This window comes from Lentzea albida (assembly GCF_900111005.1).
Lineage (GTDB): Bacteria > Actinomycetota > Actinomycetes > Mycobacteriales > Pseudonocardiaceae > Lentzea > Lentzea albida.
The window spans coordinates 224,577-396,702 of sequence record NZ_FOFV01000008.1 but is presented as its reverse complement, the minus strand read 5'-3'; the positions used below and the strand labels follow the sequence as shown (position 1 = coordinate 396,702).

General features: G+C 69.5%; 179 protein-coding genes and 4 tRNA genes (1 of these 183 running past the window's edge). 71 read left to right on the top strand and 112 right to left on the bottom strand.

Annotation, left to right across the window (positions count from 1 at the left end; all coding sequences use genetic code 11):
* Positions 1 to 113: 113 nt before the first annotated feature.
* From BMY74_RS22515 to BMY74_RS22435, 17 genes are all read right to left on the bottom strand, one after another.
* Entirely contained in the window at positions 114 to 671 is a 558-nt protein-coding gene (locus BMY74_RS22515) for a TlpA family protein disulfide reductase (protein WP_089919037.1), read from the bottom strand.
* Entirely contained in the window at positions 668 to 1,297 is a 630-nt protein-coding gene (locus tag BMY74_RS22510; protein ID WP_089919035.1) for a histidine phosphatase family protein, read from the bottom strand. Before BMY74_RS22510 ends, BMY74_RS22515 begins: the two co-directional genes overlap by 4 nt.
* Entirely contained in the window at positions 1,294 to 2,589 is a 1,296-nt protein-coding gene (gene hemL / locus BMY74_RS22505; RefSeq protein ID WP_089919033.1) for a glutamate-1-semialdehyde 2,1-aminomutase, read from the bottom strand. Before hemL ends, BMY74_RS22510 begins: the two co-directional genes overlap by 4 nt.
* 11 nt (positions 2,590 to 2,600) lie before the next feature.
* Positions 2,601 to 2,951 (bottom strand): hypothetical protein, encoded by a 351-nt coding sequence (locus BMY74_RS22500; RefSeq protein ID WP_143091660.1) that lies wholly within the window; start codon positions 2,949 to 2,951, stop codon positions 2,601 to 2,603.
* A 5-nt stretch (positions 2,952 to 2,956) separates the two neighbouring features.
* Positions 2,957 to 3,376: a DUF3093 family protein gene (locus BMY74_RS22495; protein WP_089919029.1), complete on the bottom strand. Its 420-nt coding sequence runs from the start codon at positions 3,374 to 3,376 to the stop codon at positions 2,957 to 2,959.
* Positions 3,376 to 3,975 carry a hypothetical protein gene (locus BMY74_RS22490; RefSeq protein ID WP_089919027.1) on the bottom strand — a complete coding sequence of 200 codons (600 nt, stop codon included), beginning with the start codon at positions 3,973 to 3,975 and terminating at the stop codon, positions 3,376 to 3,378. The genes BMY74_RS22495 and BMY74_RS22490 overlap by 1 nt, the downstream gene beginning before the upstream one ends.
* Positions 3,972 to 4,376, bottom strand: a complete 405-nt coding sequence (locus BMY74_RS22485; RefSeq protein WP_089919025.1) for a hypothetical protein — start codon at positions 4,374 to 4,376, stop codon at positions 3,972 to 3,974. The genes BMY74_RS22490 and BMY74_RS22485 overlap by 4 nt, the downstream gene beginning before the upstream one ends.
* A complete protein-coding gene (locus BMY74_RS22480) occupies positions 4,373 to 4,816 on the bottom strand; it encodes a hypothetical protein (protein WP_089919023.1) in 444 nt (147 codons plus the stop codon). The genes BMY74_RS22485 and BMY74_RS22480 overlap by 4 nt, the downstream gene beginning before the upstream one ends.
* Positions 4,817 to 4,826: 10 nt before the next feature.
* Entirely contained in the window at positions 4,827 to 5,336 is a 510-nt protein-coding gene (locus BMY74_RS22475; RefSeq protein WP_089919021.1) for a hypothetical protein, read from the bottom strand.
* The gene (gene hemB / locus BMY74_RS22470) at positions 5,321 to 6,295 is read right to left on the bottom strand and encodes a porphobilinogen synthase (RefSeq protein WP_089919020.1); all 975 of its coding nucleotides are present in this window, start codon (positions 6,293 to 6,295) and stop codon (positions 5,321 to 5,323) included. Before hemB ends, BMY74_RS22475 begins: the two co-directional genes overlap by 16 nt.
* A 75-nt stretch (positions 6,296 to 6,370) precedes the next feature.
* A complete protein-coding gene (locus BMY74_RS22465) occupies positions 6,371 to 7,903 on the bottom strand; it encodes a bifunctional uroporphyrinogen-III C-methyltransferase/uroporphyrinogen-III synthase (protein ID WP_089919018.1) in 1,533 nt (510 codons plus the stop codon).
* A gap of 18 nt (positions 7,904 to 7,921) precedes the next feature.
* Positions 7,922 to 8,857 (bottom strand): hydroxymethylbilane synthase, encoded by a 936-nt coding sequence (gene hemC, locus BMY74_RS22460; RefSeq protein WP_089919016.1) that lies wholly within the window; start codon positions 8,855 to 8,857, stop codon positions 7,922 to 7,924.
* Positions 8,854 to 10,167 (bottom strand): glutamyl-tRNA reductase, encoded by a 1,314-nt coding sequence (locus tag BMY74_RS22455; protein ID WP_089919015.1) that lies wholly within the window; start codon positions 10,165 to 10,167, stop codon positions 8,854 to 8,856. The genes hemC and BMY74_RS22455 overlap by 4 nt, the downstream gene beginning before the upstream one ends.
* A 37-nt stretch (positions 10,168 to 10,204) precedes the next feature.
* Positions 10,205 to 10,960, bottom strand: coding sequence for a redox-sensing transcriptional repressor Rex (locus tag BMY74_RS22450; RefSeq protein WP_245786294.1), 756 nt, complete (start codon positions 10,958 to 10,960; stop codon positions 10,205 to 10,207).
* 168 nt (positions 10,961 to 11,128) lie between these two features.
* A complete protein-coding gene (locus BMY74_RS22445; RefSeq protein ID WP_089919011.1) occupies positions 11,129 to 12,598 on the bottom strand; it encodes a molybdopterin-dependent oxidoreductase in 1,470 nt (489 codons plus the stop codon).
* A 132-nt stretch (positions 12,599 to 12,730) separates the two neighbouring features.
* On the bottom strand, positions 12,731 to 12,970 hold the full coding sequence (locus BMY74_RS22440) for a glutaredoxin family protein (protein WP_089919009.1): 240 nt from the start codon (positions 12,968 to 12,970) through the stop codon (positions 12,731 to 12,733).
* Positions 12,971 to 12,974: 4 nt separating this feature from the next.
* Positions 12,975 to 14,450, bottom strand: coding sequence for an AMP-binding protein (locus tag BMY74_RS22435; RefSeq protein ID WP_089919007.1), 1,476 nt, complete (start codon positions 14,448 to 14,450; stop codon positions 12,975 to 12,977).
* Between the two features lie 211 nt (positions 14,451 to 14,661).
* On the opposite strand from BMY74_RS22435, the gene BMY74_RS22430 reads away from it, so the two are divergent.
* The 3 genes from BMY74_RS22430 (at position 14,662) to BMY74_RS22420 (ending at position 17,303) form a co-directional block, all read left to right on the top strand.
* Positions 14,662 to 15,234, top strand: a complete 573-nt coding sequence (locus tag BMY74_RS22430) for a sigma-70 family RNA polymerase sigma factor (RefSeq protein ID WP_245786293.1) — start codon at positions 14,662 to 14,664, stop codon at positions 15,232 to 15,234.
* 138 nt (positions 15,235 to 15,372) lie between these two features.
* The gene (locus tag BMY74_RS22425; RefSeq protein WP_089919003.1) at positions 15,373 to 16,365 is read left to right on the top strand and encodes a DUF5667 domain-containing protein; all 993 of its coding nucleotides are present in this window, start codon (positions 15,373 to 15,375) and stop codon (positions 16,363 to 16,365) included.
* Between the two features lie 41 nt (positions 16,366 to 16,406).
* Positions 16,407 to 17,303 carry an HAD family hydrolase gene (locus BMY74_RS22420; protein WP_089919001.1) on the top strand — a complete coding sequence of 299 codons (897 nt, stop codon included), beginning with the start codon at positions 16,407 to 16,409 and terminating at the stop codon, positions 17,301 to 17,303.
* Here the strand turns inward: BMY74_RS22420 and BMY74_RS22415 are convergent.
* On the bottom strand, positions 17,296 to 17,946 hold the full coding sequence (locus BMY74_RS22415; protein ID WP_245786292.1) for an ArsR/SmtB family transcription factor: 651 nt from the start codon (positions 17,944 to 17,946) through the stop codon (positions 17,296 to 17,298). The genes BMY74_RS22420 and BMY74_RS22415 overlap by 8 nt on opposite strands.
* Before the next feature lie 66 nt (positions 17,947 to 18,012).
* Between BMY74_RS22415 and BMY74_RS22410 the strand changes: the two genes are divergently transcribed.
* Positions 18,013 to 19,284, top strand: coding sequence for an isocitrate lyase/PEP mutase family protein (locus BMY74_RS22410; protein ID WP_089918997.1), 1,272 nt, complete (start codon positions 18,013 to 18,015; stop codon positions 19,282 to 19,284).
* Here BMY74_RS22410 and BMY74_RS22405 read toward each other — a convergent pair.
* From BMY74_RS22405 to BMY74_RS22340, 14 genes are all read right to left on the bottom strand, one after another.
* Complete coding sequence (locus tag BMY74_RS22405; RefSeq protein WP_089918995.1) at positions 19,253 to 20,212, bottom strand: lysophospholipid acyltransferase family protein; 960 nt, start codon at positions 20,210 to 20,212, stop codon at positions 19,253 to 19,255. The two genes, BMY74_RS22410 and BMY74_RS22405, sit on opposite strands and share 32 nt — an antisense overlap.
* Before the next feature lie 15 nt (positions 20,213 to 20,227).
* The gene (locus BMY74_RS22400; protein WP_089918993.1) at positions 20,228 to 21,265 is read right to left on the bottom strand and encodes an NAD-dependent epimerase/dehydratase family protein; all 1,038 of its coding nucleotides are present in this window, start codon (positions 21,263 to 21,265) and stop codon (positions 20,228 to 20,230) included.
* Positions 21,266 to 21,528: 263 nt separating this feature from the next.
* A complete protein-coding gene (locus BMY74_RS22395; protein WP_015105422.1) occupies positions 21,529 to 21,630 on the bottom strand; it encodes a 30S ribosomal protein bS22 in 102 nt (33 codons plus the stop codon).
* A 120-nt stretch (positions 21,631 to 21,750) separates the two neighbouring features.
* Entirely contained in the window at positions 21,751 to 21,963 is a 213-nt protein-coding gene (locus tag BMY74_RS22390) for a helix-turn-helix domain-containing protein (RefSeq protein ID WP_030477960.1), read from the bottom strand.
* 138 nt (positions 21,964 to 22,101) lie between these two features.
* Positions 22,102 to 22,911, bottom strand: a complete 810-nt coding sequence (gene proC / locus BMY74_RS22385) for a pyrroline-5-carboxylate reductase (RefSeq protein WP_089918991.1) — start codon at positions 22,909 to 22,911, stop codon at positions 22,102 to 22,104.
* 10 nt (positions 22,912 to 22,921) lie between these two features.
* Complete coding sequence (locus tag BMY74_RS22380) at positions 22,922 to 23,704, bottom strand: thioesterase family protein (protein ID WP_089918989.1); 783 nt, start codon at positions 23,702 to 23,704, stop codon at positions 22,922 to 22,924.
* Complete coding sequence (locus BMY74_RS22375; protein ID WP_089918987.1) at positions 23,701 to 24,597, bottom strand: proline dehydrogenase family protein; 897 nt, start codon at positions 24,595 to 24,597, stop codon at positions 23,701 to 23,703. Before BMY74_RS22375 ends, BMY74_RS22380 begins: the two co-directional genes overlap by 4 nt.
* A gap of 210 nt (positions 24,598 to 24,807) precedes the next feature.
* Positions 24,808 to 25,653 carry a sugar phosphate isomerase/epimerase family protein gene (locus BMY74_RS22370; RefSeq protein WP_245786291.1) on the bottom strand — a complete coding sequence of 282 codons (846 nt, stop codon included), beginning with the start codon at positions 25,651 to 25,653 and terminating at the stop codon, positions 24,808 to 24,810.
* Complete coding sequence (locus tag BMY74_RS22365) at positions 25,650 to 26,933, bottom strand: hypothetical protein (RefSeq protein ID WP_089918986.1); 1,284 nt, start codon at positions 26,931 to 26,933, stop codon at positions 25,650 to 25,652. The genes BMY74_RS22370 and BMY74_RS22365 overlap by 4 nt, the downstream gene beginning before the upstream one ends.
* Complete coding sequence (locus BMY74_RS22360) at positions 26,933 to 27,913, bottom strand: Ppx/GppA family phosphatase (protein ID WP_089918984.1); 981 nt, start codon at positions 27,911 to 27,913, stop codon at positions 26,933 to 26,935. Before BMY74_RS22360 ends, BMY74_RS22365 begins: the two co-directional genes overlap by 1 nt.
* Positions 27,914 to 27,940: 27 nt before the next feature.
* Positions 27,941 to 28,621 (bottom strand): response regulator transcription factor, encoded by a 681-nt coding sequence (locus tag BMY74_RS22355; RefSeq protein ID WP_089918981.1) that lies wholly within the window; start codon positions 28,619 to 28,621, stop codon positions 27,941 to 27,943.
* Positions 28,618 to 29,790, bottom strand: a complete 1,173-nt coding sequence (locus BMY74_RS22350; protein ID WP_089918979.1) for a sensor histidine kinase — start codon at positions 29,788 to 29,790, stop codon at positions 28,618 to 28,620. The genes BMY74_RS22355 and BMY74_RS22350 overlap by 4 nt, the downstream gene beginning before the upstream one ends.
* A gap of 178 nt (positions 29,791 to 29,968) precedes the next feature.
* Complete coding sequence (locus tag BMY74_RS22345; RefSeq protein WP_089918977.1) at positions 29,969 to 30,715, bottom strand: phosphoglyceromutase; 747 nt, start codon at positions 30,713 to 30,715, stop codon at positions 29,969 to 29,971.
* 5 nt (positions 30,716 to 30,720) lie between these two features.
* A complete protein-coding gene (locus tag BMY74_RS22340) occupies positions 30,721 to 31,164 on the bottom strand; it encodes a VOC family protein (RefSeq protein ID WP_089919161.1) in 444 nt (147 codons plus the stop codon).
* A 59-nt stretch (positions 31,165 to 31,223) separates the two neighbouring features.
* Between BMY74_RS22340 and BMY74_RS22335 the strand changes: the two genes are divergently transcribed.
* Positions 31,224 to 31,862, top strand: a complete 639-nt coding sequence (locus BMY74_RS22335) for a TetR/AcrR family transcriptional regulator (protein ID WP_089918975.1) — start codon at positions 31,224 to 31,226, stop codon at positions 31,860 to 31,862.
* Positions 31,863 to 32,168: 306 nt separating this feature from the next.
* Here BMY74_RS22335 and BMY74_RS22330 read toward each other — a convergent pair whose 3' ends face one another.
* The 6 genes from BMY74_RS22330 to BMY74_RS22305 form a co-directional block, all read right to left on the bottom strand.
* Positions 32,169 to 33,731, bottom strand: a complete 1,563-nt coding sequence (locus BMY74_RS22330; RefSeq protein WP_089918973.1) for a 4-coumarate--CoA ligase family protein — start codon at positions 33,729 to 33,731, stop codon at positions 32,169 to 32,171.
* A 409-nt stretch (positions 33,732 to 34,140) separates the two neighbouring features.
* Positions 34,141 to 34,857 (bottom strand): DUF4349 domain-containing protein, encoded by a 717-nt coding sequence (locus tag BMY74_RS22325; protein ID WP_245786290.1) that lies wholly within the window; start codon positions 34,855 to 34,857, stop codon positions 34,141 to 34,143.
* Positions 34,858 to 35,046: 189 nt separating this feature from the next.
* The gene (locus BMY74_RS22320; RefSeq protein WP_089918968.1) at positions 35,047 to 35,526 is read right to left on the bottom strand and encodes a type III secretion system chaperone family protein; all 480 of its coding nucleotides are present in this window, start codon (positions 35,524 to 35,526) and stop codon (positions 35,047 to 35,049) included.
* Complete coding sequence (gene mshA / locus BMY74_RS22315; RefSeq protein WP_089918966.1) at positions 35,523 to 36,770, bottom strand: D-inositol-3-phosphate glycosyltransferase; 1,248 nt, start codon at positions 36,768 to 36,770, stop codon at positions 35,523 to 35,525. The genes BMY74_RS22320 and mshA overlap by 4 nt, the downstream gene beginning before the upstream one ends.
* Positions 36,767 to 37,516, bottom strand: coding sequence for an alpha/beta fold hydrolase (locus BMY74_RS22310; RefSeq protein ID WP_245786289.1), 750 nt, complete (start codon positions 37,514 to 37,516; stop codon positions 36,767 to 36,769). Before BMY74_RS22310 ends, mshA begins: the two co-directional genes overlap by 4 nt.
* 58 nt (positions 37,517 to 37,574) lie before the next feature.
* Complete coding sequence (locus BMY74_RS22305) at positions 37,575 to 38,714, bottom strand: L,D-transpeptidase (RefSeq protein WP_089918964.1); 1,140 nt, start codon at positions 38,712 to 38,714, stop codon at positions 37,575 to 37,577.
* A gap of 93 nt (positions 38,715 to 38,807) precedes the next feature.
* Between BMY74_RS22305 and BMY74_RS22300 the strand changes: the two genes are divergently transcribed.
* A complete protein-coding gene (locus BMY74_RS22300) occupies positions 38,808 to 39,539 on the top strand; it encodes an SDR family oxidoreductase (RefSeq protein WP_089918962.1) in 732 nt (243 codons plus the stop codon).
* Here the strand turns inward: BMY74_RS22300 and BMY74_RS22295 are convergent.
* Together BMY74_RS22295 and BMY74_RS22290 are read right to left on the bottom strand one after the other, a co-directional pair.
* The gene (locus tag BMY74_RS22295; protein ID WP_089918960.1) at positions 39,493 to 40,506 is read right to left on the bottom strand and encodes a chymotrypsin family serine protease; all 1,014 of its coding nucleotides are present in this window, start codon (positions 40,504 to 40,506) and stop codon (positions 39,493 to 39,495) included. The two genes, BMY74_RS22300 and BMY74_RS22295, sit on opposite strands and share 47 nt — an antisense overlap.
* Positions 40,507 to 40,761: 255 nt before the next feature.
* On the bottom strand, positions 40,762 to 41,862 hold the full coding sequence (locus BMY74_RS22290) for a UDP-N-acetylmuramate dehydrogenase (protein ID WP_245786288.1): 1,101 nt from the start codon (positions 41,860 to 41,862) through the stop codon (positions 40,762 to 40,764).
* Here BMY74_RS22290 and BMY74_RS22285 point away from each other — a divergent pair.
* The 4 genes from BMY74_RS22285 to purU all read left to right on the top strand — a co-directional run bounded on the left by BMY74_RS22285 (position 41,861) and on the right by purU (position 44,922).
* Positions 41,861 to 42,349: a DUF2505 domain-containing protein gene (locus tag BMY74_RS22285; protein WP_177229863.1), complete on the top strand. Its 489-nt coding sequence runs from the start codon at positions 41,861 to 41,863 to the stop codon at positions 42,347 to 42,349. The two genes, BMY74_RS22290 and BMY74_RS22285, sit on opposite strands and share 2 nt — an antisense overlap.
* Positions 42,328 to 43,134 (top strand): SAM-dependent methyltransferase, encoded by an 807-nt coding sequence (locus BMY74_RS22280; RefSeq protein WP_089918957.1) that lies wholly within the window; start codon positions 42,328 to 42,330, stop codon positions 43,132 to 43,134. The genes BMY74_RS22285 and BMY74_RS22280 overlap by 22 nt, the downstream gene beginning before the upstream one ends.
* 173 nt (positions 43,135 to 43,307) lie before the next feature.
* Entirely contained in the window at positions 43,308 to 44,033 is a 726-nt protein-coding gene (locus tag BMY74_RS22275; RefSeq protein ID WP_177229862.1) for a maleylpyruvate isomerase family mycothiol-dependent enzyme, read from the top strand.
* A 13-nt stretch (positions 44,034 to 44,046) separates the two neighbouring features.
* On the top strand, positions 44,047 to 44,922 hold the full coding sequence (gene purU / locus BMY74_RS22270; protein WP_089918955.1) for a formyltetrahydrofolate deformylase: 876 nt from the start codon (positions 44,047 to 44,049) through the stop codon (positions 44,920 to 44,922).
* Between the two features lie 15 nt (positions 44,923 to 44,937).
* Here purU and BMY74_RS22265 read toward each other — a convergent pair whose 3' ends face one another.
* Complete coding sequence (locus BMY74_RS22265; protein ID WP_177229861.1) at positions 44,938 to 45,912, bottom strand: aminotransferase class III-fold pyridoxal phosphate-dependent enzyme; 975 nt, start codon at positions 45,910 to 45,912, stop codon at positions 44,938 to 44,940.
* A 128-nt stretch (positions 45,913 to 46,040) separates the two neighbouring features.
* Between BMY74_RS22265 and BMY74_RS22260 the strand changes: the two genes are divergently transcribed.
* On the top strand, positions 46,041 to 47,108 hold the full coding sequence (locus BMY74_RS22260; protein WP_089918951.1) for an LOG family protein: 1,068 nt from the start codon (positions 46,041 to 46,043) through the stop codon (positions 47,106 to 47,108).
* A 48-nt stretch (positions 47,109 to 47,156) separates the two neighbouring features.
* Here the strand turns inward: BMY74_RS22260 and BMY74_RS22255 are convergent, their stop codons facing one another.
* Both BMY74_RS22255 and BMY74_RS22250 read right to left on the bottom strand, forming a co-directional pair.
* Entirely contained in the window at positions 47,157 to 47,618 is a 462-nt protein-coding gene (locus BMY74_RS22255) for a hypothetical protein (RefSeq protein WP_089918950.1), read from the bottom strand.
* Positions 47,619 to 47,678: 60 nt separating this feature from the next.
* Positions 47,679 to 48,827, bottom strand: a complete 1,149-nt coding sequence (locus tag BMY74_RS22250; protein ID WP_089918948.1) for a hypothetical protein — start codon at positions 48,825 to 48,827, stop codon at positions 47,679 to 47,681.
* Between the two features lie 236 nt (positions 48,828 to 49,063).
* On the opposite strand from BMY74_RS22250, the gene BMY74_RS22245 reads away from it, so the two are divergent.
* Positions 49,064 to 52,477, top strand: coding sequence for a WD40 repeat domain-containing protein (locus tag BMY74_RS22245; RefSeq protein WP_089918946.1), 3,414 nt, complete (start codon positions 49,064 to 49,066; stop codon positions 52,475 to 52,477).
* On the opposite strand, the gene BMY74_RS22240 is transcribed toward BMY74_RS22245, so the two are convergent.
* Entirely contained in the window at positions 52,457 to 53,005 is a 549-nt protein-coding gene (locus tag BMY74_RS22240; RefSeq protein ID WP_245786299.1) for a YbaK/EbsC family protein, read from the bottom strand. The genes BMY74_RS22245 and BMY74_RS22240 overlap by 21 nt on opposite strands.
* A gap of 203 nt (positions 53,006 to 53,208) precedes the next feature.
* Between BMY74_RS22240 and BMY74_RS22235 the strand changes: the two genes are divergently transcribed.
* Positions 53,209 to 53,967, top strand: a complete 759-nt coding sequence (locus BMY74_RS22235; RefSeq protein WP_089918943.1) for a MerR family transcriptional regulator — start codon at positions 53,209 to 53,211, stop codon at positions 53,965 to 53,967.
* 27 nt (positions 53,968 to 53,994) lie between these two features.
* On the opposite strand, the gene BMY74_RS22230 is transcribed toward BMY74_RS22235, so the two are convergent.
* The 5 genes from BMY74_RS22230 to BMY74_RS22210 form a co-directional block, all read right to left on the bottom strand.
* Positions 53,995 to 54,546 carry a type 1 glutamine amidotransferase domain-containing protein gene (locus BMY74_RS22230; protein ID WP_089918941.1) on the bottom strand — a complete coding sequence of 184 codons (552 nt, stop codon included), beginning with the start codon at positions 54,544 to 54,546 and terminating at the stop codon, positions 53,995 to 53,997.
* Positions 54,547 to 54,555: 9 nt separating this feature from the next.
* Positions 54,556 to 55,212, bottom strand: a complete 657-nt coding sequence (locus tag BMY74_RS22225) for an alpha/beta fold hydrolase (RefSeq protein WP_089918938.1) — start codon at positions 55,210 to 55,212, stop codon at positions 54,556 to 54,558.
* On the bottom strand, positions 55,209 to 55,502 hold the full coding sequence (locus tag BMY74_RS22220; protein WP_089919150.1) for a DUF2516 family protein: 294 nt from the start codon (positions 55,500 to 55,502) through the stop codon (positions 55,209 to 55,211). Before BMY74_RS22220 ends, BMY74_RS22225 begins: the two co-directional genes overlap by 4 nt.
* A gap of 100 nt (positions 55,503 to 55,602) precedes the next feature.
* Positions 55,603 to 56,262, bottom strand: coding sequence for a hypothetical protein (locus BMY74_RS22215; RefSeq protein WP_089918935.1), 660 nt, complete (start codon positions 56,260 to 56,262; stop codon positions 55,603 to 55,605).
* Between the two features lie 5 nt (positions 56,263 to 56,267).
* On the bottom strand, positions 56,268 to 56,645 hold the full coding sequence (locus BMY74_RS22210) for a helix-turn-helix domain-containing protein (protein WP_089918933.1): 378 nt from the start codon (positions 56,643 to 56,645) through the stop codon (positions 56,268 to 56,270).
* 117 nt (positions 56,646 to 56,762) lie between these two features.
* Here BMY74_RS22210 and BMY74_RS22205 point away from each other — a divergent pair, with 117 nt between their 5' ends.
* Together BMY74_RS22205 and BMY74_RS22200 are read left to right on the top strand one after the other, a co-directional pair.
* Positions 56,763 to 57,827 (top strand): methyltransferase domain-containing protein, encoded by a 1,065-nt coding sequence (locus BMY74_RS22205; RefSeq protein WP_089918930.1) that lies wholly within the window; start codon positions 56,763 to 56,765, stop codon positions 57,825 to 57,827.
* Between the two features lie 72 nt (positions 57,828 to 57,899).
* On the top strand, positions 57,900 to 59,915 hold the full coding sequence (locus BMY74_RS22200; RefSeq protein ID WP_245786287.1) for an NACHT domain-containing protein: 2,016 nt from the start codon (positions 57,900 to 57,902) through the stop codon (positions 59,913 to 59,915).
* Here BMY74_RS22200 and BMY74_RS22195 read toward each other — a convergent pair.
* Genes BMY74_RS22195 through BMY74_RS22185 form a run of 3 tightly spaced genes read right to left on the bottom strand, consistent with a single transcriptional unit; the run spans position 59,851 to position 63,283 of the window.
* The gene (locus tag BMY74_RS22195; RefSeq protein ID WP_143091659.1) at positions 59,851 to 62,079 is read right to left on the bottom strand and encodes an FtsX-like permease family protein; all 2,229 of its coding nucleotides are present in this window, start codon (positions 62,077 to 62,079) and stop codon (positions 59,851 to 59,853) included. The genes BMY74_RS22200 and BMY74_RS22195 overlap by 65 nt on opposite strands.
* Positions 62,080 to 62,084: 5 nt before the next feature.
* Positions 62,085 to 62,762, bottom strand: a complete 678-nt coding sequence (locus BMY74_RS22190; protein WP_089918927.1) for an ABC transporter ATP-binding protein — start codon at positions 62,760 to 62,762, stop codon at positions 62,085 to 62,087.
* Positions 62,759 to 63,283, bottom strand: coding sequence for a PadR family transcriptional regulator (locus BMY74_RS22185; RefSeq protein ID WP_089919146.1), 525 nt, complete (start codon positions 63,281 to 63,283; stop codon positions 62,759 to 62,761). Before BMY74_RS22185 ends, BMY74_RS22190 begins: the two co-directional genes overlap by 4 nt.
* Before the next feature lie 85 nt (positions 63,284 to 63,368).
* Here BMY74_RS22185 and BMY74_RS22180 point away from each other — a divergent pair, with 85 nt between their 5' ends.
* Positions 63,369 to 63,854 carry a CGNR zinc finger domain-containing protein gene (locus tag BMY74_RS22180; RefSeq protein ID WP_245786286.1) on the top strand — a complete coding sequence of 162 codons (486 nt, stop codon included), beginning with the start codon at positions 63,369 to 63,371 and terminating at the stop codon, positions 63,852 to 63,854.
* Here the strand turns inward: BMY74_RS22180 and BMY74_RS22175 are convergent.
* Positions 63,827 to 65,023, bottom strand: a complete 1,197-nt coding sequence (locus tag BMY74_RS22175; protein ID WP_245786298.1) for a DUF445 domain-containing protein — start codon at positions 65,021 to 65,023, stop codon at positions 63,827 to 63,829. The genes BMY74_RS22180 and BMY74_RS22175 overlap by 28 nt on opposite strands.
* Before the next feature lie 261 nt (positions 65,024 to 65,284).
* Here BMY74_RS22175 and BMY74_RS22170 point away from each other — a divergent pair, with 261 nt between their 5' ends.
* The 5 genes from BMY74_RS22170 (at position 65,285) to BMY74_RS22150 (ending at position 71,280) form a co-directional block, all read left to right on the top strand.
* Positions 65,285 to 66,448, top strand: a complete 1,164-nt coding sequence (locus BMY74_RS22170) for a pyridoxal phosphate-dependent aminotransferase (RefSeq protein WP_089918920.1) — start codon at positions 65,285 to 65,287, stop codon at positions 66,446 to 66,448.
* A gap of 96 nt (positions 66,449 to 66,544) precedes the next feature.
* Positions 66,545 to 67,075, top strand: coding sequence for an RNA polymerase sigma factor (locus BMY74_RS22165; protein WP_089918918.1), 531 nt, complete (start codon positions 66,545 to 66,547; stop codon positions 67,073 to 67,075).
* Positions 67,072 to 67,431 (top strand): hypothetical protein, encoded by a 360-nt coding sequence (locus tag BMY74_RS22160; RefSeq protein WP_089918917.1) that lies wholly within the window; start codon positions 67,072 to 67,074, stop codon positions 67,429 to 67,431. The genes BMY74_RS22165 and BMY74_RS22160 overlap by 4 nt, the downstream gene beginning before the upstream one ends.
* Positions 67,428 to 69,668 carry a CHAT domain-containing protein gene (locus tag BMY74_RS22155; protein WP_089918915.1) on the top strand — a complete coding sequence of 747 codons (2,241 nt, stop codon included), beginning with the start codon at positions 67,428 to 67,430 and terminating at the stop codon, positions 69,666 to 69,668. The genes BMY74_RS22160 and BMY74_RS22155 overlap by 4 nt, the downstream gene beginning before the upstream one ends.
* 811 nt (positions 69,669 to 70,479) lie before the next feature.
* Positions 70,480 to 71,280, top strand: a complete 801-nt coding sequence (locus tag BMY74_RS22150; RefSeq protein WP_089918914.1) for a hypothetical protein — start codon at positions 70,480 to 70,482, stop codon at positions 71,278 to 71,280.
* A gap of 297 nt (positions 71,281 to 71,577) precedes the next feature.
* Here BMY74_RS22150 and yczR read toward each other — a convergent pair whose 3' ends face one another.
* Entirely contained in the window at positions 71,578 to 73,014 is a 1,437-nt protein-coding gene (yczR, locus tag BMY74_RS22145) for a MocR-like transcription factor YczR (RefSeq protein ID WP_089918912.1), read from the bottom strand.
* 61 nt (positions 73,015 to 73,075) lie between these two features.
* Between yczR and yczE the strand changes: the two genes are divergently transcribed.
* Positions 73,076 to 73,729, top strand: a complete 654-nt coding sequence (yczE, locus tag BMY74_RS22140; RefSeq protein ID WP_089918910.1) for a membrane protein YczE — start codon at positions 73,076 to 73,078, stop codon at positions 73,727 to 73,729.
* On the opposite strand, the gene BMY74_RS22135 is transcribed toward yczE, so the two are convergent.
* Complete coding sequence (locus BMY74_RS22135; RefSeq protein WP_245786285.1) at positions 73,680 to 74,207, bottom strand: Clp protease N-terminal domain-containing protein; 528 nt, start codon at positions 74,205 to 74,207, stop codon at positions 73,680 to 73,682. The genes yczE and BMY74_RS22135 overlap by 50 nt on opposite strands.
* Positions 74,204 to 74,413 carry a helix-turn-helix domain-containing protein gene (locus tag BMY74_RS22130; RefSeq protein WP_089918904.1) on the bottom strand — a complete coding sequence of 70 codons (210 nt, stop codon included), beginning with the start codon at positions 74,411 to 74,413 and terminating at the stop codon, positions 74,204 to 74,206. Before BMY74_RS22130 ends, BMY74_RS22135 begins: the two co-directional genes overlap by 4 nt.
* Positions 74,414 to 74,474: 61 nt before the next feature.
* Here BMY74_RS22130 and BMY74_RS22125 point away from each other — a divergent pair, with 61 nt between their 5' ends.
* Entirely contained in the window at positions 74,475 to 75,185 is a 711-nt protein-coding gene (locus BMY74_RS22125; RefSeq protein ID WP_089918902.1) for a protein phosphatase 2C domain-containing protein, read from the top strand.
* A 48-nt stretch (positions 75,186 to 75,233) separates the two neighbouring features.
* On the opposite strand, the gene BMY74_RS22120 is transcribed toward BMY74_RS22125, so the two are convergent.
* From BMY74_RS22120 to BMY74_RS22100, 5 genes are all read right to left on the bottom strand, one after another.
* Positions 75,234 to 75,307: transfer RNA gene (locus BMY74_RS22120), tRNA-Phe, on the bottom strand.
* Between the two features lie 14 nt (positions 75,308 to 75,321).
* Positions 75,322 to 75,395, bottom strand: a tRNA-Asp gene (locus BMY74_RS22115).
* A 53-nt stretch (positions 75,396 to 75,448) separates the two neighbouring features.
* Positions 75,449 to 75,521: transfer RNA gene (locus BMY74_RS22110), tRNA-Glu, on the bottom strand.
* A gap of 149 nt (positions 75,522 to 75,670) precedes the next feature.
* Positions 75,671 to 76,300 carry a ScbR family autoregulator-binding transcription factor gene (locus BMY74_RS22105; RefSeq protein WP_089918900.1) on the bottom strand — a complete coding sequence of 210 codons (630 nt, stop codon included), beginning with the start codon at positions 76,298 to 76,300 and terminating at the stop codon, positions 75,671 to 75,673.
* Positions 76,301 to 76,414: 114 nt separating this feature from the next.
* Positions 76,415 to 76,660 carry a hypothetical protein gene (locus BMY74_RS22100; protein WP_089918898.1) on the bottom strand — a complete coding sequence of 82 codons (246 nt, stop codon included), beginning with the start codon at positions 76,658 to 76,660 and terminating at the stop codon, positions 76,415 to 76,417.
* Between the two features lie 151 nt (positions 76,661 to 76,811).
* Between BMY74_RS22100 and BMY74_RS22095 the strand changes: the two genes are divergently transcribed.
* The 4 genes from BMY74_RS22095 to BMY74_RS22080 all read left to right on the top strand — a co-directional run bounded on the left by BMY74_RS22095 (position 76,812) and on the right by BMY74_RS22080 (position 80,474).
* Positions 76,812 to 77,072: a hypothetical protein gene (locus BMY74_RS22095; RefSeq protein ID WP_089918896.1), complete on the top strand. Its 261-nt coding sequence runs from the start codon at positions 76,812 to 76,814 to the stop codon at positions 77,070 to 77,072.
* A 55-nt stretch (positions 77,073 to 77,127) separates the two neighbouring features.
* Complete coding sequence (locus BMY74_RS22090; protein WP_089918894.1) at positions 77,128 to 77,334, top strand: heavy-metal-associated domain-containing protein; 207 nt, start codon at positions 77,128 to 77,130, stop codon at positions 77,332 to 77,334.
* Positions 77,334 to 79,517, top strand: a complete 2,184-nt coding sequence (locus tag BMY74_RS22085; protein ID WP_089918891.1) for a heavy metal translocating P-type ATPase — start codon at positions 77,334 to 77,336, stop codon at positions 79,515 to 79,517. Before BMY74_RS22090 ends, BMY74_RS22085 begins: the two co-directional genes overlap by 1 nt.
* 651 nt (positions 79,518 to 80,168) lie before the next feature.
* Positions 80,169 to 80,474: a hypothetical protein gene (locus BMY74_RS22080; protein WP_089918890.1), complete on the top strand. Its 306-nt coding sequence runs from the start codon at positions 80,169 to 80,171 to the stop codon at positions 80,472 to 80,474.
* An 86-nt stretch (positions 80,475 to 80,560) separates the two neighbouring features.
* On the opposite strand, the gene BMY74_RS22075 is transcribed toward BMY74_RS22080, so the two are convergent.
* A complete protein-coding gene (locus BMY74_RS22075) occupies positions 80,561 to 80,764 on the bottom strand; it encodes a cold-shock protein (RefSeq protein ID WP_030477903.1) in 204 nt (67 codons plus the stop codon).
* Positions 80,765 to 81,075: 311 nt separating this feature from the next.
* Between BMY74_RS22075 and BMY74_RS22070 the strand changes: the two genes are divergently transcribed.
* On the top strand, positions 81,076 to 82,248 hold the full coding sequence (locus BMY74_RS22070; RefSeq protein ID WP_089918888.1) for a L,D-transpeptidase: 1,173 nt from the start codon (positions 81,076 to 81,078) through the stop codon (positions 82,246 to 82,248).
* Between the two features lie 159 nt (positions 82,249 to 82,407).
* Here the strand turns inward: BMY74_RS22070 and BMY74_RS22065 are convergent, their stop codons facing one another.
* Positions 82,408 to 83,223 (bottom strand): glutamate ABC transporter substrate-binding protein, encoded by an 816-nt coding sequence (locus BMY74_RS22065; protein ID WP_089919144.1) that lies wholly within the window; start codon positions 83,221 to 83,223, stop codon positions 82,408 to 82,410.
* A gap of 82 nt (positions 83,224 to 83,305) precedes the next feature.
* On the bottom strand, positions 83,306 to 84,154 hold the full coding sequence (locus tag BMY74_RS22060; protein WP_245786284.1) for an oxygenase MpaB family protein: 849 nt from the start codon (positions 84,152 to 84,154) through the stop codon (positions 83,306 to 83,308).
* Between BMY74_RS22060 and BMY74_RS22055 the strand changes: the two genes are divergently transcribed.
* Together BMY74_RS22055 and BMY74_RS45155 are read left to right on the top strand one after the other, a co-directional pair.
* Complete coding sequence (locus tag BMY74_RS22055) at positions 84,153 to 84,563, top strand: PPOX class F420-dependent oxidoreductase (protein ID WP_089918886.1); 411 nt, start codon at positions 84,153 to 84,155, stop codon at positions 84,561 to 84,563. The genes BMY74_RS22060 and BMY74_RS22055 overlap by 2 nt on opposite strands.
* A gap of 86 nt (positions 84,564 to 84,649) precedes the next feature.
* Positions 84,650 to 85,138, top strand: a complete 489-nt coding sequence (locus BMY74_RS45155; protein WP_177229860.1) for a hypothetical protein — start codon at positions 84,650 to 84,652, stop codon at positions 85,136 to 85,138.
* Here BMY74_RS45155 and BMY74_RS22050 read toward each other — a convergent pair.
* Genes BMY74_RS22050 through BMY74_RS22040 form a run of 3 tightly spaced genes read right to left on the bottom strand, consistent with a single transcriptional unit; the run spans position 85,128 to position 92,004 of the window.
* Positions 85,128 to 89,552, bottom strand: a complete 4,425-nt coding sequence (locus tag BMY74_RS22050; RefSeq protein ID WP_089918884.1) for a DNA repair ATPase — start codon at positions 89,550 to 89,552, stop codon at positions 85,128 to 85,130. The genes BMY74_RS45155 and BMY74_RS22050 overlap by 11 nt on opposite strands.
* Positions 89,549 to 91,474, bottom strand: coding sequence for a flotillin family protein (locus BMY74_RS22045; protein WP_245786283.1), 1,926 nt, complete (start codon positions 91,472 to 91,474; stop codon positions 89,549 to 89,551). Before BMY74_RS22045 ends, BMY74_RS22050 begins: the two co-directional genes overlap by 4 nt.
* Positions 91,475 to 91,476: 2 nt before the next feature.
* Positions 91,477 to 92,004 (bottom strand): hypothetical protein, encoded by a 528-nt coding sequence (locus tag BMY74_RS22040; RefSeq protein ID WP_089919141.1) that lies wholly within the window; start codon positions 92,002 to 92,004, stop codon positions 91,477 to 91,479.
* A gap of 92 nt (positions 92,005 to 92,096) precedes the next feature.
* Between BMY74_RS22040 and BMY74_RS22035 the strand changes: the two genes are divergently transcribed.
* Together BMY74_RS22035 and BMY74_RS22030 are read left to right on the top strand one after the other, a co-directional pair.
* Positions 92,097 to 92,894 (top strand): LLM class F420-dependent oxidoreductase, encoded by a 798-nt coding sequence (locus BMY74_RS22035; protein WP_089918882.1) that lies wholly within the window; start codon positions 92,097 to 92,099, stop codon positions 92,892 to 92,894.
* An 11-nt stretch (positions 92,895 to 92,905) separates the two neighbouring features.
* The gene (locus BMY74_RS22030; protein ID WP_089918880.1) at positions 92,906 to 93,814 is read left to right on the top strand and encodes a CobW family GTP-binding protein; all 909 of its coding nucleotides are present in this window, start codon (positions 92,906 to 92,908) and stop codon (positions 93,812 to 93,814) included.
* Positions 93,815 to 93,820: 6 nt separating this feature from the next.
* Here the strand turns inward: BMY74_RS22030 and BMY74_RS22025 are convergent, their stop codons facing one another.
* The 3 genes from BMY74_RS22025 to BMY74_RS22015 form a co-directional block, all read right to left on the bottom strand.
* Positions 93,821 to 94,843 carry a serine hydrolase domain-containing protein gene (locus BMY74_RS22025; protein WP_177229859.1) on the bottom strand — a complete coding sequence of 341 codons (1,023 nt, stop codon included), beginning with the start codon at positions 94,841 to 94,843 and terminating at the stop codon, positions 93,821 to 93,823.
* Positions 94,840 to 95,964: a serine hydrolase domain-containing protein gene (locus BMY74_RS22020; RefSeq protein ID WP_089918877.1), complete on the bottom strand. Its 1,125-nt coding sequence runs from the start codon at positions 95,962 to 95,964 to the stop codon at positions 94,840 to 94,842. Before BMY74_RS22020 ends, BMY74_RS22025 begins: the two co-directional genes overlap by 4 nt.
* A 99-nt stretch (positions 95,965 to 96,063) precedes the next feature.
* Positions 96,064 to 97,137, bottom strand: a complete 1,074-nt coding sequence (locus tag BMY74_RS22015) for an aldo/keto reductase (protein ID WP_089918875.1) — start codon at positions 97,135 to 97,137, stop codon at positions 96,064 to 96,066.
* A gap of 185 nt (positions 97,138 to 97,322) precedes the next feature.
* Here BMY74_RS22015 and BMY74_RS22010 point away from each other — a divergent pair.
* Positions 97,323 to 97,398, top strand: a tRNA-Lys gene (locus BMY74_RS22010).
* A gap of 78 nt (positions 97,399 to 97,476) precedes the next feature.
* Here BMY74_RS22010 and BMY74_RS22005 read toward each other — a convergent pair.
* The 8 genes from BMY74_RS22005 to BMY74_RS21970 all read right to left on the bottom strand — a co-directional run bounded on the left by BMY74_RS22005 (position 97,477) and on the right by BMY74_RS21970 (position 103,312).
* Positions 97,477 to 98,655, bottom strand: coding sequence for a site-specific integrase (locus BMY74_RS22005; protein ID WP_089918873.1), 1,179 nt, complete (start codon positions 98,653 to 98,655; stop codon positions 97,477 to 97,479).
* Positions 98,655 to 98,849 (bottom strand): helix-turn-helix domain-containing protein, encoded by a 195-nt coding sequence (locus tag BMY74_RS22000; RefSeq protein WP_089918871.1) that lies wholly within the window; start codon positions 98,847 to 98,849, stop codon positions 98,655 to 98,657. Before BMY74_RS22000 ends, BMY74_RS22005 begins: the two co-directional genes overlap by 1 nt.
* Positions 98,850 to 98,865: 16 nt before the next feature.
* A complete protein-coding gene (locus BMY74_RS21995) occupies positions 98,866 to 100,440 on the bottom strand; it encodes a replication initiator (protein ID WP_089919139.1) in 1,575 nt (524 codons plus the stop codon).
* 26 nt (positions 100,441 to 100,466) lie between these two features.
* On the bottom strand, positions 100,467 to 101,837 hold the full coding sequence (locus tag BMY74_RS21990; RefSeq protein ID WP_342717599.1) for an FtsK/SpoIIIE domain-containing protein: 1,371 nt from the start codon (positions 101,835 to 101,837) through the stop codon (positions 100,467 to 100,469).
* A gap of 89 nt (positions 101,838 to 101,926) precedes the next feature.
* A complete protein-coding gene (locus tag BMY74_RS45150) occupies positions 101,927 to 102,145 on the bottom strand; it encodes a hypothetical protein (protein WP_089918869.1) in 219 nt (72 codons plus the stop codon).
* Between the two features lie 222 nt (positions 102,146 to 102,367).
* Positions 102,368 to 102,628, bottom strand: a complete 261-nt coding sequence (locus BMY74_RS21980; protein ID WP_245786282.1) for an AMED_5909 family protein — start codon at positions 102,626 to 102,628, stop codon at positions 102,368 to 102,370.
* Entirely contained in the window at positions 102,615 to 102,860 is a 246-nt protein-coding gene (locus BMY74_RS21975; protein WP_143091657.1) for a hypothetical protein, read from the bottom strand. Before BMY74_RS21975 ends, BMY74_RS21980 begins: the two co-directional genes overlap by 14 nt.
* Positions 102,860 to 103,312: a hypothetical protein gene (locus tag BMY74_RS21970; RefSeq protein ID WP_089918864.1), complete on the bottom strand. Its 453-nt coding sequence runs from the start codon at positions 103,310 to 103,312 to the stop codon at positions 102,860 to 102,862. The genes BMY74_RS21975 and BMY74_RS21970 overlap by 1 nt, the downstream gene beginning before the upstream one ends.
* A 170-nt stretch (positions 103,313 to 103,482) precedes the next feature.
* Between BMY74_RS21970 and BMY74_RS21965 the strand changes: the two genes are divergently transcribed.
* The 4 genes from BMY74_RS21965 (at position 103,483) to BMY74_RS21950 (ending at position 106,817) form a co-directional block, all read left to right on the top strand.
* Positions 103,483 to 104,226 carry a DUF5919 domain-containing protein gene (locus tag BMY74_RS21965; protein WP_089918861.1) on the top strand — a complete coding sequence of 248 codons (744 nt, stop codon included), beginning with the start codon at positions 103,483 to 103,485 and terminating at the stop codon, positions 104,224 to 104,226.
* A 10-nt stretch (positions 104,227 to 104,236) separates the two neighbouring features.
* The gene (locus BMY74_RS21960; RefSeq protein ID WP_089918859.1) at positions 104,237 to 104,707 is read left to right on the top strand and encodes an NUDIX hydrolase; all 471 of its coding nucleotides are present in this window, start codon (positions 104,237 to 104,239) and stop codon (positions 104,705 to 104,707) included.
* A 43-nt stretch (positions 104,708 to 104,750) separates the two neighbouring features.
* Entirely contained in the window at positions 104,751 to 106,154 is a 1,404-nt protein-coding gene (locus BMY74_RS21955) for a Fic family protein (RefSeq protein ID WP_177229858.1), read from the top strand.
* 345 nt (positions 106,155 to 106,499) lie between these two features.
* Complete coding sequence (locus BMY74_RS21950) at positions 106,500 to 106,817, top strand: hypothetical protein (RefSeq protein WP_089918855.1); 318 nt, start codon at positions 106,500 to 106,502, stop codon at positions 106,815 to 106,817.
* Positions 106,818 to 107,374: 557 nt separating this feature from the next.
* On the opposite strand, the gene BMY74_RS21945 is transcribed toward BMY74_RS21950, so the two are convergent.
* Together BMY74_RS21945 and BMY74_RS21940 are read right to left on the bottom strand one after the other, a co-directional pair.
* Positions 107,375 to 108,130: a class I SAM-dependent methyltransferase gene (locus tag BMY74_RS21945; protein WP_089918853.1), complete on the bottom strand. Its 756-nt coding sequence runs from the start codon at positions 108,128 to 108,130 to the stop codon at positions 107,375 to 107,377.
* Positions 108,131 to 108,343: 213 nt separating this feature from the next.
* Entirely contained in the window at positions 108,344 to 109,789 is a 1,446-nt protein-coding gene (locus tag BMY74_RS21940) for an MDR family MFS transporter (RefSeq protein WP_089918852.1), read from the bottom strand.
* A 257-nt stretch (positions 109,790 to 110,046) separates the two neighbouring features.
* Here BMY74_RS21940 and BMY74_RS21935 point away from each other — a divergent pair, with 257 nt between their 5' ends.
* Positions 110,047 to 110,730 carry a hypothetical protein gene (locus BMY74_RS21935; RefSeq protein ID WP_089918850.1) on the top strand — a complete coding sequence of 228 codons (684 nt, stop codon included), beginning with the start codon at positions 110,047 to 110,049 and terminating at the stop codon, positions 110,728 to 110,730.
* Here BMY74_RS21935 and BMY74_RS21930 read toward each other — a convergent pair.
* Positions 110,695 to 111,171, bottom strand: a complete 477-nt coding sequence (locus tag BMY74_RS21930) for a DUF6328 family protein (protein WP_089918848.1) — start codon at positions 111,169 to 111,171, stop codon at positions 110,695 to 110,697. The two genes, BMY74_RS21935 and BMY74_RS21930, sit on opposite strands and share 36 nt — an antisense overlap.
* A 77-nt stretch (positions 111,172 to 111,248) precedes the next feature.
* On the opposite strand from BMY74_RS21930, the gene BMY74_RS21925 reads away from it, so the two are divergent.
* Positions 111,249 to 111,794: a superoxide dismutase family protein gene (locus BMY74_RS21925; RefSeq protein ID WP_089918846.1), complete on the top strand. Its 546-nt coding sequence runs from the start codon at positions 111,249 to 111,251 to the stop codon at positions 111,792 to 111,794.
* Here the strand turns inward: BMY74_RS21925 and BMY74_RS21920 are convergent.
* Entirely contained in the window at positions 111,791 to 112,471 is a 681-nt protein-coding gene (locus BMY74_RS21920; protein ID WP_089918844.1) for a DUF4241 domain-containing protein, read from the bottom strand. The genes BMY74_RS21925 and BMY74_RS21920 overlap by 4 nt on opposite strands.
* 123 nt (positions 112,472 to 112,594) lie before the next feature.
* On the opposite strand from BMY74_RS21920, the gene BMY74_RS21915 reads away from it, so the two are divergent.
* From BMY74_RS21915 to phoU, 6 genes are all read left to right on the top strand, one after another.
* Entirely contained in the window at positions 112,595 to 113,086 is a 492-nt protein-coding gene (locus BMY74_RS21915) for an O-acetyl-ADP-ribose deacetylase (protein WP_089919133.1), read from the top strand.
* Positions 113,087 to 113,154: 68 nt separating this feature from the next.
* Positions 113,155 to 114,288, top strand: a complete 1,134-nt coding sequence (gene dusB / locus BMY74_RS21910; protein WP_089919129.1) for a tRNA dihydrouridine synthase DusB — start codon at positions 113,155 to 113,157, stop codon at positions 114,286 to 114,288.
* Entirely contained in the window at positions 114,281 to 114,733 is a 453-nt protein-coding gene (locus BMY74_RS21905) for a hypothetical protein (RefSeq protein WP_245786281.1), read from the top strand. The genes dusB and BMY74_RS21905 overlap by 8 nt, the downstream gene beginning before the upstream one ends.
* A 141-nt stretch (positions 114,734 to 114,874) precedes the next feature.
* The gene (locus BMY74_RS21900) at positions 114,875 to 115,723 is read left to right on the top strand and encodes a GGDEF domain-containing protein (RefSeq protein WP_089919127.1); all 849 of its coding nucleotides are present in this window, start codon (positions 114,875 to 114,877) and stop codon (positions 115,721 to 115,723) included.
* Between the two features lie 298 nt (positions 115,724 to 116,021).
* Positions 116,022 to 119,045 carry an LCP family protein gene (locus BMY74_RS46675; RefSeq protein ID WP_143091656.1) on the top strand — a complete coding sequence of 1,008 codons (3,024 nt, stop codon included), beginning with the start codon at positions 116,022 to 116,024 and terminating at the stop codon, positions 119,043 to 119,045.
* A gap of 71 nt (positions 119,046 to 119,116) precedes the next feature.
* Positions 119,117 to 119,782 (top strand): phosphate signaling complex protein PhoU, encoded by a 666-nt coding sequence (gene phoU, locus BMY74_RS21880; protein WP_089918836.1) that lies wholly within the window; start codon positions 119,117 to 119,119, stop codon positions 119,780 to 119,782.
* Between the two features lie 69 nt (positions 119,783 to 119,851).
* On the opposite strand, the gene BMY74_RS21875 is transcribed toward phoU, so the two are convergent.
* The 7 genes from BMY74_RS21875 to BMY74_RS21845 form a co-directional block, all read right to left on the bottom strand.
* A complete protein-coding gene (locus BMY74_RS21875; protein ID WP_089918833.1) occupies positions 119,852 to 121,012 on the bottom strand; it encodes a hypothetical protein in 1,161 nt (386 codons plus the stop codon).
* A gap of 28 nt (positions 121,013 to 121,040) precedes the next feature.
* Positions 121,041 to 121,817, bottom strand: coding sequence for a phosphate ABC transporter ATP-binding protein PstB (gene pstB / locus BMY74_RS21870; RefSeq protein ID WP_089918831.1), 777 nt, complete (start codon positions 121,815 to 121,817; stop codon positions 121,041 to 121,043).
* A gap of 10 nt (positions 121,818 to 121,827) precedes the next feature.
* A complete protein-coding gene (gene pstA / locus BMY74_RS21865; RefSeq protein ID WP_089918829.1) occupies positions 121,828 to 122,742 on the bottom strand; it encodes a phosphate ABC transporter permease PstA in 915 nt (304 codons plus the stop codon).
* Complete coding sequence (gene pstC / locus BMY74_RS21860) at positions 122,739 to 123,803, bottom strand: phosphate ABC transporter permease subunit PstC (RefSeq protein WP_089918827.1); 1,065 nt, start codon at positions 123,801 to 123,803, stop codon at positions 122,739 to 122,741. The genes pstA and pstC overlap by 4 nt, the downstream gene beginning before the upstream one ends.
* Positions 123,804 to 123,836: 33 nt before the next feature.
* Positions 123,837 to 124,952 carry a phosphate ABC transporter substrate-binding protein PstS gene (gene pstS, locus BMY74_RS21855; protein ID WP_089918825.1) on the bottom strand — a complete coding sequence of 372 codons (1,116 nt, stop codon included), beginning with the start codon at positions 124,950 to 124,952 and terminating at the stop codon, positions 123,837 to 123,839.
* 199 nt (positions 124,953 to 125,151) lie between these two features.
* The gene (gene mshD / locus BMY74_RS21850; protein WP_089918823.1) at positions 125,152 to 126,027 is read right to left on the bottom strand and encodes a mycothiol synthase; all 876 of its coding nucleotides are present in this window, start codon (positions 126,025 to 126,027) and stop codon (positions 125,152 to 125,154) included.
* 10 nt (positions 126,028 to 126,037) lie between these two features.
* Positions 126,038 to 126,796 (bottom strand): response regulator transcription factor, encoded by a 759-nt coding sequence (locus tag BMY74_RS21845; protein WP_089918821.1) that lies wholly within the window; start codon positions 126,794 to 126,796, stop codon positions 126,038 to 126,040.
* A 159-nt stretch (positions 126,797 to 126,955) separates the two neighbouring features.
* Between BMY74_RS21845 and BMY74_RS21840 the strand changes: the two genes are divergently transcribed.
* The 11 genes from BMY74_RS21840 (at position 126,956) to BMY74_RS21795 (ending at position 136,636) form a co-directional block, all read left to right on the top strand.
* Positions 126,956 to 127,693, top strand: a complete 738-nt coding sequence (locus BMY74_RS21840; protein ID WP_281244994.1) for an alpha/beta hydrolase — start codon at positions 126,956 to 126,958, stop codon at positions 127,691 to 127,693.
* Positions 127,690 to 128,511: an LmeA family phospholipid-binding protein gene (locus BMY74_RS21835; protein WP_089918816.1), complete on the top strand. Its 822-nt coding sequence runs from the start codon at positions 127,690 to 127,692 to the stop codon at positions 128,509 to 128,511. Before BMY74_RS21840 ends, BMY74_RS21835 begins: the two co-directional genes overlap by 4 nt.
* Entirely contained in the window at positions 128,508 to 128,915 is a 408-nt protein-coding gene (locus BMY74_RS21830; protein WP_089918814.1) for a thioredoxin family protein, read from the top strand. The genes BMY74_RS21835 and BMY74_RS21830 overlap by 4 nt, the downstream gene beginning before the upstream one ends.
* 79 nt (positions 128,916 to 128,994) lie before the next feature.
* Complete coding sequence (locus BMY74_RS47020; RefSeq protein ID WP_371927800.1) at positions 128,995 to 129,072, top strand: putative leader peptide; 78 nt, start codon at positions 128,995 to 128,997, stop codon at positions 129,070 to 129,072.
* A 42-nt stretch (positions 129,073 to 129,114) separates the two neighbouring features.
* Positions 129,115 to 129,582 (top strand): DUF4395 domain-containing protein, encoded by a 468-nt coding sequence (locus tag BMY74_RS21825; protein ID WP_089918811.1) that lies wholly within the window; start codon positions 129,115 to 129,117, stop codon positions 129,580 to 129,582.
* A gap of 31 nt (positions 129,583 to 129,613) precedes the next feature.
* Positions 129,614 to 130,459 carry a sulfurtransferase gene (locus BMY74_RS21820; protein ID WP_089918809.1) on the top strand — a complete coding sequence of 282 codons (846 nt, stop codon included), beginning with the start codon at positions 129,614 to 129,616 and terminating at the stop codon, positions 130,457 to 130,459.
* The gene (locus BMY74_RS21815; protein ID WP_089918806.1) at positions 130,459 to 130,758 is read left to right on the top strand and encodes a DUF1416 domain-containing protein; all 300 of its coding nucleotides are present in this window, start codon (positions 130,459 to 130,461) and stop codon (positions 130,756 to 130,758) included. The genes BMY74_RS21820 and BMY74_RS21815 overlap by 1 nt, the downstream gene beginning before the upstream one ends.
* Before the next feature lie 678 nt (positions 130,759 to 131,436).
* Entirely contained in the window at positions 131,437 to 132,048 is a 612-nt protein-coding gene (locus BMY74_RS21810; protein ID WP_089918803.1) for a heme-binding beta-barrel domain-containing protein, read from the top strand.
* Between the two features lie 532 nt (positions 132,049 to 132,580).
* Positions 132,581 to 133,168, top strand: a complete 588-nt coding sequence (gene pxpB / locus BMY74_RS21805; protein ID WP_089918801.1) for a 5-oxoprolinase subunit PxpB — start codon at positions 132,581 to 132,583, stop codon at positions 133,166 to 133,168.
* Entirely contained in the window at positions 133,165 to 134,016 is an 852-nt protein-coding gene (locus BMY74_RS21800; RefSeq protein ID WP_089918799.1) for a 5-oxoprolinase subunit C family protein, read from the top strand. The genes pxpB and BMY74_RS21800 overlap by 4 nt, the downstream gene beginning before the upstream one ends.
* Positions 134,017 to 134,149: 133 nt before the next feature.
* The gene (locus BMY74_RS21795) at positions 134,150 to 136,636 is read left to right on the top strand and encodes a glycosyl hydrolase family 18 protein (RefSeq protein WP_245786278.1); all 2,487 of its coding nucleotides are present in this window, start codon (positions 134,150 to 134,152) and stop codon (positions 136,634 to 136,636) included.
* Between the two features lie 12 nt (positions 136,637 to 136,648).
* Here the strand turns inward: BMY74_RS21795 and BMY74_RS21790 are convergent, their stop codons facing one another.
* The gene (locus tag BMY74_RS21790; RefSeq protein ID WP_089918794.1) at positions 136,649 to 137,491 is read right to left on the bottom strand and encodes an aminodeoxychorismate lyase; all 843 of its coding nucleotides are present in this window, start codon (positions 137,489 to 137,491) and stop codon (positions 136,649 to 136,651) included.
* 72 nt (positions 137,492 to 137,563) lie between these two features.
* Here BMY74_RS21790 and BMY74_RS21785 point away from each other — a divergent pair, with 72 nt between their 5' ends.
* The 5 genes from BMY74_RS21785 to BMY74_RS21765 are packed head-to-tail and all read left to right on the top strand — an operon-like array spanning position 137,564 to position 141,709.
* Entirely contained in the window at positions 137,564 to 137,953 is a 390-nt protein-coding gene (locus BMY74_RS21785; protein ID WP_177229867.1) for a Fur family transcriptional regulator, read from the top strand.
* A complete protein-coding gene (gene ygfZ / locus BMY74_RS21780) occupies positions 137,950 to 139,011 on the top strand; it encodes a CAF17-like 4Fe-4S cluster assembly/insertion protein YgfZ (RefSeq protein ID WP_089918791.1) in 1,062 nt (353 codons plus the stop codon). Before BMY74_RS21785 ends, ygfZ begins: the two co-directional genes overlap by 4 nt.
* A gap of 18 nt (positions 139,012 to 139,029) precedes the next feature.
* The gene (locus BMY74_RS21775; protein ID WP_089918789.1) at positions 139,030 to 139,854 is read left to right on the top strand and encodes a beta-keto acid cleavage family enzyme; all 825 of its coding nucleotides are present in this window, start codon (positions 139,030 to 139,032) and stop codon (positions 139,852 to 139,854) included.
* Positions 139,855 to 139,914: 60 nt separating this feature from the next.
* Positions 139,915 to 140,484: an RsiG family protein gene (locus BMY74_RS21770; protein WP_089918787.1), complete on the top strand. Its 570-nt coding sequence runs from the start codon at positions 139,915 to 139,917 to the stop codon at positions 140,482 to 140,484.
* A gap of 43 nt (positions 140,485 to 140,527) precedes the next feature.
* Positions 140,528 to 141,709, top strand: coding sequence for an MFS transporter (locus BMY74_RS21765; protein WP_089918785.1), 1,182 nt, complete (start codon positions 140,528 to 140,530; stop codon positions 141,707 to 141,709).
* On the opposite strand, the gene BMY74_RS21760 is transcribed toward BMY74_RS21765, so the two are convergent.
* Positions 141,652 to 142,512, bottom strand: coding sequence for a DUF8083 family protein (locus tag BMY74_RS21760; protein ID WP_089918783.1), 861 nt, complete (start codon positions 142,510 to 142,512; stop codon positions 141,652 to 141,654). The two genes, BMY74_RS21765 and BMY74_RS21760, sit on opposite strands and share 58 nt — an antisense overlap.
* Before the next feature lie 173 nt (positions 142,513 to 142,685).
* Here BMY74_RS21760 and BMY74_RS21755 point away from each other — a divergent pair, with 173 nt between their 5' ends.
* The gene (locus tag BMY74_RS21755; protein ID WP_089918782.1) at positions 142,686 to 142,874 is read left to right on the top strand and encodes a DUF3073 domain-containing protein; all 189 of its coding nucleotides are present in this window, start codon (positions 142,686 to 142,688) and stop codon (positions 142,872 to 142,874) included.
* A gap of 73 nt (positions 142,875 to 142,947) precedes the next feature.
* Here the strand turns inward: BMY74_RS21755 and BMY74_RS21750 are convergent, their stop codons facing one another.
* The 11 genes from BMY74_RS21750 to BMY74_RS21700 all read right to left on the bottom strand — a co-directional run bounded on the left by BMY74_RS21750 (position 142,948) and on the right by BMY74_RS21700 (position 154,111).
* Complete coding sequence (locus BMY74_RS21750; protein WP_089918779.1) at positions 142,948 to 143,943, bottom strand: NADH:flavin oxidoreductase/NADH oxidase; 996 nt, start codon at positions 143,941 to 143,943, stop codon at positions 142,948 to 142,950.
* Between the two features lie 82 nt (positions 143,944 to 144,025).
* Entirely contained in the window at positions 144,026 to 144,802 is a 777-nt protein-coding gene (locus BMY74_RS21745; RefSeq protein ID WP_089918777.1) for a pentapeptide repeat-containing protein, read from the bottom strand.
* A gap of 52 nt (positions 144,803 to 144,854) precedes the next feature.
* The gene (iolD, locus tag BMY74_RS21740) at positions 144,855 to 146,708 is read right to left on the bottom strand and encodes a 3D-(3,5/4)-trihydroxycyclohexane-1,2-dione acylhydrolase (decyclizing) (RefSeq protein WP_089918775.1); all 1,854 of its coding nucleotides are present in this window, start codon (positions 146,706 to 146,708) and stop codon (positions 144,855 to 144,857) included.
* The gene (gene iolB, locus BMY74_RS21735; protein WP_089918773.1) at positions 146,705 to 147,592 is read right to left on the bottom strand and encodes a 5-deoxy-glucuronate isomerase; all 888 of its coding nucleotides are present in this window, start codon (positions 147,590 to 147,592) and stop codon (positions 146,705 to 146,707) included. The genes iolD and iolB overlap by 4 nt, the downstream gene beginning before the upstream one ends.
* Entirely contained in the window at positions 147,589 to 148,494 is a 906-nt protein-coding gene (locus BMY74_RS21730; protein WP_089918771.1) for a Cgl0159 family (beta/alpha)8-fold protein, read from the bottom strand. The genes iolB and BMY74_RS21730 overlap by 4 nt, the downstream gene beginning before the upstream one ends.
* Positions 148,491 to 149,423 (bottom strand): 5-dehydro-2-deoxygluconokinase, encoded by a 933-nt coding sequence (gene iolC / locus BMY74_RS21725; protein WP_089918769.1) that lies wholly within the window; start codon positions 149,421 to 149,423, stop codon positions 148,491 to 148,493. Before iolC ends, BMY74_RS21730 begins: the two co-directional genes overlap by 4 nt.
* Positions 149,420 to 150,190: an ATP-binding cassette domain-containing protein gene (locus tag BMY74_RS21720; protein WP_089918767.1), complete on the bottom strand. Its 771-nt coding sequence runs from the start codon at positions 150,188 to 150,190 to the stop codon at positions 149,420 to 149,422. Before BMY74_RS21720 ends, iolC begins: the two co-directional genes overlap by 4 nt.
* A complete protein-coding gene (locus tag BMY74_RS21715; protein WP_425434851.1) occupies positions 150,187 to 151,176 on the bottom strand; it encodes an ABC transporter permease in 990 nt (329 codons plus the stop codon). The genes BMY74_RS21720 and BMY74_RS21715 overlap by 4 nt, the downstream gene beginning before the upstream one ends.
* Before the next feature lie 75 nt (positions 151,177 to 151,251).
* The gene (locus BMY74_RS21710; RefSeq protein ID WP_089918763.1) at positions 151,252 to 152,238 is read right to left on the bottom strand and encodes a sugar ABC transporter substrate-binding protein; all 987 of its coding nucleotides are present in this window, start codon (positions 152,236 to 152,238) and stop codon (positions 151,252 to 151,254) included.
* A gap of 14 nt (positions 152,239 to 152,252) precedes the next feature.
* Positions 152,253 to 153,113, bottom strand: coding sequence for a TIM barrel protein (locus BMY74_RS21705; protein WP_089918762.1), 861 nt, complete (start codon positions 153,111 to 153,113; stop codon positions 152,253 to 152,255).
* Positions 153,114 to 153,115: 2 nt separating this feature from the next.
* On the bottom strand, positions 153,116 to 154,111 hold the full coding sequence (locus tag BMY74_RS21700) for a Gfo/Idh/MocA family protein (RefSeq protein WP_089918760.1): 996 nt from the start codon (positions 154,109 to 154,111) through the stop codon (positions 153,116 to 153,118).
* A gap of 133 nt (positions 154,112 to 154,244) precedes the next feature.
* On the opposite strand from BMY74_RS21700, the gene BMY74_RS21695 reads away from it, so the two are divergent.
* From BMY74_RS21695 to BMY74_RS45760, 5 genes are all read left to right on the top strand, one after another.
* Entirely contained in the window at positions 154,245 to 155,375 is a 1,131-nt protein-coding gene (locus tag BMY74_RS21695) for a LacI family DNA-binding transcriptional regulator (RefSeq protein WP_089919122.1), read from the top strand.
* Positions 155,372 to 156,865 (top strand): CoA-acylating methylmalonate-semialdehyde dehydrogenase, encoded by a 1,494-nt coding sequence (locus tag BMY74_RS21690; protein ID WP_089918758.1) that lies wholly within the window; start codon positions 155,372 to 155,374, stop codon positions 156,863 to 156,865. Before BMY74_RS21695 ends, BMY74_RS21690 begins: the two co-directional genes overlap by 4 nt.
* A 314-nt stretch (positions 156,866 to 157,179) precedes the next feature.
* Positions 157,180 to 157,542 (top strand): hypothetical protein, encoded by a 363-nt coding sequence (locus BMY74_RS21685; protein WP_089918756.1) that lies wholly within the window; start codon positions 157,180 to 157,182, stop codon positions 157,540 to 157,542.
* Between the two features lie 378 nt (positions 157,543 to 157,920).
* Positions 157,921 to 158,187, top strand: coding sequence for a hypothetical protein (locus BMY74_RS21680; RefSeq protein ID WP_089918754.1), 267 nt, complete (start codon positions 157,921 to 157,923; stop codon positions 158,185 to 158,187).
* Positions 158,184 to 158,693 carry a BTAD domain-containing putative transcriptional regulator gene (locus BMY74_RS45760; protein ID WP_089918752.1) on the top strand — a complete coding sequence of 170 codons (510 nt, stop codon included), beginning with the start codon at positions 158,184 to 158,186 and terminating at the stop codon, positions 158,691 to 158,693. Before BMY74_RS21680 ends, BMY74_RS45760 begins: the two co-directional genes overlap by 4 nt.
* Positions 158,694 to 158,736: 43 nt before the next feature.
* On the opposite strand, the gene BMY74_RS21670 is transcribed toward BMY74_RS45760, so the two are convergent.
* Genes BMY74_RS21670 through BMY74_RS21660 form a run of 3 tightly spaced genes read right to left on the bottom strand, consistent with a single transcriptional unit; the run spans position 158,737 to position 161,735 of the window.
* Entirely contained in the window at positions 158,737 to 160,248 is a 1,512-nt protein-coding gene (locus BMY74_RS21670; protein WP_089918750.1) for a tripartite tricarboxylate transporter permease, read from the bottom strand.
* Positions 160,249 to 160,770, bottom strand: coding sequence for a tripartite tricarboxylate transporter TctB family protein (locus BMY74_RS21665; protein WP_089918749.1), 522 nt, complete (start codon positions 160,768 to 160,770; stop codon positions 160,249 to 160,251).
* Positions 160,767 to 161,735: a Bug family tripartite tricarboxylate transporter substrate binding protein gene (locus tag BMY74_RS21660; protein WP_089919120.1), complete on the bottom strand. Its 969-nt coding sequence runs from the start codon at positions 161,733 to 161,735 to the stop codon at positions 160,767 to 160,769. The genes BMY74_RS21665 and BMY74_RS21660 overlap by 4 nt, the downstream gene beginning before the upstream one ends.
* 130 nt (positions 161,736 to 161,865) lie before the next feature.
* Between BMY74_RS21660 and BMY74_RS21655 the strand changes: the two genes are divergently transcribed.
* Positions 161,866 to 163,404, top strand: coding sequence for an ATP-binding protein (locus BMY74_RS21655; protein ID WP_089918748.1), 1,539 nt, complete (start codon positions 161,866 to 161,868; stop codon positions 163,402 to 163,404).
* Positions 163,401 to 164,063 carry a response regulator gene (locus BMY74_RS21650; protein ID WP_089919117.1) on the top strand — a complete coding sequence of 221 codons (663 nt, stop codon included), beginning with the start codon at positions 163,401 to 163,403 and terminating at the stop codon, positions 164,061 to 164,063. Before BMY74_RS21655 ends, BMY74_RS21650 begins: the two co-directional genes overlap by 4 nt.
* Position 164,064: 1 nt before the next feature.
* Here the strand turns inward: BMY74_RS21650 and arfB are convergent, their stop codons facing one another.
* The 6 genes from arfB to BMY74_RS21620 all read right to left on the bottom strand — a co-directional run bounded on the left by arfB (position 164,065) and on the right by BMY74_RS21620 (position 169,482).
* Complete coding sequence (arfB, locus tag BMY74_RS21645) at positions 164,065 to 164,487, bottom strand: alternative ribosome rescue aminoacyl-tRNA hydrolase ArfB (protein ID WP_089918746.1); 423 nt, start codon at positions 164,485 to 164,487, stop codon at positions 164,065 to 164,067.
* Between the two features lie 9 nt (positions 164,488 to 164,496).
* Complete coding sequence (locus BMY74_RS45145) at positions 164,497 to 165,633, bottom strand: SigE family RNA polymerase sigma factor (protein ID WP_177229857.1); 1,137 nt, start codon at positions 165,631 to 165,633, stop codon at positions 164,497 to 164,499.
* A 54-nt stretch (positions 165,634 to 165,687) separates the two neighbouring features.
* Positions 165,688 to 166,749 (bottom strand): phosphoribosylformylglycinamidine cyclo-ligase, encoded by a 1,062-nt coding sequence (purM, locus tag BMY74_RS21635; RefSeq protein ID WP_089918743.1) that lies wholly within the window; start codon positions 166,747 to 166,749, stop codon positions 165,688 to 165,690.
* A gap of 30 nt (positions 166,750 to 166,779) precedes the next feature.
* Positions 166,780 to 168,306: an amidophosphoribosyltransferase gene (gene purF, locus BMY74_RS21630; RefSeq protein ID WP_089918742.1), complete on the bottom strand. Its 1,527-nt coding sequence runs from the start codon at positions 168,304 to 168,306 to the stop codon at positions 166,780 to 166,782.
* A gap of 127 nt (positions 168,307 to 168,433) precedes the next feature.
* Entirely contained in the window at positions 168,434 to 168,736 is a 303-nt protein-coding gene (locus BMY74_RS21625) for a hypothetical protein (RefSeq protein WP_089918740.1), read from the bottom strand.
* Positions 168,736 to 169,482, bottom strand: coding sequence for a maleylpyruvate isomerase N-terminal domain-containing protein (locus tag BMY74_RS21620; RefSeq protein ID WP_245786276.1), 747 nt, complete (start codon positions 169,480 to 169,482; stop codon positions 168,736 to 168,738). The genes BMY74_RS21625 and BMY74_RS21620 overlap by 1 nt, the downstream gene beginning before the upstream one ends.
* Before the next feature lie 95 nt (positions 169,483 to 169,577).
* On the opposite strand from BMY74_RS21620, the gene BMY74_RS21615 reads away from it, so the two are divergent.
* Complete coding sequence (locus BMY74_RS21615; RefSeq protein ID WP_089919113.1) at positions 169,578 to 169,901, top strand: type VII secretion target; 324 nt, start codon at positions 169,578 to 169,580, stop codon at positions 169,899 to 169,901.
* Positions 169,898 to 171,868: an alpha/beta hydrolase gene (locus BMY74_RS21610; RefSeq protein WP_089918739.1), complete on the top strand. Its 1,971-nt coding sequence runs from the start codon at positions 169,898 to 169,900 to the stop codon at positions 171,866 to 171,868. Before BMY74_RS21615 ends, BMY74_RS21610 begins: the two co-directional genes overlap by 4 nt.
* A 7-nt stretch (positions 171,869 to 171,875) precedes the next feature.
* On the opposite strand, the gene BMY74_RS21605 is transcribed toward BMY74_RS21610, so the two are convergent.
* Positions 171,876 to 172,126, bottom strand: partial view of a sterol carrier family protein gene (locus tag BMY74_RS21605; RefSeq protein WP_371927798.1) — the 3' portion only. 97 nt of this gene lie beyond the right edge of the window; only the last 251 of its 348 coding nucleotides appear in the window; the start codon falls outside the window, past its right edge; its stop codon occupies positions 171,876 to 171,878.

Below are 172,126 nucleotides of genomic sequence, written 5' to 3'. Positions count from 1 at the left end.
GCCCCCAGCGCTGGCCCCCATCTCAGATTGCCGGGGTCTGGGGCAGAGCCCCAGGGGAAGCACGCAAGGCGACCAGGCCGCACGCAAAAGCAGCCACCCGCACAAGCCGCGAACTACTCCTTCGCCAACTCATCCAAAACAGGCTGCAAATCCGAAGCCAACACAGGCACCAAAAACGCAGCAGCAACCCGATGCTCCTTGTCCACAACAAAAGTGGACGGCACAGCATTAGCCGGAACACCCCTGAAAACATTGACAAAACTACGAGCAGAAGCATCATAAATGGACGGATAGGTCAAAGACCGATCCTTCATGAAGTCACGAGGATGATCCTTCGAAGTCTCCTTGACGTCGACTCCGATCACCTGGGTCCCCGCATCGAAGATCTTCTGCATCTCAGGCGCCTCAGTCCGGCAGGGCCCGCACCACGCACCCCAAATGTTGATCACAACGGGCTTCCCCGCGTAATCAGACAGCCGAACGGTGGCACCCTCCTCAAGGAGGGACTCCCCCTCAAGCCCCTTCAACGCCTTCCGCTCCCCAGGCGCATACCGGATCTCGACCTTCCCACCAGGAGCAACGAGGTAAAAGTCCCCGCCCCCGATCTGGGCAGCGTCCTTCCCGGTGGAACACCCGGCGACCAACAACAGCAAAACCAGCAACCGCTTCATGCCCCGGTCACCCGAGGATTGGTGGCCCCGACAGGCTCGGAATAAGAAATCCGAACCAACTGCTCGCCCTCAAAAATCAACGAGGTCAAAGAAGCGAGCGAGCACTCCCGCCGACGCGGGTCGTGCCACATCCGCTTCCCCTCCAGGAACCGCCGCACGGTCCAAATGGGCAGCTGGTGCGACACGCAAACCGCCTCGTGCCCCTCAGCCTCGGACCGAGCCTTCTGCACGGCCCCGAGCATCCGGTGCGCGATCTCGATGTACGGCTCACCCCAGGAGGGCCGGAACGGGTTGACCAGCTTCGGCCAGTGCTGAGGGGACCGGAGAGCACCGTCCCCCACGGCGACCTTCAACCCCTGGAACTGGTTGTCGGCCTCGATCAGCCGCTCATCGGTCGCCAGCTCGAGCCGATGCGAGTCGGCAATGGGCGCGGCAGTCTGCTGTGCACGGTCCAAAGGGGACGCCACGACGTGCACGATGTCGTGGTCTGCCAGGTGTTCGGCGACGGTCAGGGCCTGCTTCTGGCCGCGCTCGGAGAGCTTGAAGCCGGGCAGGCGGCCGTAGAGGATGCCGGTCGGGTTGTGCACCTCGCCGTGGCGGAGCAGGTGGACGACGGTGCGGGTCACTTGCGGGCCTCCTTGGCGGCACGGGCCGCGTGCGGCAGTGCGTCGGCGATCACGGCGAACTCCTCTTCACCCATGGCGGCGTTCACGAACCACGCTTCGAACGCCGACGGCGGGGCGTAGACGCCTCGTTCCAGCAGTGCGTGGAAGAACGGCGGGAAGCGCCACGTCTCGCACGCCTGGGCGCCCGCGTAGTCCTTCACCTCGGTGGAACCGAAGAACACGCTCACCATGTTCCCGGCGAACTGGACGCGGTGCTCGACGCCGGCGTCGGTCAGAGCAGAGGTGAAGAGCGCACCCAACCGGGTCGCGTTGCGGTTCAGGGCCGCGTAGACCTCGTCGTCCGCAGCGCGCAACGTGGCGAGACCTGCGGCAACGGCCACCGGGTTACCCGACAGCGTGCCGGCCTGGTAGACCGGGCCGGAGGGCGCGAGACGGGCCATCACGTCCGCACGGCCACCGAAAGCAGCCGCGGGCAGACCACCCGACATGACCTTGCCGAACGTGTAGAGGTCGCCGCGCACGCGCTCCAGGCCGTACCAGCCGGCGCGCGAGACGCGGAAGCCGGTCATGACCTCGTCCATGATGAGCAACGCGCCGTCGGCGTCGCACAGCGAGCGAAGCGACTCGTTGAAATCAGCAGTGGGCGAAACCGCGCCCATGTTGCCCGCCGCGGCCTCGGTGATGATGCAGGCGATCTCACCTGGGTTCTCGGCGAACGCCGCGCGCACGGCCTCGACGTCGTTGTACGGCAGGACGATCGTGTCCTCGGCCTGCGCGCCCGTGACGCCGGGCGACGACGGCAGGCCCAGGGTCGCGACGCCGGAGCCCGCCTGGGCGAGCAGCGCGTCGACGTGGCCGTGGTAGCAGCCGGCGAACTTGATGACCTTGCGGCGCTCGGTGAAGCCGCGCGCGAGGCGGATCGCGCTCATCGTGGCCTCGGTGCCCGAGTTGACCAGGCGGACCTGGCGGACCGGCTCGACGCGGTCGATGATCTCGGCCGCGAGCTCGATCTCACCCTCGGTCGGGGTGCCGAACGACAGACCGGACGCGGCCGCCTTCTGCACGGCCTCGACGACGGACGGGTGGGCGTGCCCGAGGATCATCGGACCCCACGAGGCCACCAGGTCGACGTACCGGTTGCCGTCCGCGTCCCACAGGTGCGGGCCCTCGCCCCGCACCATGAAGCGCGGGGTGCCGCCGACGGAGTGGAACGCCCGCACCGGAGAGTTGACCCCGCCGGGGGTCAGCGTCGACGCGCGCTCGAACAGGGCCTGGGATCGACTCGCAGTCACGTACCCCAGTCTCACATGTCGGAGTCGGCGGCTTTCTGCGGCCGGGTGCGCACGGCCAGCATGATCTGCCGCACAGCGTCCAGGGCGAGCACCACGGCGAGCGTGGCGGCGCCGACCGCGCTGCCCAGCCAGTTGCCGTGGTAGCGCGTGGAGATCAACGGCTCACGGCCCTCGAACGGGTACTCGAGCCGCACGACGCCGCGGTTCCAGCACCACACGGCGGCGACCACCAGCAGGACGATCGCGACGACCTCGGCCGCGGCGACGAGCCACCGCTTGGGCTGGTGCAGGCCGGGGGCGGCCGGGGGGACCTCTTCGGGCTCGTCCACCACGGTCTCCGGCTCGGTCACGGCCTCTGTCACGCCGCTCACCTTCTCACGACCCGCCGCAGTGCCGCGAGCAAGGCTTCCGGATCACGCGCCCAGCCGAGCACCACCGTGCCGTCGACCAGTCGCAGCGGCACCGCGGTCGTCCCCTTGGGCACCGACCAGCCGCCGCCGAGCACCTTGGCCCCGGTGGGCGCGCCGACGTCGGTGAACGCCTCGATCATCGTGACGGGCAGCTTCTCCCGCCCGAACCGGGCGTCCTCGGCCGTCAGTTCGACGCTGCCGGTCTTCACCCGCAGGTTCACCCACACCACCGCGCAGAGCGTCAGCGCGAGGCCCACGATCGTCCACAGCGCCGCGGACGCGGGCCCGGTGACGAGCTCGACGAGGTACCCGAAGACGGCGAACGCGGGCCCCCACAGCAACGGCCACCAGCTGCTGCCGGACTCCCGGTAGAGCACTAGCGGACGTACCTGTTCGAGGCGGGCAGGAACTGCAGCACCACGGCCGCGACCGTCAGCCCGATCACGACGACGCAGATCGCCGCCCCCGGCTGCCACACGGGCAGTCCCAGCTCGAGCGTCAGCGTGACGATCATCGCCAGGACCCCGAGCGCCCCGAGGATGGTCAGCAGGATGCGCGCCCAGTTGTGGCCGTTGCGCAGCACGACCGCGAACGCGATGTACGGCGCGGCCGCCACGAGCATGCCGAAGCCCGCGAACACCGCGATGGTCCGCAGCCCGAGCTCACCGGCCCGCCTGCTCTCCTCCGTGATGGTGCGGTCCCCCGCGATCAGGTAGTCGGCGTTGACCAGCAACAGCACGGGGAGCACGGCGACGGACAGCACCGCTCCCGCGATCCAGATCCACAGCGCGGCCGTGATCGTCGGCGGTCGCGGCGGCGCCATCTCCTGCGGCAGCACGGGCGCGAGCGGCGTCATCCCGAAGCCGCCCTGGCCGACGTGGTTCACCTGGTACTGGCCGCCGGGGTAGCCGTCGGCGGGGTTCTGCCACTGCACGTCGCCGGCGGGGTTCTGCCACGGGTCCTGCGGATGGGTCACGGCTCACGCACCTCCGCGAGCCACTGTGCCGTACTCGCCTGCCACGTGAAGACGATTGCGGCGCAGATGAGCAGCAACGTGACCAAGTTCGACGCGCTGATGCCGACGAACAGGATCCAGACCATGTGCGCGATCGCGACGAACGACAGCGTGATCCGCGCCCAGTTCTTCCGCTTCAGGAACAGCCGCGTCAGCACCGCGTAGGCCACCACGAACACCAGCGCGACCCCGGTCAGCGTCGCGAGGAAGCTCGTGACCTGCCCGGACGTCCAGTCCGTCAGCCGCTGCACCTCACCGCGCTGGAACCAGAGCCCGACCGTGGTGAACAGCACGAACACGGCGGTCGCGAGCCACAACCCGACCGCGATGCGCACGGCCCGGGGCCTGTCCTGCTCCTTCACGCCAGCTGCTCGCGCTCGGTCAGGTAGTCGGTCGACTGCCGGAAGTAGAACAGCACCAGGCCTGACATGGCGATCAACGCCGGGGTGAGCGCCCAGCCGTTGCCGAGCATCTGGAAGAAGAGGTTGAGCAGCACCGTGATCATGAGCCCGGTGCGGCTCTTCTTCAGGCCCGCCTTCACCTTGCCGGCGAACCACACGGCGAGGCCGGCGAGCAGGACCGAGATCGCCAGCACGACGACCAGCGTCACGGTCACCGACGACTCGATCATCTCCTGGGTCAGTGCCGGATCGTTGGTGCTGCTCCGCACGGCGGCGATCAGGTCCTGCCTGAGGGAGAACTGGTACACCGCGGCGAGCACCCAGAGGGCGGCACCCGCCACGACCAGCCAGTAGCCCGCGACGATCGTGCGCGGGATGCCCGATTCCTTCGGAGACGTCACGCTCGCGAACCTATGTGCGCAGGAAGTCGGTGTCCACCGCGACCCGCTTCTTCGCGAAGTGCCCGGACGCCCGGTACATCAGCACGATCGCGGACGCGTCCAGCACCGTGGTGACGAACGTGACGCCCAGGTCGACCGGCCGCATCTCCACACCGAGCGACGCCGCCACGCCACCGGCCCAGGCGGTGAGCCGGAACAGTCCGAACGCGACGGACGCACCACCCAGCACCGTCAGCACGATGCGCGCCCAGTTGCGGCCGCGCGCCATCGCGTTCGCCAGCCGCGTGTACGCGACGAGCACGGCGAGGGCGATCACGAGTCCGAAGAGGACACCGCCGTTCACGCCCGCGTCGATCTGGTCCTGGCTCAGCCCGGGGTTCTGCCTCCGGGCCGCGGCCACCAGCATCTCGCGGTCGAAGAGCTCCGCGACGAACCGCAGCATGCCGACGCACGCGCTGGCGATCCACAACCAGCGCGCGACGTCGACCGGCTTCGGTGGACGCTCTACCTGTCCAGCCACCGGGCGGCTTCCACTGCCCAGTAGGTGAGCACGATGTCCGCGCCGGCCCGGCGGATGGACGTGAGCGACTCGAGGATCGAGCGCTCGCGGTCGATCCAGCCGTTGCGCGCGGCGGCCTCGATCATCGCGTACTCACCCGAGATCTGGTACGCCGCAACGGGAACGTCCGAGACCTCGGCGACCGCGCGCAGCACGTCCAGGTACAGCAGGGCGGGCTTGACCATGACCATGTCCGCGCCCTCGGCGAGGTCGAGTTGCACCTCGCGCATCGCCTCGCGGGCGTTGGCCGGGTCCTGCTGGTAGGTCTTGCGGTCACCCGCGAGCTGCGACTCGACCGCGTCGCGGAACGGGCCGTAGAACGCCGAGGCGTACTTCACGGCGTACGCGAGGATGCCGGTGTCGGTGAAGCCGGCGGCGTCCAGGGCGTTGCGGATGAACGCGACCTGGCCGTCCATCATGCCGCTGGGTCCGACGACCTGGGCACCGGCGCGCGCCTGCGCCACGGCCAGTTCGCCGTAGGCCTGCAGGGTCGCGTCGTTGTCGACGGTGCCGTCGGCGGCGAGCACGCCGCAGTGGCCGTGGTCGGTGAACTCGTCGAGGCAGCAGTCCGACATGAGCACGGTGCTGTCGCCCAGCTCCGCGCGCAGGTCGTTCAGCGCGACGTTGAGCACGCCGTCCGGGTCGGTGCCCGCGGACCCGACGGCGTCGCGCTCGGCCGGGACGCCGAACAGCATGATGCCGCCGACCCCTGCCTGCACGGCCTCGACCGCGGCCTTGCGCAACGAGTCACGCGTGTGCTGGAGGACACCGGGCATGCTGCTGATCTCGGTCGGCTCGGTGAGGCCTTCCTTGACGAACATCGGCAGCACGAGCTGGCGGGGGCGCACCTCGGTCTCGGAGACCAGGCGGCGCATGGCGGGCGTCGTGCGCAGACGCCGCGGCCGGTGCAGTGGGTACATCTCTCTGACTCCCTGACGGAGAGAGTCGAAGGGGCCGCTCAAAGGATCTTGAGCGGCCCCGACGGCTTCAGTTGTCTACGAACGGCGCAGACGCTTGGTCTTGCGCGGAGGAGGCAGCGCTCCTTCGGCGCGCAACCGGGCGGCGTGCGCGGCCAGCGCGTCGACCAGCGCGGGCACGTTCGCCTCCTCGGGCTGCACGTCGACCCGGAGGCCGAACTCCCGCGCCGTCTCGGCGGTCTGCGGGCCGATGCACGCGACGAGCGTGCGGGCGTGCGGCTTGCCCGCGATGCCGACCAGGTTCCGGACCGTGGACGACGAGGTGAAGCACACCGCGTCGAAGCCACCGGACTTGATCATCTCGCGGGTGTCGGCGGGCGGCGGGGCCGCACGCACGGTGCGGTACGCCGTCACGTCGTCGATCTCCCAGCCACGCTCGCGCAGGCCCGCGGCCAGCGTCTCGGTGGCGATGTCGGCCCGCGGCAGCAGCACGCGGTCGACCGGGTCCAGGATGTCGTCGTACGGCGGGAAGTCGTTCAACAAGCCTTCGGACGACTGCTCACCGGACGGCACGAGCTCGGGGATGATGCCGAACGAGCGCACCTTCGCGGCCGTGGCCTCGCCGACGCAGGCGATCTTCACGCCGGAGAAAGCGCGGGCGTCCAGGCCGAACTCGCGGAACTTCTCCCACACCGCGCGGACCGCGTTGGTCGAGGTGAAGACGACCCACTGGTAGCGGCCGTCGACGAGACCCTTGACCGAGCGCTCCATCTGCGCGGGGCTGCGGGGCGGCTCGACCGAGATCGTCGGCACCTCGACGGCGATCGCGCCGTGCGAGTGCAGGCGCTCGGACATCGCACCGGCCTGCTCCTTGGTCCGCGGGACCAGCACGCGCCAGCCGTACAGCGCCCGCGACTCCCACCAGGAGAGCTTCGAACGCGCGGCAGCGGCGGCACCGACCGTGACGACCAGCGGGCCGCCCATCTCACCGGCGTCGGCCGCGACGGCGGCCAGCGTGGTGTCGACGGTGCGCTGCTGGAAGCCCGTGCCCTCGGCGGTCACGGCGACCGGGGTCTGCGGCGCGAGGCCGTTCTCGACCAGGTTCGACGCGGCCTCGGCCAGGTGCGATCCCGTCGCGTGCAGCACGAGCGTGCCGGGCGAGGCCGCGAGGCCCGCCCAGTCCGTCACCGCGCGGACGTCGACCTCGGTGTGCACACCGCCGAGCGCGACACCCGCGTAGGCGGGGACCGCGGTGCCGGACGGCACGCCGGGGACGACGTCGAACGGGATCGTCGACTTCGCGACGGCCTGCGCCTCCTTCACGACCGCGTCGAGCGTCAGCGGGTCACCCGCGACGAGGCGGACGACGGTCGAACCGTTCTTCGCCTCGTTCACCAGGTCCTTGGCCACGTCGGCGGCCTCGCCGACAGCGGGGCGGACCTCGACTCCCTCGGCCACGGTCGCGAGGACGTCCGCGGGGACGTCCGGGTCGGTGACCACGAGTTCAGCCCTGGTGAGCAAGTCGTGGGCCCGGACCGTGAGCAGCCCGGTGTCGCCTGGGCCGGAGCCCACGAAGGCGATGCGTCCGGGGGTCTTGCGTGCGCGGGTCATCAGGGCACTCCCCATCGATTACGCCTCTGGACCGCTGAGAACCGCGGCCCCGAGGTCGAGCAACTCGGCGGCCAGCGCCCGGCCAAGCTCCTCAGCTTCGGTCAAGTCACCGGTGGCGGACGCGCGGAGGAGATCGTTCTCCGGCGTCGCTGCGACCCCGCGCAGGGAAAGTCGGTACACGACCTTGCCCTCGTCGTCGAGGTCTTCCACCACATCGGCCAGCGCGCCGACCGGCGCGCTGCAGCCCGCCTCGAGCGCGGCCAGCATGGCGCGCTCGGCGGTCACAGCGGCCCGGCTGGCCGAATCGTCCAGAGTGGACTGGATCAGGTGCTCGGCATCGACGTCGTCGATCCGGCACTCGACTGCCAACGCACCCTGCGCGGGTGCGGGAAGCATCTGGATGGGCTCCAGCGTCTCGGTGATCTCCGCGACGCGACCCAGGCGCGCGATGCCGGCACGGGCCAGCACCACGGCGTCCAGCTCACCGCTGCGGACCTTGCCGATCCGCGTGTCCACGTTGCCGCGCAACGGAACGATGTTCAGCCCGAGGCCCAGGGCCTCCAGCTGGGCGGCGCGGCGCGGGGACCCGGTGCCCACGGTGGACCCCGGCAGCAGCTCGCCGAGCGTGAGGCCGTCGCGCGCCACGAGGGCGTCGCGCGGGTCCTCGCGCTGGGGCACCGCCGCGAGCACCAGACGGGGGTCCGGCGCGGTCGGGAGGTCCTTGTAGGAGTGGACGGCGATGTCGATCTCGCCGGCCGCCAGCGCGTCGCGCAGGGCCGACGTGAAGACACCGATGCCGATCTGCGCGATCGGCGCGTCGGAGAGGTCGCCCGGCGTCTTGACGACGACGATCTCGACCTGGGCTCCGGCAGCCCTGAGCGCCTCGGCGACGGTCCCCGTCTGCGCGAGCGCCAGTGCGCTGCCTCGGGTACCCATCCGTAGGGTGCGGGTCACCGCGTTTCACCATCCACTGAAGACTTGGTCTGACTGACTGCCCCAGGCGTCTGGGGGTCGAGCCCGAACAGCTCGCGGAGAGCCTCCGCGTAGCCGGTACCACCAGGGGCGGAGGCGAGCTCCTTCACCCTGACGGTCGGCGTGTGCAGGAGCTTGTCTACAACGCGGCGCACCGTCTTGGCCAATTCACCGCGTGTCGCGGCGTCCAGTTCGGGAAGTCGCGAATCAAGACGGAGCAGTTCGGCGTCGACCACCTCGGCCGCGCGCTTGCGCAGGGCCGTGACGGTCGGCGTGACCTCGGCGGACCGCTGGCCCGCGAGGTAGGCCTTCACCTCGTCGGCCACCAGCGTGGCCGCGAGGCGGGCGTCCTGGCCGGCGGGCGCGTCGGAGAGACGGCGCTGCAGCGTTTCCAGGTCCACCACACGAACGTTCGGCAGTTCGGCCGCCGCCGGGTCGACGTCCTTGGGCAGGCCGAGGTCGCACATCACCAGCGGCCGCGAGCGCTTGCCGATCATGTCCGCGCGCACGGTCAGGCCGATCGACCCGGTGCAGGCGAAGACGATGTCCGCGAGGTCGATCTCGACGGCCAGCGCGCCCAGGTCGACGGCCGTCGCGGGGACGCCCTCGGCCTTCAGCGACGTGGCGAGACGCACACCGTTGGCCTGCGTCCTGTTCGCGATGACGACCTCGCCGATGCCCGCGCGGCGCAGGTGGGCGGCGGCCAGGCCGCCCATGGCGCCGGCGCCGACGAGCAGCGCGCGCTTGCCGACGAGGGTGCCCAGCTCGGCCTCCGCGTCACCGAGGGCCTCGGACACGACCGACGCGCCCGCGTGGTCGATGCCCGTCTCGGCGTGCACGCGCTTGCCGACGCGCAGCGCGTTCTGGGTGAGCTCGTGGACGGTCTTGCCGACGGTGCCCGCCTCGTCCGCCGCCGCGTACGCGCCGCGCAGCTGGCCGAGGATCTGGGACTCGCCGACGACCATCGAGTCGAGGCCGGCCGCGACGGAGAACAGGTGCTCGACGGCGGCGGCGGCGTAGTGCACGTAAAAGTGCTCGTAGAGGGCCTGGGGCTCGATCTGCGCGTGCTGCGCGAGAACCTCGACGACCTCGGACATGCCGCCGTGGAACGACTCGACGACGGCGTAGACCTCGACCCTGTTGCAGGTCGACAGGACCATCGCTTCGGAGACGCTGGGCGCGGCGAGCAGCTGACCGAGGACCTTCGGGAGGTCCGGCTCGGCCACCGTGACGCGTTCGAGGACCGGGACCGGGGCGGTGCGGTGCGAAAGACCGACTACGAGCACGCTCATGCACTCACCACGTCTGCCGGAGCCGCCTGGCTCACGCTCACGGGCGAATCACCATCCCGTCCACACCGAGTCCGTTGTTGCCGACCGAGACGCTGGCAGCCTCGTCCGCACGTCGAGCGACGTGGAACGACAGGATCTGCATCTCGACCGCCAAGTCAACCTTGCGCACCTCGACGTTGTCTGGAACCTGAAGGACAACCGGTGCGAAATTAAGAATGCACTGGACGCCCGCAGATACCAAACGGTCGCAAACCGACTGAGCGGCCGGTGGCGGCGTCGCGATGACGCCGATCGACACCTCGCGCTCGAGGCAGATCGCGGTGATCTCGTCGATGTGGTTGACGGGAATGCCCCCAACAGGGATTCCGATGAGATCGGCGTCCACGTCGAAGAGGGCGGTGACCGGGAAACCGCGGCCGGGGAAGCCGCCGTAGTTCGCGAGAGCGTGACCAAGGTTACCGATGCCGACGACGGCCACCGAGTGGTTGCGCGTGAGGCCCAGGATGCGCTCTATGTGGCTCACGAGGACCTCGACGTCGTACCCGACGCCCCTCGTGCCGTAGCTGCCGATGTAGCTCAGGTCCTTGCGGAGCTTCGCCGCGTTGACGCCGGCCGCCTGGCTCAGTTCCTCGCTGGAGACCGCCGTGACGCCCTGGTCGGCCATGCCGGAAAGGACGCGGAGGTAGACGGCGAGCCGGGCCACGGCCGCCTCGGGGATCGCACGGGCGCGCTCCCTGTCGGCGGGCTCCGCAGGGGTGGTGGTCGTCTCACCTTCGCCCCGCTGTGCTGCCACGCTCTCCGACCTCCGGGTGTGCTTCACCGCAGGGAGTCCGCGGCGCTGGTGATACCCACACCGTACCGCTTGTGAACGCATGCACAAAGTCGGTGATCGGGTGTCACAGCCCCGGTGACAGGGCGTGACCAGCGCTTCCTCGGTTCATGATCACTACGGGGTGAGCGCCTACTCGACGGTGAAGGTGACCGAATGCCATCCCGTCGCACCGTCGGGAACCGGGTCCAGGCGTGCCTGGTCCTGCGTCTGGCCGGACTTGTCGGTGGCCCTGCACTCGACCGTGTGACTGCCCCGGGACAGCTCCAGCTCCAGCCGCCACATGCGCCAGGTGGTGTCGCTGACGTCGGCCCCGAGCTGGGCCTCCTGCCACGGGCCGCCGTCGACGCGGACCTCGACCTTGGCCACGCCCTTGGGCTGCGCCCACGCCGTTCCGGCGATGACCGACTTCCCCGGCACCTTCTGCATCCGCTTCGGGCGGTCGATGCGCGAGGACGCCTTGATCGGCGCCCGCGTCGCCCAGCCGCGCGGGATCCAGTAGCCCTGGTCCTTCGCGAACGTGGTGACGTTGAGGTCGGTGACCCACTTGGTCGCGGAGACGTAGCCGTAGAGGCCGGGCACGACGAGCCGCGCCGGGAACCCGTGCTCGGCGGGCAGCGGCTCGCCGTTCATGCCGATGGCGATCAGGCCGTTCTCGAGGACGTAGTCGAGCGGGCTGCCGGCCGTGAACCCGTCGTCGCTGGTGCTGAACAGCTGGTCGGCGCCCTGCTTGACGCCGGCCTCCCGCAGCACGTCGCCGATCCGGATGCCGACGAAGTTGCCGGTGGAGATGTACGGCCCGCCGACCTCGTTGGAGACGCACGTCAGCGTGACGGTCTCCTCGACCAGGTCCCGCTGCCGGATCTCGTCGAAGGTGAGCACCATCGGCCGCTCGACCATGCCGTGCACGCGCAGCGCCCACTCCTCGGCCCGGATGCGCGGCACGCTCAGCGCCGTGTCGATCCGGTAGAAGTCCTTGCCGCTGGTGATGAAGCTCGGGGTGCCGTCCTGCACGAAGTCGGCGCCGAGCGGGATCTCCGGTGCCTTGGTCTTGGGCGTGAGGTCGCCGACGGCCTGCCTGCTGCCCTCGACGTCCGTCCGCGCGCCGAAGACCTGCCCCACGACACCCGCCGTGACGGCCAGGCCCGCGGTGATCAGAAACCCGCGCCTGCTCTCGCTGTCCTGGGCCTCTTTGTGCAGGTAGCGGAACACGTAGGCGCCCGCGGCGGTGCTGGCCACGGGCGCGAGCAGGGCGAGCTGGCCGACGTCGGGCCTGGTCACGACGGCGATGACGCCCACGAACCCGAGCAGCACGACGACCAGCGTGCCCGGCCCCGGGTTGTTCCGGCTGGCGAGGCCCGCGCCCACGGCGATGCCCGCGAGGACGACCGCCATGCCGAGGAGCAGCACGAGCTTGTCGGCGGTGCCGAACGTCTCGACGGCGAAGTCCTTCAGCCAGGACGGGGTGATGTCGATGAACGCGTTGCCCACGGCCAGGTACGGGGAGGCGCTCAGGCCGACGAAGGCCGCCACCAGGTGCCCGGCCGCGAGGGCGGCGACGAGCGCGAGCAGTCCGGTGAGGGCGGCCTTGGCGGGCTTCATGGTTCTAATTCGACACCAGTGAGGTGGTGGTTCGCCGAAGTCGTAAGGGGCCGGTAATCAACTTCGGGACGACGGCCACCGACGGGTGGGGGTGCAGGTGGCGCGGTCACACCACCCCGACCCGCGAGCGCCCTAGCCGGCGAGGGCCGCCCGCAGGCGGTCCTCCTCCACCTTCCAGTACCCGTGCTCGGCCCCGTCCACCAGGAACACCGGCACCCGGTCGCCGTACTCGGCCCGCAGCTCCGGGTCGCTGTCGACGTCCTCGACGGACCAGGTGGCACCCACCTCCGCGCAGATCCGCTCGATCTCGACGGCGGCTTCCTCGCAGGCGTGGCACGACACCCGGCTCATCAACGTCACGTGGTGGGACATGCCCTCATGCTCCCAGGGGCTTGCGCAGCACCGCACGGGCCAGCTTGCCGGTCGGCGAGTGCGGCAGGGCCGGGGCGAACTCCACCGAGGTCGGCACCTTGAACTTGGCCAGGCGGGCGGTGCAGTGGGCGACGACCTCGTCGCCGGTCAGCTCCTGGCCGTCGCGCAGGACGATCACGACCTTCACCGACTCGCCGGTCCTCTCGTCGGGCACGCCGACGGCCGCGGCCTCCAGCACCCCGTCCAGTTCGCCGACGACCTGCTCGACCTCGTGCGGGTAGACGTTGAAGCCGTTGACGATGATCAGGTCGCCCGCGCGGTCGACCAGGTGCAGGTCGCCGTCGGCGTCGATGAAGCCGACGTCACCCGTGCGGAACCAGCCGGAGGCGTCCGGGCCGTGGGCGCCGTCGGGCCAGTAGCCGCTGAACAGGTTCGCGCCGCGCGCGGACACCAGGCCGGTGCCGGGCTCGTCCTCGTCGATGTCGAGCACCGAGCCGTCGGTGTCGACCAGGCGGATCTCGACGCCCGGCAGCGCCTGGCCGACCGAGCCGGGCTTCGGGGTGCCGCCGACCAGCGTGGACGTCAGCACGGGGCCCGTCTCGGTGAGGCCGTAGCCCTCGTAGACCGGGATGCCGATCGCGCCCTTCATCTCCGCGATGACGCCCGCGGGCAACGGCGCCGCGCCCGAGGTGAACAGGCGGACCGTGGCGAGCTTCTCGCGCAGCACCTCGACGGGGTGGGCGAGCAGCGCCCGGTACATGGGCGGCACGCCGACCATCGTGGTGACGCGGTGCTGCTCGATGACGTCCAGGGCGTGCGACGGGTCGAAGCGCTCCAGCAGGACCGCCGTGGCGCCCGCGCCCGCGACCTGCAGCAGGCCGGGGCCGAGGCCGTAGACGTGGAACAACGGCAGTGCGAGCAGCACCCTGTCGCCCGCCGTCACGGGGGCGGGGCGCAGGGAGGCGCACTGGGTGACGTTCGCGATCAGCGCGCGGTGGGACAGCATCGCGCCGCGCGGCACGCCGGACGTGCCCGAGGTGTAGCCGAGGACGGCCAGGTCCTCGCCGCCGCGGACGGCCTCGAACGGCTCAGCGGTGGCCTCGACGTTCGGGGCGTCGAGGACCGCGGCGTCGGACCCCTCGCCGTCGCCCACGAGCAGCGCGGCGCCGGAGTCGGCGAGGATGCGCTGGAGCTCACGCGGCGGGATGCCGGGGCCGGTGGGGACCACGACGCCGCCCGCACGGAGAATCCCGAACACGGCGACCACGAACTCGGGGCTCGTGGGCAGCCGTACCGCCACCCGGTCGCCCGATTCGAGTCCTGAATCAGCCAAATGGCGGGCGAAAGCATCGACCGCGCCGTCGATGGTCTCCCACGTGAGGCTCTTTCCGCTCGCCACGTCGACCAAGGCGGCGTGGCCCGGTCCCCGCTGTGCCGAGGCGCGGACCAGATCTGAGACATTGCGAGCGGAAGTCAACATGGCCTCCTCATGAACAACTGGACGCTTCGAGCAGTCTTCCACGCGTGACGAGCGTCATGAAGCCGCGGTTCGCACGTCTCCACACAGCAAGCCCGTCCGCTACCTACTACGGAGTAACAACACGTATGCTGCCGCCACGGCGACTCTGTGGAGGTGCCGCGAGCCGATGACCGCGCGGGCACGACCGAACACGATCAGGACCACCCGGACCATGACGGGGGGTCAGCACGACGACGCCGACGAGCCGTGGCAGCTCGTCAAGGCCGCCCAGCAGGGTGACACCGGGGCGTTCGGAGTGCTGTACGACAAGTACGTCGACATGGTGTTCCGCTACGTCCTCTTCCGGGTGGGCGGCGATCGCGCGTTCGCCGAGGACGTCACCAGCGAGACGTTCCTGCGCGCGCTGCGGAGCATCGGATCGGTCAGCTACCAGGGCCGCGACGTGGGCGCGTGGTTCGTCACGATCGCCCGCAACATCGTGTTCGACCACGTGAAGTCGAGCCGCTACCGGCTCGAGGTCACGACCGCCGAGCTGCAGGACAACCGCGAGGAGACGAGCGGTCCCGAGCAGGAGGTTATGACCGAGGCGACCAACGCGGAGCTGCTCCGGTGCGTTTCCCAGTTGGGTGACGACCAGCGCGAGTGCATCGTGCTGAGGTTCATCGAGGGCAAGTCGGTGTCCGAGGTCGCGCAGCTCATGGACCGCAACGAGGGCGCCGTGAAGGCGTTGCAACACCGGGCCGTGCGACGGCTCGCACAGATCCTCCCGTCCTGGTTGCGGTGATCGCGATCGCAGGGGCGTAACCCAAAGCAGATCAACTTCGTTACTCGGGCTGAGATGGACGGCAAGGGAAGAACACCGCGGTGGCGGCAGACGGAGCACGAGCGATTCGCCCGTGCCGTTGAAGGCGGCCCACAGCCGGTGGGGAACGACGACCTCGCTGAGGACCTCGCGATCGTCGAACTCCTCCGGAAGATGGACGTCGGCCCGGACGCCGATACACGCGAACGGATGAAACAGCGCATCCTCACCGCGCCGCCACCGGAGAAGCCCCTGGTGCTCCCGTCGGTAAGACGCGTGGGAGCGCGCGGGCGGGTGGCGGTCGCGGCAGCCGCGGTCCTCTGCTTGCTGTTGTCCCTCACCGGTATGAGCGTGCTGCTCAGCCGTGACGCGCTCCCGGGAGACCCGCTCTACGGCGTCAAGCGCACCACCGAAAGCGCCTCGCTCGGCCTGACGTTCGACGACCAGGACCGCGCCCTCAAGCACCTCGAGTTCGCCGCCTCCCGCGTCACCGAGATGGAGACGCTGGCCGACCGGTCCTCCGCCTCGTCCGCGCAGCTCACGGCCCTCACCGACCTCGACGCCGACGCGGTGGAGGGCTCCCGCCAGCTCACCGCGTACGCGACGACCTCCGACAAGGCGGCGCTGCCGGACCTCCGCGACTGGGCGCTCGGGCAGTACGAGAAGCTCGGCACCCTGCGACCCCGCCTGCCCGACGACGCGCGCGCCCACGCCGAGACCACGATGTGGCTGCTCGCGAGCATCGCCCAGCGCGCCCACGACCTGGCCGCCCGCGCCGGCTGCGACGTCGTGACCAGCGGTTCCTCGGACACGCTCGGCCCGCTGCCGGCCAAGGACGACTGCGTCCCGGTCGTCCCGGACCCGAGCACCTCACCGGGCAGCAGGCCGTCCTCGGTGGCGCCCACCCGGTCGGGCGTGCCGGTCCCGTCCGGTTCGGCGGACCCGCCGGTGCAGCCCACCCAGTCGGTCGCACCGGGCTCCTCGGCCGCGCCGACGTCGAAGCCGGGCACCTCCCCCCAGCCCTCGACGAGCAGGCCGGGGATCACGATCCCGCTGCCCCTCCCGCTGCCGAGCATCTCGCTCCCGCTGCTGCCCGGCATCAGCTTCGGCTGAGTCGGGCGGTTTCCGGCGAACCGGATCGCTAGGCTTGTGACATGGCAGGCAAGCGTGACGTGGAGAGCGACCGGCTGGCCGAGCTGGCCGGCGAGGCATCGGCAGAGGCGGCGATCCAGGCCGCCGCGATGGCGCCGGAGCTCGAGACCGCGCTGACCGTCCCGCCCGACCTGACGGCGGCCGCCTTCTTCGACGTGGACAACACGATGATGATGGGCGCGTCGATCTTCCACTTCGCCCGCGGCCTCGCCGCGCGCAAGTACTTCTCCTCCTCCGACCTCGCGGGCTTCGTCTGGCAGCAGCTGAAGTTCCGCGTCGGCGGCCGCGAGGACCCGGAGTCCGTCAAGGCCTCCCGCGAGCAGGCGCTGTCGTTCGTCTCGGGCCGCAGCGTCGCCGAACTCGTCTCGCTGGGCGAGGAGATCTACGACGAGCTGATGGCCGACCGCATCTGGAAGGGCACCCAGGCCCTCGCCCAGATGCACCTCGACGCGGGCCAGCGGGTCTGGCTCGTCACCGCCACGCCCGTCGAGCTCGCGCAGATCATCGCCCGCCGTCTCGGCCTGACGGGTGCCCTGGGCACCGTCTCCGAGTCGGAGAACGGCATCTACACGGGCCGCCTGGTCGGCGACCTCCTGCACGGCAAGGCCAAGGCGCAGGCCGTGCGGTCGCTGGCCGCCAAGGAGGGCCTCGACCTGCGTCGCTGCACCGCGTACTCGGACTCGTCGAACGACGTGCCGATGCTGTCCGTGGTGGGCACCGCGGTGGCCGTGAACCCGGACTCGCAGCTGCGCGAGGTGTCGCGGCGCAAGGGCTGGGAGATCCGCGACTTCCGCACCGGCCGCAAGGCGGCCAAGATCGGCGTGCCGTCGGTGCTGGGCGCCGGCGCGCTGGCCGGGGCGGTGGCGGCCACCATGGCCTACCGGCGCCGGGTCAAGTAAGCCCGAGGGCCTTCCAGGCCTGCTCGCCCACAGGCGTGAGCACCACCGCGCGACCCGTGCCGATCCTGCGCACCCACTCCCGTTCGAGGAACGCCTCGCACAGGAACGCTCCGGCGGCTCCGGCGAGATGGGGGACGCGTTCGGTCCAGTCGAGGCAGGCCCGGCTGAGCTGGCGCTTCCCGGGCTCGAAGCCGAGCTCCTTCAGCCAGATCATGCCCGGCTCGGTGATCGTCAGTTCGGCGCTGACGACTCCGAGTTCGAGAAGCCCGCGCTTCAGCGCGATGCCGAGCTTCCCCGCGAGGTGGTCGTAGCAGGTCCGCCCCCGAGCCATCGCCTCCGACACCGCGGCCGCCCGCAAGCCGCGCGGCGCCACCTGCGGCCCGGCGAACGCGACCATCGCCTCCAGCAGCTCCGCGACGTGCGGTCCGGCCAGCGCGACGTACCGGTGCCGTCCCTGCCGGTGCTCGACCAGCACGCCGCCCTCGACCAGCTTCGTCAGGTGCTCGCTGGCGGTGGAGGCGGCGACTCCGGCGTGCGCGGCGAGTTCCCTCGCGGTCCAGGCCCGTCCGTCGAGCAGGGCGCCGCAGATCGCGGCACGCGTGGAGTCCGCGAGCAGTCCGGCGACCTGGGCGAGTGCTTCCACCCCGCCATTCTGCGGCCAGGACACTTCGGCCGGCACCGAAGCGTCCAGCCCCTACCGTCGTCGGGCATGAGCGAAGAGCTGCTGCTGCCGGTCCCGTCGGTCTCGCCAGGAGACGCGGGCGTGGCCTGGCTCAGGTCGTCCGTGGTGAGGTTCAGCAACGGCCCCGACCACACCCGCCGACGCGCCCTGACCGAGCGGCTGCTGGACGGCCTGCAGGCCACCACCCTCGACGAGCTGGCCACCGCGCTCGGCCTGCCGGGCTCGTTGGACGACATCGCCCGCATCGCCCCGAGCTACCAGCCCCACGAGCCGATCACCACGGCAGCCGACGCCGCCGTCGAACGCCTGGCCACCACCCACGACGAGGAGACGGCCGCCCGGATCGGCCTGCTCGTGCAGGCCTGGGCCGCCACGCACGCCCTCGCCGACCACCTCCGCACGGGCGACACCGCGCCGCCGGTCCCGATCACCCGCAGGGCCGGCGCCGACGGCGTGATCGAGGTCGGCCTGGCGGACCACCCGTTCGGCCGCGGTCCGCACGCCTGTCCCGGACGGCACCTGGCGACTCGAATCGCCAAGAACATGGCGTTCCGGGCCCTGCACCACCAGGCGGAACCGCTGGTCCTCCCCAACGCCTGGGACCACGCCTCCGCCGTCGCCCTGCACGCGGCGGGCTTTCCGGCGGTCGGCACGACGAGCCTCGGGGTGGCCGCCGCGCACGGCATCCCGGACGGCACGGGCCTGGCAGGCGACCAGGCCGTCGCGCTGGCCCGGCTGCTCGCGGACCTGCCGTTCCCCGTCACGGCCGACCTGGAGTCCGGGTTCGGGGCGCCGCCGCGGGAGGTCGCGGACCTGGTGGCCGGACTCGGGGTCGCGGGCGTCAACCTGGAGGACGGCCGCCCGCACGGCCTCGCCACCCCCGCCGAACAGGCCGAGCTGATCACCGCCGTCAAGACCCGCGCGCCCGGCGTGTTCCTCAACGCCCGCATCGACACCCACTGGCTGGGCCTGGCACCCGAGGAGACCGCTGACCGCGCCCGCCGGTACGTCGACGCCGGCGCGGACGGGATCTTCGTCGCGGGTCTCACCGATCCCCGCGAGATCGAGCAGCTGGCCGCCCTCGCGCCGCTGAACGTGCTGGCCCAGCAGCGCACGCCGAAGGAGCTCGGCGAGCTGGGCGTCAAGCGCGTCAGCACCGGATCACTGCTGTTCAGGGCGGCACTGCACCACACCGTCGCGACCGCGGAGGCCGTGCGCGACGGTGGAACGGCACCGGCGTTCAGCTACGAGGACGTGCAGGGGCTCGTCAGCCGAGGAACACGTTCCGCCGCTGGGTGAGCAGCCGGTACAGGGTCTGCTGGATCGTCTCGCGCACCTGGTCGGTGAGGTTGAAGACGAGCATCGGGTCGTCGGCCGCGTTCTCGCCGAACACGTCCGTGCGGATCGGCTCGCCGAACTCGATGTACCACTTCGACGGCAGCGGGATGGCGCCCAGCGGCCCGAACAGCGGGAAGAACGGCGTCACCGGGAAGTACGGGAAACCCAGCAACCGGGCGAGCGTCTTGATGTCGCCGATCATCGGGTAGATCTCCTCGGCGCCGACGATCGACACCGGGATGATCGGCACGCCGGTCTTCAGCGCCGCCGACACGAACCCGCCGCGGCCGAAGCGCTGCAGCTTGTAGCGGTCCTTGTACGGCTTGCCGATGCCCTTGAAGCCCTCCGGCCACACGCCGACGAGCTCACCGGACGACAGCAGCCTCTCGGCGTCGGCGTTGCAGGCGAGCGTCTGGCCGCCCTTGCGCGCCAACGCGCCCAGCACCGGCGTGCGGAACACCAGGTCCGCCCCCAGGCCGCGCAACGGCCGGTGCGCGGGGTGCTCGGACGCGATGCCGTACGCCGTCATCAGGGCGTCGAGCGGCACGGTGCCGGAGTGGTTCGCCACGATCAGCGCGCCGCCCGCCATCGGGATGTTGTTCAGGCCGATCGTCTCGACGCGGAACCACTTCTCGTACAACGGCTTCAGCGGCGGCATCAGCACGTTCTCGGTGAGGTCGCGGTCGAAGCCGAACTCGTCGATCTGGTAGTCGCCCGCGATCCGCCTGCGCGCGAACGACAGCAGGTCGGTCAGCCTGCGTTCCCAGTCCGGTGTCGCGGACTGCTGCTGCTCGGGTTCGGGAACCACCTCGACGTGGCGCGATCTGCGCGCGGCGTCGCGTTCCGGGTCGTGCAGCGGGATAACGCGTGCTCCTGCCACTGCGTTCATCTCCTCAAGCAAAGATCAGCGGAAACGGGCGGCCGCGTCGAGGATTCCCCGTTCCGCGGCTTCGATCGTCTCCGGGTCGATGAGCGGCTTCAGGCCTCGGCCGTTCACGTAGTCGTCGAACGCCTGCTGGGTGGTCCACCGCGGCGTGAACCCGAACTCCTTGCGCAGCAGGGTGGTGTCGACCACACGCCCCCAGTTGAGGAACCTCATCTGGTCGGGCGAGAAGTCGACGAGCCGGGCGCTCCGGAAGAAGCCTCCGACCGTGGGCACGGCCATGCTGGGCACCGGCAGGTTCAGCCTGCCCGCCCGCCGGATGGCCTGCGACAGCAGCAGCACGCCGTCGCCGCCCACGTTGTACACGCCTGGCAGGTCGTGCAGCGTCGCGCGTTCGAGGACCGCCAGCGCGTCCTCGGAGTGCAGCAGCTGCACACGAGCGTCGTACCCCAGGACGGTGGGCACGACCGGTAGGGCGAAGTAGCGCGTCAGCACCGTGTCGATGCGCGGGCCGATGAAGTTCGTGAAGCGCAGCGTCGTGACGTTGACGTCCGGCCTGCGGCGGCCGAACCCGCGCACGTAGCCCTCGACCTCGACCGCGTCCTTGGCGTAGCCGGACGACGGCAGGTCCTTCGGGCCCATGTCCTCGGTGAACACCGCCGGGTCGCGGCTGCTGGACCCGTAGACGGCGCTGGTGGACTTCACCACGAGCTTCTGCACCTTGGGCGACTTCTGGCACGCGGCCAGCAGCTGCATGGTGCCGATGACGTTCATCTCCTTCATCACCGTGCGGCCGGTGGGCCCGGCCGGGCTCGCGGTGACGGAGGCGTGGACGACCGTGTCGACGTTCGCGGTGGAGATGACCTTGGCGATCAGCGGGTTGCGGATGTCGGCCCGCACGAACTCCGCCCGGCCCATGCGGCGCAGCAGGTCGCGTGGCGGCGGCTCGGTGTCCACCCCGAGCACGCGCTCGATGTCCGGGTTCGCGGCGAAGCGCGCGGCGAGGTGGCCGCCGAGGAAGCGGCTCACTCCGGTGACGAGGACGACCTTGGGCGTCATGCGACTCCAAGCACGAAGGGCGTGGCGATTGGTCGATGCTACAGACCGGATTGAGAACCGCACGGGGCCGGAACGCCGTCTTGACGCAGGTCACGCGGGCTTTACCGCCCAATCACCCGAACGGCGGCGACTGATCCCGCGTTTCTCGCCGTTCGTCTCACTGGGTGATATCCGTGCCGCCGCAAGGACCTGTGCGGGCCCGGAAAAACGCAACCGCCGCCGGTCTCCTCGCGGAGACCGGCGGCGGCAGAGCGCATGCGGGCTTACTTGCCGCGCTTCCTGCGCTGGACCCTGGTCTTGCGCAGCAGCTTGCGGTGCTTCTTCTTCGACATGCGCTTGCGGCGCTTCTTGATGACCGAGCCCATGCGGGTTCCTTAGCTCTAGACGTTGCTTTGACTGGCGCGCCCCAGCCTTGGCCGTGTCAAGCACGGCGCGCCGGTAAGCACGATCGGCCTACCAGTCTACCCGGCGGGGTTCGCCAGCCTTCAGCCAGCGTCGAAGTACGCGTTCTCCAGGTAGGCGTGCACCGCTTTTTCCGGCACCCGGAACGACTTGCCGACCCGCACCGCGGGTAGCTCGCCCGAGTGCACCAGGCGGTACACCGTCATCTTGGAGACCCGCATCATCGAGGCCACCTCGGCCACGGTCAGGAACTGCACCTGAGCGAGGCCTGTTCGTTCGTTCTCCTTCGCAGGCATGAAATCACCGCATCCTTAGACACGTGTCGTGCCGTCGGTCTTCCCCACCGACGGTTCGACACGCACGTGCTGCCCTGAGAGTAGCGGGACTGATGTGACTCCTGCGACGTCCAAGTGGGGCCGGTCCCTCACTTCGACCTAGTCCTCGTGCTGTTTGCCCAGCTCCACGGACCGGTCACGGGCGCTCTCGATGGCCGCGAGAAGGGCGGCGCGCACGCCGTGCTTCTCCAGCTCGCGGATGGCCATGATGGTCGTGCCGGCGGGCGACGTGACCGCCTCGCGCAGGATCACCGGGTGGTTCGAGCCCTCGTTCAGCATCGTCGCGGCGCCCACCGCCGACTGGATGATGAGCTGCGAGGCCAGGTCGCGCGGGATGCCGAGCAGGATGCCCGCGTCGATCATCGCCTCGACCAGGAAGAAGAAGTACGCGGGACCGGACCCCGACAGCGCCGTCACTGCGTCCTGCTGCGACTCCGGCACCACCGCGACCTTGCCGACGGTCGACAGCAGCTCCTCGACGACCTTGAGGTGCTCGGGCGTGGCGTTGGACCCACCGGAAACGGCGCTCATGGCCTCACCGACGACCATGGGCGTGTTCGGCATGACCCGCACCACCGGGGTGCCCGCGGGCAGCCTGCGCTCGTACAGGGCCGTCGGCAGGCCCGCGCACAGCGAGACGATCAACGTGCCGGGACGCAGCACCGGCGCGAGTTCGGTGAGCAACGGCTCGATGTCCTGCGGCTTGACCGCCACGACGAGCACGTCGGCCTGCGCCGCCGCGCCCGCGACCGTGACGGCCTCGAACCCGTACTGCTCGGTCAGGGCCTTCGCCCGCGACTCGTGCTTCTCGGTGAAGAGCAGATCCGAGGCCGCGCGACCACCCTGCAAGAGCCCGGACAGCAGCGCCTCACCGATCTTGCCCGCGCCGAGCACCGCGATCTTCGTCATCGGTCAAGTCTCACACAGCAGGCGTCAACGCCAGCTGCCGTGCCTGGCACACCAGCCGCCCGGCCGAGTCGATCACCGTGGCGTCCTCGTCGAACCACTGCCCGTGCACCGCCTGGCACGTCACGTGGATGCGCAACCAGCCGGGAGCAGGCCGCGCGCGCAGCAACGCCGTCAGCTGCACCGTCGGCGACCAGCCGAAACGCCCGAGGTTGAACGTCACGGGCATCGACAGGTCCCCGGCGAGCAACGCGAAGTACGGATCGGGCTGCTCGTCCGTGGGCCGAGCCCACAGCTTGAGCGTCAACGGCCCGTCCGTGCGCCGGTCGAGGAACGTCGCCGACTCGCGGTCCACCCGCAGGTCGCACAACGCCCCGACCTTGTAGCTGCCGCCGGTCGGGAAGTTCGCGAGCTCCACCGCACCGGGCGGCGGCGCGGCGGGCATGGCCGGCAGGTTCACGTAGTCGGCCCGGTTCTCCGGTATCCGCCCGGTCGTCACCGACGCCTCGACGCACACCTGACCGCGCTGCTCCAGCGACACGGCGATGACCGTGGCCGTCCGCCCGGCCTTGCGCACGTCGGTCCGCACCAGCACGGGCCCGACCTCCGGCGCCCGCAGGAACTGCGCGGACACGACCAACGGGTCCGCGTCGGCGACCTGAGCCGCCGCGCGGGTCATCACCGCGAGGAGGAAACCACCGTGGGGCTTGGGCCCGACGGTCCACTCGGCGGGCAGGGACGCGGTGAAGGTTCCGTCACCGAGCGACCGCACCGCACTGGACTTCGAGAAGGTCATGAGCGGCTGGCCAGCGACCGCAGGAAAAAGGTTACGTTGGCAGGCCGTTCAGCTAGTCGCCGCATGAGATATCCGTACCACTGCTCACCGTAGGGAACATAAACGCGAGTCCCGAGACGCCTCTGCTCCTCGGTCCGGATGCCGTAGAGCATCTGGTACTCGAAGTCGGTTTTGTCATACCAGCGCGCCCGCTCGCCGATGATCTCGATCAGCCGCGGGTCGTGCGTGGCGAACATCGGGTAACCCTCTCCAGCGAGGAGAACGTTCACACACCGCACGTAGTTCAGATCAACCTCTGATGGATCCTGAATCGCAACCTCGGGAGGCTCCGCGTAGGCCCCCTTGACCAGCCGAACCCTGCTCCCGGCCCCCGCGAGCCGCTCGCAGTCCTCCAGCGTCCGGTGCAGGTACGACTGCAACACCGCCCCCACCCACGGCCAGGTGCGCCGCAGTTCCTCGAGCACGCGCAACGTCGAGTCGGTGGTGGTGTGGTCCTCCATGTCGAGCGTGACCGTCGTCCCGCACTGCTCGGCGGCGGCACAGATGCGCGAGGCATTCGTCAGGGCGAGCGACTCGTCGAGCGTCTGCCCGACCGCGCTCAACTTCACGCTGACCTCGGCGTCCTTCGCGAGCCCCGCGGCGTGCAACGCGTCGAGCAACTCGAGGTACGCCTGCACGGTCTTCTCGGCCTGGGCCTTGTCGGTGGTGTCCTCGCCCAGGTAGTCCAGCGTCACCGGCAACCCGAGCCCACGCACCACCTCGACCGCGTCGGCGGTGGTCTCGCCCGCGACGAAGCGCTTCACGACGTCACGGCTGATGGGCGCGTTGGCGACGAGGTGGCGGACCGTCTCGTTGCGAGACGCGGCCATGATCAACGCTCGCAGCGGGTTCACACCGGAACCCTAACTCGCCGCTCAACTCAGGGGCGGCGAGGACTCGCGGGCGGGGCGTGGGGCGTGAGACGGCATGGGTGAGAGGCAGGCGTGGGGCGTGAGCCGTCAGGTGCGACGCACAAGGCAGCGGCGTGTGGCCACCAGAGCTCGCGTTCGCGAGCCGGCCCCGGACACAGCGACCAGCCCCGGGATCAGCGACCGGCCCCGGGATCAGCGACCCAGTCCGGGCCGGGCCTTCCCGGCCCCACCCTCAGCAGCCCAATCCAGGTGCAACCGCGCGAACAACAGCGACTCGGCCAACATCTCCCGCCGAGCCTCCACGCTCCCAGCACGCCGGGTGTTGACCTCCAGCACGACCTGCCCGTCGAACCCACCCCGGGCCAGCATCTCGCACAACTCGGCACAGGGCTGAGACCCACGCCCAGGCACCATGTGCTCGTCCTTGGGCGCCCCGGACCCGTCCGCCAGGTGGACGTGCCGCAACCCGTCCCCCATCCGCTTGGCCAATTCCAACGCGTCCATGTGCGCGGCAGCCGAGTGCGACAGGTCCAGCGTGTAGTTCGCGTGCCCCACGTCCGTGGGGTCCACAGAAGGCTTGAACGCGTTCATCTCGACCGAACGCCCCCGCCCGAGCGGGCGCTTCACCGGGAACATGTTCTCCACGGCGATGGCGATCCCGCTCTCGGACTCCAGGGACGCGACCAGCTCGGCGAACCCGTCCGCGTACTTCCGCTGCCACCGGAACGGCGGGTGCAGCACCACGGTCGGGGCGCCCAGGTCACCGGCCGCCTCAACCGCACGCCTGAGCCGTTCGGACGGGTCCGGCGACCACACGCGCTGCGAGATCAGCAGGCAGGGCGCGTGCACGGCGAGCACCGGCATGCCCGTTCGGGTCGACAGGCGGTCTACCGCGCGGATGTCCTGCGACACCGGGTCGGCCCACACCATCAGCTCGACGCCGTCGTAGCCCAGGTCGGCGGCCATGTCGAACGCCGCTCCGGCGGGCTGCGGGTAGACCGACGCCGTGGAGAGCCCGACCGGGATGCGGGCGGTCAACTCTTCACCAGCAGCATCGCCGCTGGTGAGACTGTCACGATGAGGCCCACGAGCACGGCCAGGACGGTGGTCTGCAGATCATCCGCTCGGCGGATCTTTCGCACCAGCAACACCAGACCCACGGTAACCGCCAGGGCGACCACGAGTGCGGCGGCGGGGATCGCGCGCCACAGGTAGTTGAAGGCGAGCCACAGACCCGCGCCGCCGAGCACGCCGACGGCGAGCTGGCCGATCATGACCAGCCACTCCTTGCCGGCCGAGCGCGGTTCCGGTTCGGCTTCCTCGTCGATCTCGGCGGCGTCGTCGAGGCCCGCGGGGCCGTCGTCGTCGTCCTCGTCGTCGGAGTCGTCCGCGAGGTAGTCGTCCTCGGCGCGGTAGGCGGCGTACTCCTGCGAGTCGTCGTCGTCCACGTACGGGCCGGGGTGCGCCGCGGTCGACTCCATCGGCGGCATCGACAGGTCGGTGTGGGCGTTCGGGTCGTCGTCGCCGAACCAGGCGTCGGGCTGGTTGCCCGGCAGCGGCTCCGGCAGCTTCGGCGGGGCGGGCGGCACGATCAGCACGGACTCGGTCTCGAGCGCGGCGATCTGGTCGACCGGTGCCTTCGCCGGGATGCGCGGGAGCTGCTCGGTCATCGCCTCGCGCGGGGGCGCGGCGACCGGCATCGGCACCGACGGCGGCACGGGCTTCGGCCGGGCGATGTTCGGGCGCGACGGGTTCGGCGCGGCCGTGGTCGCCTGGTCGAGACGGGCCTCCAGGCGGCCGGGCACGTCCGGGCGCGGCATGTCCGAGCGCGACGGCTGGTCGCGGACCTGCGGCACCTGCCGGGTCTGCTCGGCGGCCGCGGGAGGCGGCGGCACGGGCGCGGCGGGCTTCGGGGGCGCCGGTTTGGGAGCGGCCGGGGCCGGTCTGCGGACCTGCGGCGGCTGGGCCGACGGCAGCGGCATCTGCTGCGACGGCTGCGGCTTCGGCGGCGCGACGGGCGGGGCGACCGGCGGTTTCGGCTGGTACGCGGTGCGCTCGGCGGCGGGCGGCGGTTCCGGTGCGGCGCGACGACCGGGCTGCGGTGCGTCGTCGTCGCGGATGGCCATCAGGCGGCCGCTGTCGGACAGCACCCGCTCGATGATCGTCTGGGGCGCGGTCTCCGGCTGCTGGACGTCGTCTTCCTCGTCAGCCGCCCGGCGGCGTCGCCGACGTGGCGCACTCTCTGCGCTGCCCCCGTACTGGGCGAGCAGCTCAGCGACTGTGCGCTGCGTCTGGTCCGATCCGCTCTCTCGACTCATCAACTCCACCGTGCCCCGGTCTGGCCAGTCCGTCCAGTATCGCTCTGGTCCGTGCCGTCAGTGTGGTCCAGCCGTCGGAGGATGACACCCTCCCGGAGTGCCCAGGGGCAAATCTCCAGCTGGGTGAGTGACAGGGCTCGCATTGTGGCCTCCGCGACCAGCGCGCCCGCGACGAGCTGGTGGGCGCGCGAGGTGCTCACGCCCTCCAGTTCCGCGAGGTCGCCGGCCGACATCCGGGAGATGAACGCGATCAGCTGCCGCAGCCCGGCGTCGGTGAGCACCCGACGCGCCCTGGGCCCGGCAGACGATGGCGCGGCCCCGGTGAGCCGCGCCAGCGTTCGGAAAGTTTTTGAGGTTGCAACCACCCGATCGGGTTCCCCCGCGCGTTTCAGCTTCCGCGCCACGGGCGCGAGCTGTTCGGCGAGCCAGTCGGTGGTCTCGCGGACCTCCGAGCGCCGGGGCGGGTCCTTGTGGAACCGGGTCCTGGTGAGCCTTCCCGCACCGAGCGGCACGGAGAAGGCCAGGTCCGGGTTCTCGTCCCGGCCGATGGCGAGCTCCAGCGAGCCGCCGCCGATGTCGAGGCTGAGCAGCTTGCCCGCGGACCAGCCGTACCAGCGGCGGACCGCGAGGAAGGTGAACTTCGCCTCGTCCTCACCGGACAGGACCTTCAGCTCGACCCCGGTCTCGGTGCGCACGCGGTCGAGCACCTCGCTCGAGTTGCCCGCCTCGCGCACCGCCGAGGTCGCGAACGCCATCAGGTCCTCGCAGCCGGACTTCTTCGCCGACGCCTTGGCGGCGGCGACGGCCCGAACGAGCTGGTCAGCGCCCGCTTTGCGGAGCTGCCCCTTGTCGTCGAGCTGTTCGGCGAGACGAAGGATCGTCTTCTCGGACGTCATCGGGATGGGGTGGGCACCACGATGCGCGTCCACCACTAGAAGGTGGACGGTGTTGGAACCCACGTCGAGAACGCCCAGGCGCACGCCGGAAACGGTACCTGGTCGTGTCCGTCAGGACTCGAACTTGTAACCCAGACCCCTGACCGTGACGAGGTGCCGGGGAGCCGACGGGTCGGGTTCGATCTTGGACCGCAGCCGCTTGACGTGCACGTCCAGCGTTTTCGTGTCGCCCACGTAGTCCGCTCCCCAGACCCGGTCGATCAGCTGTCCACGGGTCAGGACGCGACCGACGTTGCGGAGCAGGTACTCGAGGAGGTCGAACTCCTTGAGCGGCAGGCTGATGTCCTGGCCGCCGACGGTGACGACGTGGCGTTCCACGTCCATCCGCACCGGGCCGGCCTCGAGGATCTGCGGGAGCAGGTCCTCGGACTCGCCGCCGCGGCGCAGCACCGCGCGGATGCGGGCGATGAGCTCGCGGGCCGAGTACGGCTTGGTGACGTAGTCGTCGGCGCCCAGTTCCAGGCCCACGACCTTGTCGATCTCGCTGTCGCGGGCCGTCACCATGATCACGGGGACGGCGGACCGCGCGCGCAGCTGCTTGCAGACGTCCGTGCCGCTCATGCCGGGCAGCATCAGGTCCAGCAGCACGATGTCGGCGCCGTTGCGGTCGAACTCCTCGAGCGCCTCCTGGCCGGTGGCCGCGAGGGCCGCGGTGAACCCCTCCTTGCGCAGCAGGAAGGCGAGCGGATCGGCGAAGGACTCCTCGTCCTCCACGATGAGCACCCTGGTCACTGCTCTCCTCCTGGGTCACCCGTGCCAGCCGGCACGAGAGTCGGATTCGGTTCGGTCGCCGCGGCGGGGAGCCGCAGCGTGAAGGTGGAACCCGTTCCTGGCAGGCTCCACAGCTTCACCTCACCGCCGTGGTTGGCGGCGACGTGCTTGACGATCGCGAGCCCGAGACCGGTGCCCCCGGTGGCCCGCGACCGCGCCTTGTCGACGCGGTAAAAGCGTTCGAAGACCCTGATCTGCTGGTCCTCGGCGATGCCGATGCCGCGGTCGGTCACGGCGATCTCGACGTGCCCGTCCACCAACCGGCGGCTCACGCTCACCGGACTGCCGGGCGGCGAGTACGCGACGGCGTTGTCCAGCAGGTTCGTCAGCGCCGTGACCAGCAACGACCGGTCACCCGGCACGACGAACCCGCTCGGCTCGTCGGTGGTGATCGCGATGTTGACGGACTCGGCGGCGAGCTTGGACCGCGACAGCGCCTCGTTGATCACGACGTCGATCTCGGTGTCGGACAGCTCCGGCAGCTTCTCGGCGCCCTGCAGCCGCGACAGCGCGATCAGCTCGGTGACGAGCGTGCCGAGGCGCGTCGCCTCCTGCATGATCTTCGCGCTGAACCGGCGGACCTCCTCCTGGTCGTCGCTCGCGTCCAGCACGGCCTCCGCGAGCAGCGCCAACGCGCCGACGGGGGTCTTCAGCTCGTGGCTGACGTTCGCCACGAAGTCGCGCCGGGTCTTCTCCAGCCGCACCGACTCGGACTCGTCCGTGGCGTCGACCACGATGAAGTCCTCGACCAGCTGCCGGACCTCGGCGTGCACGGCCTCCGGCTGGCGGCCACCGCGCTGCCCATCCAGCGGCGAGAGGTCGACGTAGACGACCTCATTGCTGCTGCGGACACCCTCGGCGGCCTTGCGGGCGCGGTCGTCGACGCGGTTGTTGCGGACGATCCCGAGCTCTTCGGCGCGAGGGTTGTGGATCACGACGTCACCGAAGTGGTTCAGCACCACGATGCCGTCGTGCGAGTCGTGCACGATCTGCTGGATCAAGTCACCGACGGTGAGGCCTTCCGGCTTCCTGGGGTGTCTGGGAGCGGTGAACCGGCCGATGAAGAAAGCGGCTATCACGCCGATGAGCGCGAGGCCGATCGACACAGCGAGGTAACCCGTTGTGGTCACGAGGCGAATGGTAAGCAGCTCAGAGGTGTCCTGGCCTAGTGCGGAAGCGTGAACCGTGATACCCGCGACACCTCAGTGGACGGTTGTTCCGCACCTGGTCAGCCCGTGTTCACCCAACCGTGTCCTAAGACGCCGAAAGGCGCACCCGACGCGCGGGTGCGCCTTTCTTGGAATGCTCTCAGCGACCCTGGTTGGCGACCGCCGCGATGGCGTCCTTCGCGGCGTCCGGGTCGAGGTACTCGCCGCCCGGCTTGAGCGGCTTCAGCTCCTCGTCGAGGTCGTAGCGCAGCGGGATGCCGGTCGGGATGTTGAGCCCCGCGATGGCCTCGTCCGAGATGCCGTCGAGGTGCTTCACGAGCGCGCGCAGCGAGTTGCCGTGCGCGGCCACCAGGACCGTCTTGCCGGTGCGCAGGTCCGGGACGATCGACGACTCCCAGTACGGGATCATCCGCTTGACGACGTCGAGCAGGCACTCGGTCAGCGGCAGGTCGGGGCCGAGGTCCGCGTAGCGCGGGTCGGTGTCCTGGCTGAACTCGCTGCCGGGCTCGATGGGCGGCGGCGGGGTGTCGTAGGAGCGGCGCCAGAGCATGAACTGCTCCTCGCCGAACTCCTCGAGCGTCTGCTTCTTGTTCTTGCCCTGCAGGGCGCCGTAGTGGCGCTCGTTGAGGCGCCAGTCGCGCTTGACCGGGATCCAGTGCCGGTCGGCGGCATCGAGGGCGAGGTTGGCGGTCATGATCGCCCGGCGCAACAGGCTCGTGTGCAGGACCTCCGGCAGGACGCCGGCCTCCTTCAGCAGCACACCGCCGCGGCGGGCCTCCTTCTCGCCCTTCTCCGACAGGGGAACGTCCACCCAGCCGGTGAAGAGGTTCTCCGCGTTCCACGTGCTCTCGCCGTGGCGGAGCAGGACCAAGGTTCCGACAGACATGCCGGCTAGCCTGCCATGCCGACCCGCCTGCCGTACCCCGGCCGGGCACCGTGATCCACACCATGGGACTCGTCGGTGTACATGTGGATCTCCAGCCCGTCGGGGTCGTCGAAGACCAGCAACCAGCCGATGCTCGCCTCGATCTCCGGCGAGTGCGGGACGCCCAAGCCGTCGAGGTGGGCGATCCAGTCTTCGAGGTCCTTCCTGGTCTCCACGGCCCAGTTGACCGGGTCGAAGCCGGCGATCGCCCTCGCCTTCTCGGGGTTCTCGCGCAGGCTGAGGCCCGCGGCGCCGCCGCTCACGTGGCCTGAGACGCCTCGGACCACGCCATCGGCGTCGGCGAACTCCCACTCGGACTCGAACCCGAAGACCTGGCGGTACCACTCGGTGCTCTTCGCGAGGTCGGTCACCGGGATCTTCACGCCTCTGATGCCTCTGAGCTGCGCCATCTCGGTCACTCCTTTTCGAGTGCACTGCGACTGCAACCAATGTGGTTGGACTGCGCTCGATGAAGGACGAAGTCAAGCGTTCGTACAGCTCACCGCTGCGGGAGCAGGCGGCTCTGCGCACGCGCGCGCAGGTGCGGGAGGCGGGCCACCGGCTGTTCGCGCGGGACGGGTTCGCGGCGACGTCGATTCGGCGGATCGCGTCCGAGGCGGGCGTGTCCGAGCGGACCGTGTACACGCACTACCGCAACAAGGTCGAGCTGTTCCAGGACGCGCTGAACGTGGCGATCGCTGGCGACGAGGAGCCCGTGGCGATGCGGGACAGGCCGTCGTTCGCGGAGGTGCTGGCGACGCCGTCGGCCCGGGACCTGATCGCGGAACTGGTGGGGCGCAACGCGATCGTGCTGGAGCGGGCCGGTGCGCTGATCATGGCCGGCATCGAGTCGTCGGGGGCCGATCCGGACATGCGGCGGATCTCGGACGAGGGCGAGCGGGCGATGCGGGCCAACTGCCTCGCGTTGGCGGAGGCGTTGGTGGGGACCGGGGAGGTGCGGGAGGAGTTCGACGCGGACGCGGTGGCGGACGTGCTGACGACGATGTTGTCGCCGCACGTGCACCAGGTGCTGGGCTGGCCGGCCGATCGCTACCGCGACTGGCTGGCCAGCACCCTCACCGCCTCGCTGCTTGCAGGGCAGCCCTAGATTCCTCCAGCCGTCAGAAGAGTTGAGGGGAGGACCACGTCGTGGGCGAGTCGAACGCGCGGATCCTCATCGTCGCGACAGCGGCCAACTCCTCTTTCATCGACATGCTCAACGACCTTTCAGGTCAAAAAAACGCCGCGATGCGTCCAAATGAGTGAAGAGCCCTCGTTACAGATCTGACAACGAATACCTCCACTTGGCGGATAGCACTCGCATGTCCCCAGGTCATCGCAGATAGCTGCGACTGTCGTCTCAAGCACAAGGCCTCCAGCGGCATGCCGCTGGAGGCCTCCTTTAGCTCCCTGCTCAGGCCTGTTCGCGAGCCCTGAGGTCCTTGCGCAGGATCTTGCCCGCCGCCGACTTCGGGATCGCCTCGATGAACTCCACCACGCGCACCTTCTTGTGCGGCGCCACGTGCGAGGCCACGAACGCGATCACGGCGTCCCCGTCGATCTCCGACCCCGCCTGCCGCACGACGAACGCCTTCGGGATCTCCTCGCCGTCCTCGTCCTTCACGCCGATGACGGCGGCATCGGCGATCTCCTCGTGGGTCAGCAGCACGGCCTCGAGCTCGGCCGGCGGGACCTGGTAGCCCTTGTACTTGATGAGCTCCTTGACGCGGTCGACGATCGAGACGATGCCGTCGGCGTCGATCACGGCCACGTCGCCGGTGTGCAGCCAGCCCTCGTCGTCGAGGGTGGCGGCGGTGGCCTCCGGGTTGTTCAGGTAGCCCTTCATGACGTTCGGGCCGCGGCACCACAGTTCGCCGCGGTCGCCGACGCCCACGTCCTCGCCGGTGGCCGGGTCGACCAGGCGGCACTCGAGGTTCGGGATGATCACGCCGACGGTGCCGACGGAGATGTCGTCGCGGCTGTCCGGGATGGCGTGGCTGACCGGGGACATCTCGGTCATGCCGTAGCCCTGCGAGACGCGGCAGCCCAGGCGCTTGCTCACGGCGGCGGCGAGGTCCACGTCCAGGGGCGCGGCGCCGGAGAAGATCGCCTTGAGCGGGGACAGGTCGTAGTTGTCGACGATCGGGTGCTTGGCGAGGGCCACGGCGACCGGCGGGGCGATGTAGACGCGGTCGGTCCTGTGCTCGGCGATCACCCGCAGGAACTCGGGCAGGTCGAACCTCGGCAGCGTCACGACGGTGGCGCCCACGCGCAGGCCGCCGTTCATCAGCACCTGCATGCCGTAGATGTGGAAGAACGGCAGCACCGCGAGGATGCGGGTCTCCTCGTTCAGCTCCAGCAACGGCTGGCACTGCTCCAGGTTCGCCACGAGGTTGCGGTGCGTCAGCATCACGCCCTTGGGCAGCGCGGTCGTGCCGGACGAGTACGGCAGCACCGCGACGTCATTCGCGGGATCGATGGACACCTCGGGCACCGGGTGCGAGTTCGCGAGCAGTTCCGGCAGCGACGGGTAGCCCTCGGCGCCGTCCAGGACGACCACGTCGGTCACGCCCGCCTTGGCGGCGCCCGGAGCGGCGTTCGGGAGCAGCACGGACACCGTGAACAGCATCTTCGCGCCCGCGTCGTGCAGCTGGTGGGCCACCTCGTCGGGCGTGTAGAGCGCGTTGATCGTGGTGGCCGTGGCGCCCGCGCGAAGGATGCCGTGGAACACCACGGCGTAGTACGGCGTGTTCGGGCTCAGGATGCCTACGACATCACCTTTGCCAATACCTCGTGCTGCGAGCGCGGCGGCCATCCGGTCGATGGCGCCGGCCAACTGGCCGTAGGTCATCTCCGCGCCGGACATGCCGTCGATCAGCGCAACCCGGTCCGCGCGGTCGGCGATGTCGCCGAACAGCAGCTGGTGCAGCGACACGTCGGGGATCTCGACGTCGGGGAACGGACTGCGAAAGACCATGCGGCGACCTCATTCACATCGCTGTACATCGCTGTACACCCAGCCTGTGGGCACATCGTGATCCAGCCCACTGGGCTGGTCAAGGACAACTCGATCGCTACAGGGCCGTTACTTTGCGCGGCTAAATACACTCGAATGGAGCAATACAAGCACTTGTGATCGCAAGGACGTATCTGAGAAGTTGATACCGCCTCCGCGAGTCGGCTCCCACGCTTACTCGACGAGCGCGAGGCACATGCGCGGTTCGTCATCCCCCGTCGAATCGTGTGGCCCGCTTGGGATCCGGGAACTCCCCCCGTCCACGGATCCATGCAGCGGGGACCTTTGACGCGGAACGGCTCGATGCGACTCCCCCTCTCTCCCGAGCCGTTCCGCGCATCACCAAAGGCACACTCTCAGTAGAACTTGATCACCCTGCTTCGTTCGTCTGGGTGATCCGACGCCGTCGGCGCAGCAGGTAGACCACCGCGAAGGCGGGCATCCCGAGCGCCACCGCGAACGGCAGCATCGCGCCCAGCCCGATCAGGACCACCCCGGTGACCGCGACCAGCGCGTTCCAGCCGCCGGCCAGGGCGCCGAGGAAGCCGACCTTCTCCTCCTCCGGCGGGGCGATCGGCGTCGTCGCGACGTCCACGGTCAGCGTCGCCATCGCGACCTGGCCCTTCAACGACTCGCTGCGCCGCTGCATCGACTCCAGCTCGGCCTGCCGCTTGGTCAGCTCGCTCTCGACCTGCGCGACCTCCGACGTCGACCCGGCCCGCTCGAACAACGCCCGCAGCCGCTCCACGCTGGCCCGCTGCGTGGCGATGCGCGACTCGACGTCCACCAGCTGGTCGGTGACGTCCTGGCTCTTCACCTCGCTGCGGGTGACCTCGCCCACGTTCGCCAGGTCCTGCACGAGCTTGTCCAGCTCCGTCGACGGCACGCGCACGGTCACGGACCCGGACTTCTTGGTCGAGTTCTCCTGTCCCGCGAACCCGCCCACGGCCCGTGCGCGGTCCTTGACCTGACCGATCGCCTTCAGCACGTCGTCAGCCCGCAGGTCGACGTCGGCCGTGCGCACCAACTGACGTTCCTGCTGCTGCACCGGCTGCACGGCCGGTGCGTTCTCCTGCTGAGGCGCCACGTTCTGCGCCGCCTGAGGCGGTGCGGCGGCATCCTTCGCCGACGTACCCGCACTGTTCGAACTGCTGCCACACCCCGTTGAAACCAGGGCCAGCAACGCGACTCCCACCCACAGCTCTGGTCTACGCATGCCTGTCGGACGGGCGAGAGCGGAGGAGGGGTTGCCGGGGAAGCCGAAACGAGTCGGCGGCTACTCCGAAACGAGATGTTGGAACGCGGCCAGGTTCGCGAGCGACTCGCCGCGCGACACCCGCCAGGCCCACTCGCGCCGGATCGCGTCGGCGAACCCGATCTCGAGCAACGGGTTGAAGTCGCCGTCCGCCGCCTCCAGCACCTGCCCGAGCACGCGGTCCAGCTCGTCGGCGGTCACGGCGTGCTTGCCGACCCGTCCGACCAGGTAGATGTCGCCCTCGGCGTCGATCGTGTAGTGCACGCCGTACAACCGTGCGTTGCGCCGCAGCAGGAACCGGTACACGTCCTCGAACGACTGGTCCGGCCGCCGGCACACGAAGGCCTCGACGACCAGGGCGTGCGAGGTCTCGACCAGCCACACGTTGGTCTGGAGCTTCTTGGTGCCCGGCAGCGTCACGAAGAACTTGCCCGGCTCGCGCCGGTCGTACTCGAGCTCCCGTTCGTCCAGGAACTCCTTGATCACAGCGTCGACGCTCAAGCGAAAACCTCCCGGCGGAACACCTCTGCCGCCTCTTGATACCCCGCCAGCAGGGCATCAGTCGTGCGGTCCCACGAGAAGCGTCGTGCATGTCCCACGGCATTGCTCGCCAAGTGCTCCCGCTGCGGCAAAGCCACCCCGCTGATCGCCGCGGCCCACTCGCCTGGTTCGTGCCCCTGCACGAGCACCCCGGACACGCCGTCGTTGACCGCCACGGGCAACCCGCCGACGGCCGCCGCGACCACGGGCGTCCCGCAGGCCTGGGCCTCCAGCGCCACCAGCCCGAACGACTCGTTGTGGCTCGGCACCGCGACCAGGTCGGCGGCCCGGTAGACCTGCGCCAGCGCCGGTCCCGGCTGCGGCGGCAGGAACCGCACGACGTCGGTGATCTGCAGTTGCGCGGCCAGTTCCTCCAGCGCCTTCGGCCGTTCCGTGCCCGAACCCGAGGGCCCGCCGACGATCAGCACGACCAGCCTCGACCGCAACCCCGGATCGCGCACGAGCATCTCCGCGGCGGCACGCAGCAGCACGTCAGGGGCCTTCAACGGCTGGATCCGGCCGACGAACGCCAGCACGACCGCGTCCTGCGGCACGCCGATCGACCGCCGGGCGGCGCCCTGGTCACCGGGCGTGAAGCGGTCGAGGTCCACCCCGGGTGGCACGACGGCGACCTTGGACGGCTCCGCGTCGTAGAGCTTGATCAGCTCGCCGGCCTCGATGTCGGTGTTCGCGACGAGCCGGTCGGACTCGCTCACGACCTGGTCCTCGCCGATCACGCGCATCCTCGGCTCCGGGGTGTCGCCCTCGGCCAGCGCCAGGTTCTTGACCTTGGCGAGCGTGTGCGCGGTGTGCACCAACGGCACGCCCCACCGTTCGCGCGCGATCCAGCCGACCTGCCCGGACAGCCAGTAGTGCGAGTGGATCGCGTCGTAGTAGCCGGGCTCGTGGCGTGCCTCGGCGCGCAGGACGCCCGCGGAGAACGCGCAGAGCTGGCCGGGCAGCTCCTCCTTGCCCAGGCCCTCGAACGGACCGGCGGCGACGTTGCGGACGCGCACGCCCGGCGCCAGCTCGACGACCGGCGGCAGCTCCGACGACGTGGCCCGCGTGAAGATCTCCACCTCGACCCCGCGCTGGGCCATCCGTGTGGCCGTCTGCACGATGTAGACGTTCATCCCGCCCGCATCACCCGTCCCCGGCTGTTCGAGCGGCGAGGTGTGGACTGAGAGCACCGCCACGCGCTTCATCGGGCGACTCGCAGGAGTTCGGCGGCGAACCGCTCCGGCCGTTCGAGGAACGGCGCGTGCGCGGTGTCGGGGTACAGGCTCAACTCGGCTCCGGGGATCAGGGCGGCGGAGTACTCGGCGGCGGCGGGCGCGACCACCTCGTCTTGAGTTCCGTGCACGACCAGGGTCGGCACGTCTACGGCCTTCAACACGTCGGCGCTGCCCACGTCCCTGCGGAACAGCTCACCTCGCACTTTATGGCTGACCGAGGTGGCGGCGGCTGTGAGTTCGCCGACGGTCGAAGCGGGCAGGCCGGGGGCCATGGCCCGGCAGAACGCCGCCAGCACGGCGTCGTCGGTGATCGCGCCGGGCAGCGCGGCCCGCATGACCGGCCCGGTCTCGCCTCCGGGGCGACCGCGGCCGATCTCGGTGATGGCGCTCACGAACACCAGGGCGTTGATGCCCGCCGTGCCGTGGAAGCGCAGGTAGTCGGTGACGACGAGCCCGCCGTAGGACCACCCGACGACGGTCGCGGGGCCCGTGTGGCCGAGCACGGCCTCGATGTCGGCGGCCCAGTGGGCTGAATCGCGGTAGTCGCCGAAGTCGTCCGATTCGCCGTGTCCGCGCAGGTCGACGGCGTAGGTGCGGAAGCCGGGCAGGTCCCAGACGGCACCTGTCTGCGCCCAGCCGTGCAGCAGGACCACCGCCGGGGCGCCGGCCGGACCCGACTCGCGAACGGCCAGTCGTCCCCCGCCGGCCGCCGTCACGCGTGTCAGATGCACACCTGCGCAAACGACCTGGCCGGGGGACGCATTCCCGCCGGCCCTACTTGATGGCCGACTTGCCCTTCCACTGGTCCCACGACAGCTGCCAGTCGTACCAGTCGAACTGGGCGGGCAGCGTGGTGATCGAGCCGGTCACCTCGACCGGGTCGCCGACCAGCGCGGAGTCGAAGTACGCCTTCGCGTCGGCTTCGAGCAGGTTCGCGCAGCCGTGCGAGGTGTTGTTCGTGCCGATGTTGCCCGCGTTGTCGTTGTTCTCGTGGATGAACTCGCCGTGGTTCGAGAACCGCACGGCCCACTTCTTCACGACGTTGGTGTAGCCGTAGCGCGGGTTGTCGAACGAGAACGTGTCGTGCTTCGACATGACCACGAACGTGCCGTTCGGCGTGGTGAGCTCCGGGTCGGCGTCCTTGCCGAACGACGCCGGGTAGTCGGCGGTCTGCTGGCCGTCGCGGAACACCTTGAGCCGGTGGGTCGGGTTGTCGATCTTCACGACCTGGTTGCGGCCGATGGTGAAGTCGCTGGTCACGTCGGCCTTGCCGAACGCGCCGCCGCCGTAGTTGACGCCGTAGAGCTTGGCCTCGACCTTCACGGTGGTGTTGGCGGGCCAGTACTTCTCCGGCCGGTAGTGCACCTCCTGGGCGTTGAGCCACGCCCACGAGCCCTGCACGTTCGCCGAGTTGGTGACCTTCAGCGCCTTCTCGACGGTCGCCTTGTCCTCGACCGGCGCCTCGAACTTGACCATGATCGGCGCCGCGACGCCGACGGTCTGGTTGTCACCGGGCCACAGGGTCGCGCGGGTCTGCGAGCCGGGCGCGACGGTGGTGAACGAGCCCTTGAGCTCGACCGGCTTGCCGTCGGAGCCGACGACCTTGCCCGAGTAGCTGTACGTCTTGCCGTAGCCGAGCGGCTCGGCGGCCGTCCAGCCCGACCTGTCCTCCGTCAAGGTGCCCTTGACGTCCTTGCCCTCCGGCGACTTCACGGCGACGGACTCGATCTTGCCATCGACCACGGTGACCTGGACCGGGGTCGTGACCTGCACGTCCTTGGTTCCGTCGACCGGGGACAGGGTCACCTTCGCGGACGGCAGCGAGCTGTCCGCCTTGGGTGAGCCCGCCTCGACACTCGAGCAGCCGGTCAGCAGCGTCAGTCCGGCGACCAGCGCGACAAGTGTTCTCTTCACGGTTTCGACCTCCCACCATGGTGGACGTCCAACCCGACCGGGTGGTGCGAGTGACGTCGGTCACAGACGATCCGGCGGCCTACGATCGGAGTCGTGAATCGACCTGTCGCAGTTGTGACCGGAGCTAGCGCGGGCATCGGCGAAGCCACCGCGCGGCGGCTGGCCGCCGAGGGCTTCCACGTCGTGCTCGGAGCACGTCGTCTGGACCTCCTCCACGTTATCGCGAAGGAGATCGACGGGACGGCCATCGAGCTGGACGTCACGGACGAGGCCTCCGTCGCCGCCTTCGCGGACCGGGTACCCAACGCGAACGTGCTCGTGAACAACGCGGGCGGCGCTCGCGGGCTCTCGACCGTCGCCGAGGGCGATCCGGCGGAGTGGCGCTGGATGTGGGAGGCGAACGTCCTCGGAACGCTGCTGGTCACGAAGGCGTTCGTGCCGAAGCTGATCGCGTCCGGGGACGGGCACATCGTGTCCGTGACGTCCGTCGCAGCACGTGACGCGTACGACAACGGTTCCGGCTACACGAGCGCGAAGCACGCGCAGTCGGCGCTGCACCGGACGTTGCGCGGCGAGCTGCTGGGCCAGCCGGTGCGGATCACCGAGGTCCTGCCGGGCATGGTCGAGACCGACTTCTCCACCAACAGGTTCGACGGCGACACCGAGCGCGCGGCCAAGGTCTACCAGGGCCTCACGCCGCTGACGGCCGACGACGTGGCGGACGTCATCGCGTTCGCGGTGACCCGGCCCCCGCACGTGAACCTGGACGAGATCGTGCTCAAGCCCCGCGCCCAGGCCTCCGCGACTCGGGTACACCGGGAGTGAGCAACTCCACGTCGAGCTGACGCAGGACCGGCCCGACGGGGTTCGCGAACCCGGTCGGGCCGCTTCCGGCCACGTACAGGCCGACGACGCGGTTGTCGGCGTCGACCAGCACGGCACCGCTGTCGCCGTGGTCGCCGAAGCGCTCGGACGAGTGCACGCGGATCTGGTCCCGCAACGTCCGCGGGCCGATCCCGTCGCCGAAGTCGAGCCGGACCGTCGCGTCGGTCGACTCGACCACGCCGTACGTGAGCTGCGTGGTGCGGCCGCGTTTGCGCACGGACGAGCCGATCACGGCCGGGGCGCTGCCGGTGATCGCGCCGATGTCGAGCACCTCCGCGCGCAACGGCCTGTCGCCCATCCGCAGCCCCGCCGCCGACACGGCGCCCGCGAGCGCGGCCCGGTCCAGCACGGCGACCTCGTCGGCGCCGGGCACCCCACCGTCCACTCTGGACGGGTGCACGAACTCGTCGCCGACCGACCACGAGTCGTCGACACAGCCGACGTGGAAAGTGGTGAGCCCCAGCACCTTTCCCGGTTCGTCCAGCGTCACCGCGAACGCGCCGAGCGTGCCGGCGATCACGTACTCACCGGCCCGCTCGACCTCGGGCGGCACGACCCGGAACGACCTCGCCGGGCCGATGCCGATGCCTCCGCGCAGCACCGGATGGCGTTCCGCCGCAACGGGGTTCTCGCCGGACGCGTGGGTGATCCTCGCCCGGTGCAGCACGATCGACTCGGCCACCACGTCGGTCGGCACGCCGCCGACCTCCACCGGGATCTGCCGCGGGTGCTCAGGTCCCTTGGCGCACACGTAGACCACGATCGCGGCCCTGCCGGTCGGGCGTCCGCCGGTGACCTTCTCGCCGATGTCGACGCCGATGACGCCGGGCCGGGCGAGGAACTCGTCTTCGACCATGCGCTTGATCGGCCTGATGGCCGCTCGCGCGTTTTCGTCGAGGTAGCTCATAGCGACCTCCGATGCCTCTACCTCAATGAAACACTCCTGGTAGCGGCTGGTCACATAGAGTCACTCGAACAGACCTACGATCTTCGAGCAGAACCTAGTGGTGTGGCTCAGGACGTTGCCGGTGTATTCGTGGTCAGACGGGTGTGTCGGGGTGCCGCCCCCACGGCCTCGTACTGGTTGTACGGGGGCGTGGGGGCGGTGCCGCGACGGATCCTGCTGAGCGCGGATACGCCGCCAACGTTCTGTGTCACACCACTAGAGCTCGACTCCCACGAAGACCGGTTCCGGGTGCAGCTCCACGCCGAACGCGGCCCGCACGCCGTCGCGCACCTCGCGCGCGAGGTCCAGCAGGTCCTCCGTCGACGCGCCGCCGCGGTTGGTCAGGGCCAGCGTGTGCTTGCCGGACAACGACACGCGGCCGCCGGGACCCTGGTGGCCCTTGCGGAAGCCCGCGCGTTCGATCAGCCACGCGGCCGAGAGCTTCTTCTGGCCGTGGCCCGCCGGGTAGCTCGGCACGTCCACGTCGGCACCGAGGCGTTCGGCGATGCGGATCAGCACGCCCGAGAACGTCGAGTCGTCGATGATCGGGTTGGTGAAGAACGAGCCCGCGCTCCACGTGTCGTGGTCGGTGGCGTCGAGCACCATGCCCTTGCCGCGGCGCAGCTCCAGCACGGCCTTGCGGGCCTCGTCGGCCGGAACGCGATCACCTTGCGCCACACCGAGGACGCGCGCCAGCTCGCTGTAGCGGATCGGCGCGGACATGCCCCCGGCGGTGAGGGAGAACCGGGTGCGCAGCACGACCGCGTTGTCCGTGCCCTTGAGCACGCTGGTGCGGTACGCGAGGCCCAGCTTCGCGGCGGGCACCTGGTGCACCTTGCCGCTGCGGCGGTCCAGCAGGTCGACCGACTGCAGCACCTGGGAGATCTCGACGCCGTACGCGCCGACGTTCTGCACGGGCGTGGCGCCGTTGAGGCCGGGGATGCCCGAGAGGCACTCGAGGCCGCCGAGGCCCTGCGCGACCGCCTCGGCGACGACCGCGTCCCACTCCTCGCCCGCCTCGACGGTGAACTGGACGATGCCGCCGCCCAGCGGGTCGAGGCGGAAGCCCTTGGTGGCGACGTGCACGACGGTGCCGTCGAAGCCGCCGTCGGAGATCACGAGGTTGGACCCGCCGCCCAGCACGAGGACCTTCTCGTCGGCGGTGGCGTCGGCTGTTCGCACGGCTTCGACCAGCTCAGCGGCGGTCGTGGCGTGGACGAACCGCGCGGCCGGGCCACCGAGTCGGAGCGTGGTGCGCTCGGCCAGAGGTACGGACTGCGTGGTGGTCACAGACGTCAACGGTAGCCTCCGCGACATGGCACGCCGCATCGAGCACCACACCACGTCACCCCATTCGGCGGAGAAGGTCTTCGGCGCGATGACCGACGAGACCTACCTGCGGGACAGGCTGGCCGCGATCGGCGGCACGAACTCGGCGCTCATCTCGTTCGACAAGACCGACGAGCGGACGTCGTACCAGCTCAAGCAGGGTGTGCCCGCCGAGCACCTGCCGTCGGCGGTCAAGGCGGCCCTCGGCGGCGACCTGGTGATCCAGCGCACCGAGACCTGGGCGGCGGGCGCCGGCACGGTGGAGGTGGCCGTCAACGGCGTTCCCGGCCGTCTCGAAGGGTCCTTCACCGTCCTGGACAACGGCTCAGGCAGCAAGACCACCCTCACGGGGGAGGTCAAGGTGAGCATCCCGCTGCTGGGCGGCAAGCTCGAGAAGCTGATCGCCGAGCAGGTCGCCGTGCTGCTCGACAAGGAGAGCGAGTTCACGTCCGAATGGCTCGCAAACCGCGGCTAGCCGCAGGCCGGGCCCGCGCGCTCGGCCTGCCGACGCGCGGCACGACCAACCCGAACCGCCTGCGCCGGGTCGACCGGTGGACGACCGGCACGCTGTCGTCGTTCCTGGTGGAAGCCGCCGATCCGCTCGTGGTCGACCTCGGGTACGGGGCCACGCCGATCACCACCGTCGAGATGGCCTCCAGGCTGCGGACGGTGCGTCCCGACGTGCGCGTGCTCGGGCTGGAGATCGACGCCGACCGGGTCGAGGCGGGCAAGGCCGTGGCCGACCCGCCGTGGCTCGACTTCCGGCGCGGCGGCTTCGAACTGGCCGGCGCGCGCCCGGTGTTGTTGCGCGCCTTCAACGTGCTGCGCCAGTACACCGAGGAGCAGGCGTTCGAGGCGTGGGACACCATGCTGTCGCGCATGGCTCCCGGCGGGCTGGTCGTCGAGGGCACGTGCGACGAGATCGGCCGCCGGTGCACGTGGGTGACGCTGTCGGCCGAGGGGCCTCGGACGTTCACGCTGGCCGTGAAGCCGTCCGCGATCGAGGTGCCCTCCGACGTCGCCGAGCGGCTGCCCAAGGCGTTGATCCACAAGAACGTGCCGGGCGAGCGCGTGCACGCCCTGCTGGCCGAGATGGACGCCTGCTGGGCCACCGCGGCGCCGTTCGCCCCCTTCGGGCCGCGGGCGCGGTGGGTGGAGTCGGCGCGGCTGCTGGCCGAGCGCGGCTGGCCCGTGCTGGACGACCGGCGGCGGTGGCGGCTCGGCGAAATCACGCTCGAATGGGCCGCCGTCGCGCCTTAGGGCCTGTGTCGAGGTCCGGTTCGATGAGAGGCGCGCTTGAAGTGGTTCCTGGCGGTGCGGCCGGAACGGCCGCGTACCGGTGTTGTACGTGGGCGGTTCGGCCGTGCCGCCAGGGACCGCTTCGGGCCCGGCTGTCGCGGATCGGACCTCGACACAGGCCCTAGGGTGATCGGGTGGACTTCGTCGGGGAGATCGAGAAGCAGGCGTCGTTGTTGCGTTCGGCCGCGCTGAAGGCCGGTCCGGACGCCGAGGTGCACACCTGTCCTGATTGGACGGTGTCGAAGCTCGTGCGGCACATCGCCGAGGTGCACACGTGGGCGGCGCAGTGCGTCGTCACCGAACCCTCGTCGGGCCGGCCGGAGTGGCCGAAGGCCCCGCGCGACTGGGACGAGGCGCTCGCCTGGTGGGACACCGGGCTCTCGACGCTGCTGCAGCGGCTGCGCGAAGTTCCCGCCGACCGTCCGGCGTGGACGTTCCAGGGCCCGAAGGTCGCCGGCTTCTGGGCGCGCAGGCAGGCGCACGAGACGTCGATCCACCGCCTGGACGCGGAGCTCGCGACCGGTCACGAGCTGCCGTCGCTGGTCTTCGACCCCGAGTTCGCCGCGGACGGCGTCGACGAGATGCTCACGATCATGCTGCCCCGCCAGCTGGTGCTCGGCCGCACGGTCGAGGCGACCGGCAGGATCCTCGTGCACGCCGCCGACGCGGGCCGCACGTGGGAGATCTGGCTCGCGCCGGGCGAGCAGCCGGTCGTGACGGACGTGCTCGACTCGGCCGTCGACACCGACGCGAGCCTCGCGGGCACCGCCGACGCGGTCTACCGCGCGCTGTGGGGCCGTCCGCACCACGCGATCGTGTCCGGCGACGAGTCGCTGTTGGCGGCGCTGCCCAGGCCGTGAATACTCGTGCGTCGTGTCATCGCCTGAACGCCGCTATGTGATCACCTTCGGCTGCCCGGACCGCACCGGCATCATCGCGAGGATCTCGTCGTTCCTCGCGGAGAACGGTGGCTGGATCGTCGAGGCCGCGTACCACACCGACCCCGAGACGGGCTGGTTCTTCACGCGCCAGGAGGTCCGCGCGGACTCCCTGCCGTTCGGCGTGGACGAGCTGCGGGCCCGCTTCGCCGACGTGGCCGCGGGTCTCGGCGCGCAGTCGACGTGGACGGTGACCGACACGGGTTCGCGCAAGCGCGTGGTCATCCTGGTGTCGAAGGAAGGCCACTGCCTCTACGACCTGCTGGCGCGCGTCGCGACCGGCGAGCTGGACGTCGAGGTGTCGGCCGTCATCGGCAACCACCCGGAGCTCGGCGACATCACGCGCGCGCACGGCATCCCGTTCCACCACGTGCCGTTCCCGGTCAACGACCCCGAGGGCAAGCAGGCGGCGTTCGCCCAGCTGCGGCAGCTGGTCGAGAAGCACGACCCGCACGCCGTCGTCCTGGCCCGCTTCATGCAGATCCTGCCGCCGGAGCTGTGCGCTGCCTGGTCCGGCCGCACGATCAACATCCACCACAGCTTCCTGCCGTCGTTCATCGGCGCGCGCCCGTACCACCAGGCGCACCGCCGGGGCGTGAAGCTCGTGGGCGCCACGTGCCACTACGTGACGGCCGACCTGGACGCCGGGCCGATCATCGAGCAGGACGTGATGCGCGTGCACCACGGCGACTCGGTGGCGGACATGGTGCGCAAGGGGCGGGACATCGAGAAGGTGGTGCTGGCGCGCGGGTTGCGGTGGCACCTGGAGGATCGCGTGCTGGTGCACGGCAACCAGACGGTGATCTTCTAGCCCGCGCGCCGCACGTCAGATCTTGTTGGCGGCCATCCCCACCGCCTCCACCAGCCACCCCGCGTCCGCCGCCGACAGCACGGCGGGCGGGGTGAAGCCGACCGTCCTCCCCCGGAAGTCGGCGAGCACCCGCCGCCGCAGCAGCTCCCCGGTGAACACGTCCGCGGCGCGCTGATCGGGCAGTTCCACGCCGAGCATCAGCCCGCGACCGGTCGCGTGGGCCTTGCCCGCCACGACGGCTCGCAGCCCGAAGAGCAGCTCGTCGCCCAGCAGCTTGGCCCGTTCCACGAGCCCCTCGGAGGCAGTGACGCGCAGGCAGGCGTTGACGGCGGCCGATGCCAGCGGCGAGACGGCGTCGGGGCCGCGCCACAACGGGACGTGCACGGCGGCCGAGGCGACCACGGCGGCGATCGGGAGCACGCCGCCGGACAGGCCCTCGCCGACCAGCATGATGTCCGGCGTCACGTCGTCCAGGTCGCAGCCCCACCACACGCCCAGGCGCCCGAGGCCGGAGCGCGTCTCGTCGACGACCAGCAGGGCGCCGGCCTCGCGGCACGCCTCGGCGACGCCGCTCAGGTAGCCGGTGGGCGGGGGTGTGCCGCCGCGGACGGGTTCCACGAGCACGCAGGCCGGTGGGCCGGAGGCCAAGGTCGCGCGCAACGAGTCGATGCCGCCGTACCGGACGTCGCCGGTCGTCAACACACGTGGGCGGCCGTTCGCCTGTGCGAGGGCCACGGCGAACTGGGCGGCCTCGGAGGCCGACGGGAAGGTGTGGACGTGGTCGAGGCCGTGGGGCGTGACCAGGTCGAGCATCAGACGGTCGAGCAGGGACGGCCGGCGCACCTGGCCGACAACGGCCTGCACGACGGCCGGGTGGGCGTGGCCGAGAAGAGGGACTCCGTACCCGCCGCAGTCGAGGTACTCGACGCGGTGGGGGTCTACCACTCGGGCGCCGCGGGCGGCGCATCCTGTCAGCAGTTCGGTGGCCATGGCGGGGAACCTTTCCTGGGCAGCGCGGCCCGCGGCCGCTCGTCGGGGACGGCGAGCGGACCTCAGTTCCCACCAAGTCATTCGGATTCCGCGACCCGTTGGTTCGCCCGGGGCATAGGCTTTTTCCCGTGCGGATCGAAATCACCGACCTCGACCAGTTGCGGGCAGCCCCTGACCTGCGCAAAGCCGTCATCATCGGGCTGGACCTCACGCGCGAGGACGTGCGGGTGCCGTTCGACGGGGCGCTGCTGCTCGGCTGCACCCTGAGCGAGACCATGCAGCGCCGGGCGGAGGCCGCCGGAGCGCTGGTCTTCCCGGTCATCCCGGACCTGCCGTACGACGTCTACCGGTCGAGGCTGTACACGCCGGAGGAGCTGTTCGCGGGCTTCGACCCGGCGAACCCGAAGTCCTACGCCGACACCCCGGACGCGGAGATCTACCGGCACAGCAGGCAGCAGGGCCACCACCCCGACCCGCTGCACGCGCTGGCCGAACGCCTGCACGACCACTCGATCACCGAGGCCCTCGACGACACGCTGACGGGCTCACCGGTCGCGGTCATGGGCGGCCACGCACTGGCCCGCGGATCCGACGGCTACCGCAACGCCGTCGCACTCGGCGCCGCGCTGGGCGGCGCGGGCTTCACGGTGCTGACCGGCGGCGGTCCCGGCGCGATGGAGGCCGTGCCGCTGGGCGTGCGGCTCGGCGAGGTCGACGACGCCGTCCTCGACACCCTCGCGCAGGCGCCGGGCTTCGGCCACGACGACGAGTCGATCGGCCGGTGGCTCGCGGCGTTCCCGGAGATCCGCCGTTTCGACACGCCCCGCACGATCGGCATCCCGACCTGGTTCTACGGCCACGAGCCGCCCAACCCGGCCTGCGAGCTGCACGCGAAGTACTTCGCGAACTCGGTGCGCGAGGAGGGCCTGCTCACGGTCGCGACCGGCGGCATCGTCTACACGCCGGGCAAGGCGGGCACGGTCCAGGAGGTCTTCCAGGACTTCACGCAGAACTACTACGGCAGCGTCGGCCCGGCCGCGCCCATGATCTTCCTGGGCACGGCCTTCTGGACCGACGAGGTCCCGGCCGCGCCGCTGGTGCAGAAGCTCGCGGCGGGCCGGGAGGCGGAGCAGTGGATCCTCGTCACGGACGACATCGACGAGGCGGTCGCACTCCTGTCGAAGTACCAGTCGTAGCGGTGTGAACGGCCTCGCGCCCCCAGCAGGGCGCGAGGCGGTCAGCTCCTACTGGTAGCGGTAGACCGTGCCATTGCACACGATGTCGCCACCGGCGCTGCGGTTCCAGGTGCAGGGGATGCCGTACAGCTCGCTATCCTCGTAGTAGTTCTTGTTGCATTGGCCCCAGTTGCCGCTCCCGAGGCTGGTGATGCAGGTTCCGTTGCGGTACAGCGAACCGTTGCGGTAGTTCTCCCAGTAGACACCGGCCGACGACTTGTCATCGCTGTTCTGGTCCTGCACCCACCAGTGGTCACCGCCCTTCTCGTAACAGATCTCGACGGCCGTGTAGGAGTGGCACGTCAGCTGGGAACGGGGCGGCAACGTGCCGGCGACGGCGAACTCGATCCCGTCGGCCGCCGCACCGATCTCGGACACCGCCTGCATCGACGTGACCTCCGCCGATGCGGGCGCCAGGGATCCCATCACGGCCAGGAAGGCCATGGAGAGAGCAAGCACGAGCTTGCGCATAAGGATTTCCTCCAGTTTGTAAGGGTTTCCGCCTCGAACAAGGGCGGAAGTCGAGTGGGCTCAGCCGATCTCGCTGAGCGGCACGGCGAAGATCGCCCGCCGGTCGATGAACGTGCTGCCGTTCTCGGACCAGGCGTGTTCCGCGACGGTCCAGAGCTTCCCGGCGGTGATCCCCGTGCCGTGCTCGTGGTAGAGGTCCTCGCCGCCGATCGCCCAGCTGTTGGTCGCCGTGGTGCCGTTCAGGACACCGGAGTGCATCCAGCTGTGGTTGCGGTTCGAGCTGCGGCCGAGGTAGTAGCGGCCCTCCCAGGTCTGGACGCCCTGGACGTTGCTGCGCGGCACGGTCACGACGTCCTGCGGCACGGCTTTGCCGCTGGTCAGCGTCAGTTGCCGGGACGAGGCGTCGACGCGGTAGCGGGCCACCCGGCCGCCGTCGACGGCGGTGTCGGTGCTGCGGCCGTCGCGGTACTCGCCGACGACCAGCGTGTCCGGAGTGGTGCTGCGGTCCAGCGACAACGACGAGAAGCACAGCTGTGAGGCGCTCGGCTCGCAGGGCGACGTCCGGTCGGACTGCCGGTACCAGCCGACCTGCGGCAGCACGTACTTGTAGTTGTAGGCGTAGTAGTCGCTGCCGCTCTTGCCGATGCTGTCCTGGGCGTCGGAGACCTCGAGGAGGCGTTCGACGTCGAACACGCGCAGGCCGTCGTTGGTGTCGGCGACGTAGAGGTAGCGGCCGAGCCAGGCCAGGCCGCCCGCGTGGATCGGCACGGCCTTGTAGTTCGCGTTCGCGGTCGGCTCGACCAGCAGCACGTGCCGGTACTTGCGGTTCTTCATGTCGACGAACGAGATGCGCACGCCCTTGTCCGGCGAGGTGTCGTCGTAGTGCCAGCTGACGAGCAGGATCCGGTTCTCGCCCCACAGACCGTCGTCGTCGGCGTCGGAGGAACCGGTGACGCCCTGCGGGATCCAGTAGTCGACCTTGCTGTCGCCGGGGTCCCAGCAGAACTTCTCGCTGCTGTGCAGGATCTGCCCGGACGTCAGCGGGTAGTCCGTTCGGTCGTAGTTCTCCGGAAGTGCCTGTTGCTGCGCGCTGTTGCACGACGCGATGTCCCTGTTCGCGTCACGCAGCAGCGCGGCGACCGACGTCGTGGTGCCGACCGCGGTCTGCAGCTGTGCGGCGGAGGCCTCCAGACTCCAGTCGGGCGTCAACCCGAAGGCACCGGTTGGACGACTGTGGATTAGGTCGTCCGCCGCCTCTTGTGCCTGCACGGGCAACGCCGCACTCACCACACCCGTCAACGCCACTAGAAGTGCTGTGCGCCAGCGTCTGGTCATCATCGCTCCTGCTCAGCCCGAAGTCGTTGCGGCACCAGGTTCGGGGCGCTCGGGTTGATCAGGCAGTGGCGCGGGCGCTGATCAATCAACTCGGATCAACTGGAGTGCGGGTGGGCAGACGAGAGCGGCCGATCGATCCCGAGGAGGGGCCGGTCCAGCGGTTCGCGTGGGAGCTGCGGCAACTGCGGGAGAAGGCGGGCTCGCCGAACTACCGGACGCTCGCGCAGCGCGCGCACTACTCCGCCACGGCGCTGTCCCAGGCGGCCGCGGGAGAGCAACTCCCCTCGCTCCCGGTGGCTCTCGCGTACGTCCAGGCGTGCGAAGGCGATGTGGCCCAATGGGAGCAGCGCTGGCGCCAGGCCGCGAAGGGCGAGGCCGACCCGACCCCGTACCTCGGGCTGACGGCGTTCGGGATCGGGGACGCCGACCGGTTCTTCGGACGGGACGAGCTCGCCGCCGACCTCACGGACCGCGTCCGGCGGCAGCGCGTGGTCGGGGTGTTCGGACCGTCCGGGTCCGGCAAGTCCTCGTTGGTCCACGCCGGGGTGCTGCCCGCACTGACGGACTGGACGGTCGTCACCGCGACGCCCACGACCTGGCGGGGCGACCGGGCCGACCTCGTGGTCGTCGACCAGTTCGAGGAGCTGTTCACGCACTTCGACAGCACGGTCGACCGGGAGGCGTTCGTCGCGTCGCTGCTCGAGGGCGACCAGCGGGTGCTGCTGGCGGTGCGGGCGGACTTCCTCGGGCACTGCGCCGCGCTGCCCGCGCTGGTGGAGGCGTTGCGCGACGCCCAGGTGCTGGTCGGGCCGATGACCGACGACGAGCTGCGCGCCGCCGTCGAGATGCCGGCCGCGCGGGCCGGGCTGAAGGTGCAACCGGACGTGCTCGCGGCCGTGCTGGCCGACGTGCGCGGGCAGTCGGGCGCGCTGCCGTTGCTGTCGCACGCGCTGCTGGAGACGTGGCGAAGGCGCGAGCGCGGCAGGCTGACGCTCGACGGCTACCGGGCGAGCGGCGGGGTCACCGGTGCCGTCGCCGCCACGGCCGAGAGCACCTACGCCGAGCTGTCCTCCCGTGGACGGGCCGTCGCGCGTGCGGTGCTGCTCAGGCTCGTGCAGACCCACGACGACGTGAACGACCTGCGCCGCCGTGCCCCGCTCGACGAGGTGATGGCCGCGGGCAGACCGTCCGACACGGCACACGTCGTGAACGTCCTCGCGAACGCACGGCTGATCGTGGTCGCGGACGGCGTGGTCGAGCTCGCGCATGAAGCTCTCGTGCGCGCGTGGCCACGATTGCGCCAGTGGATCGACGACGACCGGGTGTCGTTGCGGCTGCACCGCGACTTCACCACCGCCGCGGCCGCGTGGCACTCGGCCGGCCGCGATCCCGGTGAGCTCTACCGGGGTGCCCGGCTCGCGGCGATGCGCGAGCTGGCGGGCCGGTTCGAGTGGACCGTCTCGTCCAACGAGCTGGAACGCGAGTTCCTGCAGGCGGCGGTGGACGAGGAGTACGCGTCCCGGGAGGCGGCCGACCGGCAGTCGCGCCGGCTGCGGACGCTGGTGAAGTCGCTGGCCGTGCTGACGGTGGCGTGCCTGGTGGTGATGTCGGTCGCGGTCGTGCAGGGCAACGCCGCGCGCAGGGAGCAGCGGGTCGCCGAGTCGCGTCAGCTGGCCGTGCAGGCGCAGGAGCTCAGCGCGTCCTGGCCGGACGCCGCCGCCCAACTGGCCGTGGACGCCTACCGCACCTCCGCGACCGCCGAGGCGCGCGGGGCGTTGCTCAGCACCGCGGCCTACAAGCCGGCGCGCACGGTGCTCAAGGACCACCGCGGACCGGTTCGCGCGGTCGCGTTCAGCGCCGACAGCTCGCTGTTCGCGACTGCGGGCGAGGACCACTCGGTGCTGCTCCGCTCGCCCTCTTCCGCGGCGTCGCCCGTGACTTTGTCGCAGCACAACGGAACTGTGCGCGCGCTCGCGTTCATGCCCGGCGGCTCGGTGCTGGTGTCGGCAGGCGACGACCGGCGGATCATCTTGTGGGACACCGGAACGCACCTGCCGTTGCGGACCATCTCCCTAGACGCCGGGATACGGGTGCTGGTGCTCTCGGCGGACGGGTCGACCGCCGCGGTGGCGACGGCCGACGGGCTGATCTCGTTGTGGCGCACGGACGACTGGACGCGCACGAACACCGTTCTGCACGAACTGGGCGAGGTCCACTCGTTGTCGTTGAACGGCTCCGTGCTCGCCGCGGGCGGACAGAAGGGCACGTTGGTGGTGGAGAACGGCGTAGCGCGCACGTTCACCGATCACGTCGCTGCCGTTCGCACGGTCGCGTTGAGTCCCGACGGCCGTGTGCTCGCATCGGGCGGAGACGACTACCAGGTGGTGTTGCGAGTCCTGGCCACCGGCAAGACGTCGGGGCTGCGCAGGCACGTCGGCGCCGTGCACTCGGTGCAGTTCGACGCGAGCGGCACCAAGCTCGTGTCGACCAGCGACGACGGCAGCATCCGCTGGTGGACCGTCCCCGACGGCGGCTGGCTGACCGGTCTGATCACCCGCACGCACCCGTTCTACGTGGCGGCGCTCAGCCCGGACGGCACCTGGTTCGCGGCGGGCGGCGACGAGAGCGTGAGCCTCTGGAACCTGCCCCTGCCGCCCCTGACCGGCCACACCAGCCCGCCGGACGGCATCGCGCTCTCCCCGGACGGCGCGACGCTCGCCACCGGCGGGCGCGACCGGATGGTCCTGCTGTGGAACCGCGAGGGCAGGCAGGTCGGACGCATCGACGTCCCGGCGCACGTGACGGCGCTGGCGTTCCGGACCGCCGACGAGCTCGTGGTCGCCGACGTGCGCGGCGTGCTGTCGTCGTGGCGGACCGACGGCCAGCTCCTGCACACGTGGCAGGAGCACCGAGGCGCGATCAAGGGCCTGGTCGTCTCCGGTGACCGCGCGGTGACCGGCGGGGCGGACGCGGCGGTCGTGGTGCAGGACCTGAACTCGGCCGAACCGGGCCGCTCGCTGCCAACGGGTCACGCGGGCCCGGTGAACACCGTGGCGCTGCTCGGCGACCTGGTCGTCTCCGGCGGCGCCGACGGGCGCGTGCTGCGGTGGACGGGCGACCAGGCGACGGTGATCAGGGAGTCCGGACCGGCGGTGAAGTCGATCGCCGCCGTACCGGGCTCGGACCTGCTGGTGGTGGGCGACGCGGGCGGCGAGGTCGCCCTGTGGGGCCTCGACGGCTCGGCGCGCACACTCGTCACCGGCCGGGGCGCGGTCGGGGCGGTCGCCGCCAGCCGCGACGGCAAGACCGTGGCGGCCGCCGCGAACGACAGCCTGATCACGTTGTGGCAGGTCACCGACGGCGCCCAGGTCGCGACGCTGACCGGGCACACCGGCCCGGTCAACGCCGTGCTGTTCGACGCGGACGACGACCTCACGTCGTCGGGGCCGGACCCGCGGGTGATCAGGTGGGACCTGGACCCCGACCAGGTGATCGGCCGGCTGTCAGCGCGCCAGGTCCGGTAGGACCTCGGCCCCGGTGAGCTTCATCAGCACGTCACCGGGGATGAGGATCTTGCTGCCGCGGATGCCGCTGCCCACGATCAGCTCCGGGGCGGCGGCCACCTCGGGCGAGACGAGGATCGGCCAGTCCGCGGGCGCACCGATGGGCGTGATGCCGCCGTACTCCATGCCGGTCAACGCCACGGCCTCGTCCATCGGCGCGAACGACGCCTTGCGCGCGTCGAGCCGCTTGCGGATGACGCCGTTCACGTCCGCACGCATGGTCGCGAGCACCATGCACGCTGCATAACGCACGACGTCGCCGCGCTTGCCGGCGACGACCACGCAGTTGGCCGACGCTTCGAGCGGCGAGCCGTAGTGCGCGCAGAACTCGGCGGTGTCGGCGAGGGTCGGGTCGATCTCCGCCACCGCGACGCGGTCGGCGCCGTCGAGCGTTTTCAGGGCGGCCGCGACCGGCTCGGGCACGAGGTCGAGGCGGGAAAGCACAGGTACGGGTTCGAGAGACCCGGCGATGGTCCACACGGTATCTATTGTCGCTGCTTCGCAGACTCCGGCGAACTCGCCTGGTAGCTGGTCGTCCGGTTGCCCCTTCGCCTCGATTGGGCTGCGCCGAATCGAGGCGAAGGGGCAACCGGACGACCAGCGCGAGTTCGCACCATCCTGCCAAACTCGGTTTGACCTTGACGCAACGTCAACCCCTACCTTCAGTTCCAGAGCGCGAAGGGGGAACCGGAATGGCCTGGTCGATCGCCCAGGTGGCCCGGATGTCGAAGGTGACGTCCAGGACGCTGCGGCACTACGACTCGATCGGGCTGCTGCCGCCGGCCTGGATCGGCGACAACGGTTACCGCTACTACGAGAAGGAGCAGGTCCACCGCCTGCAGCAGATCCTGCTGCTGCGCGACCTCGGCCTGGGCCTCGACGTGGTGGCGCAGATGTTGAACGGCACGGACCAGCTGACCGTCCTGCGCGACCACCACCGGTGGCTGCAATCGGAACGGCAACGGCTGGACCGGCTCGCCAACACCGTCGCGCGGACGATCGCGGAACTGGAAGGAGGGGACGAGATGAAGATGGAAGAGCTGTTCGACGGCTTCGACGCGAAGAAGCAGGAGCGCCACGAGGCCGAGCTCGTCGAACGCTACGGCGACGGTGCGCGCGAGCACATCGCCCAGAGCAAGGAGAAGATGAAGGGCTGGACGCGTGCCGACGCGGACCGGTTCATGGCCGAGTGGCGCGACATCGCCGCGGCGCTCGGCGAGCTCTACACAGCGGGCACGGCGATCGACGCTCCTGAGACGCAGGAGCTCATCGACCGCCACTACCGCTGGATCTGCCTGAGCTGGACGCCCAACCGGGAGGCCTACCAGGGCCTCGGCGACCTCTACGTCGACTCGGACGAGTTCCGGGGCAACTTCGAGGTCGAGGGCGGCGGCAACATGGCCGAGTGGTTGCGTGACGCCATGGCGCACTACGCCGTGACGCGCCTGTAGGTGAGTGCCGGGAGCTGCAGATCCCGGCTACTCGGACAGCCCGAACACCTTCAACGCCTCCCGGTTGAACGCCGGCAGGTCGTCGGGGTTGCGGGAAGTCACGAGCGTCCACCCGTTCATGTCGCAGACCCTGACCTCCTGGTCCGCCCAGTCGGCGCCCGCGTTGCGCAGGTCGGTCTGCAGGCTCGGGAACGAGGTGACCATCTTGCCGCGCACGACGTCGGACTCGACGAGCAGCCACGGTCCGTGGCAGATGGCCGCGATCGGCTTGCCGGCGGCGACGAGGGCCTTGACCAGCTCCACGGCGTCCTTGTCCATGCGCAGGAAGTCGCTGTTGGCGACGCCACCGGGGATCACCGCACCGTCGTAGTCGTCCGCGCTGGCGTCGGCGAAGGTCGTGTCGACGGGGAACGCGTCGGCGGGCGTGAGGTGGTGGAAGCCGCGGACCTCACCGAGCTTCGGCGCGAGCAGGCGCGGCACACCGCCGGCCTTCTCGACGTGGGCCCACGGGTCCGTCAGCTCGACCTGCTCGATGCCCTCTTCCGCCACCAGGAACGCGATCTTCTTCTGTTCAGCCATGCACTTCGGCTACCCGGCGAAGAAGGAGACCAACCTGTGCCTGATCTCGCTCCGATGGGTGATCATCGGTGACGGCGAGTCGATCAGCCACAGCTCGCCGTTCGGGAACGCAGCGGCCGTCTCCTTCGCCACGTCCTCGGGGTGCAGCGGGTCGCCGGTGGCCGCGATGACCAGCACCGGAGCCGACACGGCTGCCAACGACGACGCGTCGGCAACGGCCACCTGACCCGGCAACTGCTCGGCGGCGGCCTCCAGGCGCTTCAGCGCGGCCCGCCGTTCGGCCACGTAGATCGGCGGCCCGGTGGTCAGGTCGGAGAGCATCTGGAGCGTGAACGGCTGCCGGGGCCGGTCCAGCACCGCGGGCAGCAGCAGGGCGACGCGCCGGAAGCGGCCGGGCTCCTGCGACAGCAGCCGGACCAGCGCGCCCGCGCCCAGCGACACGCCGACGGCGTGATCGGCCTCGACGGTGCCCAGGTCGGCCGCGATCCGCCCGTAGTCCCAGTAGCCGGTCGGCGCGTCCGGGGCGTCACCATGGGACGGCAGCGTCACCACCACACGGGTGCCGGGCAGCCCGGAGGCGGGGATGCGCGCCTCGCCGGGCGTGGCGCCGAGGCCGTGGGCGACGAGCGTGACCGGTGAGCCCGAGCCGTACGAGTGCGTGATCACCAACGCGGGCCGCGCTGGACCTCGATCAGCTTCGGGCGCACGTCCACCATGTAGACGAGCACCGCGACGAGGCCGGCCAACCAGAAGATCGCGCCGACGTCGCCGGGCCTGAACAGCAGCAGGGCCGCGGCGCCACCGCCGGTGATCCCCAGCCAGGCGGGCTTGGTCATGCGCTCGATCGCGGTGAACGCGTCGACCCGCTGGCTCAGGACGTGGAAGAACGCGAACAGGCCGAAGATGCTGAACCCCACGTCGGCAAGGAAGTAGACGATGCCGTCGAGGTTCCAGATGCTGATGACCGGCAGGTAGAACACAGGGCCAGCCTACGTGCCGGTACGCGAAGAGGGGAGCGGCCCGGTCAGGCCGCTCCCCTCCTCAGACCTCAGCGACTCACTTGGTGGTGTTCGGCGTGGTCTTCTTCGCAGCGGTGGTGGTGCTGCGGGTCGTGGTCGCCGGCTTGCGCGGCGCGGTGCGGTTCGCGGTCTTGCGGGCGGTGCTGCGCACCTCGTGCGCGGCCTCGCCACCGACCTCGACGATCTCCTCGGCCAGCTTCTCGGCCGCGTCCTCGACCTCGTTGGCGACCTTCTCGCCGACCGAACGGGTGCGGCGGGTCACCTTGCCGAGCACGTCGTCCGCGAGGACCTTGGCGTCGGCGGCGGCGGACTCGGCGCGCTTCTGCGCGGCCTCGACGGCCTGCTCGACCTGCTCCACGGCCTGCTTGACCTGCGGCTGGGCCTTGATCTGCTCCAGCGTCTGCTCGCCCTGGTCGGCGAGGTAGGTGTACAGGTTCACCGCGGAGGCGGTGTAGGCGTCGACGAGCTTCTTCAGCTCGGCCGGCTGCAGCTTCTCGCGCAGGTCCTTGAGCTCGTTCGGGATGTCGACGGCCTGGCTGCGGGCCTCGTCGGCGCGCTCCTTGGCCTTGCCCAGCGCCTCGACCACGGCCTTGGCGGCGAGGTCACCGGCACCGAGCGCGGCGAGCAGCGCCTGGCGGGCGGCGTGGGCGGCCTGCTCGGCACCCTTGCGAACGTCGTCCTGGGTCAGCTTCGGCATGGAGATCAGTCCTCCTGTTGTTTGGCGGCGTTCTCCCGCCTGAAAGATTCGTAGACGTCGAGCAGCACCTGCTTCTGCCGCTCGGTCAGATCGGTCGCGGCGACGATGGCGTCCGCCAACGCACCGCCTTCGCGCTGCTGGAGGATCCCGGCCTCGACGTAGAGCACTTCGGCCGAGATGCGCAGCCCCTTGGCGATCTGCTGCAGGATCTCCGCACTGGGCTTGCGCAGTCCCCGCTCGATCTGGCTGAGGTAGGGGTTCGACACACCCGCCTGCTTCGCCAACTCCCGCAAGGAGATCTTGGCGGAGTTGCGCTGCTCGCGGATGTACTCACCGATGTTGCGGCCGAGGTCCGCGACTGCTTTGTCGATGGACTTGTCCACTGTTCCCGCTCCCGTTCCTCGTGCCAACAACCACGTTAGCGACGAGTGCTAGCAGTTGCAAGCACGCTGCTAGCAATCGCTGCGTGGGCTCCGCCACAGCGATACCGTGGGGGTGACATGGACGACGCCGGAGCCCTGCGCGCCGAGTTGGCGGACCACCTGCTCGGCACTGGAGTGCTGCGCGATCCCCGGTGGCACAAGGCTTTTCGCGCCGTTCCCCGGCACGGGTTCCTGCCGCACTTCTACCGCCTGCTGCCGAGCGGAGACTGGGAGCGCGTCGCCTCGGGCGATCCCGGGTGGCTCGAACTCGTCTACGCCGACGACGCCTGGGTCACCCAGTTCGACGGCGACGACGCGGTGACCGGTGGCACACCGACCTCCTCGTCGAGCATGCCCACGATCATGGCGATCATGCTGGAGGCACTGGACGTCCACACCGGACAGACGGTCCTCGAGGTCGGCACCGGAACGGGCTACAACGCCGCGCTCCTGTGCCACGCACTGGGGTCGGACCGGGTCACCACGATCGACGTCGACCCGTTCGTCTCCCGGCGCGCGCAGGAACGACTGCACGACAACGGTTTCTTCCCCGCCTGCGTGACGGGTGACGGCGCGCTCGGCCACCCGGAGCGCGCTCCGTACGACCGAGTGCTCGCCACCTGCTCCGTCTCGACCGTCCCGCCCGCCTGGCTGGAGCAGACGCGGCCGGGCGGTCTGGTCGTGACGACGTTGCACCGGCCGCTCGGCGCGGGGCTGGTGCTGATCACGTCCAACGGCGACGGGACCGGCGAAGGCCGCGTGCTCCCCGAGGACGGGCGCTTCATGCCGTTGCGCGCGCACGCCCTGACGCCGGCGCTCGCCGAGGCGGGCGGGTCCGACCGCCGCACCACCACTCTGCCGTTCACGGTGCTCACCCCGGCGAACCCGTTCGAGTTCTTCGCGGGCACCGCCCTGCCGGACGTCGTCCCGGGGCCGGACCGGTTGGCCCATTCGGACGGATCGTGGGTGCACCACCGCGGCTCGCACGTCGACCAGGGCGGCCCCCGCCGGCTGTGGGACCTCGTGGAAGCCGCCTTCGACGAATGGCGTGACCTGGGCGAACCCCGCCGAGGCCAGTTCGGCGTCAGCATCGGGACCGACGGTCAGCACCTGACCCTCGGCGGCCGGAGCTGGCACCTGTGATCAACAACTGAACGTCACGACACGGGTCACTGAATCGACCCCGGGCGGATGCGGTGCGTCATGATTCGTCGCATGTCCAGATTCCGTCAGCAGGCGTTGCTGACCGGCTGCGTGCTGACCGCGCTGCTCACCGCGGCCGGGCTGTTCGTCACCGACCACGGCATCAACCCGCACCTGTGGCTGGTCGTGCTCGCGCTGGCGTTCCTGGGCTTGCTGGCTCTGCTCGACCCGTGGGTCCGCCGCAGGCACAACGCCGAACTGAGCAGCGACGAGCACCTCGACGCGGCGTGCCGCGCGCTCGCCGTCGGCCTGCAGGCGCAGTGGAACGAGGAGGTCCGCTCCCGCGGCCTCACCGACCCGGACGTGCTCGACCTGCACTGGGTCGCGCCCGAGCTGGACGTGAGCGACGAGCCGGACGCGCCGCCCGGACGCAGCGACGCCGTGGTGGGCGCGTTCGAACGGCAGCTCAACCACCGCATGGTGGTCATCGGCGAGGCCGGCAGCGGCAAGTCGACGGTCGCGATGCTGCTGACGTGCGGCTTGCTGGACCGCTACGACGGCGGCATGGTCCCGGTGCTGCTGCCGCTGTCGACGTGGAACCCGGCGGTCGAGGACGTCCGCACGTGGCTCACGCGCAGGCTGTACGAGGACCACCCGGCGTTGCGCAACACCGAGCTGTACGGCAGCTACGCCGGTGATCTGCTGGTCGAGCAGCACCTGGTCCTGCCGATCCTCGACGGCCTCGACGACATCCCCGCGCACCAGCGCGCGGACGCCCTCACCCGGATCGCGAAGGCGTTCGGGAACCGGCCACTGGTGCTGACCTGCCGCACCGACGAGTTCGCGCAGGCCGTCCACCTCGCCGGGCCGCTGCCGGGCGCGGACGTCGTCGAACTGACCCCGCTCGACCTGGACGAGGTCGCCGCCTACCTGCGGGCGAGCGCCGACAGCTGGGGCGCGGCCCGCTGGGAGCCGGTGTTCATCCAGCTGCGCGAGGAACCGGACGGCAGGCTCGCGGACGCGCTCTCCACGCCGCTCACGATGTGGCTGGCCAGCATGGTCTACGCGGACAGCGAGGCCGAACCGACCGAACTGCTCGACCGGGGCCGCTTCCCGGACGCGCGGGCGATCTCCGACCACCTCTGCGACGAACTGGTGTCGCGGGCGTTCGGCAACAGGGCGTTCGCGCACCACGCCAAGGCCTCGCAGGTCTGGCCGCGGGACAGGGCGCGCAAGTGGCTCGAGTTCCTGGCCCACGAGATGCGCGACCGGGGCATCCGCGAACTGGCCTGGTGGGAGCTGCGCCGGTCGGTCGGCAGCACGTGGCTCGCGGTGCTCGGGGCACTGGTGCTGGGCGCCATCGGCGGCTTCGGCGTCGGCTGGCTGATGGCGTACTCGATCACGCCGAAGCTGGCGCCGATCACCGGACTGGTCGCAGGCATCGGCGTCGGAGCGGCCGCGCTCACCGCGTCGCAGGAGCGCAAGACCAAGCCACGGCTGGGGATCTGGCGCAGCCTGCTGCTGGTGCCCGGTGTGCTCGGCCTCGCCGCCGGGCTCGTCTTCGGTGCCCTGTACGGACTTTCCGCCGGCCTCGTGGTCGGCCTCGGGCTCGCCGTGGCGATCGCGCTGCGGTTCGCGTTGTCGAGCGCCGCCGAGCTGTCCCAGGCCTCCAGTCCTCAATGGACGATGGCGCGCGACCGGATCGCGGTGTGGACGGGTTCTCTCGTGCTGGCCGTGGTGTTCGGCTCGGCGGCCGCGCTCGTGTTCGGCCCGGCCCAGACCGGGATGGTCGGGTTGGGACTCGCGTCCGGCCTGATGCTCGGCTTCGCGCTCGCGGTGCTGCACCTGCGCTGGTGGTGGTTCACCGTCGCGCGGATCTGGCTGGCGCTGCGCGGGAAGCTGCCGTGGGAGCTGATGGTGTTCTTGGAAGACGCGCGCAAGCTCGGCGTGCTCTGCCGGGCGGGGGCCTGCTACCAGTTCCGGCACGGGCTGGTGCAGGACCGCCTGGCAGAGCACGAGGTCACTACTCGGTCCGCAGGCCAAGTGCTCCGGTCGCCCTTCTCAGCGAGGGCAACGTCAGAGCAGTGACCAGCAGGACCAGACCCACCGAGATGCCGGTGACGACGCCGATGCCTGTCCAGTCGTAGTGGACCTCGGCGTCGAACGCCTTCGTCACGAGCACGCCGAGCAGGATCCCGGTGCCGACCGACACGACCGTCGAGATCACCAGCGGGATCCCGTTCTGCCACACCAGCGACAACGCGAGCGTGCGGCGCGGCACGCCACTGGCCGCCATCGCGGCGAGCGGGCGCCGTCGTTCCCGCACCTGCTCCATGCCCACGACCAGCAGTGACGCGCCCGCGAGCAGCAACGTGAGCAGCGCGGCCGCGTAGAGCGCCCTGCGCACCGCGAGGAACACCTGCTCGATCTCGGAGGTGCTGTCCTCGCCGTAGAAGATCGTGTGCACCCGCCACGAGTAGGGCGCGAGGGCGTTGCGCACGTGCTCCACGACGTCCGGCCGCGAGGTGTCCACCTCCGCCTGGAGCTCGGTGTGCGAGCCGGTCAGGTCGAGGCCCGCGGCGGCGGCCGGAGTGGCGTAGAGGCCGAAGACGTTGCCGTTCGCGCGCTCCACCGCGGGCACCGTCCACGTCCCACCGGTCTTCGCGAAGGTGAGGGTGTCACCGGCCTTCGGGTCGCCGACGCCGTTGCCGGACGGCACCAGGTAGGTCCTGCCGTCCGCGCAGTCCGCGATGCGCACCACCAGTTCCAGCGCGGCGCACGTCCCCACCGAGACGGAGGTGTGGTCGTTGTCCTGCGTCGTCGCGTACGTGCTCCGCAAGGTCTCCACCCGGCGGACACCCTGCGTCCCGGCCAGCACGCCCGGCAGTTCCGGCAGAGGGGTGGTCTCGTTCACCGTGACGGAGAGGGAGGGGTTGTCCCGCTCCCGCTGGTCCTCGGCCCTCACCTCGTTCTCGACGCTCGCCAGGGTCATCTGCAGCGTCACGGTGCCCGCGAGCACCACCGCCACCCCGCCGACGACCCTGGCCGCCGTGCCCGCGTCGAGCTGCAACCGGCGCACGGCCAGTTGCAACGCGGGCGTGGCGCCGCGCACCTGGTGGACGACCCGTTCGACGAGCCACGGCAGCAACGCGGGCACCGCGAACATGAGCAGGACGACACCGCCGATGACCGGCCACGACTCGGCCTTGCTCCCGTTCGCGAACTTGCCGGCCTGGCTCCCCAGCAGCGCCACGCCGCCCAGCGCGGGGATGACCCGCCACCACAGCCTGCGCCGGACCGGCTTCTGCTCGCGCACGACGCCGAGCGGTTCGACGATCGTCCGCCGCATGGCGAACACCGAGGTCAGCACCGCCAGGACCGGCACGGAGACGATCACGACGAGCGTCAGCGGCAGAGTCGGGGTGAGGTCGCTCGGGAACGTCGCGACCTCGGGCAGCGGGATGTCGTCGGCGAGCGGCCTGATGGCGAACATCAGCCCGAACCCGATGAGGAGTCCCACCACCGCGCCGGCCAGCGCCTCCCCGGAGGCGATCAGCCTGACCCGGGACGCACCCGCTCCGACCAGCCGCAGGGCGGCCAGGCGGCGGTCGCGCTGAGCCGCCGCCAGCCTGGTCGCGACGCTCACGAACACCAGCACGGGGAACAGCAGCACGACCGCGCCGACGATGCTCAGCATCAGCAGGACCGTCGGCAGCCCGCCGCCGCTGCCCTCCTTGCCGAACCCGTGGGCCTGGTTGCCGTCGTTCGGCTGGATCGTCGCGTCCCCCGCGAGGAACCGCAGGTCGAGCGGCCCGTCCATGCCCTCCGGGGCGAACGTGCCGATCACCTTCTGGGGGAACCTCGGCCGCAGCAGTACGCCCTCGGGGCTCGCCAGCAGGTCCGCGAGGTGCGGCGACACGATGATCTCGCCGTCGCCCGGCAGGCGGTCGACGCCGGGTGGCTTGGGCGCGTCCGACACGAGCGCCCGCACGTACTCGCCCCTGACGTAGTCGGACCGGAACGCGACCGATCCGTTCTCCACCAGCAGCGGTGCGGGCCCTGTGCCCTCCTCCACGACCTCGCGGGCGTCGTCGCGCAGGTCGCGGTTGCCGAAGGCGGTCGGGATCGACGCCGCGAGGAGCAGCACCGCCACGCACATGCCGATGCCGGCCCCTTGGAGCGCGAGCCTCACCCAGGACTTCCGGCTGCCCCCGACAGCCAGCCGGACCCCCAGGGCGAGATCGCTCAGCACGCGCCTCACCTGACGAACTCCACGTCCCGCGAACGGCCGTCGCGCACCACGACCTCGCGGTCGGAGTAGGCGGCGACCCGCGCCTCGTGCGTCACGAGGACGACGGCCGCGCCGGTCTCCCTGGCCGCGGTCGTGAGCAGGTGCATGACCCGTTCGCCGTTCAGCGAGTCGAGCGCACCCGTGGGTTCGTCGGCGAAGACCACCTTCGGCGCCGTGACCAGCGCACGGGCGACCGCGACGCGTTGGCCCTGACCACCGGAGGTCTCGCCGGGACGCTGGTCCGCGACGGTGTCGACCTCGAGCCTCTCCATCCAGTCGCGGGAGGCGCGTTCGGCGTCCTTGCGCTTCATGCCGCTGAGCCGCAGCGGGAGAGCCACGTTCTCCAGGCACGTCAGTTCCGGCACGAGCTGGCCGAACTGGAAGACGAACCCGAACTCGGTCCTGCGCAGCTCGCTGCGGGCGTTGTCCGTCATCGCGGTCAGGTCCTGGCCGCGATAAGTGACCGTGCCCGAGTCCGGCGGGAGGATGCCCGCGAGGCAGTGCAGCAGGGTCGACTTGCCGGACCCGGACGGGCCCATGATCGCGACGACCTCGCCCTCGCGGATCGCGATGCCGGCGCCGTCCAGCGCGCTCGTCTTCCCGAACGACTTGTGCAGGCCCTCGGCGGACAGCAGCGTCGTCATCGGGCCACCTCCTCGGCGAGTGCGTCCAGGCGTGCCGCGGTCAGCTCGAGCCACCGCAGGTCGGCTTCGAGGTGGAACAGGGCGAAGTCGCAGATCAGCTGGTCGGCGAGGTCGCCGTCCACCTTGCGCCTGGTGAGGTCGCGCATGGCCCGCAGGTGCGCCGCGCGCTGGGTGTCGAGCACCTCGGTCGCGCTGCGGCCGGACAGCAGGGCCAGCACGACCTTCGCGTAGAGCGTGTTCTGCAGGTACGGCTCGGGCTTCTCCGGCGTGCCGAGCCAGCGCTCCACGTCGGTGACCCCGGCGTCCGTGATCGCGTACCGCTTGCGCTCCGGACCGTCCCCCGCCTCGACGCCGGCCTCGCTCACGAGGCCGTTCTTCAGCAACCTCGACAGGGTCGAATACACCTGTCCGTAGTGCAACGGCCGGTCCTGCCCGAAACGCTCGTCATAGGCGCGCTTCAGGTCGTACCCGTGCCTTGGACCGCCTTCTAGCAGCCCCAACAGTGCGTGTCCGATCGACATGAGGAGCACTATACACACCATGTATACACCGAGTGCATTCCTCGGACGGCCTGACGGCGACCGCCGTGGCGCCTACAGTGGTGGGGTGACTGGTCTGACTGTCGGCTGGGATCACGACGTCGAGCTGCTGCTCGACTTCCTGAACACTCGACACGTACTGGACAGTGAAGCCTCCTGGCGCGCGTGGGTAGCCGAGCGCGGCCTCGGGCGGAGCAGCGAAATCGCGCAGGCGCGCGCCGCTCGTGCGGCACTGCGGTCGTCCATCGAGGGGTCCTCGGGACCTCAGACGGCAGCGGGTGTCGTGCACATCGAGCTGACCGACGGCGTCCCGGTGCTGTCGAGCTCGGACGCGCTCGGCGCGGTGCTCGCCGCGTCGGCCCGCCTCGCGGTGCTGGGCTCGTGGGAACGCTTCAAGATCTGTCCGGCCGACGATTGCCAACGCGCGTTCTTCGACCGTTCCCGCAACCGCTCACGCACCTGGTGCTCGATGCAGGTGTGCGGCAACCGCGAGAAGGCGCGCACGTTCCGCAAGAGAACGAGAGCTCAGAACAGCACGTTGGCCACGGTGTAGATCACCAGGCCGGCGAGCGCGCCGACCACCGTCCCGTTGATCCGGATGAACTGCAGGTCCCTGCCGACCTGCAGTTCGATCTTGCGCGAGGTCTCCTCCGCGTCCCAGCGCTCGACCGTGTCCGTGATCAGCGTGGTGATCTCCGCGCGGTAGTTGCTCACGACGTACCCGGCGGCCTGCTCCAGCCAGCCGTCGACCTTGGCGCGCAACTCGTCGTCGGTCGTCAGGTTCGTGCCGAGCGTGATCAGCCCCTGCGTGACGCGCTTGCGCAGCTCGCTCGACGGGTCCTCGGCGGCGTCGATGAGCATCTTCTTGGCCGTGCCCCAGGCGCTGCTGATCACCTTCTGCACGTCGGGGTGGTTGATGACCTGCTGCTTGACCTGCTCGGCCTTCTGCATGGTCGTCGGGTCGGTCTGCATGTCGCTCGAGAACTCGATCATGAACTGGTCGACCGCGAGCCGCATCGGGTGGTTGACGTCGGTCTTGACCGCCCACGCGAAGTTGACCAGCTCGGTGTAGACCTTGTCGCCGAGCATCGCGTCGACGAACTTGGGCGACCACGTGGGCGCCCGGTCCGTGACGATGAGGCTGACCTTGTCGTAGTTGTCGCGCACCCACTCGTAGGCGCGGTCGCACATGAGGTCGACGAGCTTGTGGTGCGCCCCGTCCGTGAGGACCTGCTCGAGCAGCTTGCCGAGCGGCGGCCCCCACGGCTTCTCCGTGACGCGCTTGACGATCGCCTGCTCGACGACGGCCTGGACCTCCTCGTCCTTGAGGACCGTGATCGCGCCCTTGAGGACGTTCGCGAGCTCGGTGGTGATCCGTTCCGCGTTCTCCGGCTGCTTGATCCACGCCCCGGCGCGCTCCGCGATGCCCGCCCGGCGGAGCTTGTCCTGCACCACCTCGGGGCTGAGGAAGTTGACGCCCACGAAGTCGCCGAGCGTCTGCCCGAACATGTTCTTGCGCTCGGGGATGATCGCGGTGTGCGGGATCGGCAGGCCGAGGGGACGCCGGAACAGCGCCGTGACGGCGAACCAGTCGGCGAGCGCGCCGACCATGCCGGCCTCCGCGGCGGCCCGGACGTAGCCCACCCAGGCGCCCTCGAAGAGGTGGGTGCCGAAGAAGATGACCGTCGCGCCTATCAGGAAGCTCGTCGCGACGAGCTTCATCTTGCGCAGGTCGGTGCGCTTCTGCTGGTCAGCGGCGGTCAGTTGCTCCACACGTCCATTGTCCGTCAACTTCCGGCTTGAGGGCCGATCTTGCAGGCCCGGCTCCTCGGCCAATCGCGTTTCCGCCCGCCGCCGGCTGCCGGGCCGCATCAAGGGCACGTTCGATCCGACAGGGGGGAGAGCCCCCTGACAACAGCGATTTCTCACATCCCCGTGAGGCGGACTTCCCTCGGCACCCGATCCAGGTGAAGATCCTGCGTTGTGCGGGTACCAGCGCTAGTTCCTCGTTTGCAGCCGTTCACGTCGACCATCTTCGCGGAGATGACGGCGCTGGCCGTGCAGCACGACGCCGTCAACCTCGGTCAGGGCTTCCCCGACACCGACGGGCCGGGGTCGATGCTCGCGGCGGCCCAGTCGGCCATCGCGTCGGGCGTGAACCAGTACCCGCCCGGCCCGGGCATGCCGGTGCTGCGCCGCGCCGTCGCCGCCCACCGCTCGCGGTACGGGCTGTCGTACGACCCGGACACCGAGGTGCTGGTGACGGTCGGCGCCACCGAGGCGATCGCGGCGTCGCTGCTGGCGCTGGTCGAGGCCGGTGACGAGGTCATCCTGATCGAGCCGTACTACGACTCGTACGCCGCCTCCGTGGCCATGGCCGGGGCGACGCGCGTGACCGTCGGCCTGCGCGAGGACGCCTCCGGGCGGCTCGCGCTGGACGTGGACGCCCTGCGCGCGGCCGTCACGCCGCGGACGCGGGCCATCCTCGTCAACTCGCCGCACAACCCGACCGGCACGGTGTTCCGCTTGGAGGAGCTCCAAGCGATCGCGGCCCTGTGCGTCGAGCACGACCTGCTCGCGATCACCGACGAGGTGTACGAGCACCTGGTGTTCGACGGGCTCGTCCACATCCCGCTGGCCTCGCTGCCGGGGATGGCGTCGCGGACGTTGTCGATCTCGGGCGCCGGCAAGACGTTCAACTGCACCGGCTGGAAGATCGGCTGGGTGTGCGGGCCCGCCGAGCTCGTCGGAGCCGTTCGTGCGGCCAAGCAGTTCATGACCTTCGTGGGCGGCGCGCCGTTCCAGCCCGCCGTGGCCCACGCCCTGACCGCCGAACTGGACTGGGTCACGTCCCTGCGCGGCTCCCTCGCCTCGAAGCGCGCGCGTCTGGCCGAGGGCCTGCGTGCGGCCGGGTTCGAGGTGCGTTCGTCGGAGGGCACGTACTTCATCTGCGCCGACGTCCGCCCGCTCGGCTACACGGACGGCCTGGCGTTGTGCCGCGACCTGCCCGCCAAGATCGGCGTCGCGGCCGTGCCGGTCCAGGTGTTCACGGACACGCCCGAGCAGTGGAAGCACCTGATCCGCTTCGCGTTCTGCAAGCAGGACGCGGTGATCGACGAGGCCGTGGAGCGCCTCCATAAACTGTAGTTGTCCACAGGTGTGGATGAGTTTCTCCACAGCTGTGGACAACCCACTTTCGGGTGAGGTGTGGAGCCTCCGGCCCGGGGTTCGACTCCAAATGGCATGGACTCGAACACTGAGGTTCTCGTGGGGTGGCGTTCCGGCCTGCACGGCTGGGACGCCCTCGTCGAACGCTACTCCCGCCTCGTCTGGTCGGTGCCCAGATCGTTCCGGCTGAGCCAGGCCGACGCCGCCGACGTCTACCAGTGCACGTGGCTCTGCCTGGCCGAACAGCTCACCCGCCTCCGAGAGCCCGAACACCTCGGAGCGTGGCTGGTCCGTACCGCCACACGGCAGTCGATCACCGTGCTGCGGGTGCGCGGCCGCGAGGTCTCGTACGACCTGTGGGAGCCCGCCTCCGTCCTGCCGGCCCCCGACGAGGTCGCGATCACCAACGACCGGCAGCGCCGGCTGTGGTCCGCGCTCATGACCTTGAACGAGCGGTGCCAGCGCCTCCTGCGGATCGCCGCCCACAGCCCCGAACTGAGTTATGCACAGGTTGCCGACGCCCTGGGGATGAAGGTGGGGAGCGTTGGCTCCACGCGCACCCGTTGCCTCGCTGACCTGCGACGGAAGCTGGAGGGCCTGCGATGAGGGACGCGCTGCTCGACGAGATCGCCGACCTGTTCGGCTCGGACACCCCGCCGCCCGTCCCCAGCCCGCGCCCGACCGGCCTGGCCACGATGGAGGCTGTGGACGAACCGGTTCGCGGCCCGTCCCGGCAGCTCGCGTTCCACGTCGGCACCGGCCGCCTGCACCTGCAGGTCGACCCCGGCCACCTCACCGGCGTGCTGGACGGCCTCACCACCGCCGTTGAGGTCCACTCGCCGACGTCGAAGACCACCCTCCACCCGGACCCCGAAGGCTGGTTCCGCGCGGCGGTCAAGCCCGGACCGGTGTGCGTCACCGTGCCCGGCCTGGGCCTCACGACGGGCTGGTTCGTCGCATGAGCGCCAGCGCCGATCCCCGCGCCACCATCGCGACGACCGTGGTCCGCGGCACCAGAACCCAACGCGCTGACGCGTTGCACGACCTGAGCGTCGCCCACGTCGAGCTCGGCCACCTCGATGCCGCCGCACAGGTCGCGCGGCGCGGGTTGCGGCTCACCGGCGAGGCGCGGTTCCACCTCACGCTCGCGTGGATCGACCTCGACCGGGGGCGGCGGAAGCAGAGCCTCCGGCACCTCGACGCGGCCACGCCGCACCTGCGGGGGCGCGAGCTGGCCAGGGCGAGGTGCCTGCGCGGGCTGCACCTCTGCCAGACGGCCGAGCCAAGGCTGGCCGTCGCCGAGCTCACCGCGGTCATCAGGGAACTGCGCCGGTACGGCGACGACCGGTGGCTGGCGAACGCGTTGATCGGGCGCGGGATCGCGCGGTGCGGCGCCATCAGGCTGGGTGCGGCCGAGGCCGACTTCGCCTCGGCGCAGACGCTGCTGCAGGCGATCGGGGAGCCGGGGCGCGCGGCGATGGCGTTGCACAACAGGGGGTTCGTCGCGATGCTCGCCGGCGACCTGCCGCTCGCACTCCGCCGGTACGAGGAGGCGGCGAAGGCCGGTCTCGACTCCACGAGCCGGCCCGAGGCGCTCGTGGACCGCGCCGAGGCGCTGCTCGCGGCCGGACTCACCACCGAGGCGCGACGGGTGCTCGCTCCCGCGATGGAGTTGCTGCGCCGGTGCAACCGGCACGTGCCCGAGCTGGCCGTGCTGAGCGCGCGGTGTGCGTTGCGCGACGGGGATCCCGAGCCCGCGCGGAAGCTGGGCGGCACCGACGTCGAGTTCATGCTCGCCGCCGGGGAGCTCGACGCCGTTGCGGCGCACCGGTTCCGCGGGCCGGCGCAGACGCGGGCGCTCGGGTGGCTCGCGCAGGCCCGCCGGTCGGATCGCCGCGGTGCGCTGGCGGCCTGCCGGGCCGGGCTCAAGGTGCTCGACGAGCACCACGGCGACTGGCCGCGCCGCGAGCTGACCGGACACGCGCTCGAACTCGCCCGAACCGCGCGCGAAGTCCTGCACTGGTCGGAGCAGCACCGCCGCAGGATGTCGTTGCCTCCCAACGATCCTGAACTCGCACGAGCACTCGCACGCCTGCGCCGGGCACGCGCGCACGGGCTGCCGGTCGAAGCGCTGGAACGGGACGTCCGCCGGCTCACCCTCGCCTCCGCGCCGCGCTCCGGCGATGCGCCCGCGACCCCCGATCTGCCGCTGGTCAGCTTCATCCTCCACAAAGGACGGATGCGGGCCGTGACGGTCGAGAACGGCCGCGCGAGCCTCCGCGAGGTGGAGGACCCGGCACGGCTGGTGCGGGAGGCGAGACTGGCGGTCGCCGCCGGACGACCAGTCCCCGGTCTCCTCCCCGACGCCGAAGAGGTGGTCGTGATCCCGGACGGCGTGCTCCACGAGATGCCGTGGGCGGCACTGGGTCAGCGGGTGCACGTCCTCCCGTCGCTGCGGCACTGGCGACCGGCAACCAGAGGGGGTTACCGGATGTGGGTGACCGGACCGGGAGTCCGCAGTGAAGTCCCCGCGCTCCAACGAGAACACGGCGGCACGATCGTCAAGTCCACTGTGGAGGCAACGCTCGCGGGCATGGAAGGCGCGAAGATCGCGCACATCGCGGCGCACGGGCACGTCCACCCCGGCAACCCGCTCTTCTCGCACCTCGACCTCGGCGACGGCCCGCTCTACGGCTACGACGTCGCGAGGCTCGGGAACCCACCGGAGGTCGTCGTGCTGTCCGCCTGCGAGTCCGGGCTCGCCCGCGCCTTCCTCGACGCCGGCACCAGGACCGTGATCGCCAGCGTCCTGCCGGTACCCGACGCGCGGGTCGGCGAGGCCATGGCCGAGGTGCACCGCCGGATCGACCACCCCGCGGAGGCGGCGAGGGCCGTCGCCCACCTCGGGTTCAGCTGTTACGGCACCGGCACCAGGGTGGCGGCGTGCAGCGCGGCGGCGAAGGAGGTGCCCGTGCAGAGGAGCTGCGAGGAGCCGACGGTGGCCGGCACGTCGACGCCGGACGCGACCACGTCCACCCACGGGCCACGTCCCGAGAAGCCGGCCGGAGCACCCACCGCCGTCACCGCGGGCAGGGCCGCGGGCCACCAGGGGCGGTCGGAACCGCCGTTGCCCGCCGCGGCCACGACGTTGCCGCCGCACGAGGCCAGCACCGGCGGGCAGAGGTCGTCGAACGAGTAGGTGCCCGAGGCCACCAGCACCACCGGCAGGTCGCGGGTCGCGCGCAGGGCGGCGGCGAGCGTCAGGTCGTCGCCGAAGCCGGCGGCGCACAGCACGGGGAACGGGCGGACCGAGGCGCCGTGGTGGCGGAGCACGCCCGCGACCAATTCGCCGTGCGGAGCGTCGAGAGCGGTGTCGAGCAACGCGACCGTGCCCTCGCCCAACAGCTCCGGCAGGCGCTCGCCGACGACCGGGCGGGAGGTGCCGATCATGATCGGACAGGCGAAGTGGACGTGGTTCGGGGTGGCCCCGACGTCCGCCGCGATCTCGGCGACCCGTTCACGTTCGGACGATTTCAGGTGCATGCGAATGGCGCCGGAAGCGATCTCCTCGTGCGAGTAGACGCTTCGCAAGCGCTTGCGCACAGTGGGTGCGTCCGGTGGCAGCACGATCAGTTCCCCCGAACGGAGCAAGGACTCGTTTGGTCCCGCTCGATCGTGCACCACGATCGGGCCGAGCGCCGCGGAGGCGTGATCGGCCAGCTCAGAGAGGCTGTTGACCTGTTTGGGCGCGTCCACATCGGACACCATCCCGCGCGGCGACACGGTCCACACGGGACCGAAGCGCAATGTCACTCGATCCGATGACGACACTGAGGGTGTTCGTGCCTGATCAGGCGGACACGGACAGCCGCACAAGACCGCCCTTCCGGGTGTTTAACGCCGAGTTGGTTCACGAAGTCACTCTCCGGTGCTAGACATAGCCCTACGTCGACCTCCGACGGCGCTGTGCGTTGAGGGTGAGCCTGAAACGGTGGACGGGTGGTGATCCTGTGGCGAGTGGTGGAGTTCGTGCACTGCTGCTGCGGACCGCTGCCCTCGGCGGCTTCACCGCCGCCGCCTGGCTGCTGAGCGGGACGTCCGCGGCCGCCAGCCCGGAAGAGCCCCCTGCCGTCGAGATCACCGCCGAGACCACCGCCTCCGAGGCCCCGCAGCTGCGGGAGGACCCGGCCAGGTGGGCGGAGGCGTTCACCGCGTCCGTCCTCGAGAAGCACCAGCCGGCCAGGCTCGTGCCGCCGCCCGCCGTGACGCGGCCCGCCGAGGAGCCCGCGCACGAGGAGCCCGCGGACGAGGGCCCGGTCCTCGACTTCACCGGTGGCTCGCAGGGCAACAGCCGCTCGGGCTCCGTCACGAACGAGGCGCCTCCCGAGGTCGTCGCTGCCAAGGCCCAGGTCCGCGCCGCCAAGGTCGCCGCGAAGCTCGCGGCCGAGGCACCCCCGCCCCCTCCGCCGCCGCCCGCACCGCCCGTCGTGGTGCCCAAGCAGGCCGTGCCCCTTTTGCCCGATCTTCCGGTGCCCACTCCCGTGAAGACCGAACCCGCGCCGGCGAACGACTACAACTGGTCGGCTCCCGGCCCGGACGCGCCGCTGCCCACCCCGCAGCCCGCACCCGCGGTCGCGACGGCCTCCGTGTCGTCCGGCCACACCGACAACTCCGGCGGCACGCGCGGCGTGCTCGCCGTCCTGACGTCGCACAACTCGCTCTTCCCGCCCACCACGTGGTCGGTCGAGGAGCGTCGCGACGGCACTGCGCCCGGCAGCATTCCGGGCCTTCCCGCAACGTCACCCGACTGAGTCCGACAGGACAAGTCTGCCCTCTGCGCGATTTGTGACCCTCTCGTGGCGTCGCGCCAGTAACTCCGCAAGACATTTCCCGTTGTACGCAAGGAACCCAGTCTTCCTGACCTGCCAACCGCGCCCTGGCAGGTCGGGTCTGGTCCGAGAGCCGCGCTGCCCCCGCAGCCTCGGACCGCACGGGAAACCTGCGGACGGGGGACGTCAATCCCTGGGACGTTCCCCGGCCGCAGGCCACCCGGTTTGTTGGTTCGTCGGCCCGGTCTCCACCGCTGCGGGAGACCGGGCCGACGTGTCTCACGCGACCGGCAGCGACAGGTCGGCGTCCGCCGGAAATCCCGTTCCTGCAACGGATGCAGCCACCACACCCAAACGGCCGATCGCTTCGCGCAGCACATCGGGCGACTGCGTGTACGGCACTCGGAGCATCTGCTCACAGCCCCCGTGGACCGCGAAGCGAGGACCGGGGACGAGCCGCAGGCCGTGGTTCTGCGCCACCACCGCGATGCGCGTGCTCACCGGGCCGTCGAGGGCGCACCACACCCCGAGCCCTCCGGCCGGCACCGAGAAGCTCCACTGTGGACAGTGCTCGCGCAGCGCCGCCACCGCCACGTCCCGCTGTTCGAGGGCCTCCGCCCGCCGCTGCCGCAGCACGTTCTCCGGCGACTCCAGCAACGCGGCGAGCACGAGCTGCTCGAACACCGGCGTACCGAGGTCGATCGCCGCCCGCGTCGACAGCAGCCGGTGCACCACCTCCGCGGACGCCCTGATCCACCCGATCCGCAGGCCGCCCCAGTGCGACTTGCTCGCGGATCCGAGCGTCACCACCGAATCCCCGCCGAACGCGGCCATCGGCAAAGGCGCAGGTGAGTCGTCCAGCGCGAGCTCCACCAAGGTCTCGTCGACGACCAGCGGCGTACGCGCCCTGCGGAGCACGGCGGCGAGCGACTCCCGCGCCTCGGACGACATCCGCAGTCCGGTCGGGTTCTGGAAGTCCGGGATCAGGTAGGCCAACCGGGGCCCCGCCTGGCGCAACGCGGCCTCGAAGCCGTCGAGGTCCCAGCCGCCGGCGAGCATCGGTACGGGCACCGGGATGCCGAACGACGCCCGCACCGCCTCCAGCGCGTTGGGGTAGCTCGGCTGCTCCACCAGCACCCGGTCACCAGGCCCGACGAAGAGCCTCAGCACCAGCGCCCACGCGTGCTGCGCACCGGAGGTCACCACGATCTGGTCGGGTGACGTCGGCAGGCCGCGCGCCGTGTAGCGGTCCGCGATCCGCTGCCGCAGCACCGGAAGACCCCGTTCGTCGTACCCATGCGACGCGAGGTGCTCCGGCATCTGGCCCATCGCGACGTCCATGGCCAGCCGCACGGACGGCAACGCGGGCGGCGCGGCCCGGGACAGGTCGATCAGCGTGTCGTCCACTCCGGTGATGCCACCGCCGGAGCCCACCGGTCCGTTGATCCACGACCCGGCGCCGCGCCGCGACTCCACCACGCCCTCGGCGCGCAGCAGGTCCAGTGCCGCGGTGATGGTGGTGCGGCTCACGGGCAGCGCGTCCGTGAGCTCGCGCTCGGACGGCAACCGCGTCCCGACGGGCAGTCGTCCGTCCGCGACCAGCAGTTTCAGCGCCGCGACGAGATCAACGACGCACTGCCGGGGCCCGCCACGACGCCACTCGCCGAGCAACCGCGCGAGCCTGGGGCCAGATATACGTCCACCTGGTGGGAGCATGAGGCCAATTATGACGAATTGGCTATGGATTACCAGGCCAATCGGAGCGCAACATGGCCACATGGCCTCCATGACCGCACTCCACCAGGTCTCCGTCCGGATCGCACCCGCCCGCCGCCTCCCGCAGCTCGCCGCAGGCCTGTGGCTCTACGGCGCGAGCATGGCGTTGCAGATCCGCGCGACGCTCGGCCTGAACCCGTGGGACGTGCTGCACGAGGGCCTCACGAAGCTCACCGGCCTGAGCTTCGGCCTGATCACCGCGATCGCCGGCGTCCTGGTGCTGCTGGCCTGGATCCCGCTGAGGCAGAAGCCGGGGATCGGCACGATCGCGAACGTCGTGGTCATCGCCGTCGCCGTCGACGTGACGCTCGCGATCCTGCCCGCGCCGCAGGGACTCGTGCCCAGGATCGTGTTCCTGGCCCTCGGCATCGTGCTCAACGCCGTCGCGTTCGCCGCGTACGTCGGCTCGCGGCTCGGACCGGGCCCGCGCGACGGCCTGGTGACCGGGTTCTGCCGCCGCACGGGCGTCTCGCTGCGCGTGACGAGGACCGTGCTCGAGCTGATCGTGCTCGGCACCGGCTGGCTGCTCGGTGGCACGGTCGGCATCGGCACGGTCCTCTACGCGCTCGGGATCGGTCCGCTCGCGCAGCTGTTCCTGCCCGCGCTCACGTGGCGCGAGCGCTCGCGGCCCGCTTGCGGATCTCCCCGTACGTGACGTCCCGCTCGTTCAGCACCTCGGCCACGATTCCCCTGCCCTGCAACAACGCCAGCAGGATGTGCTCCGCACCGAGGTAGTTGTGGCCGAGGTCGCGCGCCTCGCGCAACGAGTTCTCCAGTGCCTTCTTGAAGTCCGCCTCCAGCGGCATGCCGAACCACCGCCGGCGCGGGCCTGGCCGCAGCACGCCCTTGCCGAGCGACTGCTCGGCCGACTCGATCACCGCGTCGACGTCGATTCCCAAGCCGCGCAACGCATCCGCGTCGGCCTTGGTCAGCCCGCCCTTGCGCCGGTAGTCCCGGAACGCCGTCTCCAGCTCGTCGCGCGGCAGGTCGAACCCGGCCAGCACGGGCGCGTCGAGCAACGCCAGCATCAGGTGTTCCACGCCGACCTCGGCCGCGTGGACCTTCTCCGCCTCCCGCACGGCGGCCTTGACCGCCTCGCGGGCCTCCCTGGTGAACCGCTCCGCGATCATCATCGCCCCCCGTGCTTCTTGTGCACCGCTTGACGGGACACCCCTAGTTCCGCCGCGATGTCCTGCCACGACCAGCCCTTGGCCCGCGCACTGCGGACCTGGGCGGCCTCCAGGTGTTCCAGCAGTCGCCGCAACGCCCCGACGGCCCGCAACCCCACCTTCGGGTCGTGGTCCCCGGCCGCTGTGGCGAGATCCGTTGCTTCCGTCATGCTGTCAACTTACGTTGACAATCGGGATTCGTCAACCGAGGTTGACACGTACGGTGGGTCCGTGAAGATCGAGACCGCTGAGCAGGGGGCTCCGGGCCGAGTCACCGAGGACCGGATCAGGGTGCTGCCGAACGCCGTCGTCGTGCTGGACGGCGTGACCTCGCGAACCAGACCTCCGAACCGCAACGGCGGTTGGTACGCAACGGAACTGGCCGACGAACTGGCTCGGTCGATCAACGCCACCGACCCGCTGACCGACCTGCTGTCCCAGGCCATCACCACCCTCACCGAGGCGCACGGCCTGGTCCCCGGCGACTCCCCCTCGTCCACCGCGGCGATCGTGCGCTGGAACGACGAAACGATCGACGCCCTCGTCCTGTGCGACACCCCGGTCGTCGCGTTCGGACAGTCCACTCGGGTGCTCGAGGACACGAGGCTCGAGGACCTGCGGCCGGACCCGGACATCCTCCGGTGGAAGAACAAGCCCGGCGGCTACTGGGTCGCGGAGGCCGATCCCGCGGCGGGACAGCAGGCCCTGACCGCGTCCTGGCGGCGCGACGAGGTCACGAATGTGATCGCTCTCACGGACGGTGTCTCGTGCGGGGTCTCCGAGTACGGGCTCTTCGCGTGGGAAGACCTGTTCCGAATGCCGCTGGGTGAAGTCCTCGACCGAATCCGGGAAGCGGAGCGCGGTGATTCGGAACACGAGCGCTGGCCGCGCTACAAAACGCACGACGACCAGGCGATCGCGCGAATCAGCTTCACCGCATAACGAAAGAAGCCCCGCAGCGAGTGCTGCGGGGCTTCTTTCCAAGAAGGATGGCCAGGGGCGGGGTCGAACCGCCGACCTACCGCTTTTCAGGCGGTCGCTCGTACCAACTGAGCTACCTGGCCATGAGAGAGAAAAGCGACCCAGACGGGACTCGAACCCGCGACCTTCGCCGTGACAGGGCGACGCGCTAACCAACTGCGCCACTGGGCCTTGCTTGTTGCTGGTCTTACCGTACTGCACGAACTGTACTGCATGTTACTGCGTGCCCCCAACGGGATTCGAACCCGCGCGACCGCCTTGAAAGGGCGGGATCCTAGGCCGCTAGATGATGGGGACTAGCTGGTCTCTGGAAGCATCGTAAGCATATGCCATAGGTCCGCGCACCTCCAAAACGGGGGTCCTACTTATGCGCTGACCTGCTCAAACCCGCTTCAGGGCCGGATCGGCCAGATCAACAAATGCCTGTTCAGGGCACTTCGGGCCGTTCACGGGCCTTCAGACCCGGTTTGTGATCCAGACAACTTCCACTCCGGAGCCGCGACGCAGGGCAGCACGTGCGCCAGAACCTCGCGGATCCGTGCCGGGAAGTCGGTGCACGCCGTCGTCGCCGAGGAGATCAACCGGGAACCGAGGGCGGCACTGCACAACGTCCGCGCGACGGCTTCGGGATCGGCGCCGGCGCGCAGGTGGCCGCGCTCGCCCGCCTCGGCCACGTAGGTGGCGACGAGCTTCTCCCACAGGACGTGCGAACTCGGCACTCCCGGATACCCGACCTCGCGGTCGGCGTTGAGCCGCACGCCCGCGCGCAGCACGACGTCGGCGGCGATCCGGTCGGCCGACTCGGTGAACATGCCGTGCAGGGTGCTCAACGGGTCGAGCCCGCGCAGCCGCCACGACTCCCTGAGCCGGGTCCACAGCTCGCTCTGCCGCTCGACCAGTGCGTCCGCCACCGCTTCCTTGGAGGGGAAGTGGAAGTAAAAGGCGCCCTTGGTGAGTCCGGCGCGCGCGAGCACGGCGGTCAGCGACGTGCGCTCGTAGCCGAGCCGGTCGAACTTCTCCGCCGCGGCGTGGAGGATCGCCTCGCGTGTCGCGTACGCCCGGTCCTGCTGGGGCATGGACCAAGGTTAGCCGTTGCCGCGAAAGAGACCCGTGGGTATGTTTCGGCCTGCGGCCCTGTTCTGCGGACGCGCTCCGGGGGGTGCGCGTCTGGAGTCAGGGCCGCTTCCGCTTCACCGCTGGACCGGAGGAGTGCCGCCGTCCTCGCCCGGTGACAGACCGAGCATGTCCAGCAGCATCCGGCAGTCCTCGGTTCCCAGGGCACTGCGCGCGACCGCGAGCCTCGCCCGGTGGACCTGGTCGTCGGAGATCCGCGAGGGCTCTCCGTTGCGTTGGGCCGGCACGGTGGGCCCGCCCTGACGTGACATGCCGTCGTCCTGTGTGAACAGGAACTTCCGCACTTCCAGTGACCCGCTCATAGCACCCTCCCCGACTTGAGGTGTGGCGAGGCTAAGCGACCTGGGACAACGGCCGCAGCCCCCCGCAGAGTGATTCCACCGCCACCCAGCGTTACTTTCCGTACAGGTGCGGCGCGTGCCTCGTGGGAAACCGACCGGGGATGATGGATCCATGACCGACCCCACGCCGGAGCCTTCCCCCGAAGCAGAGGGCCAAAACGCCTCCCAGACACCTCCCGCCGTCGACCAGGAGGCGATCTTCAGGGCGATCAGCGGCATCGACCTGAACACCATCGAGGCCGACATCGAGTCCTCGTTCGGCGCCAGGCTGGCCGAGCTCGACAAGATGCTCGAAGGCCTCGACGACCTGGTCAACAAGATCGAGGGCGACCTCCAGAACCTGGACCAGCCCAAACCCGAGAGTCCTGAGTAGATCGCGTACCCCAGGGGGGTATAGACTCGGAGCCCCGTACAGAGAAAGGGCTCTCATGTCCGTCACTGCCACCTACACCGTCACCGGCATGACCTGCGGCCACTGCGTCAGCTCCGTCACCGAGGAGCTGACCGAGGTCGCCGGCGTCACCGCCGTCGACGTCGTCCTGGAGACCGGCGCGGTGACCGTCACCAGCGACCGCGAGCTCGGTCGCGACGAGGTCGTCGCCGCCGTGACCGAGGCGGGGTACAAGGTCGCCTGATGACCACGACCGAGCCTCGTCACGTCGAGCTCAGCATCAGCGGCATGACGTGCGCTTCGTGTGCGAACCGCGTCGAACGCAAGCTGAACAAGCTCGACGGCGTCTCCGCCACCGTGAACTACGCGACCGAGAGGGCCAGCGTTCAGTTCCCGGACAACCTGCAGGTGGGCGACCTCGTGTCGACCGTGCGGGCGGCGGGCTACGACGCGGAGGAGCCCCGGCCGGAGGCTCCCGAGGACGACGAGGCCGACGAGCTGGGCCTGAGGGTGGTGCTGGCCGCCGCGCTCGGCGTGCCGGTGATCGTATTCTCGATGGTCCCGGCCTGGCAGTTCCCCACGTGGCAGTGGGTGTCCATGGTGCTGGCGAGCATGGTCGTGCTGGTGTGCGGATGGCCGTTCCACCGCGCCGCGTTCGTGAACGCACGGCACGGCACCACCACCATGGACACCCTCGTGTCGATGGGCGTCTTGGTCTCGTACGTGTGGTCGCTTTACGCGTTGTTCTTCGGCGAGGCCGGCGTCATCGGCATGCGCCACGAGTTCAGCCTGATGCCGCGTCCCACCACCTCCGGCGAAATCTACCTCGAGGTCGCGGTCGGCGTGACCGTGTTCGTGCTGCTCGGCCGCTGGCTGGAGGCCCGGTCGAAGCGCAGTGCGGGCGTGGCCCTGCGGGCGTTGCTCGCGCTCGGCGCCAAGGACGTGGCGGTGCTGCGCGACGGCGTCGAGACCCGCGTGCCCGTCGGCCAGCTGAGGGTCGGTTCGCGGTTCGTGGTCCGTCCGGGTGAGCGCATCGCCACGGACGGCCTAGTGGTCGAGGGCAGTTCGGCCGTGGACCGCTCGATGGTCACCGGAGAATCGGTGCCGGTCGAGGTCGGCGAGGGCGATCCGGTCGTCGGCGGCACGGTCAACGCGGGCGGGAGGCTCGTCGTCGAGGCGTCGTCGGTCGGCGCGGACACGCAACTCGCGCGGATGGCCCGGCTCGTCGAGCAGGCCCAGGCGGGCAAGGCGGAGGTGCAGCGCCTCGCGGATCGGGTGTCGTCCGTCTTCGTCCCGGTCGTCGTGCTGATCGCGCTGGCGTCGTTCGGCGCCTGGCTGCTCGCCGGACGCCCGCTGGAGTTCGCGGTGACGACGGCCGTGGCCGTGCTCGTGATCGCCTGCCCGTGTGCCCTGGGACTCGCCACCCCCACGGCGTTGCTCGTGGGCACCGGCCGCGGCGCGCAGCTCGGCATCCTGGTGAAGGGCCCCGAGGTGCTCGAGTCGACGCGGCGGGTCGACACCGTCGTGCTGGACAAGACCGGCACCGTCACTTCAGGACGGCTGACCGTGGTCGACGTCGTGCCCGTCGCCGGCGTGTCCCGCGACGAGGTGCTGCGGTTCGCGGCGGCCGTGGAGAACGCGTCCGAACATCCCATCGGCGCGGCCATCGTGCGCGCCGCGGACGACGTGCCGCCTGTCGCGGACTTCGCCTCCACCGACGGCGTGGGCGTCAGCGGCCTGGTCGAAGACCGGCGCGTCGCGGTCGGCCGCGTGCGCAACGCAGAGCTTCCCGAGGAACTTCGTGCGGGTACGGCCGCCCACACAACTCGGACTGTTGTCGCGGTTTCCTTTGATGACAAGGTTGTCGGAATCGTTGCCGTGTCGGACGTCGTCAAACCCACGTCCGCACAAGCGATCCGAGAACTCAAGGAACTCGGCCTCCGCCCGGTCCTGCTGACCGGCGACAACGCCGCGGTGGCCGCCGCCGTGGCGGACGAGGTCGGCATCTCCGAGGTCATCGCCGACGTCATGCCCGCCGGGAAAGTCGCCGCGATCCGGAATCTCCAGGCACAGGGCCGAGTTGTCGCCATGGTCGGCGACGGCGTGAACGACGCGCCGGCCCTCGCCACCGCAGATCTGGGGCTGGCCATGGGAACCGGCACCGACGTGGCCATCGAGGCGAGCGACCTCACCCTCGTCCGCGGCGACCTGCGCGTCGCGGCGGACGCCATTCGGTTGTCCCGCAAGACGTTGGGCACGATCAAGGGGAACCTCTTCTGGGCGTTCGCCTACAACGTCGCTGGACTCCCGCTCGCGGCGCTCGGGTTGCTCAACCCCATGATCGCGGGGGCCGCGATGGCCTTCAGCAGCGTGTTCGTTGTTACCAACAGCTTGCGACTACGGGGTTTCCGTCCATCGGCAGCATAAGAATCTCGTGGCGAACACTCCCCAACGAGCGCGTGCGCGTGCAACAATCCAAAAGCTGACACACCCCCGGTCAGCGCCTGTGGAGATCCCCTCCGGCCCCCGCGTTCCTCCCCCTGGCGCGGGGGCCTCCTCCGCTCTCCCGACGCCTGCTCGGGCTTCGCCCTTCGCCGTCGTCGGGAGTTCGGAGCGTCTTCTGGGGGGCCGAGCCCCCCAGACCCCCAGCCGGGGGCACGCCCCCGGACCCCCATCGGTTCTGCGGTCTGCGCGGGTGTCCCGGCTCGCCTTCGGTGTTGCCTCGCCTTCGGCGTTGGCGTTGGCCGGCCTCAACAGGCTCACGTCGCCACCATCACGCCGCTCTCACGACGCCTCGCCGCTGTTGGCGTCTCCGCTCTCGCCGCGCTCACCCACGCCGTTCCCACTGGCGCGCCCCGACCCCGTCCCCCACTCTCGCCGCCTCCACCCTTGCCATCGCGCCGTCACCTCGCCTTACCCACTCATGCGACACCCCGACGTCCCACCCACGCGCCCCTGCCGTGTGCGGTGTGTTCCCCGCGGCGCCCGAGATCCACTGTGAGTAGCAGGCATTTACACCTTGGGGTGACCCGGGTCACAGGGGTTTGGGTTCTGTGACCTAGCCGTTATCGTGTTCCGGTGCCTATCGGATCCCTCGGACGCTCCAAGTCCGGCCGTCATCGTCCCGCGGACGAACCGCAGGTCGAAGCGACGTCGCCCGACGAGGAGCTGACCTCGTACCTGGCTGCCCTGGCCCCGGACTCGGACAACGAGACCACCGCGTCGGGTTTCGGCAGCTCGCAGGTGTACCAGCTGAGGCTGCAGCTCATGGCCAACGAGCAGCTCAAGGAGCTCGCCGCCGAGCGCCAGACCTCGCCGCAGGCTCTCGCCACGGAGTGGGTCATGCAGCGCCTGGAGTGGGAAGCGCGGCAGCGCGGCCACTAGATCCAGCGAACGAAGAAGGACCCTCGACCGAGCCCGGTCGAGGGTCCTTCTCACGTACGGCTCAATTGCGGCTTTGCAACAGACTTTCAGACCGCGCGGACGTTCTGGGCCTGCGGACCCTTGGTGCCCTGGCCGACCTCGAACTCCACGCGCTGGTTCTCCTCCAGGGTGCGGAAGCCCTGACCCTGGATCTCCGAGTAGTGGACGAAGACGTCAGCGCCGCCGTTGTCCTGGGCGATGAAGCCGAAGCCCTTTTCGGAGTTGAACCACTTGACAGTGCCCTGTGCCATGAACCTGCCTCCATCGCAGGAAAGCTTGGGGCTGCACCGTGCAACCCCGGCCGTCCCGGGGGCGTTCGGCAAACTCGCTTAGAGCGCACCGCACGCCCGCGTGTCGTTCCGCGAGCGTGTGAAGCACGAACACAGAAACCACGGCCTGCGCGGGTCAGCCTAACGTGTGATTGGTCATAGCACTACAGGTCATCACCGGCCAGTTGGGTGCCTCAATAGGGGGAAACCCGCTGGTCCGGGTGGGTGATCGCAAAGTGCCGAGCAACGTGCTCACGCCCCACGCGTCTTCATGAGCAACAGACGAGGGGATCATGGGGGAGCACGTGTTCAGGCCACTGGTTTTGGCTCTGCTGCTGGGTTTGACCGCCTGCAGCGCCGCACCCGACGCACCGCCGTCGTCCTCTGCTCCGGTCGTGGAGCAGAAGGCGAAGGCCGCACTGACGGTGACGCCCGCATCGGGTGAGGAGATCAGCCCGGCGGGTCCGTTCGAGGTCGGCGTGACCGGCGGATCTCTGATGGCCGTCGCCCTGACGGGTGCCGACGGTCGGGTGGTGAAGGGGGAGCTCACCGCCGGCCGGTGGATCGCCACCGAGAACCTGGGTTACAACAAGGCCTACACGTGGTCGGGCACGGCCAAGGGCGAGGACGGCGCCGAGGTGCCGGTCACCGGTTCGTTCCGCACGGTCAAGCCGCAGCGGCTCGTGAACGCCTCCCTCAACGTCGGCGACCACCAGACCTACGGCATCGCGATGCCGATCCGGGTCAAGTTCTCCGCACCCGTGCAGGACAAGGCATCGGCGCAGAAAGCCATGACCGTCACGACCTCCGTGCCGACCGAGGGCTCGTGGGCGTGGCTGTCCGACACCGAGGCGCACTGGCGGCCGCGTGAGTACTGGAAGCCCGGTACCGAGGTCACGGTCGACGCGGGCGTCTACGGCGTGCCGCTGGGGGGCGGCGCGTTCGGCGCGGACGACGTGCACGTGCAGTTCAAGATCGCCGACAGGGCGTTGGTGGCCAAGGCGAACACGCAGACCAAGCGGTTCGAGATCTACCGCGACGGCGTGCTGCTGCACGACCTGCCTGCGTCGTACGGCCTGGAGAGCGACCCCGGCCGCGTCACCCGGTCCGGCATCCACGTGGTGCAGCAGAAGGAAGCCTCACGGAGGATGAAGAGCACCACGTACAACTACGACGTGCCGGTCACCTGGGCGGTGCTGATCTCGCAGAACGGCGAGTTCGTGCACGAGAACAACGGCACGATCCCCCAGCAGGGCAAGGAGAACGTGTCGCACGGGTGCGCGAACCTGTCCGGCCCCAACGCCAGGATCTTCTTCGACCTGACGATGGTCGGTGACCCGGTCGAGGTCGTGGGTTCCTCGGTGCAGCTCGGCCAGGCCGACCCGAACGGGCCGGCTCCCGGCGACTACTGGCAGTGGACCGTGGACTGGGCGGACTGGACCGCCAAGTCCGCCGCCACGAACTAGCGGTGTGGCGCAGAACGTTGCCGGGGGAATTCGCGGTCAGACGGATGCATCGTGGTGCCGCCCCCACGTCCTCGTACTGGTGGTACGGGGGCGTGGGGGCGGTGCCGCGAGGCACCCTGCTGAGCGTGGATCACCTCGCCAACGTTCTGCGACGCGCCGCTAGCTCTTCTCGGTGATCTGGGGTGGCTGCGGGATCTCGTAACCCGACGGACCGACGTTGCGTTCGAGGGCCCGCTTCCACTCACCGCTCGAAATCATCTTCTCGATGGCCTCGTTGACGGCGTCACGCGACTCGGCGTCGCCCTTCGGCACTCCGATGCCGTAGCGCTCCTTGGAGAACGTCTTGCCGACGAGCTTGAGCAGCTCGGGGTTCTCCGCGGCGAACCCGGCGAGGATGACCTCGTCGGTCGTGACGGCGTCGACGTTGCCCGCCATGAGAGCGATCACGCAGTCGGAGTACTGGCCGTACTCCTCGAGCGTCACGCCCTTCGAGTAGTCCGCCTTCACCTTCTGCGCGGAGGTGGAGCCCTTGACCGAGCACAGCGTGCGGCCGTTCAGCGACTCCGGTCCCTGGATGGCGTTCTCGGTGAAGCGCACCAGGATGCCCTGGCCCGTCTCGAAGTACGGGCCGGCGAAGGCCACCTTCTCCTTGCGGGCGTCGGTGATCGAGTACGAGGCGATGATCAGGTCCGCCTCGCCGTTCTCCAGCATCGACTCGCGGGCGGCGCCGCGCGCCTCCTTGAAGGTGATGCCGCTTTCCTTCACACCGAGCTCGTTCGCCACGTACCTGGCGACGTCCACGTCGAAGCCGACGTACCGGCCGTCGAGGCGGCGCTCGCTCAGGCCCGGCTGGTCGTAGCGGATGCCGATGGTCAGCTTCCCGGAGTCAGCACGTCCGATGACTGTGGTGGTGTCACCGCTCCCACAGGCGGTGGCCAACACCGCAACGGCAGTCAGGAGCGCGGCACGACGGATCACGACAGGCCTTCCAAGGGTGTTGTGGAGTCGTGCGCCATGCTACGGACCTGCGGCGATGATCAACTGTGACGTATGACAACTACGGCAGCCGCGCTCGACTGGGCGTCACATGCTTTCCGTGCCGTTCGATCGCGCGCTTCAGGTGGCCGGGAGGAGCCAGTCTCCTGATCTTGCCCGGCACCAAAAGCGCAGCTCGGCGCATCATTCGCAACCAGAGGTCCGCGTGCGCGTAAGGCGGGCGGCCGTGCAGCTCCAGGGCCCAATCGGGCAGCACGGAGTACGCCAGGTGGCCCACCAGCACGCGGTAGACCGGGAGCCCGTGGCGGACGAAACCTTGCACGGGTGGTCCGTGCAAGAAGGTGTAGATCACATCTGAATCGTGTGTTCGACGCAAAACAGGACGCATCCGCTCGAAGTAACCGAGGATCTCGCGCCGTGATCCCGGTACTTCATCCGGGTGCAATCCGACCAAACTCGCCGCGAAGCGCTGCTCTTCGTAGTAACGGTCCTTCTGGCGGTCGGACAGGCCGTACCCCGCCCGGTCGAGAACTGTTTCGAAGCAGTAAACCTCCGAGCAATGCACCCACAACAACAGTTCGGGTTCGTCGACGCGGAACGACCGCCCGTCCACGACGCCCCGCAGGCTGCGGTGGGTGGCGCGCACGCGTGCCGAGGCGGTGGCGATCTCCTCGTCGGTGCCGTAGACGCCCAGACCGACGAAATCGGCCGTGCGCTTGAGCCTGCCGAGCGGGTCGGCCTGGAAGTTGGAGTTCTGCACGACCCCCGCGACGGCCTGGGGGTGCAACGCCTGCAGGTAGAGGCTCGCGATCCCGGCGATCCACATCGTCGGGTCCGCGTGCATCTGCCAGCTGACGGAGTTCGGATCCGGCATGCGGACATCGTCCCGCGTCACCAGGATGAAGACCATGGAACTGGACCAGGCACGGGAAGTGCTCCGCAGCCAGCACCGCGCGGTGTTCTGCGCGCTCAAGTCGGACGGCACGCCGGCCATGTCGCCGGTGCTCGTCGCGTTGGACGACAACGGGGACGTGCTCGTCTCCACACGGGCGACGGCGTACAAGACGAAGCAGGTGCAGCGCGATCCGAACGTGTCGCTGTGCGTGCTGCCGGACAGCTTCTTCGGGCGCTGGATCCAGATCAACGGAACGGCGACGGTCGTGCCGCTGCCCGACGCGATGGACCTGCTGGTGAAGTACTACCGGACGATCTCCGGCGAGCACTCGGACTGGAACGACTACCGGGCCGCGATGCAACGCGAGCAGCGCGTGGTCCTGCGCATCGCCCTGACCGGCGCGGGACCCGATAAGACCGGCTGATGAGCATTCGGTAACACGGTTACCGGGCAGGACGATTCCACGGGGACGGCGGCTACCGGGCAGGCGGAACCTGGGGAGCGGAAGCGATGACTGGTGTCAGACGCCGCGGCTACTTCTCAGCCGCGGCCGCGGTGATGGGCGCTGCCCTCATCGCGGCGTTGCTGGCGGCACCCCCGGACAAGCCGGTCGACATCCGCCTGGTGGCACCGCCGCCCCCGTCACCCGAGGTCATCACCGCGACGGCCACGACCACGGTCTCCGCGATCGGCGCCCACCGGCCGCCACCGCCTCCTCCGCCCCCGCCGCCGGGGCAGGACCCGCCGCCCCGGCACCGGCCCGACCACCGGCCGCCGCCACCGGGACACTTACCTCCCGGGCAGTCCAAGCCCGATCTGCTGGACATGTTGCGCTGTGACTCGAGCCTCCTCGGCGAGGAGCTCGAGCGCTGCCTGCGGTTGCCGCTCGACGAGGCGTTGTGCGACCTCCTAAAGGAGTACGACCTGAAGCCCGCCGACCTGCGCGGGCCGGACGGCAGGCCTCTTCAGCTGAAGTGCGACAAGGGGATCAGGCCTTGAGCTCGCGCAACCTCGCCAGGTTCGTCTCCGCCAGCGAGCCGAGCAGCTGCGCCTCACCGAGGTAGTGGTCGTCGATCAACGCCTCGACCTCGGCGTCGTTCATCGCCGGCACGATCCGCGCCGCCATCCTGTTCATGTTGCGGTAGCTGCCCTGCAACAGGAACGGCTGCCCGGACGGATCCGCCGCGGACGCGATGTAGGCCTGGTTGACCTTCAGCACGACCTCCTGGACCCGTTGCAGCTTGCGGACCACCGACAGCATCCTCTCCAGCTCGACGGTCTCGTACTCGTGCCGGACGCTCTCGCCGTTCGCCAGGCGCACCAACGGTTCCACGTCGACACCGCCCAGCGTCGGGTTCGAGCCGGACGCGTTCTCCAGGTAGCTCAACGCGAACAGCGCGTCGCGACCGGACAGCACGTCACCGAGGTTCCACACGTCCGCGCGGTTCGCGAGCATGTCCGGCACGCGGAACGCACGACCGGTCTCGGTGTACGGGTTTCCGGCCATCGACACCGCGAAGCGCTTGCCGCGCAGGTCGAACGTGCGCGGCTCACCGTCCCAGACGCCGTCGATCCGGCGTTGGGCGTCGCACAGCGAGATGAACTTCTGCAGCAGCTCCGGTGAGGTGTGCTGGATGTCGTCGAGGTGCAGCAGGACGTTGCTGCCCAGGGCGAACGCGAAGTTGATGCGCTCGACCTCCTGGCGCGCGGTGGCGTTCGGCGCCTCCTCCGGGTCGAGCGAGGTGACGCCCGTACCCAGCGCAGGGCCGTTGACCTTGACGAACACCATGCCCAGTCGGTTCGCGACGTACTCGATCAGCGTCGTCTTGCCGTAGCCGGGCGGGGAGATCAGCATCAGCAGGCCGGTGCCGTCGTTCAGCTGCTTGCTGAGGTTGTCGCCGATCAACGGCAGGTAGACCTCGTTCAGCAACCTGTTGCGCACGAAGGTGTTCAGCACCGCGGGCTGGTACTCGTCGAGCCGGAGCCTGCGCCGTTCCTCCGCCAGCAGCTCGTCGCGACGGCGTTGGTAGGCGCGGAAAGCGGGCACCTGGTCGGTGTTGAACCTGCGCAACCTGGTGAGGGTCTCGTCCAGGCGCAGGTCCATCGACTGGTTGTGCACGCGCGGGTGCACGCCGAGCAGGCCGGTGACGGTCTCGGTCAGCGACGCGCTGGAGTCGTAGCGCGGCAGGTCGGTGACCAGGACCGCGACGACCTCGGGGAACTCCGGGCAGTCCTCGTCCTTCAAGAACGCCTTCAGCCACGCCTCGATCAGGTCGCGGTCGCGGTCGTAGAGCTCCTCGCTGACGACCGCGCGGAACCTGTCGATCACCGCGCGGGCGGCCTTGCTCGTGACGAACCCCCGGGGCTCGCAGGCCAGTTCCTCGAACAGGTACTCGGCGGCCAGGTCGCCGATGCCGAACTGGCTCGTCAGTTCCGGGATCCCGTGCGTGCCACCGAAGATCGTGCGGGCACGGGCCAGCGACTCGGCCTTGCGCGCCCACACCGCGCGTTGGTCTTCTCCTTGCCCTGCCCAGAAGAGCTGGGCCTCCGCCCTCGCCGCGGGCAGGTACCGGAGCAGTCCGGCGCCGGCGTGGAGTCGTTGCAGGACAGCGAGGATCTTCTCGGCGTCGTGGTCGTGGACGCCCTTCTCGTAGCCTTCGTCGTAGCGTTCCGCGGCGGCGTTCACGACGTCCGTGCGGCCCTCCGCCAGCAGGCACCCGGCAAGGTGCTCGGACCGGTAGACGTCCTGCGTCTCCGAGACGAGCAGCTGGTCCCAGAAACCCCTGGTGTCGGCGAACCCGGGATCGGTGACCTCACTGCGGTAGTCGGTGCCGGTGACCGCGTAGAACAGCCTGCCGTCGCGTGGAACCAGCGTGAGGTTCATCGGCTCGGTCGTCACCGGGAAGCGGTGGCGACCGAGCACGATCGACGCGCCGTCGTACAGATCGGCCCGGTCGCGCAGCGCCCGGCCTCCCTCTTGCCTGGCGTCGCGCAGACTCGCGTCGAGCTCGTCGGCCCTGACGTCGCCGAGCTCCCTGAGCTGCTCGGCGACCGCGCGGACCTTCGCGACCATCGGGTCGCCGGCGAAGTAGGTGTTGATCTCGTCGGTCGAGGTCAGCTTGGCGAGGCGGCGGCGGATCGTGCCGAGCACCCGTTCCGCCGACTGCACGAGCCGGTCGGACTTGCGCGCCCGTTCGTCGAGCAGGGTCTGCTTGCGGGCGGAGAACGCCTCGTAGACGTCCGTGCGCTTGGCACCGACCTGGGCCAGGAAGTCGTCGAACTCGCCGAAGCGCGACTCCAGGTTCTCCAGCTGCAGCAGGAGTCGTCCGAGCTGGTCGTCGCAGCGCTGCGGGGTGTCGGCGACCGAGAGCGCTCCCGTGATGGCCTGGCCGAGCAACGCGAACTCCGCGGCGAACTCGGCGCGGCCCTCGGCGTTCGCGAGCTGCGCCCTGCGACCGTCCACAGTGGCCCGCGCGCGGTTGACCGCGGCCAGCACCTCGCCGATGCTCGCGAGGATCTGCGTGCGGGTCGTGGTGTCGGCGGCGTCGAGCGTGCTGACTACCTCGGTCAGCACCTCCAGGCCGGTCTGCTGCTGCGCCAGCCGTTCGCGCAACGGCCCGGCCTCGGCCGCGGTCTTCAGCTCCGCGGCCGCGATCTGCTCGATCTCCTCGTGGTACCGGGCGAACGCGTTCTCACCGCTGAGGAACGCGACGGCCCGGCGTGCGGACGCGCCGAGCTCCTCGACCAGTTCGGCCTCTCGCCGGTCGATCTCCTCCAGATCGACGTACTTGAGGTCTTTGAGGGTGATCAGGCGGCCCTGGGCGGACCTGAGGTCGGCGAGCAGGCGGACCCACTCGTCTGCGCTTCGGGGAGCCGCCGACCTGGCCAGTCGGATGAGGCTGGCCAGCTTCTCCGCGGCCTCGTGCAGTTGCTGCGCGGCGTGCTCGGTGAGCGTGCGGACGGCCTCGAACTCGTCCAGCACCTGCTCGGCGGTGGCCCGGACGGCGAGGACGTCCTGCTTGAGCCCCAGCTCGTCGAGCCAGAAGACGCTGTCGACCACCCTGGTGCACAGGGCGATCAAGCCCTCGAACACCGGCGCGCTCGGGGTCGTCTCGGCGCTCATCCTGGTGATGGACAGGCAGTCCGAGATGCCGCGGACGAGCTCGGCGTTGCCGATGCGGGCGAGCGGGCCCGCCTGGTCCGGCAGGGTCTCGTCGGCCATGAACGGCGTGCGCCAGACCTGCATCGGGTGCACGCGCACCGGGTCGGAGCCGGTCGCGCGGAAGACCACCAGCGTGCCGTCGGCGAAGAGCGAGTAGCCGTGGCACGTGATCGGGGTGGCGACCTCCTTGCGGATCACGTTGTAGGGCAGCAGGAGGCTGCGACCCTCGCGGCGGGCGTGGTAGACGAACAGCACGTCCTCGCCGTTCGCGGACTTGACGACCCGTTCGAACTCCAGCTCGTCGGTGTCGACGTCGAACGTCTTGTCCGCGCCCGTGACGAGGTAGTAGCCGCCGGGGAAGATGATCCCCTGGTCCTCCGGCAGCCGCTGACACGCCTGGCCGATGCCGTCGAGCCTGGTGACGACCTTGGTGCGGGTGTTGAAGACCAGGTGCCGCCAGACCGTCTCCTTGTACGGCAGGATCTTGAGCAGGATCAGCGGGCCGACGCGGGCGTAGTGGATCTCGGCGTCCGCGAGGCTCTGCAACGGCTCGTCGACGGGCTCTTCGTAGACGCCCTCGCCGGACTCGGTGTTGTTCTCGACCTTGACGGTCAGCGTGCCGCCGACCGTCTCGACGAAGACCTCGCCGTCGATCGCGATGTGCGGGTGCCGGCCGAGCACGTGCTGCTCGCGGGTCGTCTCGACCCACCTGAAGTCGTGCGAGGGCGGGAAGACGTGGTCGCGGTCGCCCCGGTTGTCGACGTAGGTGACGGTGCCGTCGACCTTCACGTCCCAGCGCAGGACGTGGATGTCCTCGATCCGCACGCCGGTCTGGAACACCGCGAGCAGCCGCTGCTCGACGATGCGCAGCTGGAGCAGCCGCGTCTCGCGGTAGTAGCGGTACAGCTCGGCGAAGTCGTTGAGGAACCTGTGGTCCCGCAGGAACTCCGCCTCGACCGCGGCGAAGTCCCTGCCGTGCGCCGCGAAGACGTCGCCGACCTTGGTCTCGGGCTTGAGGCCCATGAAGACGTTGTAGCCGAACAGCATCACGTCGCCGAGCGCGACGATGTCGCGGGGCACGCAGTTGTTCTCGGTGCGGATGCGTTCGGTGGCGACGAGTTCGAGGGCCGTGCTGCCGAAGGTCTCGACGCGCTGGTCGTTCAGCGCCTCGGTGCTGCGGGCGAGCTCGGCGGCCTGCTCGGCCAGCCTCGCCCGCAGCACCTCGTAAGTGCCGGCGTCGAGAGCCGTCATGCGTTCTGGCCGTTGTTCTTGGCCATCTGGGTCAGCGCGATCGCCGCGGCGATGTTCTGCGCGTCACCGGTCGTGAACGAGCTGAGGATCTTGGTCAGGTCCTCCGGGAAGTTGTTCGTGCCGTCCATCCACCTGCTGCCCAGCGCCTGCACGACGTCGGAGTTGCCGACGAAGCTGTCGACCTGCTTGCCCGCCGTGATGGACGCGGCGATCTTGTCGAAGAACATCGTGTCGCCGCCGACGATGTCGATGTCGGCCTTCTCCAGGCCGGCCGCGAGGACCATGGCCTGGGCCTCGGCGACCTGGCGCTGCACGTCGATGCCCTTGAGGCGGATCTCCTTCTCGGCTTCGAGCCGCAGGCGGTACTCCTCGTGCTCGCGGGTCGCGGTGTCGAGCGCGGCCATGGCCTCGGCCTTGTGCGACAGGCCTTCCGCCTCGCCCTTGAGGCGTTCCTTGATGCCCTCGGCGTCGGCGAGCGCCTTCTCGCGGTCCACGACGGCCTCGGCGCGGCCCAGCGCCTCGGACGCGACGGCGTCCCGTTCCTTGACGAGCGCCTCGGCCAGGCCCTTCGCCGCGGCCTCGGCCTGCGTGCCCTCGGCGAGGCGGATCTTGGCGCGCGCGTCGAGGTCGGCGGCCTGCTGGCGCGACTCGGCGAGCACGACGGCCTCGCGGGCCTTGTGCTGCGCGGCCTGTTCCGCGGCCTCGGCGGCCTTGATGTCCTTGACGAGCGACTGCTGCGCCTCGGCCTCGGCCATGATCACGATCTGCTGGCGCTCGCGCTCGGCCTCCTCGACCGCGCGCAGGCGCTTGATGTTCTCCTCCTGCTCGGCCACCGTCTTCTCGACGGCGACGCGCTCGCGCACCAGGTCGGCGATCGCGCGGCGCTCGTGCTCGAGCTCCTTGTCCTTCTCGATCATGCGGAGCGAGGTCTCGCGCTCGCGGGCGATGACCTCCAGCAGGCGGTCCTTCTCGATGCGCTCGGTCTCGACGGCGATCACGCGCTCGCGGTTCTTCTCGGCGACGGCGATCTCGCGGGCCTTGTTCTCGGTCTGGATGCCGAGCTGCTCCTCGGTGCGGATGAACGCGGTGTTGGCCTTGAGGCGTTCCTCGGCCTGCACCTTCTGCGTCTCCGCCTCCTGCTGCGCGCGGGCGGTCTCGATCTCGCGCTTCTGCTTGATCTCCGCGTCGGCCTGGCGGCGTTCGAGCTCGAGGATCGCCTCACGCGCGCTGACGTTCTGGCGCGTGATCTCCTTCTCCTCGTTGCGGGTGAACTCGTTGGTTTTGACGTGCTCGATCGCGGTCAGCTCGGTGATCTTGCGGATGCCCTGCGCGTCCAGGATGTTCGCGGGGTCGAGCTGCTTGAGCGGCGTCTGCTCCAGGTAGTCGATGGCCGCGTCCTCGAGGCTGTAGCCGTTGAGGTCGGTGCCGATGACCTGCACGATCCGGTCGCGGAACTCGTCGCGGTGGGTGTAGAGGTCCACGAAGTCGAGCTGCTTGCCGACGGTCTTGAGCGCCTCGGAGAACTTGGCGTTGAACAGCTCCTGCAGCGTCTGCTCGTGGCTCGCGCGCTCGGTGCCGATCGCCTGCGCGACCTTGATGACGTCCTCGACGGTCTTGTTGACCCGCACGAAGAACGTGATGCGGATGTCGGCGCGGATGTTGTCCTTGCAGATCAGGCCCTCGTTGCCGGCCCTGCGGATCTCGATGGTCTTCACCGAGATGTCCATCGTCTCGCAGCGGTGTAGCACCGGGAGCACGACGGTGCCAGTGAAGGTCACGTCGACCTTGCGCATCTTCGAGACGATGAGCGCCTTGCCCTGCTCGCACTTCTTGAAAAGTCTGCTCAGCGTGATCAGTGCCAGGATCAGCACTACCGCGATCACGGCGATCAGCACGATCAACCCTGTGGAGATCGCACCCATGTTCAGCCCCCTGTGGTGATGTCCACGACCCAGAAGAACTCGCCGTCTGCGTCGTAGTCGAAGATCAACGCGGTCTGTCCCGCTCTGAGTTCGGTGCTCTGCGCCGCTCGCACCTGAACGACCGCCGTACCGCCGTCGTCGGCGGTCACCTCGGCCTGCCCGTACTGCTCGGTGACCCTGGCCGTCCGCACGATCGCGGTGCGGCCCACGAAGTCGTTGCGGGACGCCGGTTTCTCCGGTTTCGTCCACCTCTTGACCGGGATGAGAAGGATCCTGGTGACGAGCGCGCCCACGAGCAGGGCCCCGGCGAGGATCGCGTACCGGAGCTTGCCCTCGGGAGTGAGCACCGTGCCGACCAGTGCCGCGAACCACGTGATCACGACGAAGATCGAGATCGAGACCGGCATCACCGGGGCGTCGAAGTCCAGGCCCACCAGCGCCACGGTCAGCCAGTACGCCAGCACCAAGAGCAACAGGAAGCTGAACACCACTGTCGGAAACGCCAGCGCGGCAGCCAGGAACTCGGTCATCATCGCCCCCCTTCTCGTCATTCTGATGCGCCGACCGGCCGTTTCGTTGCACTTTCGGGAATGATCGATGGAAATCGATGGTTGGCGCGGTCATGGACATCGGGGTGCAGGGACTCAACGTCGGTGACGCGGCGAGGCCGGACGAGACGCGACGGCTCGCCCGACTGGCCGAATCGCTCGGCTACAGCTCGTGGTGGGCGTCCGATCACGTGGTGCTGCCGTCGCCGCGCGTGGACCCGTCACCGTCCGAACCGGACACGGTGTTCCTCGATCCGCTGACCCACCTGGGTTTCGTGGCGGCGGTCACGTCCACCCTCGAGCTGGCGACCGGGATCGTGGTCCTGCCGCAGCGCAACCCGGTGGTGCTCGCGAAGCAGGTCGCGTCGCTCGACCTGCTCAGCGGCGGACGGTTCACGCTCGGCGTCGGCGCGGGCTACCTCGAACCGGAGATGACCGCGGTCGGGGCGTCGTTCGCCGACCGGGGCGCCCGCACCGACGAGTACCTGGACGCGATGGACCAGCTCTGGCACGCGGACGCGCCGTCGTTCGCGGGCAGGTTCGTGTCGTTCTCCGGGGTCGACGCCCATCCCCGGCCGTCGAACGTGCGGGTGGTCGTCGGCGGGCACAGCCCCGCGGCGTTCCGTCGGGCCGTGACGCGTGCGCAGGGGTGGTTCGGCATCGGCACCCCCGACGAGATCCGCGGCCACCTCGCGCGTTTCCCCTCCCGCCCCGACGGGTTCCGGATCAGCGTGTCCGCGCAGGTCCCGCTGACGGCGCCGGTCGTGCGGGAGTACGAGGACCTCGGCGTCGACGAGCTGGTGATCTACCCGCCGCTGTTCGACGGCACGGTGGACGAGGTGCTGGAGAGGTACGCCGAGTTCACCGGCTAGCCTCGGACGTCGTGATCCCCGTAGTCGTGCTCGCCGGCTTCCTCGGTTCCGGCAAGACCACCCTGCTCAACCACCTGCTGCGCACGTCCGGCGGCACGCGGATCGGCGTCGTGGTGAACGACTTCGGGCGGATCAACATCGACGCGTTCGCCGTGTCCGCCCAGGTCGATTCGATGGTGTCGCTGTCGAACGGCTGCCTGTGCTGCGCGGTCGACGGCACCGAACTGGACGGGATGCTCTCGAAGCTGGCCTCGGCCGACCTGGACGTCATCGTGATCGAGGCGTCCGGTCTGGCCGAGCCTGCGGCGATGGTGCGGATGGTGCTGCAGGCGCCCGGGGTCTCGTACGGCGGGCTGATCTACGTGGTCGACGCGGTGGAGCTCGACGCCGTGCCGCACCTGGAACGCGATCTCGCGCTGGCCGACCTGGTGGTGCTGAACAAGGTCGACCGCGTTCCGTCGCCGCCGTCGTTGCCCTGCTCCGCGCCGGTCGTGCCGGTGACGTACGGGCAGATCGACCCGGCGTTGCTGTTCGAGGTGCGCCCGCCGGACCTGGGGCCGCGGCAGCTGTCGTTCGACGACCTGGACGACCACTCGACGCACGCGCACGCCTCGTACGACAGCGTGTCGTTCGAGTCCGCGGAGCCGTTGCACCCCAAGCTGTTCATGGACTTCCTCGCGGCGCGGCCCGAGGGGTTGTTCCGCGCCAAGGGTTTCGTGCGGTTCCCGCTCGGCACGTTCATGCTGCACACCGTCGGCGCCTACGTGTCCTTCGAACCCGTCGACGACGCCCCGACGCAGCTGGTGCTGATCGGGGCGGGCATCGATCCGGAGGCGCTGACGGACTGGCTGATGGCGTGCGAAGCGGACGGACCGGTCACCGAGCAGGACATGCTCTGGGTGCTCCGGTACGCCCGCTGATCTTCGCTACCTCTTGCAGAGCGCGGTGTCCATCACGTCGTACATCCGCTGGAACTTCCGCATCGGGTCGTCACCGAACGTCCCCGGCAGCGCGGTGATCGTCATCGCCGCGTACCTGCCGCCGTCGGTCGCACCGCCGAACGACGCCCAGCCGTGGATCGACCCGCCGTGCCCCCACCAGACCCCGCCGCAGCTCAGCTTGGTGCTCTCCAGGCCGAGCCCGTAGGCGCTCTTCTCGTCGATCGCGACGGTCCTGCGCATCTCGTCGAGCTGCGGCTTCGCGAGCAGGCCGCCGTTGAGGAGCGTCCTGAAGAACTTGGCCACGTCGCTGGGCGTGGACACCATCGCGCCGGACGCCCACGCCGCCGACGTCTCGATGTCGGTCGCGTCGACGACCTGCGACTTCGGGTCGAGCAGGTCGCTCAGCGCGAAGGCCTGCGCGTGGCGGCCGCGGATGCGCTGCTCGCCCTGGTTCGGCCAGTAGGTGTCCTTCAGACCGGCCTGCTTGACGACCTCGTCGATCGCCTCGCCGACCGGGCGTCCCGTCACCTTCTGGATCAGCAGGCCGGCGACGACGTAGTTCGTGTTGCTGTACTCGTACTTCTCGCCCGGCTGGAAGCTCGGCGCCTTGGCCAGCGCGACGTCCAGCAGGTCGTGCGGCGCGAAGTACCTGTTCCGGATGTCCGCGATCTTCGGCACCCCGACGTCGACCACGTAGTCCGGCAGGCCGCTGGTGTGCTGCAGGACCTGGCGCACGGTGATGCGGCCGTCCTTGATGTGCGGCACGTACCTGTTCGCGGGCCCGTCCAGCTCGACCTTGTTCTCCGCCACCAGCTTCAGCGTCGCGACGGCCACGAACGACTTGGTGATGCTGCCGATCCGCACCTGCCCGTTGACCGGTGCGTTGCCCCGCGCGAGGTTCTGGCCGTTGACGTGGGCCTCGACCCCGGGCGACTTCTCCTGGACGATCTGGTCGAGTTGCTGGGGCACGAGCAGGGTGAGCGCGGTCAGCGCCGCCACGGCGATCACTTGGCACCGCACAGGGCAGCGTCCACAGTGGCCAGAACAGCGTCGTGCGCCTTGCCGGCTTCCTCAGGCGTGTCCTGGAAAGTACCGGGCAGCGCCGTGACGGCGATCGTGAAGGCCCTGCCGGATTCCGTGACGCCACCCCGCGTCTCGAAGCCGTGGATGTCCCCGCCGTGGCCCCAGGAGACCCCACCGCAGGACAGCGGCGAGCTGGCGATCCCGAGCCCGTACCGAGCACCCGGCCACATCTCACCGGCGGTGTCGACGGTCTTCTGCATCTCCTGGACCTGCGCCTGCGGCACCAGCTCGCCCTTCAGCAGCGCGCGGTAGAAGGAGTTGAGGTCCTTGGTCGTCGAGATGATCTGGCCGGCGGCCCAGCCCCAGCTCGGGTCCATCTCGGTGACGTCCTCGATCCCGTTGCCGGTCTTCGAGTACCCCTTCGGGTGCTTGCCGCGGATCGTCTCGTCACCGACACCGGGCCAGTAGGTGTCCTTGAGCCCGGCCTTCTTGATCACCCGGTTCTCGACCACCTCCGCGACCGGCCGTCCGGTGACCTTCTGGACCAGCAGACCGAGCAGCACGTAGTTCGTGTTGCTGTACTTGAACTTCTCACCCGGCTCGTTCGTGACGGGGTTCGCGTTGCCGACGTCGAGCAGCTCGCGCGGCTCGAAGTAGCGGTGCCGCACCTCCTCGAACTTCTCGAGCCCCAGGTAGCCCGTGTAGTTGGCGAGGCCGCTGGTGTGGTTCAGCAGCTGGCGGACCGTGATCCGGTCGTCCTTCACCGCGCCGGGCAGGTAGTGGTTGATCGGCTTGTCGAGCTCGACCTTCTTCTCCGCCACCAGCTGCATGACCGCCACCGCGACGAACGCCTTGGTGTTGGAGCCGGCACGCACCTGCCCGTTCTTCGGCACCGGCGTCCGCTTCCCGAGCTCGGCCGTGCCCGACGTGTAGGCCGTGGCCCTGCCGTTGGTCTCGGTCGTCGTGCCGAGCGCCGCCGGGAACCCGTGCTCCTTCGTGAGCCCGTCGAGCTGCTTCTGCACGTTGCCCGCCGGCGCGGCCATGACCGTTCCCGCTCCGGTGAACAGCATGGCCGCCGCCAGCACGCCTACCAGCGTCTTCTTCATCCTGTGCCTCCCCTTGCCGTGGTGAGGACAGATTTCCGCTTCCGGGGGCCTCTGCGCAGTCGCGCACACTTCCGTTCTCGAGGTGGAGCAGGCTCTACCTCAGTACCGGACGCTGCTCTGCAGCAGCGGCGGGTAGATCGCGGAGTGTTCGCCGTCCACCGTCGTGCCGGCGAACTGCAACATGGCCCGCAACTCGCCGTGGAGGTTCGCGGGGTAGTTGAGGTCAGGCCGCGACACGGCGTCGAGGGTCGCGAGCTGTTCTGCGGTGAGCGTCACCTCCTCGAGGTTGCTCTCGAGGTGCTCCAGCTTCCGCGCCCCGATGATCGGCACCACGGTCCCCTCACGCTGCCGCAACCAGGCCAGCGACACCGCGGCAGCAGTCGTTCCGGTCTCGTCCGCGATGGCCGTAACGACGTCGATGACCTTGAACTCGTCCTCCGTCGGCGGGTCGACGAACTTCGCCCGCTCCGAGTCCGCGACCTGCACGTCCCGCCGGTACTTGCCGCTCAGGAACCCGTTCTTGAGCGGACTCCAAGGCACCAGCGCCATGCCCGCGTCCCTGGCCAGCGGCGCGACCTCCCCCTCCACCGTCCGCGCCAGCAACGAGTACTCGACCTGCAGCGCGATCAGCGGCGTCCAGCCGTTGAGGACGGCCATCGTCTGGGCCTGCGCAGTCACCCAAGCGGGCACGTTCGAGAACCCGATGTACCCCACCTTGCCCGATCCCACCAGGTCGTCGAGGACCCGCATCGTCTCCTCGACGGGGGTGTTCCGATCCCAGTTGTGCATCCAGTAGAGGTCGAGGTGGTCGGTCTGCAAACGCCGGAGCGTCTGCTCGAGCTGCCTGCGAATGGAGCGCCGCCCGGCCCCACCACCGTTCGGGTCACCGGGGTGCATGTTGAAGAAGAACTTGGAGGCCAGCACCACCCGATCCCGGCCACCGTTGCTCCTGAAGAAGTCGCCGAGGATCTTCTCCGAGTGCCCGTTGGTGTAGAAGTTGGCCGTGTCGACGAAGTTCCCGCCGCGGTCGAGGTAGGTGCGCAGGATCTTCTCGGACTCCTCGACACTCGCGCCGGCGGCCCCGGGGTCCTCACCGAAGGTCATCGCGCCGAGGGCGAACGGGCTGACGCGGAGGCCGGAGCGGCCCAGGGTGACGTAGTGGTCGAGCGGCATCGTCTTGGCTCCTTCTGGTCGTCTTGTTGTGCCTCCAATTCCAGCGTTCTGGGGGTCGGGGCGGTACGACGATCCAGCTGGGTTCTTGCCTGATCCTCTCTGGGTGGGTGGATTGGGGGCCGTGACCGTGAGGTTGGCAACCCGGAGGACATGCGGGGGTGGAGATCGGTAGGCTGTCCCGGCGAGGGCTGCTAGCTCAATTGGCAGAGCAGGAGACTTTTAATCTTCGGGTTCAGGGTTCGAGTCCCTGGCGGCCCACCAAACCCCCAGGTCACAGGCCTGGGGGTTTCGCTTTGGAAGATCACTGATACGCCTTTGATGCGCTTTACTCCCTGACTCTCAATCTGCGCGCTTCTTGGGTTCGCCCTGCTCAGGCCGGTCGAGTGCCCCTTCCAGTGCGTCAGCCGCCTTCCGATCGACCGCCTTCCGGGCGAGGTAGGTGTCCTGGGTCATGGACGGCCGAGCGTGTCCGAGCTGGTCCGCGACGACCCTCGCGGAGAGCCCCGCCTCATCGAGGATGGTGGCCGCCGTCTTGCGGAACACGTGCGAGGTCACCCAGGCGAACTCTTCCCCTCCGCGAGCCTTCCGGATGTCCCTGCGGGTGTTGGACGGGTCCCGCAGGCCACCCAGGCTGTTCGGGAAGACCGGCCCGTTCGGGAACAGCGTGGCCGCACGACGCCGCCACAACATGTCGAGCGCCCACCTGGGCAGCGGGAGGGTCCGCTCGCCCGCCTCCGTCTTGGTCGACTTCCTGATCAGCCCGAGCCCAGCCGCCCGGATGACCGTGTAGTTCACGTCGACCGTTCCAGCCTCGAAGTCGACGTCGTCCCAGTAGACGGCCAGCGCCTCACCGATCCGCACGCCCGTGGCCATCATGAATCGCGACAGGTCAGGCAGGTCCTTCCGAACCGCCGCCGGGTCGGACTCCAGCATCTCCAGCCACAACAGGCGCTCCTCCCGCGTGAGCGCCCTCGGGCTCTTCTTCCGACCGCTCTCCAGCGGGTCCGTGTCCCGGACAGGGTTCGTGTCGAGCGCCCGATCCCGCACAGCGATCCGCAGAGCACCCGAGATCACCGAGCGCGCCGTCTTGGCGCTGTCGACGCCGACCGACCTCCACAGCGCGCCCAGGAACGCATCGATCCGGGCGACCGTCATCTCACGAATCCGCAGCTCACCGAGACCCGGAAGGACATGCCGGCCGAGGATGCTCCGGTAGGTATCGAGGCTGCTAGGCGACCGCTTGCCCATGTCCACGAGCTTCTGAAACTTCACCTGCCACGCTTCGAGCGCGTCCTTGAACCGACTGTCCGGCGTCAACGAGTCTCCCGACGGGCCTTTGCGCTCAGCGAGCGCCTTCTTGAGCCTCCGCTCAGCCTCAGGCTTGGTCTTCCCCCTCCGAAGCACCGGCCGCGTCTTACCGTCGAAATCGCGGTAGTTCGCGACGGCTACCCAGCCGGACTCCGTTTGACTGCAACGAATCTTGCCGTACGTGCCGATGTCGAGCGGCGGACGAGCCATCAGGCCGCCCCCTCAAGCAGGTGCTCGAACCAGCTCCGCACCTCGGACGGCAGGTACCGCAGGTGCTTCCCCAAGCGCCGTGCGGGCGGGCCGTAGTTCTTGGTCCTCCAGCCGTAGAGCGTGTGGACCGGGACGTTCAGGTAGGCCGCAACGTCGCTGACTGTCCACAGTGGCTCGAACTGGTGTGTCTCCATGATGTTCCCCCTTTGATCAAGCAGCCTGCGAAGTTGCCGAACTTCCCGGAGGTCCGGCAGATGCGAGCAACGCGGCCGTGTATTCGGCCTTCCACCTCCGCCGCTCAGCGACAGCACTCAAGAGCAGATGTGCTCGAGGCGGCACGTTCGGATCGCCGGGCTCGACGTTGTTCCAGACGACCCGTTGAGGCTGGTCCTCGGGCTTGATCCCGACTTCCGCAAGCAGTTGCCGAACGAACGTCTTCCGGTCGTGCTTGTGGTCGGCGAGCGACTTCCCCGACCACTTCCGCGACACGAGCACCCGTCGCCCAGCCACCCCGAGCGTGGTCCGCTTGTGCGCCTTCCCCTTGCACTTGCCAGGCACCGTGGACAGCCGCGCTCCCCGAGGCTGGACGCCGTAGAGCAGCCAGATCGGGCAGTTCGGCGAGCAGGGCGTGACCGCGAGCTCAGCGCACAGGCGTTCGGCGTGGTCCTCCTGGCGGGCCGTCTGCGCCTCAAAGCACTCGTTGATGCTCTTCGTGAGGTACTTCGTCAGGTATCCGATGTGACGGCCGGCCTCTTCGGTCCCGCCGAGGATGCCCTTGGAGTGCACCTGCGCCCCGAACCGCGCGACGTGTGCGGGCCGCTCCACCTGGTCGAGCGCGTCTTCCCAGTTAGGCAGGGCCTTCCGCGTCTGCGGATCAACGAAGCCCTTGGCCCGGACGTCCCACACCGGCAGGTTGTCACCGCCGTACTTGATCTCGTCATGCTCAGGCCACCAGACCTGGTGGTACGTAGCTTCAGCGACCGCCCGCAGCTCCGCCCGCGAGATCGAGCCCCGAACCGCCGCGTGCCAGTGCGGAGCCAACCGCCTCTGCGGCTCGACCGTCGAGAAGTACTGGACCTCCCAGCCGACACAGCGCCGAAGGTTCTGGACGAACCGATCGAGCAGGGCCGCGAAGTGCACCGCGTCCCGAGCCGCACGCCGGTAGTTGTAGGTCCCCGGATCAACGGGCGTGCCGTCGCTGCGCACCTTGCCGTAGGTATCGAGCGTCAGCGTGAGGAACGTCGAGGGCTGGTACTTGCCCCCGAAGACCTTCCCGACCGTGCGCTTGCTGACCGGCCGCCGAGGCAGGTTGGGCGCGTCCTGCCGCCGCCTGGTCGACCGCTTCCGAGCTGCCTTGAGCGGCACTTCCAGAGAGGGGAGCGAACCGCGGACTCCGAGTTGCCGAAGTTCGGCGTCGACCTCCGCGACCTCCTCCCGGACCTCTTCGGCTCCGACCTCGTCACCCTCATCGAGGGCCAAGCGGAAGGCCTTCACGAGATCAGCCCGATAGGCGGTCAGCTCCCGCTGATCGTCGTTCGGAGCGTCCGGCGTGAAGTCGGGCTCCTCCGTCAGGTGCCATCCCTCGCGACACTGCGCCATCCGCAGACGCCGGTTCTTCTCAGCGCAGGTGGGGCAGACACTCGCGACGGTCGAGCCGCACGGCACCGGGACGATGTCCACGCGTCCGGTGTCGAGGTCGATCCGCTCCTTGGCCAACGGCCGGACGCAGACGCCGTGCTCCTCAGCAACGGCACGAGCGATGTCGAGCGCGGCCGGCTGCTTCATCCGCTCCGAGCGAGTCAGGTACTCGGTCACGCCGCCGCCCTCCCATCACCGCTGGTCGGGAACTCGTGCACGGTGGCCGGGGCGAGATAGACGCCCAGCTCAACGAGGTCCGCGTCGGTGACGTGGAAGGCCCTCGCGCGTTCCGGTTCGCGCTGCCCGTCCTCCTTGAGCCAGGCGACACCAGGCGTGTTCTCGCTGATCTCGTGAGCAGCCGCGCCGCGTTGCCGAACACCATCCCCCAGCACCATGTCGACCTGGACCGGCTCATCGAGCCGCAGCGCAACGCGGGTGGTGAACAGGTGCCGGAAGGAGACGACCTCCTTGCGCGGGTCCTGGACCAGGCCGACCACGGCGTAGCCGGGAGCGCGTCCCTGCGAGGTGATCGTCTGAACCGCACGTGTCGCACGCTCGCGGAGATTCCGGTCCGGCTGGTACGCGATCAGGTCCGCCAACTCATCCACGATCAGGACCGTGAACGGCTCACCCGTACCGCGTGCCCACAGACGCCGGATGCCCCGGTACCGCGCCGCGCGTTCCTTGACCTCTGCCGCGATTTCTTCAAGCAGCGCAACAGCTTCCGGCCCGTTGTCGTAGACGACCTTCTCGAATGCGTCCGGACACTGCCCCAGCTCCATCCCGCCTTTGGGGTCGATCCCGACGAGGCGGACCGTGCCAGCCTTGATGGCCGGGGCGAGCTGCCAGACGATCGACCAGAGCACCGAACCCTTGCCAGCGCCAGGCACACCGACCACGAGCACCTGAGACCCGAGCAGCTTCAGCCGCCAGGGCTTGCCGGTCTCCGTGCGGCCGACGACAACGCGCTTGAGGTCAACGTCCCCAACAGCGGCGAGCGGCGGCACCACGACCGGACGCGACAGCGGATCGGAGTGGATGAAGTCGAGCTCAAGCACGCTCGGACGCAGCACCCGCACCCGACAGGACCGCGCGTTGAACGAGTGCGCCAGGTTGTCCCGCCGCGCTTCCCACTGCTCCGGAGACTGCGCCGGGATCATGCGAACCCGGACCTTGTCCCGCCAGCCCTCCGACCGGACGCGCCGCAGCTTCGGGCGATACTCCTTGCCTCGGTTGTCCTTGGCCAACTCTGCCAGCCGCATCACTGTGCGCCAGTGCGGCACGTACACCGTGAGCCGCCGCCACTCGGTCAAGACGCGGTACCAGCCGTACCGCAGGAACGAGCCACGATCGAGGCCATACCAGACCGTCAGAGCGCACACGAGCGACAGCAGGGCCAGGACCAGCGGCGACAGCCCGAACTCGCGATAGCCGATGTAGCCGCCGAGGCAGACCGTGACAGCAACCGGGTACCGCACCGCCACCACGACGAGCTTCACGGCCAGTCGGCCGGCAAGCCAGATCAACGCGAACGGCGCGAGCACGACCTTGATCCAGCCGGGCAGCCATACCCACCACGGGACCTGCGGTCGTGCGCCCTCGAACGGCGCGGGATCGACCCAACGGTTGCTCTTCATCGCGCACCGCCAGCGCACTTGAGGCACTGGAAAACAGTGCCAATGCTCGGGATGCGTCCGACGGGCTGGAACGCTCCCGATTCTGTGGTGTGCTGCGTCTTGCAGGTCAGGCACTCGAAGCCCTCAGCCTGCGCGGCCGTGAGTTCCAACGTCTCCAGGCTGCCGCCGTCGAGCATCACGACGTAGCTGGAGACTGTCTGCTTGTTGGAGATCATCCGATCCCACAGCAGTTGCTTTGTAGCCCTGTATGGCGCAGGAATGCGCCCAGGCTCTACGCTCATCTTGTTCACTCCCGAGTTGGGTGGACAACGCAGGAGCGGCGAGGTTGGTAGCCGGGTTCCGCTCCTGCGTCTCACGTTCTCTTTGCACCGCAACAAGACGTGCGGCATCGCCACGTGACCCAGCAGAGTCACGCGCTATGTCCAATGAGGACTTTGCTAGCTCTTCGCGGTCTTCGTAACCTTGATCGCCTCTCCCTTCTCGCGCTCACGGTTCGCCCAGTACATGGCCTCGTGGTGGTGGCTGCGGTCGCTCTCAGCAACGCGCGCGTAGATCGCGGCGGAGCGGAGGTAGTAGTCCCGCAGAACAGCGGGAGCGGCCTTGGGGTTGGGCAGAAGCTTGCTCAGCACGTCGTGTGCTTCGCTCAGCGTCCGGGCCTGCTCAGCAAGGCCCCAGTGCATGGCCTCAGTCGCGGGCATCGGAAGCCTCCTCCGCGAGGGCGTGACGCCCCTCCTGTCGAGCGGCCGAGGCCTGGAGAGCGCGCCACCCCTGGTCGAGCACGTCCCGCAGCTGCGGCACCACATCCCGATCAACGACGAGCACGGCGGGGAAGGCGTTGCCGAAGCGGATCTCGATCCGGTCGGCGAACGGCATCGCGAGTGGCCGCATCGGCACGCCGTCGGTCAGGTGAACGCGCACCAGGTCAGGCATCACGCCGCCTTAGCGGCTGGCTTGCCGACGACCGGCTTCATGCCGGAGGCCCGCAGGCTGTAGCCGAGCTTCGCGCGGCAGCGGTGACGCTCACCCGCGTGGACCCCACGGCAGCCCTTGTCATCGATCCACGGCGTGACCGTCAGCCCCTCGAACACCACCGGCCGGACGTCCGTGCCGGGGATGGCCTCCGGCGGCACCGGCTGGTGAGGCGCGGAGATCTTGACCGTGACCACCGCGTCCGTCTTGCGCTCCGCGGCCTGGTCGATGACCAGCACAGACCACACGAGGAGACCGGTCTCCTTGTCCTTCTCCTGCTCGGGCGGCAGCCCTTTCGCCCGCTCTTCGGCGGACTGGAACTTGAGCACGGGCTCAACGCCCATCACGAGCGCGCCCCTGGGAAACACGAAGTCGTGACCCGCAGGGAGCCTGCTCCCACCTGTGATCGCCATCGTGGCTCTCCTGTCGTAGGTGTCGTCCAGACCGGTTGTCTGGAGTTCTCGACACCTACGACTTTCGGCTGAAAACCGGGACGTGAGCACCGCATGGCGGGACTTCTAGAGACGTCCCTACTAACGTAAGACGTCCCTAACGTCCCCGAGGACGTCCAAGAGGAGCGATCATGGCGAACGAGCGACTACGAGATGCGTTGCTGCGCAACGGACTCACATACGAGCAGGTAGCCAAGGCCACGGGCGTCGACCAGAAGACCGTCGAACGCTGGATCACGAAGGGCCGTACGCCGTACCCGCGCCACCGCAACACCATCGCTTCGATGGTCAAGGAGACCGAGACTTACCTCTGGCCGGACGCAGTCGCGCCGGAGCGGAAGGCAGAGATCACCGAGTCCGAGGTGGTCAAGCTCTACCCACACCGGAACTCAATCCCACCGGACCTGTGGGACCACCTCATTACCAACGCCACCCGGCACGTCGAGGTGCTTGTCCACGCCGGCATCTTCCTCGTGGAGCGTCCGACCTTCATGCGCGACCTGGCCAACAAGGCTGCGAACGGCGCGCGTATCCGGCTGATCTTCGGCGATCCGGCCAGCCGCGAGGTCGCCAAGCGCAGCGATGAGGAGCAGCTCGGCAAGGGCACGCTCGGCTCCCGCATCCGCAACGCGCTCGCGTTCTACCGGCCGCTGGTGGGCGTGGACGGCGTGGAGATGCGCTTCCACAAGACGACGCTCTACAACTCGATCTTCCGCTTCGATGACGAGATGGTCGTCAACACGCACGTCTATGGCTTTCAGGCCGCACACGCTCCGGCGCTGCACCTGCGGCGACTCGCTGCGGGCGATCTCTTCGAGACCTACTCTGAGAGCTTCGAGCACGTCTGGAACCTGTCCAAGCCAGCAATGTTCTAGGGGAATCTATATGGCCCGCGTGGACTACTTCCATGATCCCGACGCCCCCAAGGCGAACAGTCTCCGTCCGGCTGTTAGCGCCTTCATTCAAGACGATACCGGACAAATCCTAATGATCCGCCGCGCCGACAACGACAAGTACGCCATACCCGGCGGCCAGCAAGAGGCAGGGGAAACACTTACCCAGACTGCAATAAGGGAAACAAAAGAGGAAACAGGGTTTGATGTTAGTGTGATCGACCTGATCGGTCTCTACTCAAATCCCAACCACGTAATCGCCTATGACGACGGTGAGGTGCGACAGGAGTTTTCTATTTGCTTCCGCGCACACCTAATCGGCGGTTCAGCGAAAACAAGCAGCGAGTCAAAAGAGGTCGTATGGGTTCCCGAGAACCAAATTGAGAACCTGAACATACACCCATCCATTCGCCTTCGACTTAGCCATGGGATCGACAGAAAAGGCAAAGTGTACTACACGTAGAGCCAACAGAATCCCTTTCAAAGCAGCGGCAATCGGAGCACTCATGACACAGCGCCTATACAGGCCGATTCCAAACTTTACCGAGTGGAACGAACCGGACGACACAATACAAATCGAGAGAGTTTCCTACGAGCTTTCGAACTCACTTTCCACAGCCGCTCCTGAAGCAATCGCGGCCGTGACGCGAAAGCTTGGCCGAGAGGCAGCCGCAGAATCCGGGGCAATTGAAGACCTTTATAAACTAGGGCCTGGTCACACCAGGACGATCGCATCCGAAGAACCAGGATGGGAAGACGTCCTTACCAGACAAAGCGCGGAGGCGCTAAGCATCTTTGACTCGCAGGTAGATGCATACGATTTTGTTCGCCAGGAAGCGCAAGGGCAAGTCGAGTCAGGAGAGTACTGGATCAAGCAACTGCACGCGCATGTCTGTCGAAACCAAAAAACGTACAAAGCGGCGATACTGCTTGGCGATGGCAGCATAGGCCTGGTCGATCGCCCACTAGTGCCCGGTAGATACCGCGAGGACGCAAGTCACACGATCAGACGAGATGGCGAAAAGATTCCCTTCTGCCCAATCACCGACCTTCTGCCAGAAATGCACAGGCTCGCCGAACAGGTTGAATCACCGGATTTTCAGAATGCCCATCCCGTCACGCAAGCGGCTTACGTACATTACTGCCTGACACATATCCACCCCTTCTCCGATGGGAATGGGAGAACCGCCCGCGCCTGGGCTTCCCTATACACTTATAAAGCCTACGGAATCCCGCTCATTGTGTACTCTGATCGCAGGGGAACTTATCTTCAATCACTAGAAGCCGCAAACGAGGGAGGCTACGGGGATCTAATCCGTCACTTTCAGTACCGCACGATCGACACGCTTTCCCGTGCGCAGCAAGAACTCGATAGCGCATCAAATAGCTCAATCGAAGACCACTTGGCATCCCTACTGGAAATCAAGCCAACGGATGCGCGGATCACCCTTGCAAGCGCCCAAGAAGTTGCCTACAAGATCGCCAACCACATCAGCAGTGAGCTACATGCAATGGCCGTCAGACTAAACTCAGCGGGCGAGGGTAGCTTCTCCCTAAAGATTGATAAACCTGAATACCAGATTGACACTCTGGTTGTAGCAGTAACCGGATCTCTTAAAACACCTGCGTCTGTGACGTCCAGGATTGAGCTCGCGCTTCACACTTCCGGCGACCTGACTTCGATGTACCTATTCAATATCCACGCCCGACGCAGAACACCGGCCGCAGCATCTATGTTCTCAACAGTATCCGATATGCGCATGACTTATGAGGACGCCTTCCCTCAGCTAGCAACTAGCGCGATTGATCGAATCGAACTTCTGATAGATAAAATCTTGCGGGACCTAATCGGTGACCTGCAGCGTTCCCTGAGAAGCGTCCTGCGCCAAGGCGGATTGAGCGCCGAATAGACACCGATAGCTAGACTAGGTCAACTCAGTATGAGCTAGTTTGCCGAATTCTCCTCTACAGGATCAAGGCCGCCGCTGGCGGCACGCTCCGCGCGTACGGCGAACACCTTCCATCCCGGCACTCCCGGCATCCGCTTCGCTGCGCCGGTCGGCCGGGCGACGCTGCGCGCCGTCCTCCGGCCTTGCCCCAACCGACGAGTTCACCCGCAGAGCCACGCCGGCCAGCAGCTCCCTACGAGCGCCGTCAGGGTCACCGCGGACTGCCGGCCCTGGCGCTCGACTGCCGCGACGGCTGCGCCGCCTTGCCACCGTTCAACGATGCCAGCGCTCCGTAGAATCCGATCCATGACCGCAAGCGACCGCTCTGGGCTCGTGTCGCTAGCCGAGTGCGCGGACGTCTGGAGCATCCTCAACCAGGTTCAACTGCGGCCGAGCATGTGGATCCGTGGACGCCAGCTCCGCGAACTGGAAACCATCCTCCTGGGCTACGGCGTCGCGCTCGAAGTTCATGGCATCAACGAGTCGTTCCACCTGAACCCCGGCGGTCCGTTCAGCGAGTGGCTCCATGCTCGTTTCGCCTGGGGGACGTCATGCGGGTGGGCTCAGGCCATCACGAGAACGCCGGCACGGAAGACCCACTCGTCCTGTTCTTCCGCCTTGTGAACAAGTACCGAGCGGATGCTCACGCCAGCGAGCAGGCTGAAACAGCCGGTCGGGCCGGGATTCCGGAGAGGACTGGAGCAGACCCGAAGGATCAAGATCATGATGCGCTTTAGTCTCGTAAAACGTCGATAAACGTCGAGAAGCGACTGTCCACAGTGCTCAGATCAAGACCGCATCCGCGCAGGTAGCGAGCACTGTGGGGGAAGATCGACGAACAACGCCAAGCGAAGGCTCTTACTCTTCGGGTTCAGGGTTCGAGTCCCTGGCGGCCCACTGAACGCCCAGGTCGACGGCCTGGGCGTTTCTCATGCCCGGAGCGCTGGCACACCTTTGATGCGCTTTACCCCGCTGAGTCCCAAGCTGCGGCATGAGGCGGACCGTTCTCGAACTGGTCTTCTTCGTCCTGTCAGGGTCTTGGTTCGGCTTGTCGAGCGCGCGCCCTCAAGGGCGTCGACACAGCTTGCTCAAGGCTGAGCCGTCCAGCATGGGGCACGGCGCTCGACGGTTGCGCCGCCTTGCCACGCATCAGGGCCGGCCGCGGGCTGAGAGCCCGTTGTCTACGCCTTGCTCGCCACCACCATGTAGTTCTCGGCCTCGAGGTTGAACGTGCTCAGTTCTGTCTGGAGTCCGACCCGGCGCAACTCGGCTTCGAGTTCTTCGTGTCGGTAGGGCCAGCTCGACAGCAATTCCGAGCGGGCAAGAACCGACCCAGCCGCATCCAGTTGCGCAATCGCAATCTCGATGTGGTGTTCGTCCTCCCAGTTCGGCGCAATGTCCCAGCGGTAGACCACGACGGCATCGCGACCGTTCCGGCGGACGAGTCGGTCGCTGATTTCCAGCCGGGAACCTCTGGCCCTGACGAGTTCCCAAGTGCGGGAGGTGAGGACCAATCGCCCGCCGCGGTGCAGAAGTCGTGACATCGACTCCAGAGCAGCGACTCTGCCTCGCGCGCCCTCGGCATGGTGCAGCGAGTTGCCTACGCAGAACACCATGTCGAAGGTGTCATCATCGAAGTGCTCGGGCAACTCTTGCCAGTCCGCCCGCGCCGTCCGGACCGGGGCCCTGAACTGCTCAGACAGCTCCGCGGTCCGACGAACCATCGCTTCGCTGGCGTCAGTTGCGACGACGTGCATGCCGCGACCGGCTAGGCCAACCGCCAGTTGTCCGGTTCCGCACGAACAATCGAGGACGTGAGCGTTCGGCGGCAGGAGATTGAGGACGTCATCGAACGACGCGGCGAACTCGGCCGGAGCCATCTTCACATCGGAGATCAGCCACTCGTACACCTCGGCAAGCGCGTTATAGCCACTCACGACTGCTACCTCCGTTACGCGGGAGACACACGGTGGCCATCAGTACATCAGCGGAGCAAGTCGGTCACCATTCTTTTTCGTGAAGGGAAACGTGCCCGCCCATGCCGCATTTTGGTCGCACAGGAGCGCAGCGTTCGCCAATGGCCAGCGCTGCGCTGCCGGTGTTCCATGACTGGCAATGTGGTGGTCCTATAACGCTGGCAGGCGCGATTCTCAGTGCGCCATCACGTCGCCGGACGTGGTGGTGCGGTTCGGCAGGAGGGCCGCCACCACGATCGTGACCGCGGCCAGCACCGTGGCGATCACGAACGCCAGCTTCATGCCGCTCAGCTGCGCCGCCGCCTCCGCGACCCCCTCACCCACGAGGGAGGTGGTGCGGGCCGACATCACGGTGACGACGAGGGCGGTGCCCAGGGCTGCCGCCACCTGCTGGAGGGTGCCGAGGATCGAGCTGCCGTGCGGGTACATGTTCGGCGGGAGGGCGCCCATGCCGAGGGTGAAGATCGGGGTGAAGGTCGCTGCCAGGCCGACCATGAGGAGTGCGTGGAGGGCGAGGATCTGCCAGTACGGCATGGTCGTCGAGATCTGGGTGAAGCCCGCCAGGGACAGCACGATGCCGATGGAGCCCGGGATGACCAGCGGGCGGCTGCCGAGGCGGTCGTAGATCCTGCCGACCGTGGGGCCGAGGAGTCCCATCGCGAGGCCGCCCGGCATCAGGAGCAGGCCCGTCTGGAGCGGGGTGAGGCCTCGGAGGTTCTGCAGGTAGAGGGGCAGCAGGATCATCGAGCCCATCATCGCCAGGAACGCGACGCACATGAGGGTCAGCGACAGGGCGAAGGTGCGGTGGGTCAGGGTGCGCAGGTCCATGAGCGGGGCGCCTGTTCGCTGCAGCTTGAGCTGGCGGAGCACGAAGAACGCGATGGTGGCGGCGCCCGCCACGACGATGCCGATGCTCGGGCCGAGGTGTTCCGCGCCCTCGCCGAAGAGGCTCAGGCCGTAGACCAGGCCGCCGAAGCCGAGGGTGGCCATGGCCGCCGAGGCCCAGTCCAGGGTGCTGACCTGGGGCTCGCCGATGTTGTCGAGCTGGCGGAGGCCGAAGTACGTCACGGCGCCGGCCACCGGGAGGACGGCGATGAACAGGAGGCGCCACGAGCCGAGTTGCAGGATCAGGCCCGAGATGGCCGGGCCGAGGGCCGGGGCCACCGAGATCGCGAGGGTCACGTTGCCCATCACGCGGCCGCGGTCCTGTTCGGGGACGACGGTCATCAACGTGGTCATGAGCAGCGGCATCATCACGGCCGTGCCTGCTGCCTGCACGATGCGGCCCAGGAGCAGGACGGTGAACGTCGGCGCGGCCGCGGAGAGGGCGGTGCCGGCCAGGAAGACGCCCATCGCCATCGCGTAGCCCTGGCGGGTGGTGACGCGCTGCAGGAACCAGCCGGTGACCGGGATCACGGCGGCCATGGTGAGCATGAACGCGGTGGACACCCATTGGGCGGCCTGTTCGGTGACGTGCATCGACTCCATGAGGCGCGGGATCGCGTTGATCATCAGCGTCTCGTTGAGGATCACGACGAACGTGGCCAGCACCAGGAGGCGCACCACCAGCGGTGTCTTGCCCGCCCCTGTTGTCGGGCGGTCTTTCACTGCAGCAGGCATGTCAGGCCCTCACTCGGTTGCTGGCATCAGGTTCTTCGCGACACCCGAGAAGACCCGCAGCGCTGAAGGAACTCATCGGTGCGTCCGAGTCTTCCTCATCGCGGCTCCGGTCTCATCCGGGTTTTCGCCCTACACCTGTTCGTCGAACCGACGAGCCGCGAATCGACACGGACGTTCGAGAGTTTTCGGAGAACCGGTCGGCGTCTAGGACCACGGGCCGATCACAAGCCCCTTGAACACTGACAGCGTCCACGGTCATGAGGTTTCCGAACGGATGGGTCGGTGGCGCGGCGCTGATCGCCGGGCCTGTGTTGTTGGCGGGAACGCTGTTGCGGTCGCCGTTCCACTTCTTCTTCCCTGACCAGCTCAAGGCTCTGCACGAGCACCCGGAACTGGTGCGGGCGGCCTACACCGCTTTCCTGGCGGGCAACGTCGTGCTGTGGGCGGCGGTCGCGCACCTGGTGCAGCGGATCGGCACCCGGTGGGCTGCCTGGGGCGGGGTCCTGGTGACGGTCGGGTTGTTCGCGCGGACCTTCCACGCCGGCGTCGACCAGGCCGCCTTCAACGCCACCGGGCAACTGGGCGTCGAGCGCGCCACGGCACTGGTCGCCGGCGGGTACGGCGAGCTGCACCTGTTCAGCGCCCTGTCGTTCACGATCGTTCTCGGCTGGTTCGTGCTGGCGTTCGCGGCGTACCGCGCGAAGGCGTTCGGGCTGGTCAGGTCGGTGGCGCTGGCGACCGCGGGGTTGTTGCCGCTCGGGGTGTTGAAGGGCACCGAACCGCTGTCGGTCGTCGGCACGGCCGGGTTGTGCGTCGCGCTGGTGCCTTTGGGCGTTCGGGTGTTGCGGGAGCTGCCGCGGCCGACGAGGAAGAACGTGCTGACGGCCGTGCCCGTCGCGCTCGGGTTAGGGGCTCTCGCCGTCCTGAGCACGCTCGGATGACGCGAACGGCAGCGCGAACCAGAGGCCCGAGAAGACGACGAACGCGAACGCGCCGACCACGATCGCGGGCCAGCCGCCCAGGACCACCTCGGCGAGCAGCAGGACGGTGCCGGTCATCGCCAGAGCCAGGAAGGCCAGTCCGACCACGGCGAACGTGTTGCCGTGGTCGACCACGTCCTCGCGGCGGCCCTGGCGGAACAGGACGCGGTGCCACGCGGCGGGCGCGGTGAGGAAGGCGACGGCGACAGCGGCGCAGAGCACCGTGACCAGGTGGGTCACCCGGATGTAGTCGCTGACGGAGGCGTACTTGTCGGTGAACGCGATGGAGAGCAGGAAGCCGAACAGGATCTGCACGCCGGCCTGGGCCACGCGCAGTTCCTGCATCAACTCGTTGACGTTGCGCGCGAGCCTGCGCTGGTCGGACTCCTCCGCTTCACTCACGAATCCCGCGTACCCACCTCGAGGCGGTTGAAACCCCAAGATGCAGAGCTGGACCGTTGGCGCTAAGCAAGGGGTCCATGAAGACGCTTGCAGTCGCGGTCTCCGCCGCGCTCCTGTTCACCGGAACCGCGCACGCCGACCCCGCGACCGTGGCCCACACGTCCGCGACGTTCGAGAGTTACCGCGACAAGGCGAAGGCCGTCACCTACGACGCGAAGGTCCCGGCCGGTGCGAAGGTCACCGTCGTCGGGGTGCCGTCGGTCGGCGGACGGACGACGGTCCTGTTGGTACTCAAGGGATTGCTGCCGAACCGGGCCTACGGCGCGCACGTCCACGTGAAGAAGTGCGGCGCGGCTCCCGCCGACTCGGGCCCGCACTTCCAGAACGTCAACGACCCCGTGCAGCCGTCCGTCGACCCGGCATACGCCAACTCCCGCAACGAGATCTGGCTCGACGTGCACACGGATGCCAACGGGTTCGCCTACTCGGACTCCACTGTGGACTGGCAGTTCACCGAACGGCACGCGCAGTCCGTGGTGCTGCACAACGAACACACGCACACCGGACCCGGCGAGGCGGGCACCGCCGGGCCACGACTGGCGTGCGTGAACGTCGCCTTCTAGACCTTGTTGATCACGAAGAAGTCCGTCACGAACGCGACCGGGTCGCCCGCGGTGTTGCGGCCGACCCACGTCGGGTAGACGCCGTCGCCCCACCCGGTCGAGAACGCCACGACGTTCAGGCCGGAGCGGGCGTCGGTCACGTTGGTGGGACCACGCCCGCCGCCCACCGCGCCCAGCGCGTCGATCAGGTCGCAGTTGCCCAGCTCGTCGTCGCTGACGAGGCGGTCGACCGCCGTGGCCGCGGCGAGGTCGAAGAACGCGCCGGTGCTCGACTTCACCTCGTACCCGAACTCCGGCATCACCGGCAGCATCGGCACGTGCTCACCCGGCACGACCGCCGGACGCCACGAGTACGCGGGCTCGTCCTTGATCGTCACCTTCGCGGCCGCGACGCGATACCCCTGCCGCTCGTCGGGAACGCCGTCGCCGTCGATGTACGACACCAGCGAGACCGACACCGGGTAGCTGCCCGGCTCGACCTCGTCGGTGAACGCCTCCGCGTCCTCCGGCCAGACGACGAACGGGTCCGCCGCCACGAGCCTGCCCGTCGGCAGGGCCAGCTCACCCACCTGTTCGACGGTGATGACCTGCTGTTCGCCACCGCCGGTCGACCTGCCGACGGGTCCGTCGACGAAGAACCGCTCGAACCCGGACCTGATCAGTGCAACCGCCCCCATGAGCTAGGCCACCTCCAAGGGCATGTTGGCAGAAGGGTCCGACACCCGATCGGGGCACCTTGGGTGTTCGCCGTGAGTGAAGACCCCAGGTGGCGCAACGAATCCGCTGCCACGCTGGTCAGCATGGGAACGATCGACGTGGTGCGCGGCGACATCACTCGACAGGAAGTCGACATCATCGTCACGGCGGCGAACGAGTCGTTGCTCGGCGGCGGGGGTGTCGACGGGGCGATCCACCGCGCGGCCGGGCCGAGGCTCGCGGAGGCCGGCGCGGAGCTCGCGCCCTGCCTCCCGGGGCAGGCCGTCGCCACTCCCGCGTTCGACCTCGCGCCGGTGAAGCACGTGATCCACACCGTCGGGCCCGTGTGGGAGGGCGGCGGGCAGGGCGAGGACGAGGTGCTGACGAGCTGCTACGTCCGGTCGTTGCGGCTGGCGCGGGAGCTCGGGGCGCGGAGCATCGCGTTCCCGGCGATCTCGACGGGGATCTACGGGTTCCCGGCGGACCGGGCCGCGCGCATCGCGGTCGCTGCGGTCCGCTCGCAGCCGGTGATCGAGCAGATCCGGCTCGTCGCCTTCGACCAGGAGACCTTCGACGCCCTGACCCGGAGCCTGTGACCGAGATCGCGGCGCGGACGCCCCGCTGGTCACTCACGGTGAAGATCACGGCAGGTCAGTGCCGTAACCTGGTCACCGTGTCCGTTCCCTCCACGCTGAAGATCGGCCCGTTCGCCGTCGACCCGCCCGTCGTGCTGGCCCCCATGGCCGGCATCACCAACGTGGCGTTCCGGCAGCTGTGCCGTCAGTACGGGGCCGGGCTCTACGTCTGCGAGATGATCACCGCGCGCGCCCTGGTCGAGCGCGACCCGATGACCATGCACATGATCACGTTCGACGAGGGCGAGAGCCCGCGGTCCATGCAGCTCTACGGCGTGGACCCGAAGAACGTCGGCGAGGCCACGAAGATGATCGTGGACGAGGACCTCGCCGACCACATGGACATGAACTTCGGCTGTCCCGTGCCCAAGGTGACGCGCAAGGGCGGTGGCGCCGCGCTGCCGTACAAGCGGGAGCTGTTCCGGCAGATCGTGCGGGCCGCGGTCCGCAACGCCGGGGACATGCCGGTCACCGTCAAGTTCCGCATCGGCATCGACGACGACCACCTGACGTACCTCGACGCCGGGCGCATCGCGGCCGACGAGGGCGCACAGGCCGTGGCACTGCACGCGCGCACGGCGTCGCAGCGGTACTCCGGCAAGGCGGACTGGTCGGCCATCGCGCGGCTCAAGGAGGCCGTGACGAGCATTCCCGTGCTCGGCAACGGCGACATCTTCAGCGCCCAGGACGCGCTCGACATGGTCGCCGAGACCGGGTGCGACGGCGTGGTCGTCGGGCGCGGCTGCCTCGGCAGGCCGTGGCTCTTCCGGGACCTGCAGGCGGCGTTCCGCGGCGAGCCCGTCCCCGAGGGGCCGACCCTCGGTGAGGTCGCCGAGGTGCTCAGGACGCACGCGCGGCTGCTCGCGGCCCACGACGGCGAGAACAAGGGTCTGCGCGACCTGCGCAAGCACATGGCCTGGTACTGGCACGGCTTCCCGGTCGGCGGGGACACGCGGCGGGCGTTCGCGATGGTCTCGAGCCTGCAGGAGCTGGACGACCTGATCGGCACGCTCGACAAGTCCGTGCCGTTCCCCGCGAACGCCGAGGGGCCGCGCGGCCGGCAGGGCTCGTCGGCGAAGGTGGTGCTACCCGAGGGCTGGCTGGACGACCCCGAGGACGCCACGGTGCCGTCCGGCGCGGACGTGATGCACTCCGGTGGCTAAGCGACTCGTGGTGCTCATGGCCGCGCTCGCACTGCTCGCGGGCTGCGGCGGACCGATCGCGGGCAAGGCGCGCCCGGCCCAGCTGGGTGACGACGAGCGGACGAAGTTCAAGGACTACTACGCGCGGGTCAACTCCGCAGGTGACGAGGGCGCGGCCCAGCAGGCCGAGCTGCTGAAGGACACGCAGCACCCCGACTTCCGGCAGAAGACCTGCGACCTGCGCGGCGCCACCATCAAGGTCGAGCCGACCTGGGCGACGCTGCGCGCGGACGCCGACTGGGCGCCCGCCGGCGAGAAGGCCCACCCGCGCGGTGACGTCTACGTCGTGGCCGTCACGATCACGATCCGCCAGAAGGACCAGGTCATCGGCAGCCAGATCGGATCGATGCACGTCGTGCTCCTGGACGACGAGGTGTACGGGTTCGCGCCCTGCCTCGGTGGCTGAGCGAGTTGTTGATCTTCCAAGCTCACTGGATCGGAGCAGTTGACGGTCAACCGGACGGGGGAAATCCCGTCCACAGGTGTCCTCGTAGCTCAAGCGCCGCCTCTCCGGGGACGACACCTGGCAGGTAAGGAGGTGACCGCGATGACCGCACTGCGACCCGAGACCGCAGAGATCCAGCAGGCCGACGCCAGCGTCGACAAGCAGGGTCCCGGCCTGGTGGGGCTGCACGAGTCCATCGCGACGTTGCTCGCCTCCCGCGGCCAGTGGCGCCAGGCGTACCAGCACCTGCGTTCCGCGCTCGACCTCGTCCACGCGGACCAGGTCGAGGAGCCGCACGTCCCGGAGCAGCTGCGCCGCGAGGTCGACAGGCTGCGCCGGGAGCACGCCGAGGCACGCGAGCAGAGCCTGCGCGACAGCCTCACCGACTCCTACAACCGCCGTTACCTCGACCAACGGCTGATGGACCTGCTGACCGAGCACGGAGCGTGCCGGCACGGGCTCGCCATCGCACTGATCGACCTCGACTGGTTCAAGCAGGTCAACGACACCTTCGGCCACCTCCTGGGCGACCGGGTGCTGCAGCGCGTGGTCGAGTTGCTGCAGCAGGGCCTGCCGGAGGGCGCCTTCTGCGCCCGCTACGGCGGCGAGGAGTTCGTGCTCGTGCTGCCCCGCGTGGACGCCGCGAGCGCGGTGGAGATCGCCGAGGCGGCCCGCGAACGTGTCGAGCGTCACCCCTGGCAGGAGATCGCGCCGGGGTTGCGCGTCACGGTCAGCGCGGGCCTCGCGTACGAGCCGCCCGCGGACGAGGCGCCGGAGCGTCCGGCGGTCGGGGCCGAGCAGCAGCTGCTGCGCGCCGACAGCCTCCTCTACACGGCCAAGCAGTCGGGACGCAACGCCGTGGCGTACCGTGCCGACGGACGGGTTCGCCTCGCAGGTGCTGCCTCGGGCAGGCGTGCGATCGCCGAAACACGTGTTCTCGGTTACTACTGAGTGACCTGGCTCACCCGTTCAGGGCAAGCGGACTGCGCGTAATCGCGTACAGATCGCAGCCGTATCACCCGGAGTGGTCGTCAGAACTCGGCTACATCCGTAGTATCGCGGGCGCAACTGACACGCCGGTGATGCAACCCTTGTGTCCCGGTCGTCGTCACTTCGTAATGACGAACCGCTTTTGCTTCTGACCCAGAAGGGAGATTGGGTGCCCGACGACCCCCGACGTGGCGGCCCCTCTTCCCGTGGTGATCAGGATCCCCAGCACGACCAGCCGACCGGCCGTAGACGTCGCTCGATGGAAGGCTCTGGGGGCCTGAGCGTCTCGGACCTCATCGAGCAGCACAGCAGGACGGACATCCCCCGGCCCGTTCCGCCTGGCTCGCCCGACGCATCCACGACAGGCAGGCGTGCCCTGCCCGATCCCCCCGCGACCAGCGGCAGGCGCGCTCTGCCCGACCCGCCGGTCCGCCACCAGCAGCAGCCTCCGCAGGCACCGCGGCAGCAGCCGCCCGCGGCTCACCGGCCAGGTGAGCAGACGGGTGCGCGCCCGCGGCCAGAGCAGGCACCGCAGAACTTCACCGGCGAGCAGACCGGCAGGCGGCGCAGGGCCGAGAGTCCTGAACCGGCCGGCCCGCCGCAGACCGGTCCCCGGCCGAGGCCTGTCCAGAACCCGGAGCAGAGCGGCTCCTACCGCGTTCCCGGTGAGCAGACCGGCCAGCGGCCGAGGCCCGACGCGCCTCGCCGCCCGGCACCCGGCGAGCCGGGCCAGCCGACCGGCACGGTCCGGCGGCCGGCTCCGAACGGCGCCCCGCAGGCGGGGCCACCGCCGCGCAGGCCTGTTCCGGGCGACGTCCCGTCGTCCAACGGCATCCCGCGGCCGCCCGCACCCGACGGCACCGCGAACGGCATGCCCAGGCCGCCGGCTCCCGGCGACCCGCGGCGGATGCCTCCCGGTGACGTGCCCTCCGCGAACGGCATCCGGCGTCCCGTCCCCGGTGTCGCGCCTGAGGCAGGTCTGCCGAACGGCACGGTCCGCAGGCCCGACGCCGGTGGGGCACCGCCGCGCAGGCTCCTGCCGGGCGACGCGCCGTCGTCCAACGGCATCCCGCGCCCGCCGGTGCCCGGCGAGGCCGCGCAGCCCGGTGGCCCGAAGCGCCCCGGTGAGCCGAACGGCCTCCAGCGTCCGCCCGCCCCGGGAGCAGCGCCGGAGGGCCCCGCGCCCCGTCGCCTCCTGCCGGGCGAGGCACCGTCCTCGAACAGCATTCCCCGTCCTCCGGCCCCCGGCGAGGGTCCTGATCCCGCCGGACGCCGCCCCATGCCCCCGAACGGGGACGTGACGGGCAGGCAGCCGATGCCGTCGCGCGCCGAGTCGAGCGGCCCCCGGCCGATGCCCCCGAGGGCGGAGTCGAGCGGTCCCCGTCCGGTCCCCGGCGGCATCGCGAACCGGCTCGGATCCGAGCCGGCGGACGAGCCGAAGGCCGACGCGCCCGGCCCCGAGGCCACCCAGATCGCTCCGGCGGCGGGTGTGGCCAAGGTCGAGAAGCGCGAGGACATGGACCCGTTGAGCCTCACCACCGAGATGGAGGCCATCGGCGACGACGTGAAGAAGCGCCGCGAGGTAGACCACACGCTCGCGCGGTTCTCCGCGGTGCACGACGAACTGCTCGAGCAGGAGCGCCAGCGCAAGGAGCGGCGCGCCAAGCTCATGCCGTGGGTCAAGGAGGGCGACGACGGCGACCTGGTCGACGAAGCGACCGAGTACGCCGAACCCGTTGCCCTGGACGAGGAGGACGGCGAGCCGCGGGTCACCGGCCGCACGCCCCAGCAGCGCAAGCTGATGCGCACCGCGCGGATCGGCGCGATCGCCGCCGCGGCCGTCGTGTTCGCGTCGACGGGCATCGGCTGGACCGCTACGAAGTGGGCCGACTCCAAGTTCCAGAAGATCGACGCGCTCGGCGGCAACTCGCAGGCCGTGCTGCAGGCGGACAAGCAGCTCGGTGACGAGAACTTCCTGCTGGTCGGCTCGGACACCAGGGCAGGCGCGAAGGCGGGTGACAACGTCGGCACCCAGGAGCAGGAGGGTGGCGCGCGGTCGGACGTGATCATGCTCGCGCACATCCCGAAGGACCGGAAGCGCATGGTCATCGTGTCGCTGCCGCGTGACGTGCGCGTGGACCGCCCGGACTGCCGGACGTGGAACCCGGACAACGGGCAGTACGCGGGTCCGCTGGCGCCGGAGAAAGAGGTCATGGCGAACTCCGTCTACAACGACGGGGGGCCCGAGTGCGTGGCCAACATGATGACCCAGCTGACCGGTCTCAAGATCAACCACTTCGTCAGCATCGACTTCGTCGGCTTCCGCGAGATGTCGACGGCGATCGGCGGCGTGGAGATCTGCACGCCCACGAAGATCGTGGACGACGAGCTCGGCGTCGTGATCGACAAGCCGGGCAAGCACGTCCTCAAGGGCGACCAGGCGCTGTCGTACGTGCGCGCCCGCAAGGTGCAGGCGCAGGGTGACAGCGGCACGGACTTCGACCGCATCAAGCGGCAGCAGGGTTTCCTGTCGGCGATGCTGCGCCAGGCGCTGTCGAACGAGGTGCTGCTGAGCCCGACCAAGCTCAACAACTTCATCAACGCGCTCACGAAGTCCACGGCAGGTGACAACATCGACGTCGCCTCGCTGCTGGAGCTCGCGAACTCGTTGCAGAGCCTCGAGGCAGGCCGCGTCTCGTTCGTGACGATGCCGCACTGGACCGACGAGGGCCCGACGTTGTCGAACAACGACAACATCGAGCGCCTCAAGAACGACGACATCAAGGCGTTGTTCCAGACGATCATCGACGGAACCCCGCTGCCGCAGGAGAAGGCGGCCGAGCCGAAGCCCGGCGACGCCAACCCTCCCGCCCAGCAGCCCGGCACCGTGATCGACCCCAAGCAGGTCAGCATCCAGGTGCTGAACGGGGACGCGTCGAACGGCGGCGCGGCCGACCGGACGGCGAACGCGTTGGCGCAGAAGGGCTTCCAGATCGCCACCCGCGGCAACGCGCCCAGTGCCGAGAAGACGATCATCAAGTTCGCGAAGGGCAACGAGAACAAGGCGGCCACGCTCAAGGCCGCGGTGCCCAGCGCGGAGCTCGTCGAGTCGCCCGAGATGGGCGGCGCCATCGAGTTGGTGATCGGCAAGAACTTCGACGACAAGGTGCAGGCGCCTCAGGGCGGCGACCAGCAGGGCACCCCGCAGGGACAACCCCAAGGTCAGCCGGGCAACGATCTGTCCATTGTGAACGCGGCACAGGACCCCTGCGCGGCGAAGTGATTCGCCTGGGGTTCACCTCCGGTTCATCCTGGCATGTCGCTGCCGCGATGGTCGGGACGTAGGCTGAGCGCATGCGCGAGGCCTACCACGACTCTCTAGAAGAGCTCGCCGAACGACTGGCCGACATGACCGGCATGGTCGCCGAGGCGATGCAGAACGCGACCGCGGCCCTGCTGGGTGCCGACCTCGGTCTGGCCGAGCAGGTCATCAGCGGTGACCAGAAGGTCGACGACGTCCGCTCCAGCATCGAGGAGCAGTCGTACGCACTGCTCGCCCTGCAGGCACCGGTCGCGACCGACCTGCGCACGGTGCTCGCGGTGATCCACGCCGCCGAGAGCGTCGAGCGGATGGGCGACCTCGCCCTGCACGTCGCGAAGGCCGCACGCCGCCGGCACCCGGCGTCGGCGCTGCCGGACGACGTCAAGCCGTACTTCGAGGAGATGGGCCGCATCGCGGTCAAGCTCGCGAACGAGGCCGCGGAGATCATCCGCGCGAAGGACGTCGACCGCGCGCGCAACCTCGAAGAGGAGGACGACGCGATGGACGACATCCACCGCCACCTGTTCTCCGTGATCATGGACAAGGAGTGGCAGCACGGCGTTCCCGCCGCGGTGGACGTGACGCTGCTGGGCCGCTTCTACGAGCGCTACGGCGACCACGCCGTGTCGGTCGCCAAGCGCACGGTCTTCGTCGTCACCGGCCGGATGCCCGGCTACGGTGGCGACGACAACCTCTGATCCTCAAGGCTTTCCAGGTCTCACTGCACCCGGCCCCGCGTCCTGCTCAGGACGCGGGGCCGATTTCGTTCAGCGGAACTGCCCATCGCGCTCTGCCACCAGCTCCGGATCGGCGTAGGCCTCCGAGAACTCGGCGAGCACGGTGGGCAGTTCTTCGTCCCACACCGCGCGCGCCTCGTCCCGCGGCAGGTCCCGCGCGTCGACGGTGAAGTACGCCCACGCGCGCACGATGTCGGGCAGCAGCGCCAGATCCGCGTCGGACACGTGCAGCTTCGCGGCCACGTCGAGGATCAGCACGGCGGTCAGCGACGCCGGTCCGTAGACGACGGGGTCGCGGTTCTGTTCCACCGCGGCGGAAGCGACGATCCGCGCGAACGCCCGCGCGGCCTCGACGTCCGCGATCCCGTGCTCCGAAGCCAGGAACGCGTCGACGACCTCGTCCGTCCTCTCCGGACGGACGGAGGGGATCTCGTACTCGCTGGGCACCAACGCGCTCACGCGGGCGTCGGCGAGTGCGATCAGCTGCACTGGGTGCCGCACGTCCTCCTCGCCCATGAGGCCCTCCTCGGCCTCCTCGTCCGGCCCGTCCGCCCAGAACTGCTCGACGTCCGGCCACACGCGGTCGTAGACGTCGCTCGCGCTCAGGGCGGTGATCTCGTCGCGGAACGCCTCGGGCGTGGAGGCGATCATGTCCTCCAGCAACGCGACCGTGCCCTCGTCCGGCGTGGAGAACAGCTCGATCGCGGTGGCGCCGAGCACCGGCTGGCGCATGAACAGCACGGTCTCGCCGACGCCCGCGCGCTCCTGCGTGATCGCGATGACCTCGACGTCGCCCAGCAGGTTCGTGACGAGGAAGGCGTCACGGAAGTCCGCGACGGTGCCGGCGACGTACCACGGCGGTTCGGCGACGCCGCGTGCCGCAACGACTTCGGCGGCCGCGAAGGCGGCGGCCCGGCTCTCCTCGGAACCCACACCGGACAGCGCGCGCAACGCGGTGAGCGCCGCGGGGTCGTCCATCGCCTCCAGCGCCTCGATCAACGGCGCGGTGCCGGATCCGGCCAGCCAGAGGGTGGCGTAGAGCTCGCTCGCCCAGGCGTCCGCGAGCAACCAGGACTCGGAACGCACCGCGGCCGCCGACTCGAGCAACGCCCCGTACGGGGAGTTGTTCTCGGGCCTGCGGCCGGGTGCCTTGCCTTGCTTCTTCTTGCGGCTCTTGCTCTGCGGGCTCACCCGCAGCAACTTAGTGCAAGCCGGGTCTTTAGCCGAACCGGCCGGAGATGTAGTCCTCGGTCGCCTTCTGGCCGGGGTTGGAGAAGATCTTCTCCGTGTCGTCCACCTCGATCAGCTGTCCGGGCTGACCGACGCCCAGCAGGTTGAAGAACGCGGTCTGGTCGGACACGCGCGCCGCCTGCTGCATGTTGTGGGTCACGATGACGATCGTGTACTCCTTCTTCAGCTCGGTGATCAGGTCCTCGATCGCCAGCGTGGAGATCGGGTCCAGGGCCGAGCAGGGCTCGTCCATGAGCAGCACGTCGGGCTGCACCGCGATGGCACGCGCGATGCACAGACGCTGCTGCTGACCACCGGAGAGGCCGCCGCCCGGCTTGTCGAGCCGGTCCTTGACCTCGTTCCAGAGGTTGGCGCCGCGCAGCGAGCGCTCCGCCACCTCGTCGAGCTTCTTCTTGTCCTTCACGCCCGAGAGGCGCAGGCCCGCCACCACGTTGTCGCGGATGGACATCGTGGGGAACGGGTTGGGGCGCTGGAACACCATGCCGATGGTGCGGCGCACCTCGACCGGGTCCACAGTGGACGCGTAGATGTCCTCGCCGTCGAGCAGCACCTTGCCCTCGACGCGGGCGCCCGGCGCGACCTCGTGCATGCGGTTCAGCGAACGCAGCACGGTCGACTTGCCGCAACCCGAGGGGCCGATGAACGCCGTGACGTTCTTCGGCGGCACCGCGAGCGAGACGTTCTCCACGGCGTGGAACTTGCCGTAGAAGAGGTTCAGGTCCTTGATGTCGAGTCGCTTGGCCATGTCCGCCCGCTCACTTCGTCTTCGGCGCCAGCGCCCGCGAGATCACGGTCGCCAGGAGGTTGAACAGGGTGATGAGGACGACGAGGGTGATCGCCGCGCCCCAGATGCGCTCAAAACCGGCCTGCGTCGGGTTGTTGCGCTCGTTCACCATCATCAACGGCAGCGAGGCCATCGGGCCGTCGAACAGGTTGTAGTTGATGAACGGCGCGTACGCCGCGAGCACCAGCACCGGCGCGGTCTCGCCCATGACGCGGGCGAGGGCGAGCATGATGCCGGTCAGGATGCCGGAGAGCGCCGTCGGGATGACGATCTTGACGATCGTCTTCCACTTCGGGATGCCGAGCGCGTAGGAGGCCTCGCGCAGCTCGTCCGGGACGATCTTGAGCATTTCCTCGGTCGTGCGCACGATGACCGGGACCATCAGCAGCACCAGCGCGATCGACACGGCGAGGGCGCTGCGGCCGAGGCCGAACGTCGTGATCCAGACCGTGTAGACGAACAGCGCGGCGACGATCGACGGGACACCGGTGAGGATGTCGACCATGAACGTCGTGGACTTCGCCAGGCGCGAGCGGCCGCCGTACTCGACGAGGTAGATGGCGACCATGATGCCGATCGGCACCGAGATCACGGCGCAGACCAGGCCCTGGACCAGGGTGCCGTAGATCGCGTGGTACGCGCCGCCGCCCTGCTGGCGGGCCAGCAGACCGGACATCGACTTCTGCCACCAGTCACCGTCGAGGATGACCGGGAAGCCGCGCTGGATGACGGTGTAGAGCACCCACACCAGCGGGATGATCGCGATCAGGAACGCGCCCCAGACGAGTCCGGTGGCGATGCCGTTCTTGATCCGGCGCGAGACGCTGACCGACTGGAACGTCGGCGGCGTCGCGAGGCGCGTGGGGTCGGCGAGGTTCGTGCTCACTCGTACTCCTTGTGGCCGGCGACGATCGAGCGCGCGATGGCGTTCACGACGAAGGTCAGCACGAACAGCACCAGACCGGCGGCGATGTAGGCGCCGGCGGAACGCGGGTCGTTGAACTCGGGCGCGGCCAGCGCGATCTTCGAGGCGAACGTCGAACCACCGTCGAACAGCGACCAGCCGAACGAGCTGGTGGCGGTGCTCAGGATGATCGCGACGGCGATGGTCTCACCGAGTGCGCGGCCGAGGCCGAGCATCGAGGCGGAGACGTAACCCGCCTTGCCGAACGGCAGGACGGTCGTGCGGACGACCTCCCACTTGGTCGCGCCGAGCGCGATGGCGCCCTCGACGTGCATCGTGGGCGTGCGCTCGAAGACCTCGCGGCTGACGGCCGTGATGATCGGCAGGATCATCACCGCGACCACGATGCCCGCGGTGAAGATGGTGCCGCCGAGCTGCACGTTCACGTTGCCCTTGGCGAACAGCGGGATCCAGCCGAGGTTCTCGATCAGCCACTCCGAGAACGGGAAGAGCACGGGGCCGAGCACGAACAGGCCCCACAGGCCGAAGACGATCGAGGGGACCGCGGCCAGCAGGTCCACCACGTACGCGAACGGCCGGGCGAGGTTGCGCGGCGCGTACTGCGTGAGGAACAGCGCGATGCCCAGTGCGATCGGCATGGCGATCAGCAGGGCGAGCAGTGCGACGACGACCGTGACGAGCGTCAGGTCGAGGATGCCGAACCGCAGGTTGGACGGGTCCGTGGTGTTCCACTCGCGGCTGGTCAGGAAGTTGACGTTGTCCAGCCCGAGCGACGGGATCGCCTGCAGGATCAGGAACAGGCCGATCGCGCCGATGAGGACGACGATGAAGACACCGGACCCCGTCGCCAGGCCGCGGAAGATGCGGTCACCAGGCCGGACGTGAGGTGCCTTGGTCGTTTCTGGAGCTTCCGGTGTCGGGGGAATCGGAGCCTCCGAGGCGTGGGGAGCAGCCGCGACGCCCCGCTCCGCACCGGTGTCACCGGGGCGGGCGGGGCGCTTGGCCACGACGGGATCTTTCATCGCGTCTGCGTCAGCCGAAGTTTCGCATCAACCTCAGGCGATCGCCTTCACAGCGGTCAGGATCTTGTCCTGGAACGCCTTGGGCAGCGGCACGTAACCCGCGTCGGCGAGCTGCTGCTGACCGGTGGTGGCGGCCACCGTGAGGAACGCCTTGACGGCCTTCGCGGTGTCGGCGTCGTAGCCCTTCGAGCACACGATCTCGTAGGTCGCGAGCAGCAGCGGGTACGCACCGGCGGCCTTGGAGCCGTAGATGGAGTCGAGGTCGAGGACCAGGTCGTTGCCCTGGCCCTTGATCTTGGCCTCGTCGATGGCCTTGCCGGCCGACTCGGCGTTCAGCTCGACGGCACCGGCGCCGGAGTCGATCTTGGCGATCGAGAGCTTGTTGTCCTGCGCGAAGGACCACTCGACGTAGGTGATCGCACCGTCGATGGAGCCGACGGCCTGCGCGACACCGGCGGACTTCTCCTTGCCCTCGCCGACACCGCCCTTGAACTGCTTGCCGTCACCCTTGGTCCAGCCGCCGGCGACCTTCAGGTACTTCTGGAAGTTGTCGGTGGTGCCCGACTCGTCCGAGCGGTAGATGACCGCGATGTCCTTGTCCGGCAGGGTCGCGGAGCCGTTCAGCGCCTTGATGGCCGGGTCGTTCCACTTCTTGACCGCGCCGGAGAAGATCGCGGCGGTGGTCTTGGCGTCGAGCACGAGGCTGTCCACGCCGGAGACCTTGTAGCCGATGGCGACGGGGCCGAAGACCAGCGGGAGGTTCCACGCCGGGTTGGTCTGGCAGCGCTTGGCGGCGGCCTCGGTCTCGGCGCCTTCCTTGAGGGCGGAGTCCGAACCACCGAAGTCGACCTGGCCGGCGTTGAAGTTCTTCACGCCCGCGCCGGAGCCGGAGGGGTTGTAGGCGAGGTCCACACCGGGGCAGGCGGCCTGGTAGGCCTGCACGAACGCGTCGACCGCGTTCTTCTGCGCGGAGGAGCCCTCAGCGTTGAGCTTGGTCTTGCCACCGCACTCGACAGGCACAGAGGCAGCGTTCGACGAGGTGCTGTTCGTGCCACCCGCCGGCGCGTTGTTGTCGCTGCCACATGCACTGAGCAGCAGCGCGCTGGCCGCGACGAGGCCGAGCACGGCACCGTGCCGCTGGATCTTCACCTTGGTCCTCCACCTTGCGGAAAGCAGTAGCGGTTTCGCGACGGACGCCGCCGCTCGTTGTGGAAGGTAGGTAGCCAGGGTGGACAACCCACCTAGACAAGGTGAACGGGAGGTGAACACAGGACGGGAAGTGACGGGTCACACGGCCGAACGAGTGATTGCGTGACCAGCGCGTATGCGTTTTGTGACGGTCCGTTGACTACCGCGCGTACTGGACGTCGGCGTCCCAAAGGGTGAAGCCGAGCTTCGTGTAGACGCGCACCGCCGCCGAGTTGTCGGACTCGACGTAGAGCATCACTTCCTTGACGCCCTGTTCGCGCAGGTGGCGCAGGCCGGCGAGGGTGAGCGCCCTGCCCAGGCCACCGCCCTGGCGGTCCGGGTCGACGCCCACGACGTAGACCTCGCCCAGTTCGGGCGTGTGGACCTTCGTCCAGTGGAAGCCCGCGAGCCTGTCGTCGGCGTCGAACGCTAGGAGGAACCCCTCCGGGTCGAACCACTCCTCTTCTTCTTTGGCACGGACGTCCTCGATGGACATCGCGCCCTGCTCGGGGTGCCAGTCGAACGCGCGGTGGTTCACGTAGACGACCGCGGCCTCGTCCTTGCCGGGCACGAACGCCCGGATCGTGAGGCCCTCGGGCAGCTTCGGCTCGGGGAGGTCGTTCTCGACGCGCAGCCTCATCCGCAGCAGCTCGCGCACCTTGCGGAAGCCGAGCTTCTCGGCGAGCCGCTCGGCGTCCGGGTGGCCGCCGTGTGCCCAGATGCGCAGCGAGTCCTGGGGCAGCGCTTGCACCAGTGCCTCGCCCACGCCCTGATGGCGGTGCTGCGGGTGCACGGCGAGTTCGGCGACCTTGTTGCCGCCGGAGTCACCGATCAGGTCGACGTGCGCGTACCCGGCGAGTTGCCCGTCCAGGTGCGCGAGGAGGTGCCTGCTGCCCGTCGCGCCCGGCCGCATGCGCAGCCGGACGGCCTCGCCGACCGGGGCCACGCCGTCAGTGCTCTCGGCGGCCTGCAAAAGCCGCGTCACCTCGGCGGCCTGGTCGGCCGTCAGCTCCTCGAACCAGCTCAGTTGCGCCACACAGGCGAACCTACCGCGCGATCAAACGCTCATCCAGGACACGGGCGGAGTCGTCCATCTCCACCTCGGCCACGTCGGGCCGGCGGGTCGAGCCGGGACGCGGCGGGCGGACGAACTTGTAGCCCACGTTGCGGACCGTGCCGATGAGCGCCTCGTGCTCGGGGCCGAGCTTCGCGCGCAGCCGTCGCACGTGGACGTCGACCGTCCGGGTGCCGCCGAAGAAGTCGTAGCCCCAGACCTCCTGCAGCAGCTGAGCGCGGGTGAAGACCCTGCCCGCGTGCTGCGCGAGGTACTTGAGCAGCTCGAACTCCTTGTAGGTGAGGTCGAGCGGGCGGCCCTTGAGGCGCGCGGTGTAGGTGGCCTCGTCGATCACGAGGTCGCCGAGCTGCAGCGCGCCGTCGCCACCGGGCTGGGTCGTGCCGCGGCGCGAGCGCACGAGGCGCAGGCGGGCGTCGACCTCGGCCGGGCCGGAGTTCGGCAGCAGGATCTCGTCGACGGACCAGTCGGAGTTGACCGCGACCAGACCGCCCTCGGTGACGACCGCCACCACGGGCACGTCCACACCGGACGAGTCGAGCAGGCGGCACAGCGAGCGGGCGCCGACCAGGTCGGTGCGCGCGTCCACCAGCACGATGTCGTGGGGACCCGCCTCGAGGAGCGCGGAGACCTCCGGGCGCAAGGGGCGCACGGCGTGAGGCAGCAGAGCCAGCGCGGGGAGCACAGCCTCCGGGTCCGGGTCTGTCGTCAGCAGAAGCACGTCGATGCTCATCGCGGCGCCCTCCAAATCGGCCGTGGTCGGTCACCTCGACCAGACCAGCGGCGTACGGTGACCGGGCCCCGTTGCCTGCGGATGACGGAGACAATACCGGTGCACCCCGAGAAAGTCCCAGGTCAAGAAGCCGTGCTCACACTTGTTTCCACAGACGTCATGCCTGTTACATCCATGTCACATGACGGAGTGCGCCTGCACGGCGTCCACCACAAGTGTGAAAGCGATGTCGCTTTCGTTGTGGGACACGGGTTCACGAACAACGTGAGGCGGCCGTACGTCGCCCGCGTGCTCGCCCGCCTGGCCCGCAGGGCCGGTGTCGTCGCGTTCGACTTCCGCGGGCACGGACGCTCCGAGGGGCGCTCCACGGTCGGCGCGGACGAGGTCCACGACATCGAGGCGGCCGTGCGGACGGCTCGTTCGCTGGGCTACTCGAAGGTCGCCACGATCGGGTTCTCGATGGGCGCGTCGATCGTGCTCCGGCACGCGGCGCTGGGCGAGACCAGGCCGGACGCCGTCGTCTCCGTGAGCGGGCCCGCCCGGTGGTGGTCGCGCGAGACCGCTCCCATGCGCCGGGTGCACTGGTTGCTGGAGCAGCCGCACGGCAAGCTCGCGGCGCGGGCGCTCGGGGTTCGGCTGGGCGGCAGCTGGGTACAAGCGCCGGAGAGTCCGCTGGAGGTGGTCGGCCGCATCACGCCGACCCCACTGCTGATCGTGCACGGTGACCTGGACCACTATTTCTCGGTGGAGCACGCCAGGTCGCTGCACCGCGCGTCCTCCGGACATGCCGAGTTGTGGATCGAACCCGGCATGCGGCACGCCGAATCGGCCGCGACTCCAGACCTGGTAGACCGGATGGCGGCATGGATCGCCGTTAACGTCGAGGACGAGGGATGACTGCGCAGACGCCCGCACGGCCGCGGAAGAAGAAGTCACGCCGTGGCAAGTTCCTCATCATCACAGTGATCGTGCTGGGTGTGCTGCTGGTGGCGGCCGACTTCGCGCTGGCGGCCGCGGGCGAGTACCAGATCGCTCAGCGGATGCGGGAGAAGCTGCAGCTCAACGAGGACCCGTCGGTGCGCATCAACGGGTTCCCGTTCACGTTGCAGGCGTTGCGCGGCGACTACAAGCACGTGGAGATCCGCGCGTACGGCGTGCCGATCCGCAACGAGCAGCAGGGCGTCGACCTGCGCGACCTCGACGTGGAGGCGGACCTGCTGCACACCCGCGTCGAGCTCTCGGACCTGCTCGCGGGCAACGTCTCGAAGGCGACCATCGACACGGTCAAGGGCAGCGTCCGGATCAAGGCGATGGACCTGAACCGGCTCGCGAACCAGGTCACGCCGTTCGACAAGCTCTCGATCGAGCCGGACAACCGCGCCGCCGCCACGCAGGCCCCGGCCGACCCGGCGGCCCCGAAGACGACCGCCGCGATCAAGCTCTCCGGCGAGACCAACGTCGCCGGCAAGGTCGTCACGCTCACCGCGTACGGGCAGATCGCGCTGGTCAGCGGTGCCATCCAGATCAACATCGACGACATCGAGCTCAACGACGCGTCGCTGAAGCAGATCATCCCGCAGCTGCGTCAGGCGCTGGCGATCAAGATCGACCCCGGCACGCTGCCGTTCGGGGCGACGCCCACGGCCGTCGAGGTGGAAAGCGGCTCGTTCAAGCTGTCCGGCGAGATCGCGAACGTACCCTTGAGCCAGCGATGACAGGTGTGTGGGCGCTCGTGGGCGCGCTGGCCGTGGCCGGCGCGCTCGCCGTGCTGCTCAAGGTCCGCGAGGGCCGCATCTCCCGTCGTCCTGCGGCCGTCGACCTGCCCGCTCCCGTGCGCGACCTGCTCGCGCCGGGGGTGACGCTGGTGCAGCTCTCCACCACGTTCTGCGCGCCGTGCCGGCACGCGAAGGTGATCCTGCGCGACCTCGCCGACCGCACGGACGGTCTGACGCACGCCGAACTGGACATCACGAACCTCCCCGACGTCGCCGCCTCGCTGGGCGTCATGCGCACCCCCACGACGCTCGCCCTGACGGCCGACGGCACCGAGGTGTTGCGAGTCGGCGGCGTGCCGAAACGCGACTCTTTGCTCGAGGCGCTGCGCCCGCATTTGCCCTAATCCGGTCGGGTGAACCTGCGCTGTTCCATCAAGTGGACATACCTCCCGCACCGAGGGATTGAGGACTACCCTCGCTGCCATGACCTTGCTGCTCACGAAGCGACGCGCGGTTGACCTGTGCCGCGTGCGCAGCAGCCTGTGTCGCACGACGGGCTGAACTGGGCTGCTTGACGCCCATCAGCTACCTCTGCCGGACTGAATGCCCTCGTCCGTTTGCCCGGAGGTCGTCGTGCTCAAAGACTCCCCTGTAGACCCGCGCGGACCGCGCTTCTCCGCCTGGATGACGACCGTCATCCTCGCGATCGTGTTGCTCACCGGCTGGTGGCGTCTCCTCGCCGCGCAGACGGTGCTCTTCGCGATGTGCGCGTTCATCTCGCTGAAGCTGAACCCGTGGGGTCACGTCTACCGCTACGCGATCCAGCCCCGCCTGACCCCGACCACCGAGCGCGAAGAGGCGGCCCCGCTGCGGTTCGCGCAGGGCGTCGGCTTCGTCTTCGCACTGATCGGCACCCTCGGTTACGCCACCGGCCTCACCACGCTCGGCATGGTGGCCACCGGTTTCGCACTGGTGGCGGCCCTGCTGAACGCGGCGCTGGGCCTGTGCCTCGGGTGCGAGATGTACCTCGTGCTGCGCAGGTACGTGCCTGCACTCGCTCGACCGCAATAACGACACCGCACTACTACAGGAGCAACTTCCCATGAGCCGTGAGAACGTGCTGGTCTCGGCCGCCTGGTCCGAGGAGAACCTCCAGACGCCGGGCGTCGTGTTCGCGGAGGTCGACGAGGACACCACCGCGTACGACGGCGGGCACATCCCCGGCGCCGTCAAGATCGACTGGAAGAACGACCTCCAGGACCCGGTCCGCCGCGACTTCGTCGACCGCGAGGGCTTCGAGAAGCTCCTGTCCGCCAAGGGGATCTCGAACGACGACACCGTCATCCTCTACGGCGGCAACAACAACTGGTTCGCGGCCTACGCGTACTGGTACTTCAAGCTCTACGGCCACCAGAACGTCAAGCTCCTCGACGGCGGCCGCAAGAAGTGGGAGCTCGACGGCCGTCCGCTGGACAAGGAAGAGGTGGTTCGTGACGCCACCTCCTACACCGCGCAGGAGCAGGACCTCTCGATCCGCGCGTTCCGCGACGAGGTCGTCGACGCCATCGGCAACAAGAACCTCGTCGACGTCCGTTCCCCCGACGAGTTCTCCGGCAAGTTGCTCGCCCCGGCCCACCTCCCGCAGGAGCAGGCGCAGCGCGGCGGCCACATCCCGTCGGCCGTGAACGTCCCGTGGTCCAAGGCGGCCAACGAGGACGGCACCTTCAAGTCCGACGAGGAGCTCCGCGAGCTCTACGCCGAGGCGGGCTTCGACGGCAGCCGCAAGACCATCGCGTACTGCCGCATCGGCGAGCGCTCGTCGCACACCTGGTTCGCCCTGCGCGAGCTGCTGGGCCACGAGGACGTCAAGAACTACGACGGTTCGTGGACGGAATACGGCTCGCTCATCGGCGTGCCGATCGAGCTCGGTTCCGGCAAGGAGTCCTGATGACCAACGGCTGCGGAGCCCCCGCCCAGGGCGGCTCGATCGACGTCTCGACCACGGAAACGGTCCTCGAGGGCAAGGTCCTCTCCGAGGGCACCCCGGTAGGCGGCGCGTTCGTCCGCCTCCTGGACTCGACCGGCGAGTTCACCGCGGAGGTGGTCACCTCGCCCGAGGGCGACTTCCGCTTCTTCGCCGCGCCGGGCAGCTGGACCGTCCGCGCGCTGCACCGCTCCGGCAACGGGCAGGCCGACGTGTCGGCCTTCGGTCCCGGCGTGCACGCGGTGGAGATCGCGGTCGCCTGACCTGATCGGTACGTGGGAGGCCCCGGCGGTGTGTCACCGCCGGGGCCTTCGGCGTCTGGGGCACCTGATGGCCACGATGCCGAAGGCGAGCCGTACTCGGTGCGATGCCGAAGGCGAGCCGTCCTTAGCAAAGAGGTACCGGCGGTGGGGTCCCATCACGAGTCGCGCCACAGCTCTTGCTGCACCTGAGGGGTGGGGTCAAGTCGACACGCTTTTCGTCGACTTGACCCCACCCCTCAGGTGTGGCCCGCTCTTGGTGCGGCTTGTGATGGGACCCCACCGCCACCGCAACCCTCAACGCAACAGGCAGCCGCTCTACGCAACAGGCGTGCCATCAGCCTGCCCACGGCGCTGGCCCCCATCTCAGATTGCCGGGGTCTGGGGCAGAGCCCCAGGGGAAGCACGCAAGGCGACCAGGCCGCACGCAAAACAACCACCCGCACAAAGCAGCCACCCGCAGAAGCCGTGACAGGCCGTGACAGGCCGCGACAGGCGCCCGAATCCACACGCCGGCAAGCAGCGGCAGCGGTGTCGTCCACCACCACAACCCTGCACGTCAAACCAGTCGAGATATCCTTACCCCGTGGAACACATCTTCACCGGACTCCTGGTGCTAGTGACGATCGCCGTTATGTGGTTCGCCGGCTACGTCGTCTACCGCCTCTACTCCGACCAGCGATGAGCAGCGGCGACGAGGCCATCCGCCTGGCGGAGGAACGCGCGGCGGCCACCAGGGAGCGCAACCTCCCGCAGTTCACCGACATGCCGATCCCCGGCGACACGGCGAACCTGCGCGAAGGCGCGAACCTGAACGACGCCCTGCTGGGCGTGCTGCCGCTCGTGGGTGTCTGGCGCGGCGAGGGCGAGATCGTCTACCCGACGATCGACGGCCCGTTCCGCTTCGGCCAGCAGATCACGTTCGCCCACGACGGCCGGCCGTTCCTCGTCTACGAGGCGCGGTCGTGGCTGCTCAACGAGGCGGGCGAGGTCATCCGTCCCGCGGCGCGCGAGCAGGGGTTCTGGCGTCCGCAGGAGGACGACACGATCGAGCTCCTGCTGACCCACAACACGGGCATCGTCGAGCTGTACTACGGCAAGGTGCGCACGCAGACTTCCTGGGAGTTCGAGACGGACGCGGTCATCCGCTCCGCTTCGGCCAAGGAGGTCAAGGCGGCGCAGCGCCTGTACGGCGTCGTGAACGGCGACCTCGCGTACGTCGAGGAGCGCGCCATGATGGGCCAGGACATGCAGCCGCACGCGTCGGCGCACCTCAAGCGCATCGTCGGGTAGTTGTGACGGCGGCCGGCTGGGCTGGCCGCCAGGTGGTGAAGACGCGAGCTGGGACGGCGCCCGGCTGGATTGGCCGCTCGAGGGACGACGGCCAACTGGGGCGACGGCGGGCTGAAGTGGCGGCTGGTGAGCCGACGACTGACGGAACGGTGCAGCCTGGGACGGCCGCAGGCTGAACCCGGCGACTGGCGGTCCCAGCGACTGGCTGGCCCCAGCGGCAGGCCAGATCCACAGCTGGCCAGACCCCACAGCTGGCTGAACCCAGAGACTGGCGAACCCAGCAGCCGGCGGACCGGTCGGCTGGCTGGACCCGGCGGCTGGCTGGACCCGGCGGCTAGCTGGACCCTGCGGCTAGCTGGACCCTGCGGCTGGCTAGAACAGCCGCAGGCGGACACGGCGGCTGGCCAGCCACGAGCGTCGGCGTGACCTTTGGGCGGCCCACCCACCCATCACCCAGCCGCCACCGCGGATTGTTCAACGATTCGCGTGTCGGATTGTTCAACAATCCCACGATTCCCCGTAACATGGGGGCATGCTTCTGCGGCGCTGCGGAACCGACGCGCTCCTGGTCGAGGTCGACTCACTGGCCGAGGTCGCGGCCGTCCGCGCCGCCCTCAAGAAACTCGACGGCATCGAGGAACTGGTCCCGGCCGCGAGAACGGTGCTGGTCAAAGGCGCGCTGCCCCAAGTCAGGGAGGCCCTCAAGGCCGTGGACCTGACCAAGGCCCCCACCACGCACCCACGCGAGATCACCATCCCGGTCGTCTACGACGGCCCGGACCTCGACCTCGTCGCCGAAACGGCGGGCACCACCCCGGACGAGGTCGTGAAGCTCCACACCGACGCCACCTACGAGGTCGCGTTCTGCGGCTTCGCCCCCGGCTTCGGCTACCTCACCGGCTTGCCGCACCCGCTCCAGCAGCCCCGGCTCGACTCCCCGCGCACGAAGGTGCCGCAGGGCTCGGTCGGCATCGCGGGCGAGTTCACCGCCGCCTACCCGCGGGCGACACCGGGCGGCTGGCGGTTGATCGGGCGCACCGAGATCACGCTGTTCGACGCCAAGGCCGAGACCCCCGCGCTGCTGCAGCCCGGCGACCTGGTCAGGTTCGTGGTCGCATGAAGCGCACGGTCACGATCATCAAGACCGGACCGCAGGCGTTGGTCCAGGACCTCGGCCGGCCCGGCAACGCGCACCTGGGCGTGCCGCCGTCCGGTGCGCTCGACCAGGAGTCGCTCAAGCTCGCCAACCGGCTCGTCGGCAACGCCGAGAGCGCCGCCGGGCTGGAGTTGCTGCTGGGCGGGCTCGTGATCGAAGCGAACGCCAGTTGCACCATCGCGGTCACCGGGCCGCCCACCGAGCTCCGGGTCGACGGCAGGCTCGCCGACTCCCACCAGCCGGTGCACCTGAAGCCGCGGCAGACGCTCGAGATCGGCACCCCGCAGACCGGTCTGCGCACCTACCTCGCCCTCTCCGGTGGCGTCGACGTGCCGCAGGAGCTCGGCAGCCGGTCCACCGACCTGCTGTCCGGAATCGGTCCAGAGCCGTTGCGGGACAACGACGTCCTGAAGCTGGGCACACCGAACCCGGCTCGAGGCGCTGATGTCGTGCCACCCCACCGGGCGCTGCAAACGTTGGTCATCCCCATTCGACTCGGGCCGCGCGACGACTGGTTCGAGGACGCGGAAACCCAGCTGCGGCAAGGCCAGTGGACCGTGTCGGACCGCAGCAACCGGGTCGGCGCGCGGCTCAACGGGACGAAGCTGAATCGTCGTGACGGGGAGATTCCCAGCGAGGGGATGATCACCGGCGCGGTCCAGGTGCCGCCGGACGGGCAGCCCGTGGTGTTCCTCAACGACCACCCGACGACCGGCGGGTACCCCGTCATCGGCGTCGTCGACGGCGACCACCTGCGGTTTCTCGGCCAGGCTCGGCCGGGGACGACCGTCACCTTCCGGCCGGTCGACTGAGCACCGGAGCATTGACGTTAGTGGTCCAGACCAAATACCGTAACCACCAGGCCGCCGCGGAATCTCTACCAAACTGGAGTTCCGCATGCGCCGAATCCCTGCACTGTTAACGGTTCTGGTCGCGCTGCTGGCCTTGGCGGTCCCTGCACAGGCCGCCACCGGCATCACCGCGACCTTCTCCCGCACCGGCACGAGTGGCAAGTTCGTGGTCGCCAACGCGAGCACGGCCGCGCTCAACGGGTGGTCGATCAAGTTCGACCTCCCGGCCGGTGTCACCGCGTCCAGTCCCCAGAACGCGACGATCACGCAGAACGGCACGAGAGTGACGCTCACTCCTGCCTTCTACATCAACAACCTCCCCGCCGGGCGCAACACCGAGCCGTACAGCCCGACGTTCACGTTGAGCGCCGCGGCCGACCCGACCACCTGCACGATCAACAACATGGCGTGCGACGGCAGCGGCACCCCGCCACCGGCACCCACCGGGCTCACGGCCGAGTACTCGGTCGCGAGCGGCACGGCGAAGTTCGTCGTCCGCAACCACGGCACCGCAGCGGTCACCGACTGGTCGATCTCCTTCACGCTGCCCGCCGGCGTGACGGTGAGCAACGGCCAGAACGGCACGGTCGCCCAGAACGGCACCCAGGTCACCGTCACCCCCGCCCACTACAACAAGACCATCAACGCGGGAGCGAGCACCGAGCCGTACAGCCCGACGTTCTCCATCAGCCAGAACGTCGACCCGGTGACGTGCCGGATCAGCAACGCCAACTGCGACGGCAGCGCCGACACCCCGCCGACGGCGCCGACGAACCTGACGTCGCCGACCAAGACCACGCGCACGGTCAGCCTGCAGTGGAACGCCTCCAGGCCGGGCTCGTTGCCGGTGGCGAGCTACGACGTCTACAACGGCACCAACGTCGTCGGCACGTCCACCACCACGTCCACGATCGTCACCGGCCTCACCCCGAACACCGCGTACTCGTTCACGGTGCGGGCCAAGGACTCCAAGGGCACGCTGAGCCCGGCGAGCACAGTCCTCCCCGTCACCACCAACAACCCCGCCGACGACACCACCCCGCCGACCGCGCCGGGCAACCTGCGCGCCACGGCGAAGGACGCGGGCAGCATCACGTTGGCGTGGAACGCGTCCACGGACAACAAGGGCGTCGCGAACTACGACGTCTACGTCGGCAGCACGGTCAAGACCACGGTCGCGGCCACCACAGCCGTCGTCAGCGGCCTGTCGCCGTCGACGAACTACACGTTCACCGTCAGGGCACGCGACCTCTACGACAACCTCTCGTCCCCGAGCAACGCGCTGAACGAGCGCACTGGTGACATCGTCGGTGGATACGCCCGTGTCGGGTACTTCGTGCAGTGGGGCATCTACGGGCGCCAGTACTTCGTGAAGGACATGGACGCCGCGAAGATGACGCACGTCAACTACGCGTTCGGCAACATCGACCCCGTCAACCTGACGTGCCTGCAGGGCGTCACGAAGGGCACGAGCCCGAACCCGCAGGACCCGAACCAGGGTGACGGCGCCGGAGACGCGGAGGCCGACTACAGCAGGCCGTTCTCAGCGGCCCAGTCCGTCGACGGCGTCGCGGACACCGGCTGGGAACCGTTGCGCGGCAACTACAACCAGCTCAAGAAGCTCAAGGCGAAGCACCCACACCTCAAGGTGCTGATCTCGCTCGGCGGTTGGACCTACTCCAAGTACTTCAGCGACGTGGCGGCGACGGACGCGGCGCGCAAGAAGTTCGTCTCGTCGTGCATCGACATCTACATCAAGGGCAACCTGCCCGTGTACAACGGCGCCGGCGGCCCTGGCAGTGCGGCGGGCATCTTCGACGGCATCGACCTCGACTGGGAGTGGCCGGGTGCGGAAGGCCACGCGGGCAACCACTTCGGGCCGCAGGACAAGGTCAACAACACCCTGCTGATCGAGGAGTTCCGCCGGCAGTTCGACGCGCTGAGCACCACCACGGGCAAGCGCTACCAGCTCACCGCGTTCACCCCGGCCGACCCCGGCAAGATCGAGGCGGGCTGGGAGCTCGGGCGGGCCGCGCAGTCGATGGACATCTTCAACGTCCAGGGCTACGACTTCCACGGCTCCGGCAGCGACAACTCGTGGGAGCCCAACCGGACCGGCCACCAGGGCAACCTCTACACCGACCCGGACGACCCGTACACGACCAAGTTCAGCGTCGAGAGCACCGTGCAGGCCTACCTCGACGCGGGCGTGCCGTCCCGCAAGATCACGCTCGGGCTCGCGTTCTACGGACGCGGCTGGCAGAACGTGGTCAACGGCGGGAAGAACGGCGAGTGGCAGCAGGCGGGCGGCGCGGCTCCCGGCCAGTTCCCGGAGGAGGCGGGCACGCGCGGGTACGCCAACCTCGTGGCGTCGGTGCCGAACTGCACCGTCTTCCACGACGAGGTGGCCGTGGCGACGTCCTGCTACACCGGCAACCAGTGGTGGACCTTCGACGACGTGTGGTCGATCCAGAAGAAGACCGCGTGGCTGAAGTCGAAGAACCTGCTGGGCGCGATGTTCTGGGAGATGTCCGGTGACCGCGGCCCGTTGATGGCCGCGGTCGACGCCGGACTCAAGTAGCTCCCGGAAAGATCAGTACTCGGACTCGTACAGGCCCTGCAGCTCGGTCAGCAGGGCCGACGAGTCGGGCAGCTGCTTGCCGTCCAGCACGTTCACCCGCGTGATCTTGCGGACGCTGGACGCGAGGAAGACGCCGTCGGCGTCGTAGAGCTCGCCGGTCTGGATCGGCTCCACGAGCACGGTCCAGCCGGCGCGCTCGGCGGCGCGGAACAGCGCGTACTGCGTGGTGCCGGGCAGGATGCCGAGCTTCGACGGCGGCGTGACCAACGTCTTGCCGCGCACCAGGACGAGCGTCGAGGTCGGGCCCTCGAGCACCGAGCCGTCGGACGTCGTGAAGACGACCTCGGCGGCACCGCGGCGCTCGGCCTCGCGCAGCGCGGCCATGTTGATCGCGTATGACAACGACTTCGCGCCCAGCAGCAGCCACGGCGCGCGGTCGGCCAGGTCGGCGTCGATGCCGCGGTCGAGCGTCACGGCGGACAGGCCCTCGGCGCGCTGCTTGAGCACCTTCGCGCCGATCTCCATGCCGAGCGCGAAACCGGTGGGCGTGCCGTCGCCGCCCTCGACGCCGCGGGTGTAGACGAGCTTGAGGGCGAACTCCTCACCGCCCGTCCAGTTGCCGATGACGAGCTCGACCGCGCGCTCGAACTCGGCGCGGGGCGGCGGTGCCATGTCGAGCATGGCCGCGGACCGGTCGAGCCGGTCGAGGTGGGGCGTGAGTTCGCGGGGCTTCCCGCCGACCACGAGGATCGTTTCGAAGACGCCGTCACCGCGCATCAGCCCGAGGTCGTCGACGCGGATCAGCGGCGAGTCGGGGTCAGCGAGGGTTCCGTCGAGCAGTGCCAGCACGCGCATGTGAGCGAGCCTACTAACATCGGGTGCGTGGAGACCGCAAGAGGCCTGCGGAAAACGCTGCACGACCGCGGCATGAGGATGACGCCGCAGCGCCAGCTCGTGCTGGACGCGGTCAGGGCGCTGGAGCACGCCACTCCGGAGCAGATCTGCGCGCGCGTCCAGGAGACGGCGCCGACGGTCAACATCACGACGATCTACCGCACGCTCGACCTCCTCGACCGGCTCGGGCTGGTGCGGCACACGCACCTGGGCCACGGCGCGCCGAGCTACTCGGTCGACGAGCACCAGCACGTGCACCTCGTGTGCCACGTGTGCGGCTCCGTCCAGGAGATCCCGTGTGAGCTTCTCGACCCGTTGGTCGGAACATTGCGCAGACGCGACGGGTTCGAACTTGATGCAACTCATCTCGCGCTGTCCGGCACGTGCCGCGACTGCTTGAAGCAGGAGCAGGAGACCGAGTGACCCTCCCAGGAGCCGTCCCGCCGCCCGACGAGTCCATCGATGCCGGCGTGGCCTGGCATTACGGGGACCCGTTCGCGGAACAGCGGTCCGCCGCGCGTTCGGTGGTCGTCGTCGACCGCTCGAACCGCGGTGTCGTCGCGATCCCCGGCGAGGACAGGCTCAAGTGGCTGCACCAGCTCACGAGCCAGCACTTCGAGCAGCTCGGCGAGGGCGCGGCGACCGAGGCGCTGATCCTCGACGCCCAGGGCCGGCTGGAGCACCACATGGTCGTCGCGAACGTCGGCGGCACCGTGTTCCTGGACGTGGAGAAGGTCGACGACCTGCTGGCGTACCTGAAGAAGATGGTCTTCTGGTCGAAGGTCGAGCCGCGCGACGCCACATCCGAGTTCGCGCTGCTGACGATCACCGGCCCGGACGCCCCGGCGTTGCTGGAGAAGCTCGACATCCCGCTCCCGAAGGGCGCCGACGCACTGGGCGAGGGCTTCGTGCGGCGCGCCTCGTGGCCCGGCCAGAACTCGTTCGACCTGCTCGTCCCGCGTGAGGACAAGGCAGCGTGGTGGCAGAAGATCACGGACGCCGGCGCGCGCCCCGCGGGCAGCTACGCGTTCGAGGCGCTGCGGGTCGAGTCGCTGCGCGCACGCCAGGGCATCGACACCGACGAGCGCACGATCCCGCACGAGGTCGGCCTGATCGACCCGGCGGTGCACCTGAACAAGGGCTGCTACCGCGGCCAGGAGACGGTCGCGAAGGTCCACAACGTGGGCCGCCCGCCCCGGCGGATGCTCCTACTCCACCTGGATGGTTCTGCGGATGCCCAGCCCGAGCCCGGTGATCCGGTCGCGCTGGACGGCCGCGCGGTCGGCCGGGTGGGCAGTGTGGCACTGCACCACGAGCTCGGCGCGATCGCGTTGGCGCTGGTCAAGCGGTCCGTACCGGTCGACGCGGAGCTGACCGCGGGCGCCCCCGAACGTGAGGTCGCGGCCCGGATCGACCCCGACTCGGTGCCCGCGGACACGCCCGGATTGGGCCGGGAAGCTGTTCGCAACTTGAGGGCTTGACGCCCTAAAGTCCGGGGCATGTCCCTGGGCACGCTCATCACTGTCGCTCCCACCGGAGCGGAGCACGCGAAAGCCGACGTCCCGCAGCTTCCGGTGACCCTGGAAGAACTGGTCAAGACGGCGCAGAGCTGCGAGCAGGTCGGCGCGGCGATGATCCACGTCCACATCCGCGGCGAGGACACCAAGCCGTCGCTGGACCTGGGTCTGCTGAAGGCCACCGTCGAGGCGTTGCGCTCCGAAACGAACCTCGTCGTGCAGCTGTCGACCGGCGGGTCGGTGCACGACCCCGAGGAGAACCGGCTGCGCGTGCTGGAGGCGATGCCGGACTCGGCGTCCTGCACGATGGGCACCGTCAACTTCGGCGACGACGTGTTCCTGAACCGCTGGGAGTTCATCGTCTCCCTGCACAAGGGCATGCAGGAGCGCGGGATCGTCCCGGAGTACGAGATCTTCGACATCGGGCAGCTCGCCTCGTTGAAGCGCCTGCTCGACCAGCACGGCCTGCCCGCGGGCGGGCACGTGCACGTCGACTTCGTGATGGGGGTGCCCGGCGGCATGCCGGGTGACGCGGCGACGCTGGTCGCGGCCGTCAACGCGCTGCCGGACGGCGCCACGTTCTCCGCCACCGGGATCGGCCGGACCACCCTGCCGGTGATGTTCACCGCTTTGGGTGCGGGTGGCCACCTCCGAGTGGGTATGGAAGACACCGTCAGCTACTCGCGGGGGGTGCCGGTGCGGGACAACGCACAGCTCGTGGCACGTGCCGCAGGTCTTTCCAAGATCGCCCAGCGACCCGCGCTGACGCCTGATGAGGCGCGGAAGCTGCTGGGCGTGCACATTTGAGACAAGTTTGGTGCATGGGATGTGTTGGCGGGTGAGGAGGATCTACCGCAGGATGGACACGTGATCGAGGTGCGTCCTGGCGGGCGCCGCCGAATCGACCGGGTGCTCGCCCCCGACTACACGGAGGGCGTCGAGCAGCGCCCGCTCGTCGAGGTGCGCGAACTCCGCGACGAGGCCGCGCAGGAAGAGACAGATCTGTCCTACCTGCGGCGGCTGTTGCACGCACGCATCGACATCGTGCGTGCCGAACAAGAGCGCCGCAGCTCCGGTGGCTCTGCGGTGGTCGACCAACTGGCCACGATCCTGTCCACGAACGCCGTGGGTCCCGCGACCGGCCTCGGCCGGTACCAGACCCATGAGCCGTCACGTGCTGATGCGCATCAACGGCACGTTGAGGCGCTCATCTCCGACGTGGACCTCTCCGACGTGAGCTCGCTTACGGACGAACGCCTCGGCGAGGTGCTGGAGACGTTCATCTCGGAAGAGGCGTCCGTGTCGGTGCGGCGGCGTGAGGTGCAGGTCGTGGTGGACAGGCTCAACTCCGAGATCGCCTCGCGCTACCAGCGCGGGAGCGCGTCGGTGGACGAGCTGCTGGCCGCCGAGCGCGGTCACCACCGTCCCAAGAAGTAAGACAACCGTTCCACTTTCTGAGCAGCCGACCTAGCGTGCCCCCATGGGGTACCGCTGGGTCGTGCTGTCTGTCGGGGCGTTGGCGCAGGGCACGAACGCGGCCGTCTTCCTCGGTCTGCCCGCGATCAGCCCGCAGCTCCAACAGCACTTCTCCCTGACGTTGCCGCAGGTAGGGCTGCTCCTCGGCGCGGTGAACCTCGGCACGATGATTGCTCTCGTGCCGTGGGGAGTTCTCGCGGACCGCCGCGGCGAACGGCTCGTGATGACCATCGGCGGCGTGGGTGCCGCGGCCTGCCTTCTCGCGGTGGCGCTCGGCAACGCCTGGCTCGCCGGTCTCGCGCTGCTCGGTGCCGGTCTGTTCGGCGCGAGCGTCAACGCGGCCAGCGGCCGGGCGGTCATGTCGTGGTTCGGCAAGGAGTCCCGCGGCCTCGCCATGGGCGTCCGGCAGACGGCGACCCCGCTCGGCGCGGCGTTCACCGCGGCCGTCCTGCCCGGGATCGCCCTCTCGGCCGGCGTGCCCACCGCGTTCGTCGTGCTGGCGGGCGTGACGGCGTTCGTGGCGCTCGCCGTGGCGTTGCTGGTCCGCGAGCCCCCTGGCGCGATCCGGGCGAGCTCCGAGCACGGCCTGGTGCTCCGGGACCCGCGGCTGCTGAGGCTGTCGCTCGCCAGCGGCCTGCTCGTGGTGCCCCAGTTCACCGCCACGGCCCTGACGGTGCCTCTCCTGCACGAGCACCGCGGCATGAGCGTCACGGCCGCTGCGGCCGTGTTCGCCGTCGCCCAGGTGCTGGGCGGCGCCGGACGGCTCGCCGCCGGCGTGTGGTCGGACAGGGCGCGCAGCCGGATCGGGCCGCTGAAGATCGTCTCGCTGGTCACCGCGGGCGGGTTCGTGCTGGTCGCGGTGCTGGACCAGGCACCGTTGCCGCTGCTGGTCGCGGTGCTGGTGCCGACGGCGCTGTGCGCGCTGTGCTGGAACGGCCTCGCGGTCACCGAGGCGGGCGAGCTGGCGCCGGACGGCCGCAGCGCCACCGCGATCGCCATGCAGAACTCGGCGAACTACCTCAGCGCCTCGCTGACCCCGTTCGTCGCGAGCTTCGTCGCCGTGACGGTCGGCTGGCCGGCGGCGATGGTGCTCGCGGCCGTGTGCGCGCTGGCCGCGCGGGTGCTGCTTCAGCCGTGGCGTTCCCTGCGGGCCAGTTCGCTCCAGAACTCGCGCAGCGACTCGTAGCGCAGCGCGACCTCCTCGGCGTCGTCCGCCTCGAGGGCGTCGACGATGGCGTTCACGTCCGCCGCCGAGGTGTCCTCCAGCAGGTCCTTGTCCTCCAGCAGCTGCACCAGGCCGCCGTAGTCGAGCTCCACGGCCGCGTGCGGGTGGAAGTGCTCGAGCCAGCGGCCCGTGTCGGCGAGGACCTTGGCCGGGCCCTCGTCGCCCAGCGAGCGCTTCACGACCTTAAGGGCCCGTGCCACGCGGCGCCGGGCGTCGGCCATGGCGACCCGCCACGACACCTGCCGTTCGGGGTCGTCCTGGGAGCCTGCGAGCACCACCCGGCGCTGGGCCGGGTCCACGAGGGCGAACCACGGGAGCGGGATCGTCCAGGTCGTGGAGATGACGTGGACGGCGCCCGCGGCGAGTTCGGCCATCACGGCGGACGCGCGGGCCCGGACCGTCTCCGGGGAGAGGTTCAGGGCCGCGTCCTGCAGGATCGGCGGGGCGGTCGCCAGGAAGCCCACGAGGGCGGCGGCGGAGCGGGCCCTGATGTCGAGCGGGCAGACGAGCGGGGCGGGGCCGACCTTCGCGGCCTCGGAGGTCGGGACCTCGGCCGGACTGATCGTCATGACGTCGAAGGACTCGCCCGGGAGGAGCTTTTGTCCCAACTGTGATCGCAACCACAGCTCCCGTTCCCTGTCGCCTGCCTCCGACCGGGGGATCGGGCCCGCTTCCAGGGCTTTTTCCACCTTGGAAGCTAGCTTTGCGTCCAAGACCGATAACGGTTCGTACACCCGTAGGTAGGCGACGAACGGTCTGGGCACCTGTGCATCCTTCCACTCGGGGGCGGCAACGAGATTTGGCGGTACGTGTCACGCCTACCGCGTCGCGAGGAACCCCATCGGCACGGTACGGTAGTTACCAGGAATCAGTTGTCGAGACGAGTGGGGCCGCCGTTCCCCCGGCCGCCCCCGTCCCTGTGCGAGGGGGTCGAGCCATGGGGCGCGGCCGAGCTAAGGCCAAGCAGACGAAGGTCGCCAGGGAGCTCAAATACAGCTCTCATGAGACCGACTTCGCTGCGTTGCAGCGCGAGCTGTCGACTGATGAAAGGTCGACGAACGGGAGTGGTGGTGGCGACGAGCCACACGACGACCCGTACGACGACTACGACGACTACCGTCGCTGAATTCAGCCTTCGGAGTTCAAGGGTTGGGCAACCGGTAACCCCGGCGCCCAGCCCTTGAACTCTGAGGGCTCTTTCAGAACGCCCTGGCGTACTGCTTCGGCGCCCTGACCTCCACACCCAACTGCTGTGCCGCGTGCAGCGGCCAGTACGGGTCGCGGAGCAGTTCGCGCGCGAGCAGGACCAGGTCGGCGGAACCGTCCGTCAAGATCTGTTCGGCCTGCTTCGCCTCGGTGATCAGGCCGACCGCACCCGTGGGCACGTCTGCCTTGCGTCGCACCGCCTCGGCGAGCGGCACCTGGTAGCCGGGCCCGATCGGGATGTCCGCCTGCGCGGTGTTGCCACCGCTGGACACGTCGATCAGGTCAGCACCCGCTGCCTTGAGCGCCTGTGCCAGCACGACGCTGTCGTCGGCGGTCCAGCCGCCCTCCACCCAGTCGGTGCCGCTGATCCTCACGATCACGGGCACGTCCGGGCCGACCGCTGCCCTCACGGCCGCGGTGACCTCGACGGGGACGGCGATGCGTTCCTCAGTGCTGCCCTCGTTCGTCAGCGGCGAGTAGTACTCGTGCAGCAGGTAACCGTGCGCGGCGTGGATCTCGAGGACCTCGAAGCCGGCTTCGAGCGCGCGCAGGGCACCGTCCACGAACGCCTTCACGATCGCAGTGTGGTGGGTGAGCTTTTCCGGCTGGTTACCGCCGGGGAACGGCTCCGTCGTGGGCGCCACCGGCACCCAGTCGCCGATCGCCTTGCGGCCGGCGTGCGCGAGCTGGATCGCGGGCACCGAGCCGTGCTCCTTGATGAACTTCGTGATCGGCTTCCAGGCCTCGACCTGCTCGTCGTTCCAGATGCCGACGTCCTGCGGCGAGATGCGGCCGCGCGCCTCGACGGCCGTGGCCTCGGCCATGACGAGTCCGGCGCCGCCAACAGCGCGGGAACCCAGGTGGACGAGGTGCCAGTCGGTGGGGACGCCGTCTTCCTTCTCGACCGAGTACTGGCACATGGGGCTGACCGCGATGCGGTTGGGCAGCGTGACCGAGCGCAGGGTCAGCGGGGAGAACAACAGGCTCACGAGAGCTCCCTCGAACGTTCGTAGACCTAACTAAGTGTTCAAGGGAGCGGCTCGGCGGGTTGTTCCCCACCGACGGGTCGTCTCAGTCACTGAACAACGACGCGGAGACACGGGCCGGCGTGAAGTCGGGCGGCCAGAGCGTCCCGCGGTTGACGCGCGCCCCGGTCAGGACGGCCTTGTCCAGGTTGACGGCGCGCATGTCGGCGCCGCGCAGGTCCGCGTCCGTGAGATCGGCGGCGCGCAGGTCCGCGCCTTCGAGGTGGGCGACCCGCAGCGAGGCCTCGCGCAGGGAGGCCCCGCGCAGGTCCGCCTGCGTCAGGTCGGTGGCGTCGAGGACGCACCGGTCGAGGCACGTGCCGAACAACCGCGCCCCGGCGAGGTTCGACCGGCGGGCCACCGCTCCGGCCAGTTCCCGCTTGCCCAGGTCGGCGCCCCGCAGGTCGACGTGGGACAGGTCGACCGCCGCGCCGGGCCTGCCGAGCAGGATCGCCAGGGCCTTCTCCACGTCCGGACTCGCGCCGGCCTGCCCCGGCGGGTGCTCGGTCGGCCACGGGGACCGCTCGCGCAGGAAGTCCCCGATGGTGTCGTCGACGAGCGCGCGGCTCCTGGCCGCCTCCTTCGCGATCTGTTCCAGCGCGTGCAGGCCGTCGATCCGCACCTCGGCCTGGTCGCTGCCGAGGTTCTCGACGGCCTGGCGGTAGCGGGTGACCAGCTGGCCGTCCCTGACCTGCAACCAGGCCAGCGCGCCTCCGGCGACGACCAGCAGCCCTCCGAAGACCATCGATCGCGGAGAAGCCAGCAGGGCGACACCGAGCACGACCAGGGCGACCGCCCCGAGCCGGAACATCCGCTTGCTCACGGAGGGTCATCCTCGCGACAGCCACTGGTCGCGCGCCAGCCGCTGTTGGGGTTCAGCTTAGATAGCGGACCTGTTTCGCCTTGCCCTCCAGCACCTCTTCGCGGGCCGACGTGATCTCCGGCCGGTGCGCCACCTCCGGCACGCCGACCTCCCACCACGCCCCGGCCTCGGTCCACGACGACGGGTGCGTGCGGATCACGACCACGGCCGGGCGCTTCTCGGCGAGGGTCACTTCGCGCGCCTTGCGGTAAGCGCCTTCCAGGTCACCGAGGGAGTCGACGGTGAACACCGCGCAGCCCATGGCGGCGGCGTGACCCGCGAAGTCGGTGCGCGGGGGTTCGGGGTGCGCCGAGGTGCAGTCGGCGTAGAGGTTGTTGTAGCCCGCGCCGCCCTGGCCGGTCTGGAGGCGGTGGATCACGGCGTAGCCGTCGTTGTCGCAGACCACCGCCACGAAGCCGTGGCCCGCGAAGGCCGCGGAGAACAGTTCGGAGTTCAGCATCAGGTAGCTGCCGTCGCCGAGGAGCGTGGTGACGACGCCCTGCGTGTGGGCGATCGCGGCTCCCCACGCGCCGGCCAGTTCGTAGCCCATGCAGGAGAAGCCGTACTCGACGTCCATCGTGGACTCGCCGGTCGCGCGCCAGCCGCCGATCAGTTCGCCGGGGAGGCCGCCGGACGCCGTCATGACGTAGTCGGTGGGCTCGCTGACGTCGTTCACGACGCCGACGACCTGCGCGTAGGTCGGGAGGCCTTCGCCCGGGGTGCGGAGCTTCGTGATGTGGGCGTCCCACTTCTCGCGCTCGGTCCGGGCTCGCGCGGCCCAGTCCGCGGGTGCCTGCCAGGACGCCAGCAGGTCGGTGAGCTCGCGCAGGCCCTCGTCGGCGTCGGCCACCAACGCGGTCGAGCCGTGCTTCACGGCGTCGAAGCGGGCCGCGTTCAGGGAGAGCAGGTGCGCGTCCGGGGAGAAGACGGTCCAGGACGCGGTGGTGAAGTCCTGCAGGCGCGTTCCGACGGCGATGACCAGGTCGGCTTCGCCCGCGAGGACGTTGGCCGAGGTCGAGCCGGTGATGCCGAGCGGACCGGCGTGCAGCGGGTGCTCGTGCGGGACCAGCGTGCGGCCCGCCGTGGTCTCGACGACCGGGATGCCGTGCTGCTCGGCGAACCGCAGGGCGCGGCCGGCCGCGCCGGAGTAGCGGACACCGCCGCCCAGCACCAGCAACGGCCGGGAGGCGCTCCGGATGGCGGCGGCGGCCGCGGAGAGCGCGTTGAGGTCGGGGCGCAGGCGCAGCGGTCGGTGCAGGACCGGGGCGAACAGGGCATCGGGGAAGTCGTAGGACTCCGCCTGGACGTCCTGGGGCAGCGCGAGTGTCACCGGGCCGCAGTCGGCCGGGTCGGTGAGGACGCGCGCGACCTGCGGCAACGTCGACAGCAGCTGCTCGGGCCTGGTGATGCGGTCGAAGTAGCGGCTGACCGCGCGGAACGCGTCGTTGACCGTCGCGGTCGGGTCGTGGAAGTGCTCGACCTGCTGCAGGACCGGGTCCGGGGCGCGGCCGGTGAAGGTGTCGCCGGGCAGCAGCAGGAGGGGCAGGCGGTTCGCGTGGGCGACGCCCGCCGCGGTGACCATGTTCAGGGCGCCGGGACCGATCGACGACGTGGCGACGCCGACCTGGCGACGGTGGGTGGCCTTGCCGATGCCGACGGCCGCGAGCGCCATGCCCTGCTCGTTGTGGCCGCGCCACACCGGGAGGCGGTCGCGGACCTCCTCCAGCGCGTTGCCGAGGCCGAGCACGTTGCCGTGGCCGAAGATCGCGAACACGCCGGGGAACAGCGGTGCCGTGGTGCCGTCCTGCAGTTCGGTCTGCTGGGCGAGCATCCAGCGGACCAGCGCCTGCGCGGTCGTGAGCTTCACTTGACGCGCCCCTCTGCTGTCGTGACCGGGCAACGCGGGTCCAGTTCCTGCGTCGCCCAGCTGTCGCGGACCCAGGTGTGGGCCGGGTCGTCGCAGAACGCCATCGAGCGCTCGGGGCCCGGACCAGCGAGAACGTTCAGGTAGTACATGGGGTATCCCGGCGCCGCGACGCACGGGCCGTGGTAGCCGCGCGGGATCAGGAAGACGTCGCCGTCCCGCACGGTCACGTCCTCGTCGATCGTGCCGTCGTCGGTGTACGTGCGGTGGAAGCCGAAGCCGGTGCGGGACGGGGTGACGCCGTCGCGGTCGGCGATGCGGAAGTAGTAGATCTCCTCGTTGTTCACCTCGCACGGCTCGGACTCGTCGTGCTTGTGCGGCGGGTACGAGGACCAGTTGCCGTCCGGGGTGATCAGCTCGCACGCGTTGAGCTTGTCCGCGTGGTCCCAGACGCCGGGCACGCCGAAGTTCGTGACCTGGCGGGTCGCGTTGCCGGAGCCGCGCACCTCGACGGGCACGCCGTCGGCCGGGCCGTACTTCGGCGTGAGGCGGTTCTCGCAGCGCGCCATGGGAAGCGCGATCTCACAGCCGTCCACAGAGGACAGGCGGACCGAGGCGTCGCGCGGGACGTAGGCGAAGTCCGTGACGCGGGTGAAGACCGACTCGCGGCCCTGCAGTTCGAAGCGCTCGCCGTCGGCCTCGACCGCCAGCGATCCGGCCAGCGGCAGCACGAACGCCTCGAACTCGCCTGTCTCGACCGTGCGCGTGCCGCCGGCCTCGATCCGCAGCACGCGCAGGCCGGTGTAGGCCCAGCCCGCGTCCTCCGGGGTCAGCGCGATGACGTCGCCGGAGGTCGAAAGTGTCCCGTGTGGACGGTGCAGGCTCATTCCGTGACTCCCTTCGCGGCGCGCAGGATCTCGGCAGCGGCGGCGACGGCGGACGCCACGTCACCGTCCGGCGGGTACAGCAGCGCCCGGCCGACGACGAGTCCGCGCACGGTCGGATGTTGCAGCGAGCGGCCCCACGACTTGAGGTCGTCCTCCGGCCGTTCGGAGGGCACACCGCCGAGCACCAGCGCGGGCAACGCCGTGGTGTCCAGCACGACCTCCGGCTCCTCCGGCGCGGGCAGCTTCAGCCAGGTGTAGGCCGAGGTGGAGCCGAGACCGGCGGCGACGGCCGACGCGCGGGAGAGTGCCGCGGAGTCCTTCTGCAGCACCAGCTTGTCGTTGTGGTCGCGCTTGTACGGCAGCGGTTCGACCATCGCCATCAGGCCGTGCTCGGCGAGTTCGGTGACGGCCCGCGCGCAGCCTTCCAGCGTCGGGATCGTGCCGGGGTCCGAGTCGACCAGGCGCAGCAGCATCTTGCCGCCGTCCAGGCCGAAGGTCGCGATGGACGACGCGTCGTACGCGGTGAACCTGTCGTCGATCTCCCAGTCCGCACCGGCCAGGCCGCCGCGGTTCATCGAGCCGATGACCACGCGTTCGTCCAGGCCGTCGAGGAGCAGCAGGTCCTCGATCACGTCCGGCGTGCCGAGCACGCCGTCGACCTCGGGGTTCGCCAGCGCCGTGAGCAGGCGGGCCAGCAACGATCGGCGGTCGGCCATCGCCAGCGGGTCACCGCCGACGCCGAGCGCGCCGCGCGCCGGGTGGTCCGCCGCGACCAGGAACAGCGTGGACTTGCCGTTCAGCAACGAGTTCCGCCGCTTGCGGGACTGGTAGGCCCGTCTGATCGAACCGGGGTCCTCCGCCCGCCGCCACAACAGTTCCCGCCACTGGCCGTCGGTGATCACAGCAGTTCCTCGATCTCTTCCTGATCCGGCATCGCGTCCGCGCAGGCCAGCCGGGACGCGACGATCGCGCCGGCCGCGTTGGCGTACCGCGCGATCTTCACCGGGTCCCAGCCGGACAGCAGGCCGTGCACCAGGGAGCCGCCGAACGCGTCCCCGGCGCCGAGCCCGCACACGACCTCGACGGGGTTCGGCTCGACGGTCCACCGGCCGTCCGGGGTGGCCACGAGCACGCCCTCGGCACCCTTCTTGACCAGGGCCAACGAGATCCCGTGCGCCAGCAGCCGGTCGGCGGCCTCGTCGGGATCGGCCGTGCCGACGGCGATCTCGCACTCGGTGCGGTTGCCCACGGCGACCGTCACGTGGTCGAGCATCCAGCCGATCTCGGCCCGCGCGGTCTTCACGTCCGGCCAGAACATCGGCCGGTAGTCCAGGTCCAGCACGGTGTGCCCGTTGCGCGCACGGTTCGCGAGCATCATCCGTTGCGACGTTCTCGCGGGCTCCGCGGAGACGCCCGTGCCGGTGACCCACAACAGCGGGACCTCGCGGGTGAGCGCCCACGGCACGTCCTCCTCGCCGATGGTGAGGTCCGGCGCGATCGGCTGGCGGTAGAACAGCAGCGGCGGGTCCGCGGGCGGGTTGAGCTCGCAGAACACCACCGGGGTCAGCAGGTCCGGCGAGGTGCCGACGTGCTCCGACGAGACGCCGAAGCCCTCCAGCGCCTCGCGGACGTACGTGCCGAAGCCGTCCGGGCCGACCTTCGTGAGCACACCCGCCCTGCGTCCCAGCCGGGCGGCGGCGACCGCGACGTTGGTCGCGGTGCCGCCGAGCGACTTGGCGAAGGTGCTGACCCGGGCCAGCGGCACCCCGGACTGCTCCGGGTACAGGTCGACGCCGACCCGGCCGACGGTCAGCACTTCCAGCGAACTCACGCCTCGACACCTCGCAGCTCGTGCTCCAGCGCCTCGAGCTCGGCACCACCGGCCATCTGCTTGGTGAGCTCGTTGATGTCGATCTCGGACTTCTCGTAGCTGCCCAGCGCCCGTCCGCGCTTGAGCAGCAGGAACCGGTTGCCGACCGGGTAGGCGTGGTGCGGGTTGTGGGTGATCAGCACGACGCCGAGGCCGCGATCACGGGCCTGAGCCACGTACTTCAGCACCACACCGGCCTGCTTGACGCCGAGCGCCGCGGTCGGTTCGTCGAGGATCAGCACCTTGGCACCGAAGTGCACGGCGCGGGCGATGGCGACGCACTGCCGTTCACCACCGGACAGCGTGCCGACGGGCTGCTCGACGTCGCGGAGGTCGATGCCCATGTCGGACAACGCCTTCTTGGTGACCGCCTTGCCCTTCTTGCTGTCCAGGAAGCCGAACCTCGTCGTCGGCTCCGAGCCCAGGAAGAAGTTGCGCCACACCGACATCAGCGGCACGACCGCCAGGTCCTGGTACACGGTCGCGATGCCGCGGTCCAGCGCCTCGCGGGGCGACGAGAAGCGGATCTCCTCGCCCTCGACCTTGAACGTGCCCTGGTCGTGCTGGTGCACACCGGCCAGGATCTTGATCAGGGTCGACTTGCCGGCGCCGTTGTCGCCCAGCACGCAGGTGACCTCACCGGCGTTGACCACGGTGGAGACCTCGCTGAGCGCGATGACGCTGCCGTAGGTCTTGCCGATGTCCTCGGTCTCGATCAGTGATGTCATCGCCTGACCCTTTCCGCCCGGCGGCGCAGCATGTTGTTGACCAGCACGGCGGCCAGCAGCATCACGCCGAGGAACAGCTGGAACCAGTCGCTGTTCCAGCCCGCGTACACGATGCCCTGCCGGGCCATGCCGAAGATCAGCGCGCCGATCGCCGCGCCCACCGCGGAGCCGAAGCCACCGGTCAGCAGGCATCCGCCGATGACGGCCGCGATGATGTACTGGAACTCGAGGCCGATGCCCTGGTTCGCCTGCACGCTCGCGTACCGCAGGATGTTGATCGAGCCGACGAGCCACGCGGCGAACGCCGTCGTCATGAACAGCAGGATCTTCGACCGCACGACCGGCACACCGACCGCGCGCGAGCTCTGCGTGGCGCCGCCGATCGCGAAGATCCAGTTGCCGAACCTGGTGCGCAGCAACACGGTCGAGGCGACGACCGTGAACAGGACCCACCAGATGATCGACACGTAGAAGCTCGTGCCGCCGATCTGGAACGTCGAGGCGAACAGGAACCCGGCCGACTCGTACCCGGCCGTCTCCCGCATGCCCGACACCTGCACGCTGCCCGTGACCAGGCGCGTGACGCCGAGGTTCAGGCCCTGCAACGCGAGGAAGCTGCCCAGCGTCACGATGAAGCTCGGCAGGCCCGTGCGCATCACGAGCCAGCCGTTCAGCGCGCCCACCGCCAGCGCGAAGGCGAGCGAGACCAGCAACGCGAGCCAGACGTTCAGCCCGAGCTGGGTGGCGAGGAGAGCCGTGACGAGCGCGGTGGACGCGGTCATGACGCCGGCGGACAGGTCGAACTCGCCGCCGATCATCAGCAGTGCCACCGCGACCGCCATGATCCCGAGCATGGAGGCGTCGTCCAGCCAGGTGGCCGCCCCGCCCATGCTCAGGAACTGCTCGGTGACCACGGAGAAGAACAGGAACACCAGCAGTGCGCCGAGCATGGCGCCGATCTCAGGGCGTTTGACCAGCTGGTCCATCACCCTGGGCTTGCTCAGCCGTTCGTCGGCAGCCGGTGGAGCTGTGGCCGTCACGGTCATCTCCCCGCCTCCTCCTTACCTCTTGCCGTTCTTGGCGTACTCCGCGACCTTGTCCACGTTGGACTTGTCGACGAAGCCGGGACCGGTGAGGACGGGCTTGCCACCACCGAGCGTGTTGGCGTTGTCCTTGAAGAGCTTCAGCATCACGACCGGCAGGTAGCCCTGCTGGTACTGCTGCTGGTCGACGGCGAAGAGCACCTCGCCGGCCTTGATCGAGTTGACCACGTCCGCGTTGAGGTCGAACGTCGCCACCTGCGCCTTGGAGCTCGCGCCCTTGATGGCGGACGCCGCGTTCACGGCGACCTGCGGGTTGAGGGCCAGCACGCCGTCGACCGCGGTGTCGGACTGCAGCTTGGCCTTGATGCGGGCCTCGACGTCGGTCGGGTTGGAGATGTCGACCTGCAGGTTCTCCACCGCGCCGCCGAAGCCGGTGCGGGCACCGTCGCAGCGCTGGTTGAGGCCCGAGTTGCCGGCCTCGTGGATCACGCAGAGCAGCTTGGTCTTGCCGGCGGCCTTGAGCTTCTTGCCGGCTTCCTCACCGGCGATCGTCTCCTCCTGGCCGACGTGCGCCATGGCACCGAACTCCGCGCTCTTCGCGCTGCCGGAGTTGATCGTGATGACCGGGATGCCGGCCTTCACCGCGTTCTCGATCGAGGTCTTGAGCGCGTCCGGGTTCGCCATCGACACCACGATGCCGCCGACCTTCTGCGACACGGCGTTGTCGATCAGCTTGGCCTGGGCGCCGGGGTCGCCGTCGGAGTTGTAGGTGACGCCGACGCCGAGCTGCTTGCCCGCGTCCTCGGCGCCGACCTTCACGACGCTCCAGAACGCGTCGCCCGCGGTGCCGTGCGTGATCACGGACACCTTGAGGTCACCCGAGGCCTGCGAGCTGTTGTTGCTGCCGGTGTCCTGCGTGTTCGTACCAGTGGGACCGCTACAGGCGGCGAGTAGAGCAACACCCGCGAGCGCCACGCCCGCGCGGATGACCATCCGAGACTTCATCGTCTCCAGTCCCTTCAGAGGATCTTGCTGAGGTGCGCAAGGCTGCGCGCGGTGTCCTGAAGTGGCTTGTCCACCGGACTTCCGTGCTTGAGCTGGGTGTCCTGCTCCAACACGAACCAACCGGTGTAGCCCGCCTCTTGAACAGACTGCACCAGCGCTTCCACGTCCACGTCACCGTCCCCGAGCGGCACGTAGATGCCCTGTTCCACGGCATCGGTGTAACTGAGCTCGCCGCTGCGCACCTTCGCCGCGATCTCGTCACGCACGTCCTTGAGGTGCACGTGACCGATGCGGTCGGGGTAGCGGCGCGCCAGCTCGACCGGGTCCGTGCCACCGATTAGGAGGTGGCCGGTGTCCAGGCAGAGCTGGAGATCGGAGTCCGCGAGGAACCGGTCGACCTCCGCCTCCCGCTCGACGTGGGTGCCCACGTGCGGGTGCAGCACGGTCTTGAGGCTGTGCTTCGCGGCGATCTCGCGGATCTTCGCGCAGGTGTCGACGAGCGTCTTCCACTCGTCGTCGCTGAGCTTCGGGGTCTCGTCGTAGCCGTCCAGGCCGGTCGCCGCGGCCAGCACCAGCACCTCGGCGCCACCAGACTTGAGGATGGCGGCGACGCGGTCGGCTTCGTCCAGTGTGGACTGGACGTCGGTGTGCAGCGTGACCGCCAGGAAGCCGCCGACGAGACCGAGTTCGTGGCTTCGAAGGAGGGTCTTGAGCTGCTCGGGGTCGGCCGGGAGGTAGTCGGGCGGGCCGAGTTCGGTGGCGGTGAGGCCGAGTGAGTGCATCTGGCTCAGGACGGTCTCGGACGGGAGCACGTCACCCCAGCCCGGCACCTCGCAGACACCCCAGGAGATCGGTGCTCCAGCGATCTTCGCCATGCCTAGTTCCCCTCGATCCTCACCGGTGCGCCGCTGCGACGCGACTGCTCACAAGCTTCTGCCAGGCGGAGGCTGATCAAACTCTCCCGCGCCGGGGACGGATTCGCGACCTCGCCCTTGATGACCTGCGTGAACAGGTTCATCTCGTTGACGTACGCGCGGTGGAAGCGCTCCGGGAAGCCGGGGTAGGCGTCGTCTCCCGCCACGTGACCGCCGGGCTCCAGCGAGTTGAGCGGGGTGCGCGGGTCGACGCCGGCGACGAGCGAGTCCTTGCTGCCCATGACCTCGATGCGGTGGTCGTAGCCGACCGGGTCGTGCCGTCCGCCGGCCAGCGTGGCGTGCGCGCCGCCCTCGAACTTCAGCATCACGACGGCGTTGTCGACGTCGTCCGCGTCGGCGAACGCCTGGTGCACCAGCACGGAACCGCTCGCGTAGACCTCGACGACCCGCTGGCCGACCAGCCACGGCACGCAGTCGAGGTCGTGGATCAGCAGGTCGCGGAAGATGCCGCCGGACGCCGGCAGGTAGGAGAAGTCCGGCGGGTTGGCGTCGTTGCCGATGGCCCTGACCAGGTAGATGTCCCCGACCTCGCCCGCCCTGATGCGGCGGTTCAGCTCGTAGATCGCCGGGTCGAACCGGCGCTGGAAGCCCACCAGCACCTCGACGCCGGACTTCTCGACGTCCTCGACCAGCGCGGTCATCTCGGCGACGTCGCTCGCGATCGGCTTCTCGCACAGCGTCGGAACGCCCTTGGCGATCGCCGCGCGCAGCATCTCGGGATGGGTGTTCGTCGGGGTGGCCAGCAGGACGCCGTCGACGTTGCCGAGCAACGTGTCGAGGTCGTCGACCGCCTTCGTTCCGGCGAGGTCCGCTGACGCCTGCGCTGCGCGACCGGGCACCGGGTCGAAGAGGAGCACCTCGTCGACCCGGTCCAGTGCGGCGAGGTTGGTCGCGTGCATGGTGCCGATCCTGCCGACACCCGCTACTCCGATCCGCATCGCAGGTTTCCCCTGTTCATCGGTTTGATCCGTTAGAGCGCTCTATTGGTTGGAGCGCTCTAATGCTGTAGCTTGCGTCACACGGGTGTCAAGGGTGCGTTTCCTGCCCGTGACGTGAGGGGAGGTGTTGCCGGTGATCAGGCCGACGATGGAAGACGTCGCTCTGCGCGCGGGCGTGTCGCGCGCCCTGGTGTCACTGGTGATGCGCGGTTCACCGAAGGTGAGCGAGCTGCGACGCAGTGCTGTCCTGAAGGCCGCGGAGGAACTGGGCTACTCGCCGCACGCCATGGCGCGTTCACTGGCCTCGCGCACGTCCACCGTGCTCGGCGTGATGGTGTCCGACCTGCACAACGCGTTCTTCGCGGAGGTCGTGGACGGCATCGACGAGGTGGCGCGCGACCAGGGGTTCGACGTCATCATCAACACCGGCGGCCGCTCTCCCGCCCGCGAGCGCCGTGCGTTGGAGTCGCTGCTGTCCTTCCGGCCTGCCGGGCTGATCCTGTTGTCGCCCGTCGTGCCGGCGACGGCCATTTCCAAGGCTGCGGAGCAACTGCCCGTCGTGCTGGTGGCCCGGTCGTCTCGGGTGTCCACTGTGGATACCGTCAACGACGACGGCGAGGTCGGGGCTCGGCTGGCTGTGGACCACCTGGTTTCGTTGGGGCATCAGCGGATTGCCCACCTGGACGGCGGTGAGGGCACGCAGGCCGGACCGCGTCGGCGCGGGTATGTCGCCGCCATGGAGTCGCATGGGCTCGTGCCTCAGGTCGTGTCGTCCGAGTACACCGACGCTGCTGGGGCTCGGGCGATCCGGTCGTTGATTTCCGATCGTGTGTTGCCCACGGCGATCTTGTCTTGCAACGACTTCAACGCTGTGGGGGCGATCTCTGCGTTGGAGGACGCCGGGTTGCGCGTGCCGGGCGACGTTTCCGTTGTGGGGTATGACAACACTTCTTTGGCCGCGTTGCGGCACGTTTCTCTCACCACGATCGACCAGCCCCGTGCCGAGTTCGGCCGGTTGGCTGCCGGCGCGCTTCTGCAGCGCGTCCGGGAAGAGCGCACGGAGCCCGTGCGCCATCTCCTCACCCCCTCACTCGTTGTTCGCAACACGACCGCACCGCCAGCGACTTCGCGTCGGTCGTCCGGTTCCCCCTTTCTGTCAACCGCCGGAGGCGATTCGGCGGAAAGCGGGAGCCGGACGGCCGACTTCGAGGCGAAGTCGCCGGAGCGGCGAAGCCGCGACCAAGAACACGGAGGACCGCGTTGAGCACCATCCCCCACTGGATCGACGGCGCCCGCACCAGCGGCGTGTCGTCCCGGACCTCGGACGTCTTCAACCCCGCCACCGGCGAGGTCGCCGCCCAGGTCGTGCTGGCCGAGCAGGCCGACGTCGACCTCGCCGTCTCCTCGTCGCTGAAGGCGGCGCAGTCCTGGTCGGAGTCGTCGCTGGCGACGCGCTCGCGCATCCTCTTCGAGTACCGCCACCTGCTGCACACGCACCGCGACGAGCTCGCCGCGATCATCACGTCCGAGCACGGCAAGGTGCTGTCGGACGCGGCCGGTGAGGTGCAGCGCGGGCTGGAGGTCGTCGAGTTCGCGTGCGGCATCCCGCAGCTGCTGAAGGGCGAGCACTCCGAGCAGGTCTCGCGCGGGGTCGACGCCTACTCGTTGCGGCAGCCGCTGGGTGTGGTCGCGGGCATCACGCCGTTCAACTTCCCCGTGATGGTGCCGATGTGGATGTTCCCCATCGCCATCGCGACCGGGAACACCTTCGTCCTGAAGCCCTCCGAGCGCGATCCCTCTGCCTCGGTGCGGCTGGCCGAGCTGTTCCAGGAGGCCGGGCTGCCCGACGGCGTGTTGAACGTCCTGCAAGGCGACGCCTTCGCGGTCAACGCGCTGCTCGACCACCCGGACGTGGCCGCGGCGTCGTTCGTCGGCTCCACCCCGATCGCCCGGCACGTCTACGCGCGGGGCACGGCGGCCGGCAAGCGCGTGCAGGCGTTGGGTGGCGCCAAGAACCACATGGTCGTGCTGCCCGACGCCGATCTCGATGTGGCCGCCGACGCCGCCGTTTCCGCTGGTTACGGCTCTGCAGGTGAGCGCTGCATGGCCATCTCCGTGGTCGTGGCCGTGGGCTCGGCGGGTGACTCGTTGGTCGAGAAGATCGCGTCGCGGACTCGTGAGCTGCACCCGTCCGTGCTGCCAGGGACCGATCCTTCTGCTCAGATGGGGCCGTTGGTCACCGGGGTGCACCGGGATCGGGTTCGGTCCTATGTGGACGCGGGTGAGGCGGCCGGTGCCTCGTTGGTCGTCGACGGGCGTGGGCACGCGCCCGCGGGTGCCGAGGGCGGTTTCTGGCTGGCCCCCACGTTGTTCGACCACGTGACGCCGGACATGACGATCTACACCGACGAGATCTTCGGGCCGGTGCTGGCGGTCGTGCGCGCGGAGACGTTCGAGGACGCGCTCAAGTTGGTCAACGCCAACCCGTACGGGAACGGGACCGCCATCTACACCGGTGACGGGCTGGCCGCGCGGGAGTTCCAACGGCGGGTTCAGGTCGGGATGGTCGGGATCAACGTTCCGATCCCCGTGCCGATGGCCTACTACTCGTTCGGCGGGTGGAAGGACTCGTTGTTCGGGGACACGCACGTGCACGGGGCTGAGGGCGTGAAGTTCTACACGCGGGCGAAGGCCGTGACGGCTCGGTGGCCGCAGCAGCACGGGGTGAACCTGGGATTCCCGACGCACGGCTGATCCGTTCGGAGCAACGGCCGCTCTGTCCGCCTCAGGCGAACAGAGCGGCCGTTTTCATCTGGTACGAACCAATTCGAACGCGGACGACTCGCTGATCTGGTCAGATGAACTAAGCGAACGATTGTCCTGCTGAATTCGACTTCAGTTTCGCTGATCTTGGAATATCCGGACGCGGTGGATCGATTCGACAAAGGTGCTGGACGCGGAGGTAGGATCCGCGTTCACACAGCCGAACATCGCTTCCTTTCTCGCGAACGCCGCACCGTTCGTTACACCGGAGAAAGGAAGAGCCCTCAGCAGGAGGACCGAACACGATGTCGCCCAGTGAGGACGACAGTCCTTTCGCGACGGCATGCCGCGCCCGCAACCACGCCGAGTTCATCTGCGCACTGAACCAGCTGCGCCTGTCGAGAGGGCTTTCGTTCCGGGAGGTCTCGATCAACGCGGGACAGTTCGCGCTGGCCAAAAGCAGCGCGCACGCCATGTGCACCGACAGGCCGCCCAAGCAGGAGGACAAGCTCAGAGCCTTCCTCACCGGCTGCGGAGAGCCTGCCGGGGCGCTCGACGGCTGGGTGGAGCAGTGGCGGCGCGTGACGGCCTCCCGCGCCAACAGGAGGCCGCACCCCGCTGCTCAGCTGGTCCCAAGCTCGGCCAGGGGTTTCTCACCACCGGAATGACGCTCCGGCGCGTGCGCGAGCCTAGCTGCCCACCACCACACCGACCAGACGGTTGGACGGCATTGGACGTCGTCAATACGAACAATTGCCGACGACGTGGTCAGCGGCGCCGCGGAAGATGACAGAAACTGGTCATTTGGACTCCGTTGGACGAGTTCGGACGCCGTTGCACTAGCCGCGAAAAACCTGGACGCCGATTCGGTTGGCAATCACCCGTGTGAGTGACATCCTCGTAGTCGAGCCGTTATGTCGCCGAGTTCCGCGGCAACGCCAATTGCCCGCTTGGACGCATTCCGCGCATTCGGCTCGGAGCTGTTCCCACACCAGCTGGTCCCCTTCGGCGCACGGTGACGCGCCGAGCCCTTTCCAGGAGTTTCGATGACCACTTCGCCCTACAACGGGGCGCTGCACCCGCGCCGGCGCTGTGCCACCTCCGGCACCAGCACGGTCCTGCTGGCCGCGGCCGCCTTCGTCTTCACCGCGTGGATGCTCGCGCACGACCACTCGCCGGTCGTGTCCGTGTCGACGACGGCCGCCGTGCTCGCGGTGACGACCACGCTGAGCCGCAGCCGGCCGTTCACCGCGAGATTCGGGCCGCTCCCACCGGCGGGCCCGGTGGTGGTCTGGGAGGACGACCAGCGATGACGTGTCCGGAGGGCGAGTCGATCGAGCGCCTGAACCGGCTCTGGGCACAGCTGCTGCACGGCATGTCGAGACAGGGCAGGCGTTCGGACGCGATCGCGGCCTACCACGAGGTCAGCGCGGTTCTCGAGAGCGAGCTCGGCATCGAACCGCGACCGGCGCGCCCGTTGCTCGCGACGTCGACCGCCGAACTGCGGGCGGCGACCGAGACCGAGTTCGTCGAGCTGTTGCGGACGATCCGGACCCGGTCGGGCCTGAGCCTGCCGGAGATCCACCGCCGCGCGGGCAGGGTGTTGCCGCGCAGCCAGGTCTACTCGTTGCTCAAGCGCGGCAAGCTGCCGACGAAGCCCGAGCAGGTGCGGGCGTTCGTGAGCACGTGCGGCCTGTCCGAACCGCAGGTGGCGCGCGTGATGGAGCTGTGGGCGACGTTGCGCGAGCAGACCGAACTCGCCGTGCGCGGGCCGGAGGACGACAAACCGTTCGCGATCCTGATCGTGCGCAGCGCATGAGAAAGCCCCCGCCGGGAGAGCGGGGGCTTTCTCCACAACGCGATCAGGCGTCGACCTTCTCGCGTTCCGGCTCCGCGGCCGCGGGCGGCTTGGGCAGGAACCTCTTGATGAGCGGGAAGAACAGGATCACCAGGATGACCACGTAGATGATGACCGCCATCGGGCTGTTGACCAGCCCCGTCAACGAGCCGTCCGACAGCTGGAGTGACCGGCGCATCTGCTGTTCCGCTGCCGGGCCGAGGATCACGCCGATGATCGCGGGCAGCACCGGCAGGCCGTAGCGGCGCATGCCGAAGCCCAGCAGGCCGATCACGAACATCAGCAGCAGGTCGAAGATGTCCGCGTTGACCGCGTAGGCACCGACCGACGCGAAGAACAGGATGCCCGCGTACAGGTACGGCCTCGGGATCCGCAGCAGCTTCGCCCACAGCGGGGCCAGCGGGAGGTTCAGCACCAGCAGCAGGGTCAGGCCGATGAACAGCGACGCGATCAGCGCCCAGACCAGGCCGGACTCGCGCTGGAACAGCAACGGGCCGGGCTGGATGCCGTACTGCTGGAACGCCGCGAGCATGACGGCCGCGACCGCCGTGGTCGGCAGGCCGAGGGTCAGCATCGTGACCAGGGTGCCCGCGGCGGAAGCGGAGGCGGTCGACTCCGGGCCCGCGACGCCCTCGATGGCGCCCTTGCCGAACTCGTCCTTGTGCTTGGAGAGCCGCTTCTCCGTCACGTACGACAGGAAGGTCGGGATCTCCGCGCCGCCGGCCGGGATCGCGCCGAACGGGAAGCCGATCACCGGGCCGCGCAGCCACGGCTTCCAGGTGCGCTTCAGGTCCGCCTTCGAGAGCCACGGGCGGCCCACCGGGATCGGCTCGAACGGCTTGCGGCGCAGGTGGGCCGCCACCCACAGGGCCTCGCCGACCGCGAACAGGGCGACGGCGACCACGACGATGTCGATGCCGTCGGCCAGGTGCAGCGAACCGAACGTGAGGCGCTGCTGGCCGGTCATCTCGTCCAGGCCGACGAGGCCCAGGGTGAGGCCGATGAGCAACGATGCGAAGCCGCGGATCCGGGAGGCGCCCAGGACGGACGTGACGGCGATGAACGCCAGCACCATGACGGCGAACAGGTCCGGGGCACCGATGTCGACGGCGTGCTTCGCTACGAACGGGGCCAGCAGGACGATCAGGATCGTGCCGATGATGCCGCCGGTGAAGTGGCCGATGGCGGCGGCGGCAAGCGCTTGCGCGCCTCGGCCCTTGCGGGCCATGGGATTGCCCTCGAACGCCGCCACGACCGCAGCGCTCTCGCCCGGTGTGTTCAGCAGGATCGACGTGGTCGAGCCGCCGAACATGCCGCCGTAGTAGATGCCCGCGAACATGATGAACGCGCCGGTCGGCTCCATGCCGTAGGTGACGGGCAGCAGGAGGGCGACCGCCATGGCCGGGCCGATGCCCGGCAGGACACCGATCGCGGTGCCCAGCAGCACGCCGACGGCGGCGAGCAGCAGGTGTGTCGGCGTCAGCGCCGTGGCGAAGCCGTCGAGCAGTTGTTCCACCTAGAACACCTCCATCAACGGGCCACCGGGGAGCGGGACGCCGAGCAGGTTGTTGAACATGACGAACGTGAAGATCGACAGTCCGGCCGCGATCAACGGGTCGCGCACCAGGTTGCGGCTCCCGAGGGCGTAGGCGGAGCCCCAGAAGAGGATCGCGCCGGAGATCGGGAAGCCGACCACGCCGATCAGCGCGGCGTTCGCGAGGAAGGCACCGCACAGCAGCAGGACCGTGCGCCAGTCGGCGGGCGCGGACAGGTCGACGTCCTCGCCGGCCTCCGCCTCGCCCTTGCCGCCGCGCAGCACGTCGCGGGCCAGCAGGGCGGCGACGACCAGCAGCAGCGAGCCGACGAGGATCGGCACCGCCTTCGGGCCGACGGGGCCGCGCTGGGCGAAGTCCGTCGGGATGCTCAGCGCGTCGGTCAGCACCAGCACGCCGAGCACGACCAGCAGGACGCAGATGCCCAGCTCGGAGTGTTCGCGGAACCAGCTCCTGCGCTGGTCCGGCTCGGTCACGGTCGTCATGCCAGCCCCAAGTCCTTCAGCACCGTTGCCACCCGCTTGTTCTCGTTCTCCAGGAAGGTCCCGAACTCGTCTCCCGGCGCGAAGGCGTCCGTCCACCCGTTGCGCTGCAGGGCCTCTTCCCACTGCGGCGTCTTCTGCAGGTTCTGGAACACCTCGACCAGCTTCGCCCTGTCGGTCGGCGAGATCCCCGGCGGCGCGACGATGCCGCGCCAGTTGGTGAACTCGACGTCCACACCGGACTGCTGCAGCGTCGGCGCGTCGACGCCCTCGATGCGGTCCTTGCTCGTCACCGCGAGCACCCGCAACGTGCCGGCCTGGATCTGGTCGCGGTACTCGCCGACGCCGGAGACGCCGAACGCGACCTTGCCGCCCAGAACGCTGGCCAGCAGCTCACCACCGCCGTCGAACGGGATGTAGTTGACCGTCTTCGGCTCCAAGCCCACGGCCTTCGCGATCAGCATCGGCGCGAGGTGGTCGGGGCCGCCGGGCGCCGAACCCCCGCCGACCGTCACGGTGCCGGGGTTCGCCTTCCACGCGTCGACCAGTTGTTGCATCGACGTGTACGGCGAGTCCTTCGCGACCACGACGATGTCCGGCTCCTCGATCAGCTTCGCGATCGGGGTGGTGTCGAGCAGCGAGTTCGGCGACTTGTTCGTGTACACCGCGCCGACGACGCCCAGGCCCATCGACATGATCAGCTTGCCGTTGCCGCGCTCACCGACCGTGCGGCCGAGCCCGACCGTGCCGCCGGCGCCGGGGAGGTTGAACACCTCGGCGTTGCGCAGCAGGTCAGCGTCCTCCATGGCCTTCGCCGCCGTGCGCGCGGTGATGTCGTAACCGCCGCCGGGCGCGTTCGGCACGAGCACCCGCAACGCCCTGACCTGGTTCGTCTCACCGCTGTCCGCACCGGGCGTCAGCAGCGGTGGGACGAGCAGGACGGCGAGCAACGCCGTCGCCACCGCCACCCACACCTTCACCGACACTGTGATCCCCGCCTCTCGTCCGCGTGGTTGGACATGTTGCTCTCGTGTAAACCTTGATGTCGCTCTTGCGCTCTCAAGGTTTCTTTCGGTCTTTCTGGTCACGGGAGGTCACATGCGTCGTCGCCGATCCCTGGCCAGCCAACTCCTCGCATGGCAACTCGTAGTCGTCACGCTGCTGCTCGGCGCGGTCGGCGCGCTGACAGTCGTCCAGACGGGCAGCAACTTTCGCTCCAACGAGGAACGGCGGATGCTGGCGGTCGCCGAGACGGTGGCCGCGAACTCGCTGGTCCAGGAGCGGATGGGCAACTGGCGCGAGCTGTCCGCGCCCGCCGAGACGGCCCGCAGCCTGTCCGGTGCCTCCTACGTGCTGATCCTGAACGACAAGCAGCTCGTGATCGCCTCGCCGGACCCCGCGCAGATCGGGTCCACTCTGGACACCAGGGACACCGCGCTCGAGGGCCGGTCGTGGACGGGCACCATCGGCGACTCCATCGAGGCGCACGTGCCGGTGTTCGACCCGGTGAGCCGCCGCGTCAACGGCATGGTGATTGCGGGCGCGGAGGACCCCGGCATCTTCGCGGGTGCGCTGGAACAGCCCGTCGACGTGCTGCGCTACCTGGCGATCGCGCTGGTCATCGGCGTCACCGGGTCGTTGCTCCTGGCGCGCCGGGTGAAGAACCAGACGCTCGGGCTGGAACCGCACGAGATCACCGCGCTGGTCGAGAACCGCGAGGCGTTGCTGCACGGCATCCGCGAGGGCGTCGTCGGTCTCGACGGGCACAACCGGATCACGCTGGTCAACGACCACGCGAGCGACCTGCTGGCGTTGCCGGAGGACGCGGTCGGCCGCTCGGTCGAGGAGCTCGAGCTCAACGACCGGCTGCGCGACGTGCTGACCGGCCGCGCGACCGGCGTCGACCAGCTGGTGCTGCGCCAGGGCGTCGTGCTGACGCTGAACCGCATGCCGATCGACGGCGGTGAGGGCGCGGTCGTGACGATGCGGGACCGCACGGAACTCCTTGCGCTGCAACACGAGCTCGACGCCTCGCAGCACGCGACGGACACGCTGCGGGCGCAGGCGCACGAGTTCGCGAACCGGCTGCACACCATCGCCGGGCTGATCTCGTTGAAGGAGTACGACGAGGTCACCAACTACATTCACCAGATCAGCTCGGCGCAGGACCAGTGGCGGACCGAGGTCGGCGAGTCCATCGGCGACCCCGCCGTGGCCGCGCTGCTGATCGCCAAGGCGTCGCTCGCGGCCGAACGCGGGACGGCGCTGCGGCTGGGCCCGGACAGCGTGCTGGGCAGGGTCGACGAGGCGTTGTCGGCGGACCTGGTGATGGTGCTGGGGAACCTCGTCGACAACGCGTTGGACGCGCTGGGTTCGTTGAACGCGAACGGCGCGGGGAAGTGGATCGAGGTGGGTGTGGTGCAGCTGGACGACGAGGTCCAGGTCGTGGTGCGGGACTCGGGGCCGGGCGTGGCGCCGGAGCTCGCGGAAGAGGTGTTCCGGCACGGGTTCACGACCAAGGCGGCCTCGCACGGCGAACGCGGCATCGGCCTCGCGTTGATCAGGCGGGCGTGCCTGCGCCGCGGCGGTTCGGTGAGCGTGTCCGGGTCGGTCTTCACGGCAAGGCTGCCCTGGTGATCCGGGTGCTGGTCGTCGACGACGACTTCATGGTGGCGAAGGTCCACAGTGGATACGTGACGCGCACCGAGGGCTTCGAGGTGGTCGGCGTCGCCCACAACGGCGCGGACGCGCTGAAGGCGGTCTCGGCGCTGAAGCCCGACCTCGTGCTGCTCGACGTCTACCTGCCGGACGTCAACGGACTCGACGTGCTGAAGTCGTTGCGCGCCAATGAGGACGTGGACGTCATCGTGATCACGGCGGCGACCGACGTCGACACCGTGCGCAGCGCGATGCGCGGCGGGGTGCTGCACTACCTGATCAAGCCGTTCGACTACTCGGCCCTGCGCGACCAGCTCGCGCACTTCGCGTCGCTGCGGGAGAGGTTCCACGGGCTCGACTCGGCCGGGCAGGCGGACGTGGACCAGGTCTTCGGTGCGCGGCCGACCTCGAAGCCGTTGCTGCCCAAGGGGTTGACGCCGGAGACCGCGCGGCTCGTGGAGAACGCGCTGCGGTCGCACCCCGAGGGGTTGTCGGCGTCGGAGTGCGCGTCGTCGACCGGTGTGGCGCGGGTGAGCGCGCGCCGGTACCTGGAGCACTTCGTGACGATGGGACGGGCCGAGGTGCGGTTGCGGTACGGCGGGACCGGGCGGCCCGAACGGATCTACGCGTTGGTGTGACTCAGTCCCAGGAGCCCGAACGGCCGCGCTTCGTCTCGGCGCGGCGCTTCTTGCCGGCGATGCGCCGCTCCTTCGACCCCTTCGTGGGCTTCGTCGCCCTGCGCACCGGAGGCGGCGGCGCGGCCGCTGCCCGCAGGACCGCGGCGAGGCGTTCGCGGGCGGCCGAGCGGTTCTGCAGCTGCGCGCGGTGCTCGGACGCGGCGATCGTGAGCACGCCGTCGACCAGCCGGCCTGCCAGCCGTTCGAGCATGCGGCTCTTCAGGTGCTCGGGGACCGACGGCGAGGCAGCCAGGTCGAACGAGAGCTCCACACGGCTGTCCGCCGTGTTCACCCCCTGCCCGCCCGGCCCACCTGACCTGGAGAAGCGTTCGCGCAACTCGGACGCCGGCAGCACCAGCGTCCTCGTCACGGTCACGTCGTCCATGCCTCCAGGTTAGAAGGTCAGACCCGGAAGTGTCGCGATCTTTATGAGGGCGTCCCGGTCGAGGACCGGTGTCGGCCGAGCGAGCGGCGCCGAGGTGTCGGGCCGGTAGGGGTCGCCGCGGAAGACGCCGAACGGGTCGCTCTGGACGAGCACGTCCGTGTTGTCCGGCCTGGTCGCCGACACCACCCACATGGCGGCGCCGTCGCTCATGCCGCGGTCCGAGTAGCTCAGGACCGTGACGCCGTTGATCTGCTCGAGCCGGCAGTCGGTGGCCTGGATCTGCTCGCAGGTCTGCCTGGAACCGCTCGCACGCGTGAGGACGATCGTGAGTCCGCTCGCGCCCGCTGCGTCCGTCAGCCGCGCCACCGCGTACCGCGTCTGGTCCTTCTCGTAGAAGGTCAGCGCCTTGACCTCGCCGACGTCCTCGGCCGTCACGCCCGCCGGGAGGACGTTCCCGTCGCGCAGGGCGCGGGTCGCCGCGTCGTTGCGGTCGACCACGCCGGCGGAGTCCTGCGACATCGAGGGAGCCGCCGCCTTGTGCGGCGTCGCCAGGTAGCCGCTCACGCCGGCACCCACCAGCAGGACGAAGGCCAGGGAGCCCGCGATGGCGGTGCGGCGCCGGACGAGCTTGGTCCTGCCCTTGCGGATCACCTCGGAGGTGTAGATCCGCGACACCGGCTCGTCCTCCAGCAGGTCGCGCAACGCGGCGAGTCCCTTGGCGGCCTGGCTCTTCACCGTGCCCTCCGTCCTGCCGAGGATGCGGGCGGTCTCGGTGATGCTCAGGTCCTCCCAGTAGCGCAGCACGACGACGGCGCGTTGCCCCGGAGGCAGGGCGTCGAGGGCCTCGCGCAGGTCGAGGTCGGAGGCGGAGTCCGTGACGGCGGACTCGGGCACGGCGTCGACGGTCCGTTCGCGCTGGAAGAAGCCGCGCCGCGTCTCGTCGATCGCGGTCCGCACGAGCACCTTGCGGGCGTAGGCGTCGGCGCTCTCCTTGCGCACGCGCGACCAGGCCACGTACATCTTGATCAACGCGGTCTGGACTATGTCCTCCGCGCGGTGCCAGTCGCCGCACAGCAGATAGGCCGTGCGACGCATGACCAGCGCACGTGCGTCGACGAACTCCCCGAACTCGCGGTCCCTGTCCAAGTGCCCCCTCCTCGGTCGCCGCTTAGTACGCGGCGACCGGGTCAGGAGGTTGCCTCAGAAACGCGGGTGATCGCCAACGAGTGCGGCGCCGCCCTCGTCGGACTTGGTGATCTCGCCGAGCACCCACGCCGGCACGTGGCGGGCGGTGAGCACGGCCAGCGCGCGGTCGACGTCCTCCGGCGCGACGACGGCGACCATGCCGACGCCCATGTTGAACGCCTTCTCCATCTCCTCGCGCTCCACGCGGCCGCGCTGGGCGATGAGCTGGAACACCGGCGCGGGCGTCCAGGTGCCGCGGTCGAGCTTCGCGTGCAGGCCCTCGGGCAGCACGCGGGCCAGGTTCGCGGCCAGGCCACCACCGGTGACGTGGGAGAACCCGCGGACCTCGGTCTCGGCGATCAGCGCCAGGCAGTCCTTGGCGTAGATCTTGGTCGGCTCCAGCATCTCCTCGCCGAGGGTGCGGCCGAACTCCTCGACGTGGCCCTCCAGCGGCATGCGCGCGATCTCCAGCAGCACGTGCCTGGCGAGCGAGTAGCCGTTGGAGTGCAGGCCGGACGAGCCCATCGCGATCACGACGTCGCCGTCGCGGACGCGGTCCGGGCCAAGCAGCTTCGACTGCTCGACCACGCCGACGCCGGTGCCGGAGATGTCGTAGTCGTCGTCGCCCATCAGGCCGGGGTGCTCCGCGGTCTCGCCGCCGAGCAGCGCGCAACCGGCCTGGACGCAGCCCTCGGCGATGCCCTTGACCAGCGACGCGATCCGGTCCGGCACGACCTTGCCGACCGCGATGTAGTCCTGCACGAACAACGGCTCGGCGCCGCACACGACCAGGTCGTCCACGATCATGGCGACCAGGTCGATGCCGACGGTGTCGTGCTTGTCGAGCGCCTGCGCGATGGCGATCTTGGTGCCGACGCCGTCCGTGGACGAGGCGAGGACCGGCTCCTTCCAGCGGTCGAGCTTGAGCTGGAACAGGCCCGCGAAGCCACCGATGCCGCCCAGCACCTCGGGCCGGTGCGCCTTGGCCGCCCACGGCTTGAGCTTCTCCACCGCCTCGTCACCTGCGGCGATACTGACTCCGGCGGCGGCGTAGGTGGCCTTGGCGCTGTCGGTCACGTCAACTTCTTCCACTTGGATATCGGGTGCTCAGGGGCGACGCAAAGCGTCTTCGGCACCATAGCCGTTGGGCAGGACCGGAGCGGCCGAGCCCGACACGCCCTTGAGGCCCTCGAGCAGGTGCTTGCCGATGAGCGCGTCCTGCGGCAGTTCGATCGGGTAGTCGCCGTCGAAGCACGCCGAGCACAGCCGCGACTTGGGCTGTTCGGTGGCCGCGACGAGCTGCTCCAGCGACACGTACCCCAGCGAGTCGGCGCCGACCGAGCGGCGGATGCCGTCGTCGTCCAGGCCGTTCGCGATGAGCTCGGCCCGCGAGGCGAAGTCGATGCCGTAGAAGCACGGCCACTTCACGGGCGGCGACGCGATCCGCACGTGCACCTCGAGCGCACCGGCCTCGCGCAGCATGCGCACGAGCGCGCGCTGGGTGTTGCCGCGCACGATCGAGTCGTCCACGACGACCAGGCGCTTGCCGCGGATGACGTCGCGCAGGGGGTTCAGCTTCAGCCGGATGCCGAGCTGGCGGATGGTCTGCGACGGCTGGATGAACGTCCGGCCGACGTAGGCGTTCTTGACCAGGCCCGACCCGTACGGGATGCCGCTGGCCTGGGCGTACCCGATGGCGGCGGGCGTGCCGGACTCCGGCACCGGGATCACCAGGTCGGCCTCGACCGGGTGCTCCTTGGCGAGCCTGCGGCCGATCTCGACGCGGGTGGCGTGCACGCCGCGGCCGGCGATCGTCGTGTCGGGACGCGCCAGGTAGACGTACTCGAAGATGCAGCCCTTGGGCTCGGGGGTGGCGAACCGGGTGGACCGCAGGCCGTCCTCGTCGATCGCGATGAGCTCACCGGGCTCGACCTCGCGCACGAAGCTCGCGCCGACGATGTCCAGCGCCGCCGTCTCGCTCGCGACGACCCAGCCGCGTTCCAACCGGCCGAGCACCAGCGGGCGGACGCCGTGCGGGTCGCGCGCCGCGTACAGCGTCGACTCGTCGGAGAACGTCAGGCAGTACGCGCCCTTGACCGTGGGCAGGAGCTCCAGCGCGGCCTGCTCGATGCCCTTGTCCGCCGCCGCGTGGGCGAGCAGCGCGGTGAGGATGTCGGAGTCGGTCGTCGCGCCGTTGCGGCTGCTGATGCCGAGGCCCTCGGCCTTCTCCAGCAGTTCGGCGGTGTTCACCAGGTTGCCGTTGTGGCCGAGGCTCAGCGCACTTCCGGTGGCCGTCGTGCGGAACGTGGGTTGCGCGTTCTCCCAGGTCGTGGACCCGGTGGTGGAGTAGCGGCAGTGACCGACGGCCACGTAGCCCTTGAGCGACTGCAGGACCTGCTCGTCGAACACCTGGCTCACGAGACCGAGGTCCTTGAAGACGACGACCTGCGTCCCGTCTCCGACCGAGATGCCGGCCGCCTCCTGCCCGCGGTGCTGCAGGGCGTAGAGGCCGTAGTAGGTCATCTTCGAGACGTCTTCACCGGGAGCCCAGACGCCGAAGACGCCGCACTCCTCACGGGGTTCCTGTTCGGACTGGGAATGGTCGTCGACCACCGAATTGGCTCCCTCAGGCATGGGGCTGGCTGCAACCCGAGTGTAAGTGGCGCAGCACGTGGTAGACCCCCCTCAGACCCCTGGTGAGGTGATGAAACTCATGCCTTCGGCCCACTTCAGGGCCTCCCGCACCCGCTGAGCGTCCACGTCACGCCTTTTTGCAGTCCGTGGTCTGGGTGCGGGTGGAGATGTGCTTCTCGTTGACGCGTTCCTGGACGACGTGGCAGACCACCTCGTCACCGACGGCGACAGGCTCCACGAAGTCCTTGGCGGCGACACGGCCCGAGTACCAGTCGCTGATCATGTCGGCGGGCTGCTTCCCGGCCAGCACGAGGTCGTACCCCTCGGAGTCCGCCTTGGTGACCTTGAACCTGACGTCGCCCTCGAACCTCTGGTCACCGCAGGCGGTCAGCGCGAGGCAGCCCAGCAAGACGATCGCGAGTGCGCGCATCAGTGCCCCCGTCCGACCTGGAGGACGTCCAGCACGCGCCGGTCGCCGCTCATCTCCTTGAGGTTCATGCGGTTCCAGAGCCAGAAGTAGACGAGTTCGGCCTCACCGGTCACCTGCGCGTCACCCTCCTCACCGGGGGCGGCGGCACGGACCTCCGGCGCCTCGCCCTCCGTCAGGGAGATCAGCCACGACTCCGGCACGTCCGTCGGCCGCACCGTCGCGGTGCCGGACACCGGGTTCGGCACGTCGCCGTCGAGTTGGGCCGCGACGATCGTCGTCAGCACCTCGTCGATGCCGTCGGCGCACAGGTCGGCGTCGGTGGCGACGACCCCGCGGACGACCGTCTGCGCGTCGAACCGGCGCAGCACGGTCTCGTGGGCGATCCGGCGGTGCCACACCCACGCGAGGTCGGGCGCCGCGGGCGAGAACGTCCAGACGGGCCTGTTCCCCGGCACGGCGGTGAGGATCTCCGCGGCGGCGGTGATCTGCAGGTCGAGGTACTCGAGCGGCGACAGGCCGGCCTGGGGAGGCGGCGGCCGCAGCGCCGTGCGGCTGCCGGTGCGCAGGTACGGGGTGGAGGTCTCCAGGAAGCGCCCCAGGTGGATGACCAGGTCCTGGACGGTCCAGCCGGGACGCGTCGGCACCTGCGCCGCGGGATCGGCCTCCACGACGGCCTTGCGGAACATCTCCGCCTGTTCGATGAACACAGCGGTCCACCGCTGAGCCGTCCACCCTGTCTGCACCATGAACCACATCGTGCCCGAAACGTTCATCGCGCGAGTGGGGAACCGGTGATGATGTAGCTGCGTCGCAGTGATCGAGGACCAACACGGGGGTGGCGATGTTCGGCGTTGAGCCAGACCTGCTGCGCACCGCGTCCAAGGAGTTCGGCAACGGCTCCGACGCGGTGCGCGAGGCGGCCGAGATGATCTCGATGCTCCGGCTCGACGCGGGCGCGCTCGGCGAGGTCGACGCCGCCGCGGAGTTCGCGGACGCGCTGGCGAGGTTCGTCGGCACGCACTCCCAGGACCTGCAGCGCGGCTCCGCGTGGATGACCGATGCCGCGGAGGGTCTCGTGTCGAACGCCGAGGCCTACCAGCGCACCGACGACGAGCACGCGTCCGCGTTGAAGAAGCTTCTGAGCGGTTTTGGGGGCGGCAAGTGAGCTTCACGGATCCCGAGAGCCTGTACGGCAGGCTCGCGTCCGGTGACGTCGGCCGCATCGCTGCCGCCGCCGACCCGATCACCGGTGCGATCAGCGCGGTCGGCCGCGCGGGCGAGTCCGTCGCCAACGGCGGGAAGACCGCCGTCAGCAGCTGGACCGGTGACGCCGCCACGAAGTTCACCGCCAGGGCCCAGCTGTCCGCGAACGCCGCCAAGGCCGCCGCCGAACGACTCGGCGCGGGCGTCGACATCGTCCAGGCCGCCTCGCGCGCCTACGGCCAGATGAGGGGCGCGGCGGACCAGGCGATCAGCGTGTGGCGCGGCCGTCCGCCGGGCCTGGACGCCGAGCAGACCCGTCAGCTCGCGAACCAGGTCAACAACGCGCTGAACAACGTGAAGTCGGGTTACGACAACGTTCTGCGCTCCTACGCGAGTGCGTTGACGAAGATCCCGCCGGGCTTCGAGGAGGCCGCGCGGTCGGACAGCGGCTGGAGCCGCGCCGCCCAGGCCGGCGCTCCTGGTGGTGCGCTGCCGCCGGTGCCGCCGCCGGGATCCGACCCCAAGGCCGTCGCCGACTGGTGGAAGTCGCTCAGCAAGGACCAGCAGGAAGCGCTCAAGAACACCAGGTACCAGGAGCTCGGCCAGCTCCGCGGGCTTCCGGCCGAAGTGCTCGACTACGCGAACCGCAGGCGGATCCCCGAGGACGCGGCGCGGTTCAACGCGGAGAAGGACCGGCTCCAGCAGCAGCTCGCCGACCGCGCCCGCGAGCTCGGCGTCGACCCGAACTCGTCCGAGGGCCAGCGCGCTCTGCGCAACGACGCCCAGGGCTCGCAGCTGATGGCGCAGTACGACGAAGCGGCTCGCCGGGCGAAGAACGCGGACGACGCGGTCGGCGCGTTGGACAAGGCCGGGCAGCTCAGCGAGGAGACCGGCAAGCGGGCCTACGTGCTCGCCTGGAGCCCGGACGGTGCCGGTGCCAAGGAAGGCGCGATCGCCGTCGCGTTCGGCAACCCGGACACGGCGAAGAACCTCGCGGTGTGCGTGCCCGGCACCACGTCGACGCTCAGCAGCTTCGGCCTCGACCAGGCCTCCAACCTCAGCGCGAAGATGGGTCAGGACGGCGCCGCGATCCAGTGGCTCGGCTACGACGCCCCGGAGTTCCTCCCCGGCCAGGTGAACGACCCCGCGCAGGCCCGCGAGGGAGGCGCGATCCTCGCGAAGGACGTCGAGGGCTACCGCGTCACCAACCCCGGTGCCCACGTCACGGTGGTCGGCCACAGCTACGGCAGCACGGTCGTCGGCTACTCCGCGATGGACAACGGCCTGAAGGCGGACGACATCGTCTTCGTGGGTTCGCCGGGCGTCGGCGCGTCCCACGTCGACCAGCTCTCCGCCGGTGCCGGGCACGTCTACGTCGGTGGCACCGAGCACGACCCGGTCATCCAGGCCACGAGCGGCGACTGGTTCACCAAGGACGGGTCGTCGACCGGTCCGTACGACTCCTCGTTCGGCGCCAAGACCTTCGGCACGTCCGGCGAGTCGTGGATCGGGCACGCCCACTCGTCCTACTACGACCAGGGCACCGAGTCCCTCGACAACATCGCCAAGATCGCGAACGGCGAGGGCGGCAGCGTCACCGAGCAGCGCTGGCAGGACTCGCCGCAGCCCGTCGAGGTGCCCGGTTCGGACCTGCCGGTGGCGGGCCCGGTCATCGACTGGGGCGTCAACACCGGCAAGGAGGTCGTCGACATGGGCGAGGACCTCTGGCGCGGTGGCGGTCAGGTCGTGGACGACATCTCGAACGGCCGCTGGGGTGACGCGGCCGGGCACGCGGTGGACACCGTCGGCGAGGTGGCGAGCGACGTCGGTGACGTGGTGGTCGACACCGTCGGCAACGCGGTCGAGCTGGGCCGGGACGTCGTCGAGGGCGTCGGTGGCGTGGCGAAGACGATCGGGTCCTGGTTCTAGAACTTCTCTAGAACTTCACGACCGGCAGCAGCGGTGACAGGTCGGCCCGGGTCCCCGACGCGGTGACCCGGGCTCCGTCCAGGGCGGCGTCCCACCCGAGGGCGCCCGTGGCCAGCTCCAGCCACGTGCGGGCGTCGGTCTCGACGACGTTCGGGGGCGTGCCGCGGGTGTGGCGCGGGCCCTCGACGCACTGCACGGCGGCGAACGGCGGCACGCGCACCTCGACGCTGCGGCCGGGCGCGATCTGCTCGAGGGTGC

Excerpts from the sequence above, each read along its gene's own strand:
- BMY74_RS22515 (WP_089919037.1), bottom strand. The coding sequence starts at position 671 with ATGAAGCGGTTGCTGGTTTTGCTGTTGTTGGTCGCCGGGTGTTCCACC.
- hemB (WP_089919020.1), bottom strand. The coding sequence starts at position 6,295 with ATGTACCCACTGCACCGGCCGCGGCGTCTGCGCACGACGCCCGCCATG.
- BMY74_RS22465 (WP_089919018.1), bottom strand. The coding sequence starts at position 7,903 with ATGACCCGCGCACGCAAGACCCCCGGACGCATCGCCTTCGTGGGCTCC.
- BMY74_RS22455 (WP_089919015.1), bottom strand. The coding sequence starts at position 10,167 with ATGAGCGTGCTCGTAGTCGGTCTTTCGCACCGCACCGCCCCGGTCCCG.
- BMY74_RS22445 (WP_089919011.1), bottom strand. The coding sequence starts at position 12,598 with ATGAAGCCCGCCAAGGCCGCCCTCACCGGACTGCTCGCGCTCGTCGCC.
- BMY74_RS22440 (WP_089919009.1), bottom strand. The coding sequence starts at position 12,970 with ATGTCCCACCACGTGACGTTGATGAGCCGGGTGTCGTGCCACGCCTGC.
- BMY74_RS22435 (WP_089919007.1), bottom strand. The coding sequence starts at position 14,450 with ATGTTGACTTCCGCTCGCAATGTCTCAGATCTGGTCCGCGCCTCGGCA.
- BMY74_RS22430 (WP_245786293.1), top strand. The coding sequence starts at position 14,662 with ATGACGGGGGGTCAGCACGACGACGCCGACGAGCCGTGGCAGCTCGTC.
- BMY74_RS22420 (WP_089919001.1), top strand. The coding sequence starts at position 16,407 with ATGGCAGGCAAGCGTGACGTGGAGAGCGACCGGCTGGCCGAGCTGGCC.
- BMY74_RS22410 (WP_089918997.1), top strand. The coding sequence starts at position 18,013 with ATGAGCGAAGAGCTGCTGCTGCCGGTCCCGTCGGTCTCGCCAGGAGAC.
- BMY74_RS22405 (WP_089918995.1), bottom strand. The coding sequence starts at position 20,212 with ATGAACGCAGTGGCAGGAGCACGCGTTATCCCGCTGCACGACCCGGAA.
- BMY74_RS22400 (WP_089918993.1), bottom strand. The coding sequence starts at position 21,265 with ATGACGCCCAAGGTCGTCCTCGTCACCGGAGTGAGCCGCTTCCTCGGC.
- BMY74_RS22395 (WP_015105422.1), bottom strand. The coding sequence starts at position 21,630 with ATGGGCTCGGTCATCAAGAAGCGCCGCAAGCGCATGTCGAAGAAGAAG.
- BMY74_RS22390 (WP_030477960.1), bottom strand. The coding sequence starts at position 21,963 with ATGCCTGCGAAGGAGAACGAACGAACAGGCCTCGCTCAGGTGCAGTTC.
- proC (WP_089918991.1), bottom strand. The coding sequence starts at position 22,911 with ATGACGAAGATCGCGGTGCTCGGCGCGGGCAAGATCGGTGAGGCGCTG.
- BMY74_RS22380 (WP_089918989.1), bottom strand. The coding sequence starts at position 23,704 with ATGACCTTCTCGAAGTCCAGTGCGGTGCGGTCGCTCGGTGACGGAACC.
- BMY74_RS22365 (WP_089918986.1), bottom strand. The coding sequence starts at position 26,933 with ATGAGTCGAGAGAGCGGATCGGACCAGACGCAGCGCACAGTCGCTGAG.
- BMY74_RS22345 (WP_089918977.1), bottom strand. The coding sequence starts at position 30,715 with ATGTCTGTCGGAACCTTGGTCCTGCTCCGCCACGGCGAGAGCACGTGG.
- BMY74_RS22340 (WP_089919161.1), bottom strand. The coding sequence starts at position 31,164 with ATGGCGCAGCTCAGAGGCATCAGAGGCGTGAAGATCCCGGTGACCGAC.
- BMY74_RS22335 (WP_089918975.1), top strand. The coding sequence starts at position 31,224 with ATGAAGGACGAAGTCAAGCGTTCGTACAGCTCACCGCTGCGGGAGCAG.
- BMY74_RS22330 (WP_089918973.1), bottom strand. The coding sequence starts at position 33,731 with ATGGTCTTTCGCAGTCCGTTCCCCGACGTCGAGATCCCCGACGTGTCG.
- mshA (WP_089918966.1), bottom strand. The coding sequence starts at position 36,770 with ATGAAGCGCGTGGCGGTGCTCTCAGTCCACACCTCGCCGCTCGAACAG.
- BMY74_RS22295 (WP_089918960.1), bottom strand. The coding sequence starts at position 40,506 with ATGAGCTACCTCGACGAAAACGCGCGAGCGGCCATCAGGCCGATCAAG.
- BMY74_RS22285 (WP_177229863.1), top strand. The coding sequence starts at position 41,861 with ATGGCACGCCGCATCGAGCACCACACCACGTCACCCCATTCGGCGGAG.
- BMY74_RS22290 (WP_245786288.1), bottom strand. The coding sequence starts at position 41,862 with ATGTCGCGGAGGCTACCGTTGACGTCTGTGACCACCACGCAGTCCGTA.
- BMY74_RS22280 (WP_089918957.1), top strand. The coding sequence starts at position 42,328 with ATGGCTCGCAAACCGCGGCTAGCCGCAGGCCGGGCCCGCGCGCTCGGC.
- BMY74_RS22265 (WP_177229861.1), bottom strand. The coding sequence starts at position 45,912 with ATGGCCACCGAACTGCTGACAGGATGCGCCGCCCGCGGCGCCCGAGTG.
- BMY74_RS22255 (WP_089918950.1), bottom strand. The coding sequence starts at position 47,618 with ATGCGCAAGCTCGTGCTTGCTCTCTCCATGGCCTTCCTGGCCGTGATG.
- BMY74_RS22235 (WP_089918943.1), top strand. The coding sequence starts at position 53,209 with ATGGCCTGGTCGATCGCCCAGGTGGCCCGGATGTCGAAGGTGACGTCC.
- BMY74_RS22230 (WP_089918941.1), bottom strand. The coding sequence starts at position 54,546 with ATGGCTGAACAGAAGAAGATCGCGTTCCTGGTGGCGGAAGAGGGCATC.
- BMY74_RS22215 (WP_089918935.1), bottom strand. The coding sequence starts at position 56,262 with ATGCCGAAGCTGACCCAGGACGACGTTCGCAAGGGTGCCGAGCAGGCC.
- BMY74_RS22205 (WP_089918930.1), top strand. The coding sequence starts at position 56,763 with ATGGACGACGCCGGAGCCCTGCGCGCCGAGTTGGCGGACCACCTGCTC.
- BMY74_RS22200 (WP_245786287.1), top strand. The coding sequence starts at position 57,900 with ATGTCCAGATTCCGTCAGCAGGCGTTGCTGACCGGCTGCGTGCTGACC.
- BMY74_RS22190 (WP_089918927.1), bottom strand. The coding sequence starts at position 62,762 with ATGACGACGCTGCTGTCCGCCGAGGGCCTGCACAAGTCGTTCGGGAAG.
- BMY74_RS22185 (WP_089919146.1), bottom strand. The coding sequence starts at position 63,283 with ATGTCGATCGGACACGCACTGTTGGGGCTGCTAGAAGGCGGTCCAAGG.
- BMY74_RS22175 (WP_245786298.1), bottom strand. The coding sequence starts at position 65,023 with ATGAAGCTCGTCGCGACGAGCTTCCTGATAGGCGCGACGGTCATCTTC.
- BMY74_RS22165 (WP_089918918.1), top strand. The coding sequence starts at position 66,545 with ATGGACTCGAACACTGAGGTTCTCGTGGGGTGGCGTTCCGGCCTGCAC.
- BMY74_RS22160 (WP_089918917.1), top strand. The coding sequence starts at position 67,072 with ATGAGGGACGCGCTGCTCGACGAGATCGCCGACCTGTTCGGCTCGGAC.
- BMY74_RS22155 (WP_089918915.1), top strand. The coding sequence starts at position 67,428 with ATGAGCGCCAGCGCCGATCCCCGCGCCACCATCGCGACGACCGTGGTC.
- yczR (WP_089918912.1), bottom strand. The coding sequence starts at position 73,014 with ATGCTCCCACCAGGTGGACGTATATCTGGCCCCAGGCTCGCGCGGTTG.
- yczE (WP_089918910.1), top strand. The coding sequence starts at position 73,076 with ATGGCCTCCATGACCGCACTCCACCAGGTCTCCGTCCGGATCGCACCC.
- BMY74_RS22135 (WP_245786285.1), bottom strand. The coding sequence starts at position 74,207 with ATGATGATCGCGGAGCGGTTCACCAGGGAGGCCCGCGAGGCGGTCAAG.
- BMY74_RS22130 (WP_089918904.1), bottom strand. The coding sequence starts at position 74,413 with ATGACGGAAGCAACGGATCTCGCCACAGCGGCCGGGGACCACGACCCG.
- BMY74_RS22105 (WP_089918900.1), bottom strand. The coding sequence starts at position 76,300 with ATGCCCCAGCAGGACCGGGCGTACGCGACACGCGAGGCGATCCTCCAC.
- BMY74_RS22100 (WP_089918898.1), bottom strand. The coding sequence starts at position 76,660 with ATGAGCGGGTCACTGGAAGTGCGGAAGTTCCTGTTCACACAGGACGAC.
- BMY74_RS22095 (WP_089918896.1), top strand. The coding sequence starts at position 76,812 with ATGACCGACCCCACGCCGGAGCCTTCCCCCGAAGCAGAGGGCCAAAAC.
- BMY74_RS22090 (WP_089918894.1), top strand. The coding sequence starts at position 77,128 with ATGTCCGTCACTGCCACCTACACCGTCACCGGCATGACCTGCGGCCAC.
- BMY74_RS22085 (WP_089918891.1), top strand. The coding sequence starts at position 77,334 with ATGACCACGACCGAGCCTCGTCACGTCGAGCTCAGCATCAGCGGCATG.
- BMY74_RS22075 (WP_030477903.1), bottom strand. The coding sequence starts at position 80,764 with ATGGCACAGGGCACTGTCAAGTGGTTCAACTCCGAAAAGGGCTTCGGC.
- BMY74_RS22070 (WP_089918888.1), top strand. The coding sequence starts at position 81,076 with ATGGGGGAGCACGTGTTCAGGCCACTGGTTTTGGCTCTGCTGCTGGGT.
- BMY74_RS22055 (WP_089918886.1), top strand. The coding sequence starts at position 84,153 with ATGGAACTGGACCAGGCACGGGAAGTGCTCCGCAGCCAGCACCGCGCG.
- BMY74_RS22060 (WP_245786284.1), bottom strand. The coding sequence starts at position 84,154 with ATGGTCTTCATCCTGGTGACGCGGGACGATGTCCGCATGCCGGATCCG.
- BMY74_RS45155 (WP_177229860.1), top strand. The coding sequence starts at position 84,650 with ATGACTGGTGTCAGACGCCGCGGCTACTTCTCAGCCGCGGCCGCGGTG.
- BMY74_RS22050 (WP_089918884.1), bottom strand. The coding sequence starts at position 89,552 with ATGACGGCTCTCGACGCCGGCACTTACGAGGTGCTGCGGGCGAGGCTG.
- BMY74_RS22045 (WP_245786283.1), bottom strand. The coding sequence starts at position 91,474 with ATGGGTGCGATCTCCACAGGGTTGATCGTGCTGATCGCCGTGATCGCG.
- BMY74_RS22040 (WP_089919141.1), bottom strand. The coding sequence starts at position 92,004 with ATGACCGAGTTCCTGGCTGCCGCGCTGGCGTTTCCGACAGTGGTGTTC.
- BMY74_RS22035 (WP_089918882.1), top strand. The coding sequence starts at position 92,097 with ATGGACATCGGGGTGCAGGGACTCAACGTCGGTGACGCGGCGAGGCCG.
- BMY74_RS22020 (WP_089918877.1), bottom strand. The coding sequence starts at position 95,964 with ATGAAGAAGACGCTGGTAGGCGTGCTGGCGGCGGCCATGCTGTTCACC.
- BMY74_RS22015 (WP_089918875.1), bottom strand. The coding sequence starts at position 97,137 with ATGCCGCTCGACCACTACGTCACCCTGGGCCGCTCCGGCCTCCGCGTC.
- BMY74_RS22005 (WP_089918873.1), bottom strand. The coding sequence starts at position 98,655 with ATGGCTCGTCCGCCGCTCGACATCGGCACGTACGGCAAGATTCGTTGC.
- BMY74_RS22000 (WP_089918871.1), bottom strand. The coding sequence starts at position 98,849 with ATGGAGACACACCAGTTCGAGCCACTGTGGACAGTCAGCGACGTTGCG.
- BMY74_RS21995 (WP_089919139.1), bottom strand. The coding sequence starts at position 100,440 with ATGAAGCAGCCGGCCGCGCTCGACATCGCTCGTGCCGTTGCTGAGGAG.
- BMY74_RS45150 (WP_089918869.1), bottom strand. The coding sequence starts at position 102,145 with ATGATCTCCAACAAGCAGACAGTCTCCAGCTACGTCGTGATGCTCGAC.
- BMY74_RS21980 (WP_245786282.1), bottom strand. The coding sequence starts at position 102,628 with ATGCCCGCGACTGAGGCCATGCACTGGGGCCTTGCTGAGCAGGCCCGG.
- BMY74_RS21975 (WP_143091657.1), bottom strand. The coding sequence starts at position 102,860 with ATGCCTGACCTGGTGCGCGTTCACCTGACCGACGGCGTGCCGATGCGG.
- BMY74_RS21970 (WP_089918864.1), bottom strand. The coding sequence starts at position 103,312 with ATGGCGATCACAGGTGGGAGCAGGCTCCCTGCGGGTCACGACTTCGTG.
- BMY74_RS21965 (WP_089918861.1), top strand. The coding sequence starts at position 103,483 with ATGGCGAACGAGCGACTACGAGATGCGTTGCTGCGCAACGGACTCACA.
- BMY74_RS21960 (WP_089918859.1), top strand. The coding sequence starts at position 104,237 with ATGGCCCGCGTGGACTACTTCCATGATCCCGACGCCCCCAAGGCGAAC.
- BMY74_RS21955 (WP_177229858.1), top strand. The coding sequence starts at position 104,751 with ATGACACAGCGCCTATACAGGCCGATTCCAAACTTTACCGAGTGGAAC.
- BMY74_RS21950 (WP_089918855.1), top strand. The coding sequence starts at position 106,500 with ATGACCGCAAGCGACCGCTCTGGGCTCGTGTCGCTAGCCGAGTGCGCG.
- BMY74_RS21940 (WP_089918852.1), bottom strand. The coding sequence starts at position 109,789 with ATGCCTGCTGCAGTGAAAGACCGCCCGACAACAGGGGCGGGCAAGACA.
- BMY74_RS21935 (WP_089918850.1), top strand. The coding sequence starts at position 110,047 with ATGAGGTTTCCGAACGGATGGGTCGGTGGCGCGGCGCTGATCGCCGGG.
- BMY74_RS21925 (WP_089918846.1), top strand. The coding sequence starts at position 111,249 with ATGAAGACGCTTGCAGTCGCGGTCTCCGCCGCGCTCCTGTTCACCGGA.
- BMY74_RS21920 (WP_089918844.1), bottom strand. The coding sequence starts at position 112,471 with ATGGGGGCGGTTGCACTGATCAGGTCCGGGTTCGAGCGGTTCTTCGTC.
- BMY74_RS21915 (WP_089919133.1), top strand. The coding sequence starts at position 112,595 with ATGGGAACGATCGACGTGGTGCGCGGCGACATCACTCGACAGGAAGTC.
- BMY74_RS21900 (WP_089919127.1), top strand. The coding sequence starts at position 114,875 with ATGACCGCACTGCGACCCGAGACCGCAGAGATCCAGCAGGCCGACGCC.
- BMY74_RS46675 (WP_143091656.1), top strand. The coding sequence starts at position 116,022 with ATGGAAGGCTCTGGGGGCCTGAGCGTCTCGGACCTCATCGAGCAGCAC.
- phoU (WP_089918836.1), top strand. The coding sequence starts at position 119,117 with ATGCGCGAGGCCTACCACGACTCTCTAGAAGAGCTCGCCGAACGACTG.
- pstB (WP_089918831.1), bottom strand. The coding sequence starts at position 121,817 with ATGGCCAAGCGACTCGACATCAAGGACCTGAACCTCTTCTACGGCAAG.
- pstC (WP_089918827.1), bottom strand. The coding sequence starts at position 123,803 with ATGAAAGATCCCGTCGTGGCCAAGCGCCCCGCCCGCCCCGGTGACACC.
- BMY74_RS21845 (WP_089918821.1), bottom strand. The coding sequence starts at position 126,796 with ATGAGCATCGACGTGCTTCTGCTGACGACAGACCCGGACCCGGAGGCT.
- BMY74_RS21840 (WP_281244994.1), top strand. The coding sequence starts at position 126,956 with ATGCCTGTTACATCCATGTCACATGACGGAGTGCGCCTGCACGGCGTC.
- BMY74_RS21835 (WP_089918816.1), top strand. The coding sequence starts at position 127,690 with ATGACTGCGCAGACGCCCGCACGGCCGCGGAAGAAGAAGTCACGCCGT.
- BMY74_RS21830 (WP_089918814.1), top strand. The coding sequence starts at position 128,508 with ATGACAGGTGTGTGGGCGCTCGTGGGCGCGCTGGCCGTGGCCGGCGCG.
- BMY74_RS47020 (WP_371927800.1), top strand. The coding sequence starts at position 128,995 with ATGACCTTGCTGCTCACGAAGCGACGCGCGGTTGACCTGTGCCGCGTG.
- BMY74_RS21825 (WP_089918811.1), top strand. The coding sequence starts at position 129,115 with ATGCCCTCGTCCGTTTGCCCGGAGGTCGTCGTGCTCAAAGACTCCCCT.
- BMY74_RS21820 (WP_089918809.1), top strand. The coding sequence starts at position 129,614 with ATGAGCCGTGAGAACGTGCTGGTCTCGGCCGCCTGGTCCGAGGAGAAC.
- BMY74_RS21815 (WP_089918806.1), top strand. The coding sequence starts at position 130,459 with ATGACCAACGGCTGCGGAGCCCCCGCCCAGGGCGGCTCGATCGACGTC.
- BMY74_RS21810 (WP_089918803.1), top strand. The coding sequence starts at position 131,437 with ATGAGCAGCGGCGACGAGGCCATCCGCCTGGCGGAGGAACGCGCGGCG.
- pxpB (WP_089918801.1), top strand. The coding sequence starts at position 132,581 with ATGCTTCTGCGGCGCTGCGGAACCGACGCGCTCCTGGTCGAGGTCGAC.
- BMY74_RS21800 (WP_089918799.1), top strand. The coding sequence starts at position 133,165 with ATGAAGCGCACGGTCACGATCATCAAGACCGGACCGCAGGCGTTGGTC.
- BMY74_RS21790 (WP_089918794.1), bottom strand. The coding sequence starts at position 137,491 with ATGCGCGTGCTGGCACTGCTCGACGGAACCCTCGCTGACCCCGACTCG.
- BMY74_RS21785 (WP_177229867.1), top strand. The coding sequence starts at position 137,564 with ATGAGGATGACGCCGCAGCGCCAGCTCGTGCTGGACGCGGTCAGGGCG.
- BMY74_RS21775 (WP_089918789.1), top strand. The coding sequence starts at position 139,030 with ATGTCCCTGGGCACGCTCATCACTGTCGCTCCCACCGGAGCGGAGCAC.
- BMY74_RS21765 (WP_089918785.1), top strand. The coding sequence starts at position 140,528 with ATGGGGTACCGCTGGGTCGTGCTGTCTGTCGGGGCGTTGGCGCAGGGC.
- BMY74_RS21755 (WP_089918782.1), top strand. The coding sequence starts at position 142,686 with ATGGGGCGCGGCCGAGCTAAGGCCAAGCAGACGAAGGTCGCCAGGGAG.
- iolB (WP_089918773.1), bottom strand. The coding sequence starts at position 147,592 with ATGAGCCTGCACCGTCCACACGGGACACTTTCGACCTCCGGCGACGTC.
- BMY74_RS21720 (WP_089918767.1), bottom strand. The coding sequence starts at position 150,190 with ATGACATCACTGATCGAGACCGAGGACATCGGCAAGACCTACGGCAGC.
- BMY74_RS21715 (WP_425434851.1), bottom strand. The coding sequence starts at position 151,176 with ATGGACCAGCTGGTCAAACGCCCTGAGATCGGCGCCATGCTCGGCGCA.
- BMY74_RS21710 (WP_089918763.1), bottom strand. The coding sequence starts at position 152,238 with ATGAAGTCTCGGATGGTCATCCGCGCGGGCGTGGCGCTCGCGGGTGTT.
- BMY74_RS21705 (WP_089918762.1), bottom strand. The coding sequence starts at position 153,113 with ATGGCGAAGATCGCTGGAGCACCGATCTCCTGGGGTGTCTGCGAGGTG.
- BMY74_RS21700 (WP_089918760.1), bottom strand. The coding sequence starts at position 154,111 with ATGCGGATCGGAGTAGCGGGTGTCGGCAGGATCGGCACCATGCACGCG.
- BMY74_RS21685 (WP_089918756.1), top strand. The coding sequence starts at position 157,180 with ATGTCGCCCAGTGAGGACGACAGTCCTTTCGCGACGGCATGCCGCGCC.
- BMY74_RS21680 (WP_089918754.1), top strand. The coding sequence starts at position 157,921 with ATGACCACTTCGCCCTACAACGGGGCGCTGCACCCGCGCCGGCGCTGT.
- BMY74_RS45760 (WP_089918752.1), top strand. The coding sequence starts at position 158,184 with ATGACGTGTCCGGAGGGCGAGTCGATCGAGCGCCTGAACCGGCTCTGG.
- BMY74_RS21665 (WP_089918749.1), bottom strand. The coding sequence starts at position 160,770 with ATGACGACCGTGACCGAGCCGGACCAGCGCAGGAGCTGGTTCCGCGAA.
- BMY74_RS21655 (WP_089918748.1), top strand. The coding sequence starts at position 161,866 with ATGCGTCGTCGCCGATCCCTGGCCAGCCAACTCCTCGCATGGCAACTC.
- arfB (WP_089918746.1), bottom strand. The coding sequence starts at position 164,487 with ATGGACGACGTGACCGTGACGAGGACGCTGGTGCTGCCGGCGTCCGAG.
- purF (WP_089918742.1), bottom strand. The coding sequence starts at position 168,306 with ATGCCTGAGGGAGCCAATTCGGTGGTCGACGACCATTCCCAGTCCGAA.
- BMY74_RS21625 (WP_089918740.1), bottom strand. The coding sequence starts at position 168,736 with ATGCGCGCACTCGCGATCGTCTTGCTGGGCTGCCTCGCGCTGACCGCC.
- BMY74_RS21620 (WP_245786276.1), bottom strand. The coding sequence starts at position 169,482 with ATGGTGCAGACAGGGTGGACGGCTCAGCGGTGGACCGCTGTGTTCATC.
- BMY74_RS21615 (WP_089919113.1), top strand. The coding sequence starts at position 169,578 with ATGTTCGGCGTTGAGCCAGACCTGCTGCGCACCGCGTCCAAGGAGTTC.